This is a genomic window from Enterobacter adelaidei (assembly GCF_041937165.1).
GTDB lineage: Bacteria > Pseudomonadota > Gammaproteobacteria > Enterobacterales > Enterobacteriaceae > Enterobacter > Enterobacter adelaidei.
Genome location: NZ_CP154353.1, coordinates 2,403,402 through 2,634,087, shown reverse-complemented (window position 1 = coordinate 2,634,087; position 230,686 = coordinate 2,403,402). Strand labels below are relative to the sequence as shown.

The following is a 230,686-nucleotide window of genomic DNA, read 5'->3' as shown; positions in this document are numbered from 1 at the left end:
GCGGTCTATTTCCTTTTCAAAGGTAATTGGAACATGAAGGCGTGTCCCTGTCAGTTTTCCCGTGTTGGAACAGGTGGGGATCCAGACCGAGTGGTTAAACGATTTTAGTTCGGTAGAGCCCAATCTTGTAGGCATTAAACATTCACCAATAACGGGCGCGTTATTTTCATCAGTAAACCATATATGTGCTGGAGTAGGCATATTTCATTCCTTTCCCTGGTAAAAAAAGACAATTGAGTAAACGACGAGCACAATGACGCCAATGATTCCCATTGCAGTCAGGTCATCTTCGATGTAATTCACGACTAGCATGGCAAGAATAAGGATAAATAATACTATCCCATAACCTAAAATATCGTTGATGATATCTTTAATAAAGCTTATAAAAAATTGCTTGAAAAATTTGCTTATGGATTTCCACATTATTTCATCATCGCTTTCAAAGTATCAATGATTTCATGAGAGGATGCAGTATTTATATTAAGATAACCAGATTTCATTATTACAGGTTCTACCAGAAAGTACATCATTTCGAGATCTTCCATATATAGTGCATGGTAAAATTGTGGACAGAGATTTTTCAGGTTATTTGCGCTATCTGCGGCATGCTGAACTATTGCATAAGCATTTAACGCCGCCAGACCCCAGCCAGTTTTGTTCGCAATTTTTTTCATTAAAGCGTTTTGAACGGCTGTATTTACTTTGTTGCCATAACAAATATAGGATGCCAGGGCATAAACTAAACCATTTTTAGATATCACTCTAACTGAATAGTTGGATGTAAAAGGTGTGACTTTTTCGAGAGTATATCTTATTTCATTTTCACTCTTGTTTTTAAACAATGTCATTATGTATATTTTAATTATACGGAAAATGAGATCTCTTTTCTTGATTAACTGTATAATACCAAGCAAAAATCTTTGATCTTCTGAAGCCAAACGTTTACAGACATCCTGGTAATTGTCTGTAAAGCAAGATGTATAATAAAGCAAGCGCGTGGTAGCATCACCAAGATTGTTTAAATATTCTATAGCACCATCCTTTACTCCCGCGACGGCGCGATCGAGTCTTACTGCGAGGTCCTTATCGGATCCAATTATTTCTATAATTTCCTTGCTGTAATACATAATATGTTCCTGTTGTGTACAGGGTTTATCATGGTCTACGTTATCGTCTAAGGACAGTGATCGTACTCTCAATTTTAAAAGTAAAATAAAGAATAACTACTAACCTATTATCTAAGTTAATCGATGCTTATTTATAATTGATGCGATGAATTGGAACTTGTTGAATATTAATAAGATTATCTTGAATTATATATTCAGCGAGGAGAGGGTGATATTACAGAATGATGACATAATTTGCAGACCGGGTAAGCGTAAGCGCCACCCGGCATTAAGGTAAGATTTACAACCCTTTCTTATCCATCCACAAAGCCAGATCTACCAGGCGGTTTGAGAATCCCCACTCGTTGTCATACCACGCCAGGATCTTCACCATATTCCCGCCAATCACCAGCGTGGAAAGCCCGTCGATAATTGAGGAGCGTGGGTCGCCCTGGTAATCGCTGGAGACCAGCGGTTCATCGCTATATCCCAGAATACCTTTCAGTGGCCCGCTGGCGGCAGCGTGACGAAACGCGTCATTCACCTCTTCAACAGTCACGTTACGGCTTAGCGTTACCGTTAAATCCACAATCGATACCACCGGAACCGGCACGCGCAGGGAGTAGCCGGTCAGTTTACCGTCCAGGGAAGGGATGACTTTCCCCAGCGCTTTTGCCGCACCGCTGGAGTACGGAACGATTGACAGGGCTGCAGCACGTGCCCCGCGCAGATCTTTTTCAGGCTGATCGTGCAGCGCCTGACTGTTGGTATAAGCATGGGTCGTGTTCATCAGACCATGTTCAATCCCGAACTGTTGATGTAGCACTTGCGCAGCCGGAGCCAGGCCGTTAGTGGTACAACTCCCGTTACTTACGACAACATGCCGGGCAGGATCGTACTGCTCGTGATTGACCCCCATCACTATCGTCAGATCATCGTTTTTTCCGGGAGCGGAGATGATAACGCGCTTAGCGCCACCGTGGGTGATATGCACAGCCGCTTTTTCCCGTTCAGTAAAGAAGCCGGTGGCCTCAATTACCACGTCAACACCGGCATCACGCCACGGAATATTCGCCGGGTCGCGTTCGCTATATACGGTAATTCGCTGACCATCCACCTGCAACGCGCCGTCAACTGCTTCAACTGGAACCGGCAGGGTACCGAGAAGGGAATCGTGTTTGAGCAGATGGGCGAGGGTTTTGCTGTCCGTCAGATCGTTAATGGCCACAATCTGCAGATCCGCGTTGCCCAGCGCCGCGCGCAGGAAATTACGTCCAATACGGCCGAAACCGTTAATACCGACCTTAACCATGGTGCACTCCTTATCTGTGTTGTCTGGAGTCACTGTAGGCGTCAGGTCGAATGGCGTAAACGACAAAAAAGGATCAGATTACGCCATTTTCCGGCAATGAAAGCGCTGGCGGTACTCACCCGGTGTGAGGTGGAGCTGTTTCTCAAACACGCGTCGCAAATTAATACTGCTGCCAAACCCGGTTCGCTCAGCAATAAGCTCAAGGGGATCTCGGGTCTGCTCCAGCATCTGTCGGGCGGCAGCCAGACGCGCTTCAGTGACGTAGCGGGCCGGAGAAACCCCGGTCTCACGAGTAAACACACGGGTGAAATTGCGCGGGCTCATCGCCGCTTTCCCGGCCAGATTTTCCACGCACAGGTCTTCCGTGAGGTTTTGCAGGATCCAGGTTTGCAACGCACTGAGCGGCCCAGAATCGCCGGGTTGCTGAAGGCTATAACGGCTGAACTGCAGTTGCCCACCGGGGCGGCGCAGATACATCACCATATCCTGCGCCACGTCGCGGGCGAGGGTAAAGCCATAGTCATCTTCCACCAGCGCCAGAGTCAGATCGAACCCGGAACTTACGCCGCCAGAGGTCCAGACAGGACCATCCTGAACATACAGCGGACCACTTTCGACCCTGATAGCCGGATACTGGGCTTGCATTGTCTCCAGCAGCCGCCAGTGGGTGGTCGCGCGACGACCATCGAGCAATCCCGTCTGGGCCAGCAGCATCGCACCGCCACAAATTGACGCTATCCGCCGCGCATGCGGCGCAGCCAGGTGCAGCCAGTCCACCACAGCGGTGCTTTCCTGTTCATTCATACCGCGACCGGTGATGATAATCGTATCCAGCGGTTCACGCGGGTCCAGCTCCGGCAGACGGTAGTCTGCCAGCAGATTCAGGCCAGACTGACCGTGGATCACCTGATGGGGCTGAGTGGTGGCGATGATAATGCGATAGCGGGGACGCGAAATACCTTCCGGATGCAGTCGATTGGCCTGCATCAGAATGTCAGCGATACCGGCGGCTTCAAACAGCATGCCGCCGTCAGGAACGATAATCAGGATCTTTTTCATGTCCTGAAAAGTACCTTTATTGCAGAATAAGTCAAGCGGCGGAGCCTGCCCACGTTTCTGGCAAAGCAATGCGATTTAAGTTCTTTGTTATTTCAGACGTTATCCCCGATCGTCAGGGCACTGTCTCTGGCGAAACGGCGTCTGAAGGAATGGGTAAACGAAACTCCCTCTATTTACATCCGCAACAACGCGAACAAATCCGCCATCTCGCATCGGGTTTTATATGGCGAAGCGAGCTGCCCACGTGGCTATTGATCGTCACTATTTATGCAGGCTGGTTTGCTACGCTGACGTTCTGGCAAACGCTCGGTCTGCTGCCCGCCACGCTGCTGCTCATCGGGTTTACCGCCTGGTACATGTCCCTGCAGCATGAGCTGATCCACGGGCATCCCACGCGTTTTGCCTGGCTTAACCAGCTGTTTGGCACCCTCCCGCTGGCGGTCTGGTATCCGTACGGCCTGTACCGGGACTCCCATCTTGCCCATCATCGGCACCATAGCCTGACCCATCCGGTGGATGACCCGGAGTCGTACTATTTTACGCCGGAGAGCTGGACGCGCTTCACCCCCTGGCAGAAGCGCGTGATCCAGGCGCGGAATACCTTTACCGGGCGGATAGTGCTGGCGCCGCTGCTGGATATCGTTCAGACACTGGGCAGCGCCGTGGCGGCATTTCGTCATCTTCAACTGCGGGCAATATCAATGTGGCTGGTTCACGGTTTGCTGCTGGTGGCTCTCTTCGCCTGGATGACGCAGACCGGCTTTTCACCCGTCTGGTTTGTACTGGCGGTCAGTTATCCGGCGCTGGCGCTGACCAAGGTTCGATCGTTTTTCGAACATCGCGCGGCGGATGACCCGCTCGCACGTTCCGTCATTAACGAGGCCGGGCTGTTCTGGCGGGTACTGTTTTTGAATCTCAACTACCATTCAGTACATCATGATTTACCGGGCGTGCCCTGGTATGGACTGAAGACGATCTACCAGCAAAACCAGGATGCCTATCGGCTGCGAAATCGTGGTTTTCTCGTTATGGGCTATGGCGAATGGTTCCGCCAGTTCTGGAGCAGACCCGTTAACGTTACCGTTCATCCGGGGAGCCAACAAAGGACAAATGATGAGTAACCTGCTGGCATTTCCCATGTATGCCGTGGATCAAGCCAATACCCGCGCGCTTTGGCTAACGGTAAAGAGGTTGCTGGCCGCACGTGGTGTGTCCGTTGACCGTGTCCCCGGCTGGCCGGAATCCAATCTGCTGACCCACTGGCAACAGCCTGAGCTTATCCTCAGCCAGACCTGTGGTTATCCGTTGGTGACGCTGCTACCGGACGTGCAGGTGGTCGGCTGTTTTCACTACACCGCTCCGGGCTGTGAGGGGATCCAGTACCGCAGTTTTCTGGTAGTGCGTGCGGAGGATCGGCATCTCACGCTGGCTGATTTTCGCGGAGGTCGGGCGGTCTGTAATTCCGCGGACTCGCAGTCCGGCTACCGTGCGCTGCGAAAAAAAGTGGCTGACGACAATTTTTTCTCACAAACAACATTCAGCGGCAGCCATCGCCAGTCGCTGATTGATGTCAAACGCGGAGAAGGTGATATCGCGGCCATCGACTGTGTGACCTGGGCGCTGCTCCAGCGTCACGAGCCGGAACGGCTTGAGGGGCTCGCGGTCATTGACCGTACCTCTTTGACGCCGGGGCTGCCGCTGATCACCTCGCATAACACCTCGCCTGATACGCTTAACGCCATTCGCGATGCGCTCCGCGCGCTGGTGGAATCACCGGAAAATCGGGACGTTTGCAACGCGGTGTTGATCGGCGGTTTTAGCGCGGTGGCACGCCAGGCTTACGCTTCATTGTCTGCCTGAAAAATCTCCTGAGCGTCAGTAAAACAGCGCAGCGCCAGCGAGGAGACGGGCTTCTGTCTGCGCATAATCAGGCCGACGGGCGCCTCAATGTTTGCATCGGTGATAGGGACTATCCTGAAATTGCTGTTCAGGTCTTCCAGCCCGTTGTTCAGCGGCATCACGGCGCAGCACACGCCGCTCTGCACCGCCTGAATGATCTGGAACGTGGAGTCGCTTTCAAAAACAGATTTGGGTTCGATCCCTGCGGCGTTAAAGCTGGCCTCCATATGCGCCCGGTAGTGCATCCCTTTGGTCAGGAACCCCAGCGGAAAATCCATCAGGTCGCGCCAGGTCAGCGTGTCCTGATCCAACTGAAAATGACGCGTATCGTGCAGCAGACCCATCTTCGTTTTTGGCAGCTGGATAATGTCAAACAGGCTGGTGTCGATGCTGTTGAGGTAGCATATACCCAGCTCAAGCTGATTGCGGCTGACGCCATCGGCGATCTGTGCCGAGGACATGGAATAAAGGCTGTAAGTCAGCTCCGGGTATTTTTGCGTCAACAGGCGGATAAAGGTCATCGGGTCCACGCTCGCCAGCGGGACCATTCCCAGGCGTAACTCACCCACCACCTGGCCTTTGCACAGCGCGGCTTCGGCCTGTAACCCGTCGTGGGCAGCAAGCAAGGCACGCGCCCATGCCAGAATGCGTTCACCTTCCGGTGTAAAGCCTTCAAAGCGCTGCCCGCGCACAATCAGCACCAGCCCAAGCTCCTCTTCCAGGCTGCGGATTCGCATGGAGAGCGTCGGCTGGGTGATGTTGCACTGCGAGGCCGCCTTACCAAAGTGGCGGGTCTGATCGAGCGCGATCAAATATTTTAGCTGTTTTATATCCATCGTTTACTCGGCGCGAACAGCCTTACAGCATGCGGATCTCTTTCGAGCGCAGGGTGATGCGAACCGGAACCGATTTATAGGACGGCGTACCGCTGTCCTTATCCAGATAATCGAGTGGAACCAGCACGTTGGCTTCCGGGTAGTACGCCCCGACAGATCCCTGTGCGATGCTGTATGCCACAACGGTAATATCTTCCAGACGCTGAACACTGCCGGGGAGGGCGGTTTCGATATCCACGCGATCGCCGTGTTCCAGCCCGGCCTGTGCCATATCATCTTCATTCATAAACAGCACATCCCGGCGGCCAAAAACGCCACGGTAGCGATCGTCCAGGGCGTAAATGGTGGTGTTGTACTGATCGTGGCTGCGCAGCGTGATCAGACGCAGAACATGCTCTCCTTCACCACTGGCATTTTCATGCACGCCGTCGAATATTGAGAACATCGCTTTGCCCGTTGCGGTTGGCCAGATACGTTTCGTTGGCGGTAGCGGCATGCGGAAGCCGCCGGGAACGCGGATCCGCGCATTGTAATTCTCGAACCCAGGAATGGTTTGCTCAATGAGATCGCGGATGCGGTCGTAATCCTCAATCAACGTGATCCAGTCCACGCGGGTTGCCTGCAGAGTGGCTTTAGCCATGCCGGCGACAATGGCCGGTTCAGCCCGCAACAGTGGAGAAGCAGGCTTCAGCTTGCCTGAAGAGGCATGCACCATCGACATGGAATCTTCGACGGTAATGGACTGACGCCCGGTGGCCTGGACATCCAGTTCTGTACGACCAAGACACGGTAAAATAATCGTCTCTTTACCGACCAGCAGATGGGTACGGTTAAGCTTGGTCCCGACGTGCACACTCAGTTCAAGTGACCCCATCGCCGGAAAACCGCGCTCGTGATCGGGCATCGCGACGGCAAAATTACCGCCGAGGCAGATGAGCGCTTTCGCGCGGCCGTCAATCATGGCTTGCGTTGCCTGCACCGCATCATGGCCGTGGTGGGAAGGGGGCTCAAACCCAAAAACGTCTTTCAGACGCTGCAGAAATGCCGGTGTCGGCTTCTCGCTAATCCCGACGGTGCGGTTCCCCTGCACGTTTGAATGACCGCGCAGAGGGCAGATCCCCGCGCCGGGCTTGCCAATATTGCCGCGCATCAGCAGCAGGTCTGCAATCAGCCGGACGTTAGCCGTGCCTTTATTGTGCTGGGTAATCCCCATCCCGTAAGTAATGATAGTGGCACTGGATTTCGCATAGGCGTCGGCCACGCTTTTAAGGGCCGCCTTGCTTAGCCCTGACTCTCGCTCGATCTCGTCCCACTGCGTATGGGCAATATCGGCAGCAAAGTCCTCAAAGCCCTGGGTGTGCTCGGCAATAAACGCGTGGTCGAGCACGTTACCGCGTTCGGCCTCCATGTGCAGAAGGTGTTTAGCAATACCTTTTAACGCGGCGGCATCGCCTCCGGCCTTCACCTGGAAGTAAGTCGACGCGATATCTGTCGAGCTGTAGGTCGCCATTTCAATGACGCTTTGCGGGTCCGCAAAACGTTCCAGAGCGCGTTCGCGTAGCGGATTAAAGACGATAATCGGCACGTTGCGGCGCGCAAGCTCATGAAGGGTACCCATCATCCGTGGGTGGTTAGTCCCGGGGTTGTGACCGATGGAGATCACCAGCTCTGTTTTATCGAAATCATCCAGTGAAACGGTACCTTTCCCGATACCAATCGAGCGTGGCAATCCGACGCTGGTGGCTTCGTGACACATATTCGAACAGTCAGGGAAGTTATTGGTACCGTATTCACGTGCAAAGAGTTGGAACAGGTAGGCCGCTTCGTTGGAGGCGCGCCCGGAGGTATAGAACTCAACCTGATCCGGATCGAGCTCGCGCAGGACCTCACCGATGCGTTGAAACGCCTCGTCCCATTCGACAGGCCTGAAAGTATCGCTTGCCCGGTCATAGCGCAGGGGATGTGTCAGACGGCCGTATCCTTCCAGTTCAAAGTCTGACTTAGCCAGCAGTGAGGTAACTGTGTTTTCGGCCAGAAACGCCGGGGTGACGCGTTTGCTGGTCGCTTCCCAGGTCACCGCTTTCGCGCCGTTCTCACAAAACTGGAAGGTCGATTTGTGTTCTTTATCAGGCCATGCACAGCCTGGACAGTCAAAGCCGTCAGGCTGGTTGGTACGCAGCAGCGTCGCGGGGGCATCAAAGGTATCCATTTGGGTACGTACCGCGATGGCGGTGGCTTTTAACGCCCCCCAGCCTCCGGCAGGACCGTCATAGTGCCTGATTCCGGGAACTGAGCGTCTTTTCTTGTTCATACCAACTCCTGACTCGTTAACTCATACACCGTCGGACCAGTAAAACCACTGTGGGAGGCAATAAGCGCAAGCAATGATCAGCACGTGTATCAATGCACACGGTGTTGCAAAGCGCTTTATCTTAAATACCTCTTTATTACAGTGATTTATCAACGATGCAATCTAAATATTTAAAGAAATTATAACGAAATTTTATCATTTTGATAATAAATCTTATCTATCACACATTCGGTGGGATAGATGACGCAGGAAGAAAAAATGATGTAGTAGCGGTAAAACTTCATATGAAAGTCGGGAAGGGTGAGCTAGCGGTAAACCTCAGCATAAGTTGGTTTAGAGAAAAATCTGAACATTCTGGCAGCATAAAAGTTTACTCATGCTTAATTGTTAATTCATTCAATTGATGTCTGAATAGACAGTTATCACCATACAAAATACAAACTTATTTTGGGGTGTGAAATTAACCGCCTGCCAATGACCGAATTAATCTCATTTAAGGTGCCTTGCTGGAAAAAATAAACATACTCTATCGATGCAACAAATAATTCATAATGAATATATTCTGTGCAAACCGAAAATAAACGAAATTCTACTAATTATGGTAGTGGTGAAAATAGGTTTGTTGCGTTAATGCAACTCGTTCTCTTTTGGGTTTTAATGTTATTAAACAGGGTATTATGTTAGTGATTCGCCTAATAATAACCTCATTCAGAATGCGTCGACTCTGTTTGTCAGATTAATCCTATAATGCGCCAGGTGCTTCATTAACCATCACTTGCGGGGCGTTAAATATTGAATTGATGCGAAGCTCATGTAAACTTGCTTGCTGTTTGTCAAAATATGTCAGGAAGACACTGGGCCTTATTCTGAAGGGCTCGTGCGGTAGCTATGCCCTTAAAATAGTCACGCCCCGAAAATATCCTGCATGTTTTAACTTTTGTACTTAAAACAAACTTCATTCCCTCATCTTCATCATCGAAATATCGCTACGGAAAAGCATATGAAAATGCGCGTACTGTTTTCACTTCTGTTTGTAATGGCGGTGGCGGGCTGTAAAGCGCCGCAGAAACCTGTGATCAACGACGATACTATCGTGACCAGCCAGGTCAACGGCGTCACCTTAACCCACCGTCACGCCGTTACCCCCCCGGCAGAATTCACCCAACTCAATGAGCCGTATCGTGCCATGTATCCGGCATCCGTGATGAGCCGTCCTGACTTTGGCGGAAAAGTCATTCGCACGCTGGAAACCGGAAAAACCTACGTGGTGCTGGGGCAGGTTGAACACTACTGGATGGCGCTTGCCGATGAAGGACAAGACCAGCTGATTGGTTACGTGCCGATGCGCGCCGTTATCAAGGCCGATCAGTACGACGCGGCCGTGCGTAAACAAGCCATTCGTCCTAAGTCACGTAAAAAAGCAACCTGTGTCGATGTTGATGGCAACAGCAAAGCCTGCAAAGACAGCGCTAACGGTACCTGGATCCTGAACTAAACGGCTTTTATGAGCGTGTTTTTATGAATAATAAAAATTTTCATCGGCTGTGGTTGGTCTTTTACGCGGTGGTTTTCACCCTTGTCAGTGGTTGTACGTCGTCTTCACACAGCGACCCTTCCCGCTACAATCTGCAGTTTCAGGCTCATCCACAAATCAATGAATCTGCGCCGCTTAAAGTCCGGGTACTGTTGTTGAAATCCGATGCGGATTTCATGTCCAGCGACTTCTATTCCCTGCAGAACAACGCGTCAGCAACGCTTGGCGCGAATCTGCTGAACAGCGATGTGTTCTTCCTGATGCCAGGACAGCTGTCGAAAACCCTCAGCGGACAAAGCTCTCCGGAGGCCCGCTATATCGGTGTGATGGCGGAATATCAGATGCTGGATGGCAAAAAATGGCGCGTTTCAATCCCTCTGCCTGTGCCAGGCGAAAATCATCTCTATCAGTTCTGGAAATGGTCCGCGGATGAACTCCAGGCCAACGTTTTTCTCGACGTGAATGGCATTCGTGTCATCAGTCAGTAATGCGCGTTAAAACAGGAAACACATCATGACGAAAGCAGAAAAGCTCGTCTGGACCGAAGGCATGTTCCTGCGTCCACACCATTTTCAGCGGGCTGAAAGCTATCTGCTCAACCATGTTCGTGAATGGGGTGCGCTACAGCGGTCCTATCTTTGGGGCTTTCTGGACGTTGAACTCGATGAAGCCATGCTGCGTCAGGGATGCATTGCCCTGAGCTACTGCAGCGGGTTGCTGCCGGACGGCACCTTTTTCCAGGTGCGCAACGGGCGCAACGGGCCTGCACCGCTGAAAATCCCCGACAACCTCACCAATGAAAAGGTGGTGCTCGCACTGCCGGTTCGCCGTGGCGAGAGAGAAGAGGTGATTTTTAGCGAAGAGCAGGCCTCTCTGGCGCGCTTCATCGCTTTTGAGCAAGAGGTAGAAGACGATAACGCCATGTCGGTGGGGGATGCCACCGTCCAGTTTGGCCGTCTTCGTCTGACCCTGATGCTGGAAAAAGATCTGACAGCAGAATGGACCGCCATCGGCGTGGCGGCAGTGACCGAGAAACGTAACGATAACCTCGTGCGACTCGATAACAGCTACATTCCGCCAATGCTGAACGCCAATAACAGCCCGCAGATCTACAGCATGATCAACGATCTGCACGGCTTACTGGTGCAGCGCAGTCAGCAGATTGGTGGTCGTCTGCGTCAGCCTGGCCGCTTTAACACCTCTGAACTGATCGAATTTACGCTGTTGTCGCTGGTGAACCGCCATCTGGGCGAGGTTTCTCACTTAAAAACGCTGCCGCTGCTGCACCCGGAAACGCTCTGGCGCAGCTGGCTGCCGTTTGCCACCGAACTCGCCACCTGGACCTCGCAACGTCACCCCGAAAACGTACTACCGATTTACGATCATGACGATCTCGCGAACTGCTTCAGTAAGTTGATGCTGATGCTGCGTCAGGGGCTGTCGCTGGTGATGGAAGATCACGCGATTCAGCTGCCGCTTAACGAACGCTCTCACGGTCTGAATATCGCTACTGTGCCTGAAACCAGCATGGTGCGTGAGTTTGGTTTCGTACTGGCGGTAAAAGCCAGTGTGCCAGGCGAACACCTGCAAACCTATTTCCCTGCCCAGATGAAGATCGCGCCGGTATCGAAAATCCGCGATCTGGTCCAGTTGCAACTGCCTGGCATTATGCTGCGCGCCATGCCGGTTGCGCCACCGCAGATCCCATGGCATGCGGGCTACAGCTACTTTGAGCTGGAGAAAGGCAGTGAGCTGTGGCACGAGATGGATAAGTCCGGTGCATTTGCCCTGCATCTTGCAGGGGAATTCCCGGGGCTGGATATGGAGTTTTGGGCCATCCGTAGCCCGACAGAATAATATAGCGAGCGCTAAATATGCAGGAACGACAGGATACCGGCAGTGATGCCGCGATTACCGGAGCCAGTAGTAACAATCCGCTGGTGGCGGCCGCTAATCCGCTGCTCAATGCGATTCCGCAGATCCGTCATTCGGTGTCTCATGACGATCAGGTGGCATTACGCCAGCGTCTGATCGATGAAATTCGCCGTTTCGAAGTCCGCTGTCAGCAGGCTGGCCTCGCCTATGAGGTGATCGTCGGGGCACGTTACTGCCTGTGTACGGCCCTGGATGAAGCGGCTGCGCTGACCCCCTGGGGGAGCAGCGGCGTCTGGTCAAGCAACGGTCTGCTGGTGACGTTTCATAACGAAACCTGGGGCGGCGAGAAATTCTTCCAGCTGCTGGCGCGCCTGTCGCAGAACCCGCGTGAACATATTCTGCTGCTGGAGATGATCAATTACTGTCTGCTGCTTGGCTTCGAAGGGCGTTATCGGGTGCTGGATAATGGGCGCACCCAGCTCGAGACGATCAAGCAGCGACTCTGGCAGATGATCCGTGGCGTACGTGGCAGCTATCCACCACCGCTTTCTCCCCATCCGGAAGATCGCCCAGTGCTGCGCAAACTGTGGCGTCCGATGGTACCGCTCTGGGCTTGTGTCGCGCTGGCCGGGTTTATCGCCTGCCTGTTCTACATCGTCCTTAACTGGCGTCTTGGCGACAACACCAGCCCGGTGCTGGCGAAGATTTACCAGTCCCAACTGCCGGAAACCACCATCCAGCAGCCAGCTCGCCAACTACCTGCGGTGTTAAACCTGCGCGGCTTCCTGAAGCCTGAAATCGAGGCGGGTCTGGTCGCGGTGAAAGACGAAGCGGACCGCAGCGTTGTTATCCTGAAAGGTGATGGGCTGTTTGCCTCTGCTTCCACCGTTGTGCGTGACCGCTATGAACCGGTGATTAACCGTATTGCGCAGGCGATGAATAACGTCAGCGGCAAAATTCTGGTGGTGGGCTATAGCGACAACGTACCGATCCGCAGCGCGCGCTTTGCTTCTAACTATGAACTGTCTCTGGAACGTGCCCGCTCGGTACAGAAAATGCTGCAGGGAAGCCTATCCCGGCCCGATCGTGTGAAAGCGGAAGGGCGGGGCGAGATTAACCCGGTGGCGCCGAACACGACGCCTGAAAATCGCGCCCGTAACCGCCGTGTGGAAATTACTCTGCTGGTGTCGCCTGAAAATACACAGGCTGAGCTGAACGGATTGCCGCAAGGAAACTAAGGATGCTGACTACACTTCTTTCCATTTTGACCAACCGCATTCTGTGGAGCTTCCTCGGCGTAACGGCGCTTGCGGCGGTGATCTGGATGATCGGTCCCCTGTTGTCCATCGTGGACACCCGACCGCTTGAGTCTGAACAAAACCGCATTATCAGCATCGCTGTGGTCTATCTGCTCTGGGCGCAAGGCCATATCCTGCCGCGGTTGTATAATGCCTGGCTGAACCGCAAGCTGATGGACAAGCTCAATGAGAACACGAGCAAACCGGAAGCCGCGGATCCGCAGAAACGACTGAACAGCGAGGAGCAGATCCTCGCCAGCCGTTTTGATGAAGCCGCGCAGATGCTGAAAAAAGCGCACTTCAGCAAAGCGGGGCAGAGTGCCCAGTGGACGCAGCGCTTCAGCACGCAATATCTGTATCAACTGCCGTGGTACGTCATTATTGGTGCACCGGGCTCCGGTAAAACCACGGCGCTGGTCAATTCCGGGCTGCAGTTCCCACTGGCCGATCGTTTCGGTAAGACCGCATTGCGCGGTATTGGGGGGACACGTAACTGCGACTGGTGGTTCACTAACGAGGCGGTGCTGCTGGATACGGCGGGGCGCTATACCACTCAGGAGAGCGAGCAGGTACAGGATGCCGGAGAATGGCTGGAATTCATGGGGTTACTGCGTAAGTATCGCCGCCGCCAGCCGATCAACGGTGTCATCATCACTATCAGCATTTCTGACCTTCTCACCCAGTCTGCCGAGGCGTCCCGCCAGCAGGCGGTGAATCTGCGTCAGCGTCTGTCTGAGCTGCATGAACAACTGGGCATTCGCTTCCCGGTGTACGTGATGGTAACCAAGGCTGACCTGCTTAAAGGCTTCCGTGCATGGTTTGCCGACTACGACAAAGCCCAGCGCGATCAGATCTGGGGCTTTACGCTGCCGTGGGAGCAAACCAGACACGCCGATTACGACCTGATGGGCAACTTCCAGCAGGAGTTTTCTCTGCTGCAGCAGCGCCTGGACGCCGGGTTGCCGGAAACCATGCTGAAAGAGCATGACGCGAAAACACGCGCCGAAGCCTATCTCTTCCCGCAGGAGTTTGCCGCGCTGCGTCCGCTGCTGGCGGACTACCTGAGCACGGTCTTCGCCCGTTCGAATTTCGAAACCGAGTTTTCCCCGCGCGGGATCTACTTCGCCAGCGGGACCCAGGAGGGCATGCCGTTCGACCGCGTGATGGGCGAATTGAACCGCGCGCTCTCTTTACCTGAAGGTGCCGAGGGCGATAGCTGGGATGCAGTCAGCAAAGAGGCACCCATTCCTGGTGCGAAAGGCCAGAGCTTCTTCATCAAGAATCTGCTGCAAAACGTCATTTTCCAGGAGGCCGGTATTGCCGGAGAAAACCGCTGGTGGGAACTGCGCAACCGGGCGGTGATCTGGTCCGGCTATGCAGCACTGCTGTCTCTGCTGGTGATCCTCGGTGGACTGTGGCTGACCAGCTACGCCAAAAACAAGGCGTATCTGGAAGAGGTCGATGCGAAGGTGCCGCTGCTTGATCAGCAGAGTAAAGCGTTACAGAACCAGCCTCAGCGGGACCTGTTTGATCTGCTGCCGCTGCTCAATGGTCTGGTGGACCTGCCGAAGAGTGACGCGTTTGATGTAAACGATCCGCCAGTATCCCGCCGTATGGGTCTTTATCGTGGGGATGACGTCAGTGATGCATCGCAGTCTCTGTACCAGAAAGCGCTGGATCAGATGCTGCTGCCTGCCGTCGCCATGCACATCACCACCTGGCTTCGTAACGACAACGGCAGCGATGTGGAATACAGCTACGAAGCGCTAAAAGCCTATCAAATGCTGTATCAGCCAAAGCACTACGACGGCAAATTTCTGCATTCGTGGGTGATGCTCAATCTGCAGCGCAACCTGCCGCAGAACGTCACGAAGGCACAGCTGCAACAGCTTGAATGGCATCTTACGCAACTGCTGGAACCGAAAATTCAGGCCTCCCCGTATGCCCAGGACGAATCCCTGGTTACCCGCGAAAGAGCGCTGATCAACCAGCAGCCGCTCTCCACCCGCGTATATGGTCGTCTGAAGCGTCTGCTGGAACATGATGAAAATCTGAAGCCGGTTTCTCTTACCGACCTGGGAGGACCGCAGAGCGAACTGGTGTTTTCACGTAAAAGCGGCAAGCCGGTGAGTGAGGGTGTGCCGGGGCTTTATACCCCGGACGGCTACTGGAAAAGCTTTAACGGCCAGATTGACAGCGTCACCACCGCCCTGCATGAAGACGATGCCTGGGTGCTGGGAGCCGCCACGGCGCAGGAAGATAAAAAGCAGATCGATAACGCCGTGCGCCAGCTCTACATGCGAGACTTTATCGCAAACTGGGATCCCTGGCTCGCCGACATTCAGCTTAACAATAGTGCCGACCTTTCTCAGCGTATCAATACCGCACGGCTGCTTTCTGGCACAAACTCGCCGCTGCGCCGTCTGGTGCTGAGCCTGAGTCAGGTACTGACGCTGTCTCGTGATGAACCAGCAGCAGACAATGCCGGTAAAGCACAAGATCAAAGCAACCGCGCTACCCGCACGCTGGAAACGCTGTTCAGCAATAACAACTCTGCTCCGTCACAAGCTGCCGTTGTCGCTCAGTCACCGGAACAACTGGTGACCGACCACTACGCCCCGCTGATTGAGCTGGCGCAACCGCTGGAGAAGGGCGGTAAGACTATCGTCTTTGATGACTTTCTTAAGCAGGTGGACGAGCTTTATCGTTACCTGACCGCCGTCCAGGACGCCGCCAACAGCGGCATGCCGGCACCGGGCGGAGAGGCGATCAGCCGTCTGCAGGCCAGCGCCGGTCGTCTGCCGGGTGGGCTGCAAACCATGTTCAGCAACATGGCGGTGGGGGCCAGCAGTGATACCCAGCGCCGCGATCTGGACAATGTGCGTAAGCGGATCAATGTCGAAGTGGGTGGATTCTGTCGTCAGGCGATTGCCGGTCGCTACCCGCTGGTACGCAGCGCCAGCACCGAGGTCACTCCTGACGATCTCGCGCGTATGTTTGCGCCGGGAACCGGGCTGATGGACGCCTTCTTCCGCGACAATCTGACCAATAAAGTGGATACCACGCAGGCAAACTGGCGCTTTATGCCGGGCATTGACGGCAAAACGCTGCCGGGAAGCGAAGGGCTGCTGAGACCGTTCCAGCAGGCCCAGTCGATCCGTGATGCTTTCTTTGCTAATGGCGCCACGACCCCGTCTTTCAAAGTGACGGTCCGCACCGTGCGAATGGATAACACCATTCTGAACCTGACGCTGGACGTCGATGGCCAGCAACTGCGCTACAGCCATGGTCCTCAGGCGGTGCAGATCATGAACTGGCCAGGACCAGGTGGTACTAATCAGGTACGTATGCAGCTGGGGCTGGCGAATGGCAGCACGGCGACGCTGGTGACCAACGGTGCCTGGGCGCTAAACCGCTTTTTCGATAAAGCGAGCACCAGCCCGGGGGCAGGTAGCCTGAGCCGCCAGGCCACGTTCAACGTCGACGGACATCAGGTCACGCTGGAGTTTGCGCCAAACAGCATTCGCAACCCGTTCCAGCTTCCTCGTTTCTCATGCCCATAACCGCAAGGACAGCCGTATGACGAATACCCCTGCGATGAACCGCTACAGCTGGTATGGCAAGTTACCCAGCGCCGGAGATTTTTTGCAGCGTCGCTTTCCTGACACTTTACAGCGCCAGTGGTCACACTGGTTCCAGGTTGGTCTGCTGGCCTGGCAGCAGGAAGAGCAGCGCAGCGGCGAGCGCCAGTTTCACAAAGCGCCGGTCTGGAATTTTGTTGTCCCCCCGATGCTGGGTAGCCAGATGATCCAGATGGGCTGTCTGCTGCCCGGCCGCGACAGCGTTGGCCGCCAGTACCCGGTTTGCCTTCAGCTAAGCTTCGCCCCGACAGAGTGGTCGACCAGCCTGCTCAGCCAGGCTGAAAGCTGGTATCAGCAGATTGGGCGCCTGGGTTTGCACGCGGTGCGCAATAGTTTTTCCGCCTCACAGCTGGACGAGATGCTGATGACCATTCCGGCGCCGCAGCCTGTCGAGCCGCAAAAGCGTTCTGACATCCTTGATGTGATTGGTTATGACGAGGACGGTCAGAACACGCTGGGCTGGCCCCAGGCCGCGGAGTGCTTTGATCCGCTGCGCCAGACGAGCTACTGGTGGACTAACCGCTGCGATGGTTATCCGCTGTACACCCACGTGCACAGCGGTAACTTTACCGGGCAGCTTTTCACCCTGCTGTTCGACCCGGCAGGGGGCGCCCGCCCGGGCCGTCACGGTCTCTATCCGCCCATGTTTGAATAAGCAGGGATCTCATGAATATCGAAGAATTTCTCGCGCCAATAAGCCCCGACAAGCCCTGCGGCGAAAACCTGGAGTACGACGCCGACTTCCAGATTATGAATCAGGCAAGTCTTGGGAAAGCAGAACAGCAGTTTGGCGACACCATTATCCCCGCAGAGCCTGCTGACTGGAACACGGTCGAAAAGTTCGCCACCAGCCTGCTGACCCGCACCAAAGATCTTCGCGTACTGCTGGCACTCACGCATGCCTGGACCCGCCGTCGCGGGCTGGCAGGTTACGCAGACGGACTATTGCTGGTGCAGGAGGCCATCAGCCGTTACTGGGAGCCGCTTTATCCGCTGCTGGAAGAGTATGGCGAAACCGATCCGTTCTATCGCATTAACGCTCTGGCAGGGCTGAGCGATAAATCTGACCTCACCGTCGCCGTGCGTAATGCTTCCCTGCTGCGTTCAAACGGCGATGAAATTTCGCTCCGGGATGCCCAGGCGCTGCTGGATGGCAGCAAGACCGAATGTCCGGATTATCCGGGCGGTCGTCCACGGCTGATTGACGAACTGGCTCGCGGCGACCAGCCGGGTACCGCCGCGGTTATCGTCATTCACGAACGACTGCAGGCCATTCGCGATCTCCTCACCGGGTATCTCGGTGAAAGCGGCGTACCCGAAATGGAGCAGTTGCTGAAAACCGTGGGGCTGGTCGCCGGCGCTTGTCAGGTGACCGACATCAGCAAGCTGCTGCCAAACCGTGAAGCGCAGGTTGAACAACAAGCTGAGCAGCAACAGGTGACAGCACAGCCCGTTCAGCAGGTCACCGACTGGCGCAGTGTGCAGGTCACCAGCCGCGCCGACGCGCAGCTGATGCTGGAAAAAGCGAAGCAGTATTTTGCGCAGTACGAACCGAGCCACCCTGCGCCGCTGATGATTGAACGGGTACAGCGGCTGTCAGAACTCAACTTTATGGACATTATTCGCGACCTGGCGCCGGACGGCGTTAACCAACTGGAAAACATCTTTGGACGCCGCGAATAACGCGTCCAGGCATTATGACGACAGGCATGGAGCCTGCCGTTTCAACTTCACCGCGCATCTTTGATGGAGAACATCATGGCAATGAGTAACAGTGGGCAGAAATTCATCGCACGTAACCGTGCCCCCCGCGTGCAGATTGAGTACGACGTAGAGATCTACGGTGCAGAACGTAAAATTCAGCTGCCGTTTGTGATGGGCGTCATGGCCGATCTGGTCGGCAAACCGGTTGAAAACCTGCCGGCCGTCGACGAGCGTAAATTCCTCGAAATCGACATCGACAACTTTGATGAACGCATGAAGGCACTTAAGCCGCGTGTGGCGTTCCAGGTGGATAACACCCTGACCGGCGAAGGTAAGCTCAATGTCGATCTGACCTTCGACAGCATGGAAGACTTCCTGCCGGATGCGGTGGCCCGCAAGGTTGAACCGCTGAACAAGCTGCTGGAAGCCCGTACACAGCTCTCCAACCTGCTGACCTACATGGACGGCAAAAACGGTGCGGAAGAGCTGATCGCGAAAATTCTCCAGGATCCGACGCTGCTCAAATCCCTGAGCCAGTTGCCGAAAAATGACGAAAGTGCGAAAGGTAGCGAGGAATAATCGATGAGCAACCAGACTCAACAACATGAGCAGCAGGCGGGTCAGGCGTTCAGCCAGGATGAATTCAGCGCGCTGCTGAACAAAGAGTTCCGCCCGAAAACCGATCAGGCGCGTTCCGCTGTAGAAAGCGCGGTCAAAACTCTGGCGCAGCAGGCGCTGGAAAATACCGTCACTTTCTCCAACGACACCTACCGCACCATTCAAAACCTGATTGCCGGTATCGACGAACAGCTGTCGCAGCAGGTAAACCAGATCATTCACCACGACGAGTTTCAGAAGCTGGAAAGCGCCTGGCGCGGTCTGAGCTACCTGGTGAACAACACTGAAACCGACGAGATGCTGAAGATCCGCTTTATGAGCATCTCCAAGCAGGAGCTGGGCCGCACCCTGAAACGCTATAAAGGCGTGGGCTGGGACCAGAGCCCGATCTTCAAGAAAATCTACGAGCAGGAGTACGGCCAGTTTGGTGGTGAGCCGTTTGGCTGCATCGTGGGTGACTACTACTTCGACCACAGTCCGCAGGACGTTGAGCTGCTGGGTGAAATGGCGCGCATCGGCTCTGCGGCGCACTGTCCGTTTATCACCGGTACCGCACCGGGCGTGATGCAGATGGAATCCTGGCAGGAACTGGCTAACCCGCGCGACCTGACCAAGATCTTCCAGAACACCGAATACGCCGCCTGGCGTTCACTGCGTGAATCCGAAGATGCCCGCTATCTGGGTCTGGTGATGCCACGCTTCCTGTCACGTCTGCCGTACGGCATTCGTACTAATCCGGTCGACAGCTTTGACTTTGAAGAGCAGACCGACGGCGCGAACCACAACAGTTACTCCTGGGCGAACGCGGCGTATGCGATGGCTGCCAACATCAACCGTTCTTTCAAAGAGTACGGCTGGTGCACCTCGATTCGCGGCGTGGAGTCCGGCGGGGCGGTAGAAAACCTGCCATGCCACACTTTCCCGAGCGATGACGGCGGTGTGGACATGAAATGCCCGACCGAGATCGCTATCAGCGACCGTCGCGAAGCCGAGCTGGCGAAAAACGGCTTTATGCCGCTGGTTCACCGCAAAAACTCCGACTTTGCGGCATTCATCGGCGCGCAGTCGCTGCAAAAACCGGCGGAGTACCATGACCCGGATGCCACCGCCAACGCGCGTCTGGCATCACGCCTGCCGTACCTGTTCGCCTGCTGCCGCTTTGCGCACTACCTGAAGTGCATCGTGCGCGACAAAATCGGCTCCTTCCGCGAGCGCGAAGAGATGGAACGCTGGCTGAACGACTGGGTGATGAACTACGTAGACGGTGACCCGGCTAACTCCTCCCAGGAGACCAAATCCCGCAAACCGCTGGCGGCTGCCGAAGTGCAGGTGCAGGAGATTGAAGACAACCCGGGCTACTACGCCGCGAAGTTCTTCCTGCGTCCACACTACCAGCTGGAAGGCCTGACCGTTTCCCTGCGTCTGGTTTCTAAACTGCCGTCGCTGAAGACGAAAGACGCGTAATAATGAGTGCCGGCCCTGGAGGGTCGGCAAAGTAAACTACATTGGCATAATTCATATAGAAAACTATCGATATTTATTAACTTCAGGAGGAATCAACATTGGGAACGAGTTCACCAAAAGAAATTGCAGATGGCATGTTGAAGATTTTTGATACGCGTAAACAGAGTGGCCCAGAAATTTTCGCTCGCAGCGCGGTCGATGGTTTTATGTCAATCCCGGAAGACTTATGGATGTTAACCAAAGATTTTCTGGATACAGACCATCGGTGGCGAAATGAAACAGATAAAATTAGGTTGTTAACGTTAATCAAAAAAGGGCTTACATCAGAAGATGTGCGTCGGTTAATTAATACAGTGGTCAAACGTTATCTGTCTGGTTTATCTGAAGAGCAATCTAAGGAACTCCTCCTTAAAATAGGTGGGTCGCAAGTAGGTGGTATAGCCTTTAAAATGGTTTTCGTGAATGAATTAATTACGCTATTTGTTTCAAAGATTGTTCCGCGATTTCTTGTTTCTGCAGGACTTACTGGTGTATTGAGTGTGGGTGCTTCAATTTCTCGCTCAGTTTATACCTCATACGATCTTTTAAAATTAAACAAAAATGTTTACTATGAGCTGCGTGGTGCGGGTGATTTAGATTTATTATATTTTCTCGTTGAAGATAATGTTAAGCCATTTATTGAAGCTATAAATTTCCAACAGAGTCATGGTGCTATAGATAAAGAAATTTTCAGCCAATTTTTAGCAGGGGCTACTCGTGTTTGAAAGAGCATCAAAGTACATTATAGTCTATCTCATGCTTATTGTTTCATTTATGCTTTTTTTCTCAGTCCTTGGCTATTATATTTTTGTCTTTGATTGGTCGGTAACTACCTTAGAAATAACGATAAATGCAGTTCTATTAATCATTCTTTTAGTTGCATCTATCGCTATTTACTATTTTGCGGAAATATTAAAATCAAGGCTTTGATTTACGCAAAAACTTTAGCGAGAAGTAAAATGCCAAAAGGATGACCAGCAAGAAAACTAATTTCCCAAAAAGTAAGCCTGCAGAAGTTGTAGTGATTTTTTCTAATGAAAATACATACCAGACTGATTGGAAAAGATCTACAGTTGTGAAAATTGCAATAATCAAAAATACAATGGTAAGTATTAATAACAATGTTTTCTTCATGTTCTGTTACCCTAGATGAATGATAGACGATTGAAAATATTCTAGATGATACAGTGAATCATTGTCTAGCGCTTAGTTACCATGAAGTGTGACTAACAAAATTTAGGGTGGTTGCAATTGCAGGCACTCTGAAGAGTCTGTACGAAGTTCGAATTCGTCAGGCTAGAGGCAGAGGTAAAATATGGACGGTTTTATTCAGCCCCATGCTTTCCTGTTTGCCATATAAGTGCTTTTTCGAAAGCAATATTGTTCATCCACGAAGAGTAGATATTATGGCTATTGATATGTTTCTGAAGGTCGAGGGTGTTACGGGCGAATCTAAAGATTCTAACCACACCGGCTGGACTGATATTACCTCCTTCTCCTGGGGCGCTTCCCAGCCAGGTAATATGAGCGTCGGCGGTGGTGGTGGTGCCGGTAAAGTTAACTTTAACGATCTGCACGTTAACGCTCTGATTGACAAATCCACTACAGCAATCCTGAAACACTGCGCCAGCGGTAAACACCTGACCAAAGTTGAGCTGTCCGTCTGTAAAGCGGGCGGCCAGCAGGTGGAGTACACCCGCATCACGCTGGAAGACGTTCTGGTAACCTCTGTTCAGTACACCGGTGCTGACAACGGCGATACCGTTGGTGTGACTTATGCATTCCAGGCTGCGAAAGTGAAACAGCAGTACTGGGAGCAGACCACGTCTGGTGGTAAAGGTGCTGAAAGCAGCGCTGGCTGGAACATCAAAGAGAACAAAGAAGCGTAATTGCGAATGTGGCCGGGGAATTTTCCCCGGTCATTATCAACCGGGAAGGAAGATAGCATGGCAAGCTTGCAGGAAGGGGGCGCCCGTCCTCTCACTATTGGCGAAATAGCACTGGCGCGCTCGGTTTTTGGTGACGCAATAAAGTACTCAGAAGTTAAAGTCCATAATAAAAGCTATTTGCCGTTTAATATGCAGTCGACAGATGTCGCGATGACCCCCAATGGTGAGCTCTATTTTCGCGAGCCGCATTATCGGGATGACTTCTCTATAGAGGTTCCGCGATATAAGCACTGGTTCATTCACGAAATGGTGCATGTACTGCAGCATCAGGTTGGAATGAATGTTCGAACCCGAGGCGCGTTCAGTTGGGCAGCAAGTTATAATTATTCTCTGCCCCCCGATAAAAAACTATCGGACTTTGGTATGGAGCAGCAGGCTTCTATCATTTCAGATTTTTATTATCTGATAAATTACGGCCTGGGTGATTTCCGAAACATTGCAGGTTTCGAGGGAATTATCGGACCAGACCTGAAGGATAAATATCTGCAGGTATTATCGTTGTTTATTCAAAATCCTAAAGACCGGCGGGTATGGTTATGAAACAGTTACTCAGTGTTGTAGCAATCGCATTAACGGTGAGTGCCTGTGTCTCTCATCCTGCACAATATCAGTCGCTTACGGTTACGCTAAAGAACAACGAACCCTGCTTTGCTATTCCCGCTAACTCCGGGTTAGAAGCGCCTGTCACCAGCCATTCGCCCACCATAATGAAACGCGCGGGAAATGAATGGAAAGCGATATCGCCGCCGTCAACGTTTAGCCCTGAGGTGACGTTAACGACCCAACAGTGTCACCTGTGGAAGGGGATTGCGTGGCAAGCGGGAGAATATGATGTTGCTCTGAAAGTGTCAGGGAAAAACGATTCTATTCGTTATGCTGCCCGTTTCACCTTACAAGAAGGTCCTTCAGGCCAGTTTAAGCTTACGCAAACTGAATAGAATGTGTTAACCCCCAAACGCCGCCGTTCTCGCTCCGAGAGCGGCAGCGTTTGAGCGCTAATCATACCAGCAGGAATACGCCATGCGATTCACGATTATTTCTACAAAACCCGGTCATCAGCCGCCGCAGAGCAGCTGTGATTTTTATGCCCCGGGCGGCACCATTGGGCGCGGTACGGATAACAACCTGGTGTTGCCGGATAATGACCGCACTATCTCTCGTCTGCAGGCCATTGTTCACGTTGACGCCCAGGGTGAATGCCGCGTGACCAACCGTGGCAGCGTCACCCGCGTGGTATTAAATGACATTCCGCTGGAGCGGGGGCGTCAGGTTGAACTGCAGGATGGCGACATTCTTGGTATTGATGACTACCGCCTCGAAGTGACCGAGCTGATCCACGACACGCAGCCCGTGAGCCGTATGGCGGCGAGCATGCAGCAGCAGGCACGTCCGACTGTCGCACCCGCTCCGCAACCGAAGCCTGTGAGTGCAGCGCCACGAGCGAAAGCAGAGCCGACAGCCGTGCCAACGGAAATCTGGGATAACCTGATGCAGGAGTTCTCTATCTCCGACAGTATCTCCAGCAACCGCACAAAACCGCAGCCTGCATCTTCGCACGATCCCTTCTCCCAGCCTGCGGCCCCGGAGCGTAACGCTGAAGATCCGCTGGCGATGTTCAACGACAGCGATCCTAAGCTTGAGCGTAAGAATGTCGATCCGGACACGCTGTTCAGCGATGAAGCGTTGTTCAAAAAAGAGAGCATCTTCGATGACGTCACCCCGTCAACACTGGTGCCGCCTGTAGAGAGTAAACCCGCACCAGAAGAAGAGGCGACGGATGAGCTCGATCCGCTGGCCCTGTTTGGTGGCAAGGCCAGCGCGCCATCTGCACGTAATGATGACCCACTCGGGCTGATGGGCGGCACGCCGTTAACCCATCCGGATGAGATCATCGACAATAAGCCAGTGTCTGAACCTGAGCAGGAAGACAACGTACTGGCTGATTCTCCGCTGTTTGCCCCTGAGCCGCAGGAACCACCACGAGCAGAAGAAGCGCCCGCGCGACCAGATTATGCAGGCTTCACGATGCCTACGCCGCAGGCTGTGACGCGCAGTAGCGCTCAGGCCCCTAAGGGCCGTCTGCGTATCGATCCGGTCAATAACACAGCCTCCCCAACTGCCACGGTAAACAATGGCGAGAAGGGCGATGTGTTGCAGGGTGAACTGCTGGAGGCGCTACTGGAAGGCATGGGCCTGAGTGAAATGCAGCCGGTGCCGCAGTTTGACCGTGAAAATATGCGTCAGCTGGGGCAGATTCTGGGTATGTTCTCTCAGGGAACCGTGGCGCTGCTCTCCTCGCGCTCCATCCTCAAGCGCGGCGTGAAAGCCGATATGACCATGGTGCTGGACGATGCCAACAACCCGTTCAAGCTGTTGCCGACCGGCAAAACCGTGCTGATCCAGATGTTCGGCACCCCGATGCCGGGCTTTATGCCGCCAACAAAATCCGTGCGCGACGCGCTGATCGATCTGCAGGCGCATCAGCTGGGTATGATCTCCGGTATCCGCGCCATTATTGCCGCGATGCTGCAGTCCTTTAACCCGGAGCAGCTGGAAGAGCAGGCGAAGCAGAACGGCATGACCTCCCGTCTGGCGCTACCGGGCAGCCGCAAAGCCGCCCTGTGGGACTATTTTGTCCGCAGCTATGGTGAGACGGCCGGTGAGATTGAGGATGACTTCCATACCCTGTTCGGCGAAGCCTTCCTTCATGCGTATGACATGGAGGTGAATCAGTACAAAGACTCACAGAGCGGATCGGAAGACAAATGAATATCGCAACGGCTTCTCTCTCCCGCCAGGGGACGCGCGCCAGCAACCAGGATCAGACGGGAGAAACCATTGGGGAACGTTCAGCCTGCTTTGTCGTCTGTGACGGCATCGCGGGCCTGCCGGGTGGTGACGTCGCCGCTGAACTGGCCCGCAACAGCATTATCTCCCGCTTCGATGGCAACAAGCACCTCAACGCGCAGCATATACGTGACTATGTGAAAACGGCGAACCGCACCATTCTCAGTGAACAGCAGGCGGTACAGGACTATCGCCGGATGGGCACGACGCTGGTCAGCCTGTTTATTGACAGGGATTACGGTCTGGCGTACTGGGCGCACGCCGGAGACAGCCGTCTGTATCTGTTTCGCCGTGGATGGTTGTGGCATGTCACCACCGACCACAGCCTGGTGCAACAGATGAAAGACGCCGGACACCAGACCGACAACCTGAACAGCAACCTGCTGTATCTGGCGCTGGGGATTGAAAACGGTGGACCGGAAGCGAGCTATAGCGACGTGGTTCAGGTTGAAGACGGCGATGCCTTTTTACTCTGCACAGACGGTTTCTGGCATGGCGTCAGCGAAGAGCAGATGAAACAATCGCTACACATGGTCAACACGCCGCAAGAGTGGCTGACCTTAATGAACCAAATTATTCAAAAGAATGCCGAGCAGGAGGGGAATGCGCAGGATAACTATACCGCCCTGGCGGTATGGATGGGCAACCCTCAGGACACCACATTGCTGCACACACTCTCTGACGCAGCACAATTTCTTCCCTGCGGAACTGATTAGACACACAAGGAACGATATGAAACTTTGGCTATCGGGTTTGGCACTTCTGACGGTGGCTTCCACCGCTCAGGCTGAGAATTTCCGCATTGTGCAGTCACCTGCGCAGAAGCTGGATATCTGGATCGACAACATCAAAGACAACACGCCGCAGAGCTGGTGTAAGCCAGAGGTCGCCCTGCGTATTGTGGCTAATGGCAAGAAAGACGTTTCCGTTCTGGAGAACTTTGTGCCACGTCTTGGTTCTCTGCTGGAACACCAGTGCAGCAAAGTGAATAAGCTCAACTGGACGCTTAACGATCCGGCGGGCACGACGCTGGCACAGGGCACTGCAGGTAAAGCTCAGGATTGGGCGCTGGTGGTGAAGCAGGAGCAGACCGCCCCTGCAGCGACCGTAACCGCAACCCCTGCCAGCGGTGCGTTAGTGCCGCCGGACCAGAATGTCGCCGCCCAAACTGCTGCCGCCGACCGCACGCCGTGGCAGGAATTTACTCTTCAGGATGGTTGCCACCTGCGCACCTTCTGGGAAGGGGGCTCCTCAGCACCGGCGCTGTTTATTCCGGATACTGACACCACCCGTTGCGGTAACGGGAGCTGGCTGAGCGGACACGCCGTCATCTCGCAGTCCCGTAACGGCGGGCAGAAAGAGATGGCAGTGACGTACATTCATGGCTTCCCGGTAACGGGGCTGAATCAAAGCGCCAACCCTGAAAATGCGCTGATCACCTCCGTCAACAAAGAGCGCATGGTATTCAGCACCCCAAACAGCGACCAGAGCTGGATGATCCTGCCTTACGACGACACCCTCAATAGCTGGAAGAGTAACGGCACCGTAGCGGTGGAGATTTCCCGCGAAACCGCCAGCGACGATGCAAAACTGCAGGCGCGTATTGCGGCAGTGAAAAAAACCTGGAGCGCCTGGGTTGCACCCGGTACCCCGGTGAATATCGTTCTGATTGATACCCTGCGTCCTCAACTGCGCGACCCGGCAGTCGGTGCGTGGCGCGCGGCGAATTAAGGAATGGCTATGAATACGCTTTATCAACACCTGGCGGGTGAGTCGCTCAGCGACGCGCTGGCACGTCTTGAAGCCGAAATCAAAGCCCGTCCGGCAGATGCCGATCTCCGCGCCGCGTTCGTACAGTTTTTAACCCTCAGCGGCAACTGGACGCGTGCGCTGACTCAACTGAAAAGCTGGCTGGCTCTGAAGCCTCAGGCAAAGCCAACGGTTACGCTGCTGGAGCAGTCAATCCAGGGCGAGTTGCAACGTGCGCAGGTAATGGCGGGACAAGCGCGTCCGGCTATGCCTGAAACCCAGTGGCCGTGGCTGACCACGCTTGCTGCGGCGCTGAGCGAAGAAGGCGAACAAGCAGCGGTACTGCGTCTGGACGCCCTTGAACAGGCGCAGGCAAACCCGGGACACCTCACCCTCGAAAACGAGGAAACACAGACGTTTGACTGGCTGATGGATGGCGATGCCCGTCTCGGTCCGGTGTGTGAAACCATAGTGAACGGCCGCTATTTCTGGCTGCCGTTTAGCGCCATCGCGGAGATCCGCTTCCAGGCCCCGGCCAGCGTCACCGATCTCGTCTGGCGCCATGCGCTGGTACGTCTGACCGACGGTACGGAACAGGTGTGTCAGATCCCGGCGCGCTATCCTTTTGCGGCCGATGCCTCCGATGCGGTCAAGCTGGGACGCACCACCGAGTGGCGTCCGCTCGACGAGGACGCCACCCTTTACGAAGGGATGGGGCAGAAAGCCTGGCTGAGCGAACAAAGCGAAAGCCCGCTGCTGACGCTAAGCCTCGTGACGTTTGCGACGGATGGAGCCGATGAGTAATCCCGCTGGCGAAGGCGATCTGCTGCGCAGCGGCTGGCAAGCCCGCAGCAAGCAGGAGAAGGTGGGGGCGCGCGATAAAATGCAGCCCTCACTGCTGGATCGCCTCACCGATAACGACCCGGAAAAAAAACGCGAGTCGGCCAACAGCAATCTGATCACCCACGCTGCGCTGCGTCGCAATGTCCTGCGGGATCTGCAGTGGCTGTTTAACACCATTAACCATGATGCGTCCGGTGATTTGAGTGCGTTGCCACACGTCAACCGCTCGGTGATCAACTTTGGTGTTGCGCCGCTGGCCGGGAAGCGCATGTCGGATATCGAATGGCACGACATTCAGCGCAAGCTCACTGAGGCCATCATCAATTTTGAACCACGTATTTTGCCGCAAGGGCTGCAGGTTCGCTGCGTATCGGATACCTCATCGCTGGATCTGCACAACGTGCTGTCCATCGAAATCAAAGGGCGTTTGTGGTGTGTGCCATACCCGCTGGAGTTTCTGTTTCGCACTGATGTCGATCTGGAAAACGGCCATTTTGAACTGAAAGATGCGGGGTAATCATGGAAAGTAAACTGCTCGAATACTACAACCGTGAACTGGCCTACCTGCGCGAAATGGGGGCTGAATTTGCAGAACGCTACCCTAAAGTCGCCGGACGGCTGGGCATGCGTGGCATCGAGGTTGCGGATCCGTATACCGAACGTCTGATGGAGGGCTTTGCCTTCCTGACGTCCCGTGTGCAGATGAAAATGGATGCGGAGTTTCCGCGTTTCTCTCAGCGCCTGCTGGAGATGATTGCACCGAACTATCTCGCCCCGACCCCCTCAATGGCGATTGCTGAAATCCAGCCAGACAGTAGCCGGGGCGATCTGAGCAAAGGCTTTATCGTGCCGCGCGGCACTATGATGGACAGCCTGGCGCTGAAAAAAACCGGCGTGACCTGCAGCTATACCACTGCGCACGAGGTCAACCTGCTGCCGCTGAAAATCGAGAAAGTCGAACTGGGCGGGGTGCCTGCTGACCTGCCGCTGGCGCAGCTGGGCCTGAGCCAACGGGGGATCAACAGCGCGTTACGGATCCGCATTGCCTGCGACGGCCCGCAAAACCTCGGCCACCTGGATTTCGACCGTCTGGAATTTTTCCTCGGCGGTCCTGACATTGAAGCGTTGAAGCTGCTGGAGCTGGTGATGGAGCACCACGCCGGGATCGTCTGCCAGACGGTCAGCCCGCAACCGCAGCGACAACTGCTGGCGTCTGACGCTTTGCGTCAGGAGGGTTTTGGATCGGATCAGGCGCTGCTCCCGGACGATCTGCGTAACTTTGACGGTTATCGCCTGTTGCAGGAGTATTTTGCTTTTCCGGCACGTTTCCGCTTCATCAGCCTGAGCGGTCTGAGCAGGCTTATTGAGCGCTGCGAAGACGAAAAAGCCTTTGATATTTTCATCCTGCTGGATAAATCGGATGAACAGCTGGAGCGCGTGGTCGACGCCAGCCATCTGGCGCTGCACTGCACGCCGGTGATCAATCTGTTCCCGAAAGTGGCGGCGCGACAAAAGCTCAACGACGGTCAGCATGAATATCATCTGGTGGTGGATAACATTCGTCCGCTGGATTATGAAATTTACGCCGTGAATAAAATCTTCGGCAGCGCCGACGGCCAGCGTGACGACCAGACGTTTCGTCCTTTCTGGAGTACCTGGAGCGGCGATGCAGGCAATTACGGTGCCTATTTTTCTCAGCGCCGGGAACAGCGCGTGCTCTCAGAACATGCTCTGCGATACGGCACCCGTACCGGTTATATCGGTTCGGAGGTCTTTGTTTCGCTGGTGGATGAACAGCATGCACCCTGGCAGGAAAACCTGCGCTACATCTCTGCAGAGGTGTTGTGCACCAGCCGCGATCTGCCGCTGATGCTGCAGCAGGAGCTCGGGCAATTCATTATGGCTGACTCCATGCCGGTGAAATCCCTGACCTTGCGTAAAGGCCCAACGCCACCGCGTCCGGCGCTGGCCGAAGGGTTCAGTACCTGGCGGCTTATCAGTCAGTTGCAGATGAACTACCTCAGCCTGATGGACAGCGAAAATGAAGAGGGCGCGGCGGCGCTGCGTCAGCTGTTAGGGCTGTATGCTAACCTGGCAGAAACGCCCGTTGCGCGTCAGGTCGAAGGGGTTCGCCACTGCGTGCTGGAACCCGTTCACCGTCGTGTTCCTGAACCCGGTCCGGTCGTTTTCGCCCGTGGGATCGGTATTACCCTGACGGTGGATGAGCGGGCGTTTTCCGGTGCCAGCCCCTGGCTTTTTGGCAGCGTGCTGGAGCGCCTGTTTGCCCGGCTGGTGTCGATCAACAGCTTCACCGAGTTCACCCTGCAAAGTCAGCAGCGCGGCGAGATCGGCTACTGGGCTCCGCGGATGGGTAAAAGGGCGCTGCTATGAGTGACGTTGCTGTCGCACCGCTGCGCGTCCAGCGCCTGACGCCGCTGCCGGATACGTTCTGGCATGGCGTTCGCGAGACCCCGTGGCGCTACGATCTGTTCCAGCTGTTAAGGCGTATTGATGCTCAGGGCGGCGAGCGCTACCCGCTGGGACGCGCGCCACTGCCAAAGTTTGAGCCGTTACGCATCGGTCAGCAGCCGTCGATGAGTTTTGCGCCGTCGACGGTGGCACAGGTCGGCCTGCGGGAGGAAAGCGGGCTGCATGAGGTGTCTATCCTCAGCTTCGGCCTGTTTGGCCCTAACGGCCCGCTGCCGGTACACATGACCGAGTACGCCCGCGAGCGTATTCATCATCACCAGGACACCAGCCTGAGCGCGTTTGCCGATCTGTTCCATCATCGTCTGACGCTGCTGTTTTATCGCGCGTGGGCGGATGCGCAGCCTGCAGTCTCTCTGGACCGCGCCGACAACAGGCGCTTTGAGGGGTATCTGGCGTCGCTGATTGGCATGGGACAGCCGGGCCAGATGGACAAAGGCAGCCTGAGCTCGCATGCACGCTTTACCCACGCCGGGCACCTGACCCGTCACGGGCGCGATCCCGAGGGGCTGGAGAAGATCCTGCGCAACTATTTTAAAGCGCCGGTCAAACTGATAAGCAACGTGCCGCAGTGGATGCCGCTTTCACCGCGTGAGCAGGCGCAGTTGGGCGAAGGACGTCGTTTGCCTCGTCTGGGCGAATCTGCGTTTCTCGGCGTTGCCGTCCGCGACGTGCAGCACAAGTTTCGCATCGACATTGGCCCGCTGAGCGCGGAGGAGTACAACCGTTTTCTGCCGGGCGAAGCGTGGGTCACCGAGCTGCGCGACTGGGTGCGCCAGTATCTTGGGGTGGAGTTTGAATGGGAAACACGGGTGATCCTGCGTGAAGACGCGGTACAGGGCACCACGCTCGGCAGCGCCGGGCGATTAGGCTATAACACCTGGCTGGGACTCCAGCCGCAGCCTGTCCCGCGTGGCGACCTGGTGTATTGCGCAGAGCGATAATTTTTCTAACGCATTGTTATCAACGGAACCGAACATGTCAGAAATTAGCCGTGCCGTGCTTTTCGGCAAACTGGATACGCTGTTATTTACCTCTCTGGAAAGCGCCACTGCGTTCTGCAAGCTGCGCGGCAACCCCTATGTTGAGCTGGTGCACTGGCTGCATCAGCTGATGCAGCAGCAGGATGGCGATCTGCAGCAGGTCATCCGCCACTTTGGTCTCGACGAACAGCAACTGACGCGTGATATCGTGGCCGCGCTGGACGCACTCCCGCGCGGCGCGAGCTCCGTTTCCGATCTCTCCGAACATATCGACAGCGCTGTGGAGCGCGCCTGGGTGTTCGGCTCGCTGAAGTTTGGCGTCAGCCGTATTCGTGGCGGGCATTTGCTGATCGGCATACTGAAAACCTGGAATCTGGCTAACGTGCTGAAAAGCATCTCTGCGCAGTTTACTCGTCTGAATGTCGAGGTGTTGATTGAGCAGTTCGACGCTATTTGCGCCAACAGCAAAGAGACGCAGCAGGCTGCTGCCGCGGCGGATGTGCCAGCCGGTGCAGTACCGGCTGCACAGGGCACGCTGGCCCAGTATGGTCAGGACCTGACTGCGCGTGCCCGTGAAGGGAAAATTGATCCGGTGGTCGGGCGTGATGAAGAGATCCGCCAGATGGTCGACATTCTGATGCGCCGCCGTCAGAACAATCCGCTGCTGACCGGAGAAGCCGGGGTCGGGAAAACGGCCGTGGTGGAAGGACTGGCGTTGCGTATCGCCGACGGCGACGTGCCGGAACCGCTGCAAAATATTCAACTCTGGCTGCTGGATATCGGCATGCTACAGGCCGGTGCAGGCATGAAAGGTGAGTTCGAAGCACGTCTGCAGGCATTAATCAATGAAGTGCAGTCCAGCGCCACGCCGATCATTCTGTTCATTGATGAGATCCACACTCTGATTGGCGCAGGTGGCCAGCAGGGGACCGGTGATGCGGCAAACCTGCTGAAGCCTGCCCTGGCTCGCGGGCAACTGCGTACCATTGGGGCCACGACCTGGGCGGAGTACAAAAAATACATTGAGAAAGATCCGGCGCTGACCCGTCGTTTCCAGACGGTACAGGTTCACGAGCCGGATGAAGCCAAAGCCATTCTGATGCTGCGCAGCACCGTCTCGCCGCTGGAGACCCATCACCAGGTCCTGTTGCTGGACGAAGCGGTCAGCGCGGCGGTGAAGCTGTCGCATCGCTACATTCCGGCGCGTCAGCTACCGGACAAAGCTGTTGCATTGCTTGATACCGCCTGTGCCCGCGTCGCGGTCAGCCAGAGCGCGCCACCTGCGCAGTTGGAAGACTGCCTGCGCCACCTTGCCGCGCTGGACGTGGAAATTGAGATAGCGGAACGCGAAGCCCGCTTGGGGGCAGGTGACGTCGATCGCGTGACGGCATTACTTGCAGATCGCGACGCGTATGAAACAAAACGCGAAGCCCTGGCCCAGCGTTGGGAAGAGGAACGCAGCCTGGTGCAGGAGATTATCCGCCTGCGTGCCGCGCTGTTTGCAGCAGGCGACGACGATAACGCGGAGCTTCGCCGCCAACTGGCAGAACAGCAGCAGGCGCTGAATGCCTTGCAGGGTGATGAACCGCTGCTGTTCGCGGCGGTGGATGAAAACGTGGTCGCTGCAGTGGTCTCCGACTGGACCGGCATCCCGCTGGGCCGGATGGTGAAAAACGAGATCGACGCGGTGCTGAACCTCGCCGACACGCTCAACCAGCGCGTTATTGGCCAGCGTCACGGTCTGGAGCTTATTGCCCGTCGCGTCAAAACCTCACGGGCGAAACTCGACGACCCGAACAAACCGGTTGGTGTTTTTATGCTGTGTGGCCCGTCAGGCGTCGGTAAAACCGAAACCGCACTGGCGCTCGCCGAATCGCTGTACGGCGGTGAACAGAACGTTATCACCATCAACATGAGTGAATTCCAGGAAGCACACACCGTTTCCACCTTAAAAGGTGCGCCTCCGGGGTACGTAGGGTATGGTGAAGGCGGGGTGTTAACCGAGGCGGTCCGCCGTCGTCCGTACAGCGTGGTGCTGCTGGATGAAATTGAAAAAGCGCACCCGGACGTACACGAGATTTTCTTCCAGGTCTTCGACAAAGGCTGGATGGAAGACGGCGAGGGTCGCCACATTGATTTCCGTAACACCATAATTATTCTGACGTCTAACGTTGGCACCGATCTGATCAGCGCCATGTGTGCCGATCCGGATCTGATGCCGGAGCCAGACGCCCTGAGCGGCGCGCTTCGCCAGCCACTGCTGGAAGTATTCCCGCCAGCGCTGCTGGGCCGCCTGCTGGTGGTGCCGTACTACCCGCTCAGTGACGAGATGCTGGGGCTGATTGTTCGCCTGCAGCTCAAGCGCATTCAGCGTCGTCTGGAAGAGAATCACAGCATTATTTCTGAGTTTGACGACAGCGTGGTGGAACAAATTGTTCAGCGCTGTACCGAGGTGGAGTCTGGTGGTCGCATGGTGGACGCTATCCTGACCAATACCCTGCTGCCTCAGATGAGCCAGATCTTACTTACCGCCAGCCGCAGCGACGAGCAGTACCGACGTCTGCATGTCACCTGCGAGCAGGGCGAGTTTCACTGTCAGTTTGCCGCGTAATAATCATCAAGAGAACTGTAAAAGATGACGGATAATGATAACAATCGGACTGTTCCAAACGCGCTCCCGGTCGGGTATCGCTTCAACGAGTTTGAAATCAAAGAGGTGATCGGCGGCGGTGGATTCGGCATCGTCTATCGCGCGTGGGATCATCAGCTCGAACGCACTATCGCTATCAAAGAATTTATGCCTTCTTCGCTCGCCGTGCGTGGCGATGACATGACCCTCGTGCTGCGCAGTGAGCGCTTTGGCAAAGCCTTTTCCGCAGGCCTGAACAGCTTTATTCAGGAGGCCCGTCTGCTGGCGCGTTTTAACCACCCGAACCTGCTGCACGTCCTGCGTTTCTGGGTACAAAACGACACGGCCTATATGGGGACGCTGTTTTACAGCGGTACCACGCTTTCTCGCCTGCGTGAAGAAAAGCCGGAGCTGATTAACGAGGCCTGGATCCGTCGTACGCTGCCGATGCTGTTTGGCGCGATTAAGACCATCCATGACGAGGGTTATCTGCACCGCGACATCTCCCTGGATAACATTCAAATTCAGGAGAACGGTCTGCCGGTACTGCTCGATTTCGGCTCCGCACGTCGCACTATTGGTAACCTTTCTGACGAAACGGAAACCATGTTGCGCCCTGGCTTTGCGCCGATTGAGCAGTACACCGACGACAACGAAAGCGAGCAGGGCCCGTGGACAGATATTTACGCCCTCGGCGCGGTGTTGCGTACGCTAATCGTGGGATCGCCGCCGCCGGTCAGCGTGGTGCGTTCTATCCAGGACACCTGCAAACCGCTGGTAGAAATCATGCCGCAGGGCTATTCCATTCCGCTGCTGCAGGCCATTGACCGCGCGCTGGCGCTGCACATGGAAGACCGTCCGCAGTCAATCGACGAGTTTGCCGCGCTGATTGAGATGCCGGTCGCCGGTATCAACGACGTGCTGACGGCGAAAAAACCTGGCACGATGCTGGTTCCGGTGGAAGAGGAAAAACCGGCTTCTGTACTCGACTGGCGTCGCTACAAGATCCCTGGGATGGTTGCCGCAGGTGTGCTGGTAGGTGTTGTCGCCGGAGCGATGCTGTTTAGCGGCGGCCATGATGCGCCTGAGCAGGCTGCACAGGCACCGGCAGAAACACGTCCGACAGAAACCGCCGCGAACACGTCAGACGTGAAGCCAGAAACGGCGAAGGTTAATGAACAGGCGACTGCGCAGCAGACGCCACCACCTGTTGACGCCAGCCCGGTTGCCCTGGTCTATATCCGTATTCTCGACGGCGAAACGCTGAGAGTAAACGGCGAGACAAAAGCGCTGCGTCCGGCAACCAACGGCTATGCGTCGCTCAAGCTGCCCGCTGGTGAAGTGAAGATTGAATTGCAGGGCAACGGAAGAACGCGTAGCCAGACGCTGGATATTGCGAAGCCTGGCACCTGGCTGGTGAATCCATAAGTAAGGTAGACAGGGACAGGTAACAGGACGGAGCGAATGTATAACATTAAGTTTGTCTATCTTTTCAATGAGAATGTCTCGCCAGCGCTTTTTGCGAAAATTATCCGCCCGTCCGTTGCCGGGCAGTGGATTATGTCGGTTCCTGACAATTCGCTGCGCTCCTTGTTCACACGCTACGATTTGCTGCACGCCATCACTGGCGCGAATCCCTATCAGTCAGGGCGTGATACCCGTAAGCTGATTGTGCAGGATCTCGATATTGGCAGGGTCGTTGCTATCGACGAGAGCTATCGCAACTGGTCGTCAGTGACGGAGATGTTTTATATCAATGCTGATGGCCGTCTGCAGGCCGCCTCGTTGAACGGTCTGGGCTGGTACCCGGTAAGTACCATTGTCGATCGTTACGAAACGATGGTGCGAACCTATGGTTCTCGCCCTGCGCCAACAGTGCTGCCGAAGCAGGTTGTGAAATCCAAAACGGCACAGATGCCGGATAAGCCGACACCGGGCAAAGACGGTAAAACCTACGCGGCGCAACTGCAGGAGATGACCAAGGCAGAGCGCTGGCAGGCACGTAAGGATCTGATTGCGAAGGGAAGCAATAGCGTGTATCCCGATGCGCAGATTGCGGCTAAACGCCTGGCGGCGAATAATATCGCGGTAGAGAAAGCGAAACTGGCGGAGAATGTATATAAGACCGTGAACCCGCTGGAAACCACGCCTGGGGTGCCTGAGGGGTGGAAGGATATTAGTAATGATGCAAATGCGTTGAAGAAATATGGTCTGGAAAAGGAAGTTCTTTTTGATCATGCTGATACGCCTGATTTTCTTGCACGGATGTATGAACCTGATCCCGATGTGTTTGGCAACGACATGAATCCCACATTAGTGTTCAGAGGCTCACGAGAACCAGAAATACCTCCTTTAAATGATTATATCTCCGCATTAAAGAATAAAACGGATTTGCCTACTGTGAAAAACGGTGCTGACTGGATGAATAATTTTATGCAGGCCGTAGGAGGGGAAGCTCCTTATTATCGAAATGCGGTTGATTTAGGCCGTAAACTGGCCATGACAAAGCAGAAAATAGATATAGCAGGGCATTCACTTGGAGGTGGGCTTGCTTCTGCAACATCGATGGCTAGTGGTAAAGCAGGATGGACCTTCAATGCCGCTGGGTTAAATAGTAAGACCGTAACAAAATACGGTGGGAATATCGTAGGAAGCACAGATAACATCCAGGCATATCGGGTAGAAGGCGAACTACTAACCAAAGTACAGGAAATGAATCTTTGGGAAGACTTTAAGACGGTCAAGGGATATCCACCAGCGTTAGTTCTCAAGGAAGAGATTTCCGCACTAAGCCCAAACGCCGCAGGTATAGCACACGATCTTCCTGGCGGGACTGGAAACGAACTGGATCGGCATGGTATCAATCAGATTGTTGATTGTATTGAGAAACAAAAGGATGAGGATATTTCTATCATCGGGAGTCGCGTGTGAGAATGCTATTTGCAGTCATTGTAGCGCTATTTTTAACATTCATGGTTCAGGGGTGTAAGGAAGATATGGGTTTAAATCCGAATGACTATTTCACCGGGCAACAACTCTTACTGGCTGAATCAATCGAAAAAGGTGATGCCCAGAACGTGAAAAATCTCGCTGCACAAACGGATCTCAATAAGCCCGGCGAGCATGAAATGACATTGCTTTTTTGGGCATTAGGCAATGCAATGAATGAAAAGAAGACTGCTGATCAGCTAAATATTGTAACCCTTTTAGTCAAGGCGGGGGCGGATCCACTCCAGCCACGTTCTAAAGGTAAAAGTAGTCCTGCAGAGTTTGTCCTCATGGCCGATAGCGGTGTATGGATTAAAGCGCTGCTTGATGGTGGATTGTCGCCTAATGCAAAGGATAAAACATTTGATAAGCCAATTGTTTTCCAGTCAATAAAGGCTAAAAATACTGAAACGTTAAAAGTAATGTTGGATTATGGTGCAGATATAAACACAGTTAACTCGTTAGGCAGTACGCTGCTATTTGAAGCCTTGAATTATCATGCGTATGATCACGTTTTCCTTTTATTAGAGCGTGGCGCTGACCCTGAGATTAGGGCCGATAATGGATGGACGATGGTAAATCAATTGCAGAGACTGCTTAATGTGGAAGAAAAAGATAGTGATGAATATAAGATGTTAATAAAAATAAAAGATGCTGTCGTTGCGCATGGTGGGAAGTGGCCGCCTGCACCGGTTAAATAGGCAACATAAAGGACATGAATCTTACCACTCGTCTAATACTGATTTTCATTCTTCTGTTACAGGGATGTAGACAGAATACAGATCAAAACCCACAAGACTACTTCAGCGGCCAGCAACTGGTTCTGGCTCAGGCTATTGAAAGAGGCAAGATAGATGAAGTTAAAAAACGTCTAACGGGAACCGATCTCAACAAGCCTGGTCAGCAGGATATGACGCTGCTCTTTTGGGCGCTGATAAATACGCTCTATGATAAGAAAACGCAACCGCACCTACAGATTGTCACGGAGCTGATAAGGGCTGGAGCCGACCCGCTTCAACCAAGGCCTAATGGAAAAAGTAGCCCGGCAGAATTTGTTCTTATGGCGGACAGTGGTGACTGGATAAAGGCGATGTTGGATGGTGGGTTATCCCCGAATGCGAAAGATAAAGTATTCGATGAACCCATTATCTTCGAAACCATTAAAGCCAAAAATACCAGGACGTTGGAAGTGATGCTTGATAAAGGAAGCAATATTGATGTTGCTGATTCATTAGGTAAAACGTTGCTGATTGATGCCCTTGATTACGGAGCCTACGATCATGTACTTCTTTTGCTGCAGCGTGGAGCAAACCCTGAGATAAAAGCTGAAAGTGGCTGGTCGATGGGAAATCAATTGCAGCTCGAACTGGAGAGAGCGCAAGAGGGTAGCGAGTTATACAAGAAGCTTAACGAAATTAAAGAGGCGCTTATTCAATATGGCGGTAAATGGCCACCAGTCCCAGTAAAATAAGAGATAAGCAGGACATGACTGGAAAAGATAAGGTTTTCTTTTTCTGGGGTGGTATGGATATTCTTGCCATCATACTCTATTGTGTGAACTCAGTACGAATGGGAAGAATACCTGTCATTTCGGATACCCAATCATTTATTGATCTATGGCATGTACACAACGCTGTAGTGCCTGGTATATTCGTAATGATCCTTTTTATCCTGGATCTAGGACTTCTGCTTTCTTTTTTTGTCTCAGCAATTCTTTTCTTTAAACGGAAGCACTGGGCAGTTAAGTTTGCTCTGTTTCAAGAAGTTTTTCGATTGATATCATTCCGTTGTTCCGTTTCATTATTCCCGTTGCTGGTGGGCGTTACTGGTATCTCGAATGTTTGGGTTAATCTTATTTTATTCATAATCTCCGAAACGCTAAAATTGTACTCCCTAAAATATTATAAATATGTGCAGAAGGGAGTTTCTGCGTAAAATAGTGCTTTTATCAAGCACTGAGGGGCGAATGATTCTTCGAAATTTTTTCGTGTTAGTAATAGTAATCCTTTTGCCAGGTTGCAATTGGGATGTAGAGATGGGCCCCCGGGATTATTTCAGTGGTTCACAGCTTTTTCTGGCTGAGGCAATTGAGCGTGGCGATACGAGTCATGTAAAAAAACTTGTTGCAACAACTGAACTCAACAAACCTGGTAAAGAGGACATGACGCTGCTCTTTTGGGCGCTGATGAATACGCTCTATGATAAGAAAACGCAACCGCGCCTACAGATTGTCACGGAGCTGATAAGGGCTGGAGCCGACCCGCTTCAACCAAGGCCTGATGGAAAAAGTAGCCCGGCAGAATTTGTTCTTATGGCGGACAGTGGGGAGTGGATAAAGGCGATGCTGGATGGTGGATTATCCCCGAATGCAAAAGATTACGTTTTTGATAAACCCATTATTTTTCAATCAATTGAAGCAAAAACTACCGAGACACTGAAAGTGATGCTTGACCGGGGCGGTAATATCAACATTACGGATTCACTTGGTAATACGCTGCTCATTGATGCTTTCGATTTTCATTCCTACGATCATGTTTTCCTTTTACTGGAGCGTGGGGCTGATCCTGACATTCGTGCTGATAATGGTTGGACATTAGGAAATCAGTTGCAGCGTTTTCTGAGAAAAACAAAAAAAGACAGCGACGAGTATAAAGACCTTATTGCTATTAAAGAATCACTTATTCGACATGGTGGTAAGTGGCCACCAGAGCCGGTCAAAAGAGGGATTGAGTGAATATAACCGCGAAAAATAAAATATTCTATTTCTGGGGCATTATGGATGTCATTGGTATTGTGTTTTATTCAATTGGCCCATACCACTTGCTTCAGTCATGGTGGGATTCTACAGGCGGAAACTTTGGTGTTATTATCTTTATGCTGATAGCAGGAGGGGTAAACGGTTTATTGGCGGGGCTTTTTTATCTCGTTTACCTTCTGTGGCCGGTTTCATTATGCTTCTCTGCCTGGTTTTTTTTTCACAACGCACCGATATGCCGTCCGGTTTGCTCTGGCGCAGGAAGTACTGCGCCTGCTCACCATGAGTTGTTCGGTGACCTTGTTCCCGATGATTATAGTCGGTCTTGGAATGAGTGTTATCCCTCTCAATATCACGCTGTTTGTTTTTTCTGAAATAGTGAAAATTGGTTCGCTCATATTTGTAATGAAAAAATATTGTTCTGTGAATATCAAGTCTGATTCAGAATAGCCATTATCATCGTACGTTTATTGCCGTAATTATCTACATCGCATAAGCCATATGGATTAACGATTATGCTCAACCGAATTACCGTTCAGCTCCCGGTCGAGGGGCTTCTTTTCTGGAAACTTTCTGGCCGAGAGGCGATGTCCGAATCGTTCGCCCTGACGCTGACGCTGCTCGGCACGGATGCGCGCATTGACCGCAGTAAACTGCTGGGGCAGCCGGTCACGGTCACCATTCCGACGCAGAATCTGCTCACTTCCCGCTACATCAACGGCAAAGTCACACGGGTGGGGGTCAGCGCCGTGGAACTGACGGGCACCCGCTATGCGGTCTATCAGTTAACGGTAGAGCCAGATTTGTGGCCGATGAAACGTGACCGTAACCTGCGTATCTTCCAGGGCCAGACGGTGCCGCAGATTGTGAAAACCCTGCTGGGTGAGCATCAGGTCAACGTTGAGGATAAACTCACCGGCAGCTACCGGGTGTGGGATTACTGCGTGCAGTATCAGGAGTCCAGTCTGGACTTCATCAGCCGTCTGATGGAGCTGGAAGGGATTGCTTATCACTTTAATCACGAAGCGGACAAACATACGCTGGTGCTGACCGACGCCGCGACGCAGCATCAGCCGTTCAGTGGCTATGAGGTCATTCCTTACCACCAGACTCCGTCCGGCGGCAGTACGGACGAAGAGGGAATCAGCCAGTGGGCGCTGGAGGACAGCGTCACGCCGGGGATTTACAGCCTCGACGATTATGACTTCCGCAAGCCGAATGCGTGGTTGTTCCAGGCTCAGCAGAACCCGGCGTCACCGAAACCGGGCAGCATCGACGTCTACGACTGGCCGGGTCGCTTTGTGGAAACAGGGCATGCGGAGTTCTATGCCCGTATACGCCAGGAGCGCTGGCAGGTGGAGCATCAGCAGATTCAGGCCACCGCGACGGCGGCAGGAATTGCGCCAGGCCACACCTTCACGTTAACCAACGCGCCGTTCTTCAGCGATAACGGTGAGTATCTGGTGACGGCCGCCGGTTATCACCTCGAAGAGAACCGCTATGCCAGCGGCGAGGGGGAAACCATTCACCGTACCGATTTCACGGTCATCCCGTCGGCGGTGGTCTACCGTCCGGCGCAGTCCACGGCATGGCCACGCACCTACGGGCCGCAGACCGCGAAAGTGGTGGGACCGCAGGGGGAAAGTATCTGGACGGATAAATATGGCCGCGTGAAGGTGAAATTCCACTGGGACCGTCTGGCGAAGGGCGATGACACCAGCTCCTGCTGGGTACGCGTGTCGAGCGCGTGGGCGGGCCAGGGCTACGGCGGGGTACAAATCCCGCGCGTCGGCGATGAGGTGGTGGTGGACTTTATCAACGGCGACCCGGACCGTCCGATTATTACCGGCCGTGTGTATAACGACGCGAGCATGCCACCGTGGGCGCTGCCCGCGGCAGCGACGCAGATGGGCTTTATGAGCCGCACGAAAGACGGTTCCGTCGACAACGCAAACGCTCTGCGCTTTGAGGACAAAGCAGGTGCAGAGCAGGTGTGGATCCAGGCCGAGCGCAATATGGATACCAGCGTTAAAAACGATGAAACGCACAGCGTCGGCGGGGAGCGCAGCCATTATGTTAAGAAAAATGAATTGCATCGGGTGGAAGCAAACCAAATCCAGGCCGTAAAAGGCGGAACCGAAATCCTGACGGGTAAAGGCAAGCTGGATGCGGCGGTAGAGCAGTATGTCATTGCTTCCGGGACGAAGCTGCGGCTGGTCTCAGGTGAAAGCGCTATTGAGCTGAATGCTAACGGCAAGATTAACCTGATCGGCAAAGAGTTTAACTTCTTTGTTGAGGGCGATGGTTATATCACCACAGGCGGTAAGCTGCATCTGAATACCTCCGGTACAAATCCAGGTACCACGGCACCGGGAGCGGGACATAAAGGGGATATTGATGCGGCGGTGCAGGAGAAATTTACGACCAAAGGTGAGTAAGGCAGGAGCGGTGCTTGCCGCTCACTTAAAACGTTATCCGTTATGAATCTGAGTGCTGCACCGCTTCGGTTTCACCATGAAAAAACCTGACTCTCTTGCTTTAGTCTTCATTTTTCTCCAGTGGTTAGAAACGCAATACACATTCCTTAAATGACAAATAACGTGAAAAAGTGCATCCCGACATATCTCTGCTGTGCCCTGATGTTGACCTGTCTGAGCAGTTATGAAGTATTGGCTCAACAGGTTTTAGTAAAACAGGATTTTTCTGTGCAGGTAAAAGACCATACTGTCGCATTGGGCGACAGGTGGACTCATGACGTTGCGCGTAAAATCGAGGTGCCGGTTGAAGGGAATTTTGTTGGTGAGGTTCCTTTTGACGGAACCAATTATAAATTCTACCGGCATCAAAGGGCTGGGTTAGAAATATTCAGTTCCAATCTCTGGTGGGATAAAGCGGAAAGACGCGTTGATGATTATATCGTGTCGCAGATTACGCTGACGGTAGCGGATATCAAAACGCCGCGTGGTATCCATGTGGGTTCAACGACGACGGAACTGAATAAAGCATACGGTGACGGTCTGGTCGAAAATGATTCCGGGGAACGGTGGGTTTCCTATGAATTGGGTAAGAAATTGCTCTCTTTTGAGATTAAAGACAGCAGGATCGCAAAAATAACAATGAATTACGATAATGGTACTTCAGAGTGATTATGACCAGAAAATATTTGGCAGCTGCCTTGCTCGCAGCTTTATTGACTGGCACTGTTGAGCCGTCATTTGCGCTTGAATTATCGCAATACAATAACCTCGATACGGTAAGTCGCATCGTTGACGACAGTGCAGTGACAGACAATCTCAGGAAGGCGCTGGGTCGAGATTACGAGACGTTTATTGATAACTTTGATGTCTTTGGTGAACCGCATACCACCCCAGGTGGCGGATTGTTTGTTGAAGGCTGGCTAAAAGATCTTTATCAGGAGAACGCATCAGCTCTGGTCATCAATCCTGACGGCAAAATCTTTACGGCCTGGGTGGTTCCGGAGTCGGACGTTATACAATATCGGTCATCTGATAATAGTCCGGATATTCATGCCGATATTCGGCAATGGGCCGCCAGATTTAATACGATGCATTTCGCAACGATGAACTAATCAAGATTATGCACCGTAAAATTTATTGTCAGCAAAGGCAGCCATATTTTATTCGACAAGTCAGGTCATTGGCTTACAAAATAAAATAGCCAGCCAACAGGCCAGCGTGGATTGGCCATTCCTCTCTCAATAGTCATCATCCCGAGTTCACTTATGAAATACATCCTTCAGGAAGGCTCATTTTCCCTATTCCCTGCTGCCTGGCAGGATAACAGCATGAACATTATTCGTGATGACGAAAGTGGGTTGTCCGTGGTGGTCAGTCGCGGCGTTATCCCGGATGGCAGCAACTACGAACAAGAGTTCCACCGCCAGTGGGATGCTCTGCGTCCTCAGATGGGTGAGATTGCCCAGAGTGAATTCCGCAACGTAAAAGCCGGGCCTGACGGAAAAATTAATGGGCTGGAAGTTGAGACCACCTTTGACCGTAATGGCCAGCGCCTGTGGCAAAAACAGCTGGCCGTTCAGACACCGGGCAAACCGGTATTGATGATTTTTACCCTCTCGGCACTCAGAGCCTTCACCGAAGAGGACGAGGTGCGCTGGAGCGCGCTTAAGCAGAGTCTGACGCTAAACGACAACCGGAATGTGTAAGGCATGAGCGATAACAACGCGGCCCGTAAGGGCGATGAGATTATTCACTCCAGCATTTTTGCTGACATCACCAGCATTGTGGCGGAAGGTGCCGCCTATGCGGTGATCGGTGCGGCGGTGGGCGCGGCAGCCACCGTCGCTGCACCATTGCTGGGGGCGGGGGCTGCTGCCGCAGGCGTGGCGGCGATTGGTTCCAGCTGCTTGCTGAGCGGTATCATTGGCGGGGTGCTGGCAAACGTGGCGGGCATCACCGACGATATCAGCAACGCTGCGGAGGGATTGGGTAATGCACTTTTCCCGCCGTCGCCTGCGGGTAAAATCACCACCGGCTCGAATAATGTTCTGACGAATGCGATCCCTGCTGCACGCGCGGCGGGCACGCTGACGCCCGCGGATACCCCTTCACCCGAACCGCAGTCTCCGGGAAGCTTTGCCGATTACGCGGGTATGCTGCTTTCCGCCGCCGGACAGTTCGGCAGTGAAATGTGGCAGCCGAGTGTGGCATCTGCCGCTGCGGGGACTTCGCCGCTGGAAGAAGACAAGGTGGCGTGCGAAAAACACTCCGGGCCGCAGTATCTGGCAGAAGGCTCCAAAAGCGTCTTCATCAACGGACAACCCGCTGTGCGTGCGAAAGATCGCACCACCTGCGAAGGCACCGTTTCCGATGATGTCTCCCCGAACGTGATCATCGGCGGCGAAACGCTGACGGTCCGCGATATCAAAAGCGGCAAAACGCCTGGGCTGGCGCTGGGGATGATTGCGCTATCCTTGCTGCGCGGGCGTCCGGGCAAGATCCTGAAAAACATGCCCTGTGCGCTGGCGGCAGCCGGCGGCGGGATGCTGGCCGATATGGCCGTCAATGCCGTGTTTGGCTCCTCGCATCCGGTTCACGCCGCCACCGGCGTGAAGGTCTTGAATGACGACGACGAGCTCGACTTCTCGCTGCCGGGACGTTTCCCGCTTCGCTGGCAGCGCAGCTATAACAGCCTGACCACCCGCGAAGGGCTGTTTGGCCTGGGCTGGGCTACCACTTTTGACAGCTATCTGAAGCTGGAAGAGAACAACGCCACCTGGTTCGATGAAACCGGACGAGAGCTGACTTTTGAGCTGCCGCCGGTTGACCGCGCGTTCTACAGCATCAGCGAAGGCATCATTATCCGCCGTAATGAGAGCGGCGACGTGGCGATTGCCGACGATGACGGCGCTGTGTGGCGTCTGTATAAACCAACCCGGGCGGAGACATCTATCCTGCGTCTGGCCTCTCTCAGCGACGAATACGGCAACGCGCTGCTGACGGAGTGGGACGAGCACGGCAGGCTGGTCGGTCTGCACGATGAGTTGCGGGCGATAGACGTCACCCTGCGCTATGAAGATGAACGTTTCCCGCAGCGCGTTACCGCTGCCAGCCATTTTGACGGTAACCAGACATGGCCGCTGATGCAGTGGCGCTACGATGCGCGCGCACAGCTGGCGAGCGCGACGGATGCTTCCGGCGTGGTGACGCGTGAATACCGCTATAACGACCACGGCCTGATGGTCTGGCATCGCCTGCCGGGCGGTCTGGAAAGTGAATACCGCTGGAAAAAATTTGACCACTGGCGCGTAGTGGAAAACCGCACCAGCACCGGGGATGGCTGCCGCTTCACCTACGATCTGGACGCCGGGCTGACCACCGTTGAACACTACGATGGTCAGAAACGTCAGCACTACTGGAACGCGCAAAATCTGATAGTCCGCTACGTTGACGAGCGCGGCGAGAACTGGCGCTACGCGTGGGATGACAACGAGCTCCTCACGCAACGCATCGATCCGCTCGGGAACGTCGTCACCTTCGTCTACGACGACATGGGCAATCGGGTGCAGGAGATCGACGCCGACGGCAATGCCCGTACCACGACCTGGCTGGAGCACCGTGCGCTGCCGTCAGCCATCATTGAAGCCGACGGCAGTGCCACCCGGTTCTGGTACGACGAACATCACGGTCTGAAGCGCGTGGTGGACCCGATGGGGCAGACCACGCAGCTGCGACGGGATGAGTTCGGTCAGGTGGTTGAAGAGGTGGACGCCGCCGGGAACAGCCGCTACCAGGAGTACAACGATGCCGGACAAGTGGTGCGTGCGACGGACTGCTCTGGCCGCACGACCCGGTATCACTATCATCCGCTGGGCTGGCTGACGGCTGAGATAAGCGCTGACGGTGAAGAGACCCATTACCGCTACGACGCGGCAGGGCGTCCGGTGCAGCTTGATCGCCCTGAAGGCTGGACAGAGTCGCTCAAATGGAACGAACGTGGCCTGCCGATGAAGCATGCGGGCGCCGACGGTAAAGAGAGTGAGTTCAGATACGATGAGGCAGGGCGCTTAACTGCCACCCGCAATACCCGGGGCGAAGAGGTTCGCCGCCGCTGGGACAGCCGCGGGCGTCTGATTGCTCTGGAAAACGAAAACGGCGAAGCGTATCAGTTCCGCTGGGGCGCAGACTCGCTGCTGCTGGAAGAGGTGGGGCTCGATGGGGTGGCCTCGCAGTATCGCTACGACGCATGCGGGCGCACGATAGCGCGTACCTTTGCCGCCGGTCATCCCGAAGCCATTACTCACGCCTTTGCCTGGAGCGCGAGCGGCCAGTTGGTCGCCCGCACCACGCCGGAAGGACAGACCCGCTACCATTACACCCCATCCGGTCTGTTAAGCCGGATTGGGCTGCACCCTGCGCTTTCAGCGGACGCGTGGAGTACCGAGGCAGAGCAAGAACTCGCCTTTGAGTATGACGCGCTCGGTCGCGTGACGCGCGAGGCGGGCGAGCACGGCGAGCTGGCGTGGGAGTATGACGCGCTGGGCAACCGCACGTCCGTCACGCTGCCCGATGGCCGCGAGCTGAAGCAGTTCTACTACGGCAGCGGGCATCTGCTCAGCATTGCCCTCGATAAGCTGTCGGTCTCCGACTTTACCCGCGACGAACTTCACCGGGAGACCAGCCGCACCCAGGGGCTGCTGACCACCCGCAGCGAATACGATCGTCTTGGGCGACTGCATCGCCGGGACGTCTTTACCGGCAACGCTCAGCGCCCTTCGCCGCGTCGCTGGTCCCGCCGCTGGAATTATGACTACCGCAATAACCTGGTGCGCGAAGAGCGGGACGATAACCCGTTCAGCTGGTACCGCTGGCAGTACGACAGCGCCGGGCGTCTGCTCGTCCAGGACGGTACGCTGCCCGGCCAGGAGCAGTGGCGCTGGGATGCGGCCGGTAACCCGATCGAAGGATCTGCTGAGAAGGTCACGCACAACCGCCTGACGCAGCTGAACGGCATTCGCTGGCGGTATGACATCCACGGCCGCACCGTGGAGAAGGATAACGGCCAGACCCGCTGGCATTACCGCTACGACGGTGAACATCGCCTGACGGAGGTTATCAGCCAGCCGCGGGACCGCAATAAACCGCAGACGCAGGTGAGCTTCCGCTACGATCCGCTCGGACGCCGCATCAGCAAAACGCGCCGACAGATGCTGGGCGGTCAGCCAGCCGGCAAGCCGGTCACCACCCGGTTTGTCTGGGAAGGGTTCCGCCTGCTGCAGGAAGTGCACGGGGATGTGCCGCTGACCTACGTCTACAGCGACCAGGACAGCTACGACCCGCTGGCACGTATTGACGGCGTGGATGCGCCGGAGATTTTCTGGTTCCACTGCCAGCCCAACGGCACGCCGGAGCGGATGACCGATATCGAGGGGCAGGTACGATGGGAAGGGGTGAACAGCGCCTGGGGCAAGCTGCTGCGGGAAAGCGAGACGCAGCTATCAGGATATTCTCAGAACCTACGGATGCAGGGGCAATACCTGGACCGTGAGACAGGGCTGCACTACAATCTGTTCCGGTATTACGACCCGGACTGCGGAAGGTTTACGCAGCAGGACCCGATAGGGCTGGCGGGGGGGATAAACCTTTACCAGTATGCGCCGAATGCGCTGGGGTGGGTGGATCCTATAGGTTTAACCGCTTGCAAAAATGGGAGCCCTAAACGGTCAGTGAGAAACATGTCTTTTGCTGACTGGATTAAAAGAAAGGCAAAAGGTGGGAATAATACCCATGTGTATTTAGGATATAGAGATGGTAAACCTGTCTATGTAGGTATCAGTAAGGATGTAGATATTCGTGCTGTACAGCATGGTGAAAGATTCGACAAATTAGTTAGAATCACTGAAGAACCGTTAAATCGCGGTCATGCACGGAGCATAGAACAAGCAGTTATTCATAATAATCCCCATTTTGAGAATTCTATCAATAGCATAAGTCCGACAAGAAAGTTATACTCGGATGCTGTTTCGTGGGGTGAAAATTGGCTTAAAAAGAATGGGATTAATGTAAAATGGCCGACAAACTTACAGTAGTGTCAGGAAATGAAAAGCAAAAAAAGTGGCCTAAAGAAGGCGATGTTTTTTACTTTCAGTTAAATGATGGCCGATTAGGCTATGGTATGGTCTCCTTGGGTAAAATAGATGTCGGCCCATTCAAAAATGCTATAGTTATATATATATATAACTATTTTACATCTTCGCTTCAAGAAGATGCTGTATTGGCAAGAGATAATTTGCTATTGCCGCCAATTATTACTGATAATTCATGCTGGAAAAACGGTTGCTTCGTAACATTTAAAACTATCGAAACGAGCGAAGTGGATATCTTACCACAACATTATTTTAAAAATCCTGTCAGAAATAAAATATATGATCAGCATGGAGTGGCAATTGACTCACCGACTGAGAATATACCAATCGGTGAAGAGTCGATTCAATTCTATAAAAGCGTTATAAAATCTATAGAAAGCTTTATTAACTAATAGACTAGGCCGGGGAAATATTTCCGGTCTTTTGCTTACGCCATGAGAAAAATCATAAGCATACAAACAGATACTGCCACATTAGTTATTTATGATTTGATGTCATTAAAGCATAGAATTAATGATGATGCAGATTGGTGGAGTCTTCCAGAAGATGAAGTTGAAGAAATAAATAAAGGGAATGTATTATTTCTAAATCTTGGAGATGATGGTGTCTATAAAGTTCATATTAAAAATGATGTTGATGAATATACCGGGTCACTATTTTTAAACGTACCTTCTGGAAAGGTTTTCATTGGGGCGGGAGAAGATGTCACGGGCGGAGAACTTGAGCCTGATGACTCAGATGTTATATCAGGTGAGTTTATTACTTTAAAACCTGATAGTTACAATGTTAAATATAAAAAGCATGGTTCAGACGTTCTAATTTCCTTTGCAAAAGCAACGTGTACTGAAAACTCATTAGAAGAGGGAGTTTATCTCTGAATAAAAATCCACGCCCTGGCGTGGATTTTTTCATCCCAAAAAATGTTAAATAATTAGTTCACCACGTAGCCATTTTTAACATTATTCTTTTTTCCTTCTGCACGCATCTTGCTTGCTTTTTTCGCGCCTTGCCCTCGATAAACTGTCGGTCTCCGACTTTACCCGCGACGAACTTCACCGGGAGACCAGCCGCACACAGGGGCTGCTGACCACCCGCAGCGAATACGATCGTCTTGGCCGACTGCATCGTCGGGATGTCTTTACCGGCAACGCTCAGCGCCCGTCGCCGCGTCGCTGGTCCCGCCGCTGGGATTATGACTACCGCAATAACCTGGTGCGCGAAGAGCGGGACGATAACCCGTTCAGCTGGTACCGCTGGCAGTACGACAGCGCCGGACGGCTGCTCGTTCAGGACGTAACGCTGCCCGGCCAGGAGCAGTGGCGCTGGGATGCGGCCGGTAACCCGCTCGAAGGCGCTGCTGAGAAGGTCACGCACAACCGCCTGACGCAGCTGAACGGCATTCGCTGGCGGTATGACATCCACGGCCGCACCGTGGAGAAGGATAACGGCCAGACCCGCTGGCACTACCGCTACGACGGTGAACATCGCCTGACGGAGGTTATCAGCCAGCCGCGGGACCGCAATAAACCGCAGACGCAGGTGAGCTTCCGCTACGACCCGCTCGGACGCCGCATCAGCAAAACGCGACGCCAGATGCTGGGCGGTCAGCCAACCGGCAAGCCGGTCACCACCCGGTTTGTCTGGGAAGGGTTCCGCCTGCTGCAGGAAGTGCACGGGGATGTGCCGCTGACCTACGTCTACAGCGACCAGGACAGCTACGACCCGCTGGCACGTATTGACGGCGTGGATGCGCCGGAGATTTTCTGGTTCCACTGCCAGCCCAACGGTACGCCGGAGCGGATGACGGATATCGAGGGGCAGGTGCGCTACCGTGAGACAGGGCTGCACTACAATCTGTTCCGGTATTACGACCCGGACTGCGGAAGGTTTACGCAGCAGGACCCGATAGGGCTGGCGGGGGGGATTAATCTTTACCAGTATGCACCGAATGCGCTGGGGTGGGTGGATCCGTGGGGGTTGAGCCGTGAGTGTAGCGGTAAAACAAAACCTGATTTCTATGTTGGTCCAGCGGGACCAAGCGCTACAATGCCTTCAACTGCTTATCGTTATGTTCGATATTTGAATGACGATGGCAGTTTAGATAAATGGGTTCCTGGTCTTCTCGAAACAAAAAAAGCGCCCGTAACGTATTTTGGATTCGAAAAATTTGAAACGGGTAAAGCGGCTCGTGATGCGTTTCAGATAAAAGGTCCCGATAAAGTTGATCCGACGTTACCAGCGGATGTCTCTTGGAGTGATGCAAGGATTAGAGGAACGTTTGATACATTGCAACTTTATGAAAATGGTACTCCTCAAGTGAGGCATCCAAGAATGTTTGGAGATGAAATTGGTGCACCATTAGAACAATTTACGCATGCTTATCCGCAATACGGAAAGGGGGGCGTAGAACAAATGCATGCAGAAAAACGGACAATTATTTTCGATAATATTGATATTCTTCCGGAGGAATAATGAATTACGATTCATATAATGAAGTACTCTATTACCTCAAGGTCTTTTTCAACGAAAGAGTGGATTCATTAATTTATTTAGAAAAACTAATGACTCTGATTGAAGGTTCTCGCTCTGAAAAAACCGTGACTATAAGAGCTATTTATGAAACGTACATGCAGTATGTAAAAGAAAATAGGGATAACATTAAAGTTATCTCTGGAGAAAAAGAAATGTGGATTGATTTATTGCACCATTGGCAATAAGGATTTATTGTCATGTAGATTAGATTGAAATGGTTATAACGGTGTGGCGTAATGCAATAATTGATGCAGGTGCATTTTAGTTGCGTAGTGGAAAATGCAGTGTGAGCCTTGCATATAACACGTGTAATCTGTACGCGGAAATGCTTCTTTATATGGATGCCATCATGTTGTAGCTGATTTAGTTACAATCTCGTGTTAGGCATTCAAAAGTAGAACAGGGCAACATGATTGAATTAAAATTTAAACCGTTTACAGGTGAACTAAATCTTGATGGTCTGCCTTTGGAAATTGATACTAAAGAAGGCTTTTGTAAATGTGATTTATACTACGAATTAGTTAAGCACAAACTATAAAGAAAACCATGCCTAATCACTACCTTGTTGACTCAGTAGCGTTTTTCGACAAAGAATTTCAAGTTACTATACGCACAGTGTGCTATGGTTTTCCTTTTATGCTTCATCTTGTTGATAAAAACAGTCAATACTATAACGCATTAAATGATTGGAACGCTCGAACTAATATTCACATGCTAAATGAATCAGTGAAAAGCTTGTCTGATTGGCTGAAAGAATCACTAAACCTGGACACGTCTGATACCACGGAAACAGACATCATTAGATGGAACTTTGAGTGGGGGCGGGTTTCAGTCTCATATGAGACAAAGTCATTTAATCATGGGGTATATATAGTTTGGAATATAACGTAGTCACTTCCAAACAAGGTTGTTTAGATATTTTAGAAATGAAACTTGATGTTCATACTGGATTTGTAGCAACTAACAACTACCCAATCGAATTAAAAGATGTTGATACTTTTAAAAATTCCGCATTTTACAAGATCTTCTCGCCATTGACTAAAATAGGTTCTTTTTATTTCGCTATCGATAATGTTAAATGGAAAGATCAAATTTTCATTTTGGAACTAAGGCCTTCAGCATTTTCTTTTATCCCATCATTATTCCTTACTAGTAAGGATGGAAATTTTTATAAAACGCTAAATGATTGGGGTAAAAGGGCAAGACTGAGTAATTTATCGGATGAGCAGCAGCGTTTGACAGCATGGGTTGAGAGTGAAATAACCTCAAAGCCTAAGCTTAAAATTACCAATCCCCCATATGGATTTCAATGGGCGCATGAATGGGGAAGTATTGTTGTACAGTCTAATGAAAAAAGCTTCGATTGTGGTATTTATATCGAATGGAATGTTTGACATAAATAATGTTATTAATTAATAAAATCCCTCATTTTCTTCTCGCCTTACTTTTTCTATTAATAACTTAAAGGCTCAATAAAAATGAAATTAACTAATCGACTGAAGAAGAAGATATTAGTGCTGGATGGCATTGATAATGACTTTATAGATTATGGCGCAAAAATAGCATGCCCTGAATGCGAAGGCGTAATGGTCTACTCTATCGTAAACTCATATGAGTTTGACACGCTCACTGAAGAGGTAAAATGCTTTTTGGTTAAGAAAATGAGAGGTGTGAAGCTTGTTAGCGAACATAAAAAATATATCTACGACGATAGCCAATTAGATGTTTCGAAAAACACATGTTCTAAGTGTTTAAAAGAGTTTTCCACTGTATTAACGTATAAAGAAGTGCAGCCAGCCCGCTACCGGGTATATCTTGTGGGGCTTTTTCGAAGGTGATTTGAAACAGATCAAACTTTAAACGTTGAGGTTAACCTGTGATTGAAAATCTCAATTGCATCAAAGAAGATGACCTGCTTGAATGGACGGCTGGTGATAGTAAATTATGGTTCAGTATGTCATTTTTAGACTATGCAATGGTCGACTCGACACGCCAGTTAGTCTTTGTATTAAGCGAGCCAAAGCCATTACCAACCGTTTTGACCATCTTCAATGCTCAGGGAGAAAAGCTATTTTTGTCTGAACCTCCTGAAGGTGCTTTCTTCTATTACTTAACATTCAATCTGTCCAGGGAAGTGGTCGTTGTCTGTAGTTTTCCAGCAAAACAAAATGGCTGGCATGATTGGTTTTATTCCTGGGATATGAAACGTAACACGTTGTCACGATCTGGCCCTGCATATTAAGCTCAAATGCGCCCTAAAAATGATAATGATACCGGGTGGCAAAAGAGGGACTGCACAAGAGTTCGAACAAACGACGTAAAAACCAAACTAAGAGGCAAAGGATGAGTACGGTTTACATTGTCATACTGACCTATATCAAACCACTCGAAGAGATTGACGCAGCGATACCTGCTCATGTTGAGTGGCTTAAAAAGGGGTATGCAGAGGGGATTTTCCTGGCGTCCGGTAGACGGATCCCAAGAAACGGTGGGGTCATTCTCGCGAAATGTGAGAGCCTTGCCTCTCTTGAAGAGCGCTTACGCGATGATCCTTTTCAGAGGTTAAAGCTTGCGACTGTTGAGATCATTCCATTTGAACCCAGCATGAAAACAGAACTCCTGGAAAATGTGTTTTAACCCCGGAATAAAAAAATCCACGCCAGGGCGTGGATTTTTTTCATTCAAAGCAAATCAAACGTTAAACAGGAAGTTCATTACATCGCCATCTTTAACGATGTAATCTTTCCCTTCCGCACGCATCTTGCCTGCTTCTTTCGCGCCTTGCTCACCCTTGTAGGTGATGAAGTCTTCAAACGCGATTGTCTGCGCACGAATAAAGCCTTTCTCAAAGTCGGTGTGGATCTTACCGGCCGCCTGAGGTGCAGTCGCACCCACAGGGATCGTCCACGCTCGCACTTCTTTCACGCCAGCGGTGAAGTAGGTCTGCAGGTTCAGAAGCTCATAGCCTGCGCGGATCACGCGGTTCAGGCCCGGCTCTTCCAGACCCAGCTCGGCCATGAACTCTTCACGGTCAGCGTCGTCCAGCTCGGCGATGTCGGATTCAACGGCAGCGCACACCGCCACAACCACAGAACCTTCAGCCGCCGCGATTTCACGCACTTTGTCGAGGTACGGGTTATTCTCGAAACCGTCTTCGTTAACGTTGGCGATGTACATGGTTGGCTTCAGGGTCAGGAAGCTCAGGTATTTGATTGCCGCCTTGTCTTCTTCCGTCAGATTTTTCAGCGCGCGCAGCATGCCCGCGTTTTCCAGCTGTGGCAGACATTTTTCCAGCGCAGCCAGTTCCGCTTTCGCGTCCTTGTCGCCGCCTTTGGCTTTCTTCTGAACGCGGTGAATTGCGCGTTCGCAGGTGTCGAGATCAGAGAGCGCCAGCTCGGTGTTGATAACGTCGATGTCGTCAGCCGGATCCACTTTGTTGTTTACGTGGATAATGTTGTCGTTCTCGAAGCAGCGCACAACGTGACCGATCGCTTCTGTTTCACGAATATTGGTCAGGAACTGGTTACCCAGACCTTCACCTTTGGATGCGCCTTTTACCAGGCCCGCGATATCCACGAATTCCATGGTGGTTGGCAGAATGCGCTGCGGCTTCACGATTTCCGCGAGCTGGTCCAGACGCGGGTCCGGCATTGGTACAACACCGGTGTTAGGTTCGATGGTACAGAACGGGAAGTTCGCCGCTTCGATACCCGCTTTGGTAAGCGCGTTAAACAGGGTGGATTTGCCCACGTTTGGCAGACCGACGATACCGCATTTGAATCCCATTTCTAAATCACCTTAATATCTTGATAATCAATCCGTTAATGATAACCGATTGATGAAAAGTAAATAACTACGCCTATTATACACGTAACCCGCATGACGCGCGGTAAAAAAGCCGGATCGGGCAGATTATTGCGCTTTGAAAGCGTGTAAGCGGTTTGTCGCTTTGGTTAACCCATCTTTCAGCCAGATTTCAGTGCAGCGAGCCGCTTCGTCTACCGCCTCGTCAATCAGTTTCTGCTCAGAAACCGGGGGTTTACCGAGTACGAAACCAACAACTTTGTTTTTATCGCCCGGATGACCAATTCCCACGCGCAAACGGTGGAAATTCGGGTTATTGCCCAGCTTGCTGATAATATCTTTTAGACCGTTGTGGCCACCGTGCCCGCCGCCCAGTTTGAATTTTGCCACACCAGGCGGGAGATCCAGCTCATCGTGTGCCACCAGAATTTCATCCGGGTTGATACGATAAAACGTTGCCATCGCCGCCACGGCTTTACCGCTCAGGTTCATAAAGGTGGTTGGCACCAGCAGACGAACATCAGCGCCAGCAAGGTTGATACGTGAGGTATAACCAAAGAATTTAGGTTCTTCACGCAAAGGAGCACGTAACCGCTCGGCCAGGAGATCGACGTACCATGCCCCGGCATTATGGCGTGTTGCCGCATACTCTGCGCCTGGGTTGGCGAGGCCGACAATCAGTTTAATCGTCACGATTCAATTCCTAATGGGTTCCAGATCTGGCGCGTAGTTTACTGTCTGGCGAGCCGCTTGACAAAATTCTGCGATCTTCACAGAGGAATACGAATAATTTCTTATTTGAACAATTAGAATTTCAAGCTGTTCAAAGTCTTATTTGTAAACTTTTGTTTGGACGTTATCGGTAATTGTGATCATTCACGCAACTCATAAAAGTGGCGTTGTCTATACTTTACACACAAGGATTAGGGGCTTTTCCCCTGACAACCCAAAGTTCCGGAGGTGACACATGAAACGCAAAAACGCTTCGTTATTCGGTAACGTGCTGATGGGGTTGGGACTGTTCGTGATGGTAGCCGGCGTGGGTTATTCAATTTTAAACCAACTGCCGCAGCTTGATCTCCCGCAATACTTCGCGCATGGCGCTATATTGAGCATCTTCATTGGTGCGGTATTGTGGCTGGCAGGGGCTCGCATGAGCGGTCGTGAGGAAGTGTGTGACAAATACTGGTGGGTGCGCCACTACGACAAGCGCTGTCGTCGCGACCAGCACAAGCACAGTTAGTGCGACGATAAAGAACACCGAAACGGCTCCCGAGGGAGTCGTTTTTTTGCACGGACATGAAGCAGGAACCGCATATGATGAAGGGAATATGGATGGTGCCTGCCGTGCTTGCATCGCTCCAGCAGGCCACCCGGGTGATGATGCAGAGACGTTATTCTGCATCAGGCCACTCACAGATCCGCTAATGCGGCTTCACGGTTAGGGTAGAAGGAGAGTCGGCCAGGGATTGGCTGCACGCCCGCGCGCGCCATGGTGCGTAGAGGCTGGAATTCCAGGTTACTCACGCGCAGCTCACAGCCTTCCGGCAGACGTTTCACAAAGCGCTGGAAGGCATCCAGGCCACCGGCATCCAGCACCGGGACGGCATCCCATTTAAGCACCACAATCCGTTTCCCCGCGATGCGGGATTCGAGATCGCTGAACAGCCCCTCCGCGGCGGCAAAGAACAGCGGGCCAATCACGCGCAGAACCAGCACATCGTCAGGCACTTCGACGTTCACCGGGGAAAGACGCGTCATCTGCGCAATACGACGCATAAACAGCAGGGACGCCAGCACAATCCCGACGCTGATGGCAATGACCATATCAAACAGCACGGTCAGCGACATACAAAGCAGCATCACGATAATGTCGTCTTTCGGGGCACGACGGAGCAGGTTCACCACCTTATGCGCCTCACTCATGTTCCAGGCTACCATCAGCAGTAGAGCGGCCATGGCTGAAAGCGGTAGCCAGGAGAGCAGCGGAGCAAGGATAAGCAGGGCGAGGATCACCAGCACGGAGTGGATCACTGCCGAAATGGGGGATGTTGCCCCGGCACGCACGTTTGCCGCGGAGCGTGCGATGGCTGCCGTTGCAGTGATGCCGCCAAAGAACGGTGCGATAAGGTTACCCAGACCCTGACCAACGAGCTCGCTGTTAGCTTTATGCTTCGTTCCCGTCATGCCGTCCAGTACCACCGCGCAGAGCAGAGATTCAATGGCCCCCAGCATTGCCATTGAGAAGGCCGCGGGAAGGAGGGCGCGCAGGGAATCCCAGCTTAGCGTGAAGCTGGAACCGGGCATATCCCACGGCAACACCAGCTGCGGTAACAGCTGCGGAATACCGCTTCCCTGTGAACCGTCCGCCAGAACATAGTGGAACTGCGAGCCGATAGTAGCGACATGGCCACCGAACATATTGACGATAGCCATCACCGCGCAGCCCAGCAGCAGCGCGGGCAGATGGCCCGGGAGACGAATGCCTAGACGAGGCCAGATAATCAGCGTCCCCAGCGTCACAATCCCGATGGCGGCGTCGCCCAGGTTGGCGGTCGGCAGCGCCATAAATAGCGCACCGACTTTTTGCAGATAGTGTTCAGGTACGTGAGCCATCTGCAGGCCCAGGAAGTCCTTGATCTGCATGGTTCCGATGGTGATACCAATCCCGGAGGTGAACCCCAGCGTCACGGAAAGGGGAATGTATTCTATCAACCTGCCAAAACGGGCCAGACCAAACAAAATCAAAAAGACGCCGGACATCAGGGTGGCAACCAGCAGGCCTGCCAGGCCAAACTGCTGGGAAACCGGGTAGAGGATCACCACAAAGGCAGCGGTCGGGCCAGAGACGCTAAAGCGTGAACCACCGGTCAGGGCAATAACGATCCCGGCAACGGCCGAAGTATAAAGGCCATACTGTGGTGCAACGCCGCTGCCAATCGCCAGCGCCATTGCCAGCGGAATGGCGATAATGCCAACGGTGATCCCGGCTATCAGGTCACGTACAAAGCGTGACGAGGTGTATTTCTCTTTCCAGCAAGCGTCGATGAGGGCGCGAAAGGGCAGAACATGTGAGGAGGTTACGTTTTTCACAATTATCTATCTTCCAGATGCGCATCATCTGTCATGTGAATGGCAGGTGAAGGAGGCATTGATCATACAAATAAATATTAAAGACAAAAAAACCCGCCGCAGCGGGTTTTTTGGCCGTTCTCGATTAGTGTTCGAACATAGCTGAGATGGATTCTTCGTTGCTGATACGACGAATCGCTTCGGCCAGCATCCCGGACAGGGTCAAAGTACGCACGTTTGGCAGCGCTTTGATTTCGTCACTCAGTGGGATGGTATCGCACACCACAACTTCGTCAATGACGGAGTTACGGAGGTTGTTTACCGCGTTACCGGAGAAGATCGGGTGAGTTGCGTAAGCGAATACGCGCTTGGCACCACGTTCTTTCAGTGCTTCTGCAGCTTTACACAGCGTACCGCCGGTATCGATCATGTCGTCAACCAGCACGCAGTCACGGCCAGCTACGTCACCGATGATATGCATCACCTGAGAAACGTTAGCGCGCGGACGACGTTTGTCGATGATCGCCATATCGGTATCGTTCAACAGCTTCGCGATAGCACGAGCACGTACCACGCCACCGATGTCCGGAGAAACCACAATTGGGTTGTCCAGGTTCAGTTGCAGCATGTCTTCCAGCAGAATTGGGCTGCCGAATACGTTATCTACCGGGACGTCGAAGAAGCCCTGGATCTGCTCAGCGTGCAGGTCAACGGTCAGTACGCGGTCAACGCCGACGCTGGACAGGAAGTCAGCGACAACTTTGGCGGTGATAGGTACACGTGCAGAACGAACACGGCGGTCCTGACGGGCATAGCCGAAGTAAGGGATTACAGCAGTGATACGGCCTGCTGAAGCGCGACGCAGCGCGTCGACCATAACAACCAGTTCCATCAGGTTGTCATTTGTTGGAGCACAGGTGGACTGGATGATGAAAATATCACCACCGCGTACATTTTCGTTAATTTGTACGCTGACTTCGCCGTCGCTAAAGCGACCTACGGCGGCGTCGCCGAGGGAAGTGTACAGGCGGTTGGCAATACGTTGTGCTAGTTCCGGGGTGGCGTTACCAGCAAAAAGCTTCATATCAGGCACGAGAAGAACCTCAGGCATGCGTCCAGTGGTGGATAGCGTTCGCCGCAAACTGTGCGGGCCAGGCGAATACTACCCAGGCGGTGTATTAAAGAGCGCGATGCAACGTCTGGAACAGGGTGACGTTGTCACCGAAACTCAGTCTGCGCCAGAATGGCCTGCTGTAGGGGAGAGGTGTTCATCCCACGCGCTACAAAACCATGCAGCCAAACCGGCGCTTGCTCAAGCACCTGACGAGCGGCGGATTCGGTGTCAAATTCAGCAAAGACACAGGCCCCTGTACCAGTCAGGCGCGACGGCGCGTATTCTAACAGCCAGGAAAGCACCGCATCAACCTCGCGAAAACGTTTTCTTGCGATATCCTCGCAATCGTTGCTGAATTCACAATTTAATAACGTTTCTATTGACCGAACCGGAGTATCTCTTTTCAGGTCAGGATCTTTAAAGATGACCGGGGTCGGAATGCTCACGCCGGGATGGGCAACGAGATACCATTTTTCCGGCGGCTCGACCGGAGAGAGGATCTCACCTACACCTTCGGCAAATGCCGCATGACCACGAATAAACACCGGTACATCCGCGCCCAGCGTCAATCCTAAGGCTGCCAGTTCGTCCGTCGACAGCCCACAACCCCAGAGATGGTTCAGAGCAACCAGCACGGTTGCGGCATTGGATGAGCCCCCACCGAGACCGCCACCCATTGGCAGACGTTTCTCAATGCGGATATTTGCGCCGCTTGCTGTCGGTAGTCGTCCGGAGTCAGTTGCCGCTTTCATCAGCAGGCGCGCCGCGCGGACAATCAGGTTATCCTCATACGCAACACCTTCGACAGGCGTCAGCAGGCAAACCTGCCCGTCCTGACGCAGCTCAATCGAGATCGTGTCACCATAGTCAATAAACTGAAACAGCGTCTGCAGGGTGTGATAGCCATCAGCACGCTGGCCGGTGATGTATAAAAACAGGTTTAGTTTTGCCGGAGAGGGCCAGTGGGTCATCATTTAACGATCCAGTTGTCCATTTTCAGCTTGATACGCTGGCTGTCCTGGGTCAGTTCCATATTCGATGGCAGAGAAGGTTTACTGTTGCTGTCATAGGCGCTGTACACCACTTTCCAGGTTTTGCCATTCTGCGCGTAATTCACCTGGCTTAGACGGTACTGATCGTCAAGCTGGTAGTCGGTGGCATCCCCCGGCAGGCCAAGGATCCACTGGCGCAGGCTGTTGAGCGGAATAGGCATTCCCGTCAGCTTACCAATCATCTCTTCGGCATCTGTCGCGGTGTAATGCTGGCCTTTGTTATCGGTGATCTGCGCTTCGCCCGGTTTCGCGATAAGCTCCAGTTCGGTGCTGCCCAGCGGGTTCAGCAGCAGCAGACGGTAGTTGTCCTGGCCTGTTTGCTGCCAGAAGAAACGCGCATAAACCTTTTGTTCGTCAGAGAGATACGCGAAAGCGCCGCGAGTCTGATACTGGCTCAAATTACGGACGTCCTGCTGGTGTTGACGCCACTGCGGAGAATCAGGGCTTTTGCCTGGGCCTTTTGGTTGGGTGACAGTACAGGCGGTCAGAACCAGTGCGGCCAGCGGCAGCAGGCGAATCAGTCGGGTCATAATGAGGACAAATCCTTGAGATACGTTGCAGTTATAACTGTTAATGCTAGCGTTGAAGGGCCCCACCGTCTACGTTCAAATTATCTCAAAGCGCGATGTAACCTATTACTCCGAAAGGGTGCAGTCTCTTTTATTGATCTCGCGCATCCTGTATGATGCGTTCTGCTAACCTTATTAACGCTGGTACTACTCCCGCTCAACATGACCTTATTAGCACTCGGCATTAACCACAAAACAGCCCCGGTTTCGCTGCGAGAACGCGTAACGTTTTCGCCAGACACGCTTGACCTGGCGCTGGACAGCTTGCTTGCACAACCTATGGTGCAGGGTGGCGTGGTGCTCTCGACGTGCAACCGTACCGAGCTTTATTTGAGTGTGGAAGAGCAGGATAACCTGCACGAGGCGCTGATCCGCTGGCTATGCGACTACCACAATCTCAACGAAGACGAACTGCGCAATAGCCTGTACTGGCATCAGGACAATGATGCCGTCAGCCATCTGATGCGCGTGGCCAGCGGGCTGGATTCGCTGGTTCTCGGCGAACCGCAAATTCTGGGGCAGGTGAAAAAAGCGTTTGCGGATTCGCAAAAAGGGCATCTGAAGGCCAGTGAACTGGAGCGTATGTTCCAGAAGTCATTCTCCGTGGCTAAGCGTGTGCGAACCGAAACCGACATTGGTGCCAGTGCGGTTTCTGTTGCTTTCGCGGCCTGCACCCTTGCACGCCAAATCTTTGAATCCCTGTCGACCGTTACCGTGATGCTGGTGGGTGCGGGCGAAACCATCGAACTTGTCGCGCGCCATCTGCGCGAACATAAAGTGAAAAAGATGATTATCGCCAACCGTACCCGCGAACGTGCTCAGGTGCTGGCGGACGAAGTGGGCGCAGAGGTGGTGGCGTTAAGCGACATTGATGAACGCCTGAAAGAGGCGGACATTATTATCAGCTCTACCGCCAGCCCACTGCCGATCATCGGTAAAGGGATGGTGGAGCGTGCCCTGAAATCCCGTCGTAATCAGCCGATGCTGCTGGTGGATATCGCCGTCCCGCGCGATGTTGAGCCAGAAGTCGGTAAACTGGCTAACGCCTATCTTTACAGCGTGGATGACCTGCAAAGTATCATTTCGCACAACCTTGCCCAGCGTAAAGCGGCGGCAGTGCAGGCGGAAACCATTGTTGAGCAGGAAACCAGTGAGTTTATGGCCTGGCTGCGCGCTCAAAGCGTCAGCGAGACCATCCGCGAGTACCGCGGGCAGGCGGAGCAGGTGCGTGATGACCTGACAGCCAAAGCGTTAGCGGCCCTGGAACAGGGCGGCGACGCACACGCTATTATGCAGGATCTGGCATGGAAACTGACCAACCGCCTGATCCATGCCCCAACCAAATCTCTTCAGCAGGCTGCCCGTGACGGGGATGATGAACGCCTGACTATTCTGCGCAACAGCCTCGGGCTGGAATAGCGCCCTATACCCATTTTCTAAGACAAGGTGCACTTACGCCTATGAAGCCTTCTATCGTCGCTAAACTGGAAGCTCTGCACGAGCGCCATGAGGAAGTACAGGCGCTGCTCGGTGATGCCGGGACCATTGCGGACCAGGAACGTTTTCGCGCGCTCTCTCGCGAATACGCGCAGTTAAGTGATGTTTCTAAATGCTTTACTGACTGGCGACAGGTTCAGGAAGATATTGAAACTGCGCAGATGATGCTTGATGACCCTGAAATGCGCGAAATGGCGCAGGAAGAGTTGCAGGATGCGAAAGCGCGTTCGGAAGAGATGGAACAGCAGCTTCAGGTGCTGCTGCTGCCGAAAGATCCGGACGATGAACGTAATGCATTTGTGGAAGTCCGCGCCGGTACCGGCGGTGATGAAGCGGCCCTGTTTGCCGGGGATCTGTTCCGCATGTACAGCCGCTACGCTGAATCGCGCCGCTGGCGTGTGGAGATCATGAGCGCCAACGAAGGCGAGCATGGTGGTTTTAAAGAAGTGATCGCGAAGATCAGCGGCGACGGCGTATACGGTCGTCTCAAGTTTGAATCTGGCGGTCATCGTGTGCAGCGCGTACCTGCCACCGAATCGCAGGGGCGTATTCATACGTCAGCCTGTACCGTTGCGGTCATGCCGGAGCTGCCGGAAGCGGAACTGCCGGACATCAACCCGGCGGACCTGCGTATTGATACCTTCCGTTCCTCCGGAGCGGGTGGTCAGCACGTTAACACCACCGACTCCGCCATCCGTATTACCCACTTGCCGACCGGTATTGTCGTTGAATGTCAGGACGAACGTTCGCAGCATAAAAACAAAGCCAAAGCGCTTTCCGTGCTCGGTGCGCGTATCCACGCGGCAGAAATGGCAAAACGCCAGCAGGCAGAAGCGTCTACCCGCCGTAACCTGCTGGGCAGCGGCGACCGCAGCGACCGTAACCGTACCTACAACTTCCCGCAGGGGCGCGTGACCGACCACCGCATCAACCTGACGCTTTACCGTCTGGACGAAGTGATGGAAGGCAAGCTGGATATGCTGATTGAGCCTATTGTGCAGGAATACCAGGCCGATCAGCTGGCGGCGCTGTCCGAGCAGGAATAATGGATTTCCAGCGCTGGTTACGCCAGGCCGTCGGTGAGCTTTCAGAAAGTGAGAGTCCAAAACGCGACGCCGAAATCTTGCTTGAGCATGTGACGGGGAAGCCGCGCACATATCTGCTGGCTTTCGGGGAAACACTGCTGGCTTCTGAGCAGGAGACGCAACTCGCCATACTGCTTGCCCGTCGTAAGGCTGGTGAGCCGGTGGCGCATCTGGTTGGAGAGCGGGAATTCTGGTCGTTACCTTTGTACGTTTCGGCAGCGACCCTGATCCCACGTCCGGACACCGAGTGTCTGGTCGAGCAGGCGCTGGCGCGTTTACCGGCTAGCGCCAGTCGAATCCTCGATCTAGGCACTGGGACGGGCGCCATTGCGCTGGCGCTTGCCAGTGAACGCCCGGACTGTGATGTGACGGCAGTGGATGTGATGCCAGACGCGGTAGCGCTGGCAAAGCGTAACGTGGACAGGCTCGGCCTGACTAATGTCACCGTACTGCACAGCAGCTGGTTTAGCGCGCTGGAAAATCACACGTTTGGGATGATTGTCAGCAACCCTCCTTACATTGACGAACATGATCCGCATCTTGCGCAGGGAGATGTCCGTTTCGAACCGCTGACGGCCCTGGTCGCCGCTAACGAGGGATTGGCCGATCTTGATCACATAGTGACAACGTCACGGAAACATTTAGTTCGCGGCGGCTGGCTGCTGGTGGAGCACGGCTGGACGCAGGGAGAAGCCGTGCGGGCGCTGTTTACGCAAGCAGGCTATACCGCAGTGGAAACCTGCCGCGACTACGGCGGCAACGAACGTCTGACGCTGGGGCAGTGGTGATGAGCCTGTTTACTGTGCTTATTTCCGCTCACCTGATTTCCGTTGCGCTGACCATCGGTTTTTTCATCGTGCGCTACTGGTGGCGTTACAGCAACAATCCGCTGATGGATGCCCGCTGGGTGCGTGTCGCACCGCACTGTATCGATACGGTTCTGTTCCTGACTGGCGCCGGACTCATGTGGAAGACCGGCTATCTGCCATTTACTGATAAAGGCGCATGGCTGACTGAAAAGCTGTTTGGCGTTATCATCTATATCGTTTTGGGTTTTATCGCGCTTGGGCGTCGTCGTCCGCGCAGCCAGCAGGTGGGATTTATTGCCTTTCTGCTGGGTCTGGTGGTGCTGTACATCATCATTAAACTCGCCACCACAAGAATACCGTTACTGGGGTAAGTCATGAAGTCCTTAGCCGATTTCGAATTTAATAAAGTGCCGCTTTGCGATGGCATGATCCTGATTTCGGAGATGATCCGTGACGATTTTACGTCGCAGTATGTCTACGATGAGCTGGAAAATCTGGTCAGCCTGGCGCGTGAAGAGATCAATCAGGCGCGTCCGCAGGACTGGCAATTAGAGAAGCTTCTGGAACTTTTCTACGGCGAATGGGGTTTCTGCGACACGCGTGGCGTGTATCGCCTGTCTGACGCATTATGGCTGGATCAGGTCTTAAAAAATCGTCAGGGCAGCGCCGTTGCGCTGGGCTCTATTTTGCTGTGGGTCGCACACCGTCTGGATATTCCACTGGTGCCGGTCATCTTCCCGACGCAGATGATCCTGCGTGCCGAGTGGCTGGATGGTGAGATGTGGCTCATTAATCCGTTTAACGGCGATACGCTGGATGAGCATACGCTGGACGTCTGGCTGAAAGGCAATATCAGCCCGGTGGCCGAGCTTTTTAACGAAGATCTCGACGAGGCGGATAACTCAGAAGTGATCCGCAAGCTGCTGGATACGCTGAAATCAGCGCTGATGGAAGAGCGTCAGATGGAACTGGCTTTGCGTGCCAGTGAAGTGCTGCTGCAGTTTAATCCGGAAGATCCGTATGAAATTCGCGACCGTGGGCTTATTTATGCTCAGCTCGATTGTGAACACGTCGCGCTGAATGATTTGAGTTATTTCGTGGAACAATGTCCGGAAGATCCGATTAGCGAAATGATTCGCGCGCAGATCAACGCGATCTCGCACAAACAAATTACACTGCATTAATCTTAATTCCGATTCACACCTGAATAAGGCGATCCTATGAAACAAAAAGTGGTTAGCATTGGTGATATCAACGTGGCAAACGACCTGCCGTTCGTGCTGTTTGGCGGTATGAACGTGCTGGAATCCCGCGATCTCGCTATGCGTATCTGCGAACACTACGTGACTGTGACCCAGAAACTGGGTATCCCGTACGTGTTTAAAGCCTCTTTTGACAAAGCCAACCGCTCCTCCATCAACTCTTACCGTGGCCCGGGCCTGGAAGAGGGAATGAAAATTTTCCAGGAGCTGAAACAGACCTTTGGCGTGAAAGTGATCACCGACGTGCATGAAGCCGCTCAGGCGCAGCCTGTGGCCGATGTGGTAGATGTTATCCAACTGCCGGCGTTCCTGGCTCGCCAGACTGACCTGGTTGCCGCGATGGCGAAAACCGGTGCGGTGATCAACGTGAAGAAACCACAATTCGTGAGCCCGGGTCAGATGGGCAACATCGTCGATAAGTTTATCGAAGGTGGCAACGACAAAGTTATTCTGTGCGATCGTGGTTCAAACTTCGGTTACGACAACCTGGTTGTGGATATGCTGGGCTTCAGCGTGATGAAGAACGTCTCTAATCAGTCTCCGGTGATCTTCGACGTGACGCACGCACTGCAGTGCCGCGACCCGTTTGGTGCAGCGTCCGGCGGCCGCCGTGCCCAGGTTACCGAGCTGGCGCGCGCCGGTATGGCAACTGGCCTGGCGGGTCTGTTTATCGAAGCACACCCGGATCCGGCTAACGCGAAATGTGACGGTCCATCCGCGCTGCCGCTGGATAAGCTCGAGCCGTTCCTGAAACAGATCAAAGCGATTGACGATCTGGTGAAGAGCTTCGACGAGCTGGATACCAGCAACTAATAAAAAAACCCGCTTCGGCGGGTTTTTTTATGGGGCATATTGCCGGGTGGCGCTTCGCTTGCAGGGCAAAAAGACTACGCAAATATCGTCATCAGATACGCAATAAACAAGGCCATATGCGCCGCACCGTTCAGCACGTTGGTGCGTCCCGTCGAGAACGAAATCTGACACAACAACAGTGATGCCACCATCACGATCATCTCTGGCGCACCCAGCGCAAACTGCAGCTCATTACCGGTCATAAAGGCAATCAGCGTCACCACTGGTACGGTAAGCGAAATCGTCGCCAGCACGGAGCCGAAGAACAGGTTCATTGCGCGTTGCACCTGATTATTCAGTACCGCTTTCAGCGCGCCCAGTCCTTCAGGGGACAGAATCAACAGCGCTACCAGGAAGCCGGTAAAGGCCACCGGCGCGTTCAACTCGGTTAACAGCGTCTCCAGCGGATTGGCGTTCATCTTGGTGACCGCGATAACCGCAATCAGATGCACGATCAGCCAAACCGTGTGCCACGCGCTGCTGTGGGCCGACGGTTTACCGTGATGCGGGTCGTCATCGTCGCTGTCGTCTTCATGCTCATACACAAACAGACTCTGGTGCGTTTTGGTCTGAATCAGCAGGAATACGCCGTACATGGCCGCGGAAATCAGTGCAACGAGCAATGCCTGACCGGTGGAAAAGTTTGCACCCGGCAGCGCCATCGGGAACACCAGCACGATAATCGCCAGCGGGAAGAGGGCAATCAGATACTGTTTAATGCCGAACAGGTTCATATACTGGGTCGCGAATTTACGACCACCCAATAACAGCGAGAAGCCCACCAGACCGCCCGTCACAATCATAATGATTGAGTAGAGCGTATCGCGCATCAGCGTCGGTGCGGCATCACCGGTCGCCATCAGCGCAGAGATCAGGCTAACTTCGAGGATAACAACGGAAAGACTAAGAATTAACGAACCGTACGGCTCGCCCAGACGGTGGGCTAATACGTCGGCATGGCGAACGACGCTAAAGGCGCTGGTTAAAATACCAACCAGAGCAAGAATATTGATACCAACCACCACTGGCAGTGACTGACTGCTTCCCCAGAAGAGCAGCACAGCCAGTGCCAGAACCGGGAAAATGAGAGACGTCTCCTTGTGGCGGGTCTTTACCGCCTCGTGTGTTGCTGTCATGTGCTTCTCCATCAATGCAGGTGCTTGTAATTATAGATAGATTTTTGAGGTCATTAAACTAACAGATCTCTGTTAAATACCCTTTATTTTTTACTTAATTTTACCCTTTGTCATAATTTTGTTTCTTGATGGGTAAAATGCAGAGTCTTTGTTTATTAGTCATTAAATAACAATGTATTAAAAATATAATGGCCTCATAAATTATTGCCGGGTGGCACCATGACATATCGTCGTCCACACTTATCTCTTGAACCAAAAGAGAGGTTAGCGATGCCCTATAAAACGAAACGCGAATTACCTGATAACGTGCAAAACGTGCTGCCCGCGCATGCGCAGGATATCTACAAAGAAGCGTTTAATAGCGCCTGGGAACAATACAAAGATAAAGAAGATCGCCGGGATGATGCGAGCCGTGAAGAGACGGCGCACAAAGTCGCCTGGGCCGCAGTAAAACATGAATATGAGAAAGGAGACGACGATAAATGGCATAAAAAGAAATAGCCGTGAAATTATTCGCTGCCTTCATTTTGACTTTTCAGGCGGTTGAACTTCCGTTGTATTGCAACTGGTCCGCTAATTGCTTATCGTTATTTAACTGCTGGCAAAATGACCAGCACCTAAGGCCGGGAAGGCGAATTACAGATGTCGCAAGGAAGCATGCAGTGGCGGAGGTGTAAAGTGTTAACGCGTGATTTCTTAATGAAGGCAGATTGTAAGACGGCATTTGGTGCTATTGAGGAATCGCTTCTCTGGTCGGCTGAACAACGTGCGGCGTCACTCGCTGCCACGCTTGCCTGCCGCCCGGATGATGGCCCGGTATGGATTTTTGGCTACGGCTCTCTGATGTGGAACCCGGCTCTGGAATTTGTCGAATCGGCAACGGGAACGCTGCCGGGCTGGCACCGCGCATTTTGCCTGCGTCTGACGGCCGGGCGTGGCAGTGCGTGTCAACCTGGGCGCATGCTTGCACTGAAAGAGGGCGGACGCACCACGGGCGTGGCATATCGCCTCCCGGATGCCACGCTGGAAGAGGAGCTCACGCTGCTCTGGAAGCGCGAGATGATCACCGGCTGCTATATGCCTAGCTGGTGCAAGCTGGAACTGGACGACGGACGTACCGTTAATGCGCTGGTCTTTATTATGGACCCGCGCCACCCGCTGTATGAAGCGGATACCCGTACGCAGGTGATAGCCCCGCTGATTGCTGCCGCCAGTGGCCCGTTGGGTACTAATGCGCAATATCTCTTCTCTCTTGATGACGAGCTGACCCGCCTCGGTATGAAGGACGACTGTCTGAACGAACTGGTGGTGAAGGTGAAGGCACTTCTGGAAGGGAACCCGCTCAACAGCTCGCTGCGACCGGGTTTTGCCTGAGAATACGCCCGGCTCGCCGGGCGTTTAATGTTATGCTGCTACGTAGCTGACAGAATGCTCCAGTGACTGACTGTGGCTGTCAATCAGGACATCCCACGTGCCGGTATAGGGCACCGTAAGCCAGGCTTTATCATCCTGCACGGTCAGAATATCTGCCTGCGATTGTTTTTGTGCTTTTGAACTCATCAGATGAATACGGCAGCGCTCTGAACAACGAACCACTACCGTATCCCCGCCAAACAGTTTCAAACTTGTTTTTACCAGTGCCATTTTTTACCCCGTAGTCTTAAACAACGCTCTCCCTGCTGCCATATCCGAGCGTGATATTGTTCACAATTCACTCATTGCATAACACCAAAGGGGAGGGGCCGGGATGCTGATTTTGATCAAAAAATGGCATAACGATTAAACAAAAATGACAAAATTCCTAAAAATTTCAGCTGGCGCGCGTTTTACCCGCTAAACGCGCGCCGGGATAAAATTAAATGCGGAAATGTCCGGCGGTTTCAGCAAGGTCACCCGCCTGGCTCTGCAGGGCGCCCGCGGCGGCGGCGGATTGCACAACCAGCTCGGCGTTCTGCTGTACCATTCTGTCGAGATGGGTTACCGCATGGTTGATCTCATGGATACCTTTCATCTGCTCGCTGGTGGCGATGGAGATTTCACGCATGATGCCCGAGACGCTGCCGATGCTGGCGCGGATTTCATTCATGCTTTCCCCTGCCAGATGCACGTAACGGGAGCCCGTTGCCACGCTGTCAGTGGTGGAGTCGATGAGCGATTTGATCTCTTTCGCCGCCTGAGCGCTACGGCTTGCCAGATTACGCACCTCTCCTGCCACCACGGCAAACCCACGCCCTTGTTCCCCGGCTCGTGCTGCTTCCACCGAGGCGTTCAACGCCAGAATATTGGTCTGGAAGGCAATGCCGTCAATTACGCTGGTGATATCGCCAATTTTTGCGGATGCCACTTCGATGGACTGCATGGTGCTGATTGCCTGCGATACCACCTCTCCACCGCGCGCCGCGGCCGCTGAGGCTTTGCTCGCCTGGTCGTTGGCTTCTGCTGCAGACTCATTCGACTGCGTCACGGAGGCGGTGATCTGCTCCACGGCACTGGCGGTCTCGCGCAGGCTGGATGCCGCCTGCTCGGTGCGTCCGGAAAGATCCTGGTTACCAGCCGCAATTTCCTGCGCGGCATTTTTCACCGATGCGCTGGCATCACGGAGCTGTACCATGACGACGGAGAGCTTATCGCTGAAGGCGTTAAACGCCTGCGCAATCTGCGCGACTTCGTCTTCACCATCATCCGGCAGGCGCTGCGACAGGTCGTTAGTCCCGTTAGCAATGTTGTGCATCGCGTCGCGGATGTCAGACAGTCGCTTCAGCAGACGGGCAATCAGGAAGTGAACAATAGCGGCGCTCAGCAGAGCCAGGATCACCAGCGAGATAGCCGACGCTTTAAGCAGGGAACGCATGCCGGATGTCGCATCGCCATTGTCGAGGGCGACAACTAACATCCAGTTAGTGCCTGGCACGGCCGTCGCAACAAAGGTTTTTTCTTTGTCATCGAATGTGCCGTCAACCGGATTACCGCTTTTCAGCGCCGCAAAATCGATACCTTTGATCGTCTCGGCAAACGGTTTAAGCGTCAGCGCCGGATCATTGGCAGCAATCACGGTGCCATCGCTGGTCAGAAGTAATCCACTACTTGCCGGGGTCGGATGGATCCCGCGCACGTTAGCGACTACGCTATCCATGGCCACATCGCCTGCTACCACGGCTTTCAGGGTGCCATTTTCTTTCACCGGCACGGCGAACGTCACCACCAGCTTCCCGGTACCGGCATCTACGTAAGGTGCGGTGACGACCGGGGCGTCCTGGCTTACCACCTGCTGATACCAGGGGCGAATGGTCGGGTCATAATCCGCGGGGACGCCCGCTGGGTCAGAGAATTTGGCTGTCTTGCTGGCATAGCCAACATAGACGTTGGTGAATCCCCCCGCCTGCGCAAGCTGTTTGAATACCGGAACCGGATCGTCACTCAGCGCCACGGTCTGAGCGGAGGCGATCACCGTCATTTTGCTTTTTACCCAGTCGGCAATCGCCATGTTATGGCTGGCGCTGGTGCTGGTCAGGATATCGCGCTGTGACTGCTGGTTATCCTGACGCGTGACCTGGAAGTTGATAACGGTATTAAGGAGAAGGGCGACGACCAGACAGCCTGCCGTCGCGGCGATGATGCGTGCACGAATCGATCTGAACATAAGTGAAATACCTGCTGTGTTGTTTCCATGCCTATCGGCAACCTTGCAGGTAAACTTGATGCTGAAACCGCGTCCATAAGAAAATAATATTTTTACGGGTTTATTATTAAAAAGTTAATACTTTATCGGCGGACAGCGTCCACTCGGCCAGCTCAACCAGCGTACCAATCTCTACGCCATCAATCAGCGGTAGACCGGTAATGCCGCGGCCGTCGGTGCAGGTCTTGCACAGCTTCACCGGCACATTTTGCGCGGTGAGGATCTCCAGCATTTGCTGAATGTTGTAGCCTTCTGCAGGTTTCTGTCCCTTCAGCCCGGCAGTGACCGCGTCCGACATTAAAAAGAGCCGTAACTCCAGTTCGCTCTCTTTATCGCGGAGTGCGATAGCCAGACGCAGGCTGTTAAAAAGGGATTCGCTGCCGTAAGCCGCACCGTTGGCGATGATCACTATCTTCTGCATGTTGACTCCTGTTCTTAAAAAGGCACGAATAATATAGGGTTTACCAAGTTTACGCCGTCTACAGCCGACAATAAACTTCAGGATATTCCTGAAATTTCCCGTAAGGCTGCAATTCTTTCTTAATAGCGTTAAGGTAAGAGCGTCTTTAACAAAACCCAGGCGCTAAACCCGACGTTGATGGCTGTATCGTCCTGCATTCGCTTTCTGTTATTACTCCCCCTTCTTACGGCGGGAGTCGTTCACGGTGCCCCGAATTCCTTTATGCAACAGGCAGAAAATCCCTTTGATAACAACGGGGATAGTTTGCCCGATCTCGGTATGGCCCCCCCAACTGGCGAGGGAGAAAAACACCTGGCCGAAATGGCAAAAGCGTTTGGTGAAGCCAGTATGACCGATAACGGTCTGACCACGGGCGAGCAGGCGCGCCAGTTTGCGTTTGGTCAGGTACGTGATGCGGTGAGTGGGGAAGTGAACCAGCAGATTGAATCCTGGCTCTCCCCGTGGGGTAACGCCAGCGTAAACTTGCTGGTGAATGACGACGGTAAATTTAACGGCAGCAGCGGGAGCTGGTTTATCCCCTGGAATGATAACAACCGTTACCTGAGCTGGAGTCAGTTTGGCGTGACGCAGCAGACGGATGGCCTGGTCAGTAACGCCGGGGTAGGTCAGCGCTGGATCGCCGGCAAGTGGTTGCTGGGCTACAACACGTTTTACGATAACCTGCTGGATGAAAACCTGCAGCGTGCCGGGCTGGGCGCGGAAGCGTGGGGTGAAAATCTGCGTCTGTCTGCTAACTACTATCAGCCGTTTGCCAGCTGGCGTGACAGCTCGGACGTACAGGAGCAGCGCATGGCGCGTGGGTATGATGTCACCGCCAAAGCCTGGTTGCCGTGGTTCCATCATCTGAACACCAGCGTTAGCTTCGAGCAATACTTTGGCGATAACGTCGACCTGTTCAATACCGGAACCGGCTATCACAACCCTGTCGCGGTAAATCTGGGGCTCAACTATACCCCTGTTCCGCTGGTCACATTGACGGCCGCCCATAAGCAGGGAGAGAGTGGCGTCAGTCAAAATAATCTCGGACTGAAGCTTAACTATCGCTTCGGCGTACCGTTTATAAAGCAGATCTCTGCCGGAGAAGTCGCCGCCACGCGCTCCCTGCGCGGGAGCCGCTACGACTCGCCGGAGCGGGACAACCTGCCTGTTATGGAGTTCCGCCAGCGCAAAACGTTATCAGTGTATCTGGCGACGCCACCGTGGGATCTGAAAGGGGGCGAGACCGTGATGCTGAAGCTACAAATTCGCAGCGCGCATGGTATTCGTCAGATCCACTGGCAGGGTGATACCCAGGCATTGAGCCTGACATCACCGGCGAACAGCAACAGCGGCGATGGCTGGAGTGTGATTATGCCTGCCTGGGATAGCCGGGAAGGGGCAACTAACCGCTGGCACTTGTCGGCAGTGGTAGACGATGAGAAAGGCCAGCGCGTCTCTTCCAATGAGATCACGCTTATCGTAGTGCAACCGCTGGTCGCATTACCCAACGATGACCCGCGCTGGAGGCTGCTGCCGGATGAGTAATGCTTAAAAAATCCGTTCCTGATGTACCCACACAGCGGCTTCAACGCGGGATTTTAACTTCATTTTCTTCAGCATGTGCTTCACATGTACTTTGACCGTGCTTTCGGTGATATCCAGGCGGCGGGCAATCATCTTGTTTGGCAGACCCTGAGCAATCAGCTTGAGAATGTCGCGCTCGCGTGGCGTTAACTGACTGACGTCGCGATCGGAGGTGGCGCGGTTGGCGCGCAGGCTGGCGGCCAGTACCGGCGTTAATGCTTCGCTCAGCACCATCTCACCTGCGGCAGCCTGTTGCAGCGCTTTAAGCAGATCTTCCGGCTCCATATCTTTCAGCAGATAGCCGTCCGCGCCACGCTTTAGCGCTGTGACCACATCTTCTTCATGGTTCGACACGCTAAAGACCACCACGCGACCGGAAAGGGATTTTTCCCGCAGTTTGTCGAGGGTTTCCAGACCGTTCATGCCGGGCATATTGAGATCAAGCAGGATCAGATCGGGATCAAGCGCTTCGGCAAGCTCAATGCCTTGTTCACCGTTGCTGGCTTCGCCTACGACGGTGATATCGGGTGCCATGCTGACCAGCTGTTTCACGCCAGTACGCAGCATCGGATGGTCGTCGATCAACAGAATTGATGCCGGTTCCTGATTAGTCATGGGTTTCTCCTTGAGCAGTTGTGAGCGGTTTCTCGGGAATAAAGGTGACAACAACTTCCGTGCCACCTGTCTCTCTCCGGCGAACCTGGCAATCACCGCGCAGGCTTTGGGCGCGGTCTCGCATGATGATTAAACCATAGTGGTTAGTTCGTTCGGCATTTTCCGGCACGCCGCGGCCGTTGTCATGAACCGTGAGCCTGACCTGATTAGCGTGCTGGCTGACGGTGACGGTTACCGCCGTCGCGCCAGCATGTTTGAGCACGTTACTCAACGCTTCACGGGCGATCTGCAGTAAATGAATGGCCTGATGCGACGGAACAAACCGCGGCGGCAGTTGGTAATCCAGCTTCACCGGGAACCCCAGCCGGGCGCTAAATTCGTGACAGCTGGATTCCAGGGCGGGGCGCAGGCCAGGTTCAGTGAGCTGCAGACGGAAAGTGGTCAGCAGTTCACGAAGTTGCACCCAGGAGGTATTCAGTTCGTTGCGGATCTGGCTCAGCAGCTGTTTATTACTTTCCGGCATCTCCGTATCCTGCATTTGCAGGCAGCTCACCTGCATTTTCATACAGGAGAGCGACTGGGCGATGGAGTCGTGAAGCTCGCGGGCGATGGTTGCACGCTCTTCCATGACGATCAGCTGCTGCTGTTTTTCCTGATGACGGTCGAGTGCCAGCGTGGCCGTCAACTGTTCAACCAGCGTATCAACCAGCTGTTGCTGGTCGTGGCTGAGGTGACGACCGGCCGGCAGGGTTGCCAGCAGAATGCCGTACTGGGTGTGGTTGTCCGTCAACCGCCACTTCAGCGTGGTACCACTCGACGTCAACGGCGGCAAGCCGCGAGGACAAAGATGGCAACCTTTGTCATCACAGGACATATCGGACTGGCAGGTAAACTCCTGATGGTTTTCTTCGTCTTCCACATCGTAGACCCGCAGCTCCAGGTCGTGAAGCAGGGTCAGATTTTGCAGGCCATTCAGTACCGGCGAGAGACGCTCGCAGAGCGGTACCTGCATATGCAGACGACGGTTGGCTTGCCACAGGAAGGAGAGCATCTCGTTTTTCTGCTCCAGCCCGGCCGTTTTTTCCTGAACGCGCTGCTCCAGCACCGCGTAGCTTTCGGAGAGTTCTGCCGACATGGTATTCAGCGCCTGGCCGAGCATCGCCATCTCGTTGCGCCCGCTGATATGGGTGCGCTGCGTAAAATCCCGTGCGGTGACCGCGCGGGTCATCGCCAGCAGCTGTTTCCAGGGATTCAGCAGCCGTGCACGCAGCCAGACAATGGTGAAGATGAGTAACAGCCCCATACACAGCGCCATTGCACGGTGCATCATCACTACCCGGTCAATACGCAATTCGGTGGTTTGGTCAAAAGAGGAGACCAGGGCATCAATGCGTGATACGAAACCCGCAACGTCATGCGCAACCGCTTCTGGACTGCGCGCCTGTTTCAGCCCCGGCTGCAGTTGAGTGTGCCAGTAGCCCTGGAGTTCTTTAAGCTGAGATTGCTGACCGGCGCGAATGGCGGCGTTTTCCAGTTCCGGGCTGAACGCCGTGCGTTCCATTTCATCGAGCAGTGGCTGATCGACCTGCGTCAGGGGAACCGATGACAGAAGGCGGTAACTCTGCATGCGTAGCGAGCCCGCCTCATTGATGGCATGCGCGTTACCCTGTACACCCTGTACCAGCCAGCCGGAGATCGCCATGCCCGTCACACCGAGGGCGGTGGACAGCAAAACGATCAGCGCGACCTGATTCACGAGTGTCAGTGGAGATAAACATCTTTTTAACATAGAGTTGCCGTGCTCCTGACGTGGCCTGCTTGCAGGAATGGCGCTATTCTGGTGCATACCCTGGAGTATACCCATACCAATAAAGGATTACTCCCAAATTGCCAACGGAGTAACGGGAAGGGGGTGGGGGTAGCAAGGAAACGTCAGCACCGTGAAAAACCACATCTTTTTTACCGTCATAACCTACTCATTAAGGATGAGGGCTTTTTTTGCGCCGCAAATCCTCCCACTTTTCCTTTGATTTATATCAACTTACCGCCGCTCTAAAACCCTAATGTTTGCAGCATCATTCGAGAATCAGAGGTGTCTATGAGTCACTCATCCGCTCCCGAAAGGGAAAATGGTGCCGTTATTACAGACTGGCGTCCAGAGGATCCGGCGTTCTGGCAACAGCGCGGCCATCGTGTAGCAAGCCGGAATCTGTGGATTTCCGTTCCGTGTTTGTTGTTAGCGTTTTGCGTCTGGATGTTGTTTAGTGCGGTGGCGGTAAACCTGCCAAAAGTCGGTTTTACCTTTACAACCGATCAGCTATTTATGTTGACCGCGCTGCCGTCTTTATCCGGCGCATTGCTGCGAGTGCCTTACGCGTTTATGGTTCCGGTGTTTGGCGGCCGTCGCTGGACGGCATTCAGTACCGGTATCATGATCGTGCCATGTGTCTGGCTCGGTTTTGCGGTACAGGATACGTCTACCCCGTTTAGCGTGTTCGTGATTATCTCCCTGCTGTGTGGTTTTGCGGGTGCGAACTTCGCCTCCAGTATGGCAAACATCAGCTTCTTCTTCCCGAAAGCGAAACAGGGCGGCGCGCTGGGTATTAACGGCGGTCTCGGCAACATGGGCGTGAGCGTGATGCAGCTGATTGCACCGCTGGCGATCTCTGTCTCCATTTTCGCAGCGTTTGGCGGCGGTGGCGTTGAGCAAGCGGATGGATCTTCCCTGTATCTGCAAAACGCCTCCTGGATCTGGGTTCCGTTCCTGGTGATCTTCACTCTGGCAGCCTGGTTCTTTATGAACGATCTGTCAGCGTCAAAAGCGTCACTGAGCGAGCAGTTGCCGGTGCTGAAGCGCGGGCATCTGTGGGTAATGGCGCTGCTGTATCTGGCAACGTTCGGTTCGTTTATCGGATTCTCTGCGGGCTTCGCCATGCTGTCGAAAACGCAGTTCCCGGACATTCAGATCCTACAGTTTGCCTTCTTTGGGCCATTTATTGGTGCCCTGGCGCGTTCGCTGGGTGGCATGGTGTCTGACCGTCTGGGCGGGACGCGTGTGACGCTGGTGAACTTTGTGGTAATGGCTGTCTTCTGTGCGTTGCTGTTCCTGACGCTGCCAACTGACGGACAGGGGGGTAACTTCACCGCCTTCTTCGGTGTGTTTATGGTGCTGTTCCTGACTGCCGGGCTGGGCAGCGCTTCTACTTTCCAGATGATTTCCGTGATCTTCCGTAAACTGACCATGGATCGCGTAAAAGCGCAGGGTGGAACCGAAGAGCAGGCGATGCGTGAAGCGGCGACGGACACGGCGGCAGCGCTGGGCTTTATCTCTGCCATCGGCGCAATTGGCGGCTTCTTTATTCCGAAAGCGTTCGGTATCTCTCTTGACCTGACCGGTTCTCCGGCGGGGGCAATGAAAGTATTTCTCGTCTTCTATATCGCCTGCGTTGTGATCACGTGGCTGGTATATGGCCGTAATACTAAGAAAAATAAGTAAGTTTGATTATCCGTTTACGCGGCCTTCGGGCCGCGTTTTTTTGGCTCGTGAATAGTTACAACATACTGACGGGTTTGCAGAGGAAATCTGCGGGTAACACTGTGATCGCCATCGCTTTGCAGATGGTTCTACCCCTTAATACCTGGGATGTTAAATCGTCTCCGTCTTTTTGTATGGCGAAATAAAAATATTCATATAAATCATCATTATATGAAAAATATAAAGCTACCGCTTTGGTGGTATTCGCTTTAATGCCTCGCCTGAAAGTCCCTCGTCGTCTTGATCGTTATCAATTCTCCCCCTCTTTCAGGGCGTTACCTTCGCTGCAAATCAGCAATGTCGATTTAGAGAGCCACAGGCTCCACACAGGAGATACCCGATGAGCAAATTTTTGGACCGGTTTCGCTACTTCAAGCAGAAGGGCGAAACCTTTGCCGATGGGCACGGCCAGGTTCTGGAGACTAACCGGGACTGGGAAGACGGTTACCGCCAGCGCTGGCAGCATGACAAAGTCGTCCGTTCGACCCACGGCGTGAACTGCACTGGCTCATGTAGCTGGAAGATTTTCGTTAAGAATGGTCTGGTGACCTGGGAAATGCAGCAGACCGACTATCCGCGCACTCGTCCGGATATGCCAAACCATGAGCCGCGCGGCTGCCCGCGTGGGGCGAGCTACTCCTGGTATCTCTACAGTGCTAACCGGCTGAAATACCCGCTGATGCGCAAGCGCCTGATGAAAATGTGGCGTGAAGCGAAAGTTCAGCACAGCGATCCGGTGGATGCCTGGGCGTCGATTATCGAAGACGCTGACAAAGCGAAAAGTTTTAAGCAGGCTCGTGGCCGCGGTGGCTTTGTGCGTTCTTCCTGGAAAGAGGTGAACGAGCTGATTGCTGCCTCTAACGTCTACACCGTTAAGACCTACGGTCCTGATCGTGTAGCGGGCTTCTCACCCATCCCGGCGATGTCGATGGTCTCTTACGCCTCCGGGGCTCGCTATCTGTCACTTATCGGCGGTACCTGCCTGAGCTTCTACGACTGGTACTGCGACCTGCCGCCGGCGTCTCCGCAGACCTGGGGCGAGCAGACCGACGTGCCGGAATCTGCGGACTGGTATAACTCCAGCTATATCATCGCCTGGGGCTCTAACGTGCCTCAGACCCGTACGCCAGATGCGCACTTCTTTACCGAAGTGCGTTACAAAGGCACCAAAACCGTAGCTGTGACCCCTGACTATGCGGAAATCGCCAAGCTCTGCGATCTGTGGCTGGCACCGAAGCAGGGTACCGATGCCGCGATGGCGATGGCGATGGGCCACGTCATGCTGCGTGAATTCCACCTGGATAAGCCTAGCCAGTACTTCACCGACTACGTGCGTCGTTACACTGACATGCCAATGCTGGTCATGCTGGAAGAGCGTGATGGCTACTACGCTGCAGGCCGTACGCTGCGTGCTGCCGATCTGGTGGACGCGCTGGGCCAGGAAAATAACCCTGAGTGGAAAACCGTTGCGTACACCAGCAACGGCGAGCTGGTGGCGCCGAACGGTTCTATCGGCTTCCGCTGGGGCGAGAAGGGCAAGTGGAACCTGGAGCAGCGTAACGGCACGACCGGCGAAGAGACGGAACTGCGCCTCAGCATGCTGGGCAGTCAGGACGAGATCGCCGATGTGGGCTTCCCGTACTTCGGCGGTGAAGGTTCCGAGCACTTCAACAAGGTTGAACTGAACAACGTTCTGATGCATAAGCTGCCGGTAAAACGCCTGCAGCTGGCTGACGGCTCCACGGCGCTGGTCACCACCGTTTATGACCTGACCATGGCGAACTACGGCCTGGATCGCGGCCTGGGCGATGAGAACTGCGCCACCGGCTATGACGACGTGAAAGCCTACACCCCTGCGTGGGCGGAGCAGATCACTGGCGTTCCTCGGGCACAAATCACCCGTATCGCGCGTGAATTCGCAGAAAACGCCGACAAGACGCACGGCCGTTCGATGATCATCGTCGGTGCCGGTCTGAACCACTGGTATCACCTCGATATGAACTATCGTGGCCTGATCAATATGCTGATCTTCTGCGGCTGTGTCGGTCAGAGCGGCGGTGGCTGGGCGCACTACGTGGGCCAGGAAAAACTGCGTCCACAGACCGGCTGGCAGCCGCTGGCGTTTGCCCTCGACTGGCAGCGTCCGGCACGTCACATGAACAGCACATCCTACTTCTATAACCACTCCAGCCAGTGGCGTTACGAGACCGTAACCGCTCAAGAACTGCTCTCGCCAATGGCGGATAAATCCCGTTACAGCGGCCACCTGATCGATTTCAACGTGCGCGCAGAGCGCATGGGCTGGCTGCCATCGGCACCTCAACTGGGCACCAACCCACTGCGCATTGCAGAAGAGGCGAAGAAAGCGGGCATGTCGCCGGTGGATTACACCGTTAAGTCTCTCAAAGACGGTTCCATTCGTTTCGCGGCAGAACAGCCTGAGAACGGTAAAAACCATCCGCGTAACCTGTTCATCTGGCGCTCCAACCTGCTGGGCTCGTCCGGTAAAGGGCACGAGTACATGCTGAAATATCTGCTGGGCACCGAGAACGGTATTCAGGGGAAAGATCTGGGCAAGCAGGGCGGCGTGAAGCCAGAAGAAGTGGAATGGAAAGACAACGGCCTGGACGGCAAGCTGGATCTGGTGGTGACCCTGGACTTCCGTCTGTCCAGCACCTGCCTGTACTCCGACATTGTGCTGCCAACCGCGACCTGGTACGAAAAAGACGACATGAATACCTCGGATATGCATCCGTTTATTCATCCGCTGTCTGCGGCCGTTGACCCTGCGTGGGAATCGAAAAGCGACTGGGATATCTACAAAGACATCGCGAAGAAATTCTCCGAAGTCTGCGTAGGGCATCTGGGTAAAGAAACCGACGTGGTGACGCTGCCAATCCAGCACGACTCAGCCGCCGAACTGGCGCAACCGCTGGACGTGAAGGACTGGAAAAAAGGCGAATGTGACCTGATCCCGGGGGTGACCGCACCACACATTATTGCGGTTGAACGCGACTACCCGGCAACCTGGGAGCGCTTTACCTCTATCGGCCCGCTGATGGAGAAAATTGGTAACGGTGGGAAAGGGATCGCCTGGAATACCCAGAGCGAAATGGATCTGCTGCGCAAGCTCAATTACACCAAAGCGGACGGCCCGGCCAAAGGTCAGCCAATGCTGAATACAGCGATTGATGCAGCAGAGATGATCCTGACCCTGGCACCGGAAACCAACGGCCACGTCGCCGTGAAAGCGTGGGCGGCACTGAGCGAGTTCACCGGCCGCGACCATACGCACCTGGCGACGAATAAAGAGGAAGAGAAAATTCGCTTCCGCGATATTCAGGCGCAACCGCGCAAGATTATCTCCAGCCCGACCTGGTCTGGCCTGGAAGATGAGCATGTCTCCTACAATGCCGGTTATACCAACGTTCACGAGCTGATCCCATGGCGTACGCTCTCCGGGCGTCAGTCTCTGTATCAGGATCATCAGTGGATGCGTGATTTCGGTGAAAGTCTGCTGGTCTACCGTCCGCCAGTCGACACCCGTTCAGTGAAGGCAGTAATGGGGGCGAAATCTAACGGTAACCCTGAAAAGGCGCTGAACTTCCTCACGCCGCATCAGAAGTGGGGCATCCACTCTACCTATAGCGACAACCTGCTGATGCTGACGCTATCGCGCGGCGGCCCGATTGTCTGGATGAGTGAAACGGATGCCAAAGATCTGGGCATAGAAGATAACGACTGGATCGAAGTGTTCAACAGCAACGGTGCCCTGACGGCGCGTGCGGTAGTGAGCCAGCGCGTGCCTGCCGGGATGACCATGATGTACCACGCGCAGGAACGTATCGTTAACCTGCCGGGTTCTGAAATCACCGAGCAGCGCGGCGGCATTCATAACTCGGTCACCCGTATTACGCCAAAACCGACCCACATGATTGGTGGCTACGCGCAGCTGGCCTACGGCTTTAACTACTACGGTACCGTAGGGTCTAACCGCGATGAGTTCGTGGTGGTACGTAAGATGAAGAATATTAACTGGTTAGATGGCGAAGGTAATGACCAGGTACAGGAGAGCGTAAAATGAAAATTCGTTCACAAGTCGGCATGGTGCTGAATCTGGATAAATGCATCGGCTGTCATACCTGCTCAGTCACCTGTAAAAACGTCTGGACCAGTCGAGAAGGTATGGAATACGCGTGGTTCAACAACGTAGAAACCAAACCGGGCACTGGGTTCCCGACCAACTGGGAAGATCAGGAAAAATACAAGGGCGGCTGGATCCGCAAGATCAACGGTAAACTGCAGCCGCGCATGGGTAACCGTGCGATGCTGTTGGGTAAAATCTTCGCCAACCCGCATCTGCCGGGCCTTGACGATTACTACGAGCCGTTTGATTACGACTACCAGAACCTGCATAACGCGCCAGAAAGCAAACACCAGCCGATCGCCCGTCCACGCTCGCTGATCACCGGGAAGCGGTTAGACAAAATTACCAGTGGTCCCAACTGGGAAGACGACCTGGGCGGTGAGTTCGAGAAGCTGTCGAAGGACAAAAACTTCGAGAACATGCAGAAGGCGATGTACGGCCAGTTCGAAAACACCTTCATGATGTATCTGCCGCGCCTGTGCGAGCATTGCCTTAATCCGGCATGCGTGGCGACGTGCCCGAGCGGTGCTATCTACAAGCGTGAAGAAGACGGCATCGTGCTGATCGACCAGGACAAATGCCGTGGCTGGCGTATGTGCATCACCGGCTGCCCGTACAAAAAAATCTACTTCAACTGGAAGAGCGGGAAATCCGAGAAGTGCATCTTCTGTTATCCACGTATTGAAGCGGGGATGCCGACCGTCTGCTCTGAAAGCTGTGTAGGTCGTATTCGCTACCTCGGCGTGCTGCTATATGACGCGGACGCGATTGAAAACGCCGCCAGCACCGAGCACGAGAAAGATCTGTATCAGCGTCAGCTGGACGTGTTCCTCGATCCTAACGATCCAAAAGTGATTGAGCAGGCGCTGAAAGACGGCGTACCGCAGAGCGTGATCGACGCCGCACAGCAGTCTCCTGTGTACAAAATGGCAATGGACTGGAAGCTGGCGCTGCCGCTGCATCCGGAATACCGCACGCTGCCGATGGTCTGGTACGTGCCGCCTTTGTCGCCGATTCAGTCAGCTGCAGATGCGGGCGAGCTGGGCAGCAACGGCATTCTGCCGGACGTGGAAAGCCTGCGTATTCCGGTTCAGTACCTGGCGAACCTGCTGACTGCCGGTGATACGCAGCCAGTACTGCTGGCACTCAAGCGGATGCTGGCAATGCGCCACTTCAAACGTGCGGAAACGGTAGACGGTGTTATTGATACCCGTGCGCTGGAAGAGGTCGGTCTGAGTGAAGCGCAGGCGCAGGAGATGTACCGCTATCTGGCCATTGCCAACTACGAAGACCGTTTCGTAGTACCGAGCAGCCACCGTGAACTGGCTCGCGAAGCCTTCCCGGAGAAAAACGGCTGCGGCTTTACCTTTGGCGACGGTTGCCACGGGTCAGACAGCAAATTCAACCTGTTCAACAGCCGCCGCATCGACGCCATGGATGTGACCAGTAAAACGGAGCCGCACCCATGATTGAACTTGTTATCGTTTCTCGTTTGCTCGAGTACCCGGATGCTGCGCTTGTGCAGCATCAACAGGAACTTTTCGATGCACTCGCATCATCTGAAAACCTGGATAAAGAGGATGCCCAGACATTGGGCATTTTCTTCCGGGACCTGTTAACGCGTGATCTTCTGGATGCGCAGGCGGATTACAGCCAACTGTTTGACCGGGGTCGTGCAACCTCGTTACTGCTGTTTGAACATGTTCACGGTGAATCCCGTGACCGTGGTCAGGCGATGGTTGACCTGATGGCGCAGTATGAGCAGCACGGCCTGCAGCTCGGCAGCCGCGAGCTGCCTGACCATCTGCCGCTGTATCTGGAGTATCTGGCGCAGTTGCCGAAAGAAGAGGCCCTCGGTGGTCTCCAGGACATCGCTCCGATCCTGGCGTTGCTCAGCGCGCGTCTTCAGCAGCGCGAGAGCCGCTATGCGGTACTGTTCGATCTGCTGGTGAAACTGGCTAACGCATCTGTCGACAGTGAAAAAGTGGCGGAAAAAATCGCCGATGAAGCCCGCGATGATACACCGCAGGCGCTGGATGCCGTCTGGGAAGAAGAACAGGTGAAATTCTTTGCTGACCAGAGCTGCGGCGAGTCTGAAATCTCGGCTCACCAGCGCCGTTTTGCCGGCGCTGTGGCCCCGCAATATTTGAATATCTCTAACGGAGGACGGCAATAATGCACTTCCTGAATATGTTCTTCTTTGACATCTACCCGTATATCGCGGGCACCGTGTTCCTGGTGGGAAGCTGGCTGCGTTATGACTACGGTCAGTACACCTGGCGTGCTGCCTCCAGCCAGATGCTGGATCGGAAAGGGATGCATGTGGGTTCTAACCTGTTCCACATCGGTATTCTGGGGATTTTTGCCGGTCACTTCCTCGGGATGCTGACGCCGCACTGGATGTATGAAGCGTGGCTGCCCATTGAGGTGAAGCAGAAGATGGCGATGATCGCAGGGGGCGCTTGCGGCGTGATGACGCTGGTGGGTGGTTTACTGCTGCTCAAACGTCGTCTGTTCAGCCCGCGTGTGCGTGCAACGACCACCGGAGCTGACATCCTCATCCTTTCCCTGCTGATGGTGCAGTGTGCGCTGGGCCTGCTGACCATTCCGTTCTCTGCACAGCATATGGACGGCAGCGAAATGATGAAGCTGGTCGGCTGGGCACAATCTGTGGTGACTTTCCACGGTGGTGCGTCGTCGCATCTGGACGGTGTGGCGTTTATCTTCCGCCTGCACCTGGTGCTGGGGATGACGCTGTTTGTGCTGTTCCCGTTCTCCCGACTGGTACATATCTGGAGCGCGCCGGTAGAGTATCTGACGCGCAAATACCAGATTGTGCGCGCCCGTCGCTAATTTGCTGTTTTGATCCCAACCCCGCACTCGCGGGGTTTTTTTTCGCCCCAGCCCAGGTTATTGCCAGCCGCAGCAAACAATATCAGTGCGCCGCCCGCCAGCTGCGTCAGGTTCAGCGAGTGTCCGAATACCAGATTATCGACAATAATCGCTACCACCGGATAGATAAACGACAACGAGCCGGTAATGGGTGTAGGCAGCTTCTGGATCGCGCTATAGAGCAACTGATACATAATGCCGGTATGGACGATGCCCAGCGTCAACAAAATTGGCCACGGAAAATCCCCTGATAATGAGGGCATGTGGGCAAACGGCAGAAGCATTACCACGCCGGTCAGCACCTGAATAAAGGCAATATGCTGCGGCGCAATGGATCGCAGCTTACGAGCGATAATGGCGGTCACTGCGTAGAAGAAGGCTGCCGCCATTGCCAGACCGATACCCGTCAGCCAGTTGGCACTATGCGCTCCGGTCAGCTCACTGGAAAGCAATATCACCACACCGCCAAAGGCGAGGAATAGCCAACCCCATTTCACCAGGCTGACACGTTCACCTAAAAACATCCCCATCAAAACCAGCATAAACGGCTGGGTGTTATACACCACAGTAGAAAGACCAATAGAGATTCGTTCATAGGCAGCGAAGAGCAGGAGCCAGTTCACCACGAGTGCCACACCACCGAGAATGGCCAGTAACAGTGTTGTCCGGGTGAGGGGACTGAACGGCTTTTGACTCATCCGAATAAAAATAAACAGTGCGATGGCTCCGATAAGGCAGCGCCAGAACACAACTTCCGTTACTGGCAGACCGGAAAGTAAAACAAACGCGCCAATCGAGCCGGAAATTAACATCGCCAGGCTCATTTGCCAGACGCCTTTATGTAAATCACGCATCATCCACCTCCTGATTGTATGACGCTATTGTCGAGAATCGCTGTCGGGTTTTACAGGGATGAGATAAGGTGAAATGCAGTGATGGCTTTTTAAAATTAGGTGAAAATGATGGAATTCCTTCTCGATGATATCGACCGACAAATTTTGGCCTGTCTGGTCGAGGATGCGCGTATGTCTTTGAAGGTGCTCAGCGGACGCATCGGTCTGACCTCACCCAGTACGGCAGAGCGCCTGAAACGGCTGGAAGAGCGCGGCGTGATTCAGGGGTATGGCGCACGGGTGAATCTGGCGGCGCTAGGGTATACGCTGCAGGCGCTGGTGCGTGTGCGGCCTTTGCCGGGGTTATTGCATAAGGTGGATAAATACATTCAGGCGATGCCGGAGTGTATTGAGAGCGACAAAGTCACCGGGGAAGATTGCTTTGTGATTAGGCTGGTGGTGCGTTCAATTGAGCAGCTTGATGGGTTGCTGGACGGTCTGGCGGAGCATGCCCAGTGTAATACGTCGATCGTGAAGAGTTCGCCGGTGAAGAGACGCTTGCCGCCAATGTAGTCGTCTGTCGCTGGGTGGTCGATTCGGTTTTGTTATGATTTTTGAAAGTGATGGTGGTGGGGGAAGGATTACTCGGCGCGTTGCGCCTCGCCCTTCGGGTCGTTGCCTGCGGCAACGCTTTCTCGCTACGCTCGAATCGAACCTTCGTCGAAGCTTCTCATCCTTCCCCGTTGCGGAAATACATGATACAGGGTGCGAACAGAAGATTTGAAGTTATTTGAAAGTGATGGTGGTGGGGGAAGGATTACTCGGCGCGTTGCGCCTCGCCCTTCGGGTCGTTGCCTGCGGCAACGCTTTCTCGCTACGCTCGAATCGAACCTTCGTCGAAGCTTCTCATCCTTCCCCGTTGCGGAAATACATGATACAGGGTGTGAACAGAAGATTTGAAGTTATTTGAAAGTGATGGTGGTGGGGGAAGGATTACTCGGCGCGTTGCGCCTCGCCCTTCGGGTCGTTGCCTGCGGCAACGCTTTCTCGCTACGCTCGAATCGAACCTTCGTCGAAGCTTCTCATCCTTCCCCGTTGCGGAAATACATGATACAGGGTGCGAACAGAAGATTTGAAGTTATTTGAAAGTGATGGTGGTGGGGGAAGGATTACTCGGCGCGTTGCGCCTCGCCCTTCGGGTCGTTGCCTGCGGCAACGCTTTCTCGCTACGCTCGAATCGAACCTTCGTCGAAGCTTCTCATCCTTCCCCGTTGCGGAAATACATGATACAGGGTGTGAACAGAAGATTTGAAGTTATTTGAAAGTGATGGTGGTGGGGGAAGGATTCGAACCTTCGAAGTCGATGACGGCAGATTTACAGTCTGCTCCCTTTGGCCGCTCGGGAACCCCACCAGGGGTAATTCAAATTTTGAGGTACTGCTGAGAGATGGTGGTGGGGGAAGGATTCGAACCTTCGAAGTCGATGACGGCAGATTTACAGTCTGCTCCCTTTGGCCGCTCGGGAACCCCACCACGGGGCAATGCTTTTTACTGGCCTGCTTCCTGTCGGAAGCGGGGCGCATCATATCAAATGAGACGCCCCTGTAAAGCATTCCTTTAGGGAAATGAAGTTGTTTGGCTGCTTTTTATCCGTAAAGGTGCAAAGCTAATCAATTCATTTTCCAAAAGATTAAAGAATGATAGTTCTGTTACCGTAGACAAAGACGCGCTGCGCCAGCACCTGATACAGCGCACGGCTTAAGACGTTCTTCTCAACGTCACGCCCTGCACGCATCATGTCCTCAGCCGTGTAGGTGTGATCCACATGAATCACGTCCTGCATGATAATTGGACCTTCATCCAGATTGTCATTCACGTAGTGAGCGGTCGCACCGATGATTTTCACGCCACGCTCGTACGCCTGATGATAAGGACGTGCACCAATAAAGGCTGGCAGGAACGAGTGGTGAATGTTGATAATCTTGTTTGGGAAACGCGCCACGAAGGATGGCGTCAACACACGCATGTATTTCGCCAGCACGACGTAGTCGGGATTATGCGCTTCAATGGCCTGCGCCATCAGGTCGTCGTGCTCTTCACGCGTATGACCTTCGTGGCTCACCAGTTCGAACGGAATATCAAAACGCTCAACAAGCGTGCGCAGCGTCTCGTGGTTGCCGATCACGGCAGCAATTTCGACGTCCAGACCACCGTAGTTTGCTTTCATCAACAGATCGCCAAGACAGTGTGCTTCTTTGGTCACCAGAATCACGACGCGGCGGCGGCCTGCGGGAGTCAGTTCACGTACGGAGCCTTCCGGCAACGCGCTGTCCAGATCGGCAAGCAGGGTTGTGTCGTTGAAAATACCTTCCAGTTCGGTACGCATGAAGAAACGACCGGTACGGTGGTCAACGAACTCGTTGTTCTGCACGATATTCAGTTCATGTTTGTAACAAATGTTGGTAATTCGTGCGATCAGTCCTTTTTGATCGGGACAGATGGTGCGCAGAACTTTACGTTGTAGTGATTGCATCGCCGGGAAATCCTGTTTGTGTATTTGCGAAGTCTGGGTTGTCAGGCATTACTGCCCGCAACACTTTTTAAATTTTTTACCTGAACCGCATGGGCAGGGATCGTTACGACCAAACTGTGGGCGCGTTCCGTCAATATAATACCATTGCCCGCTTTCCTTTAAGAACCGGGAACGCTCGATAATGGCCGCCGTTTTATCACGCTCGATAAAGCGGGCAACAAAGCTGACGTAGCCTTCGTTGTCGTCGTTTCCGGCCGATGCTTCAAAAACGGTCAGTCCAAGCCACTGCGTGTTGGCGAAGCCAGCTTCAATGTCCTGGCGAAAATCGGCGGCATGGCAAGACGGGTGCCAGGTTTTGATCAGATAGTCTGCGTCTTTGATCACAAAAGCAGTGTACCGTGAACGCATGAGGTGTGACGGGTCTGGTGCAACCTGATCGCCAGAAAGATATCGCTGGCAACATAGGCTATACTCCAGAGCGCTACCACAAGGGCAGAGTTGAGACACGATTCTCTTCCTGGAACAAAAAATAAGGGCGTAAAACGCTTCGGGTAGCACTATGTTAACTGAGCAGTTGCGTTGATGTCATGTCAGGAATCCAGGGGACGTAAAACAGGGCTAATGAGAAAGGTTAAAATTGGACTGGCGCTGGGCTCAGGTGCAGCCCGGGGATGGTCACACATCGGCGTGATTAATGCCTTAAACCAGATGGGTGTTGAGGTTGATATTGTTGCAGGGTGTTCAATAGGATCGCTTGTCGGCTCCGCTTACGCGTGCGGAAAGCTTCCGGAACTTGAAACCTGGGTACGTTCCTTCAGCTACTGGGACGTGCTGCGCCTGATGGACCTCTCATGGCAGCGTGGTGGGCTGTTGCGCGGTGAACGCGTTTTTAACCAGTTCCGCCAGGTTATGCCTCTTGAAGACTTCACTGACTGTCAGATGCCTTTCGGCGCTGTTGCGACGAACCTCAGCACGGGACGCGAGCTTTGGCTTACTGAAGGTGATATTCATCTTGCCGTTCGTGCCTCCTGCAGTATGCCGGGACTAATGGCTCCTGTTCCGCATAACGGTTACTGGCTTGTCGATGGTGGCGTTGTTAACCCGGTCCCTATCTCCCTGACGCGTGCGATGGGTGCCGACATCGTCATTGCCGTGGATTTACAGCATGACGCCCACCTGATGCAACAAGATCTCATGCCGGTGAATCTCCAGAGCGAAGATGCCGAAGGCGAGAAACTGGCCTGGCATGAACGTTTGCGTGGACGAATCGGGCGTATGGCCGCACGACGCTCTGTGACTGCGCCGACGGCCATTGAAATTATGACTACCTCTATCCAGGTTCTTGAGAATCGCCTTAAACGAAACCGCATGGCTGGCGACCCTCCAGATATTCTGATTCAACCGTACTGTCCGCAAATATCTACCCTTGATTTCCATCGAGCTGAGGCCGCCATCGCAGCGGGCTCGATAGCCGTCGAAAAGAAAATGGATGAGCTGTTGCCTTTTGTGCGAACAGCACGTTAAGCACCTTTTTTTGATTACTTCAGCAAAATCTGACAGGCGGTAGTGCTGATAGCATGCCACTATTTAATTACTGTCAGCCAGGGGAGGAACCATGACGCAGCCATTGGCCGGAAAACACATTTTGATTGTTGAAGACGAGGCCGTTTTCCGATCGCTACTGGATTCGTGGTTATCCTCAATGGGAGCAATCACTTCGCTGGCTGAAGATGGCATAGACGCACTGGAAAAAATGGTCAGCATCACCCCGGACCTGATGATTTGTGACATTGCGATGCCGCGTATGAACGGACTGAAGCTGGTTGAACATCTCCGTAACGAAGGCAATCAGACACCGATTCTGGTGATATCTGCCACAGAGAATATGGCAGATATTGCCAAAGCGCTGCGAATTGGGGTTCAGGATATCCTGCTTAAACCGGTCAAGGACCTGAACCGGTTACGAGAGACGGTGTTAGCTTGTCTTTATCCGAACATGTTTAATTCCCGGGTAGAGGAAGAGGAACGTCTGTTTCAGGACTGGGATGCCCTGGTAAGTAATCCACCTGCCGCGGCTAAACTGTTACAGGAACTCCAGCCGCCCGTACAGCAAACTATTTCACATTGTCGGATAAACTATCGCCAGCTGGTTGCTGCGGACCAACCTGGGCTGGTGTTGGATATTGCACCGCTGTCTGATTCAGACCTGGCGTTTTATTCCCTGGATGTTACCCGGGCAGGGGATAATGGTGTATTAGCGGCGTTATTACTTCGTGCGCTATTTAATGGTCTCTTGCAAGAGCAGCTATCGCATCAGGGGCAACGGCTTCCGGAACTGGGCAGTTTACTAAAACAAGTGAACCAACTTTTTCGTCAGGCCAATTTGCCTGGACAGTTTCCGCTATTGGTCGGTTATTACCATAGTGGTTTAAAGAATCTGATCCTCGTTTCAGCGGGCCTCAACGCCTCACTGAATACGGGTGAACATCATATTCAGGTAAGCAACGGTGTGCCGCTTGGGACACTGGGAACAGCGTATCTTAATCAAATTAGCCATCGTTGCTCCTCCTGGCAGTGCCAAATTTGGGGTGCCGGGGGACGGTTACGATTAATGTTGTCCACGGAATAAGCAATTGGATCGTAATTTTAAGATTGCTTTACCTGTGTTTTGTGGGGAGTGCTACTATCCCTGCCCAGATTCATGCGTATTTATCCTAATTGATCGGCAACGCGTTCTTTTCAGACCCGAACTGTGGGGCGAGGCTGATATACTCAACGCGTTATTTATTGCATAAAAGTTCAAAACTTGAACAGCTCAGGAGAATTTGAATGGCTGCCCTAAATTCGAAAGTCAGAAAGGCCGTTATCCCGGTAGCGGGATTGGGGACCAGGATGTTACCAGCAACTAAGGCGATTCCTAAAGAGATGCTGCCTCTGGTTGATAAGCCATTAATCCAGTACGTCGTTAATGAGTGTATCGCAGCCGGCATCACTGAAATTGTGCTGGTTACGCATTCATCAAAAAACTCTATCGAAAACCATTTTGATACAAGTTTTGAACTTGAAGCCATGCTGGAAAAGCGTGTTAAGCGTCAGTTGTTACAGGAAGTGCAGTCTATTTGCCCTCCGCACGTGACTATTATGCAGGTTCGTCAGGGGCTGGCTAAAGGCCTGGGTCATGCGGTTATGTGTGCCCACCCTGTTGTCGGTGATGAGCCAGTGGCGGTAATACTGCCTGACGTTATTCTGGATGAATACGAATCAGATCTTTCTCAGGATAATTTGGCTGAGATGATCAAGCGTTTTGATGAAACAGGTAGCAGCCAGATTATGGTTGAGCCAGTTGAAGACGTAACCGCTTACGGTGTGGTTGACTGCAAAGGCGTTAACCTTGAGCCTGGCGAAAGCGTGCCAATGGTTGGCGTTGTAGAGAAGCCAAAAGCCGACGTGGCGCCTTCTAACCTGGCAGTGGTGGGTCGCTATGTCCTGAGTGCGGAAATCTGGCCTCTGCTTGCTAAAACGCCTCCAGGAGCGGGTGATGAGATCCAACTGACCGATGCTATTGATATGCTGATCGAGAAAGAGACCGTTGAGGCTTACCATATGAAAGGTAAGAGCCATGACTGCGGTAATAAGCTCGGTTATATGCAGGCATTTGTTGAATATGGCATTCGCCACAATACCCTGGGTGAAGAATTTAAAACCTGGCTCAAAGAGAGCGTGGGTATTAAGAAATAACCAGGGCAGCAAATGTTTGAGACCGGTGAGGCGTTGCCCACCGGTTTTTTTATGCCCATAACACTCGTTATCCCGCTTGAATGTAAGAGATGGCAATAGCCGAATAAGATTCTATGACAGAGTGTAAGGGGATGTTGGTGATAAAATTGTGGTTAAAAAAAATCCCGCATTACGCGGGATTTTATGGAATGTGGCTTGATTAATCCTTGATCAGGAAGTCATCCAGCTGTTTACCTTGCTCATCCATGGCTTTCTTGATAACAGCAGGAGTACGACCCTGGCCAGTCCAGGTTTTAGTTTCGCCATTCTCATCAACGTAGCTATATTTAGCAGGACGGGCAGCGCGTTTTGCTTTGGTGCCGGTTTTAGCTGCAGCCATGCTGTTCAGCAATTCGTTTGGATCGATACCATCAGCAATCAGCATTTCACGATATTGTTGCAGTTTACGAGTGCGCTCTTCGATTTCAGCTGCTGCAGCGCTTTCTTCTTCGCGACGTTCATTAACTACAACTTCTAATTTTTCCAGCATTTCTTCAAGCGTTTCGAGGGTGCATTCTCTAGCCTGCGCACGAAGAGTACGGATGTTGTTCAGAATTTTAAGTGCTTCGCTCATTGTAGTAATCTCAAACTTATAATGGGGGGGTGGTTTGTTGACCTAATAATAGAGCCATAAATTCAGTTGTGCAATAGCCAGGAATGTAAGGAATTCAAAAAATACTAAATAAAGCCACTATTATTAATTACGCTAACTTAAATTTCATCTCCCAGGAATCTCGCTTGTTATCAGCGTAAGCCTGCGCAACCTGCTCGATTGCATCTTTTTTTGTGACATTTACCGCAGGAATTATAGTTGCTGCGGATAAATATCAGCCTTTTGTATTAGTTCCATTGAGCGATGTTAAGACAGTAATAGTTAATAAATAGTGAATTTTAATGAACATTGATTCCACTATAAAATGAAGTGTTATGTTTGACTGACCTTATAACATATAGACCTGATTGATTACGTTTACTCTCTGTTTTAACGGATTATTTTCGTAATCTGAGGGTGCTTAACTCCGCTCTGAACCGCATCGTCTGTGCGCTGAGTCGCTGTTGACCAGACAAAATATGGTACAATCAATCATCGGGAATATTACACATTGATTAGGGTTTTACGGCCAATGGCACAACTTTATTTCTACTATTCGGCAATGAATGCCGGAAAATCCACAGCACTGCTTCAATCCTCGTACAATTACCAGGAACGAGGAATGCGTACTGTTGTTTATACGGCTGAAATTGACGATCGCTTTGGTGCAGGGAAGGTGAGTTCCAGAATAGGCCTTTCGTCTCCGGCCAGGCTGTTTAACCCGCAAACTGACCTGCTGGAGGACATTCGCGCAGCGCATGCCGCGCAGCCTATTCATTGTGTTCTGGTTGATGAGAGCCAGTTTCTGACGCGTGAGCAGGTTCATGCGCTTTCAGAGGTGGTAGATGAGCTCGATATCCCTGTTCTTTGCTATGGGCTGCGTACAGACTTCCGTGGCGAGCTATTCGCAGGGAGCCAGTATTTGCTTGCCTGGTCAGATAAACTCGTCGAACTCAAAACTATCTGCTTTTGCGGCAGGAAAGCCAGTATGGTGCTTCGTCTCGACCAGGCCGGAAAGCCTTATGCAGATGGTGAGCAGGTGGTGATAGGCGGAAATGAACGCTATGTTTCGGTCTGCCGTAAGCATTATAAAGAAGCGCTGTCTGTAGGCTCGCTGACGGCGATTCAGCACGACAACAGAAAATAATTTTCACCATGTTCTTCAGACATAAAAAAACCCGCCATTGGCGGGTTTTTTATCAGACTGTCAGTTAAGCGCTTTTCTTCGCTTTTTTGTCAGCTTTTACCGCAGGAGCTTCAACTTTAGCCACTGCTACATCACCTTCTTTGAACTCACGACCGTAGTAGGTATCCAGCAGAATCTGTTTCAGCTCGGAGATCAGTGGGTAGCGCGGGTTAGCACCAGTACACTGGTCATCGAAGGCATCTTCAGACAGTTTATCTACGTGGGCGAGAAAGTCAGCTTCCTGAACGCCAGCTTCACGGATAGATTTAGGAATACCCAGTTCAGCTTTGAGGCTTTCCAGCCATGCCAGCAGTTTCTCAATCTTCGCAGCAGTACGGTCACCCGCAGCGCTCAGACCCAGATGGTCAGCAATTTCAGCGTAACGGCGACGCGCTTGCGGACGGTCGTACTGGCTGAATGCAGTCTGCTTAGTTGGGTTATCATTCGCGTTATAACGGATAACGTTGCTGATCAGCAGGGCGTTCGCCAGACCGTGAGGAATGTGGAACTGAGAACCCAGTTTGTGCGCCATTGAGTGGCAAACACCCAGGAAGGCGTTAGCAAACGCGATACCGGCGATGGTTGCTGCACTGTGTACACGCTCACGTGCTACAGGGTTTTTCGACCCTTCATTGTAGGATGCTGGCAGGTTTTCTTTCAGCAGTTTCAGAGCCTGCAGAGCCTGACCATCAGAGAACTCAGACGCCAGTACGGAAACGTAAGCTTCCAGAGCGTGAGTTACCGCATCCAGACCACCGAAGGCACACAGTGATTTCGGCATTTCCATGACCAGGTTGGCGTCAACAATCGCCATGTCTGGGGTCAGTGCGTAGTCAGCCAGTGGGTATTTCTGACCTGTTGCATCGTCAGTAACAACCGCAAACGGAGTCACTTCTGAACCGGTACCGGAAGTGGTAGTAACGGCGATCATTTTCGCTTTTACGCCCATTTTCGGGAACTTGTAGATACGTTTACGGATATCCATAAAGCGCAGCGCCAGTTCTTCAAAGTGAGTTTCCGGATGTTCGTACATTACCCACATGATTTTCGCGGCGTCCATTGGGGAACCACCACCCAGTGCGATAATCACATCTGGTTTGAAGGAGTTCGCCAGTTCAGCACCTTTGCGAACAACGCTCAGGGTTGGGTCAGCTTCAACTTCAAAGAAGACTTCAGTTTCGACGCCAGCCGCTTTCAGAACAGAGGTGATCTGGTCAGCGTAGCCGTTGTTGAACAGGAAACGGTCAGTCACGATGAGCGCACGTTTGTGGCCATCAGTAATCACTTCATCCAGCGCAATTGGCAGAGAGCCACGGCGGAAGTAGATAGATTTCGGAAGTTTGTGCCACAACATGTTTTCAGCTCGCTTAGCAACGGTTTTCTTGTTGATCAGATGTTTTGGACCAACGTTTTCAGAGATGGAGTTACCACCCCAGGAACCACAACCCAGAGTCAGGGAAGGTGCGAGTTTGAAGTTGTACAGGTCACCGATACCACCCTGAGAAGCAGGGGTGTTAATCAGGATACGTGCAGTTTTCATCTTCTGACCGAAGTGAGCAACACGTTCTGGCTGATTATCCTGGTCGGTGTACAGGCAAGAGGTGTGACCGATACCGCCCATGGCAACCAGTTTCTCTGCTTTCTCTACTGCATCGTCGAAATCTTTCGCGCGGTACATTGCCAGAGTCGGAGACAGTTTTTCGTGTGCAAATGGCTCGCTCTCATCAACAACTTTCACTTCACCGATCAGGATCTTAGAGGTTGCCGGAACGGTGAAACCTGCGAGTTCAGCAATTTTATACGCTGGCTGCCCAACGATAGCGGCGTTCAGTGCGCCATTTTTCAGGATGATGTCCTGAACGGCTTTCAGCTCTTTGCCCTGCAGCATGTAGCCGCCGTGGCTGGCGAAGCGTTCGCGAACCGCTTCATATACGGAATCTACAACAACAACGGACTGTTCAGATGCACAGATAACACCGTTATCGAAGGTTTTGGACATCAGTACAGAAGCAACAGCACGTTTGATATCAGCCGTTTCGTCGATAACAACAGGAGTGTTACCTGCGCCTACGCCGATTGCTGGTTTACCGGAGCTGTACGCTGCTTTAACCATACCAGGACCACCGGTCGCCAGGATCAGGTTAATGTCTGGGTGGTGCATCAGTGCGTTGGACAGTTCAACAGAAGGTTGGTCAATCCAGCCGATCAGGTCTTTTGGTGCGCCTGCTGCGATAGCCGCCTGCAATACGATATCAGCAGCTTTGTTCGTTGCATCTTTAGCACGTGGGTGCGGAGAGAAGATAATTGCGTTACGGGTCTTCAGGCTAATCAGTGATTTGAAGATAGCAGTAGACGTTGGGTTGGTGGTTGGAACGATACCGCAAATGATGCCGATAGGTTCTGCAATCGTGATAGTACCGAAGGTGTCGTCTTCAGACAGCACGCCACAGGTTTTCTCATCTTTATAGGCGTTGTAGATATACTCAGAAGCAAAGTGGTTTTTGATCACTTTATCTTCAACGATACCCATACCGGATTCGGCAACGGCCATTTTAGCGAGAGGGATTCGAGCATCTGCAGCAGCCAGAGCGGCCGCGCGGAAGATTTTATCAACCTGTTCTTGGGTGAAATTGGCATATTCACGCTGGGCTTTTTTAACGCGCTCGACGAGGGCGTTCAGTTCAGCGATATTAGTAACAGCCATAATGCTCTCCTGATAATGTTTAAACTCTTTTAGTAAACCAGCGCTCGATACGTCAGACAGTATAGACAGAGCTGATATGACTTGCGTAACACAAAATAAAACAAAGAGTTACTTTCTACACCAGCACACTAATTTACTAAAAGAGCCTTACCTTAGCATCATCCCTTTTTGTCAGGTGACCTCCCTGGGGTGTAACCAAGATTACTCACTTCTGAGTACGGAAATCATGATCTGCGTCAATTTTCCCCCAAGCTGATACCTTTCAGCAGGGTTATTTCTTTGAGATTTTTCCAGTGTTAAATAATTACGTAAGTATTGGAAGTGGCGCTATCATTGATTCTACATATGTTTAACATCCTGAAATGATAACGTTTTGGCACAGATTTCGAGTGAAGTATGCTAATAAAAAGGGTATCTTCAGCGCGATTTCACATGACAAATTGTCAGTCCCGGGCATGCGCATAAGCGGAGCAAAACGTGATCCAAACGCTCTTTGATTTTCCAACGTATTTTAAATTTTTTATTGGTTTGTTTGCCCTGGTCAACCCGGTGGGGATCATTCCTGTCTTCATTAGTATGACCAGTTACCAGACGGCGGCGGCCAGGAACAAGACCAACCTCACCGCCAACCTGTCAGTGGCTATCATATTGCTCACCTCCCTTTTTCTGGGGGACGCCATTCTTCAGCTCTTCGGGATTTCGATCGACTCTTTCCGCATTGCGGGTGGGATCCTGGTTGTGACCATCGCCATGTCTATGATCAGCGGTAAGCTGGGTGAGGATAAACAGAACAAACAGGAGAAGTCAGAAACTGCCATCCGTGAAAGCATTGGCGTGGTACCGCTGGCGTTACCGCTTATGGCTGGCCCCGGCGCCATCAGTTCAACGATTGTCTGGGGTACGCGTTACCATAGCCTGATGCATTTGATTGGCTTTTCCGTGGCCATTGCCATTTTCGCGCTCTGCTGCTGGGGAGTATTCCGTATGGCGCCCTGGCTGGTGCGCTTATTGGGGCAGACGGGCATCAACGTTATAACGCGTATCATGGGCCTGCTGTTGATGGCGTTAGGGATCGAATTTATTGTCACCGGTATTAAAAGCATTTTCCCCGGCTTGTTACACTAATATTTCATATGAAAGAACGGAGCTACAGCTCCGTTTTTTTACGTGATTATCAGCAAATCATATAACTAAAGTTGAAATGCTCACATATCATAATAAATTCTACTAATAATGTTCATCTCTTGTATTTCAATAAGTTATTAATTTCCTTCCAACCCGCCTGCGCAGAAAACCTTCGATCGCTCTGTTATTTTACTCACACGATACTCTGGGGCTTGCTGAGAGATAACCGAAATGATATTAGTAATTTCAACATTCCCCTAGATGAATGTGCTAAATAATAACCAGTTGTTAAATTTTTGTACAAAAACACTCGATGATAGCGCAGCGACGCGCTTGTAGAGGAGGTTTCCTCTATCTTATTGAATGTCATGTTTTTTAGTGGCGTTTGATGTCTGGCAGGGCTGCCCTCAACGATACGGCTCTCACCGTAAAAGAGAATTGCTTAACAAATTTGCAAAATGTATTGGCGTGCGTTTACGCCATTTGATACTTTCCGGCCTACTATTTTGCAGCATAAAACAAGTAGATGAGAATTATTTTCATATGCTTCTCTTCTCAGATATCCAGCGCAGGTCACAAACAGGGGAGGCCTGCAAAGAATCGACGCAAGACGGCCATACGAGCGGTCAGTAATAAAAAAGTCGGTGATAGCAAGAAGTAAAAAAGAAGAACCTGGCAGCAGCAAAAAAAACTCCTGCGCTGTACAGGCCCCAACAGGGGATTACACAGCTGGCGAAGGCCAGTCATTATAATGAGTGGAGTACCAACACAATGTCCATCATCACAAAAAAAAATCTGGTAGCGGCGGGGATTTTAACTGCGCTAATCGCGGGCAACGCTGCAATGGCTGCGGACGTACCTGCAGGTGTTCAACTGGCTGAAAAACAGACGTTGGTTCGTAACAACGGTGCGGAAGTTCAGTCTCTTGACCCGCATAAAATTGAAGGTGTTCCCGAGTCAAACGTTAACCGCGACCTGTTCGAAGGTCTGCTGGTGACTGACGTAGACGGCCACCCGGCACCTGGTGTGGCAGAAAAATGGGAAAATAAAGATTTCAAAGTCTGGACTTTCCATCTGCGTAAAGATGCGAAATGGTCAGACGGCACGCCGGTTACCGCCGAAGATTTCGTTTATAGCTGGCAGCGTCTGGCGAATCCAAATACTGCCTCTCCGTATGCGAGCTACCTGCAATATGGCCACATTGCCAATATTGATGACATCATCGCAGGCAAAAAACCGGTCACCGACCTGGGCGTGAAAGCGATCGATGCGAATACCTTTGAAGTCACGTTGAGCGAACCTGTTCCGTACTTCTATAAGCTGCTGGTTCACCCGTCTGTTTCTCCAGTTCCAAAATCCGCAGTGGAAAAATTTGGTGAAAAATGGACTCAGCCTGCCAATATCGTGACCAACGGTGCCTACAAACTGAAAGACTGGGTAGTCAACGAACGTATGGTTCTGGAGCGTAACCCGCAATATTGGGACAACGCGAAAACCGTGATTAATCAGGTGACGTACCTGCCAATTTCTTCCGAAGTGACTGACGTTAACCGCTACCGTAGCGGTGAAATCGACATGACCTATAACAACATGCCGATTGAACTGTTCCAGAAGCTGAAAAAAGAAATTCCTAAAGAAGTGCATGTTGATCCGTATCTGTGCACCTATTACTACGAAATCAACAACCAGAAAGCACCATTCACCGATGTTCGTGTCCGTACGGCACTGAAACTGGCACTGGATCGCGATATCATCGTGAACAAAGTGAAAAACCAGGGCGATCTGCCAGCATACAGCTATACCCCTCCATACACTGATGGCGCAAAACTGACTGAACCAGATTGGTTCAAACAGACGCAAGAGCAGCGTAACGCAGAAGCGAAGAAACTGCTCGCCGAAGCTGGCTATACTGCTGATAAGCCGCTGACCTTCAGCCTGCTGTATAACACCTCCGATCTGCACAAAAAACTGGCTATCGCCGTCGCCTCGATCTGGAAAAAGAACCTGGGCGCAAACGTGAAGCTGGAGAACCAGGAGTGGAAGACCTTCCTGGATAGCCGTCATCAGGGCACCTTCGATGTGGCGCGTGCTGGCTGGTGTGCGGACTATAACGAACCAACCTCCTTCCTGAACACCATGCTGAGCGACAGCTCGAACAACACCGCGCACTATAAGAGCCCGGCATTCGACAAGCTGATTGGCGACACGCTGAAAACAACTGACGAAGCACAGCGTACTGAACTGTACTCTAAAGCTGAGCAGCAGTTGGATAAAGATTCCGCGATCGTTCCGGTTTACTACTACGTCAACGCCCGTCTGGTGAAACCGTGGGTAGGTGGCTATACCGGTAAAGACCCGATGGATAATATTTACGTTAAAAACTTGTATATTATCAAGCATTAATGGCAATGAGTGGGGCGAGTTCGCTCGCCCCACGGTGTCTAACCGACGTCACAATATATAGGCACACGCCAGAAGGTACGGGCAATGTTTAAATTTATCCTACGTCGCTGTCTTGAAGCGATTCCAACGCTGTTTATTCTGATTACAATTTCCTTCTTCATGATGCGTCTTGCTCCGGGAAGTCCATTTACCGGTGAACGTACGTTGCCGCCAGAAGTCATGGCGAATATTGAAGCGAAATATCACCTGAACGATCCTATCTCCACCCAGTACTTCAATTATCTGAAGCAGCTGGCTCACGGTGATTTTGGACCGTCATTCAAATATAAAGACTATTCCGTTAACGACCTGGTGGCTTCCAGCTTCCCGGTATCGGCAAAGCTGGGTGCTGCGGCATTTTTGCTGGCCGTTGTTCTCGGGGTGACTGCAGGCGTTATCGCCGCGCTTAAACAAAATACCAAATGGGATTATACCGTAATGGGGGTGGCGATGACCGGGGTAGTCATACCCAGCTTCGTTGTCGCGCCGTTACTGGTGATGATATTTGCCATCACGCTGAAATGGCTACCTGGCGGTGGCTGGAACGGCGGGGCGTTAAAGTTCATGATTTTGCCGATGGTGGCATTATCTCTGGCGTACATCGCCAGCATTGCGCGTATCACCCGTGGTTCAATGATCGAAGTGTTGCATTCGAACTTCATTCGAACCGCGCGCGCTAAAGGGCTGCCGATGCGTCGGATTATCTTCCGCCACGCGCTCAAACCGGCGCTGTTGCCTGTGCTCTCCTACATGGGGCCGGCATTCGTCGGTATCATCACTGGCTCAATGGTTATCGAAACGATCTACGGTCTGCCGGGTATTGGTCAACTGTTTGTAAATGGCGCGCTCAACCGCGACTATTCGCTGGTACTGAGCCTGACCATTCTCGTTGGTGCGCTGACCATTCTCTTTAACGCAATTGTCGATGTGCTGTATGCCGTCATCGACCCGAAAATCCGTTACTAACTGGAGCACGCCATGATGTTGAGTAAGAAAAACAGCGAGGCGCTGGAAAACTTCAGTGAAAAACTGGAAGTAGAAGGTCGTAGCCTCTGGCAGGACGCGCGTCGCCGCTTTATGCACAACCGTGCCGCGGTAGCCAGTCTGGCCGTACTGGTGATCATCGCGCTGTTTGTGACCCTGGCGCCGATGCTGTCGCAATTTACCTATTTCGACACCGACTGGGGCATGATGTCCAGCGCACCTGATATGGAGTCCGGACACTATTTTGGTACGGATTCCTCCGGACGCGATCTGCTGGTACGAGTCGCTATCGGAGGCCGTATTTCGCTGATGGTCGGTATCGCTGCTGCACTGGTGGCGGTGATTGTGGGCACGCTCTATGGCTCACTCTCAGGCTACCTTGGCGGTAAAGTGGACTCCGTGATGATGCGTCTGCTGGAAATCCTGAACTCCTTCCCGTTCATGTTCTTCGTTATCCTGTTGGTGACCTTCTTTGGCCAGAACATCCTGTTGATTTTCGTGGCTATCGGGATGGTTTCCTGGCTGGATATGGCGCGTATTGTCCGCGGACAGACACTGAGCCTCAAACGCAAAGAGTTTATCGAAGCCGCGCAGGTGGGTGGCGTATCAATCGGTAATATTGTTGTTCGCCATATCGTTCCTAACGTGCTGGGGGTGGTGGTGGTTTATGCTTCACTGCTGGTACCAAGCATGATTCTGTTTGAATCCTTCCTGAGCTTCCTGGGGCTGGGTACGCAAGAGCCTCTGAGCAGCTGGGGTGCACTCCTGAGTGATGGTGCAAACTCCATGGAAGTCTCTCCGTGGTTACTGCTTTATCCGGCGGGTTTCCTGGTCGTTACCCTGTTTTGTTTCAACTTTATCGGCGATGGCCTGCGTGATGCCCTCGACCCGAAAGACCGTTAAGGAGCGCCGTCATGACAATTATTGAAACGGCCACTGCGCCGCAGGCGCAACAGCAGAGCAAACTTCTGCTGGATGTGAAAGATCTCCGTGTAACCTTTAAAACCCCGGACGGAGACGTAACCGCCGTTAACGATCTCAACTTCGACCTGCGTGCAGGTGAAACGCTGGGGATTGTTGGTGAATCTGGTTCCGGAAAATCCCAGACTGCATTTGCGTTGATGGGACTGCTGGCTGCAAACGGTGTTATCGGAGGTTCCGCGAAATTCAACGGACGTGAAATCCTCAACCTGCCGGAACATGAGCTGAACAAGCTGCGTGCCGAACAGATCTCGATGATTTTCCAGGATCCGATGACTTCGCTGAACCCGTACATGCGTGTTGGCGAGCAGCTGATGGAAGTCCTGATGCTGCACAAAGGTCTGGGCAAAGCGGAAGCGTTTGAAGAGTCAGTCAAAATGCTGGATGCGGTGAAAATGCCGGAAGCCCGTAAGCGCATGCGTATGTTCCCGCACGAATTTTCTGGTGGCATGCGTCAGCGTGTGATGATTGCGATGGCGTTGCTGTGCCGGCCAAAACTGCTGATTGCTGATGAACCCACCACCGCGCTGGACGTCACCGTTCAGGCACAAATCATGACCCTGTTAAACGAGCTTAAGCGCGAGTTCAACACAGCGATCATCATGATCACCCACGACCTTGGCGTTGTGGCGGGCATCTGTGACAAAGTGCTGGTGATGTATGCCGGCCGTACCATGGAATATGGCAACGCGCGTGATGTGTTCTATCACCCAGCCCACCCGTACTCAATTGGTCTGTTGAATGCGGTACCGCGTCTCGATGCGGAAGGGGAATCTCTGCTCACCATTCCGGGTAACCCGCCAAACCTGCTGCGTCTGCCGAAAGGTTGTCCGTTCCAGCCGCGTTGCCCGCATGCGATGGAAATCTGCAACAGCGCTCCGCCGCTGGAAGCGTTTGCACCAGGCCGCCTGCGCGCCTGCTTTAAGCCGCAGGAGGAGTTGGTATGAACGCATTAGATGAAAAACGCAATGTGCTGCTCGAAATCGCTGACCTTAAAGTGCATTTTGACATCAAAGACGGTAAACAGTGGTTCTGGCAACCATCTAAGACCCTGAAAGCGGTCGATGGTGTCACGCTGCGTTTGTACGAAGGCGAAACCCTGGGCGTGGTAGGGGAGTCTGGCTGCGGTAAATCCACCTTCGCGCGCGCCATTATTGGTCTGGTAAAAGCCACCGGTGGCAAAGTGGCCTGGCTGGGTAAAGACTTGTTGGGGATGAAGCCTGACGAGTGGCGTGACGTGCGTAGTGATATCCAGATGATTTTCCAGGATCCACTGGCATCATTGAACCCGCGTATGACCATTGGTGAGATTATTGCCGAGCCGCTGCGTACTTATCATCCGAAGATGGCTCGTCAGGAAGTGCGCGATCGCGTGAAGGCGATGATGATGAAAGTTGGCCTGTTGCCTAACCTTATCAACCGCTACCCGCACGAATTCTCAGGCGGCCAGTGTCAGCGTATTGGTATTGCACGTGCGTTGATCCTCGAACCGAAGCTGATCATCTGTGATGAGCCCGTCTCCGCGCTGGACGTGTCCATTCAGGCACAGGTGGTCAACCTGCTGCAGAAACTGCAGCGTGAAATGGGGCTGTCACTTATTTTTATCGCGCACGATCTGGCCGTGGTGAAACACATCTCGGACCGCGTACTGGTGATGTACTTAGGCCATGCAGTGGAGCTGGGCACCTATGATGAGGTGTACCACAACCCGTTGCACCCTTATACCAAAGCGCTGATGTCTGCGGTGCCGATCCCCGATCCCGATCTGGAAAAGAATAAAACGATTCAGCTTCTGGAAGGGGAATTACCCTCACCGATTAACCCGCCGTCGGGCTGCGTCTTCCGTACGAGATGCCCAATGGCCGGGCCGGAATGTGCGAAAACGCGACCGGTTCTGGAAGGCAGTTTCCGACATGCGGTTTCCTGCCTGAAAGTAGACCCGTTATAATCGCAAGGGCTGACATGATGTCAGCCCTTATTTTTTGCGAGGTTACTGTGTCGCTTTTAATCACGCCCGCCCGTCGGCGGCTTTACCATTTTTTATTCGATCCTGAAACCGTATCCGGGAGACGCTTCGAAGGCCTCTGTGGTTTATTTGCGCTGCTAAGCGTATTTGTGATCTTTATTGAGTCTGGTGTTGGGACGCAATACCACCTGACGTTTGACGAGTGGCATATTTTTGTCTGGCTTGAGTTGGCGATTACCCTGGTCTTTACCGCGGAATATTGCCTGAGAGTCATTTGCTGGCCCAACCCGGCCAGATATGTTTTCAGCTTTTGGGGATTTATTGATTTAGCGACCATCCTGCCGCTCTATGTGATGTGGCTGTGGCCGGAAATTAGCCTGAGTTACGTCTTTGCCTGGCGAGCGATGCGCGTCATTCGGGTATTACGTATCCTTAAATTACTGCGTTTTATGCCGTCATTGCACGTGTTCTGGAGCGCGATTGTCAGCGCACGGCACCAGCTTATTCTGTTCTATTCATTTATTGCCATCGTCATGATTGTTTTCGGCGCGCTGATGTATCTGATAGAAGGGCCAAAATATGGCTTCACGACGCTTAATGCCTCGGTCTATTGGGCCATCGTGACCGTGACGACAGTGGGTTATGGTGATATCACACCGCATACCCCATTGGGACGTATTGTGGCATCAGTGCTGATCCTGATTGGCTATTCGGTGATTGCAATCCCGACAGGGCTCATTACCACGCATATGAGCAGTGCCTTTCAGAGTCGCAAACAGCAGCGCAAATGCCCGAATTGTCATCAGGGTGAGCATGAACACAGCGCACGGTTTTGTAACCGCTGCGGAAGCGAATTACCGGATTAAATAAAAAAGGCTGCAATCGCAGCCTTTTTTACTATTCGCGCCAGAGGATATGGCACAGTTTGTGGTCTTTCTCGCGGCACAGCAGGACGCGGGCGAAGATGTCATTTATTTCGCCGCCATCTTCATCGGCCAGCCCAATCACTACTTCGGCAAAGAAGTCAGGATTAAGGTCGAAATCCACATGTTCAGCCCAGTCTTCTGAAGGGTCGAACAATTCGGCACCGCCGCGCTCTTCGAACTGCAGATTAAAGAGGATCACGTCTGCGGGATCGAGGTTATCAACCGCCAGTTCGAGAAAAATGTCATAGGCCTGTTCGAGCGTTTCGTCTTCGGTCAGGCGATTGTTCAGATCCATTTCCATGATGACTACCTGTTTAACATCGTTGGGCACGTTTTACAGCAACGGACTAAAGAAGTAAAACAGTCGTTCGGCAATTCTCTGCCACATTGGACGTTTTACCCACAGTCTGGCATCCAGCAGTCGCGAGCGGGAGATATAATCATCCTGCACCGCCGCCAGGTCACCGCCAAAACCGGCGTCATCAATCACCAGTGTGATTTCAAAATTGAGCCACAGACTCCGCATATCCAGGTTGACTGTGCCTACCAGGCTTAATTCACCGTCGACGAGAACGCTCTTGGTATGAAGTAATCCGCCTTCAAACTGATAAATTTTCACCCCTGCGGCCAACAGTTCGCTAAAGAATGCCCGGCTGGCCCAGCCTACCAGTAGGGAGTCATTTTTGCGTGGCAAAATGATACTCACGTCGACACCACGTTGCGCCGCCGTACAGATTGCGTGCAGCAGGTCATCGCTGGGGACAAAGTATGGCGTGGTCATGATCAGGTATTCACGGGCTGAGTAGGTTGCCGTCAGCAGCGCCTGATGAATCAAATCTTCAGGGAAGCCTGGCCCGGATGCAATCGTATGAATGGTGTGCCCGCTGGCCTCTTCAAACGGCATAATATTGCCGTCCGGTGGTGGTGGCAGAATACGTTTACCGGTCTCAATCTCCCAGTCGCATGAGTAAACGATACCCATAGAGGTGGCAATCGGCCCCTCCATTCTTGCCATCAAATCAACCCATTGCCCAACTCCCGAATCCTGTTTAAAGAAGCGTGGGTCGACCATGTTCATACTGCCGGTGTAGGCGATATAGTTATCGATCATGATCATCTTACGGTGCTGGCGGAGATCCATCCGGCGCAAAAAGACACGCAGGAGGTTAACCTTCAGCGCCTCAACCACTTCGATACCGGCATTACGCATCATTCCCGCCCACGGGCTGCGGAAAAATGCCACGCTGCCTGCAGAGTCCAGCATCAGTCGGCAGTGAATGCCCCGACGTGCTGCGGCCATCAGGGATTCAGCAACCTGATCGGCCATACCACCGGGCTGCCAGATGTAAAACACCATCTCAATGTTATGGCGGGCCAATTGAATATCGCGGATCAACGCCTGCATAACATCGTCAGAAGTGGTCAGCAACTGGAGCTGATTGCCTTTGACACCGCCAATCCCCTGACGGCGCTCGCACAGCTTAAACAGCGAAGTGGCAACACTGCTGTTCTCTTCGGCAAAAATATGTTTGCAGGCTTTAAGGTCGTTAAGCCACTTCGCGGTCGAGGGCCACATGGCGCGGGCACGCTCGGCGCGGCGCTTGCCCAGATGAAGCTCACCGAAAGAGAGATAGGCAATGATCCCTACCAGCGGGAGGATGTAGATTATCAGAAGCCAGGCCATGGCAGAGGGTACGGCTCTGCGCTTCATCAGGATGCGTAATGTCACACCCGCGATTAACAGCCAGTATCCCAGAATGACCAGCCAACTCACCACGGTGTAGAAGGTTGTCATAGGTTAAAAAATCCTTTTGAAAGCGTATTGTTATGAGTGTACGCATCAGGATTCATCTGGCAAATAAAAACGCCAGGTAAAAGCGCTGGTTTGCTGTAGTGTTGGGTTTATAATGGCATCTCTGTTAGAGAAAGAGTTGTTGACATGAAGCGCAGTAGAACTGAAGTAGGGCGCTGGCGCATGTTGCGACAGGTGAGTCGTCGCAAGGCACGTTGGCTGGAAGCACAATCCCGCCGCAATATGCGTATTCACGCCATCAGAAAATGTGGAATGACCCGGCACCGCAACGCGTTGCTGTTCGCAGTCCAGGATATCTGAGAACCATGAGGGCACCGCAAGGTGCCCACTGATTTTATAGCGTCTGATTTTTAGGAATAGCGTTTTTGCAGCGATATTCCCGTTGTTTTTAGCAAAAGGAGGGAGAAGTGTTTGCGGAGTTTGGTGTACTGAATTTCTGGACGTACGTTGTAGGCGCATTTTTTATCGTGCTGGTACCTGGGCCGAATACCCTGTTTGTGCTCAAAACCGGGATTGGTCACGGCGTTAAAAAAGGTTATCTCGCCGCGACAGGTGTATTTATCGGCGATGCGGTACTGATGTTTCTGGCCTGGGCGGGTGTTGCGGCATTAATCCAGACCACGCCGGTACTGTTTAACATCGTGCGCTATCTCGGGGCTTTTTATCTGCTCTGGCTGGGGGGCAAAATGCTCTGGTCGGTGGTGAACCGTCAAAAAAACGCTCATGAGAGCGGGCCCGAACCTGCCAGTACGATCATGAAACGCTCGTTGGTGTTAAGCCTGACCAATCCCAAAGCGATTTTGTTCTACGTATCGTTCTTCGTTCAGTTTATTGATGTGAATGCCCAGAGCACCGGCACTTCTTTCCTGATCCTCGCGACAACGCTGGAGCTAATAAGCTTTGTGTATATGAGCTTCCTGATCTTCTCTGGCGCGTTTGTGACGCGTTATCTGAAAACCAAAAAGAAACTGGCAAAGCTGGGGAACGGTCTGATAGGGCTGCTGTTTGTTGGGTTTGCGGCAAGGTTGGCGTCGCTGCATTAATGTGAAGAAACAAAAAGGCTCCTGAGGGAGCCTTTTTAATGTTTGACAACTTCCCGCCATTTAGTTGTATAGTACAACTAAATGGCGGAGACAATAACATGCACATCGAAACCCCTCTTGTCAGCGATATCCGTAGCGCCTCACGTTTGATGGTGCGCGAATTGGGTTTTATGGCCTCGACGCTGGCCTCAACGAATTATTCCCCCTCGGCGGTTCATACACTTGTCGAAATTGATTTGCGGAAAGAAATGACCGCTGGTCAACTGGTGCAACTGTTAGGCCTGGAAAAGTCCAGCGTCAGCCGGATGTTGGCACGCCTTATTGCAGCAGGCGAACTTGAAGAAGTCGTTTCCAGTGAAGACGCCAGAACAAAGTATCTACGACTGACGGCAAAAGGGCAGGAAACCGTCAGACAAATTAATACCTACAGTAGCGCTCGGGTGCTCACTGCAATAAAACCACTGGATCCGTTGCAACAGAAAACAATATCTCAGGGCCTTTCACTTTATGCCAGGGCGCTGCTGGCTGGCCGTGAAACGCCGGTTGAGATTCAATCTGACGCGCTGAAAATTGTGCCGGGCTATCTGCCTGGCATGATTGGCCGTATCGCGGAGATGCATGCCAGTTATTATTCCCGGGAACATAATTTTGGCCGTTTCTTCGAGGCCAAAGTGGCTTCTGGATTGGCCGAGTTTAGTGGGCGACTGGAGAAGCCGTGTAATCAGGTCTGGCTGGCAATATTGAACGATAAAATCGTCGGCTCGGTGGCTATTGATGGTGAAGATTTAGAACCGGGGGAAGCTCACCTTCGCTGGTTTATTCTTGATGATGGCTGTCGCGGATTTGGCGTGGGGAAAAAACTTCTGACCGAAGCTATAGGTTTTTGCGATAACGTGGGCTTTTCTGCTGTGCATTTGTGGACATTCAATAAACTATCCGCCGCACGACGTCTGTATGAATTATTTGGTTTCAGATTAGCCAAAGAGTGGGAGGGGGACCAGTGGGGAAGTCTGATGACAGAGCAGCAATTTACCCGGTGTAAAGACGTCTAACGTAAAAAAGGCCCCTGCTGGAGCCTTTTAACATCAGAACACTTTTTTATAAGGGCGAACGGTCACCTTCGCATACACACCGGCCGCAACGTATGGGTCCGCATCAGCCCAGGCCTGAGCAGCTTCCAGAGATTCAAACTCAGCAATCACTGTGGAACCGGCAAAACCGGCGGCACCCGGGTCATTGCTGTCTACTGCAGGCATAGGGCCGGCGGTCAGTAAACGGCCTTCATCCTGGAGCAGCTGCAAACGTGCCAGATGCGCAGGGCGCACAGCCTGGCGTTTTTCGAGCGAATCAGCAACATCTTCAGAGTAAATCACGTAAAACACGGCGAAGCTCCTTAACCGGTAAAAGTGTCAGTTACGTTATGTGAAAGGGCAAACGACTGCAATGTAAAATAAAAACAATGTTAAAACCCTGATCTGAATGCGCCTTTTTTGGCCTCTCATGCGCTAAAGTTGCGCCATAACAAAGTGTCTTATTGAATATGATTGCTATTTGCATTTAAAATCAGGGTTCGGTTTTTTAACGTTGATGAATATGACTTCGATGACCCTTGATTTACCTCGCCGCTTTCCCTGGCCGACGCTGCTTTCTGTCGTGATTCACGGTGCTGTTGTGGCGGGTTTGCTGTATACCTCGGTTCATCAGGTTATTGAAATGCCCGCGCCCGCGCAGCCGATTTCGGTGACGATGGTATCGCCAGCGGATCTCGAACCGCCGCAGGTTGCCCCTCCGCCGCCACAGCCAGTGGCTGAACCGGAGCCGGAGCCAGAGCCCGAGCCTGTTCCGGTGCCACCGAAGGAAGCGCCGGTGGTGATCCACAAGCCTGAACCGAAGCCAAAACCTAAGCCGAAGCCAAAACCGGTGAAGAAGGTCGAGGAGCGTCCAAAACGCGATGAACGTCCGGTTGAACCGCGCGCAACACAGACGGTCGAGAATGCGGCGCCTTCGCGTCCGGTGATGAACAATACGGCAACGACCTCAAAGCCAACGGTTACCGCGCCAGTGGGCCCGCGTGCCGTAAGCCGCAACCAGCCCCAGTACCCGGCGCGAGCTCAGGCCTTACGTATTGAAGGCCGCGTACGGGTAAAATTTGACGTCACTGCGGATGGGCGCGTAGATAACGTGGAAATCTTATCTGCTCAACCTTCTAATATGTTTGAGCGCGAAGTGAAATCGGCGATGCGCAGATGGCGCTATGAAGCCGGAAAACCGGGCAGCGGACTTATTGTGAATATCGTTTTCCGCCTGAACGGCGGGGCGCAGATGGAATAAAAAAAGCCTCCGAAAGGAGGCTTTTTTTTGCCTGTCGATCAGGCTTGTGGAAGCTGACGAGGTTTACCCTCGCTGTCCACGGCGACATAAATAAACAGTGCTTCGGTGGCCTTATAACGCTGCCCAATCGGCTCAGAAGAGACTTTCTTCACCCAGACCTCGATGTTGATGGAAATGGAGGTATTGCCGCGTTTGACACAGCGCGCGTAGCAGCAGACCACATCCCCTACCGCAACCGGGCGCAGGAAGGTCATGCCGTCCACCCGCACCGTCACCACGCGCCCGTGGGCGATCTCTTTTGCCAGAATTGCGCCGCCCATATCCATCTGCGACATCAGCCAGCCGCCAAAAATATCGCCATTGGCATTGGTGTCAGCGGGCATTGCCAGTGTGCGTAAAACCAGTTCGCCCTGAGGGGCGTTAGTTGTTGTCATTGTTTTAACTCGTAACGGAAGACTTCAGGCGGGATGCTACTATGATTCGCGTGCGGAGAGAATAGACCAGAACGCCTGTCGTTGACGTTCTGGTCAGTCATTAATCAGTGGTTGTCGTCCTGCGGCATATGACGATAGATGTATACACCGCTTAACAGCGTGAAGATAAGCGTCAGCGCGGTCAGGCCAAAGACCTTAAAGTTGACCCAGATATCCTGCGGCAGCCAGAAGGCGATATAGATATTGGCGAGGCCGCAGAGAATAAAGAAGACCGCCCAGGCAATATTCAGGCGAGACCATACTTCCTGCGGTAGTGTCAGCTCTTTGCCCAGCATGCGCTGGATCAGTGGTTTTTTCATTACCCATTGGCTGATCAGTAATGCACCTGCAAACAGCGCGTAAATCACAGTGACTTTCCACTTGATAAATTCATCGTTGTGGAAGAAGAGGGTTAGTCCACCAAATACGGCCACCAGGACAAACGTCACCAGTGCCATCTTTTCCACTTTGCGATAGCGAACCCAGCAGTAGATCAGCACAACAGCGGTTGCAATGATCAACGCTGTGGTGGCGGCATAGATGTCGTACAGCTTATAAAAAGCGAAAAAGACGACGAGCGGTAAAAAATCAAGAAACTGCTTCATTCTGTGATTCCATCTTCTGAGCGGGGCGGGAGACAGCGATGTCCCCCCGCCTCGGGATTACTGACGAATTAACATATACAGGCGGAACAGATAGACGAGCAGTACCGCTGAAATGAGATTGCTCAGCGTATTCGCCACCACGGCGCCAACATTAGGCGTTAATACCGCAAAATTCGGCGCAAACAATAACAAGAGCGTTTTAGCAAGCAGCCAGCCGATCACGGCGGGGGCCACCAGACGCATATTAGCCCATGCCAGTCTGATGCTGCTGCGCATTGCGGTAAAAATCCCCATTTTATCCTGCACAACCATCACAGGGGCAAAAGAGAGCACGATAGCCAGCAACACACCTGGTACCACGACCAGCATAATCCCCATCTGCACCAGCATGGTGGTTAAGAAGATTAGGATAAACAGCTTAGGTAAGACCGGTGCGCTGGCTCCAATCGCCCGTAAAGCGCTGACCCGATGTCCCGCCGACACCAGCTGAATCATTAGCAGAACGCCACCGGCCAGCACCGCATTACCAATAAGACCTGAGAAAGTGGATGCAGCGGAAGCCCGCAGCAGAATTTGTTGTTGCTCAGGCGTCATGTTTTGTACCAGTTCAAACAACCCTACGCTTCCTGCAAGGTGGTCGCCCTGGCTCAGGCTGGCAATTTGTTCTTCACTCGGTGAGAACGCATGGCCAAGCACCACCGTGATAAAGGCGCAAAGCAACGCGATCAGTAAAAAGGTAATGAACTGATTGCGGAAAAAGTTTCCCGTGTCACGGTAGACAGACTTCGCCGTGATAGACATGCACTCTCCTTGAGTATTGCAGGTGTTAATTAGCCGGCAATTGTACACCGGATGCACCTGCTGTGGCAGCATCAAGGCTTGTATGGAAAAGCATATCTTTGTAAAGCGGCGGTAATCCAACGCGCGTGCGTGCGCGGTTACAGGCTTCGTTGACCTGCCCATCTTCCCCTGACATGGCAAATTCCCGGCACGGGCTGGGGCGATCCTCATAGATGGAACATCGGGTCGAGACCCCGGGCTCACCCTGTAGCGCTGCACAGCGGACCTGTTTTTGGTTGGTGCCACTCATGCAGCGCAGAAAAGGCGTTAGCGGCTCTGTGAGATGAACCGGAACGGTACCGCCACCATCGCTGGCTTCGGCCCAGTAGAAAGAGACTCGAAAATACGCACAACAGGCTCCGCACGTCATGCACGGGTTCGTATCACTCATGGCACACCTGCAAAAGAAGAACGCATCAAATCAACTTGTGAGAGCGATAAATTATCCAGCCACCAGAGGAAGAGCAAGAGGGGGAAAAGGGAAAATTTTGTAACTGTGAAATGCCAAAAATTGACATGGGAACAACTTATTGCTTTTCAATGCGCCACAAAAAATTAACCCAGATCAATGAATGTTAAGTTACTGGTTTTAATGTGATCTGTGGCAGATCACTTATTACTCATTTGTGAGTATATTCTCACCCGCGATTAAAACCACAACGATGGAGCGGATATGAAAAAATTAGCGGTGGCAGCCCTTGTATTAAGCAGTCTCTCTGGCGGCGCATATGCGCATGAAGCAGGCGAATTCTTTATTCGTGCCGGTTCGGCTACGGTTCGCCCAACTGAAGGATCGGATAACGTGCTGGGTATGGGCGGTTTTAACGTCAGTAATAACACCCAGTTAGGTTTAACGTTCACCTATATGGCGACGGATAACGTTGGTGTTGAGCTTCTGGCTGCAACGCCATTCCGCCATCGCGTAGGCCTTGGGCCGACAGGCGATATCGCCACAGTTCACCATTTACCACCAACGTTGATGGCGCAGTGGTACTTTGGCGATGCCAGCAGCAAAGTGCGTCCGTATATTGGCGCCGGTGTGAACTACACGACCTTCTTTGATGAGAAATTTAACGATACCGGTAAAGAGGCTGGTTTGTCAGACCTCAGTCTAAAAGATTCCTGGGGCATGGCCGGGCAGGTAGGTCTTGATTATCTGATTAACCGTGACTGGTTAATTAACGCCTCTGTCTGGTACATGGATATTGATACTGACGTACGCTTCAAAGCAGGCGGTCAGCAGCAAAGTATCAGTACTCGCCTGGATCCGTGGGTATTTATGTTCTCCGCGGGTTATCGTTTCTGATTTCATCTCCTGAGACTGGCCAAAAAACGGCCAGTCTTTCTGCAGGATTTCCCCTAGCGCACAACCAGCACCGGACATTTTGCGTGGCGGACAACGACTGCCGCGTTTGAGCCTAACAGATAGGTCGTAATATCAGGCCGATGAGAGGCAATAATGATCAGGTCCGCGTTGATACTGTCTGCCAGTTTCAGGATCTGGTCTTTAGGCGCGCCAGAAATGGCATGTGTCTGAACGCGTTCTGCGGGCAAATTGAACTGTTTTACCATCTCATTGAGTTTCTCCAGCGCCTCCTGCTGTATTTCCGCCAGTTTTGGCATCTCAACAGAATAGGCCAGCCCAAGAGAGGAGTAGTAGGGGAAAGAGGGAACGACCGTCAGAAAATGAACTTTACCGTTACTGATTGCTGCGTTTGCCTGTACATAAGGGATCACCTGTTCGGTCAGGCGACTCTCAGAGATATCGACAGGAACAAGAATCGAATTAAACATGCCACACCTCCTGTTTGTTTTTTATCCACTTAAAGTGTAGTGCTGTTGTAATGACATTCACTGTATTCGCGGTCAAAGTGGGATATAAGGCAGGTTTTGAGGCGGGAGATACACCCCAGATAGGGGCGTCCGTGACAGCATTATTTCTGAATTAAATAGCGGATGGTCGGTCCGTCCTGCTGGATATCTAACACCGTGTAACCGTGGTTTTTGGCATCCAGCGGAATATTGTTGATGGACTGCGGACAGTCACTCACCACTTCCAGAATTTCACCTTTTTTGAGCTGCGGAAGCGCTTCAAGTGTGGCAACTGCCGGATAGGGGCAGGGTTCGCCGACCATATCCAGGCGATAATCAGGCACGATCTCTTTCATGCGGCATTCTCCTGCGTTTGGGTTTTAACAGTGGCTCTGCGGAAGAAACGTTTTTCCTGTGCGACAACCAGTAAAAAGGCTACCAGCAGCAGACCATAAGTGACCAGCAGACCGCCGAGGGGGCCGAAGGTGCTCAGCAGGTTCACCTTGTCCCAGTTGGTGGCAAGCACAGGGGAGAGGTCGTCCCAGAAGTAAGCCAGTATCGTCGAGCCGATAACATTTCCCAGACCCACCCACCAGTAATGCACCTGACCCTCAACGGCGCGGTACATCCAGCCGGTTTCACACCCGCCAGCCAGCACGATCCCGAAGCCAAACAGCAGGCCGCCAATCACCGCGTTAGGACCCGCCCACATGATTTTCGGTTCGACACCTAACTGGACATAGCTGAAGATACCGATGGCACTGACCGCCATCCCGGCGATAATCGCTTTCGCCATCATCGTGCGGCCGGTGATCCACATATCGCGAAACGCCGAAGTAAAGCAGATCTGTGCGCGTTCAATGAGAAGGCCAAAACCCACGCCAAACAGCATCGCCAGACCGAGTTTCGGCTGGTTCAGAGCTGTACACAGCCCCCACGCCAGCATGGCGAAAAAGACCAACATACCCAGGCGGAAGCGGCGACGGGCCTGAGAGGGCTTTTGCGTCAGTGGAGAAGCCGCACTCACCTTGACCATTTTGACCGGAATACGGAACAGCGGGAGAAGGGTAAATTTTGCGCCAAAGTAAGAGCCGATGGCCGTGGCGACAGCAAAAAACCAGGCATGCAGTGAAAACTGAGGAATACCAGTGAAGAAGGCGGCAAGGTTGCACCCCATCGCCAGACGCGCGCCGAAGCCGGCAATCATGCCGCCGACAATCGCCTGCAGAATACGGATTCGGCTTTTAGGCAGCCTCAGCTTGACGTTATTTGCCCATAGCGCCGCAGCTAAACATCCGCCGAACATACCCATGATCATCATCCCATCAATGCGGGTGAGCGGTGTGCCGTCCAGATGAATGAGTTTAAAGTAACCCCACTCTTCGGTATGTACCCCAGCCAGTTGTAGCAGTTGCCCACCCCAGCGCGTGAACTCGCCGGTGACGGCCCAGAAGGTGCCGGTAATGCCGAAATAGTAGGTAGAAAGGATCCCCGCCGCGATAACGGCCGGTACAGGTGACCAGAACTTAACCAGGTAAGTCTGTTTAAAGTATTGCCATGACATGAGTAAGCCTCTGAACTCAGAAGGAGTATGTTGATTTAACGGACTGGAATATATAACGTTTTTTGTTTCTCCAAAACTGCTCTCCAAAATACTGCCTGTTTTTATGACCTCAATCATTAAACCGTGCTGCTCATCCAACGGCAGCACGACTTCGGAACAGAGATAGCACTGAACACCGGTAATACTGAGTTGTTTCTTCGATGCGGAAATTCAGATGGGTTTAGCTCAGTAGCCCGGCTCCAACGTTTACTGACAGACCCAGAATCGCCAGATTGAAAACAAAAGAAATCACCGACTGGAGCAACGTAATTTGCCGCATGTCGGTGGTACCGGTCGCCACATCGGCAGTTTGTGACGCTACCGCGATGGTGAAAGAAAAATAAAGAAAATCCCAGTAACCGGGTTCCTCCGGTTTTTCTGGAAAAATCATGGGTATGACGTCTTTAGTTCGGTGCAGGTAATGGTGATGAGCGTAATGCATCGCAAATGAGGTGGGCAGTAAGGCCCAGGAAACGGCCAGCGTGGTACCCGTCAACAGCAGATGCAGCACGCGCGGCGATCCGGTCAGGTGCTTGAGTGAGGTTAGCTCAATCAGGATCGCCAGAATGCTGGCCAGGCAGCCGATAATCACCATGCCCAGCACCAGCCCCGCGCTCTCATCCTGCATTTTGGCAATATGCGGAATATCCCGCACATCAGTACGTAACATACGAAACCACATAAAGCACAGATATAGCCACGCCAGCACATTCCAGCCTATCAGCAGCCGTTGCAGATATCCCAGATCAGGGGGAAGGGCTACAAAGCAGGTTACTCCGGCCAAAATGGCGAGCATTAACCGCATGCGCCCGTGAAAATAAGATCTGACAGAAAAGAGCATAATGTGAGTGTGTTTGTGAAGGGACAATAGATTAACTATAGTAGGTGAGCGTGAGGTTTTTCATCAAAACGTAATTAAAATACACACCTCAGTGGACTAATGTTGCACCACTGTTTTTTATACTCCATTCCGCTGAAGTATTTCCCAAGAGAGAAGATGATTTTTTTCTCATTCTGCTCACACAGTTCTCTGGCTCGATTATAATTTTCCCAAAGCAAGATGCTTCCCGCACCAATATTATTGTATTGAGGGTCGTATCCTCCATTGATGTCGTCGAAGTAAATCCACCCGGGGCATTCGGTTTTAAATATTAAATCAATGGCTATGATTTTCTTATTGATTGCGAGTGCGGATCCAAAAATCATATGTCTCAAGCTATTAATGGCATCCAGTAGATTTTCTCTTGGGTAGGGCGATACTTTGCCCCGCCAGCGAGCATTAAACAAGTCTATATAACTGTCGCAAATCTCGTCAGTGGAAAGATCGTTCACATCCAGTATTTCACCTCCAAGCTTGAGAAAACGACTTCTTTCTCCATTTCTTTTTCTAACCGTTTTTGTAGAAAATAGCGGTTTCATGTGACATATCTCATCATTCAGCATTTTACTGCTGAAGGAGTTGATGAATGAACTTTTCTGTAGTGGTGAAAGCTTTTTCGTCCTGACGGGAAGAAAGGATTTTGAATGGGTGGCGCTGGGTAAAATTATATCCTCAAAAACAAAAGGATGTGATTTTGAGTAGAGATTCAGTGACCCATTAATAGAATAAGTTGATGAAACGACAATGCCATCTTTTTTTCTGCAAAAGAACTGAATTTCTTTTTTTCGTTTGTTCGAAAGGTAAGTTAACACATCCGGATGTGTGCATACGCTACCGCCATAAGTAGCATATGCCTGACGGTAAATACTCAGGTCACACTCTTCCCAGCCAAAAATGAAATTTCTCAACATGTTATCCAAATATTATTACAATAGCAAACATGCGCATACATTATACTTTCCTTATAATAAGTAAATCGACAAAACGATATTGTTGACTGCCTGTTTAGTGAAGGGGGTAGTTAAGTATTAGTTTGCTATTTATTGCAATTGATATTAATGCTGTAAAGTGATGAGGGAGTATAAAAAGAAGATGGGAACCGTCTGGCGGAGTTGCCAGACGGCGAAGGGATTATGCTCTTCGGGTTGCGGCTTTCATTGCGCTTACGAATGTTTTCAGTTCGGCCAGCATCTGCTCGGGCTTATCAACGTTCTTCTCGATGATTTTGACAATAGCCGAGCCGGAAATCGCCCCTGCTGCTTTTGCTTCAATCGCTGCCGAGACCTGTTCAGGAGAGGAAATCCCGAATCCCTGCAGCGGCGGTGCGGCATGGTATTCAGCCAGCTTTTCTACCAGATGATGCAGCGGCAGTGCGGCTTTATTCTCGGCACCGGTCACGCCCGCACGGGAGAGCAGGTAGGTATACCCGCGACCGTAAGAGGCAATCTGGCGCAGCAGCTCGTCATCAGCATTCGGTGGGCAGATGAAAATCGGGGCAACGTTGTGGCGCATTGCTGCCTGGCGGAACGGTGCAGATTCCTCAACCGGCACATCCGCCACCAGTACAGAATCAACGCCTACGCGTGCGCACTCGGCATAGAACTCATCGATCCCGCGGTTAAACACCAGGTTGGCGTACATTAGCAGGCCGATTGGGATTGTCGGGTGTTTCTGTCGAATGGCGGCCAGCATCTCAAAGCACTGGGTTGGCGTGACGCCCGCCGCAAAGGCGCGCAGCGTCGCATTCTGAATCGTTGGGCCATCCGCCAGCGGGTCAGAGAAGGGGATACCCAGCTCCAGCGCATCGGCACCGGCTTCAATCAGGGCGTCAATAATCTTCAGCGACTGTTCCGGGCCCGGGTCGCCCAGGGTAACGAAGGGAACGAACGCGCCTTCCCGGCGGGATTTCAGTTCTGCAAATGCGTTATCGTAGCGTTCCATCAGAGTTCCCCTCGTGCTTTCAGAATATCGTGAACGGTGAAGATATCTTTGTCACCGCGACCGGAAAGGTTAACCACCAGCAGCTGCTCTTTCTCCGGGTTTTCTTTCATCATTTTCAGCGCGTGTGCCAGTGCGTGAGAAGACTCCAGCGCCGGGATAATCCCTTCGCTACGACACAATGTTTTAAAGGCTTCCAGCGCTTCATCATCGGTAATGGAAACATAATCCGCACGACCGATGCTGTTCAGGTACGCGTGCTGTGGTCCAACGGACGGGAAATCGAGGCCCGCTGAGATGGAATATGACTCTTCAATCTGGCCTTCGTCAGTCTGCATCATCGGGGACTTCATACCGAAGTAGATCCCTACGCGTCCATGCTTCAGTGGCGCACCGTGTTCACCGGTTTCGATCCCATGACCGGCAGGCTCAACGCCAATCAGGCCAACGCGGGTGTCGTCGATGAAATCGGCAAACATGCCGATAGCGTTAGATCCACCGCCGACGCAGGCGATCACCGCATCCGGCAGACGCCCCTCTTTTTCAAGGATCTGCGCTTTGGTTTCTTCACCAATCATGCGCTGGAATTCACGTACGATAGTCGGGAACGGGTGCGGGCCCGCAGCGGTACCGAGCATATAGTGCGCGGTTTCATAGCTGCCAGACCAGTCGCGCAGCGCTTCGTTACAGGCATCTTTCAGCGTGGCTGAACCACTGTGAACCGGGATCACTTCTGCACCCATCAGACGCATACGGAAGACGTTCGGCGACTGACGCTCAACGTCTTTTGCGCCCATATAAATGCGACATTTCAGGCCGAGCAGGGCACTGGCCAGTGCCGATGCCACACCGTGTTGACCCGCGCCGGTCTCGGCGATGATTTCGGTTTTACCCATACGTTTGGCGAGCAGCGCCTGACCCAACACCTGGTTAGTTTTGTGTGCGCCGCCGTGCAGCAAATCTTCGCGCTTAAGGTACAGCGTGGTTTTGGTGCCTTCGGTCAGGTTGCGACACTTGGTCAGTGCCGTTGGACGACCAGCGTAGTTTTTCAGCAGGTCGGTAAATTCAGCCTGAAATGCCGGATCCTTCTGCGCGCTGACAAACGCCTCTTCCAGCTGGCGCAGAGCGGGCATCAGGATTTGCGGGACGTACATCCCACCGAACTCACCAAAATAAGGGTTTAGTAATGTCGTCATCTTCTCTTCCTTAATATGCACGCAGAGTTTTAAATACCGAGGCCAGCTTGCTGGCATCTTTGATACCCGGTTGCGACTCTACGCCTGAATTGAAATCGAGGCCTGCGCAGCCCGTTTTCGCGGCTTCCACGCAGTTATCCGGGCTTAATCCGCCCGCCAGCAGGACGTTATCCAGCTTTTCACCATTCAGCAGCGACCAGTCAAAACGCTGACCGGTGCCGCCCTGGCCGTTATCCAGCACGTATTTATCAACATGATTAAGATTACGCGCTGGCAGGGTGTCGCCTACGGTCTGTGCTTTCCAGATCTGCACCTGCGGTGCCAGCGCGGTACGCAGAGCGTCTATATACGCCTGATCTTCATCACCGTGGAGCTGGACCGCGCTCAGGGATAAAGCGTCGGCTTTTGCCGCCACGTCCGTGATATCCGCATTGCGGAAAACGCCGACATAGCTGAGCGGCGCTGCCGCTATCACCTCGCGTGCCTGTTCTACGCTGACAACTCGTGGAGATGAATCGACAAAAATCAGCCCGCCGTAGATCGCCCCCGCGTCATACGCAGCCCGGGCATCCTGTTCGCGGGTCAAACCGCACACTTTGTTTTCACCCAGCAACACCCGGCGCACCGCAGCGTTGAGGTCGTCATGTTCCATCATGGCGGAGCCAATCAGGAAACCGTTGGCGAAGTGGCTCAACTCACGTACCTGCGCGTAGCTGTTAATACCGGACTCGCTGATCACCGTCACACCGGAGCCCAGACGCGGCGCGAGCTGGCGGGTGCGGTTGAGGTCGATCGACAGGTCGCGAAGATCGCGGTTGTTAATGCCGACCACTCTGGCTTCCAGCGCAATCGCGCGTTCCAGTTCTTCTTCATTACTGACTTCTGTCAGCACGCCCATGTTCAGACTGTGTGCCACGGCAGAAAGCTGGCGATACTGTTCGTCGTCTAGCACCGAGAGCATCAGCAGGCAGGCGTCAGCCTGGTAAAAGCGCGCCAGCCAGATTTGATACGGGTCGATAATAAAGTCTTTGCACAGAATCGGCTGTGGTGCGATGCCGCTGACGATGGGCAGAAAATCAAAGCTGCCCTGGAAATATTTCTCATCCGTCAGCACAGAAATGGCGGACGCATGATGCTTATAAATACCAGCGATACGCGCTGGGTCGAAATCGTCACGGATAACACCTTTAGACGGGGACGCTTTTTTGCACTCAAGGATAAACGCAGTGCGTGCACCCTGCAGGGCATCATAGAAACGACGGCTACTTGGAACGACGTCATTCTGGAAACTGGCAAGCGGCTGTTGTTGCTTGCGTGCTTCCACCCAGATGGCCTTATCGGCAACGATTTTCGCTAAAACGGTCTGCATTCTTTACCCTCTTGCCGCAAGTGCGGTAACGCGATCGTAAGCTGCACCAGAGCGCAGTACATCCAGAACTTTTTGAACGTTGGCCTTCAGGTCTTCCTCACCGTGCAAACGCATCAGCATGGCGACGTTGGCAGCAACGGCGGCCTCATGAGCGACCTCTCCTTTACCTTGTAATAAGCGCGTCAGAATGTCACGGTTTTCTTCCGGCGTACCGCCTGCCAGCGCTTCCTGGTGATACGGTGCTAAACCGAAGTCGGCTGCTTCCAGCTGATAGCTCAGGATCTCGCCGTCGCGCAGTTCGGCTACCAGCGTTGGCGCATGCAGCGACACCTCATCCATTCCTCCACTGTGGACCACGGCGGCACGTTGATATCCCAGAACACGCAGTGTCTCAGCAATCGGCAGCACCAGTTCAGGGCTATAGACGCCAATCAGCGCCAGCGGCGGATGAGCCGGGTTGATAAGTGGCCCCAGTACGTTAAACAGCGTACGGGTTTTGAGCTGCTGACGAACTGGCATCGCGTGGCGGAAACCGGTGTGGTACTTCGGCGCAAACAGGAAACAGACACCCAGGTCATCCAGCGCTTCACGGGAACGCTCGGCGTTCATATCGAGATTAATACCGAATGCGGCGAGCAAATCGGAAGAGCCTGACCGGCTGGAAACGCTGCGGTTACCGTGTTTCGCGACTTTCAAACCACACGCCGCCGCCACGAAGGCGCTTGCGGTGGAAATGTTGATGCTGTTGCTGCCGTCACCGCCGGTGCCAACAATATCGGCAAACGGATAGTCCGGGCGCGGGAACGGAGCGGCATTTTCCAGCAGGGCCGTAGCGGCACCGGCGATCTCCTGCGGGCTTTCACCGCGCACTTTCATGCTCACCAGTGCAGCAGCAAGCTGTTCAGGTTTCAGCTCGCCGCGAACCACGGCTGAGAAGAGCTGGTGGCTTTCCTGCTGGCTCAGGGTCTGCGCCTGGTACAGTTTTTCCAGAATCGGCTGCAGGGTATTAGTCTGTTCCAGCTTCTGTAATGCCCAGTCGAGAGTTTGTTCCAGCAGACGAGCACCGTTAGAGGTCAGAATCGATTCCGGGTGGAACTGCATACCGCAGACGCGATCCGCATCATGACGCACCGCCATCACCATCCCTTCAAACGAGGCGTTAATGGTCAGCCCGGCTGGAATGTTGCTTCCCACCAGCGAGTGGTAGCGTGCCACCGGGAGTGGGTTAGGCAAGCCGGCAAACATCGCCTGACCGTCATGTTCGATGCTGGACGCTTTGCCGTGCAGAATTTCGCCCGCCTGGCCAACGTAGCCGCCATAGGCTTCAACGATGGCCTGGTGGCCGAGACAGATACCGATAATCGGCAGCTTTCCGCGCATACGCGTCAACAGTTCTGGCATACAGCCAGCTTCACTCGGTGCACCGGGCCCTGGAGAGAGCATCAACACCGGGTTTTGCATGGTGGCCAGTCGGTCAATTAGCGTCTGTGCCGGCACGTGGTTGCGGTAGATAACGACGTTATGACCATTCGCACGCAGCTGATCTGCAAGGTTATAAGTAAAGGAGTCGATATTATCGAGCAGCAGAATGTCAGCCATCAGAAAATCTCCTGTGCATGGTGTGCGGTAGCAATGGCGCGAAGTACCGCACGCGCTTTACTGCGTGTTTCGTCAGCTTCAGACTGCGGAACAGAATCAAGAACAATGCCTGCGCCCGCCTGGACGGTGGCAATACCGTCTTCGACATAGGCAGAACGGATTACGATACAGGTATCAAGATCGCCGTGGGCGGTGAAGTAACCCACCGCACCGCCGTAACTACCGCGACGACGGCCTTCGGCACCGGCAATCAACTGCATGGCGCGGACTTTTGGCGCACCGCTCAGGGTTCCCATGTTCATGCAGGCGCGATAGGCGTGCAGCACGTCGAGGTCGCTGCGCAGTTCACCGACCACTCGGGAAACCAGGTGCATCACAAATGAATAACGGTCGACTTTGGTGAGGTCAGCGACGTAACGGCTACCCGGAGTACAAATGCGTGCCAGGTCGTTACGCGCCAGATCGACCAGCATCAGGTGCTCGGAAAGCTCCTTGTGGTCGGTACGCATTTCGAGTTCGATGCGGCTGTCGAGATCGCGATCCAGTGAACCATCAGCACGACGACCGCGCGGACGCGTCCCGGCAATAGGGTAGATCTCAATCTGGCGGCTGGTGGCATCGTATTTCAGTGAGCTTTCTGGTGACGCGCCAAACAGGGTGAAATCGTTGTCCTGCATAAAGAACATGTACGGACTCGGGTTGCTTTTCTTCAGCACGTCGTAGGCCGCCAGCGGATACGGGCAGGGCAAAGAGAAGCGACGGGAAGGGACAACCTGGAAAATTTCACCGGCACGAATCGCTTTTTGCATCTGGCGAACAACGGCGCCGTACTGATCGTCAGTCTGGTTGACGTCACATGTCATCTTCTCCACGCGCTGCACCGGAAGCGCAGGCGGTGCTTCGGTCATTTGCTGCTGTAGCTGCGAGATGCGGTGTTCAAGGCGGTTTTTCTCTGCTGCAGACGGTGTGAACAGGCTCGCCTGAATGCGGGTATATTTTTTTTGATGGTCGATCACCAGCAAGGTTTCCGCCAGGTAGAAGCAGTAGTCAGGGCAGCGGTTGCCTTGTTCTGTTTCCGGCAAATCTTCAAAACCCGCGACCAGGTCATACGCAAACAGCCCACCGAAGAACATTGCCTCACGCTCATCTTCCGGTACGGACACCAGGTTTTGCAGCAGGCGGAAAGCATCGAAAACGGACAGAGAACAGAGACGTGCGTCTTCATCCAGCAACTGGCTGACCGGCGGGAAATGCAGAACCCGCATTTCCGGATGACGTTCATTTTCAATTCCGGCAGGCAGGGCGGCATCCAACAGCGGCAGCAGCGACGCGCCATTTTCTGACAGTGCCTTAATGGTGACAGTGTCACCTAAAGCGGTAATGCGCAACGCGCTGTCAACCAGCAGCAGGCTCTTGAGATCGTCTTTGCTGTCGATATCCGCAGATTCCAGCAGCAACGTTGCCGGGCGAGCACCGCACACCTGATGAAACAGCGCGGTGGGGTTGTGGCGATAGGCCGCCTCGCAGGTTAGCAGTTCGAGGTGTGGTTTGGCTGTTTGCATGATGTTGTTCTCATTTATTCTGTTCAAAAAAAAGCCCGCTTAGTAGCGGGCTGGGTATCTGTTTGCATTTCGCAGACGCGTGACACTGCCCGATGATCAGGAAGTGCGCCACCAACCGTGCAGAGTGAAATGTGCTGTCATTTTCAGATACCTTTCTCGTGTGAACTTGCGTACTAGTTAACTAGTCCGATGGCAAGTTGTCAACCCTTGATTTCAGAATTTCACGTTAAGTCGGTATCATGGCGGTTTCGGATGTCTCCAACCTGCTATGGGAAGTGCTTTGAGCGATACCACCTACGCGATTATTTATGATTTACACAGCCATACACAGGCCTCTGATGGCCTGCTGACACCCGAGGACCTGGTTCATCGTGCCGTTGAAATGCGCGTCGGTACGCTGGCGATAACCGATCACGATACGACAGATGCCATTCCGGCGGCGCGCGCCGAAATCGCCCGCAGCGGGCTGGCGCTTAATCTGGTGTCCGGTGTCGAAATCTCCACCGTCTGGGAAAACCATGAAATTCATATTGTTGGCCTGAATATCGATATAGACCATCCGGCACTTCGGGCCTTTTTGCAAGAACAAAAAACGCGCCGCAACCAGCGCGCAGAGATGATTGGTGAACGTCTGGAAAAGGCGCATATTCCGGGCGCGCTGGAAGGTGCTCAAAAGCTGGCGAACGGCGGGGCGGTAACGCGCGGTCATTTCGCCCGTTTTTTGGTAGAGGCGGGTAAAGCCACGACAATGGCGGATGTTTTTAAAAAATATCTTGCTCGCGGGAAAACCGGATACGTTCCGCCACAGTGGTGTACAATAAAACAAGCTATTGATGTGATTCATCATTCTGGTGGCAAGGCCGTGCTGGCCCATCCGGGGCGATATAATCTTTCTGCTAAATGGCTGAAAAGACTGCTGGCACACTTTGCCGAATGCGGTGGTGAGGCGATGGAAGTCGCCCAGTGTCAGCAGGCGCCCAATGAGCGCGCGCAGCTCGCAACTTATGCCCGTCAGTTCGGCCTGCTTGGGTCACAAGGGTCTGATTTCCATCAGCCTTGCGCCTGGATCGAACTGGGGCGCAAGCTCTGGCTGCCCGCTGGCGTTGAGCCTGTCTGGACGCTCTGGGAACAGCCACAGCAAATTGAAGAGAGGGAAGTATGAGTCAATTTTTCTATATCCATCCGGATAACCCGCAGCCACGCCTGATTAACCAGGCCGTAGAGATCGTTCGCAAAGGCGGTGTCATTGTCTATCCGACCGATTCTGGCTATGCGCTGGGCTGCAAAATTGAAGACAAAGGGGCGATGGAACGCATTTGCCGTATTCGCCAGCTGCCGGACGGCCATAACTTTACCCTGATGTGTCGCGATCTCTCTGAGTTGTCGACCTATGCTTATGTGGATAACGTGGCGTTTCGCCTGATCAAGAACAACACGCCGGGTAATTACACGTTCATCCTGAAAGGGACGAAAGAGGTTCCGCGCCGTCTTCTGCAGGAAAAACGTAAAACCATCGGGATGCGCGTACCGTCGAACCCGATTGCGCAGGCGCTGCTGGAAACGCTCGGCGAACCGATGCTCTCGACCTCGCTGATGCTGCCGGGGAGCGAGTTTACCGAGTCCGATCCGGAAGAGATCAAAGATCGTCTGGAGAAGGTCGTTGAGTTGATTATTCACGGTGGCTATCTCGGACAGCAGCCGACCACCGTGGTCGACTTGACCGAAGATGCACCAGAAGTGATTCGTGAAGGCGTGGGTGATGTTAAGCCTTTCTTGTAATGGTGTAAGCAGATATACTACGCGGCCATCAAAGCAGGGGTAAGCCCTCTTTTGACCTGATTCGACGCCTGTGAAGGCGACACCTGAGGAAGCTCAATGAGCGAGAAGTTACAGAAAGTGCTGGCGCGCGCCGGCCACGGCTCACGCCGTGAAATCGAAGCCATTATTGAAGCGGGCCGCGTGAGTGTGGACGGTAAAATCGCCACGCTGGGCGACCGCGTAGAAATTGTACCGGGGCTGAAGATCCGTATTGACGGTCATCTTATCTCCGTAAAAGAGTCCGCTGAACAGATTTGCCGCGTGCTGGCTTACTACAAGCCGGAAGGCGAACTGTGTACCCGCAACGACCCGGAAGGTCGCCCGACGGTGTTTGACCGTCTGCCTAAACTGCGTGGCGCTCGCTGGATTGCAGTAGGTCGTCTGGACGTGAATACCTGCGGTCTGCTGCTGTTTACCACCGATGGTGAACTGGCAAACCGTCTGATGCACCCAAGCCGTGAAGTGGAACGTGAATACGCCGTGCGCGTCTTTGGTCAGGTTGATGAGAATAAACTGCGCGATCTGTCGCGCGGCGTTCAGTTGGAAGACGGTCCTGCAGCGTTCAAAACCATCAAATTTACCGGTGGTGAAGGTATTAACCAGTGGTACAACGTAACGCTGACCGAGGGCCGTAACCGCGAAGTACGTCGTCTGTGGGAAGCCGTTGGCGTTCAGGTGAGCCGCTTGATCCGCGTCCGTTACGGCGACATTCTGCTGCCAAAAGGTCTGCCGCGTGGCGGTTATACCGAACTGGATCTGACGCAAACTAACTATCTGCGCGAGCTGGTTGGTCTGACGCCAGAAACCACCTCTAAAGTGGCAGTAGAGAAAGATCGTCGTCGCATGAAGGCGAATCAGATCCGTCGTGCGGTGAAACGCCACAGCCTGGTGAGCAGCAACCGCCGTTCCGGCAGCCGTAACAACAACGGTTAAAACAGAAGCCCGGTCAGCGTGACCGGGCTTTTTTTAGTAATCAATCCCGATTTGCGCTTTGATACCCGCATCAAACGCATGTTTCACCGGACGCAGCTCGCTGACGGTATCTGCCAGCTCCAGAATATCCCGATGACACCCACGCCCCGTGACGATCACCGTCTGATGTGCAGGTCGGTTCTTCAGCGCACCCAGCACTGCTTCCAGAGGCAGGTAGTCGTAGGCGACCATATAGGTGATCTCATCCAGTAGCACCATGTTTAGCGAAGGATCGGCCAGCATTCTTTTGGCATGTTCCCAGACGGCGAGACAGGCGGCGGTGTCCGTTTCCCGGTTCTGGGTATTCCACGTAAACCCGGTCGCCATTACCTGAAACTCGACGCCATGAGGCTCAAGCAAATTCCTCTCGCCGTTGGGCCATATGCCTTTGATAAACTGGATGACACCGACTTTCTGCCCGTGCCCGACGGCACGCGTAGCGGTACCAAATGCGGCAGTGGTTTTACCTTTACCGTTGCCGGTGAACACGATGATGATCCCGCGTTCGTCCTGGGCTGCCGCGACGCGAGCATCGACCTGTTCTTTCAGACGCTGCTGGCGCTGCTGATGGCGTTCTTCACTCATTGGGAAATTCCTGGTTTACGGCCTGGCTGGGCGTCAAAGGTCATCCCTGTCTTGCGGCGACTGTCATCGCCCATTAGCCAGAGATAGAGCGGCATTATATCAGCCGGAGTTTTCAGCTTCTGTGGATCTTCGGTCGGGAACGCGCTGGCACGCATTTTGGTGCGCGTTCCACCGGGGTTAATGCAATTTACGCGCAGATGGCGGCTCTGATATTCCTCCGCCAGCACCTGCATCATGCCTTCGGTGGCGAATTTTGATACGGCATAAGCTCCCCAGTTCGCCCGGCCTTCGCGACCCACGCTGGAAGAGGTGAAGACCAGCGAGCCTGACTCGGATTTGAGTAATAAAGGAAGCAATGCCTGGGTAAGGAAAAACGTCCCGTTGACGTTGACCTGCATCACCTGCTGCCAGGTATCAGGATCTTGTTCATCCATTGGGCAAACATCCCCAAGCAAACCGGCGTTGTGTAGCACACCGTTCAGTACTGGATAGCGGGTACTTATGCGTTGGGCGAGTTCCTGGCACACTTCGGGAGTGCAGGTGAGTAAATCGAGCGTGTACCACGCCGCCAGTGTTCCACCAGCAGCTTCAATTTCCTGCGCGACACCTTTCAATTTCTCTTCGTTGCGGCCAATCAGAATAACGCTTGCGCCATATTCAGCGTACGTCAGAGCCGCCTCGCGGCCAATTCCGTCGCTGGCACCGGTAACGAGAATGATCCGGTTCTGTAGCAGGTTTTTTTGTGGTTGATAATGCACGGTGACTCCTCAGGCGTACAGTGACGCGATGACGCCTTCATAATGACTTTTCGGCTTTATGCCCGAATTAGCCTAATAATTCAATCAGTCTACAGGACGCATTACTGTGAAATTAACAATTTGCAAATATTTAAACGCCTGACCGGGGATTCCTGAAGGCGGCTCGCAGAGGTAATGTCACGAGCGAGACGCATGGGCAGGGCTGTTGTACACTGCCGTGAAAGATTCGTGGTTAAATCAAGGTGGAACGCGTGGAATTACTTTCTCAATATGGGTTGTTTTTGGCCAAAATCGCGACGGTTGTCATTGCCATCGCAGTGGTTGCCGTTCTGATTGTCAACCTGACGCAGCGCAAGCGTCAGCGTGGGGAGTTACACATCACCCGTCTGAGCGAGCAGTATAAAGAGATGCAGGAAGATATGTCTCTGGCGCTGCTTGATACTCACCAACAAAAACTGTGGCAGAAAGCGCAGAAGAAAAAGCACAAACAGGAAGCCAAAGCGGCAAAGGCAAAAGCGAAGCTCAATGCGCCGCAGGATAAGGTCACCCCACGCGTCTATGTACTCGATTTTAAGGGGAGTATGGATGCGCATGAAGTTTCCTCATTGCGGGAGGAAGTGACTGCCGTTCTGGCCGTGGCGACCCCGCAGGATCAGGTTGTCGTGCGTCTTGAAAGCCCCGGCGGTGTCGTTCACGGTTACGGATTGGCAGCCTCACAGCTGCAGCGTCTGCGTGAAAAACAGATCCCATTGACCGTTGCGGTGGACAAAGTGGCGGCGAGCGGAGGTTATATGATGGCCTGCGTTGCGGATAAAATCGTAGCGGCTCCGTTCTCCATTATTGGTTCAATCGGTGTGGTCGCGCAGATCCCTAACTTTAACCGTTTCCTGAAGAATAAAGAGATTGATATCGAACTTCACACGGCAGGTCAGTACAAACGCACGCTCACCCTGCTCGGTGAAAACACGGAAGAAGGGAGACAGAAATTCCGTGAAGATCTGAATGAAACGCATCACCTCTTTAAAGACTTCGTGCACCGTATGCGTCCCGCGCTCGATATTGAACAGGTCGCGACGGGCGAGCACTGGTACGGTATCCAGGCGCAGGAGAAAGGGCTGGTGGATGAAGTCGGGACCAGTGACGACCTGCTGCTCAATCTGATGGAGGGCAGGGAGTTGGTTGGCGTGCGCTATACCCAGCGTAAGCGCCTGCTTGACCGCTTCACCAACAGTGCGGCAGAGAGTGCGGACCGCCTGCTGCTCCGCTGGCTACAGCGCGGACAAAAACCGCTGCTGTAAACAAAAACGCGAGGCATATGCCTCGCGTTTTGCATTAATCGACCAGGTGATATTTCTCAGAAAGCGTATGCGCCAGGTATTTAAACATGTTAAACACGGCAGTGCTTTTTGGGGTCGGTAACCCCTGTTCGTCAAGGAAGTATTCGCCGCTGAAAATCAGCACGCCATTGCGCTGATCTACGCCAGTGGCTTCAATGCCCGCCAGCGTATCTTCATGGTCACGGATAAGCTTGTTTGCTTCGATAAGCAGAGAGGCTCGGTCAATAGGTTGGGTCGTATTCTGCATAATCCACTCCTTAAACAGTGACAATAGTCTACGCCGGGGGCGCTTCGGGGGCAAATTTTCCCTGTAATGTGAGGGGATAAGGTGCGTGGGCCTGGCTGGCGGGATTTGCTTTTGCATGCTAATAAAGTTGCGTAACGAATTTTATCAGGTAGAGTGTGCGCTTTCGTCATTCTGGCAACAGAATTGCTTGACATTCAACCGGGAATTCGTCACGAATTATACGAGATGTGAGAAAAATACCCGATAACTCAATCACCTGGGCGGTTTTTCTTTACCGCCCGGTAAGACAAAGGGGTTGATATCTCCTGACGCAGCCGCAATATCAATGGCTCGCCGTCAGCGGAAGGGAAATCAACGTGCGGCGTATTCCTGGAAGAATTAAATTAGGTAAAGGTGAATATGGGTAAAGCTCTCGTCATCGTTGAGTCCCCGGCAAAAGCCAAAACGATCAATAAGTATCTGGGTAATGACTACGTGGTTAAGTCCAGCGTGGGTCATATCCGCGATTTGCCGACCAGTGGCTCAGCCAGCAAAAAGAGCGCAGACTCTACCTCCACCAAAGGGGCCAAAAAGCCTAAAAAGGATGAACGTAGCGCGCTTGTCAATCGCATGGGGGTTAACCCATGGCATAACTGGGATGCACAATATGAAGTATTGCCCGGGAAAGAAAAAGTCGTTAACGAGCTGAAGCAGCTTGCTGAAAAAGCAGACCACATCTATCTCGCAACCGACCTTGACCGCGAAGGGGAAGCCATTGCGTGGCACCTGCGGGAAGTGATCGGTGGTGATGACAAACGCTACAGCCGTGTAGTGTTTAACGAAATTACGAAGAATGCGATTCGCCAGGCGTTTGAGAAGCCGGGTGAGCTGAATATCGACCGTGTAAACGCCCAGCAGGCGCGTCGCTTTATGGACCGCGTTGTGGGTTACATGGTTTCTCCACTGCTGTGGAAGAAGATTGCCCGTGGCCTGTCTGCAGGTCGTGTGCAGTCTGTCGCTGTGCGTCTTGTCGTCGAGCGTGAGCGTGAAATTAAAGCCTTCGTGCCGGAAGAGTTCTGGGAAGTCGACGCCAATGTGACCACGCCGGGCGGTGATGCTCTGCCGCTGCAGGTGAGCCATCAGAACGACAAACCGTTCCGTCCGGAAAACCGCGACCAGACCATGGCCGCCGTGGCGCTGCTGGAAAAAGCACGCTATCAGGTGCTGGAGCGTGAAGACAAACCGACCAGCAGCAAGCCAGGGGCGCCGTTTATTACCTCTACGCTGCAACAGGCTGCAAGCACGCGTCTGGGGTATGGCGTAAAGAAAACCATGATGATGGCCCAGCGTTTGTATGAAGCGGGTTACATCACTTATATGCGTACCGACTCAACCAACCTGAGCCAGGACGCGGTTAACATGGTGCGCGGCTACATCAGTGACAATTTCGGTAAGAAATACCTGCCGGAAAGTGCCAATCAGTTCGCCAGCAAAGAGAACTCTCAGGAAGCGCACGAAGCGATCCGTCCTTCTGACGTCTCTGTGTTAGCCGAGTCGCTGAAAGACATGGAAGCCGACGCGCAGAAGCTTTATCAGCTGATCTGGCGCCAGTTCGTAGCATGTCAGATGACGCCAGCGCAGTACGACTCCACCACGCTGACTGTCGGCGCAGGTGATTTCCGACTGAAGGCGCGTGGCCGCATCCTGCGCTTCGATGGCTGGACAAAAGTCATGCCAGCGTTGCGTAAAGGTGATGAAGACCGCACGTTGCCGGCGGTTAACAAAGGTGACGAGCTGTCTCTGGTCGAATTGATCCCGGCTCAGCACTTTACCAAGCCGCCTGCGCGCTTCAGTGAAGCCTCCCTGGTGAAAGAGCTGGAAAAACGCGGTATTGGTCGTCCGTCGACCTACGCGTCAATCATCTCGACCATTCAGGACCGTGGCTACGTACGCGTTGAAAACCGTCGTTTCTATGCGGAGAAAATGGGTGAAATCGTGACTGACCGTCTGGAAGCCAACTTCCGCGAGTTGATGAATTACGATTTCACCGCGCAGATGGAAGACAGCCTCGACCAGGTTGCCAGCCATCAGGCGGAATGGAAAAAGGTACTCGACAGCTTCTTCAGCGACTTTACCGGTCAGCTTGAAAAAGCGGAGAAAGATCCTGAAGAAGGCGGGATGCTGCCTAACCAGATGGTACTGACCAGTATCGACTGCCCAACCTGTGGCCGTAAGATGGGGATCCGTACTGCAACAACAGGCGTGTTCCTGGGATGCTCCGGTTATGCGCTGTCGCCAAAAGAGCGCTGTAAAACCACCATTAACCTGGTTCCTGAGAACGAAGTTCTTAACGTGCTGGAAGGTGATGATGCAGAAACCAACGCCCTGCGCGCCAAACGCCGTTGTAAAAAATGCGGCACGGCAATGGACAGCTACCTGATCGATCCAAAACGTAAACTGCACGTGTGCGGTAATAACCCAACGTGTGACGGGTACGAGATCGAAGAGGGTGAATTCCGCATCAAAGGCTATGACGGTCCAATTGTGGAGTGCGAGAAGTGTGGTTCTGAAATGCACCTGAAAATGGGGCGTTTCGGTAAGTACATGGCGTGTACTAACGACGAGTGTAAAAACACGCGCAAAATTCTGCGTAACGGTGAGGTGGCGCCGCCGAAGGAAGATCCAGTTCCGCTGCCTGAGTTGCCGTGTGAGAAATCAGACGCGTACTTCGTGTTGCGTGACGGCGCCGCAGGTGTCTTCCTTGCCGCCAACACCTTCCCGAAATCGCGTGAAACGCGCGCACCGTTGGTGGAAGAGCTGCATCGCTTCCGCGATCGTCTACCTGAGAAACTGCGGTATCTGGCCGATGCGCCACAGCAGGATCCGGAAGGCAACAAAACCGTGGTGCGTTTTAGCCGTAAAACTAAGCAGCAGTACGTTGCGGCAGAGAAAGAGGGTAAAGCGACCGGATGGTCAGCCTTCTTTGTCGATGGCAAATGGGTTGAAGGCAAGAAATAATCTTCCCTAACCGTAACTTACCTGTAAAAGGGCCGGATTTCCGGCCCTTTTTTATTACCTTGTTATTATTTTTTGTTCCGTACTATACAGTCAGGCTATAAATGATATAGTGGTTATAGTTAATCTGTTTTTTATTATTAAATCGTCTTAAGCGATTGACCGCATGCGCTAAATCGGATGGTCTGGCATGAAATTACAGCAGCTTCGTTATATCGTTGAGGTGGTGAATCACAACCTTAACGTCTCGTCTACCGCTGAGGGGCTTTATACCTCGCAACCTGGCATCAGCAAACAAGTGCGTATGCTGGAGGACGAATTAGGTATCCAGATTTTCGCCCGCAGCGGCAAACATCTCACGCAGGTAACGCCAGCAGGACAGGAAATCATCCGCATTGCGCGGGAAGTCCTCTCTAAAGTCGACGCGATTAAGTCTGTGGCGGGGGAGCATACCTGGCCGGATAAAGGCTCACTGTATATTGCCACGACGCATACCCAGGCGCGTTATGCCTTGCCAGGTGTTATTAAGGGCTTTATTGAGCGTTATCCACGCGTCTCTTTGCATATGCATCAGGGGTCACCGACGCAAATTGCTGAAGCGGTGTCGAAGGGAAACGCGGATTTTGCCATCGCGACGGAAGCACTTCACCTGTATGACGATCTGGTTATGCTCCCGTGCTACCACTGGAACCGTTCGATTGTGGTGACTCCCGATCACCCGTTGGCGGGTAAAGGGTCGGTGACTATTGAAGAGCTGGCGCAATATCCTTTAGTGACCTATACATTCGGCTTCACCGGACGGTCAGAACTTGATACCGCCTTTAACCGCGCAGGGTTAACGCCGCGTATTGTCTTTACCGCCACCGATGCTGACGTTATTAAGACCTATGTACGGCTTGGCCTTGGGGTGGGTGTTATTGCCAGCATGGCGGTTGATCCGGTTTCAGACCCCGATCTGGTGCGTCTTGATGCGCACGATATTTTCAGCCACAGCACAACGAAAATTGGATTCCGTCGCAGTACCTTCCTGCGTAGCTATATGTATGATTTTATTCAGCGCTTTGCCCCGCATTTAACACGTGACGTGGTTGATACTGCCGTCGCATTACGCTCGAATGAAGATATTGAAGAGATGTTTAAAGACATCAAACTCCCGGCAAAATAATCACTCCCGGTATCTTTCCATCAGGGAAAGATACCGAAATAACGTCTCAAAGCTAAATTAGAATTATCATCATCTACGCTTCCCCTGCCATATAATGTCATTACCCATTTTATCTGCAGGGTTATAATGTCGTGAATTGGCGACAAAAGTAGAAACTAATTTGACGCTTCGCAAATATTTCTTTTCAGTTATTTATTTCTGGTCAAAAGATTGGATATTTCATACCTCCCAATGCATAAATTCACTGGCTTTTCGGCTAAAGTTTCTTTAGGATTTATCTCAACAGATGATTAATTGTACCAATTGTTTGGTCCTAAATGATAAGCGATGTCGATTGTATGAGGTTAGCAATGCCTTCTGGAAGTGAAGAACCGCAAAGGGATCCTGCGCTTAAGCGTAAAGCCTGGCTGGCGGTCTTTCTCGTCTCCGCCTCCTTTTGGGCGGTGGTTGCTCTCCTGGCCTGGAAATATTGGGGTTAACTATGGCACTGACGGTACGAACAGAGACGGTAAAACAGATGCGTCAGCATCGTGACAATGGTCACAAGGTGCGGAAAGCACCTGCGAATACTGTGCCTGCATCCTGGAAACTGACGCCGCAGCAGCAAGCCTTTATTGATGTGTTCGCGGAAGACGAACCCAAAAAACAATAATTTAGTTGATTGCGTAATGATGCAAATAGTCTGAATAGTGACTCCGCATTTTTGTACTCTTTAATAAATACACATCAGCAATATAGAACCGAGGGCGACCTCGGAAACGTTTATAAATAATGCCTGGTGTCCCTATGATGAATAACATGACGTCTCATAAATACTGGTCATGGATCGGCGTTTTTACCGTGTCGATTCTGTTCTGGAGCCAGCTCATATGGCTGGCCTTCCGTTAAATTGTAAAACCTCGCTGCGGCGGGGTTTTTTGTTTTCACCTTCTGAACACATCTGAATTTATCAATTTGGGTTGTTATCAAAACGTTACAGCGTCTTTGTGTTATCTTTAATTACGGCCCTGATGATTGTCAGGACATCTCTGTAATTAAGGAGGAGCTTATGTCGTTAACCCTACGCGAAGCCAGTAAGGACACATTACAGGCAGAAAATAAAACCTGGCATTACTACAGCCTGCCGCTGGCTGCCAGGACGCTTGGGGACATTTCGCGTTTACCCAAGTCCTTGAAAGTTTTACTGGAAAATCTCTTACGCTGGCAGGATGGTGATTCTGTCACCCTCGAAGATATCCAGGCGCTGGCAGGGTGGTTGAAGCATGCCCACGCCGACAGAGAAATCGCTTATCGCCCGGCCCGGGTCCTGATGCAGGACTTCACCGGTGTTCCCGCAGTGGTTGATTTAGCCGCTATGCGCGAGGCCGTTAAACGCCTCGGCGGGGATACCGCAAAAGTGAATCCGCTTTCGCCTGTGGATCTCGTCATTGACCACTCCGTAACCGTCGACCGCTTTGGTGATGACGACGCCTTTGGTGAAAACGTACGTCTGGAGATGGAGCGCAACCACGAGCGCTATGTCTTCCTGAAGTGGGGACAACAGGCATTCAGCCGGTTTAGCGTCGTGCCACCAGGCACCGGAATTTGCCATCAGGTTAACCTTGAGTACCTGGGTAAAGCCGTCTGGAGTGAACTGCAGGATAAAGAGTGGGTGGCTTATCCGGACACGCTGGTGGGAACGGATTCACATACCACCATGATCAACGGTCTTGGCGTACTGGGTTGGGGGGTTGGTGGTATCGAAGCCGAAGCCGCGATGCTCGGCCAACCGGTATCCATGCTCATCCCGGATGTGGTGGGCTTCAAGCTCACCGGCAAACTGTCAGAGGGCATAACAGCTACCGATCTGGTACTCACCGTCACTCAGATGCTGCGTAAGCATGGTGTGGTAGGTAAATTTGTTGAATTCTATGGTGATGGGCTGGATTCGCTGCCGCTGGCCGACCGCGCCACCATTGCCAATATGTCTCCGGAATATGGTGCAACCTGCGGCTTTTTCCCCATCGATGATGTGACGCTGGAATACATGCGGCTTAGCGGTCGCAGCGAAGAGCAGGTCGCGCTGGTGGAAGCCTATACCAAAGCGCAGGGCATGTGGCGCAACCCGGGCGATGAACCGGTCTTCACCAGCACGCTTGAGCTCGATATGGGCAGCGTTGAGGCGAGCCTTGCCGGGCCGAAACGCCCTCAGGATCGGGTCGCGTTGAATGACGTGCCCAAAGCGTTTGCCGCCTGCAATGCGCTGGAAGTGAACGTGGCGCAAAAAGATCATCGCCCGATCGACTATGTCCTGAACGGGCATCAGTATCAGCTCCCGGATGGCGCGGTAGTTATTGCAGCCATTACCTCCTGTACCAATACCTCCAACCCCAGCGTATTGATGGCGGCAGGTTTGCTGGCCAAAAAAGCGGTTGAGCTTGGGCTAAAACCTCAGCCGTGGGTCAAGGCTTCGCTGGCACCAGGATCCAAAGTCGTATCGGATTACCTGGCTCAGGCCAAACTGACACCGTATCTCGATGAACTGGGCTTCAACCTGGTGGGTTATGGTTGTACTACCTGTATCGGTAACTCGGGCCCACTCCCGGAACCGATTGAAACGGCGATCAAACAGGGTGATCTGACGGTAGGTGCGGTCCTTTCCGGCAACCGAAATTTTGAAGGGCGCATACATCCGCTGGTGAAAACCAACTGGCTCGCCTCGCCTCCGCTGGTGGTGGCATATGCCCTGGCCGGAAACATGAATATCAACCTGGTGACCGACCCTATTGGTCACGATCGTAAGAATGACCCGGTCTACCTGAAGGATATCTGGCCGTCTTCGCGTGAGATCGCGCTGGCCGTTGAAAAAGTGTCAACCGAGATGTTCCGCAAAGAGTATGCGGAAGTCTTTGAAGGTACGCCGGAATGGAAAGCCATCAACGTCGCAGGGTCGGATACCTATGACTGGCAGGATGATTCGACCTATATTCGCCTGTCGCCGTTCTTCGATGAAATGCAGGCTGAACCTGCGCCGCTTAAAGATATCCACGGTGCGCGCATTCTGGCGATGCTGGGAGATTCTGTCACTACGGACCATATCTCTCCGGCAGGGAGCATCAAAGCCGACAGCCCGGCAGGCCGTTATTTGCAAAGCCGGGGTGTCGAACGCCGTGATTTTAACTCCTACGGGTCGCGTCGCGGTAACCATGAAGTCATGATGCGCGGCACGTTTGCCAATATTCGCATTCGTAACGAGATGGTTCCGGGCGTGGAAGGGGGCATGACGCGCCATCTGCCAGGTACGGAAGTCGTTTCGATTTATGATGCGGCTGTCAAATATCAACAGGAAGGTACGCCGCTGGCGGTGATCGCCGGGAAAGAGTACGGTTCTGGCTCAAGCCGTGACTGGGCAGCGAAAGGTCCGCGCCTGCTTGGTGTTCGTGTGGTCATTGCCGAATCGTTCGAACGAATTCACCGCTCGAATCTTATTGGGATGGGGATCCTACCGCTTGAGTTTCCGCAGGGCGTCACGCGTAAAACGCTGGGCCTGAGCGGAGAGGAGCAGATTGACATTAGTGGTCTGCAAAATTTACAGCCTGGTAAAACGGTGCCAGTGAAATTAACGCGGGCAGACGGAAAAACCGAGGTACTGGAGTGCCGGTGTCGTATTGATACGGCAACAGAGCTGACCTATTACCAGAACGACGGTATTTTACATTACGTGATTCGTAAGATGCTGGATTGACGAAACCAGCCCGGCACGTGCGCCGGGCTTTTTGCTCTTACTCTTTCAGCAGGTGGCCCATTTTTGCGGCTTTGGTATCAAGATAGTGGGCATTTTTAGGATTGCGGCCCACAATCAGCGGTACACGCTCAACAATATTGATCCCCGCCTCGGTCAGGATTTCCACTTTTTTCGGGTTATTGGTCAACAGACGAACTTCATCTACACCCAAAAGCTTGAACATATCGGCGCACAGGGTGAAGTCACGTTCATCGGCGGCAAAGCCGAGCTGATGGTTCGCTTCCACCGTATCGTAGCCCTGGTCCTGCAGCGCGTAGGCGCGGATTTTATTCAGCAGACCAATGTTACGGCCTTCCTGACGGTGATAGAGCAGAACCCCACGGCCTTCCTCTGCGATGTGAGTCAGCGCTGCTTCCAGTTGGAAACCGCAATCACAGCGCAGGCTGAACAACGCATCACCCGTCAGACACTCCGAATGTACGCGGGACAGAACCGGTGTCTGCCCTGAAATGTCGCCGTACACCAGCGCGACATGATCCTGTCCGGTTGCCAGTTCTTCAAATCCCACCATCAGGAAATCGCCCCATGGGGTTGGCAGTTTGGCTTCTGCCACACGTTTAAGCTGCATGTGATTCTCCAGAGTAGGCTGACACGTGCCGTGCCTTTCGCCTGTTTTGCTTTCTGTATCAGTTCATTTTGCCACAAGCTCAGCATGTTCACCTAATGGGCACCATGCTATATGAACGTTAAACGCACGATCCGACATATCCACGTATCGAATAAATTTCAGTTATGATTGTGACGCTTAGCAAAAAAGGAGAAGACATGCTTTCAATCGCCAGACGTACGGCAGCAGGTGCGGCCATTTTACTGATTATGCCTCTGGCCGTATGGGTTTCGGGCTGGATGTGGCAGCCCGGGCAGAATGCGGCATGGCTGAAAACGTTATATTGGATAACGGAAACCGTCACCCAGCCGTGGGGAATTATTACTCACGTCCTTCTCTGCGCGTGGTTTCTGTGGTGTCTGCGTTTTCGACTGCGGGCGGCGCTAATGCTTTTTGCGATCCTCGGTGCTGCCATTTTGATTGGTCAGGGCGTGAAATCCTGGGTTAAAGATCGCGTTCAGGAGCCACGGCCTTTTGTCGTCTGGCTGGAAAAAACTCACCATATTCCTGTGGATGAATTCTACAATTTAAAACGTAAAGATCGTGGCGCACTGGTGAAAGAACAGCTTGCTGAACAGCAGGATATTCCGAAGTTTTTGCGTAAACACTGGCAAAAAGAGACGGGGTTCGCGTTTCCTTCTGGCCACACTATGTTTGCGGCCAGTTGGGCGTTACTGGGCGTTGGATTACTCTGGCCGAGACGTCGAACCGTGACTATCGTGATTTTACTGGCCTGGGCGACAGGAGTGATGGGCAGCCGCCTATTGCTGGGGATGCATTGGCCGCAGGACCTGGCGGTCGCTACGCTGATCTCATGGCTGCTGGTCACGCTGGCGACCTGGCTTGCCGAACGACTCTGCGGTCCGTTAACGCCACCGCTCGAAGAGAAAGAAGAAATTGCCGAAAGGGAGCAAAGTGACGGTTGACGGTTGACGGTTGATAATCCGTCTTTCGCCCATAAATCCATAGCTGGCACGTTACTTTTTCCGTTTCGCGCCCGTCACTAAAATGGTAGTTTATAAGACTGATTGCGGTGAATTGAACACACTTTATTCGCTTGAACCACATAACGGGAAGTAATGTGAAATATTTACTCATTTTCTTACTGGTATTGGCGATTTTTGTCATTTCAGTCACATTGGGTGCACAAAACGACCAACAGGTGACGTTTAACTATCTGCTGGCGCAGGGCGAGTACCGGGTATCGAGCCTGCTGGCGGTCTTATTTGCTGCGGGCTTTGCCATTGGCTGGCTGGTTTGTGGTCTTTTCTGGTTGAAAGTCCGTGTTTCTCTTGCGCGCGCTGAACGTAAAATTAAACGCCTCGAAAATAACATTGCGCCTGCGTCCGACATTCCGGAAAGCTCTGGTGTGCCGGTCGTGAAGGAATAATCGACTATGCTGGAGTTGTTATTTCTGCTTTTGCCTGTAGCCGCAGCCTATGGCTGGTATATGGGCCGCAGAAGTGCGCAACAAACAAAGCAGGATGAGGCCAACCGACTCTCCCGTGACTACGTTGCGGGGGTTAACTTCCTGCTGAGTAATCAGCAGGACAAAGCGGTAGACCTGTTCCTCGATATGCTGAAAGAGGATACGGGAACCGTTGAAGCGCATCTCACCCTGGGGAACCTGTTCCGCTCACGCGGCGAGGTTGACCGCGCAATTCGTATCCACCAGACCCTGATGGAAAGCGCCTCCCTGACCTACGACCAGCGACTCCTTGCGGTACAACAGCTGGGGCGGGATTATATGGCCGCAGGGCTGTACGATCGTGCTGAAGATATGTTCTCGCAGCTGGTGGATGAAACTGATTTCCGTATCGGTGCACTACAGCAGCTGCTGCAGATTTATCAGGCCACCAGCGACTGGCAAAAAGCTATCGATACAGCGGAACGTCTGGTTAAGCTGGGTAAAGATAAACAGCGCGTAGAGATAGCGCATTTCTACTGCGAATTAGCCCTTCAGCAGATGGGCAGCGACGACATGGACAAAGCCATGGCGTTGTTGAAGAAAGGCGCCGCCGCCGATCGTAATAGCGCGCGTATTTCGATCATGATGGGGCGCGTCTTTATGGCGAATGGCGATTACGCCAAAGCCGTTGAAAGCTTGCTGCGTGTTATCGACCAGGACAAAGAGCTGGTCAGTGAAACGCTGGAGATGCTGCAAACCTGCTATCAACAGTTGGATAAGCAGGAAGAGTGGGTGGCGTTCCTGCGTCGTTGTGTGGAAGAGAATACCGGTGCGACCGCAGAGCTGATGCTTTCAGACGTGGTTGAGAAGTATGAGGGGAGCGACACCGCGCAGGTTTATATTACGCGTCAGCTGCAGCGTCATCCAACCATGCGGGTATTCCATAAGCTGATGGATTACCACCTGAATGATGCTGAAGAGGGGCGTGCTAAAGAGAGCCTGATGGTGCTGCGCGACATGGTAGGCGAGCAGGTGCGCAGCAAGCCGCGCTATCGTTGCCAGAAGTGCGGGTTTACGGCGTATACGCTCTACTGGCACTGTCCTTCATGCCGTGCATGGTCCACCATCAAGCCAATTCGTGGCCTCGACGGGCAGTAATTTTTTAAAACACTGCATTTTAGTTACAACATACTGATGATGCTTACCGCTTCCTGAACTCCGTGCGGTTTGCCAGTCTGGCAGGAAAACAAATGGATTCTGTCAATTTGCAGCGGTGGCAGGTAGAATGCTCGCCGTTTATCTGTTCCGCGCCGCTGCGCGCCCATAGACGAAAAGGGCTGGTCATGACGTCTGTTACTTCCTCCACTTCCCGCGTAATTACGGATTCTCCTGTTGTTGTTGCGCTTGATTACAATAAGCGCGACGCAGCTCTGGCCTTTGTCGACGGTATCGATCCTCGCGACTGCCGTCTTAAAGTTGGCAAAGAGATGTTCACGCTGTTTGGGCCGCAAATCGTACGCGATCTGCAACAGCGCGGCTTTGACGTTTTCCTCGACCTTAAATTCCATGATATTCCAAATACCACGGCGCACGCTGTTGCAGCCGCCGCGGAGCTGGGGGTATGGATGGTTAACGTTCATGCGTCGGGTGGAGCAAGAATGATGACGGCCGCCCGCGAAGCGCTTCTGCCGTTCGGTAAAGATGCACCGCTGCTGATTGCGGTCACCGTGCTGACCAGTATGGACGAAAGTGATTTACGCGACCTGGGTGTGACGTTGTCACCTGCGGAACATGCTGAGCGCCTCGCACGTCTGACACAAAATTGCGGTCTTGATGGTGTTGTCTGTTCGGCTCAGGAAGCGGTGCGTTTCAAATCAGTCCTGGGGCAGGATTTTAAACTTGTTACCCCGGGGATCCGCCCTGCAGGCAGTGAAGTGGGCGATCAGCGCCGTATTATGACGCCTGAACAGGCACTGGCTGCAGGTGTTGATTACATGGTCATCGGACGTCCGGTGACGCAGTCTGCGAACCCGGCAGAGACCCTTAAGGCTATCAACGCGTCGCTGAAAAAGGGGGCGTAATGACAGATTCCAACAGCCGTCTTGTTTACTCTACCGAAAGCGGACGGATAGACGAACCGAAAACGAAAGCGGAACGTCCGAAGGGGGACGGTATTGTTCGGATCCAGCGTCAGACCAGTGGGCGAAAAGGAAAGGGGGTATGCCTTATCTCCGGAATCGATCTGGATGATGCGGAACTGGCAAAGCTGGCGGCTGAACTGAAAAAGAAATGTGGCTGCGGTGGTGCCGTGAAAGACGGCATAATCGAAATTCAGGGTGATAAACGCGATTTAATTAAATCGCTGCTCGAAGCCAAAGGCATGAAAGTTAAGCTGGCAGGCGGCTAACAGAAATAAGCCACGACAAATGCCGTGGCTTGTTTTATATACGTGCGTAAGTCAGACCTGAAATGCGTTCTAAATAGCGTAATATCGGGGATGGCTTATCGAATTATTATTTGCCAACCTGGTGACCGATAATACCACCGACAGCCGCCCCACCTAATGTCCCCAGCGTACTACCATCTGTTAATACTGCACCACCGAGAGCACCGGCACCGGCACCAATAGCGGTGTTGCGGTCACGTTTAGACCAGTTAGAGCAAGCGCTCAGGGACATTGCTACAGTGATTGCCAGAACAGCGGCGGCTACTTTTTTGCTGGTTAAGGTCATAATACTTTCTCCTGAATTATCGATTCACGGAAAGATGTACACATTAAGTATAGACGAATCGAATACTTAATTCTGTTCTCCGCGAAAGCTGGTCGCGCAGGCGTTACGTAATCACGCAGGTGATAGTCACTTCCTGTTATATCGCTAACATTAATTTTACGACTTTAGGCCAGCTTAAACAGGTAAAAACTCTTAAAGGGAGGTTAGGAATCATCTCAGAGAATGGGCTGCGTATGCGCCCGAAAGTCGGGCGCATAATGTGCTCAGGCGGGGGTTTTAATAATATTGACGATGAGTCCGTCATCTTCCAGTTTATTACGGTGGACGTCGCTCAAACGTTCATCGGTAATGACGCGACTAAAGCGAGAAATTGGCCCCATTGTATAAGGGTGAACAGCGCCAAATTTAGAGCTATCCGTAAGCACAATGGCTTCACATTCTTTTTCGAGTACAGCATTTACTACGTCAGAACGCATCATATCCCGGCCGGTGAAACCTGTCTCCGGTTGCCAGCCGTCGATCCCGATAAACGCCTTGCTGAAATGAACCTGCTGGACATACTGGCGTGTCAGAGGACCTACCATACTTTCACTTTTTTTCTGGTAAATTCCCCCTAGCAAAATCACTTCACAGCGTGTTTCTTTGAGTAAATGCGCGATATAGCTGCTGACCGTGATGATGGTAACGTCTTTTTGATCGGCAAGCGTACGCGCCAGAAGGGCATTGCTGCTGCCGTTTTCAATAAAAACGGTCTCACCATTGTTCACTAAAGACGCGGCAAATTCTGCCAGTTCACGTTTAAGCGCGTAGTTATTCATCATTCGCGTTTCAACGTCTTCGCTGTCGAGTGGGACAGCATATCCATGCGCACGACGGAGGTAGCTCTGTTTTTCCAGCAGATTAAGATCCTGACGGATGGTGACTTCAGAAACACCCGTGGTTTTAGCAAGATCGACCACGCTTACGCGCCCCTGATCGATGACCATCTGCAAAATGATTTGTTGTCGGGAATTCATAGCATCCATTTAATAAAGCGAAACGAGGTCGGGAACGCTGGGGTTAAACTTCCCACGGCGCCTTTGGCTGACGGTTTTCTGGCGCATTGTCGGCACCATTCTGAGCAAGAAGTTCAGACTTCAGGATCTCAAGATTACGGATCGCAGAGTGATAATCGCCCGCCACCAGGATATCCAGCACGGTATCAATACGTTGTGCTACAGCTTGTGCATCAATAGTAGACATAATCTCACCCCAGGAGCGAAAAGTTAATATTTTCAATGATGCAGAAAATAGGATCAAAAGAGAAGGGAAAAAATGCAATAACTAAATTACATAAACAACAGTGATAAATTTATTCCCTCTCATGCAGTGGGCTTAATGAGTGGATTAGTCTAAAACTGCGCGCAAGGCGCTTTTTTATAAGAGGAATTAGACTATGACAGTTATCAATCAGCCTACATGCACACTGTTTACCGATTCTAAACGTTTCACGCAGTTATCAGGGTATTACGAGGCGGAGCGCCGTACAGTCTGGATGATGCTGCAGGCCCAGCCGCGTCCTTGCTTCAATCATGCGCTAATTGAGGAGATCATGAACCTCTCATGGTTGGTGCGTCAGTCTGGTTTTGAGGTCGATTTTTGGGTAACCGGATCGCTGGTTCCTGAAATGTACAATACAGGAGGTGATTTACAGTTCTTCGTCGAGTGCATTCAGAACGGACGTCGAGAAGCGTTACGGGCATATGCACGTGCATGCGTTGATTGCGTTCATGCGGCATCACGCGGGTTTGATACGGGGGCTATCACGCTGGCAATGGTAGAAGGCAGTGCGTTAGGTGGCGGGTTTGAGGCCGCTCTGGCGCACCATTTCGTAATGGCTCAGCGCGATGCCCGTTTAGGTTTCCCCGAGATTGCCTTCAACCTGTTCCCGGGCATGGGGGGATATTCACTTGTTGCACGTCGCTCCGGTATGAAACTGGCAGAGGAACTCATCTATAAAGGGGAATCGCATACGGCAGAATGGTACGAACAGCACGGGCTGGTGGATGTGCTGTTTGAACCTGGACAAAGCTACGTCTCTGTCAGGACATTTATCGACACGCTGCGGCCAAAATTGAACGGTATAAGATCAATGTTACGTGCCCGTACACGCGTTCTGCAATTGCCCCGCAGCGAGCTGATGGACATTACAGAAGACTGGGTTGATGCCGCATTCTGCCTCGAGCCAAAAGATATCGCCTATATGGAGCGTCTGGTTATGCTGCAAAACCGCCATCATGCGGCGGGTTTACGCAAAGCCAGTTAACGCTGATTTCGCGATTGATATCGTTTTAGCCATCGCTCGAATACGGCAGCGGGCATCGGCTTAGCAAAAAGAAAACCCTGCCGTTCGTTGACGCCATTCTTAGTCAGAAAGGCGTCTTCTTTTGCACTTTCCACGCCTTCCGCAATCACCTGCAGATTTAACGCCTGCGCCACCGCAACAATGGCGCGAACCAGGGACTGGGAGATGGATTGCTTATGAATATCCCTGACAAAAGATTGATCGAGTTTAATGGCATCGATCGGGAACCGGGCCAGTTGCGAGAGCGAAGAGTAGCCCGTGCCAAAATCATCCAGATGAATTTGCGCCCCTAACTTGCTGAACTGCTGGATTACTGAAAGCGCCAGCTCTTCGTTCTCGATAAGACAGCTTTCGGTTAACTCAACGTCCACAGGACAGTATTCAAAGTTCAGATCTTTGAGCGCCTGTTTTAAATCACTGAAAATAGTCTGATCGGCCAGCTGGCGCGCAGAGACGTTCACGGCCACGCGCAGATTAATCCCCTTGTCGCGCCATTTAGCGATCTGGCGAACCACGTCCAGCATCACCCAGCGACCTAAGGGCACAATCAAACCCGACTCTTCGGCATAAGAGATAAATTCCAGCGGAGGGATCAAACCGCGTTCTGGTGACTGCCAGCGGACCAGCGCTTCAAGGCTACGGACTTCCCCACGCCAGGTTATTTTGGGCTGGTAGTGGATCAGCAACTGATCGTTATCAAGCGCTTTACGCAGGTTGGTGTCTAGCCAGAGATATTCAAACACGCGCTGGTTCATCTCAGGTGAGAAGACACAAAACTTACCCCGTCCGTTCTCTTTGGCGGTGTACATCGCAGTATCGGCATTGCGAATGACGCTTTCCCGGTCAATGCCATGCTGTGGTGCGAGCGCGATACCCAGAGAACAACCGGTGTAAATTTCAATCAGACCAATTCTGAACGGCTGGCGCAGACGGGTTAAAATGCGCGACGCCATTGCTTCCAGAGAACCCTGCGAGGTATTTGTGGCCATGACAATAAACTCATCACCGCCGAGTCGAGCCAGTATCTGGCCTTCATCAAGACAACTCAAAATAGCGAGGGCGACAGCCTGAAGCAGCTGATCGCCAAACATATGCCCGTAGGCATCGTTGACCTTTTTGAAGTTATCGAGATCGAGATAGACCACACCAACCTGCGTTTCACCACGGCTGTCGATGGCATCTGAAATCAGTTCGTGGATCGCATTGCGGTTTGGCAACCCGGTGATGGTGTCGGTATTGGCCAGCACGCGCAGCCGCTCCTGAGCACGGCGTTCCTCTGTAATATCGGTACCGGAACAGATAAGAAAAATTTCATTTTTACCGCTGCCGCTGTGAACGAATTTGTTTCTGAACAGAAACAATCTTTGTCCTTTTCGCGTTTTGATCCAGCGTTCGACTTCATACGAACTGCCATTACGAAAGAAACCGGTAATATTGCGCTTTGAAGCTGCTGCTTCGCTGCGGCTCATAAAGAGCTTAAACACGTTCTGGCCAATGACTTCCTGTTCTTTCAGGCCGGTGTACTCTTCACTTAGTCGGTTAAAACGCTGGATATTACCGTTATGATCGAGAATAACAATGACGGAGTTGGCCTCTGAGACTACCTGTTCCGCAAATGAGAGACCCTGTGCCAGATCGCGGGCCACGGAGGGGGTATCATTCCAGGAGGAAGCGGTGCCAGCCCACTCATTGCGGGTTATTTTGCGTCCGACAAGATGGACAGGGACATTTTCCCCGTACAAAGAGAGCGTCATTGAAATGCTGGAGGTAATAACAGTTAACTGACGGATGAGGCCAGCCTGTTCGTCGTCCAGCGACACCACCTGAGTCACGTCGGCATTTTCACTTGCGGCAAGATGCAGAGCGTTGCTGTCAGCTGATAATCGCCACCATGGGCTGTGAGTGCCCATGTAACGAAACAGCAAATTCTGCTCCAGATCGTCCATCATGTATTCTCCCGCAGCTGCTCATTAGCGCACAAATTATTCATTTGCTGTCGACTTTTCCGTTGTGAAACAGCGGCAAAACCGAAGTGAACTTATTGTTTTTTCCCTGAATTCTTATAATAAAACGAGTCACGCTAAAAAGGATACGTAGCGTATAAAAATTCACGTAACCGAATATAACAACACTCTTTTACTGTAGATAATTATGGTGAGTTTGGGCGGAGGGAGATTGAAAATAGTAAGAAAAAGTGATGATTTTGTGGTGAAAGATAAAAGTAAAATGTCGGCCTCTCCTGCAAAGAAAGGACCGACATTTTAACAGTCTATCAGGCGACAGGGCGCGCGATAATGCTGCGGGTTTCCATGCGAACTTCAGCGATGTTTACGTCAATCACATCTGTGACTTTGTAAACCGTTTCACCTTTAATTTGCACAGTCCCATTTTCCTGGCTACAGACCATTTCGTCACGGACAGCGTGCAGGAACGGAGCAGGGATAAAGGCGACAGCACCGTTATCCACCAGACGGACGCGCATACCGCCACGGCTGATATCAATGATCTCCGCAGCAAAGCGGGTATCTGTACCGGTTTTGTCCTTCAGGAAACGCGCGTACAGCCAGTCCCCAACGTCACGTTCTGCCATCCGGTTCAGACGACGACGATCGGCCATCTGCAGGGTGGCATCGTCCTGAGGACGTGCAATCGTTTCGCCTTTGATAATCGCTTTCAGCAGGCGGTGGTTAACCATATCGCCATACTTACGGATCGGGGATGTCCAGGTCGCGTAGGCTTCCAGGCCAAGACCAAAGTGCGGGCCTGGCTCTGTGCTGATTTCCGCGAAGGACTGGAAGCGACGAATGCGGCTATCCAGGAAACCAGAAGGCTGTGCGTCAAGCTCGCGACGAAGCTTGCAAAAGCCCGGCAGCGTCAGTACTTCTTCTGGATCAACGTGCACATCGTGATTTTTCAGCAAGGCTGCCAGCGCTTCGGTATTGGCCGGATCAAATCCAGTGTGGACGTTGTAAATGCCAAAGCCCAGTTTGTCACGCAGCACGCGAGCGGCGCAAATGTTGGCAGAAATCATCGCTTCTTCAACAATGCGGTTGGCAATGCGTCGTGGCTCGGCCACGATATCCAGCACTTCGCCTTTTTCACCCAGAACAAAGCGGTAATCCGGACGGTCTTTGAACACCAGCGCATGGGTTTTACGCCACTCGCCGCGGTTCAGACAGATACGGTGCAGCAGACGAATCTGAGCGGCAATGGCGTCTGATTCCGGTTTCCAGCTGCCGGCGTTCTCCAGCCAGTCGGAAACGTTGTCATAAGCCAGCTTGGCTTTTGATTCAATGGTCGCGGCGAAGAACTCAATATCATCTTCAATCGTGCCATCTGCAGCGATGGTCATGCGGCAGGCAAGTACCGGACGCACTTCATGTGGACGCAGTGAACAGAGGTCGTCAGACAGCTCGCGCGGCAGCATCGGAATGTTAAAGCCCGGCAGATAGTTTGTGAACGCGCGGGTTTTCGCCATATCGTCCAGCTTGCTGCCTTCTGCAATCCACGCGGTTGGGTCCGCAATGGCAACGGTCAAATGCAGTTTGCCATCGGCACTCTCTTCAGCGTAGAGGGCATCATCCATATCTTCTGTACTGGCGCTGTCAATGGTGACAAATTCCAGGGCAGTGAGATCGCGACGAACCAGGCCTTCATCCTGCATCTCAGTTGCAACGCCATTCGGCGCCTCTTTTTCAAGATTATGGCGTGCAAGCGTCACCCACCACGGCACGAAATGGTCGTCCCCAAAGGTGATGAACTGGGTCAATTCAGCATAAAAACCGCGATCGCCTTTCAGAGGATGACGGCGCATTTCTGCTACGGCCCAGTCACCTTCTTTAAAATCATGCTCAACGCCACGGGCGGCGCGGCAGGGAATAGCATCTTTCAGCAGGGGGTGATCCGGCACGATAGAAAGACGATCGTCTTTTCTCTGCACCTTGCCCACAAAACGGGTCAGGAACGGTTCGATCAGTTCTTCCGGCTCGGCGGACTCACGATCCTTCTCGGTATGAATGACGGCCATGACGCGATCGCCATGCATCACTTTTTTCATCTGCGGTGGCGGAATGAAATAGCTTTTCTGCGCGTCAACTTCAAGGAAGCCAAAACCCTTTTCTGTGGCTTTTACGACCCCTTCTGCACGCGGCGTCTGGGAATGCAGTTGCTGTTTAAGCTGCGCTAGCAGCGGGTTGTCCTGAAACATAATGTTCTATTTTCGTAGCCATTGAGCGGCTGACAGTTTTACGCGATTCTCACTGTATCAGCAAGCGCTCTTTGGGTAATTAGTATGGTTATTCCTCTTTACCAAACGCGACGTTCAGGCGATTGAGCCAGCCATCAAATGCGCTTTGGCTTAGCAGTTCGATCGCGTGTACGGCAGGGAGTCCTGCATCCATGAGCGGGGTAAACTGTGCGGCGCTGAAGCGGTCAGGAGAGCGTGTCAGCAGTTCTGTTGCTGCCGAAAGTGCGGGAGAGGTAAGAGAAATCTCTTCGCGAATATTGATCAGGATTTCTCCCGTCAGGTCGAGTAGCGTCGGTTCATGGCAAAGAACCGGCGTCAGCGCTTCAAGCGCGGGTTCCGACTGCCAGCGGGAGAGAGATTCAAGCTGATGTGCACTTGCATAGCGCAGTTCGACGACGGGTAAAAGCGGTACCCACGCGTCATGGGGCGTGGGCAGGGTGTGCGGCTGAATATGATGGCCCGGCAACCAGCGAACAGGATGTCCCAGCAGAGCCTGAAACACCGCGACTACGCGAGCCTGAAAACCAATAAAGCCGATAATCTGGTTAATCACCACAATGTCGTAGGTTGACAGGCCCACCTCATCAAGCTGGTTCCGGGCTTTATCATCAATGACATCAGGAGAGCTGGCGAGCTGGCGGGCATGCTGGGTGATTTGCGCCAGACGTCGGTTGCTTTCACGCGAGGAGTCCGGGCCGGGAAGCGGGGCGAGGAGGGCGGCGTAGTGGTTACACAGCCGCTGAACGCCGCAGGCCTGCGCAACGGTTAACGCGGTACTGAGCCGATCGTAAGCGCTGAGCGTTTGCAGGCGATTCACGGGAACTGAGAGCGGAAACAGCAGTTGGCATAAGGCTCTGGCAGGAGTAAGCCAGCCTGTACAGGCGGCGACAATCTCATCAGGCAGGGCTAAATCGAGCAAAAAACGATCGTCGACGTTAGCGGCTTCGGGCACCAGGGGCAGAACATCCGTTTGCGCGTGGTTGGACTGGGTTTCGTGGTACCAGTGGCCTTTGCCGGAAAAACGGCGTTGTTCCATGTGCGTTCCTTGATCTCAAAATGGCGATCAATATCCTGGCGTAAGGCTGATAAAGGGAAAAATATTGTTAGGTGATAACAAATAGCAGAACGGAATAACGAAGGGGTGGTGCGGAGGGAAAAACTCTCTTCCCGTGCGGGAAGAGAGTCACAGCTTATTTAATTTCCAGCTCGTTCATTGCAGCGATGTTGAAGCCACCGTCAACGTGAACCACTTCGCCGGAGATACCAGCGGAAAGGTCAGAGCACAGGAATGCTGCAGAGTTACCCACATCTTCAATGGTAACGGTACGACGAATCGGGGTAACCGCTTCGCAGTGTGCCAGCATTTTACGGAAATCTTTAATACCGGAAGCTGCCAGGGTGCGGATAGGACCTGCAGAGATGGCGTTAACGCGCACGCCTTCAGGACCCATTGCGTTCGCCATATAGCGTACGTTGGCTTCCAGAGAGGCTTTCGCCAGACCCATGACGTTGTAGTTAGGGATAGCACGTTCAGCGCCCAGGTAGGACAGGGTCAGCAGAGCTGCGCCTGGGTTCAGCATCGCGCGGCAAGATTTAGCCATCGCCACGAAGCTGTAAGAGCTGATGTCGTGAGCGATTTTGAAGCCATCACGGGTAACCGCGTTCACGTAGTCGCCGTCCAGTTGGTCGCCAGGAGCGAAGCCGATGGAGTGAACGAAACCATCGAATTTCGGCCATGCTTTTGCCAGTTCAGCAAACATGCCATCGATGCTTTCGTCTTGTGCAACGTCACATTCCAGAACAATGCTGGAACCCAGCTGCGCGGCAAACTCTTCAACACGGCCTTTCAGCTTGTCGTTCTGGTAGGTGAACGCCAGCTCAGCGCCTTCGCGATGCATTGCCTGAGCGATGCCGTATGCGATGGACAGTTTGCTGGCAACGCCAGTCACCAGAATGCGCTTACCGGAAAGAAAACCCATAGCTTTAATCCTTATATTCATTGCTTATTTTGCCTTGTAATTCATAGTGTTACAGGCAGTATTTCAAAATCATTCGAAATTAGCTCGAAATTATAGCCCACTCACAGCCCCTTGTGTCACGATATTTCTCGCACTTCTCCGAAGACGCATGCCCCGAAGAATGCGTCGCGGACTCGCGGGGACTCAAAATTTCAGCATTAGTCCAGTATATCACCCGGCAACACGTTCACCTCATCCAACCAGCGAGAAAGCGCGATCCCGCAAGGGTATTCACGCTTTGCTGAGGTTATCGATGAAGCGCGCGATGACGATAAAGAAAACCGGTACGAAGAAGATCGCGAGAAGCGTACCGCTAATCATTCCGCCAAATACGCCGGTACCGATGGCATGCTGCGTACTCTCGCTCGCACCATTGGCCAGCATCAACGGAACAACCCCTAAGGTGAAGGCTAACGACGTCATCAGAATGGGGCGCAGACGCTGGCTGGCAGCATGAATGGTTGCAGCCAGCAGGGGCTGCCCCTGTCGATGGAGCTGCCTGGCAAATTCAACAATCAGAATGGCGTTCTTGGCCGACAGGCCGATAAGCGTAATCAGGCCGACCTTGAAGAAAACGTCATTCGTCATGCCGGTAACGGACACCGCTATCACCGCGCCGATAAGACCCAGCGGAACAACCGGCATGACCGCAAAAGGAATAGACCAGCTCTCATACAGGGCGGCCAGCACCATAAACACGACCAGTATCGACAGGACGATAAGGCCCGGAAGCTGAGATTCCGATTTTCTCTCCTGCAATGAACTCCCGGCCCACTCGCCAGCCATGCCCTGAGGCAGACTCCTGGACACGTTCTCCATAACCTTCATTGCGGTGCCGCTGGACTCTCCCGGCGCCGCATTTCCGGTAATGCGAATAGCCGAATATCCCTGATAACGCGTCAACTGCTGCGGCGCAACGTTCCAGGAAAGCGTGGCAAACGTCGATACCGGCACCATCTGTCCCATCCGGTTTTTCACTGATAATGTCAGTATCTGCTCTGGCTGCATTCGGTGGGGCGCATCGGCCTGAATAATCACCTGCTGAACGCGGCCGTTATTCGTATAGTCATTGACGTAATTTGAGCCCAGGGTGACGGAGAGCGTCTGGTTGATTTCATCGAATGAGACGCCCATCGCTTCCGCCTTTTCTCTATCAACCTGGAGCGCAAGGCTTGTTCCTTCCGGAAGTCCGTCTATATAGACGTCACTGAGTTCAGGGCGTTGGTTGGCTTGCAGGACCAGTGCGTCGGCAGCGCGCTTTAACGCCTCGTAGCCTAGTCCCGCTCTGTCCTGCACGTACCAGGTGAAGCCCGAGGAGGTGCCCATATCCGAAATGGCCGGCGGGAGCAGGCTCATCGTGACGGCATCAGGGACGTTTGCCATACTGGCCTGTATCCGGTCGGCTTCCCCCTGGGCCGTCGAGCCCTGCCGATCTTTCCAGTCCTTCAGCGTGGTGAAGGCCATAGCCGAATTTGGTCCTGAACCTGAAAATCCAAACCCCAGGATCATAATGTTGCTTTCAATATCCGGTCGGGCCGCAATTTCCTCTTCAAATTTTTTAACCACGTCGAGGGTACGCTGCATTGTGGCATCAGAAGGCAGTTGGATTGAGGACATAAAGTAGCCCTGATCTTCATCCGGCAGAAAGGACGACGGTAACGAAGACAATCCCAAAAACAGCGCAGCACAAAGCGCAGCGTACAGGAGCAGCATACGCCCGGTTCGCTTCAGAACGGCACCCAGCCCGGCTTCGTAACAGGCGGTGAGCGAACGAAAGCGCGCGTTAAACCCGACTGCGAACCTTCCACCTCCGCTCTTTTCTGCCTTATGCGGCTTGAGTAACGTTGCGCACAGGGCAGGCGTCAGCGTCAGGGCAAGAAACGCGGACAGCAATATGGAGACTGCCATGGAAATACAAAATTGTCGGTAGATAATCCCGACGGATCCTTCGGCAAACCCCATGGGGATAAAGACGGCGGTTAGTACCAGCGTGATGCCTATAATCGCCGGGGTGATTTCCTGCATGGCTTGCCGCGTGGCGTCACGCGGGGACAGGCTTTTTTCCTCCATCAGTCGTTCAACGTTCTCCACAACCACGATGGCATCATCAACGATAATCCCTATCGCCAGGACCATGCCGAACATCGTCAGAATATTGATGGAGTAGCCGCTCAATAGCATCACCGTGAAGGTGCCAAAAAGTGCGACGGGCGCAACAATCGCCGGGATAAGCGTACAGCGTATCTTGTGCAGAAACAGCAGCATAACCAGGAAGACCAGGACCATCGCCTCTACAAATGTCTGAACAACCTTCATGATAGAAAGTTTCACAAACGGCGCGGTATCGAAGGGAACCGTAAACACCATTCCTTCGGGTAACACCCGGGAAAGCTCGTCGATGCGCGCCCGTACGCCGGAAGCTGTACTCATTGCATTCGCGCCAGGCGAGAGCTGGATTGCCGCCGCCGTTGCGGGCACGCCATTTTCACGGATACCAAAGGCGTAGCTTTGCAGGCCAGATTCAATCCGCGCAATGTCGGACAATTTCAGGCGGGCGCCGGATGCGTCAGATTTCAGGGTGATATTTCTGAACGCCTCTACCGAGGAGAGTTGTCCCTTCACGGTGATGGGATACGTCACCCCTTGTCCTGCAGATGCGGGCTCATCTCCCGTTTTACCAGGCGAAACAAGGGCATTTTGCTGGCCAACAGCGGTAAGAACATCACTCACCGAAAGCCCGTAGCTGTGGAGCTTCATGGGATCCAACCAGATGCGCAGCGCTTTTTCGCCGCCAAACAGCTGAACTTTCCCTACGCCGGGCACGCGACGAAGCTCGTCACTGACATTTCTGGCAAAGTAGTCGCTTAAATCGGCTTCCTCAAATTGACCCGTCGCGGACTTCAGCCCCACCATCATTAAAAACCCAGAGTTAACGGCCTCAACGTTAATGCCGTTTTGCCTTACCGCCTGAGGTAGACGAGGCTCGACGATCTTAATCTGATTCTGCAGATCCATCTGCGCCAGCTTGATGTCCGTGCCCGGTTTAAACGTAACGGTAATCGATGCTGAACCGGTTGTGTCACTGGATGATTCAAAGTAGAGCAAATTATCTACGCCAGAGATTTCGCGCTCGATTAACGATATCACCGACGTGTTCATGACATCGGGGCTGGCCCCCGGGTAACTGACGGAAATAATGATTCCAGGGGGCGCCACCGCCGGATACTGCGCAACCGGCAAACGGGGAATAGACAGGAGTCCTGCCAGAACGATAAAAAGCGCCACTACCCAGGCGAAAACGGGGCGTTCAATAAAAAAATGCGGCATTAAATTAACGTCCCGTTACGTGAATTTCATCATCAGTGGATACGCGCTTACCGATATCCCTGAGCTGCGAAAATTTCTCAAGAAGCTGCGGTGCATCATCGAGGCTCGTCGCGAACATCCACATGTAGGTCATCACCGAATAAATATGTCCGGCGGTGATGCCGGTTGAGCGCGTCATCCAGACGATGGTCAGCGTAAAAAGCGCGGCAACAAGCACGCCAACCCACAAATAACCCCACGCCTCGCGGTCAGATAATGCGATACGTAAACGCGCCAGCGTGGAGTAATGTCGGTGAAGCGTGGCCGTGCCCGCCTTATGAACATAATCCACTTCTTTTTCCAGCCGATTATTCAGGCGCATGAACAGCCATTCATTTTTACGGGCGTATCCTGAAACAAATCCGAGCAGGATAAATACAATCGCAAAGCACATGACGCCGGCCCAAAATTCAATAAACATCAACATGATTGCGGCACCAAAAAGTGAGCTCAGCGAAGTAATAAGCAGGGGAAGGTGCATTTCAAAGAAATCTACATATTCGCGCGAGAGCGTTACCCTGGCGGCGATCGCCGAATGGTTAAGCTGATATTTGCGCTGTGCCAGGACGACGGAAACCGCGAGTCCGGCATAAATGCGTGCAAACGTGCGCGTGTCTACGCTCCGTCTGGCTGCACCGATGAACCACATGCAAAGTACCATCAGGCCATACAGCGCGGCGTTAAGCGTTTCACCGGCGAGGATGGCATTTATCGCGATGCCAGCCAGAACGGGATAAAGTAAAAACGTCACGTTTTCGGCCACCACCAGGAAAAAAGTGACAACCAGTTTTTTCCGGTGCCGTATTGCGAGTTTTTTTAGCGAGTGCATTACTCCGGCTGGTTCAGAAGAACGAAGATTATTACGGTTCATCATTATGGGTAATTTTTATCAGGTTTTTTCAGTGAGTTATTTTTGTGCAAAATAGCGTGAGGGAGAGTCTACCGCGCACCTGTTTAGCGGAAATGGGCGGTTTGTGGAGGTTGTGTGGAGCAACGGCTCAAATCATTCTTATAATAAGGTACAGCGGGGCTCCACCAAAAAAAATGATCAAATAACACTCGTAGTAAAAGATCAGATCCTCGATATCAGGTATCACGTTTAACAGCACGGTGAACGTAATAATGAGATAAACAAAAATCACCATCAACCAGAAGGCGACGACGAGTAGCTCAGTCAACGCGCCAGCTTTATTCTGGATTATCAGAGAGACAACCGACAATGCGATGCAGCCATAGATGATGGGTGAAGAGAGTAGCGTTGAGGCGACTTTTTCATCCATTTTGTGTACCAGCACCAGCCAGGTATAAAGTAATCCCCAGGACAGCAGCAGGAACAGGGAATATATGCCCAGCTTTTTGGGAGAGAAATATTTAGAAAGTTCCATGTTCATTATTTGAGTCAACTTCATAAAGTCATTAAGTAACAGGATTAATTTGCAACGCCCAATGTAAAAAGAGTTTTGTCTCAATAACGATTGTGTACGGGCATTGTCGAGTCTTTATTGACGAAATGTGTAGGCTGTATGGAGAATTAACCGGGCAGGTAAATCAGCCGGGAATTTTTCGTGACTACGGCACTTTCTCCCGGCGGCTGTGTCTTATTGTGCTAAAGAGATCTGATAGCGAGCTCAAAGGGTTTTCACCCACGGAGATAAAATGTACAAAAATACGCTGATCCTAGTTGTTGAAGATGAAGACGAAATCGCCGATATACTGATGAGCTACTTAGAGCGTTCGGGAATGAAAACGCTCCGAGCCCGGCAGGGCGAGCAGGCCATAGCGCTCAATCGCCTCCATAAACCTGATCTCATATTGCTGGACATTCACCTGCCCGTATGTGACGGCTGGAGTGTACTCACCACGATTCGTCAGGAAAGTGTTGTCCCCGTCATTATGGTTTCCGCTCTCGATCAGGATGTCGATAAGCTCATGGGGCTGAGGCTGGGCGCGGATGATTACGTGATCAAACCCTTCAACCCTTCTGAAGTTGTCGCACGGGTTGAGGCGGTGCTGCGCAGGACAAAACCCGCGCTTCAGCAGACGGGTTCCCAGCCGCTCAGAACGCCATTTATTACGGTCTATCCGGATGACTTCTACGTGGAAGTCACCGTGGAGGCAGAGGTTGTCTCCCCGGTATTAACGACGACCGAATTTAAATTGCTCACATACCTGGTGAGATACCCGCGAAAGGTCTGCTCCCGCGAAGAGCTACTCAACACATGTCTGCCGGAAGGGGATACGCTCGACAGAACGGTCGACAGCCATATGAGCAAGTTGCGTAAAAAACTGGAGCTTGCTGGCCTTTACGGTGTTCCAGAGAGCATCAGAGGCATGGGTTACCGGCTTGGGGAAAAGAAATGAACAAAGAGTCTGTTCTGAGTCGTCAGATCTTAACGTATATGCTGTTGTTGACGTTTACGATCATTGCCATCGCCGTACTCGGCTCCTGGTTTTTTTACTCCTTTATTCTGGAACACCTCCCGGGCGGCGCTGCTGCGGGCGATGACGAGCAGATGACGATGTGGGACTGGGTATGGATTGGGACCGCGACAACGATCAGTCTGATTATTGCACTCTTTTTCACGATCAAACTTTCATCGCGGATCCTCACCCCGCTAAACGCGGTAGCGTCCAGCCTGAAAAAGATTTCTCAGGGCGATCTGGACGCCAGGGCATTCTGCGCCAGTTCCCGGCTGGGTGAGATCAATCACCTGGTGACGGATTTCAATGAAATGGCGGAAAAATTACAGACGCTGGATATTCAGAGGAAATCCTGGAATGCCGCTATTGCGCATGAGCTGAGAACCCCAGTCACGATCTTACGCGGACGGCTTCAGGGGTTGGTTGACGGCGTTTTTACCCCGGACCCGGTGCTGTTTAATAATCTTCTCAAACAGACGGAAGGGTTAACCCGCCTGATTGAAGATCTCCGGGTTATCAGTTCGGATGGCGGGGCGGGTTACACGTTATGCCAGTCCAGAACGGATCTCAAAGGGACAATACAGAATGCACTCGATACGTTCATGCCCGAGTTCAGCCGTAAGGCGTTTACCGTCAATACAGACCTGAGGGATCAGCAATGCGTATTCGATCCATTACGCATCAATCAGTGTCTGACCGTTTTATTTGATAATGCCTTACACTATTCAACCTCGCGCACGCTCATCGTGAAAAATGGCGTTTCTGATAAAGGCAATTATATCCTTATTCAGGACGGGGGACCGGGCATCCCCGGAGAGTTTCATGATTTCCTGTTTCAGCCCTTTCAGCGCGATAATGGCGCCAGACATGTGAACCCGGAAGGCTGTGGTTTGGGCTTGTCGGTGGTAAAAGCCATCATGCTGGCTCATGGTGGCGATGTTACCTATACCTTATCGACGCAAAACCACTCGATATTTAAACTCACCTGGCCCGACTCGTGAGCTTCAGCGGCAGGTCAAATGTGCCTGCCGGCGATAAATGCCATATTTTTCCTAACTTAGCATCCCATTCCTGCGGGGTAATCGTCAGTTTACCGCGTCTCGGGCTTAAGGTTATCTCGCTGAAATAGATTTCGTCTCTTTTTAACATAAGGTCCACACGGCAGTAGTCAATGCCATGCGCCAGCTCCTGGGAGGCCAACAAAGCCTGTCGGAACAAGAGCGGTTCGCCTGGCTCTACTGAAGTATTCGGATATTCCATCCGGAAGGGTTGTAAGTTCCAGTGCCTGTCATAAACGTTGATAAACCCTTTGCCGTTATCATCCGTAAAATCCGCTTCTACATAGTGAGCAACACCATGAAAGCAATGGATCCTCAGCATTTCGGGCGTTGTGTTCCTGTCAGCATCGTCGAAGAGATCGACAAACGGCTCGCAAAGTATACTCGGCGTAATGTTTTTGTACTGCCATTCGCGCGTGGTGTAGTAAAGATTTTTCTTTAACGCGAGGCTCAGCTTTTTACACGCTTCTCTTTCATTAAATTGCGATTTGTTTGTACATATTATTGTGCTGCCGCTGTCATGGTTGCACTTAAGGACGAATTTGTCAGGAAGAACTGAAAAATCAATCTGCGACGGCCTCGTATAAACGCCGATTAATGGCACTGTTTTCACGCGCGTTGTTCTGGAGGAAACGTACGCCCGAACGGCGAGTTTATCGGCAAGCATCGTGTAGAAGTTATTATGGTCATAGACCAGACGATGGCATATTTTTTCACTCAACGTTGTGGGTGAGTTAATGTCAGGGTTTTTCCCGGATACTCTTTTAAGCCTCATGGTATGAAAGTGCAGGTCCGTCATTAAAAATGAACGGCATTTTCTGATGAGATACTCTGTGTATTTTAGAACGTAAGTGACAGTGTTCATTTCTTCTCCTCCGTATTGTCCGGATATTCTGGAGAAGAACTGTTGATTGATATTGCTTAAAATATGGAGCAGGGGTGGAGACGAAAAATTAAAGGATTAAATAGCGTACGCAGGCTATTTAATCCTTAATTTAGGGGGGATTTGTGTTTACCGTCGCGCTTAGCGGTCCTTTCTCCACGCATCAGCCGTCAACGCTTCACCGAAATGACCGGCAATCAGCCGTTTTGTCAGCTCATGAAGCGGAGAGGCCATCACATCCGCCGTGCTGCCGCGCTCGACAACTTCGCCCTGGTGCATGACCATCACCTGGTCGCTGATGTGTTTCATCATCCCCAGATGTTGGGTGACGTAGATATAAGAGATACCCTGTTTTTCCTGCAATTCCAGCATCAGGTTAATTAACTGCGAACGCATCGACATATCCAGCGAGGCAAGCGCTTCGTCGGCGATGATCACTTTCGGGCGCAAAATCAACGCGCGCGCCAGGCCCAGACGCTGTTTCTGACCCGGGGCTAACATATGCGGGTAATAGCTTTCGTGATCGGGCAACAACCCAACCATACGCAGGGTTTCAAAGATACGCTTACGGCGCGCCTCTGGCTCCAGGTCGGTGTTCAGACGCAGCGGAAAATCCAGAATTTGCGAAATGCGCTGACGTGGATTGAGCGAGGTTGACGGATCCTGGAAAATCATACGGATGCGCTGGCTACGGAAAGAGTAATCACCGAATTCCAGGGGATGATCGTCAATCAACACTTCGCCTGCCGTCGGTTCAACCATGCCGGCGAGCATTTTCGCCAGGGTGGATTTCCCGGAACCGTTCTCGCCGATGATCGCCAGGGTCTGTTTTTCACGCAGCGTAAAGCTCAGCGGTTTCACCGCGTCTACGGTTTGACGATGAAACAGCCCCGTACGGTAGCGAAAGGTCTTACTCAGGTTGCGAACTTCCAGCAAAGTTTCGACCATTTCACTCTCTCTCCATGTTCAGTGGGAAATGACAGGCGTAAAGATGATTTTTGGCCCCGGTCAGGCGTGGTGTCTCGATACATTTACGCTGAGCATACGGGCAGCGCGGGCCGAGACGACAGCCTATCGGCAAGGACTCCAGCAGTGGAATGGCTCCTGGCAACGTATTCAGGCGACTCTTATGCGGCATGGCGCTGCCAAAATCCGGAATGGCACGGATCAGCGCCTGCGTGTATGGATGATGCGGCGCGTTGATTAAATCTTCACTGGGCGCTGTTTCGACCGTTTGCCCGCAGTACATGACATCAATTTTGTCGGCCCATTTGCTAAGCATCTGCAGGTCATGGCTGATCAGCAAAATGGTGGTGTTGTTATTCTGGTTGAGACGCGACAGCAGGCGGAAAATTTGCGCCTGCGTGGTCGGTTCCATCGCGTTTGTCGGTTCGTCGGCAATCAGCAAACGCGGCTGATTAGCCAGCGCGATGGCAATCATCACTTTCTGACACTCGCCGTCGGTCAGCTCATACGGGAAGCTGCGCATGGCATCTTTATGATCTTTGATCCCGACGCGGTGCAGCAGCTCAATGGCGCGACGCTTGCGCCAGCCAATGCGCTGCCACCAGCGGCCTTTATAGGTCCAGCCTGGTATGTTCTGCATCAGCTGTTTGCCCACGCGCTCGGACGGGTCGAGACAGGATTGTGGCTCCTGGAAAATCATTGAGACGTTATGGCCCACCAGTTTACGACGCTCGCGGTGGGAGAGGCGCAGCAGGTCAATATCATCGAACCGCATACGGTCAGCGGTCACGCGCCAGTTATCTTTTGCCACACCGCAGATGGCTTTAGCGATCAGGCTCTTGCCCGAACCGGATTCTCCCACCAGCCCGCGAATTTCACCCTCAGCGAGCGTGATACTGATGCGATCGACGGCTTTAACCCAGCCTTCACCGGTTTTGAACTCGATAGTGAGGTTGCGAATATCAAGAAGCGGCATTATTGCACCCCCGCGTTAATTGCACGGCGAATACCGTCGCCCAGCAGGTTGATAAGCAGCACGCTCACCATGATGGCCGCACCTGGCAACATAACCACCCACGGCGCCACGTAGATGAGCTCCAGGGCATCGCCGAGCATCGCACCCCATTCAGGCGAAGGCAGCTGTGCGCCGAGGTCGAGGAAACCGAGCGCCGCGATGTCCAGAATCGCCATCGACAGGGCGCGGGTGATCTCGGTGACCAGCCCGGAAGCGATGTTCGGCAGAACGGCGAACCACAGAATATTGAACGTTGTTGCCCCGTCCAGACGGGCAGCGACGACATACTCTTTTTCCAGCTCATCATGCACCATGCTGTAAACCGAACGAACGATGCGGGGTAAAATTGCCAGCCAGACGGCGAACATGGCATGCGACAGATGCGGACCCGCAAACGCGACGACAATGATTGCCAGCAGCAGAGACGGGATCGAGAGCAGGGTGTCCAGAATGTGGTTCAACACCGCCGAACGCAGGCCATGGGTGGAACCTGCAAAAATGCCGAGCGCCAGACCACAGATCGTTGCCGCAAAGGTCACCACAAATGCGCCACCCACCGTTGGCGCTGCACCGCTCAACAGGCGGCTTAACACATCGCGCCCAAGGTCGTCAGTGCCCAGGAAGAAAGAGACCTCGCCGTAGCGTGACCAGGAAGGCGGCAGCAGTTGATAGCCAAGGAACTGTTGGTCAATGCCATACGGCGCAAACCACGAGCCAAAGACGCAAAGCAAGACCAGACCGGCACAGCCATACAGGCCGATCATTGCCGTGGTGTCACCATAGAATTTACGCCACACGGTACGCAGCACACCGGGCGTGCGCTTTTCACTGTATACGTTATCGTAAGGCATACCATTCCTTATGCTTCAATGGGTTAGCCATCGCACCCAAAATATCGGAGATCACGTTAACAATAATCACCAGCGAGCCAATCACCATGACACCTGCGGAAATAGCCGCATAGTCCTGCTGGCGGATGGCGTTTATCAGCCAGCGTCCGAGCCCCGGCCAGCTAAAGACCATCTCGGTGATCATTGCCAGCGTTAACATGGTCGAGAACTGTAGCCCCAGACGTGGGATCACCGGCGGCAGCGCATTGTGTAGCACATGACGGCGCAAAATGGTCAGACGTGATAATCCACGCGTGGCGGCGGCTTTGACATAGTTTTGATCAAACACCTCGATGGTGCTCAGACGCATCAGACGGATCACTTCGGTCGTTGGGGCAACCGCCAGCGTTAGCACCGGCAATACCATATGGCGCAGCGCGCTGACGATCATCTCATGACGCCACACCGAATCAGAGAGCCATGCGTCTATGATTGCAAAACCGGTCACCGATTTAACGGTATAGAGCAGGTCAAAACGACCGGAGACCGGGAGCCAGCCCATGGTCAGTGAGAAGAAAAGCGTCAGCAGCAGCGCCAGCCAGAAGACAGGGATCGAGAAGCCGAGCAGGGCGAGAGCGCTGATAAACTTATCCTGCCATTTGTTGCGATAAATTCCGGCCAGCATGCCCACGGGAATGCCGACCATCAAAGCAAAGCCGAAGGCCAGAATGCACAACTCCATCGTGGCCGGAAAAACCTCTTTTAGCTGATCGGAGATCAACTGCCCGTTAATGCTGGAGACGCCAAAATCCCAGTGCAGTAGACCGTTAAACCAGAAGATCCAGGCATCCCACAGCGATGACCCCTGAAGTGGGGCATGCGGCGTGAAATAGCTCAGGCTGAAGCCGACGAAATTCAGGAAAAAGAGCGTCACCAGCAACAGAAGAAGCCGACGTAAGGTAAAAATAATCATGGTTTTTTCACCTCTTGTTCTTTTTCGCGCGACACTCCGGCGAACGAGGCGTTGCCAAACGGGCTCAACACCAGACCTTTAATATCATAACGATAGGCCTGAAGGCGCAGGGAAGAGGCCAGCGGCAGTACGGGCAACTCCTGGGCAAGGATCTTCTGTGCTTCATCATAGGCGTCGATACGTGAGGCCAGCTGCTGGGAAGCCAGTGCTTTTTGCAGCACAGCGTCAAACTCCCGGTTACACCAGTGGGCATAGTTGGTCTGCGAGTTGATCGCCGCACAGCTCAGAAGCGGCCGGAAGAAGCTGTCCGGATCGTTACTGTCGGTCGCCCAGCCGGTCAGGGTTAAATCATGGTTCATGTCCATCAGGCGTGCCTCCTGGAAACGACCCTCAACCGGTACGATGATCACTTTCACGCCCACCTGCGCCATATCCGCCTGTAGCAGTTCGGCGGTTTTCAGTGGGCTTGGGTTCCATGCCTGGGAGCTGGTGGGCACCCAAAGTTGCAGGGTCAGGTTTTCCGCGCCCAGCGCTTTCAGTTGTTCACGCGCTTTTGCCGGATTGTACTCCGTAATTTTAGCTTCACCGTCATAGGCCCATGAGGCGCGCGGTAAAATTGAGGCGGCGGTTTCCGCCGTGCCGTAGTAGATCGACTGCATCAGGCGCTGATTGTTGATCGCCAGCGCAAGGGCATGGCGGACGGCAGGATTATTTAACGGCGGTTTGTCGGTATTAAACGCCAGATAGGCAATATTCATACCCGGGCGCAACGTCAGGCGCAGGCGCGGATCGTCGCGCAAAATGGTGAGCTGGCTGGCAGCAGGCCAGGCGAGCACGTCGCACTCCCCGGTCAGCAGTTTTGACAGTCTTCCCGTCCCGCCAGAACCGAGATCGACCACGACCTGCGGCATCAGCGGTGTACCGCGCCAGAAATGCTCGTGACGTTGCAGGCGAATATATTGACCCGCGCGGTATTCGGCGAGCTGGAACGGACCGGTGCCGACAGGTTGACGATCGAGCTGCTCCTGATGGTCCGATTTAGTCAGATTCGCCGCATATTCAGCAGACATGACTGACGCATAATGGGTTGCCAGGTGCCAGAGGAAAGAGGCATCCGGGCGCGTCAGTGTAAATTCAACGGTCCGGTTATCCAGCTTGCGCACGCTTTTAACCGTGTCGGCAAACTGCAGGCTGTCGAAATAGGGGAAGTTGCTGCCGTTAACATTATGCCACGGGTGGTTGCGGTTAAAGATTCGCTGGAAGGTAAAGACCACATCATCCGCATTCAGCTTGCGCGTTGGGGTAAACCACGGCGTTTTTTGAAACGCGACATCATCACGCAGATGAAAACGGTAGGTGGCGCCGTTATCAAGCACTTCCCAGCTTTCCGCAAGCTCAGGCACCAGACGATAAGTGTAAGGATCGACATCCAGCAGACGATCGTAAAGTTGTGCGGCAAGCGTATCGACAATCAGGCCGCTGCCCGCCTTTTGCGGGTTGAAAGTATCCACCTGACCGCTTACGCAATAGACGAAGCCGCTGTCACGAATATCAGGCTGCGCAACGTGCTCGGGCGCAGCAAAGGCCAGGCTGCTGAAGAGACCGAGTGCAAAAAAGGACGATAAAACCAGACGCATAATTTTTAAGGTTTTTAGGTTCGATCTGCAAAGTGTATCGCACTTACGCCTGCTTCGTAAAAATGTCTGCGGGTAAGTGCTGATATTGTCAGCGCATTTGATGCTTTTTGAGCAATGCCCTTAATTGATGGTAGGTCAGACCCAGGAGTTCAGCCGCGCGTTTCTGGTTATATTTCGCCGTCTTCAGACTTTGCTCAAGCAATTGCTGCTCCTGATGATGCTGAAACTGACGCAAATCAAGAGGAAGAGTGGGTGACTCGCTCGCTAACGACGGTGCGGAAGCCGGCTGCATGGTGCGCTGGAAAGGATCGATAATGATGTTATCCAGCTCCGTCTCACTGCTGCCGTGGCGATAAACCGAGCGCTCAACGACGTTTTTCAGTTCACGGATATTGCCCGGCCAGCGGTAAGCAAGGAGTGTTTCCTGAGCAGATTCGCTGAAACCTGGAAACAGCGGCAGGCCGAGCTCCCGGCACATCTGAATAGCAAACTGCTCTGCCAGCAGCATGATGTCGCTTTTGCGCTCGCGCAGCGGTGGAAGCTGAACGACGTCAAAAGCCAGGCGATCAAGCAGATCGGCACGGAATTTTTCCTCCGCCACCATTTCCGACAGGTTGGCGTTAGTGGCGCACACCAGGCGTACATTGACCTGCAGCGGCTGGCTGCCGCCGACGCGTTCCAGCTCGCCGTACTCAATCACGCGCAGCAGTTTTTCCTGCACCAGCATGGGGGCGGTGGCCAGTTCATCAAGAAAGAGTGTGCCGCCATCGGCGCGTTCAAAACGCCCCGGATGGCGTTTTTGAGCGCCGGTAAACGCGCCCGCTTCATGGCCGAAAAGCTCGGTGTCGAGCAGATTTTCATTCAGCGCCGCACAGTTGAGGGAAATGAAGGGGCCATCCCAGCGCCCGGATAGATAATGCAGGCGGTTGGCGATCAGTTCCTTACCCGTACCGCGCTCACCAATGATGAGCACCGGTTTATTCAGCGGCGCGAGGCGAGAGACCTGTTCCAGCACTTCCAGAAAACTGTTTGCTTCACCGAGTAGATTGTCTTTGTATCCAGGCATGATGAAATTAACCACTCCTTAGCGATATTCACCAGGTAAGCATAGTTATCCGTTGCGTTAAAATCAATCAGTTCGATTAAAATCAATAAGATAAAAAACTGGCATGGTATTTGTATTATCTGTACAGCAGGGCATTGCCCGATAACAGAACTATGAGGACTAGATTATGGGTATTTTTTCTCGTTTTGCCGACATCGTGAACGCCAACATCAACTCACTGCTTGAGAAAGCGGAAGATCCGCAGAAGCTGGTACGTCTGATGATTCAGGAGATGGAAGACACGCTGGTTGAAGTGCGTTCTACCTCCGCCCGTGCGCTGGCTGAGAAGAAACAGTTAACGCGTCGTATTGAACAGGCTACCGCTCAGCTGAACGAATGGCAGGAAAAAGCCGAGCTCGCGCTGCGTAAAGATAAAGAAGATCTGGCCCGTGCAGCGTTGATTGAAAAACAGAAGCTGGCGGACATGATTGCAGCGCTTGAGCATGAAGTGACGCTGGTGGATGACACTCTCAACCGCATGAAGAAAGAGATTGGTGAGCTTGAAAACAAACTGAGCGAAACCCGTGCGCGTCAACAGGCATTGGCTCTGCGCCACCAGGCGGCAAGCTCTTCACGAGACGTTCGCCGTCAGCTGGACAGCGGTAAACTGGATGAAGCGATGGCGCGTTTTGAATCGTTTGAACGTCGTATCGATCAAATGGAAGCGGAAGCCGAAAGCCATAGCATCGGTAAGCAGAAGTCGTTGGATCAACAGTTCGCTGACCTGAAAGCCGACGATGAAATCAGCGAGCAGCTGGCGGCACTGAAAGCCAAAATGAAGCAAGATAACCAATAATAATTTATGCGGCACCTGAGCGTGCCGCCATGCATCGTAAGACAAGGAGTACACATGAGCGCGCTTTTTCTGGCCATACCTCTGACTATTTTCGTGCTGTTCGTTTTGCCGATTTGGTTATGGCTGCACTACAGCAACCGTTCTTCACGGGGCGAGCTTTCCCAGAATGAACAACAGCGTCTGGTACAGCTATCCGAACAGGCGAATAAAATGCGCGAACGCATTCAGGCACTGGAAGATATCCTGGATGCCGAGCATCCAAACTGGAGGGATCGTTAATGTCTGGACTGAATCTGAACAAAAAACTGTGGCGAATTCCGCAGCAGGGTATGGTGCGCGGCGTCTGCGCCGGGCTGGCCCATTATCTTGATGTTCCAGTGAAGCTGGTCCGTGTCGTCACGGTATTGTCTATTTTCTTCGGCCTGGCGTTTATCACCCTGGTGGCGTACATCATTCTGTCATTTGTGCTCGACCCGATGCCGGAAGGTGAACTGGCTGCGGAAGGTGCGCCAACCAGCAGCGATCTCCTGAATGCAGTGGACGATCAACTGGCCGCAGGTGAAAAGCGGTTGCGGGAAATGGAGCGCTATGTCACCTCGGATACCTTTACGCTGCGCAGTCGTTTTCGTCAGCTTTAAGAGAGAGCCTACATGAAGCAAAACTGGCAACAGGCCGGTCAGAAGGTCAAACCCGGCCTGAAAATCGCAAGTAAACTGGTCCTGCTGACGGCGTTACGTTACGGCCCGGCGGGTGTGGCGGGGTGGGCAATCAAATCTGTTGCCCGTAAGCCCGTCAGATTGTTGCTGGCCGTGGCGCTGGAGCCACTGCTGCAGAAACTGGCCGGACGTCTCGCAGGAAAATTTAAATAATAGTGGTATGGCATGCGCATCAGCGTGCCGTTTCACTGTACGGTTTTATTCCTTTCATGTAGCCCCCATGTCATATTTTTAAAAAGAGATAATCCTTCAGGCAAAAAGGACGGCGATGAAGCGACTTAAGAACGAATTCAATTCACTGGTGAACCGCGGTGTTGACCGTCATTTGCGTCTGGCGGTGACAGGTTTGAGCCGCAGTGGTAAGACGGCATTTATCACCGCGATGGTGAATCAGCTTCTTAACCTGCACGCCGGGGCACGCTTGCCTTTGCTTAGCGCCGTGCGGGAAGAGCGTCTGCTGGGGGTTAAGCGCGTACCTCAGCGCGATTTTGGCATTCCACGATTTACGTATGATGAAGGGCTGGCACAGCTTTATGGCGACCCACCAACGTGGCCGACGCCAACCCGAGGGGTAAGTGAAATTCGTCTTGCGTTACGCTTTCGTTCCAATGAATCCCTGATGCGCCACTTCAAAGATACCTCAACACTGTATCTTGAAATCGTCGATTATCCTGGCGAATGGCTGCTCGATTTACCCATGCTGGCGCAGGATTATCTTAGCTGGTCCCGTCAGATGACGAGTTTGTTACAGGGTCACCGCGCGGAGTGGTCAGCAAAATGGCGGCAATTGTGCGAAGGCTTAGATCCGCTCGCGCCTGCTGATGAAAACCGTCTGGCGGCTATCGCGGAAGCCTGGACGGCGTATCTGCATCAGTGCAAACAGGAAGGGCTGCATTTTATCCAGCCGGGGCGTTTTGTCCTGCCGGGGGATTTAGCCGGAGCGCCCGCGCTGCAGTTCTTCCCGTGGCCGGACGTGGATGGCACCGGAGAGTCAAAACTGGCTCAGGCCGACAAGCACACGAATGCCGGGATGCTGCGCGAGCGTTACAATTACTACTGTGAAAAGGTGGTCAAAGGTTTCTACAAAAACCACTTTTTACGTTTTGATCGTCAGATAGTGCTGGTGGATTGTCTTCAGCCGCTTAACAGCGGGCCACAGGCTTTCAACGATATGCGCCTCGCGCTGACACAGCTGATGCAGAGTTTTCACTATGGTCAGCGGACGTTATTTCGCCGGCTGTTCTCGCCGGTGATCGACAAGCTGCTGTTTGCGGCCACCAAAGCCGATCATGTTACGGTCGATCAACACGCCAATATGGTGTCGCTGCTGCAACAACTGGTTCAGGATGCCTGGCAAAATGCCGCTTTCGAAGGGATCAGCATGGATTGCCTCGGGCTGGCGTCCGTGCAGGCGACGCAAAGTGGGCTGATAGACCTTAACGGCGAAAAAATACCGGCATTGCGCGGGAACCGTCTCAGCGACGGCGAGCCACTTACCGTGTATCCGGGCGAAGTTCCTGCACGGCTTCCAGGCCAGGCGTTCTGGCAGAGCCAGGGCTTCCAGTTTGAAGCCTTCCGACCCCAGGCCATGAGCGTCGATCAACCGTTACCGCACATTCGTCTGGATGCGGCACTGGAGTTTTTGATTGGAGATAAATTGCGATGACGGAACCGTTAAAACCACGCATAGACTTTACCGGAACGCTTGAGCAAAAGAATCAGGAAGCGTTTAAAACGGCACAAACGTTCAGTGGTGCGCAGGCTGAAAACTTTGCCCCGGCGCTGACGGAGGAGCCTGATGTAGAGGAAGGCCAGGCGGAAGCTGTCGTTGAGGCTGCTTTACGCCCGAAACGCAGCCTGTGGCGCAAGATGGTCACCGCCGGTCTGGCGCTGTTTGGCGTAAGTGTGGTTGGGCAGGGCGTACAATGGACGATGAATGCCTGGCAAACCCAGGACTGGGTTGCGCTCGGCGGGTGTGCTGCGGGTGCTCTGATTGTGGGGGCGGGTATTGGCTCGGTTGTAACGGAGTGGCGTCGCCTCTGGCGTCTGCGGCAGCGCGCGCATGAGCGCGATGAAGCGCGGGATCTGCTCCACAGTCACGCTACCGGAAAAGGTCGCGCATTTTGTGAAAAGCTCGCCAGTCAGGCAGGAATTGATCAATCGCATCCGGCACTTCAGCGCTGGTATGCCGCCATCCATGAAACCCAGAATGACCGCGAAGTGGTAACGCTCTATTCTCATATGGTCCAGCCGGTGCTGGATGCCCAGGCGCGGCGCGAGATTAGCCGCTCTGCGGCGGAATCCACGTTGATGATTGCCGTTAGCCCGCTGGCGCTGGTCGATATGGCATTTATCGCCTGGCGTAACTTGCGCCTGATTAACCGTATCGCGAATCTTTACGGCATCGAGTTGGGTTATTACAGCCGGCTCAGACTGTTTAAACTGGTTTTGCTCAATATCGCCTTTGCCGGTGCGAGTGAGCTGGTGCGCGAAGTGGGAATGGACTGGATGTCGCAGGATCTGGCGGCACGGCTCTCAGCCCGTGCTGCTCAGGGTATTGGGGCGGGTTTATTGACGGCGCGTTTAGGCATTAAAGCGATGGAAGTCTGTCGTCCGCTTCCCTGGATTGATGACGACAAGCCGCGGCTGGGGGATTTCAGGCGCGAGTTGATCGGTCAGCTCAAAGAAACGCTCAATAAAAAACCTGCCCCGTGAGGTTTTGTTCACTAATCGTGCTGGCTGTCAATATTTGTTGACAGCCATCTTCCGGATCACCGTGTTCTGACATATCATTTTACTGTTATTGGCTTAAAACGGTGAATTTCCCATGCGTCTTGAAGTCTTCTGTGAAGACCGTCTCGGTCTGACCCGCGAATTACTCGATCTTCTTGTTTTACGTAGCATTGATTTACGTGGCATTGAGATCGACCCTGTCGGGAAGATTTACCTCAATTTTTCCGAAATTGAATTTAATACCTTCAGTAGCCTGATGGCCGAAATCCGCCGTATCGCTGGCGTTACGGATGTACGGACTATCCCGTGGATGCCCTCTGAGCGTGAGCATCTGGCGCTGAGCGCGCTGCTGGAAGCGATGCCAGAGCCTTTCCTCTCTCTGGATTTGAAAAGCAAAGTAGAACGCGTTAACCACGCCAGCTGCCAGCTTTTTGCGCAGAGCCAGGACAAGCTCAGCAACCACAACGCCGCGCAGTTGATTCCCGGTTTTAACTTCCAGCGCTGGCTGGACAGCAACCCCCAGAACACACATAGTGAGCACGTTGTTATCAACGGACAGAATTTCCTGATGGAGATCACGCCGGTCTATCTGAAAGGGGAAAGCAATACCCGCGTGTTAACTGGTGCGGTGATCATGCTGCGATCAACGTTACGTATGGGACGTCAGTTGCAAAACCTCTCCAGTCAGGATGTAGGGGCATTCAGCCAGATTATTGCCGTCAGCCCGAAAATGCGTCATGTGATTGACCAGGCCCGTAAGCTCGCGAGTTTGACTGCGCCGCTGCTGATTACCGGCGATACCGGCACCGGGAAAGACCTGCTCGCTCACGCCGTACACCTGGCGAGCCCGCGCGCTGCAAAACCGTATCTGGCGCTTAACTGCGCCTCCATCCCTGAAGATGCCGTCGAAAGCGAGTTATTCGGTCACGCCCCGGAAGGCAAAAAAGGGTTCTTCGAACAGGCTAATGGCGGTTCCGTGCTGCTGGACGAGATCGGCGAAATGTCGCCACGTATGCAGGCTAAGCTGCTGCGTTTCCTGAACGATGGTACGTTCCGCCGCGTGGGTGAGGATCATGAAGTGCATGTGGACGTGCGCGTCATTTGCGCCACCCAGAAAAACCTGGTGGAACTGGTGCAAAAGGGGATCTTCCGCGAGGATCTCTATTATCGCCTCAACGTCCTGACACTCAACATTCCACCGCTGCGCGATTGTCCGCAGGATATCATGCCGTTAACCGAACTGTTTGTGGCTCGCTTTGCCGACGAGCAGGGGGTTCCACGTCCTAAGCTGTCTGCCGATCTCGGCACGGTATTAATGCGCTATGGCTGGCCGGGCAATATTCGTCAGCTCAAAAATGCCGTTTATCGGGCTCTGACGCAGCTGGAAGGATATGAATTACGTCCGCAGGATATCTTGTTGCCAGATTACGACGCCGGGTCAGTATCCGTCGGTGAAGAGGCGATGGAAGGTTCACTGGATGAGATCACCAGCCGTTTCGAGCGTTCAGTGCTGACACAGCTTTATCGCAGCTATCCAAGCACCCGCAAGCTGGCAAAGCGTCTTGGTGTCTCGCATACCGCGATAGCGAATAAGCTGCGTGAGTATGGTTTAAATCATAAGAAGGGCGACGAATAACAAAAAGCCTCTGTAAAGAGGCTTTTTTCTTTTTGCTTATTCCTTCGCAAGAGGCGTGGTTACGATTTCTGTTTTGGTGTCTCCCTGAATCGACGCAATTCTGTTTTCCACATCTTTCACCTGTTGCGGGTTGTGAAGCAGGGTATAGGTCAAATCAAACTGCGTGCTGGCTCCTGGCTGCAGCTGCTTAACGCGTTTCTGCTCGCGTTCGATGGTGACGGGGTACGCGTAGCTGGTGCCTGGCTCAATACCTGTGACATAACCCTGTTTCAGCGTGTCGGTGTTTTTCCAGAGAGTCAGCACGGGCAACTGGCGAGTATCAAACTGAATTGACGCACCTTTATCACCGGCTTTATTGATCACTGCTGCAAGCGTTTCGTGGTTATTATCCGCGAGCGGTTTGATATTAAAGACCATCTCATCAAAGCCTTTTGTTGGCCCTGCATAAGTCTGCCAGTCGTTAACACCGGCTTTGGCGTAATCATTGAATGGGCTCACGCTTACCGCCGGGGCAAGGAATCGAGCGCCTTCTTCGAGGATCGGTGTTCCAAAGTTACTGTGATAGATGATTTGATAATCATGAGGGTAATCAGCATGGTTAGTCAGAACATCATGCAGGCTGAACTGGTTGCTTCCAGGAACGTAACGCAGTTCGGTCATGGTCTGCAGATCGGCTTTCTTGAACGTACTCTCTTTGATTAAACCGCGAATGCGAATCTCATGTGGGGCAGCATCAGCAACTTCCACTTCCACCTGCGAGGCAGGCGTATTACCCGCCTTACCGTGAAGGGTATAGATTTGTCCATCAGCGGTGACCGGATGGCCTGTCCACTCATAGCCACATCGCACCATCATCTCATTGAAACCTTCCAGCCAGCCGAGCCCGTTTCGACTTTCCAGATTAATATAGGCCGGGTTCACGACCTCTTTAACTGGGGAATTCCACCCGAGTTTGGTACCAAACCCTTCGACATGCAGGAGATCCATGCCACGAGTCGGGCTTAACGCAATTGTCAGTCCATTTTTACTGCTGATGATGATGACTTTACTGCCTTCCTGTTTACCCCCGTGTAAGACTTTTTGCTCAATGCTGAACGTTTGATCTTTAACGTTCAGCTCACCGCTGGAAATCTTCCAGTTCCCTTTCTCCACGCTGCTTTCAGCACTTGTCAGCACCCAGGTTTTAGCCGCAACTTGGCCAGAGATCAGTACTGCGAGTATCGTAAACGCCAGTTTGATTTTCATTTTCATTCCTTTTTGCTGAAACGATTATTTGATTTCGTAAGAAAATCTAAAGGTTTAACAAAAATGGAAATGTGATGTGCTTCACCAGGCATGAAAATATGAATTTTTGGGAATGGTTATGGGATATAGATCGCTATATTGTTAAATATTGCGAATGGTTTTGCACAATTAATGTGAATTATGGCAATAATAGCTTGAACGATTCAGCTTTGAGGAAATAAAAAACCCCGCCATCGCGAGGTTTAGAAAGTACTGTATAGATTGCTAAGCAATTATTATGCTTTCAGCACGTCCAGCGCAGCAGTGTAATCTGGTTCGGTGGTGATTTCGTTAACCAGTTCGCTAAATACGACATTGTCATTTTCATCAATAACCAGTACAGCGCGTGCTGCCAGGCCTTTCAGCGGGCCTTCCGCGATGCTGACGCCGTATTTTTCCAGGAAATCCTGGCTGCGCAGAGTGGAGAGGGTGATAACGTTGCTCAGGCCTTCGGCACCGCAGAAACGAGACTGGGCAAACGGCAGGTCAGCGGAAATGCACAGCACAACCGTGTTGTCCATTTCAGTCGCCAGCTGGTTGAACTTGCGTACGGATGCAGCACAAACACCGGTATCAATGCTTGGGAAAATGTTTAGCACTTTGCGTTTACCCGCAAACTGAGCCAGTGTGACGTCAGACAGATCTTTAGCCACCAGAGTAAAAGCCTGGGCTTTGCTGCCAGCCTGCGGAATGGAACCTGCAACAGCAACCGGGTTGCCCTGGAAATGAACGAGTTGTGACATAGATATCTTCCTGTTTACATATAGTTAACGTCGGGGCTAGTGTATGCCATCAGCGGATAACACGGCAAACCAAATTTTTCGCCTTTCCGGGCCGCAAGGAGTCAGTGATGAGAAGCGTTAAAGTCTATGAAGAAGCCTGGCCATTGCATAGCCCATTTGTCATCTCCCGCGGCAGCCGAAGTGAGGCCGGTGTGGTGGTAGTTGAAATTGAAGAAGAGGGGTTTAAAGGTACGGGAGAATGCACGCCATACCCACGCTATGGAGAAAGTGCTGCGTCAGTGATGGCGGCTATCATGACTCTGGTACCCGATCTGCAAAAAGGGCTCTCGCGCGAAGCATTACAGCAGCGTTTACCTGCAGGAGCGGCACGTAACGCTATTGATTGCGCGCTCTGGAATCTTGAAGCTGCTAAAGAGCAAAAATCCCTGACATCGTTGCTGGGGGTGACCTTGCCGCAATCGGTCGTTACGGCGCAAACCGTTGTTATTGGTGAGCCGGAGCAGATGGCTGCCAGCGCAAAAGCGCTTTTTGATGCAGGGGCCACCCTGTTAAAGGTGAAGCTCGACGATCGTCTGATTAGCGAAAGAATGGTTGCCATTCGCGCGGCAGTGCCGTCGGCCACACTGATTGTTGACGCCAACGAATCATGGCATCCCGAAGGGCTTGCCGCGCGATGTCAGCTGCTGGCTGACCTGGGCGTGGCGATGCTGGAACAACCTCTACCCGCAAAGGATGATGCGGCGCTGAAGAATTTTATCCATCCGTTGCCTGTGTGCGCGGATGAAAGCTGTCATACCCGCGAGAGTCTGAGCGGGCTACAGGGCAGCTATGAGATGATCAACATTAAGCTCGACAAAACCGGTGGGCTAACGGAAGCGCTGGCCCTGGCGGCTCAGGCCCGGTCGGAGGGTTTTTCCGTGATGCTGGGATGCATGCTTTGTACATCCCGGGCGATCAATGCGGCACTCCCGCTGGTCAATCAGGCCAGTTTTGCTGACCTGGATGGCCCGACATGGCTGGCGGTTGACGTTTCACCGGCGCTTAATTTTACCAGCGGCGTGCTTCATCTTTGAGGCTGCCAGCGCAGAAGTTCCACCATCGCTTTTAAGTATTTTTCGCTGGCTTCATCGGATGAGATTGCCGGGAATTCAGCGGTGATACACGGTAAGCTCAAATCGGCGCACCAGCTTCCGAATGAGCCGGGCGTTTCATAGCCAACGCTGGTAACCAGCGGCAGGGCGAAAGCCTCTGCCAGCCATGCGCCCAGTTCGGTGTGCCGTGGATCTTCAATGCAGGCCAGCGGATCGTGGAAGGAGACAATCCAGGCGGGGTGGATCTTATGGATAAGCTGGCACAACGCTTGCGTTTCCGGCTCCGAACCCGGGGTGTCTCCCGTCAGCAGGACCACATCCCGCTCTTCGGCGGCGCTGTTCCAGCGATAAACCGTTTCCCCGGCATGCCAGTTTGCTGCCGGGAAATTACGGTTTAAGTCGACTCCTCTCGCATTCGCGCGTAATCCAAGCTGACATCCATCCGGATTCACCGCCAGAATGACGTGATGACGCCGTAGTTTGGGCGTCAGTGTTCTCAGTGCACATGAGAGCGTGACGATAGAGGAATTTTCATCGCCATGCGTGCCGGCAATGACCAGACCGCTATTGCGATCGGCATCGGGGGCAGGGAACCAGATCAGCGATGCGCCTAAAAATGAGCGGCCATATTGCTCAGCGCCCGGCGGAAAGGCGCCTCGTTCCGCTCTTGGTCGGGTGATTGCCATACGAAATCCTGATAAAGAAGTCTCTACAGGCAGTGTTGTGCAAAATTCGCTGTTAATCAAATAGTTTCCTTATCGGTTGAGAATTGTCGCAAATCACTTTTCCGGGCGAAGGTATTTGCATTTCTCTTTTTCGAAACAAATAATTACGCATCTGCTTGTTATCTGAATTCATTAAAGGGGATCGTATGAAGCATCCTGTCTCGCGTCTTTGTGCTGCACTATGTCTGTGCGGACTCTCAACACTCTCGTACGCTGCTGATGTGCCACAGGGCACGGTACTGGCGCAACAACAGGAGCTGGTCAGACATATTAAAGATGAGCCTGCCTCGCTCGATCCGGCAAAAGCGGTGGGGTTGCCAGAGATTCAGGTGATTCGCGATCTCTTCGAAGGGCTGGTGAATCAGAACGAGAAGGGGGAACTGACCCCGGGCGTGGCGACGCGCTGGCAGAGCAACGATAACCGTATCTGGACGTTCACCCTGCGTGATAACGCCAGATGGTCTGACGGTTCCCCGGTCACCGCGAAGGATTTTGTCTACAGCTGGCAGCGTCTGGTCGACCCGAAAACCACCTCTCCGTTTGCCTGGTTTGCCGCACTGGCAGGTATCAACAACGCGCAGGCGATTATTGATGGTAAAGCAGCACCTGATACGCTGGGCGTGACGGCGGTCGATGACAGAACATTACGCGTTCAGCTGGACAAACCGCTGCCGTGGTTTAGCAACCTGACAGCAAGCTTTGCGTTCTATCCGGTGCAAAAAGCCAACGTTGAAAGTGGTAAGGAATGGACGCGTCCAGGAGCTCTGGTTGGAAATGGCGCATACGTTCTTAACGACCGCGTGGTGAATGAAAAACTGGTTGTCGTTCCAAATACGCATTACTGGGACAATGCAAAAACTGTCCTGCAAAAAGTGACGTTCATTCCAATCAATCAGGAGTCGTCTGCCACCAAACGCTATCTGGCGGGAGATATTGATATTACCGAATCGTTCCCGAAAAACATGTATCAGAAACTCCTGAAGGATATACCGGGGCAAGTTTATACTCCGCCTCAACTGGGTACCTATTATTACGCGTTTAACACGCAAAAGGGACCGACGGCGGATGCCCGCGTTCGTCTGGCGCTGAGTATGACCATCGATCGCCGCATTATGGCGGAAAAGGTATTAGGGACCGGTGAGAAGCCAGCCTGGCATTTTACCCCAGACGTGACGGCGGGCTTTACCCCAGAGTCTTCACCGTTTGAGCAGATGTCACAGCAGGAGCTGAATGCTCAGGCAAAAACCTTGCTGCAGGCTGCGGGTTACGGTCCTCAGCGCCCGCTGAAATTGAACCTGCTGTATAACACATCCGAAAACCACCAGAAAATCGCCATTGCGGTGGCGTCCATGTGGAAGAAAAATCTTGGTGTGGATGTCAAACTGCAAAACCAGGAGTGGAAAACCTACATTGATAGCCGCAACACCGGCAATTTTGACGTAATCCGCGCCTCATGGGTCGGTGATTACAACGAACCCTCGACGTTCCTGTCGCTGCTGACGTCAACTCATACCGGTAATATTTCGCGTTTTAACGATCCGGCTTACGATAAAATTGTTCACCAGGCGACGCTGGAAACGACGGCGAAAGCGCGTAACGCGGACTACAACATGGCGGAGAAAATCCTCATGGAGAAAGCCCCCATCGCGCCAATTTACCAGTACACCAATGGTCGACTGATTAAGCCCTGGGTGAAAGGATATCCCATCAATAACCCGGAAGACGTGGCATATAGCCGTACGATGTATATCGAGAAGCACTGACGTATAGCCATCACCTAAGCGAAACTGGCGCTAAGCTGCGCCAGTTTTTACTTACCGCACTATTCTAGCAATGCATTAAATTTCGCCAGCCACTGAGGATGTGCAGGCCAGGCGGGAGCAGTAACCAGATTGCCGTCCACATGTGCCTGATCGATGCCAATATTCGCGTAGTGTCCGCCGCTGAGACGGACTTCAGGGGCACAGGCCGGGTAGGCGCTACAGGTACGTCCTTTCAGAATGCCTGCGGCAGCAAGCAATTGCGGGCCGTGACACACGGCGGCAATCGGTTTACGCGCGGCGTCGAATGCCTGTACCAGCTTCAGCACGTCATCATTTAACCGCAGATATTCGGGGGCTCTCCCGCCGGGGATAAGCAGTGCGTCGTAGTCCTGCTCTTTTACTGCGGAAAAGTCGGCATTGAGCGTAAAACGGTGACCGGGTTTCTCGCTATAGGTCTGGGCACCGTCAAAATCATGGATCGCCGTCATGACATAATCGCCCTTTGATTTATCGGGGCAGACAGCATCAACCTGGTGACCAATCATCTGTAAAGCCTGAAAGGGCACCATCGTTTCGTAATCTTCGGCGTAATCGCCAACCAGCATCAGGATCTTCTTGCTCATCATTCCTCACCTCTGTGAATAAAGATGATTAAGATATAGCCTGGTATGGCTGAAATGCCGGAAATAAAAAAAGCCCGTCAGAGAACGGGCAACATAAGCAAATGATTTAGTGATTTGTTATCAACGTTATTGGATGATAACGCCGCGCATTTTACGTGGCGTTAAGGGATTCGGATAGCTGACAAATTCGGTAGGTGAAACAATAAATTAAACGTGTTTTATAACGCATCGAAGGTAGGGTAGAGGCTGTTTTCCAGAATTTCTACGAGATACCAGATTTCACCACTAAAAATAAACCAAAAACCAAATATAATAAGGCTCAAAATAATTAAGATGAGTATTATTTCTGTTTTACTCATTGAAGATGTTACCCACCTCTATTCGGTTTATTCGAGGCGGGCATTGTAACGGGGCTTTCCTGGATACTCCAGTTTCATGCTGCAAGGACCTTGTTGCGCCCATCATTTTTCGCGCGATACAGCGCATCATCCACTCGCTTAAACAGGTCATCAATACTCTCGCCCGGGCTATGTCGCGCCACGCCAATGCTGACGGTAAACCGAGGTAAACCCGGGATAGTGATGCGGGCAACGGCAGAGCGGATTGATTCGGCAATCTGCAAAGCAGTTTCGAGGGCGGTGCGCGGCAGCAGGATGACGAACTCTTCACCACCCCAGCGGAACACCAGATCATCTTTCCGGCCACAGGCTTCCAGCGTTCGGGAGAGCGCGATAAGTACTTCATCACCTTTCAGATGACCAAAGAGATCGTTAATGTTTTTAAAATGATCGGTATCCACTAGCAGCAGGCTAAATTGCTGTTGCGCGGGAAGTTGATTCTGGCTGGTTTGATCGATAAGGGTGTAAAACTGCCGACGATTGAGCAGACCCGTCATGGCGTCACGCGAGGCAGCGTGTTCCAGCTCTTGCTCCAGCCTTTTTTGCTCGGTGATATCGTGGATGATGCAAAGCATGAGCTTGTCACCGTAAATCTCAAGAGGCCCGGCATACGTCTGCACATGACGGGTGGAGCCATCGGCAAGACGGTGAACAAAGTTGAGAGGTTTATGACCACCGGGCAGTGCGGCGATTTCGGTCATAATGGGTATAACATCTCTTCCAAGAGTATTTATTTCCCAGGTATGTTTACTGCACATTTCATCATGCGAATAACCATAAAAATTGAGTGAAGCCAGGTTTGCATCGACGATTTGACCATCGCGGGCAGGATCGATTAACAGCATCGGTGCGCTGTTGGTCAGGAAAAAGCGCGCGTAAAACCCCTGTTTTTTGCGCCGGTAGGTTGCAGAACGGCTGGCTTTGAGTCCGGAGACTATTTGCGAAGAGATCCCTTCGAAAACAATCACATCACCATAGGGTGTGTAGTGGGCCAGCGAGAGTCGACAGCTCAGTGGGGCATCTTGTCCATCCCGGTTAATGGTCCAGATTTCGACGATCTCCTGCTCCGTTTTGAGTTCAGAAACGTACATCGACAGCACAGTTTGCGCACTCGCGGAATAAATTCCTTTGCGTAAATCATTCAGTGTTTTGTCACCCATTACCTGAGCTGCGGCCACATTTGCAAAAATGATCTGTTCCGAAACAGCTGAAATAAGCCACACGGGTGTTTTAATTACATTCAGCGCATCAAAACCATTTTGCGACATAGGCATTTCCTGTTCATCGGCACATTGTGCCTGACAATCATGATCGGATTGACTCGTGCGTACTCTTTTGAAACATACTCTACTTAAACTCGTCAGGCATGATTTTTTTGTGAAATAAATACGTGTTCTGAATGAATTTTACCAATTGGTATAATTTGTTTGTCTGAGTTCTTCTGCAACAGCAGCCACGGCACCTGTTCGGCAGGTAAAGGACGGGAAAAAAGGAACCCCTGCAGATAATCGCAGCCGAGGCTGGTCAGTACCGCTTGCTGCTCTTCTGTTTCGATCCCTTCTGCAACCACATTCATCTCCATGGTCCGCGCAATGTTGATAATGGTTTCCACCAGCTTGCGGCTTTTTTCATTTTCCAGCATCGACATCACAAAACTTTTATCAATTTTGAGCTCTTTTGCCGGAAGAACGCTCAACATCAGCAGGTTTGAATAGCCAGTCCCGAAATCATCAATCGAGACGGTGATCCCCGCTTGAGTAAACGCATTGAGTAACTCGATACTGCGGTCGAGATTTTTAAGCGCGGTACTCTCAGTCACCTCGAGGATCAGCCGGGAAGGAGACAGGTTATATTTTTCCAGCATCGACGATACGATATAGAAGATGTCTGGCTGTTCGAACTGAACAGGGGATAAGTTGAATGACAACGTCCACTGGCTAAAACCTTGTTCAGTCCAGAAATGAAGCTGTCGGCATGCTGCTTCAATTGCCCAGTTGCCAACCGGAATAATTAAACCTGTTTGTTCCAGCGAGGGTAAGAACAGATTAGGCAGCAACACCCCTTGCTCAGGATGGCGCCAGCGGAGAAGCGCTTCAAAACCGTGAATCGTTTTCTCTTCGGCATGCCAGGTTGGTTGGTACCAAAGTTCAAACTGATCGCGTTCAAGTGCCTGGGTGAGTTCCTGCAAAAAGCCAGGTTTAGCCGGAACCGCCGTCGACATTTCAGTCCGGTAAATAGCCCAGCCATTACGGCCATCCTCTTTAACGTGATGTAAAGCCGCATCCGCCTTCAGTTTAAGTTCATGCAACGTTTCTCCATCCTGTGGGTAGAGGCTAACCCCCGCGCTGACGGTTGTACTTAACGTGTGTCCACAGATTGAAAGAGGACGACGCATATCCCCGAGTAACGTAGCGAGCAGCGCATTGAGTTTGTCGTCGTCGCATTCTGGAACCAGTAAGATAAAGGCATCCCCTCCCAGTCTGGCCAGGGTCATCTCACGCGTGAGTCGGGCCGTGATGCGTTGTGCAAGCGTGATTAACAACTCATCACCGACATTGTGACCCCAGGTATCGTTGACGCGTTTGAAGTGATCGACATTCAGGAAAATCACGGCAAATTGCTTGTTGCTGAGCAACGCGCTGCGCAGACAGTCCTGCATGCGAATATCCATCTGGTGGCGGTTGGCGAGCCCAGTGTGTGCATCAAAGCGAGCCTGTAGCTCTAACTGGCGGTTGAGTTGTCGAAGATTTTCAGTCAGGCGATTGGTGCGCCAGTGAGAATCTACAAGCGAGATAATAAGCATTACGCCGAGCAGGGTGAGCGTAGTGACCGAAACCCAGATAGACAATCCCAGCTCGCTGATCCCACCGGGGAGGGTATGTGACATTTCATGAAAATGCGCGGCACTCATACCGGTATAGTGCATCGCACAGATGGCGGCGCCCATAATAAAGGCTGCAAGAATGCGACTGACAAAAACCCCTTTGTGAATATCGCGCAGCCGGAAAGCCAGCCACAGGGCAACGCCGGAAGCAACAACGGCAATCAGCACAGATAAACCCACAATACGCCGATCCCAGACGATGCTGCCGTCCAGCATCAATGCGGCCATACCGATGTAGTGCATAGACACCACGCCCGCACTCAGGATCACCGTGGCGAAGAACAGTCGAAAGGGGGAAAGTTTTTTGCCGGTGACGGCAATATTAATGGCCACGGACGACGCAACAACTGCCGCACCCAGAGACGCAAGTGTTAACCAAAGGTCGTAGCTCATCATCATTGGCATTTGCATCGACAGCATGCCGATGAAATGCATTGACCAAATCCCGATGCCCAGCGTGACGCCTCCGGCAATGCGCCAGAACATTGCCGCCTTGCGGCTGGAAAGGGGGATTTTCCCGGCGCTGTCCAGAGCGACAAAGGAGGCGATAAAAGCCACCAGATAAGAGATGGCGATGAGTACAGGGTCCCACGATATATTGAGCATTATGCAATCCCACTCCTGAGAGGGTTACCGATTTCGCCTGCCGGGCACATCTCTATCTGGCAACGAACATGCGCATTAAACAATATTAGTTATTTATCGTGAAAAATGGCCAGTCATATTAAAACTCTAAAAATAGTAAGGAATATAAAATATATTCCATTTATTAATCTATGTAGCATTGCTAAACAAACAGGAATAACTATAGCAAAGCTCCTTAAATATGAGGCTAAAAACAACCTCTCACCGCAGGGGATGGTATCGCTTAACGTGGCAGGAGACCAGTATCGCAGCATGCCACGCATAACATTTTTACTAATACACTCTTTTTATCTGACTTAAGCTAAATCTCAGGCAGCTAACGGTAAAACAAAAAACCGACGGTGTTTGTGAGGACAAAGTTCAGAGCCGATGCTATAAGTCTAAATGCCGACCAAAATATAAAACGTGGGTATAATCATGCTAAGAAATATTAGTGTCAGAACCTTCATTGTCTGGTTTCTTTTTTGTCTTTTTTTGGTTAATGCAGGTGTCGTTGTTCTATTTTCCAGCAATGTCTCACTTTTCGTTTCACTTAATTTATTAAATTTCGTTGCGCTATTTTTACTTTGGGGCTACATGACAAAGTATCTTGTGACACCGATCAATACTGTGAAAAAAAGTATTGAAGAAGTGACCGCAGGCAATCTTGGCGTATCTATTCCTGAGTTTGGTAATAACTGTGCAGGCAGATTAATCCCGGGGATTAATAGCCTTTCCAGCAACATTGCCACGCTTGTCCGGGAGATCAGGGCATCGTCGCAAACCGCCATGACGTTATCGGATCAACTCTCTTCCCGAAGTGCGCAGCTCTCGGTGAAAACGGAGCAACAGTCTGCATCTCTGGTGCAAACTGCGGCCAGCATGGAACAGATGGCCGCGAGCACTAAAAACAATGCCGATAACACCCGGCTGGCGAGCGAACAGGCGAATGTGGCGACGTTACAGGCTCGCAAGGGAGGAGAGCTGATGGGGCAGGTCGCGACTAATATGCAATCCATTACCGAATGCGCACAGCAGATGACAGAAATCATATCGCTCATCGATGGTATTGCGTTCCAGACGAATATTCTGGCGCTTAATGCGGCCGTCGAGGCGGCGAGGGCGGGAGATCATGGAAAAGGCTTCTCGGTGGTTGCGGAAGAGGTAAGAAACCTCGCACACCGCAGCGCGGAGGCCGCGAAAAATATCAAAGCGCTGATTGAAGTCACCAGCACTAACGTCACTCAGGGTGTCACTGTTGTGTCTCAGGCAGAAAAGAATATGCATGAGATCGTGGCGGGGTCGGGAAAAGTGAGCCGGTTGATGGACGAGATTTCCACGTCCACATCAGAGCAGGAGAAAGGCATTTCTCAGATCACTCTGGCGTTGTCCGAGCTTGAACGGGTCACGCAAAGCAATGTGGCGATGGCTGAGGAACTCAATGGTTCATCTGATGTGTTGCGTAATCAGGTGATTGAACTGCAGACGCGCACACGTAACTTCCGGCTTAATAATAGCGATGAGGCAGACATCACGTTCTCATCACATGCGGGCAATTTGTTGTTCCACCCGCGACCCGGTCACTCCCTGTGACGGAACAAAAAAGCCTGGTACGCCGGGCTTTTTTTATGCTTCTACCCAGCGATTACGTCCCTGCAGCTTCGCCATATACAGGGCTTTATCCGCACAGCCAATGACCGATTGGGGCGATTGCCCCTGTGTCCAGAGCGTCAGCCCCTGGCTCACCGTTACGTGAGGATTGACTGGGGAGAGGGCGTGAGCGAATGCCTGGCTTTCCAGCATGCGGGAAATGCGTTCCGCAGTTGATCGCACCGTGCTGACATCGGCCTCGGGGAGTAAGACCATAAACTCCTCGCCACCCACCCGGCCTACAATGCCTTCGTTTTCACGGCTCGCAGATTCAAGTACACCCGCAATCATGATCAGACAGCGATCCCCCTGTTGATGCCCGTAATGGTCGTTGTAGAGTTTAAAATGATCGACATCCAGCATAATCAATCCAAATCCTTTCCCATCCTTCTGATGGCTGGCGATTTCCTGATCCATACGCGCTTCAAAACTTCGACGGTTGGCTAACCCGGTCAACGGATCTTTGCTGGCGAGCAGACCTAGCTGATGAATAAGATCGGCGTTTTCTTGTTCACGTTGCAGCGCAAGAATAAACCAGCGGTTAAGGATCCGTCTCCCGGATTCAATTAAGCCTGCCAGTAAGACCCATTGCAGCGCGCTCAGGACGGTGAGCTGAGTGGGGTGAAACAAGGTGGTAACCAGAATGGTCACCCACACAGGGATGATAAAACTTAATAGCACTCTGGGGTCGAAATAGAGGGAAATGAGCGACGCAAACAGTAGGAGTGCAGCGAACGGGAAGATGATCCGAATATCTTCACTGGTGATTAATACGTAAAAGCACGTCGCCCAGCAGAGGCTTAATCCGACAACAACGCCTCTGGCCAGGCTTCTGAGCCAGGGGGCGTTTTGCAGCGGTGCCATTCGCAGTATAAAGAGTACGCCTGCCGAGAGGGTAAGAATGATAACCATCATGCCTTCCATCAATCCTGCTGGATGAAGGGAAGGTGTTAACACCCCAATTGGAGCAAAATAACGTCTCCCCAGGATGAACAGCGAAAACAATATGTTCACCCACAGGAACCAGGTCATGCTGGTTTTTATCGCGATTGCGCGCATTTCTGCCAGGCGCAAATCGAATGCGACGCAGTTCTTTTTTATGGTCACGCACTTACCCCAGCATATTTTTAGAACAATCTAGCAGCATTTCTTTAACTCTAATGATTTGCCTGCGACTGTCTACAGGAACCTGTTGCAATACGCTCAATTCCTGAGCGATTTCAGCGCGATGCCGCATATAGTTGTTGCTTAACCCCTGATGAAAGCTAGACTGACATCGAAAGAGCTTAAAAGGCGGAGGCGCAGTGGAGAGCATTAAAGGATCTGAACTTAACGTTCCTGACGCAGTTTTTGCGTGGGTGCTGGATGGGCGCGGCGGTGCCCGACCGCTGGAGGATAGCGATGTCATTGATAACGAGCATCCTTGCTGGCTACACCTGAACTACACCCACCCGGACAGCGCTGACTGGCTGGCTTCGACGCCGCTCCTGCCTAACAATGTGCGCGATGCGCTGGCGGGAGAAAGTCTGCGACCTCGCGTGAGCAGAATGGGAGACGGAACGTTGATTACCCTGCGCTGCATTAATGGCAGCACGGATGAACGTCCCGATCAGCTGGTTGCGATGCGCGTCTATATGGATGATGGTCTGATTGTTTCCACCCGGCAGCGTAAAGTCCTGGCGCTGGATGACATTGTTAACGATCTGAAAGAAGGTACCGGGCCGATCGACTGTGGCAGTTGGCTGGTGGACGTCTGCGACGCCCTTACCGATCATGCGAGCGAGTTTATCGAAGAACTGCACGATAAAATCATCGACCTGGAAGATAACTTGCTCGATCAGCAGATCCCACCGCGTGGATTTCTGGCGTTATTGCGTAAGCAGTTGATCGTTATGCGTCGTTATATGACGCCCCAGCGTGACGTATATGCCCGTCTGGCAAGCGAAAGACTGACCTGGATGAATGACGATCAGCGACGCAGAATGCAGGATATCGCCGACCGGCTGGGCCGCGGGCTGGACGAAATTGATTCCTGTATCGCCAGAACGGCAGTGATGGCAGACGAAATCGTCCAGGTGATGCAGGAATCCCTGGCGAGAAGAACCTATACAATGTCCCTGATGGCGATGGTATTTTTGCCCAGCACGTTCCTGACCGGCTTGTTTGGTGTGAACCTGGGGGGAATTCCGGGGAATGCCTATTGCTACGGCTTTACCGCTTTTTGCGTCATGTTAGTTGTTGTGATTGGTGGTGTTGCATGGTGGTTACATCGCAGTAAATGGCTGTAAATTTACGTTTTTTTCACGTTTTACGCGGTTCAAAACGCTCTTTTAATTGAGCGAAGTCAATAAACATCTACCCCGTAAGGTGCAATATTACTCCCGCAGGTGAATGCAACGTCAAGCGATGGGCGTTGCGCTCCATATTGTCTTACTTCCTTTTTTGAATTACTGCATAGCACAATTGATTCGTACGACGCCGACTTCATAGTCGGCTTTTTTTTGCCTCCTGTTTCCCAGCGTCTACCCTAAGAAGAGTACGCCTAAACCTGGAGGGAAATATGAGCATGCCATTGTTACAGTCCATTCCGACCGGCCCAACCCCCAACGATCCCTTACCGATGCCCGATCCCATCCCGCGTCCTCAGCCGATGCCCGACCCGCCGCCAGATGAAGAACCGATTAAAATGTCGCATCAAACCGCGAGATCTGCGAGGATACGCGCCATCTGACTGCGAAGATGACCACGAGAGATTATTGTGACTGCTTTTTCTACCCTGAATGTTCTGCCCGCCGCCCAACTCGACAACCTCAACGAGTTGGGTTACCTCACGATGACGCCGGTTCAGGCGGCGGCACTGCCCGCTATTCTTGAGGGCAGTGATGTACGCGTACAGGCGAAAACGGGCAGTGGGAAAACGGCGGCATTCGGTCTTGGCCTGTTGCAACATATTGATGCCGCGATGTTTCAGACCCAGTCTCTGGTGTTATGTCCCACCCGTGAACTGGCAGACCAGGTCGCGGGTGAACTGCGTCGCCTTGCGCGTTTCCTGCCAAATACCAAAATTTTAACCCTCTGCGGCGGACAGCCTTTCGGTGCACAGCGTGATTCGCTCCAGCATGCGCCGCACATTATTGTCGCGACGCCAGGTCGCCTGCTGGACCACCTGCAAAAAGGCACCGTTTCGCTGGATGCGTTACAAACGCTGGTGATGGATGAGGCAGACAGGATGCTGGATATGGGCTTCAGCGATGCGATTGACGAGGTGATCCGTTTTGCACCATCCGATCGCCAGACGCTGTTGTTCTCTGCCACATGGCCGGAAGCCATCGCCGCCATCAGCGGCCGCGTGCAGAAAAATCCGCTTACCATTGAAATCGACAGTGTTGACGCCCTGCCAGCCATTGAACAGCAGTTCTTTGAAACTTCGCAGCAGGGAAAAATCCCTCTCCTGCAGAAATTGCTGAGCCAGCATCAGCCTGCATCCTGCGTGGTGTTCTGTAATACCAAAAAAGACTGCCAGTCAGTCTGCGATGCGCTGAATGCGGCGGGGCAGAGTGCATTGTCGCTGCATGGCGATCTGGAGCAGCGCGATCGCGATCAGACGCTGGTCCGTTTTGCCAACGGCAGCGCCCGTGTACTGGTCGCGACCGACGTGGCGGCGCGTGGTCTGGATATCAAATCGCTTGAGCTGGTGGTGAACTATGAGCTGGCGTGGGATCCTGAAGTCCACGTCCATCGTATCGGCCGTACGGCGCGAGCAGGAAACAGCGGCCTTGCGATCAGCTTCTGTGCGCCGGAAGAGGCGCAACGCGCCAATATTCTCTCAGAAATGCTGCAGATTAAGCTGAACTGGATGACCCCACCAGCCGGTGTCAGCCTCGTGCCGCTGGAGGCTGAAATGGTGACGCTGTGCATTGATGGTGGTAAAAAAGCCAAAATGCGTCCAGGCGATGTATTAGGTGCGCTGACCGGAGATGTGGGGCTGGATGGGGCGGATATCGGTAAGATTGCGGTGCATCCGTCACATGTTTATGTGGCGGTTCGCCAGGCGGTTGCGCATAAGGCCTGGAAGCAGCTGCAAAACGGCAAAATTAAAGGGAAAACCTGCCGCGTTCGTCTACTGAAGTAAAGGATATAGCGTCTCAGAATCTCTTTCTGAGACGCTATCATTTTATTTCACTTCGAGTACGTTCAGACGCAGTTCTTCGAACTGATTGTCATCTTCTTCTGGCTGCCAGCCAGCAGGCTGCATAGGGATCTCTTCCCGATCAAACGCCAGATCGCCGCCATTCACTACGTCTGATTCGTGGTTGATACCTTTGAAGTCGAACAGCTCAACATCCGCGAGGTGGGACGGCACAACGTTCTGCATCGCGCTGAACATGGTTTCGATGCGACCCGGATAACGTTTGTCCCAGTCACGCAGCATGTCGCCAATCACCTGGCGCTGCAGGTTAGGCTGAGAGCCACAGAGGTTACATGGAATAATCGGGAATTCTTTGGCCTGAGAGAAACGCTCAATATCCTTCTCGCGGCAGTAGGCAAGAGGGCGGATGACAATGTGCTTGCCGTCATCGCTCATCAGTTTTGGTGGCATGCCTTTCATCTTGCCGCCGTAGAACATGTTCAGGAACAGTGTCTGCAGGATATCGTCGCGGTGATGGCCCAGCGCAATTTTGGTTGCGCCCAGTTCCGTTGCGGTGCGATACAGAATGCCGCGGCGCAGACGGGAGCAGAGAGAGCAGGTGGTTTTCCCTTCCGGGATCTTCTCTTTCACAATACCGTAGGTGTTTTCTTCAACGATTTTGTACTCAACGCCCAGCTTCTCCAGATATTCCGGCAGAATGTGCTCCGGGAAGCCCGGCTGTTTCTGGTCAAGGTTGACCGCCACCAGGGAAAACTTCACCGGCGCGCTTTGCTGAAGATTACGCAGGATCTCCAGCATCGTGTAGCTGTCTTTACCCCCTGACAGGCAAACCATAATACGGTCACCGTCTTCAATCATGTTGAAGTCTGCAATGGCCTCGCCCACGTTACGGCGCAGTCGCTTTTGCAGTTTGTTCAGGTTGTATTGCTCTTTCTTTGTATTTGCTTGATTTTCTTGCATGTATTACTACCTTCGGAGCCAATAGGGGCAAAAATTTTTCAGCGTGCGAGCTTATCGTTAAGCATCAGCACCTGTTCGCCATTCATTTCTTCAATCCACGCACCGTAGACTTCATAAACCATTTGCGCGTTTTCATGCCCCATCTGGCTGGCTATGAAAGACGGTTAGCGCTGACAGATAAAAGCCAGCAGGCAAAAGTATGCCGCGTATGGTACGGATTCCGGCGGCGAATGCCAGCACGTTTTACAGCAGCGTTAAATCTGGCGCCGATACTTGATAAAGAGTAGTAGGCTTTCTGTTCTCCCTTGCGCATCCGGGGTATGAAAACGAATCACAGGCTCTAGCAGATCGCTTCGCCAGTGGCGAGACTTTTAGTATCCATGGAAGAAGTAGCGAATCTTCAAGCCGATAAACTTCAACACTGGCCAGACATAATGCTGGATGAAATATAGAGCAGGTGGAACAACCAATGCCGCACCAGTTGCGCAGATTGCGTATACTGCCGAGTCCTTTGCAATTAATGAATAATTTAGGTTAAGTGTTTCAAGGTTAATTGCATTGGTTGTACTGGAACCTACAAATCCAGAGCCAAAAACAACCAGGAACACATAAAGTGATACTGTTATGAGCTTTAAAATTAGCCGAATGTATTTCACGATGAACACCTGCTGAATGAATCCCCCTTTTTACACATAAGCAACGTGTTTAGCTAGCTCATGGTTTACGTTGCTCTAAATGGTATTCTGAACTTTACACCCGAACCCACAAAGGCTGGCTGTGTTGACCTGTTCTCGCGCAAAGTTATTGGCTGGTCAATGCAACTCCGAATGACAAAAGATAAATAGCTTGAGCCTGATACATGCGTGATATCGCGTATAATGCTTCTTCAAAATCGCTTAACATCCACTGGCTTGTACTATGACTCTCAATCGTTTTTGTTATTTACTCCTGATCCTCGCTGCGGTCGGCAGCATTCTTACCTCGTATCCAGTGGTGATGTGGTTGCTGCTGATCAATGTGCTGACGATGGTCATGTATGGCGCAGATAAAATGGCGGCGCGTAAAGGTATGCGCAGGGTTCCGGAAGCGACGTTGCTGGTATTTGGTGTGACAGGGGGCTGGCCTGGGGCCATTTTGGGGCAACAACTCTTTCGCCATAAAACCCAAAAGCAGCCATTCAAAACGTATTTTTTTATCAGCGTTATCGTCAGCATCGCCGTGATGGCGGTGGCTTACCATTTCTCTCCTTTTACCTCTTCATGAGCGTCGGCAGGGGCTGGCGAAATGCCTGTTGACATCAAGTTAACTTGAGCTTTTAAGATGCCTGCCACAGGTTGATAAAGGAGTAACATCTTAAAATGAAAGATATTGATGTCGGTTTTACACATGTCGCGTTCATGGTCAGGGATCTTGAGAAGAGCATTGCTTTCTATCGTCGTTACGCGGGTATGGAGATTATTCACTCCCGTGAACCCGATATTCCTGATGCCCGTAAAGTGGCGTGGCTAAGCGACCATACCCGTCCTTTCGCCCTGGTGCTGGTACAGGCGGATAACGTAACCGATACACCGCTGGGTAACTTTGGTCATCTGGGCATTGCCTGCGCCACCCGTGAAGAACTCGACAGGAAAACGGAGATGGCAAGCGCTGAAGGTGTGTTAAGAAAAGCGCCGGAAGAGCTGGGGGATCCCGTCGGTTACTATGTATTTTTTGCCGACCCTGACGGTAACACGTTAGAACTGTCTTTCGGTCAGCGCGTTGGGCTTGAAGCAATCCGAACGGCTCATCCAGAAAGTAAAGATAACGGGATATAAGAGAGAAATAATGGAATACAGATTGCCATTACAAACCTCGCGTTTGTTACTGCGTCCACTGGCATCCGCCGATTTGCCGGAAATTTCGTGCTACCGCAACCAGCCTGAGGTGGCCCGTTTTCAGAGCTGGGATCGTTTTACGATGCAGGATGCGGAGAAATTATATGCTCAGCAGAACACCCTTGCGTTTAACTGCGATGACACGTGGTACCAGATTATCGTTGAACGGCAAATGGACGGGGCTGTGATTGGGGATATTGGTGTTCATTTTTTTGACGAGGGCAGGCAGGCTGAACTGGGTATGACCTTTGATGTGAAATATCAGAATCAGGGTTATGCCCGGGAAGCTATCAATGCCATAATCACGCTGCTATTTACGCACTATAACAAGCACCGGCTTATCGCCGTTGTGGATACACGCAATATTCGCGCTGCAAACCTTTTGCAAAAACTCCATTTTCGACGGGAAGCCCATTATCGGCAGAACATCTTTTTTAAGGGAGAATGGGGTGATGAATATTGTTATGCCTTGCTGAAAGAGGAACACCTCCGGCATTAACAGAGCGTCAAAAGTTTCTCAATACCGACACCGGCACCGCTAATAGTAGTAGGTTTATTCTCTATGGCTTGCTGTTTTTTGCACAATCTGAATAATAAGTGCAACAACACATAAGACAACATCCCATGAAAATTCAATCTATTACACTGGCGATGCTGGCATTCATTGCTGCACCTGCCTGGTCCGCGTTTCAGGAGCGGGAATATAATACATGGTATATAAAAAATGCCGTTCTTTATGACATGACACAAACTTCAGAGGGTTTTCCTGTCATGGTGAGTATATCCCAACCGGAGCGGCGGTCTGCCAATCTGCTGGTGTCCTATATTTCTGAAGGACAATGTGGTGGGGACAGGAAAGAGCTTAACGTCAATGGAAAAGCACTGCCTGCACAATATCACTGTGTTCAGGTGGGCCTGAGCAAAATTGAACATTTTTCTGTGATTGATGCTGATAGTGTTAATGGCATGGTGACGCATCTTAAGTCTGATTTCACCATACTGCTTCAAAACGACATAAAGGTATGGGCGGCAAATATTAAAACACCAAAATACGGACTGACACCCAGATTCTAAATACTGAAATCCCGTCTTTTTACGGGGTTTTAGCATGCGCCAACAATTATTTCCTCTATAATAATTTAATTGTTTTATTATTCCAAAAAATGATAAGTGGACTTGTTTTTTTACGTATTGAAAATTCTGTACTTAAAGCGATACGAAATTGTATGAGTTAACTTTGCTAAATATTCTTTTCATAATGGATAAAGCTCACTTTCAGTCTTACGCTTGCTAACAGCTTTTTAGTTATTCAACACGTCTGTACTGGGTAAGGAGCAGAAAATGACACAGCTTAATAGTCTGGATTCACTCAGCCGTAAAGAAGGGATGTGTTTATTAGAGCAAAGTATGGGTTTTGTCTGGCAGACAGCACTTAGGGCAGTTGCGGTGTTAGGCGTCGCGGACCATCTGATCGAAGGAAAAAAATCAATTAAGCAACTGGCCCTGGAGCTTAATGTCGATCGCGACTATCTGCATAGAATCATGCGATTATTATCCTCCCGTGGGGTGTTCAACGAATTAACTGAAGACGAATACAGTCTTAGCCATTCAGCAAAATTCCTTTGTTCTGAGTATGAATTTTCATTGCGTTCAGCGGTACTTATGCTGACCGATCCCACTTTCTGGCAGCCAGCGTCCAGAATGGATGAAATATTACAAGGTAAACCTGTTTTCAATGAATTGTTTGGCAAGCCTTTTTACGAATACTGGCAGCATGATGACACGGTTACGGGCAGCAATATTTTTCATGCCGGTATGGCATCTATGTCATCCGTGGAAAATGAAGTCATTGTGGATTGCTATGCGTTCCCTCATCATGCCGTCGTTGCAGATATCGCCGGGGGACTGGGGAATCTATTACTGGCTGTTTTACGTCGAAATCCAGGCCTAACCGGGATCCTTTTTGACCAAAAGGATGTGCTTGCGCGGAACCGACTGCATTTGCTGAATGACGATCGCCGGTGGAGGACGGTAGAGGGTAGCTTTTTTGAGACCTGTCCTGATGCGGATATTTATCTCCTTAAATACATCTTGATGGATTGGCCAGACGCGAAAGCCGTTCAGATACTGCAGTGCTGCAGAAAGGCAATGAAAGAACGTTCACGATTATTGGTTTTTGAACCCCTTATCAAAGACGAAAATAATGAGCAGGGACGGTATGAGATTGACCTGCTTCTTTTAACAAGCTTTGACGGAGGGCGGGCAAGGACAAAATCTGAATATCAAAACTTGTTTGAACAGGCGAATCTTAAGTTAAATACAATAATAAACACCCGCTCGTACATGTCGATACTGGAAGTCATACCTGTTTGAACCGCTTTCATGGTATTAACAGAGCAGTTGAACACCATTCCGTTTTAACATATTCCTGCTACGCTTTTCTGTTGTAAAAGGGAGCGCGAATATGCAAAACAAAGATGAACAAACAGGTTTAGTGGGGCTGGCGATCGGTGCCGCCGTCATTGGGCTGGTTTCAGCGCAGAAACCGATTGATCGCGATAGCATCGTCAATGAACTGGTCAGGCTGGGCAGGCAGAAAGGTGATGGTGTTGAGGATGAAGTTTTCGTCAAAGCTGCCGCACTTGTGAGGAAAGGGGTGTAACCGATGGGTGAAATTCGTCATGCGCAGTGCCATTGTGGCGCGGTGGTATTCACCGTCGAGCTTTCTGATGGCTTTAATACTGCGCGGCGCTGCAGCTGTTCTTTCTGCCGAATGCGGGGGGCTGTGGCGGTATCCGCGCCGTTATCGGGGATTACCGTAACCAAAGGTGAGGATAAGCTCACAGAGTACCGATTTAACACGGGTACGGCCCGGCATTTCTTCTGCTCAATATGCGGGATTTATACGTTCCATCAACGGCGTTCCAACCCGAACGAGTACGGTGTGAATGTTGCCTGTTTTGAAAACGTATCGCCGTTCGACTTCCCGGAGGTTACGGTGATGGACGGAGTTAACCATCCTATGGACGGGGGGAGCGGAGTTTTTGGCTATCTCTCTTTTCGCAAAAAATGAATGTTTCCAGGATCAAGGCTAACCAGCATCCAGGTGGTTCAGAAGAGCGCTGAGGTGACCAACAATATCACCAAAATCAAAAATTAGCGCCATCCACAGAAGCGCTAAGAGAGTAAGTACGGCAACGGATACACGACCAAACAACGTTGTTGTCCTTAATGAGGGAAGGGCTATAACCGCAGTTTAACCAGCTTTCTTTCAACTTACCCTCAACCAGATCGTCAGAAATATTCCTTTTTGTGACGAAGTTCAAAAAAATTGGGCCCGCATAATTATGCGGGCCCGGACAATCAGAACTGGTATACCAGGCCTAACGCAACAACATCATCGGTACCGATGCCGTTGTTCTTGTAGAAACTTTCATCTTCGTCCAGCAGGTTGATTTTATAATCAACATAGGTGGACATGTTTTTGTTGAAATAATAGGTCGCACCTACTTCAGCATATTTAACCAGATCCTGATCGCCCTGACCGTTGCCCAGGTCTTTACCTTTAGACTGCAGGTAGGACAGGGTTGGACGCAGACCGAAGTCGAACTGGTATTGCGCGGTGATTTCGAAGTTCTGAGTTTTGTTCGCCACGGCGTCGGTATTATCACCATAAGGCGTCATGTTACGGGTTTCAGAATACATTGCCGCCACGTAGATATTATTGGCGTCATATTTCAGACCCGCAGTCCAGGCATCCGCTTTGTCACCGCCGGCCGTGGTATTCATAACCTGCTCGTTGGTACGGTCAGAAGAGGTATAGGCCGCACCTGCGCTGATCCCCATCCCAAAGTCATAGGTGGTAGAAATACCGAAGCCGTCACCGTTTTCATGGCGGGTGTCACGGCCGTTGTTGGTACCTTCCTGGTTGTTGCTGGCGTCTTCATTCTTACCCTGATACTGCAGAGCAAAGTTCAGACCCGGTACCAGACCATAGAAGTCGGTGTTACGGTAGGTTGCCACACCGTTCGCACGACCGGTCATAAAGTTATCGGCTTTGGTGTAGGAGTCGCCACCGAATTCTGGCAGCATATCTGTCCAGCCTTCAATGTCGTACAGAACGCCATAATTACGGCCGTAATCGAAGGAACCGTAGTCACCCACTTTTACGCCCGCGAAGGCCAGACGTGTCCAGGACTGGTTATCTGAACCTTCAGTATTGTTCGCCTGAATGTTGTATTCCCACTGCGCGTAACCGGTCATCATGTTGTTGATTTGGGTTTCACCTTTGAAACCCAAACGCATGTAGGTCTGATCGCCATCAGCGCCTTTATCGTCGGAGAAATAGTGCAGACCATCTACTTTTCCGTACAGATCTAATTTGTTGCCGTCTTTATTATAAATCTCTGCTGCATGCGCAGCACCAGCCATTAACAGAGCCGGAATCATCAGAGCCAGTACTTTTCTTTGCATTGTGATATTCCTTTGCAGTTGTTTTTATTTAATTACCTGTTGAACTTTCCGAATGAGAAAGTTGTCCCATGCTAAATCACTCCAGTGTAAGAGTAATAAAGTATAATTGTTACGAACTAAGTAAAATCTAAACTGAATAAAACGACGGAAATGATCATTGGTCTCATGAATGATTCGCGGTGAATTATATAAAATAAAAATTATTAATAAGGGATTAAGTAAGCTAGTCTCTGTGCTGTTATATGCCTTTAAGATTATTTATCCATAATTTACATGAATGCTATTTAGTTTTCTAAATAGATATTTATTAATTAACTGGATTGGCCCGATGTGATTACATCGGGCTTTTTTTATGGCAAAAAAATGCCCGGACTAGCCGGGCGGGGGGATTAATCGCTGGTTGATTTTTCGGCTTTACCGGCCATATGCGCCAGGAAATCATACCGTTTTTGCAGGTCAGCGGCGGCATCTTTCCATAACTGCTCAGCGACCTCAGGCTGTTGCGCATTGAGGCGGCGGAAGCGTTGCTCCTGCATTAACGTTTCGGCCAGAGCATCTGAAGGTGGACGCGAATCCAGCGCCAGCGGTAACTTGCCCTCGTCCGCACGGCGCGGATCGAACCGGTATAGTGGCCAGAATCCGGTAGCTGTCAGCTGACGCATCTGATCGTGGCTGAGTGCCAGGTCGTAGCCATGCTCTTCGCATGGGCTGTAAGCAATAATCAACGACGGGCCTGGATACGCTTCCGCCTCCTGAATAGCTTTCACCGTCTGGTTAAGTTGCGCACCCAGCGAGATTTGCGCGACGTAAACGTGACCGTACATCATCATGCTCACACCGAGATCTTTGCGCGCCTTACGTTTTCCGTGTTCACCAAATTTTGTAACGGCGCCCAACGGCGTAGCCTTTGATGCCTGACCGCCGGTATTGGAATAACACTGCGTATCCAGGACCAGAATATTGACGTTTTCGGTCAGGCTCAACACGTGATCCAGCCCGCCAAAACCAATATCGTAAGCCCAGCCGTCACCACCAATCAGCCAGATCGATTTTTCAACCAGGGCGTCAGCGTCAGTCAGAAGTTGTTCTGCACCCGCCACCCCCTGAAGGGCATGCCGCAGCTCAGCAACTTGCTCGCGACGAACTTCTGGTGTGGCTTCTGCGCGTAGTGCCTCATTGAGCTCAGCAGGGATCTGCCCGGCAAACTGTTCCAGCAAACGCATCACTCGAGCGCGATGCTGGTCGACGGTCAGACGGAAGCCGAGACCAAATTCGGCATTATCTTCGAACAATGAGTTTGCCCATGCCGGGCCTCGACCATTCGCGTCGGTGGTGTACGGCGTGGAGGGCAGGTTACCGCCGTAGATAGATGAACAGCCGGTGGCATTGGCAATCAACATCCGGTCGCCGTAGAGCTGAGTCAGCAGCTTAATATAAGGCGTTTCACCGCAGCCAGAGCAGGCACCAGAGTACTCGAATAACGGCGTGATGAGCTGCGACGTTCGAATATCAATACGTTCCAGCTTGCTGCGATCGATTTCCGGTAAGTTCAGGAAGAAGTCATAGTTTACTTTTTCTTCTTCAACGTGCTCCAGACGCGACATCATATTGATGGCTTTGATATTCGGGTCCTGTCTGTCTTTCGCCGGGCACACCTCAACACACAGATTACAACCAGTACAATCTTCCGGTGCGACCTGCAGAACGTATTTCTGTCCGCGCATATCACGCGATTTCACATCCAGAGAATGCAGACTGGCCGGGGCATCCGCCATTGCTTCCGGGGAAACCACTTTGGCGCGAATGGCCGAATGTGGGCATGCCGCTACACAGTGATTGCACTGGGTACACAGACCTTCTTTCCAGATGGGTATCTCTTCGGCGATGTTGCGTTTTTCCCACCGCGTGGTCCCCATTGGCCAGGTCCCATCTGGCGGCAGGGCAGAGACGGGAAGGGCATCGCCCAACCCGGCCAGCATTGCCGCCGTCACGGTCTTAACGAAATCAGGCGCCGCATCAGATACCACCGGAGGACGATTTGGACTTGCAGCATTCACAGGTTGCAGCGCTACTTCAAACAGAGATTCGCGAGCGAGTGCCAGCGCCTGCCAGTTGCGTTCGACCAGTTCCTGCCCCTTGCTGCTGTAGCTTTTGGCAATTGCGCCCTGCAGTTCCATGAGTGCACTGTCGCCAGGCAGGATGTTGGTCAGATGGAAAAAGGCCATTTGCATAACGGTATTAATACGCGCGGCCAGACCACATTCGCGGGCAATTTTCGCAGCGTTAACCACATAAAAACGGGCTTTCTTCTGGTTGAGGACCGCCTGTACCTCCTGCGGCAGACGCGCCCAAACTTCGTCTGCACTGTATGGCGTATTCAGCAGGAAAATACCGCCGGGTTTCAGGCGCTCGGCCATCTGGTATTTATCAATAAACTGCAGCTGGTGGCAGCCAACAAAATCAGCCTGCGAAATAAGATAAGCCGAGCGGATGGGGTGTTCACTCACGCGCAGGTGGGAAACGGTCAGACCACCAGCTTTTTTGGAGTCATAGACGAAGTATCCCTGGGCATACCACGGGGTAGAATTACCGATGATTTTGATGTTGTTTTTGGTCGCCGAGACGCTGCCGTCGCTGCCCAGACCATAGAACAGCGCCTCAAGTTTGGCATTCGATGGTAACGTGTTTTCTGGCAAAGCCAGGGAAAGGTTAGTCACATCATCATAAATACCCACCGTAAAGCGAGGCTTCGGTTTCGCTTCATTTAACTCGTTAAATACCGCCAGCACGCAGTCCGGTCCAAACTCTTTGGAGGACAAACCATAGCGGCCGCCGATCACGCGCGGTAGCGTTTCACGTTCGCCGTTATTAAATGCTTCAGCCAGCGCGGTCATGACATCCAGATATAGGGGTTCCGCGTGTGCGCCGGGCTCTTTGGTACGGTCAAGTACCGCCACAGCACGTGCGCTTTCAGGTAGGGCCGAAAGCAGATGTTTAGCTGAGAACGGACGATAGAGACGCACCTTAAGCACGCCAACTTTTTCGCCGCGCGTAAGTAGCTCGTCAACCACCTCTTCACAGGTTCCAATGGCGGATCCCATCAGCACAATCACCCGTTCTGCCTGCGGGTGGCCGTAGTACTCGAACGGTTTGTATTCTCGTCCGGTTGCGGCAGCAAAGTCAGCCATCGCCTGATCAACATGGTCGTAAACCGCGTTGTACCATGGGTTCGTGGCTTCACGGGACTGGAAATAGGTATCTGGATTCGCTGAAGTCCCACGGATCACCGGATGCTCCGGGTTAAGGGCGCGGGCGCGGTGCGCGTCGATTTCCGCCTGCGGCAGAAGATTCAGAATAGTGTCGTCAGCCAGAGGGACAATTTTGTTGATTTCGTGAGACGTGCGGAAACCATCAAAGAAGTGAATAAATGGAACGCGGCTTTTCAGCGTGGCGATATGCGAAATCAAGGCGAAGTCTTGTGCTTCCTGCACGCTGCTGGCACAGAGCATCGCGCAACCGGTCTGACGCACGGCCATTACGTCGGAGTGGTCACCGAAGATGGAAAGGGCGTGGGTGGCAATGGTTCGTGCCGCAACATGCAGAACGAAGGGGGTGAGTTGACCGGCGAGTTTGTACAGTGTCGGGATCATTAACAACAATCCCTGAGAAGAGGTAAACGACGTGGAGAGCGCACCTGTCTGAAGCGCACCATGTACCGTGGCAATCGCACCGGCTTCAGACTGCATTTCTACCACTCTCGGGACATCGCCCCAGACGTTTTTTAACCCGTTACCCGCCCAGGCGTCTGCCTGCTCAGCCATGGTAGAACTTGGCGTGATTGGATAGATGGCGATAACTTCGCTGGTGCGAAACGCGACTGAGGCAACTGCACCATTACCGTCAATAGTTTGCATAGGACGACACCCTTACATTGCGCAAAAATAGAGGGGCTGTCATCAGACGACGAGCCCTGAATATTATCTCTTTAGTCTAGCAAACAGGGGATTCGACGATTTTCGCTTTTGTGTCCTCGGTATTACTGGTATCAATGAGTAGATCAAACTTTTGCCAAAAAAATTGCGAGAAAGTGTTTCCGGGGCGCATAAATACGCACTTCCGCTCTCGACGACACGGGATGTGATGCCTATTATGCATAGGTTTCGCATTATTCATGGGGGAGAGAGCATGCGCTCAGCATTTTTGGTAGGGTGTGCCGCGTTATTATTGTCGGCATGTAGCAGTGAACCAGTCCAGCAAGCAACAGCGGCACACGTGGCGCCCGGAATGAAAGCGGCGATGTCCAGCTCCGGTCAGGCCAACTGCGCGATGATTGGTGGTTCGTTGTCTGTTGCCCGCCAGCTTGACGGTTCTGCTATCGGGATGTGCGCCTTGCCAAACGGCAAACGCTGCAGCGAACAGTCGCTTGCCGTTGGAACTTGCGGTAACTACTGATTATTCTGCACGCTTAAACAACAGCGTTTTATCGGCTGTCGCCAGCGTTAACTGGTCTTCTGTCAGGTCGACCTGCGCCCCTTTGCGCAGCATGTCGCCGATGGCGTGATCCAGTTCGTTAAGCTGCGGTTCAGTACAAAGTTTACGTGTCATGGCCAGACCGCTGACTTTAAGCTCGCCTTCGGACAATTTCCCTTGCCCGTTGAAGCGATTACACATCTGGCCTGAAACGCGAATGTTATTAACCAGGCTAATATCTGGCAGGGCGCTAAAGCTGATCTCAGGTTGCGTTGTTGTGGCCTTCACGGCTTTGCCGTCCACATTTTCCAGAACAAAACGATGGTTCTTCAGTTGCTCCGGCTGAACGGAAGCTTTCCCCGGATTAACACAACCGGTCAGGACAAGGCTAATAACACTTAACGCAATGAGCTTTTTCATTTTTCTTCTCAAACTATAAATATCGTGAATCTTTGTACAGTGTAACGATACGCTGTCGTGCGTTAATGGGGTTTATCTGAAAGTGCGGGGCGGGTGTCGGGCAACGCAGCGGTTGCCCGACATGAAGATTAGTGAGACTTAAACCCTGCGGCTGTCATCAACATACGAAACAGCATACTGACCGCAGCCAGCGCCAGCACGCTTCCGCCCCAGATAATGGCCAGCCACATCAATCGTTTCCAGACAGGTTGTTGCATCAGTGATAACCCTCCCCATGCTGAACTTTTCCGCGAAACACGTAGTAACTCCAGAAGGTGTAGACCAGAATAATGGGAATGATCAATAACGCGCCCACCAGCATAAAGCCCTGGCTTTGCGTCGGCGCGGCGGCCTGCCACAGGGTGATTGACGGTGGAATGATATGCGGCCAGATGCTGATCCCAAGACCGCTAAAGCCGAGGAATATCAATCCTAACGTCAGGATGAATGGGCGATTATGGCTTGCAGGATTATTGAGGCAACGCCACTGATACAGACTCAGAAGCACCACCAGCACCGGAACAGGCAACAGGTAAAACAGATTCGGCAGCGTGAACCAGCGCGCGGCGATGGCTGGCTGCGCCAGCGGTGTCCAGATACTGATTGCGGCAATGAAGGCCAGAAGAATGATTAACAGCGTTCTGGATACCCCACGCATCCGCTGCTGAAGGGCATTTTCGCTTTTCATCACCAGCCATGTAGAGCCTAACAGTGCATAGGCCACCACCAGACCGGCACCGCAGAACAGGTTAAACGCGGTGAACCAGTCAAAGAGCCCGCCAGTATAGGCCCGGCCAGTCACGGTAAAGCCGTTGATCACTGCGCCCACCGTTACACCCTGGGTAAACGTAGCCAGAATTGAACCACCAATAAACGCTTTATCCCAGAAGGGACGGTGCGCCGGCGTTGCTTTAAAGCGAAACTCGAATGCTACGCCACGGAAAATAAGTCCGATCAGCATTAATGTCAGCGGGATGGTGAGGGCATCAACGATCACCGCATAGGCCAGTGGAAATGCACCGAACAGGGCCGCACCGCCGAGCACCAGCCAGGTTTCATTTCCGTCCCAGACCGGGGCGACGCTGTTGACCATCACATCGCGATCGTCGGCATTTTGTGTCGCCGGAAACAGAATACCCATCCCGAGATCAAAACCGTCCATCACGATATACATCAGTGTGGCGAAGACGATGATGACAAACCAGATAATGGAAAGATCGATACCCATTATGGCTGCTCCTTATGTTCAGTTGTGACGGCAGAGAGTGGGCGTGCCGGACGTCCGTCTGATTCGGTGGCATAAGATTCATGAGGCTGCGGACCTTTCCTGATAAGGCGCACCATACAGCTGTAACCCACGCCAAACACCGAGGTGTAAACGACGAAAAAGGCCAGCAAACTCACGCTCATATGCAGGTCACCATGCGCTGAAACCGCATCTTTCGTTCGTTGCAGACCATAAACAACCCACGGCTGGCGACCCACTTCGGTGGTGATCCATCCGGCCAGAATCGCAATCAGCCCGGATGGCCCCATCAACAGGGCAAACCACAGGAAAGGGCGAGAAGCGTAAACACGCTTTTTATAGCGTAACCACAGCGCCACAACGCCGAGCAGCAACATCAGCATGCCTAAGCCGGCCATAATGCGGAATGACCAGAAGACGATGGTCGAGTTCGGGCGGTCTTCCTTCGGGAACTCCTTGAGAGCCGGAACCTGTTTATCCAGGCTGTGCGTCAGGATAAGACTCCCCAGCGCAGGGATCTCCAGACCAAAGCGGGTGCGCTCCTGTTCCATATCCGGCCAGCCAAACAGCAGCAGCGGGGTGGGTTCTCCTGGCGGGTTTTCCCAATGACCTTCAATGGCGGCGATTTTAGCGGGCTGGTGCTTTAGCGTGTTCAACCCGTGCATATCACCGACCATGGCCTGGATGGGGGCGACAATTAGCGTCATCCACAACGCCATAGAAAACATCGCGCGGATGGCAGGAGTATTATTCCCGCGCAGCAGATGCCATGCCGCGGAAGCGCCGACAAATAACGCGCTGCTGAGGAACGCGGCTATCGACATATGCAGCAGTCGGTAAGGGAAGGAGGGGTTAAATACCACGGCGAACCAATCCACCGGCACGACCTGACCGTTGACGATCTCATAGCCTTGCGGGGTCTGCATCCAGCTGTTTGATGAGAGGATCCAGAAGGTGGAGATAATGGTCCCCAGTGCCACCATGCAGGTGGCGAAGAAATGCAAACCAGGCCCTACTTTGTTCCAGCCGAAAAGCATCACACCAAGGAAACCAGCTTCCAGGAAGAAGGCGGTCAGCACTTCATAGGTCAGCAGCGGGCCGGTAATGCTGCCCGCAAACTGCGAAAATCCACTCCAGTTGGTACCAAACTGGTAGGCCATCACCAGCCCGGAGACAACGCCCATACCAAAGTTAACGGCAAAAATCTTCGACCAGAAATGATACAGCGAGCGCCAGACCGGATTTTTGGTTTTAAGCCACAGGCCTTCGAGCACGGCAAGATAGCTTGCCAGGCCGATGGTGATGGCCGGGAAAATGATGTGAAAGGATACGGTAAAAGCAAATTGTATCCGTGCAAGATGAAAAGCATCTAAACCAAACATGCACAACCTCAATGTCAAACGGTGTGCTGTTATGCTATAGGGGCAGAAATCAAACTATCAGAGGCAGAAAAGTAAAATTTATATATAACAGTTGGAGGAATAATCAGGAATTGAACATCTGATATACATCGTGTTTGTGAATAAAAAATTTATTTTTATGAATTTTACGCATGAAACTGCTTGCTTTGTCTTCAACACCATGCGTTAATGACCTTCTGGTTTTGAGTCCAAAAAAATATCTGACGTAGTTTTATAAAGTAGTCCTCATCACGTTGTGCCTCTCCGCAGCCGCTCCTGGTTCTCTTTCTACACTCCGATTAGTTTTTGTTTCAAACCACTATCGCCTGAAAGGCCCATTAGCAATTTACGTTTTAACGTTCACAGGAGAATCCTATGACTTCTTACATTCATTTCCGCTGCCCATGCTGTCATGGTTCGCAGTACCGTACCTCAGTCTTTGATGTGTCTGAGAAAAACCCGTTTGGCGCGAAATGCATTTTTTGCAAATCGTCGATGATTACGCTCGATCACCTGACCGTTGCACATTCAGCCCAGAGCCACGTTATCGAGTACCTCAAGTAATCAACACCGCTTTTCATAACAGTTAGCAAAAACTTCTCTTTTTCTCCTGCTGATATACACTGTCGGCATTAAGGGGAATCTGATGAAAAAATACCAGCGTCTGGCGCAACAAATTATCTCGCAGATTGAGCTTGGCGTATGGTTGCCGGGCGATAAGTTGCCTTCTCTGCGCGAGCAGGTGGTGAGCAGCGGCATGAGTTTTATGACCGTTGGCCACGCGTACCAGATGCTGGAAAGCCAGGGGCGCATCGTCGCCAGACCGCAGTCGGGCTATTACGTTGCCTCGCGCCCGACGACACAACAGCCTGCTCCGCCTGCCCAGGTGATGCGTGACGAAGCGGTCGATATCAACACCTATATCTTCGACGTATTGCAGGCCAGCCGCGATCCATCGGTTGTTCCTTTTGCTTCTGCGTTTCCCGATCCCCGACTTTTCCCGCTTCAGCAGCTCAACCGTTCGCTGGCGAATGTCAGTAAAACGGCGACCGCAATGAGCGTCATTGAAAATTTACCTCCGGGTAATGTTGATCTCCGCCACGCCATTGCTCGTCGCTATGCCCAGCAGGGGATGAACATCTCCCCGGAAGAGATCGTCATTACCGCTGGTGCGCTTGAAGCGCTGAATCTCAGTTTGCAGGCAGTGACTGAACCTGGGGATTGGGTGATTGTCGAGAATCCCTGTTTCTACGGCGCATTGCAGGCGCTGGAACGCCTGAAACTCAAGGCGCTGTCTGTTGCGACGGATGTCCGCGAGGGGATCGACCTGAATGCGCTTGAGCAGGCGCTGAATGAATACCCGGTAAAAGCCTGCTGGCTCATGACCAATGGGCAAAACCCGCTTGGCTTTACGCTGAGTGCCGAGAAAAAAGCGCATCTGGTGGCGCTGTTAACGAAACATAACGTCACCCTGATTGAGGATGATGTCTATAGCGAGCTTTACTTCGGCCGGGAAAAACCGCTTCCGGCGAAGGCCTGGGACCGGGAGGAGATGACGCTTCACTGCTCATCGTTTTCGAAATGTCTGGTGGCGGGGTTTCGTATCGGCTGGGTGGCGGCGGGAAAACACGCACGCCGTATTCAGCAGCTTCAACTGATGAGCACGTTATCGACCAGTTCTCCGATGCAACTGGCGCTGGTGGACTATCTGGCGACTAAACGTTACGACGCGCATCTGCGCCGCCTGCGACGCACGCTGGCCGAGCGAAAGCAGCAGGCCTGGCAGTCCCTTTTGCGGCATATGCCTGCCGGGGTCAAAATTCACCATAATGATAGCGGCTACTTTTTATGGCTGGAGCTTCCGGCGCAGCTGGATGCAGGGCTGCTTAGCGAAAAGGCCTTAATTCACCACATTAGCATTGCCCCCGGAAAGATGTTTTCCACCTCTGACGCCTGGACGCCATTCTTTCGTTTTAATACCTCCTGGGCATGGGGGGAGCGTGAAGAACAGGCGGTTATTCAGTTGGGGAAATTAATTAGCAGTATGCTGAAATAAACTTTTCTTACCTTCATTTAAATAATCATTCCTTATTCGTATGGCGGCACGGCGAATATTTCGTGGCGCCATATCCCAGAAAATCTGCATACCGTCTCCCATCGCTAACTCCTTGTCTATAATCCAGTTAACGGGGAATGCGCCCTCGGTCACACCTTGATGAAATTTCCTTAAGCCGCACGGTGCGGCGCATTTACGCGGTCTACGTTTAATAAGGGAGATATTTTTACGGCACGGCTGCCGCTAAATTCCATTGCGACAGGAGTAACCCTTATGAGCAAAAAATTTGCCCGCAGCAGCCTGTGTGCGCTCGGCATGACTATCATGACAGCGCAAGCCGCAGAATCACCAAAGGCTATCGGTGACGGGGAAGGACGACTGGATATTATTGCCTGGCCGGGATACATCGAACGAGGACAGACGGATAAAAATTATGACTGGGTCACCCAGTTTGAAAAAGAGACCGGATGCGCGGTCAACGTCAAAACGGCGGCCACGTCGGATGAGATGGTGAGCCTGATGGCGAAAGGGGGATACGACCTGGTCACCGCGTCGGGTGATGCTTCCCTGCGCCTGATCATGGGCAAACGCGTGCAGCCCATTAATCCCGACCTCATTCCCAACTGGAAAACCCTCGATTCACGGATTGTGAAAGGAGAATGGTTTAACGTAGGTGGCAAAGTCTACGGCACTCCCTATCAGTGGGGGCCAAACCTGCTGATGTACAACACCAAAACCTTCCCGACACCGCCGGATAGCTGGGGCGTGGTCTTTAACAAACAGGATCTCCCGGACGGTAAAACCAATCAGGGGCGTGTGCAGGCGTATGACGGCCCGATTTACATCGCCGATGCCGCGCTGTTTGTCAAAGCTACTCAACCGCAACTGGGTATTACCGACCCGTACCAGCTCACGGAGAAACAGTATGCCGCCGTACTCAAGGTGCTTCGCGATCAGCACGCCTTGATCCACCGTTACTGGCATGACACGACCGTACAAATGAGTGACTTCAAAAATGAAGGCGTCGTCGCCTCCAGCGCCTGGCCTTATCAGGCGAATGCCCTGAAAGCCGAGAACCAGCCGATTGCCACCGTCTTCCCGAAGGAAGGGGTTACTGGCTGGGCGGATACCACCATGCTTCACGCGCAGGCAAAACATCCGATGTGCGCCTACAAATGGATGAACTGGTCGCTGACACCGAAGGTGCAGGGCGATCTGGCGGCATGGTTTGGCTCACTGCCTGTGGTTCCTGAAGGGTGTAAAGCCAGTACGTTGCTGGGTGATAAAGGTTGCGAAACAAACGGATATAACGAGTTCGACAAAATCATGTTCTGGAAAACCCCTATCGCTGAAGGCGGCAAATACGTGCCATATAGTCGCTGGACGCAGGATTACATCGCCATCATGGGCGGCCGTTAATCGCCCGGGAGCAGAACATGACGTATGCCGTAGAGTTTAATAACGTTTCTCGTCTGTACGGCGAGGTACGGGCGGTGGATGGGGTCACCATTGCGATTCGTGACGGAGAGTTTTTCTCCATGCTGGGGCCTTCGGGCTCCGGCAAAACCACCTGCCTGCGTCTGATTGCCGGTTTTGAACAGCTCTCAGGCGGCACGATCGCTATCTTTGGCAAAGAGGCGAGCGAACTTCCTCCGTGGGAACGGGATGTGAACACCGTATTCCAGGACTATGCGTTGTTCCCGCATATGTCGATCCTCGATAATGTCGCCTACGGGTTGATGGTCAAAGGTGTCGACAAGAAAAAACGCCATGCACAGGCCCGGGATGCCCTGGAAAAAGTGGGCTTAAGCTTTGCCGTAGCCCGTAAGCCCTCACAACTTTCTGGCGGTCAGCGCCAGCGCGTTGCTATTGCACGTGCGCTGGTCAATGAACCACGCGTCTTGCTGCTGGACGAACCTTTAGGCGCACTTGACCTCAAATTGCGCGAGCAGATGCAGTTCGAGCTGAAGAAGCTTCAGCAGGAACTGGGTATCACCTTTATTTTTGTCACCCACGATCAGGGCGAAGCCCTTTCCATGTCAGACCGGGTGGCGGTGTTCAATAACGGACGTATTGAGCAGGTCGATACACCCCGCGATCTCTACATGCGCCCGCGCACCCCGTTTGCGGCCGGTTTCGTCGGCACCTCCAACGTCTTTGATGCTGGCCTTGCGCAGAAAGTCTGTGGTCTGGAAGGCACTTACTCGCTACGTCCTGAGCATATTCGCCTCAATGAGAGCGGTGAAGTTCAGGTTCAGGGCGTCGTGCAGGCGGTACAGTATCAGGGGGCGGCAACACGTCTGGAGCTCAAACTCGCTGATGGGGCAAAACTGCTGGTGAGCCAGGCCAATCTTAGTGATATCACGATGCTGAGTGGCGTTGAGCCGGGGCAGGCAGTGATGGCGTCGTGGTCACGGGATGCCATGATCCGTCTGTCTGAGGAGAGGTGAAATGGATATGAGTGTCGCTCATCCTCCCGCACCACGCAGCCGCTTAAGCCGCATAACGGCTCTGTTCTGGCGAAAGCCATCGCTCGGCTTGTTCCTACTCCTGCTTGCTCCGCTGATGTGGTTTGGCATCGTCTACTTAGGTTCGCTCCTTACCCTGCTGTGGCAGGGATTTTACACCTTTGACGACTTCACCATGGCGGTGACGCCAGATCTGACGCTGGCTAACATCCAGGCGCTCTTCAACCCGGCAAACTACGATATCATCCTGCGTACGCTGATGATGGCAATCGCGGTCACCATTGCCAGCGCAATCCTGGCATTCCCGATGGCCTGGTATATGGCGCGTTATACCAGCGGTAAGTGGAAAGCATTCTTCTATATCGCGGTGATGCTGCCGATGTGGGCGAGCTATATTGTTAAGGCGTACGCCTGGACTTTACTGCTGGCGAAGGATGGCGTGGCGCAATGGTTTCTCAGCCATATGGGGCTGGAGCCGATCCTGACCTCAATGCTGACGCTACCGGCGATTGGCGGAAACACGTTGTCCACCTCAGGGCTGGGGCGGTTTCTGGTCTTCGTCTACATCTGGTTGCCGTTTATGATCCTGCCCGTACAGGCGGCGCTGGAACGGTTGCCCGCTTCTTTACTGCAGGCCTCGGCCGATCTGGGTGCGCGTCCCCGTCAGACCTTTCGTTATGTCGTTTTACCGCTGGCGATCCCGGGTATTGCCGCAGGGTCAATATTCACCTTTTCCCTGACGCTGGGGGATTTCATTGTTCCGCAACTGGTGGGGCCGCCGGGCTATTTCATCGGGAACATGGTCTATTCTCAGCAGGGGGCGATCGGCAATATGCCCATGGCCGCGGCGTTTACTCTGGTTCCCATCGTGCTTATTTCTCTCTATCTGGCGTTCGTGAAACGTCTGGGAGCATTCGATGCACTCTGAACGCGCACCGTTGTTCCTGAAAGTGGCAGCGTGGGGAGGGGTAATCTTCCTGCACTTCCCGCTGCTGATTATTGCGACCTATGCCTTTAACACCGAAGACGCTGCGTTCAGTTTCCCGCCACAAGGGTTGACGCTGAAGTGGTTTAGCGTGGCGGCAGGGCGCAGCGATATTATTGAATCCGTGACGTTGTCACTTCAAATTGCCGCCTTATCAACCGCAATCGCCCTCGTGCTTGGCACGCTTGCTGCAGCGGCACTGTGGCGCAGTGAGTTTTTCGGCAAAAACGCGATCTCATTGTTGTTGCTGTTGCCGATTGCGCTACCGGGGATCATCACCGGTCTGGCGCTACTGACAGCATTTAAGGCTATCAACCTCGAACCGGGATTTTTCACCATCGTGGTCGGACACGCCACCTTCTGTGTGGTGGTGGTATTTAACAACGTGATTGCCCGGTTCAGACGTACCTCCTGGAGTCTGGTTGAGGCGTCGATGGATCTGGGGGCTGACGGCTGGCAGACCTTCCGGTATGTCGTGCTGCCCAATCTGGGCTCAGCGCTATTGGCCGGGGGCATGCTGGCGTTTGCGCTGTCGTTCGACGAGATTATCGTCACAACATTTACCGCGGGACACGAGCGTACGTTACCGCTGTGGTTACTCAATCAGCTCGGGCGTCCACGCGACGTGCCGGTCACCAACGTCGTTGCACTGTTGGTGATGCTGGTGACGACCATCCCCATTCTGGGAGCCTGGTGGCTAACCCGCGACGGCGAGAACATTGCCGGTAGCGGGAAATAACTTTAATTTCAACAGGATAATGCTATGCAAAAACATCTGCTGATAAAGGGTGAACTGGTTGCCGGAGAAGGAGAAAAACAGCCGGTTTATAACCCTGCCACCGGAGAGGTACTGCTGGAGATTGCTGAAGCCTCGCCTGCTCAGGTTGATGCGGCCGTTCAGGCTGCGGATCGTGCTTTCAGCGACTGGGGGCAAACCACGCCTAAAGCGCGTGCTGAGTGCCTGCTGAAACTGGCTGATGTCATTGAGGCGCATGGTGAAGAGTTTGCCCGGCTTGAGTCTCTTAACTGTGGTAAGCCGCTGCACTGTGTTCTGGGTGATGAAATTCCGGCCGTCGTCGACGTTTTTCGTTTCTTTGCCGGGGCTGCGCGTTGCCTGAACGGGCTGGCCGCCGGAGAATATCTTGGTGGCCACACCTCGATGATCCGTCGCGACCCGATTGGTGTTGTCGCCTCTATCGCACCGTGGAACTACCCGCTGATGATGGCTGCATGGAAGCTGGCACCTGCGCTGGCGGCCGGTAACTGTGTGGTGATCAAACCCTCTGAAATTACGCCGCTGACAGCCTTAAAACTGGCAGAACTGGCGAAGGATATCTTCCCGGCAGGCGTTCTGAACGTGCTGTTTGGTCGAGGTAAAACGGTAGGTGATCCGCTGACCGGACATGAAAAAGTGCGTATGGTCTCACTGACCGGTTCGATTGCCACCGGGGAACATATCATCGGGCATACCGCGTCTTCGATTAAGCGCACCCACATGGAGTTGGGGGGCAAAGCGCCGGTTATCGTCTTTGATGATGCCGATCTCGATGCCGTTGTCGAAGGTGTTCGTACTTTCGGTTTCTACAATGCCGGACAAGACTGTACGGCAGCCTGCCGTATTTATGCCCAGAAGGGGATTTATGCCCGGCTTGTTGAAAAACTGGGGGCAGCAGTAGCCAGCCTCAAAATGGGTGCCCCGGAGGATGCCTCTACCGAGCTTGGGCCGCTCAGTTCGTCCGCCCATCTTTCACGGGTCTGTAAAGCTGTTGATGAGGCGAAAGCGCTCGGCCATATCCGCGTTGTCACGGGAGGCAGTAAAAAAGAGGGGACGGGCTACTACTTCCAGCCAACCCTGCTGGCGGGTGCAAAACAGGAAGATGCCATTGTTCAGCGAGAAGTGTTTGGTCCGGTGGTGAGCGTGACCGAGTTTGACGATGAAGCGCAGGTGCTGGCATGGGCTAACGACTCGCAATATGGCCTGGCATCATCGGTCTGGACCAAAGATGTGGGGCGGGCCCATCGCCTGAGTGCGCGCCTGCAGTACGGATGTACCTGGGTTAACACCCACTTTATGCTGGTGAGCGAAATGCCACATGGCGGCATGAAATTGTCCGGATACGGAAAAGATATGTCGGTTTACGGGCTTGAGGATTATACGGTTGTCCGGCACGTTATGATTAAACACTGACCATCATGCCCGGTCGCTTGCGCGGCCGGGTGTACTCTCATTTCGCCACGAATGTTGCGTAAAATACCCAATTGTTATTAGCCATAATTTTTAAGTGGTTATTCTGTAACGAAAAAACTTGATCTGTATCAACATATGACGCATATTGCGTGCGGTTATTTTTTCGGCTCTGGTATACAGAATGACGTTGTATCAAAAGATGTTGGTTTTTTATGCAATCATGGCTTCCATCTGCGCATTAATTACCTGGTTCCTCTCTAAAGACCGTAAACGTATACGCCTGCTGAGTGCTTTTCTGGTGGGATCTACTTGGCCAATGAGCTTTCCCGTTGCGCTGCTGGTCTCGCTTTTCTGAAGCTCGCTTCCAGTTTTAAAAGATGAACATAGCATTCCAGATGTGATGACTGTATAAATACACAGTGCATCATAAAAGGAGTGCTTATGAACAGTTTTTACTCGCAACAGGCTGGTTGCACTGTGCGCTGGCATGATTTGCCCGGTGCTGACGATCCCGTCGTCTTCATTCACGGGTTGGGTTGCGCCTCTTCCTATGAATATCCCCGAGTCGTTCGTGATCCATCATTTGGCGCGCGCAGAGCCATTCTTATTGATTTGCCAGGCAGCGGTTATAGCAATAAGCCTGAGCACTACAGCTACAAAACCACTGACCAGGCGCACGTTGTGGCGGAACTGATTGACCATCTTAAACTGAATGCCTTCTGGCTCTATGGTCACAGCATGGGTGGCAGCATTGCTATCGAAGCAGCGGGGCTGCTGGCACCGCGCGTCAGAGGATTGATGGTGTCAGAACCCAATTTTCACGCAGGTGGCGGAATGTTCAGCCGGTCTATTGCAGCGCAAACCGAGCAACAGTTTCTGGAACAGGGTTATGGTGCCATGCTCAGCACAGAAACGACGGCGTGGGCGGGGTGCCTGCAGAGTAATGCCCCTTATGCCGTGTGGCGGGGCGCATCAAGCCTGGTGGAAGGTATGGAACCCGAATGGGAAGCACAATTCCTGTCTCTGACCTGCCCGGTGACGTTGATTTTCGGCGAGCTGTCGCTGCCGGATAACGATGTGGATAATCTGAAGCAGAAGGGCGTTGAAGTGAAAATCATCCCAGCAGCCGGGCATTCAATGTCCTGGGAAAACCCGTCCGCGCTGGCACAGGCATTAGCAGAATGCGTGGCAGCGTGATAATAGCCCGCATTGCTGCGGGCTAAAAAGATCAGCGCAATAATGCCTGCAGCGCCTGACGAGAGGCGGGCTGAACATCATGCGGATGCTGGTAATCAATGTTCTCTATCGCCCGGCTATAGAGCGCAACCAGCCAGTCGTAAACATACGCGGTAGCCGCATGTACGGGCTGTTCCCCCAGTCGGGTCAGACGAGGCTCCGCGCTACTCACCACCGGCGTGACAAAGATGGCCTGCCCCTTACGGATGCGGCTTGCCGGACGTGCTGTAACAGGTGTCTGGTCGTAACCCAACCAGCCAACAAAGTTACCCATCACAGCATGGAGTTGTGCGGCGCTACTTTTATCCGTTTCAACAATGCGCTGAAGTTGCTGAGGCAGGTTAAGCCGGTAGCTGGTTACCACCAGAACATCTGCGATTTGCTGCAACACTCCGGGCTCCAGTCCAAGACGGGCTGCCGTGGCCTCATTGCGGCTCCATTGACGCAGATGATTTATCCACACTCGGTGTGCCAGACGCGCTTTGTCTTTGGTCTGGAACATGCCGGTACTTTCCTGTGCGTTATCGGCAAACAGGTCAATGGAATCCGTAAACAACCCGTTAACCTGCTCCTCACGGGGTTGCTGAACGGCCAGCAGGGTTTCAAAGGCTTTAAGCGGCGGCAGAAGACCCTCCAGCAGTTCACCGTGGCGGGCGGCGCAGCCCTGAAGGGTTCGCACCATACTTTCTGCACGGGTTCGTCTGGCACCGGGGGCCTCAACCAGCGGTGCCAGATAGCTTTGCATCAGAGACGAAAGCTCCTGCCGCAGCAAGTTTTTCAGCGTACTAAGACGCTTCTGCCGCTGGGCAGGTAATGTAGCCTGAGACAACCACTCGATCACGCGCTGCATGCTGTGGCTGTCAAGTGCCTGGAGGGTGCCCCAGCGCAAACCCGGTTTACCGAGCAGATGCTGCACGGCTTCATCGAGATTCTGCCGGGTGGTAAAACGAGCGTCATGAGGGGTGATTGCCCACACCAGACCCGGCAGGGCAGATTCTTCAGCAGGCTGTGTCTCTTTAACCCAGTTCATTAACACTTTTGCTTTTTTGGCCGTCTGCTCGTGCTGTGCGGTCGCATTGCAAATAACCAGAACATCTGGCTGTAGCTGTTGACGGTAGTGCTCAAGCAGCCACTGTGATTTAGCCTGGTGTAACGGATCGGCATTATTTTCTTCAAATACAGGAATATCAATAATATCGACATTATCCAGGGCACTGTTCTCAACCGGTAACACCAGCTCGCGGGTCAGGAAGGCAAGCACATCGACGGGGATGCTGATGGCATTGAGCATCTCACCGTTATTCAGTGGATGAAGCAGCGTCTCCTGCGCTTCCTGAAGGGTTAACGTGCCGTCGTGCGTCAGGAACCCTTCACCGGGCAGGCCAAAGCTATCCACCAGTAGGCTAAGCGGCGCGGCAAGTTCGCTGGCATGGCTGGTCTGATGCAGCACATGGGCGAGTTTTAACCACTGCTGGGTCAACTCCTGTTGCTCACCCCACAACAGTGACCAGACGCTGGCTCTCGTGCTGAGATCAAGGGAGGGGACCAGTTGGGCAAACTGGTGCCACAGGGCATCATCAATTTGCTGTTTTGCGGCGGGTACCGTGTTCTGCCAGAAGCGGGCAATTGCCCCGACTTCCTGAGACGTGATGCCAGGCACGCCCTGCGGCTGACGCAGACCGCGCCATTTTTCCAGGCGCGTCTCAATGACGGCTTTATCCACGGCGCGCATCTGCGGGTGCTGCGTCGTGCGGGCAATAAACAGCTGTACCAGTTCGGCCTCGGTGATCAGACTCAGACGCAGAGGAAACGCCTCATCAACGACATTTGCATGTTCCCGGGTGAAGCGGACGGCCATGTTTGTCAGGGCATGTCCCGGATTGATATGGGAAAAATAGTCAAAGGTGCGCTGGCCCGGTGTCACGTTCAGGCGTCCGTTGCCGCTACCGCACAGAGACAAAAGCAGGTGCGCTTTTGCACTCTGAGAATGACCGTAAAGCCCAATGCTGCTCTGGCGAGTCAGGGCATGTTCAATGGCTTGTTCCCGCGCCTGCACCGCGTTGATGCGAGCAAGCAGGGCGTCGGCATCGTTATCCAGCACCGGGGCGTTCAGGCGCGTCTCATTAATCCACCCGATTAAGGCCTGAGTGGTGGTCGTCGTCACTGTCATTTCAGGTATACGCTCCCGCTGTCGATCCAGTAGTGGCTACCGCTATGACGGCGATCGGCCAGAGTATTCAGTTTGAAGGTTAACGCGTCAGGGGCGACCGGGGTGCCGTCCTGGAGCCAGGCATCGCTCAGTTCGAAGGACTCCGGGCCTTCCTGCTTGCTGCCACCGCAGAGTTTAAGCCGCACGTTCAGCACGCCATCACCCGCAATCGCTTTGGCCAGTTCAGCCGAGTTGATGCTAAGTGTATAGAGCGGAGTGGCCGGCCAGCGTGCGTTTGCCAGCTGGCGGAAGCCGAGGGTGACGTTACCGCGCAGCGGGAAGTGCAGACGCGCATCGAGTTTCGCACCGGGTTTATCGAGATCGATATCCTGATACCAGACGTTCTCTTCGCGCAGGGTGTTGACCGTATTATCCAGCACACCCAGATACCGCACGGTTGAATACGCACCAATATCTGCTGCCTTAAAGTTAAAGCGCGGCAGACGCAGATCAAGCGCCAGGCTGCAAAGCATCGCACCCACGGCGGCTGTTGATTTGGGGTTGCCAATGCGGCCCTGCTGGCTGAACGGATACCACTCATGAACCTGATACTTATCCAGCCAGACGATGCGATTGACCGGAACCGGCTGCAGGTGACGAATCAGTGCCTGAACGCCAGGCAGGCAGCCAGGACGCCCGGTGATCAGCAAAATATCGCAGCTGTAATGGGAAATCGCCTCACATACTGCATGGAGCGGCGAAGCCAGCGTAAACTGACCAGCCAGCATTGCATCCTGCATCTCACGGAAATTCACGTGCAGCGGAACGGTGAACAGATCGAACGTTTCAGAACCCGCAGGCAGGGCATGATCGATCGCCTGTTGCAGATAATTCATCACATTGCGGGTCGGTTTCTGCGGCAGGAGATCGCCAAAGGTGGCATGCAGGCCAGCCAGCGGATCGTCAATATCGCTCGATTCCCACGCGGCAAGAATGGCATGACCAATCGGCATAAAGAGCTGAAGCGCCGTTTGCTGGCGCAATACTGCCTGGGTGTCAATTCGGCCGGAGTCACCGAAGAGTGAAGCCATCAGCAGCGAGGCATCCGCAATCCCCGATTTCTGCAGTTGCGTTTGCAGGGCGGGTAGTACATAGCGCTGAATCACATCAAGCAGGGTATCGTCACCCGCGACTTTAAACCCTTCACGGAACAGCAGCTGCGGCGTGATTTTAACGTTGTTACCCGAGCCATCATCAAGCTGATAATGGGTGATCGCCATATCTGTTGTGCCGCCACCAATGTCGATGGACGCGACGCGCAGTGAACGCCCCGGCTGAGCGCCAGGCTCAGGTTCACGATCCGGGCGGGCGAGGGAGGCAAAGAACGCCTCAGTCTGGCCGCCAAAACGAGAAATGGCTTCGTTATACAACCAGACCAGTTGACCGCAGCTGGCTTCATCCCACTCCATCTGGATTTCAGGAACCGGCACCACACTTTTTTCCTGCTGTTTACGGGTCGCAAAATCTTCATCCTGCGGGTGCCATCCCATTGCTTTCCAGACAATGGCGATCGCTTCGAACATGCGACGACGGAAAATCTCCCGCTCCTGCTTTGGCATGGCCGACGGCAGGGTAAGGATCAGGGTACGTAACTGGCGCGGAGATGCCGGGAAGCCCAGACGCAAGCGCGTGGCGACGCTATTGATCTGCCCCAGAGCCTGTGCCAGCAGCTCGCACAACATGTGTGTCATCAGCGTGCTACGGCTGTACTGCGGTGAGAAGACTGGCAGTCGCTCGTCCTGCGGCAGCGTAAAGAGCGGCTCACCGTCATCGTTCATCAGGTTCATCAGCGGAAACGCGGTAGCCAGAGGTTCACGCTGGGTTTTGCTGTTCATCTGGCTAAAGCGCCAGTCCTGTACCACCGGTGTTTCATCCCAGAGGTAGCGACGCGGGCTGGAGATGCCGCTGTTACCTTCGGTTCCCAGGCGCTGGGTAGCCAGTTTCCGTGCTTCATCGCCGACGCGGACAATCGACGGCCAGACAAAGGCATCTTCGCGACCGCTTTCAACCGAGAAGTGCTGCTTGCCAAAACGCGCTTCTGAGAACTCCAGGCGGCTGGTGAACAAGGGTTCATTGAGGAATTGTGGCTCGCTCAACGAACGTACCTGCAGCTCGGCAGTCTGGCGCAGACCATCGTTCGCATCCCCGTGGTCTTCAATAATCACGCCGCAGGTATGGGTATTGCCCACATCGAGGATCAGGTCGACCGGAATGGCAGGGGTACTGAGCGTATGAGTGACAAATTTCACTTCCGGCACGGTAAGCTGCTCACCGAGCATGGTCAGCAGGTTGAGCCAGTGTGCCTGATATTCAAAACTACGCATCGCCTGTTGCAGGTCACGTTCAGAGCGGTTTTCAACACCGTCGGCATACTGGGTAAATGCCTCACGCAGCCAGCCGTCAATCCAGGTCTGGTCGAGGAAACTTTCCACTTCGTTATCCCGCCAGGCCAGAGCGAAGCGGGTTCCGTTCAGAATGTCGTTTTCGACCGGGGACAGCGCGGACGTGGCATGTTCGGCAATCTGGCTGTCAAGCGCGAGGGTCACGCGGTGCGTATTGCCTGCCGTGTCGGGTTTATCAAGCTTGCGAACCTGAACGCGAGCCCAGTTATCCGGGCCGTCAACAAAGGTCCGTGGCGGGTTAAAGCGCAGGAACGGAACAGGAAGCCAGACACCATCAAGGACCGCCAGCGACTGATGCAGCGCAATGGTGGTTTCCGGTTTCACCACTTCAGGCTGCCCGCCGTTCAACCCGGGCAGAGTATAACGCCCGTTCACCAGGTCGAAATCGAGACGCAGAAGCGGGCCGTTCGCGGTTTTACGTACGAAGCGCCCGTTGCTGGCGGTGTCCTGCGGCGTCAGGCCGAAATCAAGGAACTGCACGCCGCTGTTAGCGATAAGCGTGACGCTTTGTTTATAGTCGCAAAGATTTACCAGCATAGGATCAGGCACCTGCTTTCTTGAACGTCAGTGGGACGACGGTGTTTGCATCATAGTGAGCACGACATTCTGCGATATCGCTGGTGCCTGCTTTACAGGAAACCTCCGGCATCGGGTAGCGTGAACCGTCGGTGCAGCGGGCGTTACCGCGACTCTTAATCATCAGTTCACCATTGCTGTGAAGCCCGGAGAAGATCTCTGCGCGGCAGACAATGTTGTCACCATGTACTACACGGGCGAAACCTTTATTGTTCTGGATCTGGTAGCGCAGTGACGGTGGCTTACCGGTCACCGGATCTTTCACATCGAGGATGGCGCGCCAGGTCCCGTTGAGGAAGCGGGTCGATCCCGCTTTCACTTGCTGACCTTCCATGACCATCGCATCTTTCGGGATCGCGACGATAACGACCGGGGCGGGCGCTGGTGCAGGAGCAGGTTCTTTTTCTTTGCTTGCCACTACCTCAGCCTGATGCAACGGTAGTTTCATCGCCAGTGGTTCCACTGCTTTGATCGGTTTCGGTGCAATTTCTACAGGTGCTGGCATAGGTGCAGGTGCTGGCTGCGCGGAAGGGGCCTGTTTTGGCCACAGCAGCGGTGCGGCAATGGCGGCAACGATCACGGCGGCAACGGGCAGCGTCCACAGCGGGATACGACGCTTTTTCACAACGGTTGTCGGGGTGGGTTCCTGAGCAGGTTGTGGTTGTGTCGCGACTGGAGCAGGTTCTGGTTCATACAGATCCTCCGGCGTAATGCGCACCACCGTTGACGGTGCAATCAGTGGCTCGTCTGCTTGTTCGAAGGTGATGATCGGTTCCGGCTCAGGTTCCGGTTCCGGATCTTCAATCACAACGGGGGCGGGCTCAGGGATCAGTGATTCACGCAGGCAGTCGAGGACATCGTCGCGTGCATTTTCGTTCAGGTTTACAAAGCCCCAGAAGCTAATGACCGGTTTTCCTTCGACCAGAAAGAGAAAGTTTTCGCCCGGAAACTGGAACGCTTTTGACAGCAGTGAACCAAAAAGCTGTTGTGCTGTTTTAGGTGACTGGAGGCACTTCTTACTCAACGACTCGACGCTGGCAAGCGTATTTTCCAGATAGCGCAGGGCGCGAAAACGGTCGTCTTCATCGGCCGCTTTCCAGCTGGTAACACTCCCCTCTATCGGGGAATACCAGTCTACACGGTCACCGCTATCGTTGACCTGTGGAATGGCCAGACAGTCGACAATGGCCTGTTGTTTGCGCAACCGGAGCGCTTCCCGGATTTGTAACGCTGATTCAAAAACGGCTTGTCCGCCGCCGCCAACGGCCTGAAAATCATCCAGATTACCGCTGCGTAAAAGAGTTTTTGCCACGATTTGATCCCATATACTTCTTCACACCGTTACTTTAACGAAATGAGGAAGCAAACAAACGGAGGAAGAGACGCTAAAAGCGCCGATTTCTTGCGGCATAGAAAGTGACGGTTGTGCTTGACGGATAATGGCACTTAAGGCAAATCATCTTTTTCCGCATTGACTGCAAAACCAGCGAAAAACGTGACTTTAGAATAACCTGATAGTGTTTCGTTATTTGCCAGGTCATTAAGCCTGTGCTGTTATTACTGTCCTATATAATAAAACATCCAGGGTTATAACCATGTCTACAGGGAAAACACTGCTCGCCCTTGCGCTGAGCACGCTTTTACCAGCCGGTGCCGCATTGGCGGCAAATAATGACACCATTATTTACTGCTCTGAAGCCTCACCCGAGTCTTTCAACCCGCAAATCGCCAGCTCCGGCCCGTCTTTCGTGGCCAGCTCTCAGGTGTTGTATAACCGTCTGATCAATTTCGATCCGGTGAAAAATACGCCGGTTCCGTCGCTGGCGGAGTCCTGGACAATCTCACCAGACGGTAAGACCTATACGTTTACCCTGCGTAAAGGGGTGAAGTTCAACAGCAATAAATACTTCAAACCGACCCGTGACTTTAACGCCGACGACGTCATTTTCTCCGTCATGCGTCAGAAAGACCCTAAGCATCCATATCACAACGTCTCGCAGGGCAACTACGAATACTTTAATGACGTCGGCCTCGATAAACTGATTCAGGACGTTAAAAAGGTCGATGATTACCATGTTCAGTTCACCCTCAGTGAACCCAACGCTGCATTCCTTGCCGACTGGGGAATGGATTTTGCCTCGATTCTCTCCGCTGAATACGCTGACGTGATGCTGAAAAAAGGTACGCCAGAGAACGTGGATACCTGGCCGATCGGTACAGGGCCTTATGTGCTGCAGCAGTACAAAGTGGATTCACTGATCCGCTATGTCGCTAACCCGAACTACTGGGAGGGCGAGGTACCGACAAAACACCTGATCTTCTCCATCACGCCAAATGTGGAAACGCGTCTGGCGAAATTGCAGACCAACGAATGCCAGATCATTCCTGCTCCATCCCCGGTGCAGTTTGATGTGATTAAAAATAACAAAGACCTGACGCTGCACTCTGTCGATGCGTTGAACGTCGGCTATCTGGCGTTTAACACCGAGAAAAAACCGTTTGATAATGTTCTGGTACGTCAGGCACTAAACTACGCAACCGACAAGAAAGCCATCGTCAATGCGGTCTTTATGGGCTCGGGTACGGTGGCAAAATCACCAATTCCGCCAAACATGATGGGCTTTAATAAAGACCTGAAGGACTACAGCTACGACCCCGAAAAAGCGAAAGCCCTGCTGAAGCAGGCCGGGCTGGAGAAGGGCGCGGAAGTGACGCTGTGGTCAATGCCGGTGCAGCGTCCGTACAACCCTAATTCGCGCCGTATTGCGGAGATGATCCAGAGCGACTGGGCGAAAGTCGGTGTGAAGGCCAAAATTGTCTCTTACGAGTGGGGCGAATACCTCTCCGGCATGCGTAAAGGTGAGCATGACTCTGCGCTGTTCGGCTGGATGTCCGATAACGGTGACCCGGACAACTTTGCCGACGTACTGCTGGGGTGCAACAGCATTAAAACGGGTTCAAACGCAGCACGCTGGTGCGATAAGGGGTATGATTCCCTGGTGCAAAAAGCGAAGCTGACCAGCAACCCGGCTGAGCGCGCTAAACTCTACGGTCAGGCGCAGGAGATTTTCTACCAGCAGGCGCCGTGGATCGCACTGGCGAACGGGAAAACGTTCTACGCTACCCGCAGCAACGTCACGGGTTACAGCGTGAGCCTGATGGGCAGCGATTTCTCAAAAGCGAAGCTGAACTAAGCGTATTACTGCCGGGTAAGGCGTAGCCGCCACCCGGCAATTCACAAGGAGTGACAATGTCACATTTAAACGATGTTATCGCCCGCGTCGATGCCGCCATCGAAGAGAGCGTAATTACCCACATGAATGAACTGCTGATTGAATTAAGCGATGATGCAGAGCTCAGCCGTGAAGATCGCTACACCCAGCAGCAACGTCTGCGCACCGTGATTTCACACCACGGTAAGCAGCATAAAGAGGAGCTGGAAGCGCGACAGGAACAGCTAACGAAAGGCGGCACCATTCTGTAGCGATCAAAACTGGCGTCGCGCGACCAGCCAGGCCCCCACGACCAACATCACCGCGCCGCACACCGGGCCGATCAGGGCGCGCAGCGGTATGCCGTTGCTTCTCAGCACGTCCATCACCAGCCCGCCGATCAACTGGCTTGCCACCAGCACAGCGATGGTCGTCGCCGCGCCTACGTTCTGGTATCCGCTGATACTGGCAAACACGAAAAACGAACCCAGCAGCCCCGGGATCAGCGTCCACCAGCGCACCGTTGCGGCCAGCTCGCAAAATCCGGCAAAGCCCTGTTTCAGCAGCAGAATGCTGACAAACAGCACAATGCCGACCAGTGAATTCAGCAGCATCGCGATAAGAATAGTGGAGGAGGTCTGGGTGATGCGCACCATTAAGGTATTTTGCACCACCAGACCGATTCCCGCCGCCACCAAAAAAGCCAGCGTCATTGACTGATTCATGGGATGGCGTCCGGGTCGCTGCGCTCATCCAGCTGCAGCTGCATAAAGGTTAAGTCCAGCCAGCGGCCAAACTTGGTACCCACCTGCGGCATTTGACCCGTCGTCACAAAACCGAGCGTTTCATGGAGATGAATCGAGGCATGATTCTGCGCTTCGATGCCTGCGACCATCACGTGTTTGCCGATGGCACGGGCTTCGTTAATCAGCGCTTTCATCAATGTGCGACCAATCCCTTTGCCCTGATGATCCGGATGAACATAGACCGAATGCTCTACCGTATGACGAAAACCGTCGAAGGCACGCCAGTCGCCAAAAGAGGCATAGCCTGTGATAACACCGTCTTCTTCACTGACCAGTACCGGGTAACCTGCGAGGGTGCGTGCCTCAAACCAGGCGATACGATTATCGGTGTCGACGGTCTTATCGTTCCAGATTGCGGCAGTGTGCAACACCGCGTGGTTGTAAATTTCTCCTATCGCGGCGCAGTCTTCTTTGCAGGCATGACGAACGATCATGATGAAACCTCTGTGTGTTGTTCACTATAGTATTACGATTTAACTACGATATTACACAACTGTATCGCCAGATAGCTATGACATAAGCCATATTTTTTTGTTATCAAAAGCCCATTGAAATGCCGTTCATACACTATAGTATGACGTCATGAACACCATAACAGACACCATGAATCAACGGATTAGCGCAAGAATTCGCCTTGAACGCGAGTCTCGCGGATGGTCTTTGAGCGAGCTTGCTGACCGGGCAGGCGTTTCGCGTGCGATGATCCACAAGATAGAACGTGGGGACAGTAGCCCTACGGCAACGTTGCTTGCCCGCTTGTCGGGGGCTTTTGGCATCAGCATGTCGACGCTGATTGCCAGAGCCGAGATGCAAGAGGGAAAACTACTGCGCCTCGCCAACCAGCCCGTCTGGCGCGATCCACAAACGCATTACCTTCGCCGCCACGTTTCTCCCCGCACAGATCTTCCCATTGACCTTGTTCAGGTTGAACTCCCGGCGGGGAGCGATGTGCCTATGCCTGCCTCTTCTTATGCGCTGGCACGTCAGCTTATCTGGCTACAAATGGGTGAGCTGGTGTTCCAGGAGGGCGATACGCGCCACGAGATGCGGGCCGGGGACTGCCTGGAGCTGGGGCCGCCTAATGACTGTCGGTTCATCAACGAGACGAATGAAACCTGCATCTATCTGGTCGTACGGCTTAACCAATCTGGCTCGTAATGTTAAAGCGATTACGCCGATCGTGAGCCAGGCTGTAATGACATTTGAACCAGAAGGAGTTCCTGATGAATCAATCTGTTTCCCTTAATCGCCGCTGGGTACTGGCCTCCCGCCCACAGGGCGCGCCTGTCGCGGAGAATTTTCGTCTGGAGGAGCAACCTGTTCCAGCGCCAGTTGAGGGGCAGCTTTTGCTCCGTACGGTCTGGCTGTCGCTGGACCCTTACATGCGTGGCCGCATGAGCGATGCGCCATCCTATTCACCGCCGGTTGAGATCGGTGCGGTGATGGTGGGAGGGACGGTCAGTCGCGTTGAGCGGTCAAACCATCCCGACTTCAAAGCTGGTGAATGGGTGCTGGGCTACAGCGGCTGGCAGGAGTATGAACTCTCGGACGGCAGCGGCCTGGTCAAGCTGGGTGAAAATCCGTCTCATCCTTCCTGGGCGCTGGGTATTCTGGGTATGCCGGGCTTTACCGCCTATATGGGGTTGCTGGATATCGGGCAACCTAAAGCGGGGGAAACGCTGGTGGTTGCTGCCGCAACAGGCCCGGTTGGCGCGACCGTTGGGCAGATTGGCAAAATCAAAGGTTGCCGGGTGGTCGGCGTGGCCGGTGGCGCAGAAAAATGCCGCCATGCGGTTGAGGTCCTCGGGTTTGACCTCTGTCTGGATCACCACGCTGCGGATTTTGCCGACCAGTTGAAACACGCCTGTCCGAAAGGAATTGATGTCTATTATGAAAACGTCGGCGGGAAAGTCTTTGACGCCGTTCTGCCGCTGCTGAATACCTCCGCGCGCGTCCCGGTGTGTGGTCTGGTCAGTGGCTATAATGCGACGGGTCTGCCTGACGGCCCGGACCGTTTGCCGCTCCTGATGGCGACCATTCTGAAGAAACGCATTCGTATGCAGGGCTTTATCATCGGCCAGGACTATGGGCATCGCATTAAAGAGTTCCAGCAAGAGATGGGGCGCTGGGTGCAGGAGGGCAAAATTCACTATCGTGAACAGGTGACTGACGGCCTGGAGAACGCGCCTGAGGCGCTGATTGGCCTTCTGGAAGGGCGAAACTTCGGCAAAGTCGTGATTCGCGTCGTGGGCGACAATAAATAAACCACAATATGGCGGGGTTTCCCGCCATATTTATTTGTGAAGATACGATATATTGTCTTTAATTAACTGACATGGCTTTTCGCGCCATCATCCCGGATGAGCCCGAAAACGAAAAATACAAATTTTGCACGTTTTGATGTTTTTACGTACTTCCCACCACCAGGCATGACGATACAGGATATATCGGACCGGCGTCGTTTTATTAAACTGACGTTTAAAAATAGCATTGAGCTTTAGCTACAGGAATTGAACATGCTTGATTTGGATCATTTAGAAAAAGCGCAAAGGATCAGTCTTACCATGCAAGTTGAACTCAGTTTGAAAGGAGCGTTAATTACAGGCTCACTCAAACCTGGAGCACGACTGATTACGAAAGAGATCGCCGATAAATTAGGCACCAGTATTACCCCGGTTCGTGAGGCGCTTTTGCGTCTGGTGTCATCAGGGGCGTTACATGCCACGCCAGCACAGGCATTTCTGGTGCCTGAGGTGACGCTGGAGCGTTATAACGAGATTAATGCCATCCGAAAACAACTTGAGCCGATGGCGGTTGCCGCAGCATGTCAGAATATGTCTGACGGCAAGCTGGAGGTGCTGCACAAATTGTCGGATGCCTTTCATGACGCCATGCGTAATGGGAACGTTCAGCAGGCCTTGCATGCGAATCGTGTCTTCCGGTTTACGCTTTATCAGTATGCGGAAATGCCTACGCTCAATGCCTTAATTGAACAGTTGTGGGTCCGCATTGGGCCGTGCATTAACTATCTGCACCAGGAACTCAACGACATCACGATGTCGACGTATCACTATGATGAGCTACTTGCGGCCCTTGAGCGACGGGATGTGGGCGACTGCCAGAAGGCGATTGATAAGTTGATTGATGAAGCAAATTCTCTTTTACAGCGACAATATTTTAACTAAGAGATTATTTAACACAGCGACTATATACCGTAGCTAATTATTTATTCGGTGAATAACTCCTGATGGCTTATTGCCATCAGGAGGGTTATTTCATTAATAAAATAAACTTTTCTTTTTGCTTACTCGAAGCGATAAGAGATCGACATACCTACGCCATAGTTACGCCCGGGTGCAGGCTCGTAATAACGACCATTGGATTCGTTGACAATAACCGAGCCGACGTACTCTTTGTCGAACAGGTTATCTACGCGGCCAAAGACGTCCATTCCCCAGTTACCATAGTTGAGCTTATACCCGGTATTCAGCCCAACCACGGTGTACGACGGGGCTTTCGCCGTGTTTTCGTCGTCGGCCATGATATCGCTCATGTAGCGGACATCTGAACCCGCGTACCAGCCTTCCTCCGGCTGCCAGCCAAACGAGGCATAACCCATGTTACGGGCGATACCTGGCATGCGGTTTCCATTACAGTCTGCGTCGCTGCATACGTTAGTACGGTAGGTGGCGTCCAGATAGGTCCACGCCATTTTCAGCTTCCAGTTTTCAGCAAACTGCTGGTCCAGGGAAACCTCCACCCCCTGACGACGGGTTTTACCGGCATTTTTAAACGTATCGCGTCTTCCCGTCGATGTATCGACCACAATTTCATTATCGGTATCGGTGCGGAAAAGCGTAGCAGTCAGTAAACCATTGCCGATGCGGGTTTTACTGCCTATTTCATAGGTATTATTTGTAGAAGGTTTAAGGTCATAATTTAATCCCCCGTTACCTCCTGCAGTGTATGCGCGTTCATTGATAGTTGGTGTTTCAAAACCGCGGCCTGCAGCCGCATAAATGTTCCAGGCATTGGTGATCGCATACTTCACTGAACCCGCAGGAAGCCACTTGTGATAGCTGGTGTCGCCGCTATCATCGCCATTCTTCAGATAGTGATCATTTGAATCAAACCAGACAGAACTATAACGAACTCCTGTATCGAGTGATAACTTATCTGTGAGTTGCCAATTGCTCTGGAAGTAAGGATCCAAATTCCACATCAGATTACGCTCATCACGACGTTTTGTTCCTTTTACACCGTAATCTGGTTTGCTATTGACCATTACATAGTTTTCATAACCCAGACGATCTTCGTTGAGATTTTCGTAGTTCAACCCTGTAGTGAATGTGACTGGAACAAGCAATTCACCACGATGGGTCCATCGAGTATCTATCCCTTGATAGTGACGTGTCATATCAATGACACCTCCAGAGTGGTTCGGGTTATTTCGCTGCGCAGTGTACGGAATCGACTGGTACTGCGTCATTTCACGCTCACCGGCATACATCATCACGCTAAGGTCGTCCTGGGCGCTGAGCTGGCGGTCATAGCGCAGACCGGCCTGGGTCTGTTTGATGGTCTTACGGGTGTTGTACTGATCGCCGCGCGGAGACTGGCGCGGGTCATTCCGCCACTCCTGGTAATCGAGTCCACCCGGATCGTTAGCCTTCATGTCCACGCTATTAACGATCAGCGTGAGTTTACTGACATCATCTATACGCACACCCAGTTTGGCATTGGCGAGATTCTTCCGCGCACCGCTGTGGTCACGATAGCCTTTAGTGGTGAAGCGGGTGGTGGAAACGGTGTAATCCACATCGCCTGCGTGTGTCCCGTCACCCATTGCCCCCGTGGCTTTCATGCCATAGCGCCAGGTACCGTAACTGCCGTAATAGCTGCTGGCCTCAATGGTCGGCGGCTGCTGCCCGGTCTGGGTGTTGATGTTAATCACGCCACCCGAGGCGTTGCCGTACAGGGCAGAGAAGGGGCCGCGCAGCACTTCCACAGTGTCCACACTGGAAAGATCGATGTTGGAGGTTTGCCCTTGTCCGTCAGGCATGGTGGCTGGAATACCGTCGACATACATGCGGATACCGCGTACGCCAAAGGTTGAACGGGCACCAAATCCACGCATTGACAGCTGGAGATCCTGCGCATAGTTCTGGCGGTTTTGAATTTGCAGGCCTGGAACGCTACCCAGTGATTCAGACAGGTTGATGCGTGGCGTGGCCTGACGCATATCATCGCCATTCACGACGCTCACCGCGGCTGGAGTATCGAGTTCCGATACAGTTTGCGGTGTAGCGCTGACGATCATGGTCTGTTCATCCGCACTCATCGCAGTGAGAGGCGCAACAATAACAGGAACCAGCATCAGAGATGCCTTACGGGCGGAAATGATTTTCATGAGTAAAACCGGTTGTGGTATCTAAACGAACCAAATGGAACATGTGCCTATATGTTAAAGGTTTTGTAAATGTTTTGAAAACTTTAACCGCACGTTGCGTTAATGAATGTGGGCGAGGGAAAGAAAAACTCCACATTTTGTTGATTAATGATTACTATTCTCATTATCAAAAGGCAATGCCAGGACGTTGCCTGCCGGAAGTGATGTCAGCAGAAACCCTCTTTTCAGAAAAGGAATTGTTATGTCTTTACGTCATCTGTGCTCGCCGCGACTGAGCCTTTCTCTGCTGTCTGCTACGTTACTGTTTGCCAGCACCTTCCAGGTGCACGCCGCCGAAGAGATCCTGCGTAAAGCGGTGGGGAAAGGGGCGTATGAAATGGCGGTAAGCCAGCAGGAGAATGCGCTGTGGGTTGCGACGTCGCAAAGCCGTAAAACCGATAAGGGCGGGGTTATCTATCGCCTTGACCCGGTCACGCTGGACGTGACGCAGGCGATTCATAGCGATCTCAAACCTTTCGGTACCACCTTTGACAAGGCGAGCCAAACGCTGTGGTTCGGTAACACCATCAACGGCGCGGTGACGGCCATTGATGCCAAAACGGGCGACGTGAAAGGGCGTCTTGTGCTCGATAATCGCCAGCGCAGTGAAACCGTCAAACCGCTGCAGCCGCGCCAGCTGGTGGCTGATGACAGCACTAACACCGTCTATATCACTGGTGTGGGTAAAGAGAGCGTGATTTGGGTGGTGGATGGCGCAACGCTGAAGCTGAAAGAGACTATTGCTAATACCGGCACCTATAGCACCGGCCTGGCGCTGGATGCGCAGGCGAAACGCCTCTATACCACCAATGCCGACGGTGAGCTGGTGACGATTGATACGGCCACCAACAAAATCCTGAGTCGTAAAAAAGTGCAGGACGACGGGAAAGAGCACTTCTACCTGAATCTGAGCCTCGATACTGCCGGCCAGCGCGCGTTCCTGACTGATTCAAAACAGCCGGAAGTGCTGGTGGTTAGCCTGAAAGACGGCAGCGTGATCGAGAAAATCTCAGTACCAGAATCACTGGCCGTGCTGTTTAACCCGGCACGCAATGAAGCGTATGTGACGCACCGTGAAGCCGGTAAGGTGAGCGTGATTGACGCGAAATCTTACAAAGTGACGAAAACCTTCGACACGCCGGTCTACCCGAACAGCCTGGCGCTCTCTGCGGATGGCAAAACGCTGTATGTGACGGTAAAACAGAAATCTACCCGTCAGCAGGAAGCAACCCAACCTGACGACGTAATTCGTATCACGCTGTGATGTAAAAAAAGGGAAGGCATCTGCCTTCCCTTTTTAATGATTAACGCGACGTTTCTTCAACCAGCGGCGCGTCGTGTTTTTCATCATCAGGATGAACCGGCGCGGTGCTGTGAATTTCGTGAACGCGTTTACGTACGCCAAACCAGCCAGCAATCAGCAGTACAGCCAGCAGCGGTATAGTGGCGATGGTGTAGGTGCCGTTCGGGTAATCGAACGCCATCAGTACCAGCACGCTGAACAGGAAGAGCAGGGTGAGCCAGGAGGTCACCGGCGCGCCAGGCAGCTTAAAGCTCACGTCAGCGGCTTTACCTTCTTTAATGGCTTTACGCAGACGCATCTGGCAGACCACGATAAAGGCCCAGGATGCGATAATACCAAGCGCAGCAACGTTCAGAACGATTTCGAAGACCCGGGACGGGACCAGATAGTTCAGGAATACGCCGAATACATACACTACCAGCGTCGCCAGAATACCGGCATACGGCACGTGCTGCTTGCTCATTTTCGACATGAACTTCGGCGCAGAACCACCCATGGACATGGAGCGCAGGATACGACCGGTAGAATAAAGCCCGGAGTTCAGGCTGGAGAGCGCTGCGGTCAGTACCACGATGTTCATGATGCTGCCAACATAAGGCACGCCCAGCTTAGAGAAGAAGGTCACAAACGGGCTCTGACCCGCCTGATAGGCGTTCCACGGCAGTAACAGAACCAGCAGTACCACGGAACCAACGTAGAACAGACCGATACGCCAGATCACGCTGTTAATGGCTTTTGGCACCATCGTCTGCGGATCTTTACATTCACCCGCAGCAGTACCCACCAGTTCGATAGAGGCAAAAGCAAACACCACACCCTGAACCAGTACCAGCGCTGGCATCAGACCGTGCGGGAAGAATCCGCCGTTATCGGTTATCAGATGGAAGCCAGTGGCATTACCATCCAGTGGTTTACCGCTGCCGAGGAAGACAGTACCCACGATCAGGAACACGACGATGGCCAGCACTTTGACCAGTGCAAACCAGAATTCCATCTCCGCAAACCACTTCACGCCGATCATGTTCATGGTACCGACAATGGCCAACGCGCCAAGCGCAAAGACCCACTGCGGCACATCACCAAACGCGCCCCAGTAGTGCATATACAGCGCCACGGCGGTGATATCGACAATACCGGTCATCGCCCAGTTGACGAAGTACATCCAGCCTGCAACATAGGCCGCTTTTTCACCGAGGAATTCACGGGCGTAAGAGACAAAACTGCCGCTTGAAGGGCGATGCAATACCAGTTCGCCCAGTGCACGAAGAATAAAGAAAGAGAAGATCCCGCACACCAGATAGACCAGGGCGAGAGCCGGGCCCGCCATCTGCAAGCGAGCGCCTGCACCTAAAAACAGACCCGTTCCGATAGCGCCGCCGATGGCGATCATTTGAACCTGACGGTTGCCCATCGCTTTGTGGTAGCCCTCTTCGTGGGAATTCAACCAGCGACGTTTAGCAGCATGATGATCGGCTGCGCTTTTATTGCTTGTTTTCATTGAGTTACCTGTTTGCCTGTCTGAACCATTATCGTGATAGTCCTGCCTGGCAGAGTGCAATACAAACGATTGCTTCTGCGCAAACACATGTCGCCTTCCCAGTGATTCTACGTATGGATAAGGCGAAACATGGCGAGGCATCCTACCTGCAATTCATAAGCGACGCAAAATATAACCGTGCCGAAAGTGATGCAGGTCGAAGGAAATCGTGTGGTCAGAGCAGACGTGGATCACAAGATGCTGAATCGTGGTGATTTTTTAGACGAACCCATTAGTGACTTGATGATTTATTCATCAATATTGCTTAATGGTTGCGCAGTGAAATGAACTCATTGCAAACGCAACGCTTCAATCAGCAACGAAAAGGCGAGGGTATGCTGGCGACGGCTTGGGTAATAAAGATGATCGTGACGCAGGGTCGTGGCTGGTTACAGGAGTGGGGCAAAGAGGCTGAGCCGCTTAACCAGGGCGATGACGCACATTGCCATCGCCGAATCCGTAAACGGTAGCCCGGTAGAGTGACTGGAAAAAGTTACTGACGAGCAGTACCTGAACGACTAACCGCCAAAAACGGAAATTGCCTGCTGCAGGCGCGTTGTGCGCTGCGTCAGGTGATTAGCGGCCTGAGTGACATTATCCACCATCCCCGTATTGTTATGCGTCATTGCACCAATACGGGAGATGGACGCGTTGATAAGCGTCAGCGCCTGAGTCTGTTCCTGCGTGGCATGACCGATCTCCTTAATCAGGGAGGACATCTGCAGAACATTGTCGATCATGACCGTCAGCTGCGTTTCGGTTTGTTCCACCTTTTCCACACCCGCGTTCACACTGGAGACGTTTTTCTCAATAAGCGTTTTGATCTCTTTAGCCGCCGTCGCGGAGTGCTGCGCAAGGTTTCGCACTTCAGCCGCCACCACCGCAAAACCGCGCCCGGCTTCACCTGCGCGTGCCGCTTCAACGGCAGCATTTAGCGCCAGTATATTGGTCTGAAAGGCGATGCGATCGATAACGCTGATGATATCGACGATCTGACTGTTATCCTGCGAAACGGATTGCATCATGCCGATAGTCTCTTTCATCATCGCTTCACCGCAGTGGGCGCTGGCACTGGTGCGATCCGCCATCAGGATCGCTTCTTTTGCGGTTTCCGCCGTCTGCTTAACCGCACTGGCAATTTCTTCCACTGCGGCTGCGGTTTGCTGCAGAAAGTCTGCGGTCTCTTCAGAACGTGCCTGCAGATCCGCGCCCTCTTTGGCGACCTGCTGGCTGATAGTGCCAATCCCGTTAATCTGCGCCCCGACATCGTCAACCAGAGAATTCAGGTTTAAACCGGATTGGTTGACCAGACGCATCATCAGACCGATTTCATCGATCCTGTCAAAGTGGTAATACTCGGTTTTACGCCCTGAAACCACGCACTGCATCTGTTGAACAATGGATTTTACCGGCCGGGCAATTTGTGCATGAAGATAATATGCCAGGGTTATAAATAGCAGAACCAGACCGCCGAACTGTGTAAGCGTATTCGGGAATAATAAAATCAGCAAACAGGAAAGCAGGGCCGTCACTGTAATACCGAGATAGATTCTTTTGCTGGTACTGAGTCGTTTAAAAAGAGACATGAAAGAAAATAAACCGCGACGAACCAATAATCCCTTGTAAAAACGATGATGCGTTAATTCGTTATTGCGTACTTTCTCATAGAGTTTTTCACTGGCAGCGATCTCTTCGCGTGCTGGAATATTCCGCACGGAGATATAGCCTGTTAAGTTTCCATCCTGCCAGACTGGCGTCACATTAGCGCGTACCCAATAGTGATCGCCGTTCTGACGACGGTTCTTGACTAGCCCTGTCCAGGTTTCCCCCTGTTGTAGGGTAAACCACATGTCACCAAACGCCTCGGCAGGCATGTCGGGGTGGCGAATAATATTATGTGGTTCGCCCATAAGGTGTTCTTCTTTATATCCGCTAGCTTCAATAAAAGCGGAATTGGCATAGGTAATATGACTTTGCGTATTGGTGGTCGACATTAACGTCGAGCCTTCGTTAAGAAAATACTCGTTTTGTGTAACGGAACTGTTACGCCTCATGAGTAACTCCATGATGATGTGAAAGAATAAAAACCGCCCGGTAAACACTCAGGCAAGATTGATGTGATTATTTTTATAGCTGTCTGCTGTGTATTCTCTATTAAATTCTGCTTGTCCGAAATACCTGGTGCTAATTATTTTTTATCTATTAAACTGAGTCAATGTAATAAAAATGAAAATAATTTCGAGCGCAGTTTCGTCATCCCCTGCAAATAAATGACATAAGCCAAATTAAAAGCGGGAGATCACCTCCGCGAGGTAAATTAAGATGTCGAAATAGCGTTTCTTTAACAGAATGAAAACGTGATGATTTGCGCGACCCTGTTGGCTCGGATGCGGGCAGAAAAGTGGTTGCACCTCAAAAGTCTTAGTCTTTGCATGGTTTTGGATATCTGATTTCCGGCAAACTAAATGTAAATTAATTGTTTCTCAGTAGTGAAAGACGCCTTTAATAATGTCGCCATGTTAAGTCAAACGAGAACGCAACATGTCATGTCGAATCAGCATTCTGGATAAAAGCCCCATCGCTGAAAACGAAACCGCTGCCGATGCACTGGCGCGTACTTTGACGCTGGCGCAACAGGCAGAGAACCTGGGTTATCACCGCTTCTGGATTGCCGAACATCACAACACACCGCAGCTGGCCAGTCCCTCACCGGAGCTGCTGATTGCCTGGATCCTGGGACAAACAACGCGCATTCGAGTGGGGTCGGGCGGCGTCATGCTCCAGCACTATAGCCCGTATAAAGTTGCCGAGAATTTTAACGTTCTGGCCGCCCTGGCGCCGGGTCGCGTTGATCTCGGCGTCGGAAAAGCCCCGGGCGGGCTGCCACTCTCGACCCGCGCGCTGCAGCAGGGTCTGAATCAACAGGAAAAGGGC

The 230,686-nt window shown here is 52.7% G+C and carries 216 protein-coding genes, 2 tRNA genes, 4 other RNA genes, 4 pseudogenes and 1 other annotated feature (2 of these 227 only partly in view); of the genes and pseudogenes, 132 read left to right on the top strand and 94 right to left on the bottom strand.

The genetic code is table 11. The features are described from left to right. The 4 genes from AAHF05_RS12820 to AAHF05_RS12805 form a co-directional block, all read right to left on the bottom strand. Positions 1-201, bottom strand: the start of a protein-coding gene (locus AAHF05_RS12820; RefSeq protein WP_129323400.1) for a type VI secretion system tube protein TssD. The gene continues 279 nt to the left of window position 1, outside the view; only the first 201 of its 480 coding nucleotides appear in the window; its start codon is at positions 199-201; its stop codon lies beyond the left edge, outside the window. A 221-nt stretch (positions 202-422) separates the two neighbouring features. Next, positions 423-1,127 carry a hypothetical protein gene (locus tag AAHF05_RS12815; RefSeq protein WP_129323401.1) on the bottom strand — a complete coding sequence of 235 codons (705 nt, stop codon included), beginning with the start codon at positions 1,125-1,127 and terminating at the stop codon, positions 423-425. 280 nt (positions 1,128-1,407) lie between these two features. After that, complete coding sequence (gene gap, locus AAHF05_RS12810; RefSeq protein WP_129323402.1) at positions 1,408-2,418, bottom strand: type I glyceraldehyde-3-phosphate dehydrogenase; 1,011 nt, start codon at positions 2,416-2,418, stop codon at positions 1,408-1,410. 78 nt (positions 2,419-2,496) lie between these two features. Continuing rightward, complete coding sequence (locus tag AAHF05_RS12805) at positions 2,497-3,477, bottom strand: GlxA family transcriptional regulator (protein WP_129323403.1); 981 nt, start codon at positions 3,475-3,477, stop codon at positions 2,497-2,499. 149 nt (positions 3,478-3,626) lie between these two features. Between AAHF05_RS12805 and AAHF05_RS12800 the strand changes: the two genes are divergently transcribed. Together AAHF05_RS12800 and AAHF05_RS12795 are read left to right on the top strand one after the other, a co-directional pair. Beyond that, positions 3,627-4,598, top strand: coding sequence for a fatty acid desaturase (locus AAHF05_RS12800; protein WP_129323473.1), 972 nt, complete (start codon positions 3,627-3,629; stop codon positions 4,596-4,598). Next, positions 4,591-5,337: a phosphate/phosphite/phosphonate ABC transporter substrate-binding protein gene (locus AAHF05_RS12795; protein WP_129323474.1), complete on the top strand. Its 747-nt coding sequence runs from the start codon at positions 4,591-4,593 to the stop codon at positions 5,335-5,337. Before AAHF05_RS12800 ends, AAHF05_RS12795 begins: the two co-directional genes overlap by 8 nt. Here AAHF05_RS12795 and AAHF05_RS12790 read toward each other — a convergent pair. Continuing rightward, positions 5,316-6,212, bottom strand: coding sequence for a LysR family transcriptional regulator (locus AAHF05_RS12790; protein ID WP_129323404.1), 897 nt, complete (start codon positions 6,210-6,212; stop codon positions 5,316-5,318). The two genes, AAHF05_RS12795 and AAHF05_RS12790, sit on opposite strands and share 22 nt — an antisense overlap. Before the next feature lie 22 nt (positions 6,213-6,234). Beyond that, a complete protein-coding gene (locus AAHF05_RS12785) occupies positions 6,235-8,523 on the bottom strand; it encodes an FdhF/YdeP family oxidoreductase (RefSeq protein WP_129323405.1) in 2,289 nt (762 codons plus the stop codon). A 1,000-nt stretch (positions 8,524-9,523) separates the two neighbouring features. On the opposite strand from AAHF05_RS12785, the gene AAHF05_RS12780 reads away from it, so the two are divergent. The 10 genes from AAHF05_RS12780 (at position 9,524) to AAHF05_RS12735 (ending at position 21,421) form a co-directional block, all read left to right on the top strand. Next, complete coding sequence (locus AAHF05_RS12780; RefSeq protein WP_028018705.1) at positions 9,524-10,018, top strand: hypothetical protein; 495 nt, start codon at positions 9,524-9,526, stop codon at positions 10,016-10,018. Positions 10,019-10,041: 23 nt separating this feature from the next. Next, positions 10,042-10,545 (top strand): type VI secretion system lipoprotein TssJ, encoded by a 504-nt coding sequence (gene tssJ, locus AAHF05_RS12775; protein WP_049008586.1) that lies wholly within the window; start codon positions 10,042-10,044, stop codon positions 10,543-10,545. A gap of 25 nt (positions 10,546-10,570) precedes the next feature. Next, entirely contained in the window at positions 10,571-11,914 is a 1,344-nt protein-coding gene (tssK, locus tag AAHF05_RS12770; protein WP_374936337.1) for a type VI secretion system baseplate subunit TssK, read from the top strand. Between the two features lie 17 nt (positions 11,915-11,931). Next, the gene (locus tag AAHF05_RS12765; RefSeq protein WP_108089711.1) at positions 11,932-13,170 is read left to right on the top strand and encodes a DotU family type VI secretion system protein; all 1,239 of its coding nucleotides are present in this window, start codon (positions 11,932-11,934) and stop codon (positions 13,168-13,170) included. A 2-nt stretch (positions 13,171-13,172) separates the two neighbouring features. Continuing rightward, entirely contained in the window at positions 13,173-16,793 is a 3,621-nt protein-coding gene (tssM, locus tag AAHF05_RS12760; protein ID WP_028018709.1) for a type VI secretion system membrane subunit TssM, read from the top strand. A gap of 16 nt (positions 16,794-16,809) precedes the next feature. Further along, a complete protein-coding gene (gene tagF / locus AAHF05_RS12755) occupies positions 16,810-17,526 on the top strand; it encodes a type VI secretion system-associated protein TagF (protein ID WP_028018710.1) in 717 nt (238 codons plus the stop codon). An 11-nt stretch (positions 17,527-17,537) separates the two neighbouring features. Next, on the top strand, positions 17,538-18,554 hold the full coding sequence (gene tssA / locus AAHF05_RS12750; protein WP_129323407.1) for a type VI secretion system protein TssA: 1,017 nt from the start codon (positions 17,538-17,540) through the stop codon (positions 18,552-18,554). A 75-nt stretch (positions 18,555-18,629) separates the two neighbouring features. Continuing rightward, the gene (tssB, locus tag AAHF05_RS12745; protein WP_129323408.1) at positions 18,630-19,154 is read left to right on the top strand and encodes a type VI secretion system contractile sheath small subunit; all 525 of its coding nucleotides are present in this window, start codon (positions 18,630-18,632) and stop codon (positions 19,152-19,154) included. A 3-nt stretch (positions 19,155-19,157) separates the two neighbouring features. Next, the gene (gene tssC / locus AAHF05_RS12740) at positions 19,158-20,657 is read left to right on the top strand and encodes a type VI secretion system contractile sheath large subunit (protein WP_028018712.1); all 1,500 of its coding nucleotides are present in this window, start codon (positions 19,158-19,160) and stop codon (positions 20,655-20,657) included. Between the two features lie 98 nt (positions 20,658-20,755). After that, the gene (locus AAHF05_RS12735; RefSeq protein ID WP_239664043.1) at positions 20,756-21,421 is read left to right on the top strand and encodes a hypothetical protein; all 666 of its coding nucleotides are present in this window, start codon (positions 20,756-20,758) and stop codon (positions 21,419-21,421) included. 193 nt (positions 21,422-21,614) lie between these two features. Here AAHF05_RS12735 and AAHF05_RS12730 read toward each other — a convergent pair whose 3' ends face one another. Beyond that, positions 21,615-21,830, bottom strand: a complete 216-nt coding sequence (locus AAHF05_RS12730; protein WP_129323409.1) for a hypothetical protein — start codon at positions 21,828-21,830, stop codon at positions 21,615-21,617. A gap of 272 nt (positions 21,831-22,102) precedes the next feature. Here AAHF05_RS12730 and AAHF05_RS12725 point away from each other — a divergent pair, with 272 nt between their 5' ends. From AAHF05_RS12725 to AAHF05_RS12575, 31 genes and pseudogenes are all read left to right on the top strand, one after another. Further along, entirely contained in the window at positions 22,103-22,585 is a 483-nt protein-coding gene (locus AAHF05_RS12725) for a type VI secretion system tube protein Hcp (protein ID WP_075606776.1), read from the top strand. Between the two features lie 57 nt (positions 22,586-22,642). After that, entirely contained in the window at positions 22,643-23,185 is a 543-nt protein-coding gene (locus AAHF05_RS12720) for a hypothetical protein (protein ID WP_049008606.1), read from the top strand. Continuing rightward, positions 23,176-23,583, top strand: a complete 408-nt coding sequence (locus AAHF05_RS12715; RefSeq protein WP_108089715.1) for a putative T6SS immunity periplasmic lipoprotein — start codon at positions 23,176-23,178, stop codon at positions 23,581-23,583. The genes AAHF05_RS12720 and AAHF05_RS12715 overlap by 10 nt, the downstream gene beginning before the upstream one ends. A gap of 82 nt (positions 23,584-23,665) precedes the next feature. Next, entirely contained in the window at positions 23,666-25,414 is a 1,749-nt protein-coding gene (gene tagH, locus AAHF05_RS12710) for a type VI secretion system-associated FHA domain protein TagH (protein ID WP_129323410.1), read from the top strand. After that, positions 25,411-26,208 (top strand): PP2C family serine/threonine-protein phosphatase, encoded by a 798-nt coding sequence (locus AAHF05_RS12705; RefSeq protein ID WP_129323411.1) that lies wholly within the window; start codon positions 25,411-25,413, stop codon positions 26,206-26,208. Before tagH ends, AAHF05_RS12705 begins: the two co-directional genes overlap by 4 nt. Before the next feature lie 16 nt (positions 26,209-26,224). Continuing rightward, positions 26,225-27,223, top strand: coding sequence for a hypothetical protein (locus AAHF05_RS12700; protein WP_129323412.1), 999 nt, complete (start codon positions 26,225-26,227; stop codon positions 27,221-27,223). A 9-nt stretch (positions 27,224-27,232) separates the two neighbouring features. Next, positions 27,233-28,045 (top strand): type VI secretion system accessory protein TagJ, encoded by an 813-nt coding sequence (locus AAHF05_RS12695; protein WP_108089719.1) that lies wholly within the window; start codon positions 27,233-27,235, stop codon positions 28,043-28,045. After that, entirely contained in the window at positions 28,038-28,601 is a 564-nt protein-coding gene (gene tssE / locus AAHF05_RS12690) for a type VI secretion system baseplate subunit TssE (RefSeq protein WP_028018721.1), read from the top strand. The genes AAHF05_RS12695 and tssE overlap by 8 nt, the downstream gene beginning before the upstream one ends. Before the next feature lie 2 nt (positions 28,602-28,603). Continuing rightward, positions 28,604-30,475, top strand: a complete 1,872-nt coding sequence (tssF, locus tag AAHF05_RS12685; RefSeq protein ID WP_129323413.1) for a type VI secretion system baseplate subunit TssF — start codon at positions 28,604-28,606, stop codon at positions 30,473-30,475. Beyond that, positions 30,472-31,515 carry a type VI secretion system baseplate subunit TssG gene (gene tssG, locus AAHF05_RS12680; protein WP_129323414.1) on the top strand — a complete coding sequence of 348 codons (1,044 nt, stop codon included), beginning with the start codon at positions 30,472-30,474 and terminating at the stop codon, positions 31,513-31,515. The genes tssF and tssG overlap by 4 nt, the downstream gene beginning before the upstream one ends. Before the next feature lie 34 nt (positions 31,516-31,549). Then, positions 31,550-34,165, top strand: a complete 2,616-nt coding sequence (gene tssH / locus AAHF05_RS12675) for a type VI secretion system ATPase TssH (protein WP_129323415.1) — start codon at positions 31,550-31,552, stop codon at positions 34,163-34,165. Positions 34,166-34,189: 24 nt separating this feature from the next. Continuing rightward, positions 34,190-35,611 carry a serine/threonine-protein kinase gene (locus AAHF05_RS12670; RefSeq protein WP_128347561.1) on the top strand — a complete coding sequence of 474 codons (1,422 nt, stop codon included), beginning with the start codon at positions 34,190-34,192 and terminating at the stop codon, positions 35,609-35,611. Between the two features lie 36 nt (positions 35,612-35,647). Further along, positions 35,648-37,114 carry a phospholipase gene (locus tag AAHF05_RS12665; protein ID WP_129323416.1) on the top strand — a complete coding sequence of 489 codons (1,467 nt, stop codon included), beginning with the start codon at positions 35,648-35,650 and terminating at the stop codon, positions 37,112-37,114. Then, positions 37,111-37,872 (top strand): ankyrin repeat domain-containing protein, encoded by a 762-nt coding sequence (locus AAHF05_RS12660; protein ID WP_075204612.1) that lies wholly within the window; start codon positions 37,111-37,113, stop codon positions 37,870-37,872. The genes AAHF05_RS12665 and AAHF05_RS12660 overlap by 4 nt, the downstream gene beginning before the upstream one ends. 14 nt (positions 37,873-37,886) lie before the next feature. After that, positions 37,887-38,642 carry an ankyrin repeat domain-containing protein gene (locus AAHF05_RS12655; RefSeq protein ID WP_129323417.1) on the top strand — a complete coding sequence of 252 codons (756 nt, stop codon included), beginning with the start codon at positions 37,887-37,889 and terminating at the stop codon, positions 38,640-38,642. Then, positions 38,618-39,106, top strand: a complete 489-nt coding sequence (locus AAHF05_RS12650) for a hypothetical protein (protein WP_241697857.1) — start codon at positions 38,618-38,620, stop codon at positions 39,104-39,106. Before AAHF05_RS12655 ends, AAHF05_RS12650 begins: the two co-directional genes overlap by 25 nt. Positions 39,107-39,137: 31 nt before the next feature. Then, on the top strand, positions 39,138-39,905 hold the full coding sequence (locus tag AAHF05_RS12645; RefSeq protein WP_129323418.1) for an ankyrin repeat domain-containing protein: 768 nt from the start codon (positions 39,138-39,140) through the stop codon (positions 39,903-39,905). Further along, positions 39,902-40,300: a hypothetical protein gene (locus AAHF05_RS12640; protein WP_241697858.1), complete on the top strand. Its 399-nt coding sequence runs from the start codon at positions 39,902-39,904 to the stop codon at positions 40,298-40,300. The genes AAHF05_RS12645 and AAHF05_RS12640 overlap by 4 nt, the downstream gene beginning before the upstream one ends. Positions 40,301-40,441: 141 nt before the next feature. After that, the gene (locus AAHF05_RS12635; RefSeq protein ID WP_028018731.1) at positions 40,442-42,364 is read left to right on the top strand and encodes a type VI secretion system Vgr family protein; all 1,923 of its coding nucleotides are present in this window, start codon (positions 40,442-40,444) and stop codon (positions 42,362-42,364) included. 201 nt (positions 42,365-42,565) lie between these two features. Then, positions 42,566-43,072, top strand: a complete 507-nt coding sequence (locus AAHF05_RS12630; protein WP_241697859.1) for a hypothetical protein — start codon at positions 42,566-42,568, stop codon at positions 43,070-43,072. A gap of 2 nt (positions 43,073-43,074) precedes the next feature. After that, the gene (locus AAHF05_RS12625; RefSeq protein WP_241697860.1) at positions 43,075-43,515 is read left to right on the top strand and encodes a hypothetical protein; all 441 of its coding nucleotides are present in this window, start codon (positions 43,075-43,077) and stop codon (positions 43,513-43,515) included. Positions 43,516-43,668: 153 nt separating this feature from the next. After that, positions 43,669-44,109 (top strand): DcrB-related protein, encoded by a 441-nt coding sequence (locus tag AAHF05_RS12620; RefSeq protein ID WP_129323420.1) that lies wholly within the window; start codon positions 43,669-43,671, stop codon positions 44,107-44,109. Between the two features lie 3 nt (positions 44,110-44,112). Then, positions 44,113-48,492 carry an RHS repeat-associated core domain-containing protein gene (locus tag AAHF05_RS12615; RefSeq protein WP_241697861.1) on the top strand — a complete coding sequence of 1,460 codons (4,380 nt, stop codon included), beginning with the start codon at positions 44,113-44,115 and terminating at the stop codon, positions 48,490-48,492. After that, on the top strand, positions 48,471-48,941 hold the full coding sequence (locus AAHF05_RS12610; protein WP_028018735.1) for an Imm26 family immunity protein: 471 nt from the start codon (positions 48,471-48,473) through the stop codon (positions 48,939-48,941). The genes AAHF05_RS12615 and AAHF05_RS12610 overlap by 22 nt, the downstream gene beginning before the upstream one ends. A 42-nt stretch (positions 48,942-48,983) precedes the next feature. Next, positions 48,984-49,427, top strand: a complete 444-nt coding sequence (locus AAHF05_RS12605) for a DUF6386 family protein (protein WP_129323421.1) — start codon at positions 48,984-48,986, stop codon at positions 49,425-49,427. A 127-nt stretch (positions 49,428-49,554) separates the two neighbouring features. Then, positions 49,555-51,021: pseudogene (locus tag AAHF05_RS12600) on the top strand (RHS repeat domain-containing protein); the annotation flags it as partial. Continuing rightward, complete coding sequence (locus AAHF05_RS12595) at positions 51,021-51,266, top strand: hypothetical protein (protein WP_129323422.1); 246 nt, start codon at positions 51,021-51,023, stop codon at positions 51,264-51,266. The pseudogene AAHF05_RS12600 and the gene AAHF05_RS12595, both read left to right, overlap by 1 nt. 690 nt (positions 51,267-51,956) lie before the next feature. Continuing rightward, a complete protein-coding gene (locus tag AAHF05_RS12590) occupies positions 51,957-52,475 on the top strand; it encodes a hypothetical protein (protein WP_241697862.1) in 519 nt (172 codons plus the stop codon). Positions 52,476-52,559: 84 nt separating this feature from the next. Next, a complete protein-coding gene (locus tag AAHF05_RS12585; protein WP_241697863.1) occupies positions 52,560-52,919 on the top strand; it encodes a hypothetical protein in 360 nt (119 codons plus the stop codon). 38 nt (positions 52,920-52,957) lie between these two features. Beyond that, positions 52,958-53,323 carry a hypothetical protein gene (locus AAHF05_RS12580; RefSeq protein WP_129323423.1) on the top strand — a complete coding sequence of 122 codons (366 nt, stop codon included), beginning with the start codon at positions 52,958-52,960 and terminating at the stop codon, positions 53,321-53,323. A gap of 101 nt (positions 53,324-53,424) precedes the next feature. Next, on the top strand, positions 53,425-53,718 hold the full coding sequence (locus AAHF05_RS12575; protein WP_129323424.1) for a YciI family protein: 294 nt from the start codon (positions 53,425-53,427) through the stop codon (positions 53,716-53,718). Positions 53,719-53,772: 54 nt separating this feature from the next. Here AAHF05_RS12575 and ychF read toward each other — a convergent pair whose 3' ends face one another. Then, entirely contained in the window at positions 53,773-54,867 is a 1,095-nt protein-coding gene (ychF, locus tag AAHF05_RS12570) for a redox-regulated ATPase YchF (RefSeq protein WP_010432886.1), read from the bottom strand. Positions 54,868-54,993: 126 nt separating this feature from the next. Then, positions 54,994-55,578: an aminoacyl-tRNA hydrolase gene (gene pth / locus AAHF05_RS12565; protein WP_023336005.1), complete on the bottom strand. Its 585-nt coding sequence runs from the start codon at positions 55,576-55,578 to the stop codon at positions 54,994-54,996. A gap of 274 nt (positions 55,579-55,852) precedes the next feature. On the opposite strand from pth, the gene ychH reads away from it, so the two are divergent. Beyond that, the gene (ychH, locus tag AAHF05_RS12560; protein ID WP_028018741.1) at positions 55,853-56,128 is read left to right on the top strand and encodes a stress-induced protein YchH; all 276 of its coding nucleotides are present in this window, start codon (positions 55,853-55,855) and stop codon (positions 56,126-56,128) included. 56 nt (positions 56,129-56,184) lie between these two features. Further along, positions 56,185-56,313, top strand: a pseudogene (locus tag AAHF05_RS12555) (MerR family transcriptional regulator); the annotation flags it as partial. On the opposite strand, the gene dauA reads toward AAHF05_RS12555, so the two are convergent. From dauA to lolB, 4 genes are all read right to left on the bottom strand, one after another. Continuing rightward, positions 56,299-57,978, bottom strand: a complete 1,680-nt coding sequence (gene dauA, locus AAHF05_RS12550) for a C4-dicarboxylic acid transporter DauA (RefSeq protein ID WP_129323425.1) — start codon at positions 57,976-57,978, stop codon at positions 56,299-56,301. The pseudogene AAHF05_RS12555 and the gene dauA overlap by 15 nt on opposite strands. 124 nt (positions 57,979-58,102) lie before the next feature. Continuing rightward, positions 58,103-59,050, bottom strand: coding sequence for a ribose-phosphate diphosphokinase (prs, locus tag AAHF05_RS12545; protein ID WP_003856663.1), 948 nt, complete (start codon positions 59,048-59,050; stop codon positions 58,103-58,105). Between the two features lie 125 nt (positions 59,051-59,175). Continuing rightward, entirely contained in the window at positions 59,176-60,045 is an 870-nt protein-coding gene (ispE, locus tag AAHF05_RS12540; RefSeq protein ID WP_129323426.1) for a 4-(cytidine 5'-diphospho)-2-C-methyl-D-erythritol kinase, read from the bottom strand. Then, positions 60,042-60,653, bottom strand: coding sequence for a lipoprotein insertase outer membrane protein LolB (gene lolB, locus AAHF05_RS12535; protein WP_129323427.1), 612 nt, complete (start codon positions 60,651-60,653; stop codon positions 60,042-60,044). Before lolB ends, ispE begins: the two co-directional genes overlap by 4 nt. Before the next feature lie 201 nt (positions 60,654-60,854). Between lolB and hemA the strand changes: the two genes are divergently transcribed. The 6 genes from hemA to kdsA are packed head-to-tail and all read left to right on the top strand — an operon-like array spanning position 60,855 to position 66,158. Further along, positions 60,855-62,111 (top strand): glutamyl-tRNA reductase, encoded by a 1,257-nt coding sequence (gene hemA / locus AAHF05_RS12530; protein ID WP_028018745.1) that lies wholly within the window; start codon positions 60,855-60,857, stop codon positions 62,109-62,111. Between the two features lie 41 nt (positions 62,112-62,152). After that, on the top strand, positions 62,153-63,235 hold the full coding sequence (gene prfA / locus AAHF05_RS12525; RefSeq protein ID WP_049005087.1) for a peptide chain release factor 1: 1,083 nt from the start codon (positions 62,153-62,155) through the stop codon (positions 63,233-63,235). Continuing rightward, positions 63,235-64,062: a peptide chain release factor N(5)-glutamine methyltransferase gene (gene prmC, locus AAHF05_RS12520; protein ID WP_128347572.1), complete on the top strand. Its 828-nt coding sequence runs from the start codon at positions 63,235-63,237 to the stop codon at positions 64,060-64,062. Before prfA ends, prmC begins: the two co-directional genes overlap by 1 nt. Further along, a complete protein-coding gene (sirB2, locus tag AAHF05_RS12515) occupies positions 64,062-64,454 on the top strand; it encodes an invasion regulator SirB2 (RefSeq protein WP_028018748.1) in 393 nt (130 codons plus the stop codon). Before prmC ends, sirB2 begins: the two co-directional genes overlap by 1 nt. A 3-nt stretch (positions 64,455-64,457) precedes the next feature. Continuing rightward, positions 64,458-65,267, top strand: coding sequence for an invasion regulator SirB1 (sirB1, locus tag AAHF05_RS12510; protein ID WP_028018749.1), 810 nt, complete (start codon positions 64,458-64,460; stop codon positions 65,265-65,267). Positions 65,268-65,303: 36 nt separating this feature from the next. Further along, positions 65,304-66,158: a 3-deoxy-8-phosphooctulonate synthase gene (gene kdsA / locus AAHF05_RS12505; RefSeq protein WP_028018750.1), complete on the top strand. Its 855-nt coding sequence runs from the start codon at positions 65,304-65,306 to the stop codon at positions 66,156-66,158. A gap of 74 nt (positions 66,159-66,232) precedes the next feature. Here kdsA and chaA read toward each other — a convergent pair whose 3' ends face one another. After that, positions 66,233-67,333: a sodium-potassium/proton antiporter ChaA gene (gene chaA, locus AAHF05_RS12500; protein ID WP_024907071.1), complete on the bottom strand. Its 1,101-nt coding sequence runs from the start codon at positions 67,331-67,333 to the stop codon at positions 66,233-66,235. Positions 67,334-67,603: 270 nt separating this feature from the next. On the opposite strand from chaA, the gene chaB reads away from it, so the two are divergent. Both chaB and AAHF05_RS12490 read left to right on the top strand, forming a co-directional pair. Beyond that, a complete protein-coding gene (gene chaB, locus AAHF05_RS12495; protein WP_114976998.1) occupies positions 67,604-67,834 on the top strand; it encodes a putative cation transport regulator ChaB in 231 nt (76 codons plus the stop codon). A gap of 177 nt (positions 67,835-68,011) precedes the next feature. Next, positions 68,012-68,707, top strand: coding sequence for a gamma-glutamylcyclotransferase (locus tag AAHF05_RS12490; RefSeq protein ID WP_028018752.1), 696 nt, complete (start codon positions 68,012-68,014; stop codon positions 68,705-68,707). Between the two features lie 30 nt (positions 68,708-68,737). On the opposite strand, the gene AAHF05_RS12485 is transcribed toward AAHF05_RS12490, so the two are convergent. The 3 genes from AAHF05_RS12485 to AAHF05_RS12475 form a co-directional block, all read right to left on the bottom strand. Next, entirely contained in the window at positions 68,738-68,977 is a 240-nt protein-coding gene (locus tag AAHF05_RS12485; RefSeq protein WP_010432930.1) for a DUF1883 domain-containing protein, read from the bottom strand. A 211-nt stretch (positions 68,978-69,188) separates the two neighbouring features. Continuing rightward, positions 69,189-70,973 (bottom strand): methyl-accepting chemotaxis protein, encoded by a 1,785-nt coding sequence (locus AAHF05_RS12480; protein ID WP_028018753.1) that lies wholly within the window; start codon positions 70,971-70,973, stop codon positions 69,189-69,191. 106 nt (positions 70,974-71,079) lie between these two features. After that, a complete protein-coding gene (locus AAHF05_RS12475; RefSeq protein WP_049005091.1) occupies positions 71,080-71,433 on the bottom strand; it encodes a DsrE/DsrF/TusD sulfur relay family protein in 354 nt (117 codons plus the stop codon). 177 nt (positions 71,434-71,610) lie between these two features. Here AAHF05_RS12475 and AAHF05_RS12470 point away from each other — a divergent pair, with 177 nt between their 5' ends. Beyond that, complete coding sequence (locus AAHF05_RS12470) at positions 71,611-73,017, top strand: YchO/YchP family invasin (RefSeq protein ID WP_129323428.1); 1,407 nt, start codon at positions 71,611-71,613, stop codon at positions 73,015-73,017. Between the two features lie 3 nt (positions 73,018-73,020). Here AAHF05_RS12470 and narL read toward each other — a convergent pair whose 3' ends face one another. Continuing rightward, positions 73,021-73,671 carry a two-component system response regulator NarL gene (narL, locus tag AAHF05_RS12465; RefSeq protein WP_028018756.1) on the bottom strand — a complete coding sequence of 217 codons (651 nt, stop codon included), beginning with the start codon at positions 73,669-73,671 and terminating at the stop codon, positions 73,021-73,023. Continuing rightward, on the bottom strand, positions 73,664-75,460 hold the full coding sequence (gene narX / locus AAHF05_RS12460; protein ID WP_374936336.1) for a nitrate/nitrite two-component system sensor histidine kinase NarX: 1,797 nt from the start codon (positions 75,458-75,460) through the stop codon (positions 73,664-73,666). Before narX ends, narL begins: the two co-directional genes overlap by 8 nt. Positions 75,461-75,769: 309 nt before the next feature. Here narX and AAHF05_RS12455 point away from each other — a divergent pair, with 309 nt between their 5' ends. The 5 genes from AAHF05_RS12455 (at position 75,770) to narI (ending at position 84,206) form a co-directional block, all read left to right on the top strand. Further along, positions 75,770-77,167: a NarK family nitrate/nitrite MFS transporter gene (locus AAHF05_RS12455; RefSeq protein WP_049005094.1), complete on the top strand. Its 1,398-nt coding sequence runs from the start codon at positions 75,770-75,772 to the stop codon at positions 77,165-77,167. A gap of 379 nt (positions 77,168-77,546) precedes the next feature. Then, positions 77,547-81,290, top strand: a complete 3,744-nt coding sequence (locus tag AAHF05_RS12450; RefSeq protein WP_129323430.1) for a nitrate reductase subunit alpha — start codon at positions 77,547-77,549, stop codon at positions 81,288-81,290. After that, entirely contained in the window at positions 81,287-82,822 is a 1,536-nt protein-coding gene (gene narH, locus AAHF05_RS12445) for a nitrate reductase subunit beta (RefSeq protein ID WP_129323431.1), read from the top strand. The genes AAHF05_RS12450 and narH overlap by 4 nt, the downstream gene beginning before the upstream one ends. Continuing rightward, a complete protein-coding gene (narJ, locus tag AAHF05_RS12440; protein ID WP_129323432.1) occupies positions 82,819-83,529 on the top strand; it encodes a nitrate reductase molybdenum cofactor assembly chaperone in 711 nt (236 codons plus the stop codon). Before narH ends, narJ begins: the two co-directional genes overlap by 4 nt. Further along, complete coding sequence (narI, locus tag AAHF05_RS12435) at positions 83,529-84,206, top strand: respiratory nitrate reductase subunit gamma (protein WP_129323433.1); 678 nt, start codon at positions 83,529-83,531, stop codon at positions 84,204-84,206. Before narJ ends, narI begins: the two co-directional genes overlap by 1 nt. On the opposite strand, the gene AAHF05_RS12430 is transcribed toward narI, so the two are convergent. Next, entirely contained in the window at positions 84,203-85,099 is an 897-nt protein-coding gene (locus tag AAHF05_RS12430; RefSeq protein WP_129323434.1) for a DMT family transporter, read from the bottom strand. The two genes, narI and AAHF05_RS12430, sit on opposite strands and share 4 nt — an antisense overlap. 108 nt (positions 85,100-85,207) lie before the next feature. Between AAHF05_RS12430 and AAHF05_RS12425 the strand changes: the two genes are divergently transcribed. Then, positions 85,208-85,651, top strand: coding sequence for an Lrp/AsnC family transcriptional regulator (locus AAHF05_RS12425; protein WP_028018764.1), 444 nt, complete (start codon positions 85,208-85,210; stop codon positions 85,649-85,651). A gap of 51 nt (positions 85,652-85,702) precedes the next feature. Here AAHF05_RS12425 and AAHF05_RS12420 read toward each other — a convergent pair. From AAHF05_RS12420 to AAHF05_RS12385, 8 genes are all read right to left on the bottom strand, one after another. After that, positions 85,703-85,833: non-coding RNA, RtT sRNA (locus AAHF05_RS12420), on the bottom strand. Between the two features lie 45 nt (positions 85,834-85,878). Then, positions 85,879-86,009, bottom strand: a non-coding RNA gene (locus tag AAHF05_RS12415) — RtT sRNA. Positions 86,010-86,054: 45 nt separating this feature from the next. After that, positions 86,055-86,185: non-coding RNA, RtT sRNA (locus AAHF05_RS12410), on the bottom strand. A 45-nt stretch (positions 86,186-86,230) separates the two neighbouring features. Then, positions 86,231-86,361, bottom strand: a non-coding RNA gene (locus AAHF05_RS12405) — RtT sRNA. Between the two features lie 45 nt (positions 86,362-86,406). Beyond that, positions 86,407-86,491 (bottom strand) — tRNA-Tyr (locus AAHF05_RS12400). Positions 86,492-86,526: 35 nt separating this feature from the next. Further along, positions 86,527-86,611, bottom strand: a tRNA-Tyr gene (locus AAHF05_RS12395). 157 nt (positions 86,612-86,768) lie between these two features. Next, complete coding sequence (gene purU / locus AAHF05_RS12390) at positions 86,769-87,611, bottom strand: formyltetrahydrofolate deformylase (protein WP_023335983.1); 843 nt, start codon at positions 87,609-87,611, stop codon at positions 86,769-86,771. Between the two features lie 48 nt (positions 87,612-87,659). Next, a complete protein-coding gene (locus tag AAHF05_RS12385) occupies positions 87,660-88,118 on the bottom strand; it encodes a YchJ family protein (protein WP_032666959.1) in 459 nt (152 codons plus the stop codon). A gap of 114 nt (positions 88,119-88,232) precedes the next feature. Here AAHF05_RS12385 and rssA point away from each other — a divergent pair, with 114 nt between their 5' ends. From rssA to galU, 3 genes are all read left to right on the top strand, one after another. Further along, positions 88,233-89,135 carry a patatin-like phospholipase RssA gene (rssA, locus tag AAHF05_RS12380; protein ID WP_108089736.1) on the top strand — a complete coding sequence of 301 codons (903 nt, stop codon included), beginning with the start codon at positions 88,233-88,235 and terminating at the stop codon, positions 89,133-89,135. Between the two features lie 91 nt (positions 89,136-89,226). Further along, positions 89,227-90,240 (top strand): two-component system response regulator RssB, encoded by a 1,014-nt coding sequence (gene rssB / locus AAHF05_RS12375; protein WP_028018768.1) that lies wholly within the window; start codon positions 89,227-89,229, stop codon positions 90,238-90,240. Between the two features lie 200 nt (positions 90,241-90,440). After that, on the top strand, positions 90,441-91,349 hold the full coding sequence (gene galU / locus AAHF05_RS12370) for a UTP--glucose-1-phosphate uridylyltransferase GalU (RefSeq protein ID WP_028018769.1): 909 nt from the start codon (positions 90,441-90,443) through the stop codon (positions 91,347-91,349). Positions 91,350-91,548: 199 nt separating this feature from the next. Here the strand turns inward: galU and hns are convergent, their stop codons facing one another. Continuing rightward, a complete protein-coding gene (gene hns, locus AAHF05_RS12365; protein ID WP_008502781.1) occupies positions 91,549-91,962 on the bottom strand; it encodes a histone-like nucleoid-structuring protein H-NS in 414 nt (137 codons plus the stop codon). A 550-nt stretch (positions 91,963-92,512) separates the two neighbouring features. Here hns and tdk point away from each other — a divergent pair. Then, complete coding sequence (tdk, locus tag AAHF05_RS12360; RefSeq protein ID WP_237993142.1) at positions 92,513-93,127, top strand: thymidine kinase; 615 nt, start codon at positions 92,513-92,515, stop codon at positions 93,125-93,127. A 64-nt stretch (positions 93,128-93,191) separates the two neighbouring features. Here tdk and adhE read toward each other — a convergent pair whose 3' ends face one another. Beyond that, complete coding sequence (gene adhE, locus AAHF05_RS12355) at positions 93,192-95,870, bottom strand: bifunctional acetaldehyde-CoA/alcohol dehydrogenase (protein ID WP_374936335.1); 2,679 nt, start codon at positions 95,868-95,870, stop codon at positions 93,192-93,194. 477 nt (positions 95,871-96,347) lie between these two features. On the opposite strand from adhE, the gene AAHF05_RS12350 reads away from it, so the two are divergent. The 7 genes from AAHF05_RS12350 (at position 96,348) to AAHF05_RS12320 (ending at position 104,234) form a co-directional block, all read left to right on the top strand. Next, positions 96,348-96,995 carry a YchE family NAAT transporter gene (locus AAHF05_RS12350; protein ID WP_021240330.1) on the top strand — a complete coding sequence of 216 codons (648 nt, stop codon included), beginning with the start codon at positions 96,348-96,350 and terminating at the stop codon, positions 96,993-96,995. A 771-nt stretch (positions 96,996-97,766) separates the two neighbouring features. After that, entirely contained in the window at positions 97,767-99,398 is a 1,632-nt protein-coding gene (gene oppA, locus AAHF05_RS12345) for an oligopeptide ABC transporter substrate-binding protein OppA (RefSeq protein ID WP_108089738.1), read from the top strand. 84 nt (positions 99,399-99,482) lie between these two features. Then, positions 99,483-100,403 carry an oligopeptide ABC transporter permease OppB gene (gene oppB, locus AAHF05_RS12340; RefSeq protein ID WP_028018773.1) on the top strand — a complete coding sequence of 307 codons (921 nt, stop codon included), beginning with the start codon at positions 99,483-99,485 and terminating at the stop codon, positions 100,401-100,403. Between the two features lie 12 nt (positions 100,404-100,415). Further along, positions 100,416-101,324 (top strand): oligopeptide ABC transporter permease OppC, encoded by a 909-nt coding sequence (gene oppC / locus AAHF05_RS12335; protein WP_049006867.1) that lies wholly within the window; start codon positions 100,416-100,418, stop codon positions 101,322-101,324. A gap of 11 nt (positions 101,325-101,335) precedes the next feature. Further along, positions 101,336-102,349, top strand: coding sequence for an ABC transporter ATP-binding protein (locus tag AAHF05_RS12330; protein WP_028018775.1), 1,014 nt, complete (start codon positions 101,336-101,338; stop codon positions 102,347-102,349). Continuing rightward, positions 102,346-103,350 (top strand): murein tripeptide/oligopeptide ABC transporter ATP-binding protein OppF, encoded by a 1,005-nt coding sequence (oppF, locus tag AAHF05_RS12325; RefSeq protein ID WP_028018776.1) that lies wholly within the window; start codon positions 102,346-102,348, stop codon positions 103,348-103,350. The genes AAHF05_RS12330 and oppF overlap by 4 nt, the downstream gene beginning before the upstream one ends. 14 nt (positions 103,351-103,364) lie before the next feature. Beyond that, positions 103,365-104,234, top strand: a complete 870-nt coding sequence (locus AAHF05_RS12320; protein WP_206737097.1) for an ion transporter — start codon at positions 103,365-103,367, stop codon at positions 104,232-104,234. A 31-nt stretch (positions 104,235-104,265) separates the two neighbouring features. Here AAHF05_RS12320 and AAHF05_RS12315 read toward each other — a convergent pair whose 3' ends face one another. Both AAHF05_RS12315 and cls read right to left on the bottom strand, forming a co-directional pair. After that, on the bottom strand, positions 104,266-104,595 hold the full coding sequence (locus AAHF05_RS12315; protein ID WP_006810881.1) for an HI1450 family dsDNA-mimic protein: 330 nt from the start codon (positions 104,593-104,595) through the stop codon (positions 104,266-104,268). A gap of 33 nt (positions 104,596-104,628) precedes the next feature. Then, a complete protein-coding gene (gene cls, locus AAHF05_RS12310) occupies positions 104,629-106,089 on the bottom strand; it encodes a cardiolipin synthase (protein WP_129323437.1) in 1,461 nt (486 codons plus the stop codon). 144 nt (positions 106,090-106,233) lie between these two features. On the opposite strand from cls, the gene AAHF05_RS12305 reads away from it, so the two are divergent. The 3 genes from AAHF05_RS12305 (at position 106,234) to AAHF05_RS12295 (ending at position 108,202) form a co-directional block, all read left to right on the top strand. Further along, complete coding sequence (locus tag AAHF05_RS12305) at positions 106,234-106,407, top strand: YciY family protein (RefSeq protein ID WP_021240326.1); 174 nt, start codon at positions 106,234-106,236, stop codon at positions 106,405-106,407. A 107-nt stretch (positions 106,408-106,514) separates the two neighbouring features. Continuing rightward, positions 106,515-107,150, top strand: coding sequence for a leucine efflux protein LeuE (gene leuE, locus AAHF05_RS12300; RefSeq protein WP_028018779.1), 636 nt, complete (start codon positions 106,515-106,517; stop codon positions 107,148-107,150). A gap of 98 nt (positions 107,151-107,248) precedes the next feature. Then, positions 107,249-108,202 (top strand): helix-turn-helix domain-containing GNAT family N-acetyltransferase, encoded by a 954-nt coding sequence (locus tag AAHF05_RS12295; RefSeq protein ID WP_028018780.1) that lies wholly within the window; start codon positions 107,249-107,251, stop codon positions 108,200-108,202. 33 nt (positions 108,203-108,235) lie between these two features. Here AAHF05_RS12295 and AAHF05_RS12290 read toward each other — a convergent pair whose 3' ends face one another. Beyond that, positions 108,236-108,532, bottom strand: coding sequence for a YciI family protein (locus AAHF05_RS12290; RefSeq protein WP_028018781.1), 297 nt, complete (start codon positions 108,530-108,532; stop codon positions 108,236-108,238). A 220-nt stretch (positions 108,533-108,752) separates the two neighbouring features. Here AAHF05_RS12290 and tonB point away from each other — a divergent pair, with 220 nt between their 5' ends. Next, positions 108,753-109,481 carry a TonB system transport protein TonB gene (gene tonB / locus AAHF05_RS12285; RefSeq protein ID WP_129323477.1) on the top strand — a complete coding sequence of 243 codons (729 nt, stop codon included), beginning with the start codon at positions 108,753-108,755 and terminating at the stop codon, positions 109,479-109,481. Positions 109,482-109,519: 38 nt separating this feature from the next. Here the strand turns inward: tonB and yciA are convergent, their stop codons facing one another. The 4 genes from yciA to AAHF05_RS12265 form a co-directional block, all read right to left on the bottom strand. Beyond that, entirely contained in the window at positions 109,520-109,915 is a 396-nt protein-coding gene (gene yciA, locus AAHF05_RS12280; RefSeq protein WP_008502796.1) for an acyl-CoA thioester hydrolase YciA, read from the bottom strand. A 104-nt stretch (positions 109,916-110,019) separates the two neighbouring features. Continuing rightward, complete coding sequence (locus AAHF05_RS12275; RefSeq protein WP_129323438.1) at positions 110,020-110,559, bottom strand: septation protein A; 540 nt, start codon at positions 110,557-110,559, stop codon at positions 110,020-110,022. Positions 110,560-110,616: 57 nt separating this feature from the next. Next, on the bottom strand, positions 110,617-111,360 hold the full coding sequence (locus tag AAHF05_RS12270) for a YciC family protein (RefSeq protein ID WP_032656704.1): 744 nt from the start codon (positions 111,358-111,360) through the stop codon (positions 110,617-110,619). A 25-nt stretch (positions 111,361-111,385) separates the two neighbouring features. Continuing rightward, positions 111,386-111,790 carry a YkgJ family cysteine cluster protein gene (locus AAHF05_RS12265; RefSeq protein WP_129323439.1) on the bottom strand — a complete coding sequence of 135 codons (405 nt, stop codon included), beginning with the start codon at positions 111,788-111,790 and terminating at the stop codon, positions 111,386-111,388. Between the two features lie 282 nt (positions 111,791-112,072). Between AAHF05_RS12265 and ompW the strand changes: the two genes are divergently transcribed. Beyond that, positions 112,073-112,705 (top strand): outer membrane protein OmpW, encoded by a 633-nt coding sequence (gene ompW, locus AAHF05_RS12260; RefSeq protein WP_028018786.1) that lies wholly within the window; start codon positions 112,073-112,075, stop codon positions 112,703-112,705. A gap of 53 nt (positions 112,706-112,758) precedes the next feature. Here ompW and uspF read toward each other — a convergent pair whose 3' ends face one another. From uspF to trpL, 11 genes are all read right to left on the bottom strand, one after another. Then, positions 112,759-113,193 (bottom strand): universal stress protein UspF, encoded by a 435-nt coding sequence (gene uspF / locus AAHF05_RS12255; protein ID WP_028018787.1) that lies wholly within the window; start codon positions 113,191-113,193, stop codon positions 112,759-112,761. A 140-nt stretch (positions 113,194-113,333) separates the two neighbouring features. Beyond that, positions 113,334-113,567, bottom strand: a complete 234-nt coding sequence (yedF, locus tag AAHF05_RS12250; protein ID WP_003856774.1) for a sulfurtransferase-like selenium metabolism protein YedF — start codon at positions 113,565-113,567, stop codon at positions 113,334-113,336. After that, positions 113,564-114,775: a selenium metabolism membrane protein YedE/FdhT gene (gene yedE, locus AAHF05_RS12245; protein ID WP_129323440.1), complete on the bottom strand. Its 1,212-nt coding sequence runs from the start codon at positions 114,773-114,775 to the stop codon at positions 113,564-113,566. The genes yedF and yedE overlap by 4 nt, the downstream gene beginning before the upstream one ends. A gap of 220 nt (positions 114,776-114,995) precedes the next feature. Beyond that, a complete protein-coding gene (locus AAHF05_RS12240) occupies positions 114,996-115,655 on the bottom strand; it encodes a DUF1345 domain-containing protein (RefSeq protein WP_028018789.1) in 660 nt (219 codons plus the stop codon). Between the two features lie 74 nt (positions 115,656-115,729). Beyond that, complete coding sequence (locus AAHF05_RS12235; RefSeq protein ID WP_129323441.1) at positions 115,730-116,605, bottom strand: GNAT family N-acetyltransferase; 876 nt, start codon at positions 116,603-116,605, stop codon at positions 115,730-115,732. Between the two features lie 220 nt (positions 116,606-116,825). Next, positions 116,826-117,635, bottom strand: a complete 810-nt coding sequence (trpA, locus tag AAHF05_RS12230) for a tryptophan synthase subunit alpha (protein ID WP_129323442.1) — start codon at positions 117,633-117,635, stop codon at positions 116,826-116,828. Further along, complete coding sequence (gene trpB / locus AAHF05_RS12225; protein ID WP_129323443.1) at positions 117,635-118,828, bottom strand: tryptophan synthase subunit beta; 1,194 nt, start codon at positions 118,826-118,828, stop codon at positions 117,635-117,637. Before trpB ends, trpA begins: the two co-directional genes overlap by 1 nt. A gap of 10 nt (positions 118,829-118,838) precedes the next feature. Next, positions 118,839-120,197, bottom strand: coding sequence for a bifunctional indole-3-glycerol-phosphate synthase TrpC/phosphoribosylanthranilate isomerase TrpF (trpCF, locus tag AAHF05_RS12220; RefSeq protein ID WP_129323444.1), 1,359 nt, complete (start codon positions 120,195-120,197; stop codon positions 118,839-118,841). A 3-nt stretch (positions 120,198-120,200) separates the two neighbouring features. After that, positions 120,201-121,796 (bottom strand): bifunctional anthranilate synthase glutamate amidotransferase component TrpG/anthranilate phosphoribosyltransferase TrpD, encoded by a 1,596-nt coding sequence (gene trpD / locus AAHF05_RS12215; protein ID WP_028018794.1) that lies wholly within the window; start codon positions 121,794-121,796, stop codon positions 120,201-120,203. Further along, entirely contained in the window at positions 121,796-123,358 is a 1,563-nt protein-coding gene (locus AAHF05_RS12210) for an anthranilate synthase component 1 (protein WP_129323445.1), read from the bottom strand. Before AAHF05_RS12210 ends, trpD begins: the two co-directional genes overlap by 1 nt. Positions 123,359-123,383: 25 nt before the next feature. Beyond that, positions 123,384-123,478 (bottom strand) — a sequence feature (Trp leader region). Next, positions 123,455-123,499, bottom strand: coding sequence for a trp operon leader peptide (gene trpL / locus AAHF05_RS12205; protein ID WP_106993556.1), 45 nt, complete (start codon positions 123,497-123,499; stop codon positions 123,455-123,457). It overlaps the preceding feature by 24 nt. A gap of 127 nt (positions 123,500-123,626) precedes the next feature. On the opposite strand from trpL, the gene rnm reads away from it, so the two are divergent. The 3 genes from rnm to rluB all read left to right on the top strand — a co-directional run bounded on the left by rnm (position 123,627) and on the right by rluB (position 126,109). Beyond that, complete coding sequence (gene rnm, locus AAHF05_RS12200; RefSeq protein ID WP_206737098.1) at positions 123,627-124,520, top strand: RNase AM; 894 nt, start codon at positions 123,627-123,629, stop codon at positions 124,518-124,520. Next, the gene (locus AAHF05_RS12195) at positions 124,517-125,137 is read left to right on the top strand and encodes an L-threonylcarbamoyladenylate synthase (protein WP_003856793.1); all 621 of its coding nucleotides are present in this window, start codon (positions 124,517-124,519) and stop codon (positions 125,135-125,137) included. Before rnm ends, AAHF05_RS12195 begins: the two co-directional genes overlap by 4 nt. Positions 125,138-125,233: 96 nt before the next feature. Continuing rightward, positions 125,234-126,109: a 23S rRNA pseudouridine(2605) synthase RluB gene (gene rluB, locus AAHF05_RS12190; protein ID WP_129323447.1), complete on the top strand. Its 876-nt coding sequence runs from the start codon at positions 125,234-125,236 to the stop codon at positions 126,107-126,109. Between the two features lie 33 nt (positions 126,110-126,142). On the opposite strand, the gene cobO is transcribed toward rluB, so the two are convergent. Further along, on the bottom strand, positions 126,143-126,733 hold the full coding sequence (gene cobO / locus AAHF05_RS12185; RefSeq protein WP_028018797.1) for a cob(I)yrinic acid a,c-diamide adenosyltransferase: 591 nt from the start codon (positions 126,731-126,733) through the stop codon (positions 126,143-126,145). Continuing rightward, on the bottom strand, positions 126,730-127,491 hold the full coding sequence (locus AAHF05_RS12180) for a YciK family oxidoreductase (RefSeq protein ID WP_129323448.1): 762 nt from the start codon (positions 127,489-127,491) through the stop codon (positions 126,730-126,732). Before AAHF05_RS12180 ends, cobO begins: the two co-directional genes overlap by 4 nt. Before the next feature lie 251 nt (positions 127,492-127,742). Between AAHF05_RS12180 and sohB the strand changes: the two genes are divergently transcribed. After that, positions 127,743-128,789, top strand: coding sequence for a protease SohB (gene sohB / locus AAHF05_RS12175; protein ID WP_129323449.1), 1,047 nt, complete (start codon positions 127,743-127,745; stop codon positions 128,787-128,789). A 34-nt stretch (positions 128,790-128,823) separates the two neighbouring features. Here sohB and AAHF05_RS12170 read toward each other — a convergent pair whose 3' ends face one another. Further along, positions 128,824-129,075: a YciN family protein gene (locus tag AAHF05_RS12170; RefSeq protein ID WP_129323450.1), complete on the bottom strand. Its 252-nt coding sequence runs from the start codon at positions 129,073-129,075 to the stop codon at positions 128,824-128,826. Between the two features lie 399 nt (positions 129,076-129,474). Here AAHF05_RS12170 and topA point away from each other — a divergent pair, with 399 nt between their 5' ends. The 6 genes from topA (at position 129,475) to acnA (ending at position 136,958) form a co-directional block, all read left to right on the top strand. Next, positions 129,475-132,072 (top strand): type I DNA topoisomerase, encoded by a 2,598-nt coding sequence (gene topA / locus AAHF05_RS12165; RefSeq protein WP_114977042.1) that lies wholly within the window; start codon positions 129,475-129,477, stop codon positions 132,070-132,072. A gap of 187 nt (positions 132,073-132,259) precedes the next feature. Further along, positions 132,260-133,234: an HTH-type transcriptional regulator CysB gene (cysB, locus tag AAHF05_RS12160; protein ID WP_006175683.1), complete on the top strand. Its 975-nt coding sequence runs from the start codon at positions 132,260-132,262 to the stop codon at positions 133,232-133,234. Positions 133,235-133,572: 338 nt separating this feature from the next. Continuing rightward, on the top strand, positions 133,573-133,713 hold the full coding sequence (locus tag AAHF05_RS12155; protein WP_218064857.1) for a YmiA family putative membrane protein: 141 nt from the start codon (positions 133,573-133,575) through the stop codon (positions 133,711-133,713). A 2-nt stretch (positions 133,714-133,715) separates the two neighbouring features. After that, positions 133,716-133,886 (top strand): hypothetical protein, encoded by a 171-nt coding sequence (locus tag AAHF05_RS12150; RefSeq protein WP_032666965.1) that lies wholly within the window; start codon positions 133,716-133,718, stop codon positions 133,884-133,886. A gap of 137 nt (positions 133,887-134,023) precedes the next feature. Further along, a complete protein-coding gene (gene ymiC / locus AAHF05_RS12145; protein WP_032666976.1) occupies positions 134,024-134,122 on the top strand; it encodes a small membrane protein YmiC in 99 nt (32 codons plus the stop codon). Between the two features lie 160 nt (positions 134,123-134,282). Beyond that, positions 134,283-136,958 (top strand): aconitate hydratase AcnA, encoded by a 2,676-nt coding sequence (gene acnA / locus AAHF05_RS12140; RefSeq protein WP_129323451.1) that lies wholly within the window; start codon positions 134,283-134,285, stop codon positions 136,956-136,958. A gap of 37 nt (positions 136,959-136,995) precedes the next feature. On the opposite strand, the gene ribA is transcribed toward acnA, so the two are convergent. Further along, on the bottom strand, positions 136,996-137,586 hold the full coding sequence (gene ribA / locus AAHF05_RS12135) for a GTP cyclohydrolase II (protein ID WP_028013401.1): 591 nt from the start codon (positions 137,584-137,586) through the stop codon (positions 136,996-136,998). Between the two features lie 197 nt (positions 137,587-137,783). Between ribA and pgpB the strand changes: the two genes are divergently transcribed. The 5 genes from pgpB (at position 137,784) to yciH (ending at position 141,440) form a co-directional block, all read left to right on the top strand. Continuing rightward, positions 137,784-138,551 carry a phosphatidylglycerophosphatase B gene (pgpB, locus tag AAHF05_RS12130; RefSeq protein WP_028018802.1) on the top strand — a complete coding sequence of 256 codons (768 nt, stop codon included), beginning with the start codon at positions 137,784-137,786 and terminating at the stop codon, positions 138,549-138,551. A 155-nt stretch (positions 138,552-138,706) separates the two neighbouring features. Beyond that, a complete protein-coding gene (locus AAHF05_RS12125; protein ID WP_023312067.1) occupies positions 138,707-139,015 on the top strand; it encodes a LapA family protein in 309 nt (102 codons plus the stop codon). Positions 139,016-139,021: 6 nt separating this feature from the next. Beyond that, positions 139,022-140,191 (top strand): lipopolysaccharide assembly protein LapB, encoded by a 1,170-nt coding sequence (gene lapB / locus AAHF05_RS12120; protein ID WP_129323452.1) that lies wholly within the window; start codon positions 139,022-139,024, stop codon positions 140,189-140,191. Positions 140,192-140,376: 185 nt separating this feature from the next. Then, positions 140,377-141,114, top strand: coding sequence for an orotidine-5'-phosphate decarboxylase (pyrF, locus tag AAHF05_RS12115; RefSeq protein WP_129323478.1), 738 nt, complete (start codon positions 140,377-140,379; stop codon positions 141,112-141,114). After that, positions 141,114-141,440, top strand: a complete 327-nt coding sequence (yciH, locus tag AAHF05_RS12110) for a stress response translation initiation inhibitor YciH (RefSeq protein WP_028018805.1) — start codon at positions 141,114-141,116, stop codon at positions 141,438-141,440. The genes pyrF and yciH overlap by 1 nt, the downstream gene beginning before the upstream one ends. 106 nt (positions 141,441-141,546) lie before the next feature. On the opposite strand, the gene osmB is transcribed toward yciH, so the two are convergent. The 3 genes from osmB to AAHF05_RS12095 form a co-directional block, all read right to left on the bottom strand. Further along, positions 141,547-141,765: an osmotically-inducible lipoprotein OsmB gene (osmB, locus tag AAHF05_RS12105; protein WP_028018806.1), complete on the bottom strand. Its 219-nt coding sequence runs from the start codon at positions 141,763-141,765 to the stop codon at positions 141,547-141,549. A 263-nt stretch (positions 141,766-142,028) separates the two neighbouring features. Further along, positions 142,029-142,781: a DNA-binding transcriptional regulator YciT gene (locus tag AAHF05_RS12100; RefSeq protein WP_028018807.1), complete on the bottom strand. Its 753-nt coding sequence runs from the start codon at positions 142,779-142,781 to the stop codon at positions 142,029-142,031. 43 nt (positions 142,782-142,824) lie between these two features. Beyond that, positions 142,825-143,007, bottom strand: a complete 183-nt coding sequence (locus AAHF05_RS12095) for a hypothetical protein (RefSeq protein WP_024907126.1) — start codon at positions 143,005-143,007, stop codon at positions 142,825-142,827. A 193-nt stretch (positions 143,008-143,200) separates the two neighbouring features. Here AAHF05_RS12095 and AAHF05_RS12090 point away from each other — a divergent pair, with 193 nt between their 5' ends. Next, the gene (locus AAHF05_RS12090) at positions 143,201-144,070 is read left to right on the top strand and encodes a crotonase/enoyl-CoA hydratase family protein (RefSeq protein WP_129323453.1); all 870 of its coding nucleotides are present in this window, start codon (positions 143,201-143,203) and stop codon (positions 144,068-144,070) included. Here the strand turns inward: AAHF05_RS12090 and pdeR are convergent. From pdeR to AAHF05_RS12055, 7 genes are all read right to left on the bottom strand, one after another. Continuing rightward, positions 144,067-146,058, bottom strand: coding sequence for a cyclic di-GMP phosphodiesterase (gene pdeR / locus AAHF05_RS12085; RefSeq protein ID WP_129323454.1), 1,992 nt, complete (start codon positions 146,056-146,058; stop codon positions 144,067-144,069). The genes AAHF05_RS12090 and pdeR overlap by 4 nt on opposite strands. Positions 146,059-146,381: 323 nt before the next feature. Next, positions 146,382-148,316, bottom strand: a complete 1,935-nt coding sequence (locus AAHF05_RS12080) for an exoribonuclease II (protein ID WP_332616675.1) — start codon at positions 148,314-148,316, stop codon at positions 146,382-146,384. Positions 148,317-148,404: 88 nt separating this feature from the next. Next, positions 148,405-149,391 (bottom strand): CMD domain-containing protein, encoded by a 987-nt coding sequence (locus AAHF05_RS12075; protein ID WP_374936334.1) that lies wholly within the window; start codon positions 149,389-149,391, stop codon positions 148,405-148,407. A 154-nt stretch (positions 149,392-149,545) separates the two neighbouring features. After that, positions 149,546-150,334: an enoyl-ACP reductase FabI gene (fabI, locus tag AAHF05_RS12070; RefSeq protein WP_003856831.1), complete on the bottom strand. Its 789-nt coding sequence runs from the start codon at positions 150,332-150,334 to the stop codon at positions 149,546-149,548. Between the two features lie 270 nt (positions 150,335-150,604). Continuing rightward, positions 150,605-153,700, bottom strand: a complete 3,096-nt coding sequence (locus tag AAHF05_RS12065; RefSeq protein WP_129323456.1) for a multidrug efflux RND transporter permease subunit — start codon at positions 153,698-153,700, stop codon at positions 150,605-150,607. A 4-nt stretch (positions 153,701-153,704) separates the two neighbouring features. Next, positions 153,705-154,568, bottom strand: a complete 864-nt coding sequence (locus AAHF05_RS12060; RefSeq protein ID WP_028018813.1) for an ABC transporter six-transmembrane domain-containing protein — start codon at positions 154,566-154,568, stop codon at positions 153,705-153,707. 169 nt (positions 154,569-154,737) lie between these two features. Beyond that, positions 154,738-155,130 (bottom strand): transporter, encoded by a 393-nt coding sequence (locus AAHF05_RS12055; protein ID WP_374936333.1) that lies wholly within the window; start codon positions 155,128-155,130, stop codon positions 154,738-154,740. Between the two features lie 265 nt (positions 155,131-155,395). Here AAHF05_RS12055 and AAHF05_RS12050 point away from each other — a divergent pair, with 265 nt between their 5' ends. Together AAHF05_RS12050 and AAHF05_RS12045 are read left to right on the top strand one after the other, a co-directional pair. Further along, entirely contained in the window at positions 155,396-156,100 is a 705-nt protein-coding gene (locus tag AAHF05_RS12050) for a response regulator (protein ID WP_028018815.1), read from the top strand. Further along, entirely contained in the window at positions 156,097-157,161 is a 1,065-nt protein-coding gene (locus tag AAHF05_RS12045) for an ATP-binding protein (protein ID WP_028018816.1), read from the top strand. Before AAHF05_RS12050 ends, AAHF05_RS12045 begins: the two co-directional genes overlap by 4 nt. Here the strand turns inward: AAHF05_RS12045 and AAHF05_RS12040 are convergent. From AAHF05_RS12040 to pspF, 7 genes are all read right to left on the bottom strand, one after another. After that, positions 157,142-158,083: an ATP-grasp fold amidoligase family protein gene (locus AAHF05_RS12040; RefSeq protein WP_049006916.1), complete on the bottom strand. Its 942-nt coding sequence runs from the start codon at positions 158,081-158,083 to the stop codon at positions 157,142-157,144. The genes AAHF05_RS12045 and AAHF05_RS12040 overlap by 20 nt on opposite strands. Before the next feature lie 159 nt (positions 158,084-158,242). Beyond that, entirely contained in the window at positions 158,243-159,049 is an 807-nt protein-coding gene (gene sapF / locus AAHF05_RS12035; protein WP_028018817.1) for a putrescine export ABC transporter ATP-binding protein SapF, read from the bottom strand. A 1-nt stretch (position 159,050) separates the two neighbouring features. Beyond that, positions 159,051-160,043: a putrescine export ABC transporter ATP-binding protein SapD gene (sapD, locus tag AAHF05_RS12030; RefSeq protein WP_028018818.1), complete on the bottom strand. Its 993-nt coding sequence runs from the start codon at positions 160,041-160,043 to the stop codon at positions 159,051-159,053. Beyond that, positions 160,043-160,933, bottom strand: a complete 891-nt coding sequence (gene sapC, locus AAHF05_RS12025; RefSeq protein ID WP_028018819.1) for a putrescine export ABC transporter permease SapC — start codon at positions 160,931-160,933, stop codon at positions 160,043-160,045. The genes sapD and sapC overlap by 1 nt, the downstream gene beginning before the upstream one ends. After that, complete coding sequence (gene sapB, locus AAHF05_RS12020) at positions 160,920-161,885, bottom strand: putrescine export ABC transporter permease SapB (RefSeq protein ID WP_028018820.1); 966 nt, start codon at positions 161,883-161,885, stop codon at positions 160,920-160,922. Before sapB ends, sapC begins: the two co-directional genes overlap by 14 nt. Beyond that, positions 161,882-163,522 (bottom strand): ABC transporter substrate-binding protein SapA, encoded by a 1,641-nt coding sequence (sapA, locus tag AAHF05_RS12015; protein WP_129323457.1) that lies wholly within the window; start codon positions 163,520-163,522, stop codon positions 161,882-161,884. The genes sapB and sapA overlap by 4 nt, the downstream gene beginning before the upstream one ends. A gap of 88 nt (positions 163,523-163,610) precedes the next feature. Beyond that, a complete protein-coding gene (gene pspF / locus AAHF05_RS12010; protein ID WP_129323458.1) occupies positions 163,611-164,588 on the bottom strand; it encodes a phage shock protein operon transcriptional activator in 978 nt (325 codons plus the stop codon). A gap of 166 nt (positions 164,589-164,754) precedes the next feature. Between pspF and pspA the strand changes: the two genes are divergently transcribed. The 7 genes from pspA to tyrR all read left to right on the top strand — a co-directional run bounded on the left by pspA (position 164,755) and on the right by tyrR (position 170,508). Further along, positions 164,755-165,423 (top strand): phage shock protein PspA, encoded by a 669-nt coding sequence (gene pspA, locus AAHF05_RS12005; protein WP_028018823.1) that lies wholly within the window; start codon positions 164,755-164,757, stop codon positions 165,421-165,423. Positions 165,424-165,477: 54 nt separating this feature from the next. Further along, positions 165,478-165,702, top strand: coding sequence for an envelope stress response membrane protein PspB (pspB, locus tag AAHF05_RS12000; RefSeq protein WP_028018824.1), 225 nt, complete (start codon positions 165,478-165,480; stop codon positions 165,700-165,702). Beyond that, on the top strand, positions 165,702-166,061 hold the full coding sequence (pspC, locus tag AAHF05_RS11995; RefSeq protein WP_028018825.1) for an envelope stress response membrane protein PspC: 360 nt from the start codon (positions 165,702-165,704) through the stop codon (positions 166,059-166,061). The genes pspB and pspC overlap by 1 nt, the downstream gene beginning before the upstream one ends. Before the next feature lie 12 nt (positions 166,062-166,073). After that, positions 166,074-166,292, top strand: a complete 219-nt coding sequence (gene pspD / locus AAHF05_RS11990; protein ID WP_049006925.1) for a phage shock protein PspD — start codon at positions 166,074-166,076, stop codon at positions 166,290-166,292. A gap of 115 nt (positions 166,293-166,407) precedes the next feature. After that, entirely contained in the window at positions 166,408-167,805 is a 1,398-nt protein-coding gene (locus AAHF05_RS11985; protein WP_028018827.1) for a YcjX family protein, read from the top strand. Then, positions 167,802-168,854, top strand: a complete 1,053-nt coding sequence (locus tag AAHF05_RS11980; protein ID WP_028018828.1) for a YcjF family protein — start codon at positions 167,802-167,804, stop codon at positions 168,852-168,854. Before AAHF05_RS11985 ends, AAHF05_RS11980 begins: the two co-directional genes overlap by 4 nt. A 112-nt stretch (positions 168,855-168,966) precedes the next feature. Next, a complete protein-coding gene (tyrR, locus tag AAHF05_RS11975) occupies positions 168,967-170,508 on the top strand; it encodes a transcriptional regulator TyrR (RefSeq protein ID WP_374936332.1) in 1,542 nt (513 codons plus the stop codon). A gap of 36 nt (positions 170,509-170,544) precedes the next feature. On the opposite strand, the gene AAHF05_RS11970 is transcribed toward tyrR, so the two are convergent. Further along, complete coding sequence (locus AAHF05_RS11970; protein WP_108089776.1) at positions 170,545-171,753, bottom strand: aldose 1-epimerase family protein; 1,209 nt, start codon at positions 171,751-171,753, stop codon at positions 170,545-170,547. Between the two features lie 275 nt (positions 171,754-172,028). Then, positions 172,029-172,535: a thiol peroxidase gene (gene tpx, locus AAHF05_RS11965; RefSeq protein ID WP_049006931.1), complete on the bottom strand. Its 507-nt coding sequence runs from the start codon at positions 172,533-172,535 to the stop codon at positions 172,029-172,031. A gap of 107 nt (positions 172,536-172,642) precedes the next feature. Between tpx and ycjG the strand changes: the two genes are divergently transcribed. Beyond that, a complete protein-coding gene (ycjG, locus tag AAHF05_RS11960; RefSeq protein WP_028018832.1) occupies positions 172,643-173,608 on the top strand; it encodes an L-Ala-D/L-Glu epimerase in 966 nt (321 codons plus the stop codon). Here the strand turns inward: ycjG and mpaA are convergent. Then, positions 173,599-174,312, bottom strand: a complete 714-nt coding sequence (gene mpaA, locus AAHF05_RS11955) for a murein tripeptide amidase MpaA (RefSeq protein WP_028018833.1) — start codon at positions 174,310-174,312, stop codon at positions 173,599-173,601. The genes ycjG and mpaA overlap by 10 nt on opposite strands. Positions 174,313-174,497: 185 nt before the next feature. Between mpaA and AAHF05_RS11950 the strand changes: the two genes are divergently transcribed. Then, positions 174,498-176,114 (top strand): ABC transporter substrate-binding protein, encoded by a 1,617-nt coding sequence (locus AAHF05_RS11950; RefSeq protein WP_129323459.1) that lies wholly within the window; start codon positions 174,498-174,500, stop codon positions 176,112-176,114. A gap of 59 nt (positions 176,115-176,173) precedes the next feature. Here the strand turns inward: AAHF05_RS11950 and AAHF05_RS11945 are convergent, their stop codons facing one another. The 4 genes from AAHF05_RS11945 to AAHF05_RS11930 all read right to left on the bottom strand — a co-directional run bounded on the left by AAHF05_RS11945 (position 176,174) and on the right by AAHF05_RS11930 (position 180,625). After that, a complete protein-coding gene (locus AAHF05_RS11945) occupies positions 176,174-176,737 on the bottom strand; it encodes a DJ-1/PfpI family protein (protein ID WP_028018835.1) in 564 nt (187 codons plus the stop codon). A gap of 218 nt (positions 176,738-176,955) precedes the next feature. Continuing rightward, the gene (locus AAHF05_RS11940; protein WP_147279777.1) at positions 176,956-177,096 is read right to left on the bottom strand and encodes an Ecr family regulatory small membrane protein; all 141 of its coding nucleotides are present in this window, start codon (positions 177,094-177,096) and stop codon (positions 176,956-176,958) included. 74 nt (positions 177,097-177,170) lie between these two features. Then, positions 177,171-178,403, bottom strand: coding sequence for a sensor domain-containing diguanylate cyclase (locus tag AAHF05_RS11935; RefSeq protein WP_129323460.1), 1,233 nt, complete (start codon positions 178,401-178,403; stop codon positions 177,171-177,173). 92 nt (positions 178,404-178,495) lie between these two features. Next, positions 178,496-180,625 carry a putative bifunctional diguanylate cyclase/phosphodiesterase gene (locus AAHF05_RS11930; protein WP_374936331.1) on the bottom strand — a complete coding sequence of 710 codons (2,130 nt, stop codon included), beginning with the start codon at positions 180,623-180,625 and terminating at the stop codon, positions 178,496-178,498. A 456-nt stretch (positions 180,626-181,081) separates the two neighbouring features. Between AAHF05_RS11930 and AAHF05_RS11925 the strand changes: the two genes are divergently transcribed. After that, on the top strand, positions 181,082-182,236 hold the full coding sequence (locus AAHF05_RS11925; protein WP_129323461.1) for a methyl-accepting chemotaxis protein: 1,155 nt from the start codon (positions 181,082-181,084) through the stop codon (positions 182,234-182,236). A 33-nt stretch (positions 182,237-182,269) separates the two neighbouring features. Here AAHF05_RS11925 and AAHF05_RS11920 read toward each other — a convergent pair whose 3' ends face one another. Further along, complete coding sequence (locus tag AAHF05_RS11920; protein WP_129323462.1) at positions 182,270-183,400, bottom strand: GGDEF domain-containing protein; 1,131 nt, start codon at positions 183,398-183,400, stop codon at positions 182,270-182,272. Positions 183,401-183,597: 197 nt separating this feature from the next. Here AAHF05_RS11920 and zntB point away from each other — a divergent pair, with 197 nt between their 5' ends. From zntB to dbpA, 3 genes are all read left to right on the top strand, one after another. Further along, positions 183,598-184,581 carry a zinc transporter ZntB gene (gene zntB, locus AAHF05_RS11915; protein WP_374936330.1) on the top strand — a complete coding sequence of 328 codons (984 nt, stop codon included), beginning with the start codon at positions 183,598-183,600 and terminating at the stop codon, positions 184,579-184,581. 272 nt (positions 184,582-184,853) lie between these two features. Further along, positions 184,854-185,024, top strand: coding sequence for a hypothetical protein (locus AAHF05_RS11910; protein WP_277814907.1), 171 nt, complete (start codon positions 184,854-184,856; stop codon positions 185,022-185,024). A 27-nt stretch (positions 185,025-185,051) separates the two neighbouring features. Then, positions 185,052-186,425 carry an ATP-dependent RNA helicase DbpA gene (gene dbpA, locus AAHF05_RS11905; RefSeq protein WP_129323464.1) on the top strand — a complete coding sequence of 458 codons (1,374 nt, stop codon included), beginning with the start codon at positions 185,052-185,054 and terminating at the stop codon, positions 186,423-186,425. Positions 186,426-186,467: 42 nt separating this feature from the next. On the opposite strand, the gene ttcA is transcribed toward dbpA, so the two are convergent. From ttcA to AAHF05_RS11890, 3 genes and pseudogenes are all read right to left on the bottom strand, one after another. Further along, positions 186,468-187,403 carry a tRNA 2-thiocytidine(32) synthetase TtcA gene (gene ttcA, locus AAHF05_RS11900; protein ID WP_028018842.1) on the bottom strand — a complete coding sequence of 312 codons (936 nt, stop codon included), beginning with the start codon at positions 187,401-187,403 and terminating at the stop codon, positions 186,468-186,470. Positions 187,404-187,441: 38 nt separating this feature from the next. After that, positions 187,442-187,734 (bottom strand): annotated as a pseudogene (locus AAHF05_RS11895) (tyrosine-type recombinase/integrase); the annotation flags it as partial. 40 nt (positions 187,735-187,774) lie between these two features. After that, complete coding sequence (locus AAHF05_RS11890; RefSeq protein WP_129323465.1) at positions 187,775-188,059, bottom strand: hypothetical protein; 285 nt, start codon at positions 188,057-188,059, stop codon at positions 187,775-187,777. Between the two features lie 262 nt (positions 188,060-188,321). Here AAHF05_RS11890 and AAHF05_RS11885 point away from each other — a divergent pair, with 262 nt between their 5' ends. The 7 genes from AAHF05_RS11885 (at position 188,322) to AAHF05_RS11855 (ending at position 192,350) form a co-directional block, all read left to right on the top strand. Beyond that, complete coding sequence (locus AAHF05_RS11885; protein WP_129323466.1) at positions 188,322-188,666, top strand: DUF1294 domain-containing protein; 345 nt, start codon at positions 188,322-188,324, stop codon at positions 188,664-188,666. A 95-nt stretch (positions 188,667-188,761) separates the two neighbouring features. Next, a complete protein-coding gene (locus AAHF05_RS11880; protein WP_028018845.1) occupies positions 188,762-189,217 on the top strand; it encodes a VOC family protein in 456 nt (151 codons plus the stop codon). A 10-nt stretch (positions 189,218-189,227) separates the two neighbouring features. Next, positions 189,228-189,776: a GNAT family N-acetyltransferase gene (locus AAHF05_RS11875; protein ID WP_028018846.1), complete on the top strand. Its 549-nt coding sequence runs from the start codon at positions 189,228-189,230 to the stop codon at positions 189,774-189,776. A 125-nt stretch (positions 189,777-189,901) separates the two neighbouring features. Next, positions 189,902-190,351: a hypothetical protein gene (locus AAHF05_RS11870; RefSeq protein WP_129323467.1), complete on the top strand. Its 450-nt coding sequence runs from the start codon at positions 189,902-189,904 to the stop codon at positions 190,349-190,351. A 267-nt stretch (positions 190,352-190,618) separates the two neighbouring features. Beyond that, positions 190,619-191,650, top strand: coding sequence for a methyltransferase (locus AAHF05_RS11865; protein ID WP_129323468.1), 1,032 nt, complete (start codon positions 190,619-190,621; stop codon positions 191,648-191,650). Between the two features lie 91 nt (positions 191,651-191,741). Beyond that, complete coding sequence (locus AAHF05_RS11860; protein WP_028018848.1) at positions 191,742-191,939, top strand: hypothetical protein; 198 nt, start codon at positions 191,742-191,744, stop codon at positions 191,937-191,939. A 3-nt stretch (positions 191,940-191,942) separates the two neighbouring features. Then, on the top strand, positions 191,943-192,350 hold the full coding sequence (locus AAHF05_RS11855; RefSeq protein ID WP_129323469.1) for a GFA family protein: 408 nt from the start codon (positions 191,943-191,945) through the stop codon (positions 192,348-192,350). A 290-nt stretch (positions 192,351-192,640) separates the two neighbouring features. On the opposite strand, the gene ompC is transcribed toward AAHF05_RS11855, so the two are convergent. Together ompC and nifJ are read right to left on the bottom strand one after the other, a co-directional pair. Then, positions 192,641-193,750 (bottom strand): porin OmpC, encoded by a 1,110-nt coding sequence (gene ompC / locus AAHF05_RS11850; protein WP_129323470.1) that lies wholly within the window; start codon positions 193,748-193,750, stop codon positions 192,641-192,643. Between the two features lie 389 nt (positions 193,751-194,139). Next, on the bottom strand, positions 194,140-197,664 hold the full coding sequence (gene nifJ, locus AAHF05_RS11845; RefSeq protein ID WP_129325169.1) for a pyruvate:ferredoxin (flavodoxin) oxidoreductase: 3,525 nt from the start codon (positions 197,662-197,664) through the stop codon (positions 194,140-194,142). Between the two features lie 271 nt (positions 197,665-197,935). Here nifJ and AAHF05_RS11840 point away from each other — a divergent pair, with 271 nt between their 5' ends. Further along, positions 197,936-198,202 carry a DUF333 domain-containing protein gene (locus tag AAHF05_RS11840; RefSeq protein ID WP_025759109.1) on the top strand — a complete coding sequence of 89 codons (267 nt, stop codon included), beginning with the start codon at positions 197,936-197,938 and terminating at the stop codon, positions 198,200-198,202. Here the strand turns inward: AAHF05_RS11840 and hslJ are convergent, their stop codons facing one another. From hslJ to AAHF05_RS11820, 4 genes are all read right to left on the bottom strand, one after another. Next, positions 198,203-198,640, bottom strand: coding sequence for a heat shock protein HslJ (gene hslJ / locus AAHF05_RS11835; protein WP_114977098.1), 438 nt, complete (start codon positions 198,638-198,640; stop codon positions 198,203-198,205). 128 nt (positions 198,641-198,768) lie between these two features. Further along, positions 198,769-198,897: a DUF2474 domain-containing protein gene (locus tag AAHF05_RS11830; RefSeq protein ID WP_114977099.1), complete on the bottom strand. Its 129-nt coding sequence runs from the start codon at positions 198,895-198,897 to the stop codon at positions 198,769-198,771. Then, a complete protein-coding gene (cydB, locus tag AAHF05_RS11825) occupies positions 198,897-199,907 on the bottom strand; it encodes a cytochrome d ubiquinol oxidase subunit II (RefSeq protein ID WP_374936329.1) in 1,011 nt (336 codons plus the stop codon). Before cydB ends, AAHF05_RS11830 begins: the two co-directional genes overlap by 1 nt. Beyond that, complete coding sequence (locus tag AAHF05_RS11820; RefSeq protein ID WP_129325167.1) at positions 199,907-201,307, bottom strand: cytochrome ubiquinol oxidase subunit I; 1,401 nt, start codon at positions 201,305-201,307, stop codon at positions 199,907-199,909. Before AAHF05_RS11820 ends, cydB begins: the two co-directional genes overlap by 1 nt. A 393-nt stretch (positions 201,308-201,700) precedes the next feature. Here AAHF05_RS11820 and AAHF05_RS11815 point away from each other — a divergent pair, with 393 nt between their 5' ends. The 9 genes from AAHF05_RS11815 to AAHF05_RS11775 all read left to right on the top strand — a co-directional run bounded on the left by AAHF05_RS11815 (position 201,701) and on the right by AAHF05_RS11775 (position 210,219). Further along, positions 201,701-201,889, top strand: a complete 189-nt coding sequence (locus tag AAHF05_RS11815) for a cold-shock protein (protein WP_129325166.1) — start codon at positions 201,701-201,703, stop codon at positions 201,887-201,889. A gap of 82 nt (positions 201,890-201,971) precedes the next feature. Further along, on the top strand, positions 201,972-203,381 hold the full coding sequence (locus AAHF05_RS11810; RefSeq protein WP_129325165.1) for a PLP-dependent aminotransferase family protein: 1,410 nt from the start codon (positions 201,972-201,974) through the stop codon (positions 203,379-203,381). 273 nt (positions 203,382-203,654) lie between these two features. Then, complete coding sequence (gene ydcS, locus AAHF05_RS11805; protein ID WP_129325164.1) at positions 203,655-204,800, top strand: putative ABC transporter substrate-binding protein YdcS; 1,146 nt, start codon at positions 203,655-203,657, stop codon at positions 204,798-204,800. 17 nt (positions 204,801-204,817) lie between these two features. Next, the gene (locus AAHF05_RS11800) at positions 204,818-205,831 is read left to right on the top strand and encodes an ABC transporter ATP-binding protein (protein WP_374936328.1); all 1,014 of its coding nucleotides are present in this window, start codon (positions 204,818-204,820) and stop codon (positions 205,829-205,831) included. A 1-nt stretch (position 205,832) separates the two neighbouring features. Further along, entirely contained in the window at positions 205,833-206,777 is a 945-nt protein-coding gene (locus tag AAHF05_RS11795; protein ID WP_332616630.1) for an ABC transporter permease, read from the top strand. Continuing rightward, a complete protein-coding gene (locus AAHF05_RS11790; RefSeq protein ID WP_129325162.1) occupies positions 206,767-207,573 on the top strand; it encodes an ABC transporter permease in 807 nt (268 codons plus the stop codon). Before AAHF05_RS11795 ends, AAHF05_RS11790 begins: the two co-directional genes overlap by 11 nt. Before the next feature lie 24 nt (positions 207,574-207,597). Further along, positions 207,598-209,022: an aminobutyraldehyde dehydrogenase gene (gene patD / locus AAHF05_RS11785; RefSeq protein WP_129325161.1), complete on the top strand. Its 1,425-nt coding sequence runs from the start codon at positions 207,598-207,600 to the stop codon at positions 209,020-209,022. Between the two features lie 181 nt (positions 209,023-209,203). Beyond that, the gene (locus AAHF05_RS11780) at positions 209,204-209,377 is read left to right on the top strand and encodes a GhoT/OrtT family toxin (RefSeq protein WP_013096478.1); all 174 of its coding nucleotides are present in this window, start codon (positions 209,204-209,206) and stop codon (positions 209,375-209,377) included. 86 nt (positions 209,378-209,463) lie between these two features. Further along, the gene (locus AAHF05_RS11775) at positions 209,464-210,219 is read left to right on the top strand and encodes an alpha/beta fold hydrolase (RefSeq protein ID WP_129325160.1); all 756 of its coding nucleotides are present in this window, start codon (positions 209,464-209,466) and stop codon (positions 210,217-210,219) included. A gap of 31 nt (positions 210,220-210,250) precedes the next feature. Here AAHF05_RS11775 and AAHF05_RS11770 read toward each other — a convergent pair whose 3' ends face one another. From AAHF05_RS11770 to AAHF05_RS11760, 3 genes are read right to left on the bottom strand one after another with little or no spacing between them, the layout of a single operon-like run. Further along, the gene (locus tag AAHF05_RS11770; RefSeq protein WP_129325159.1) at positions 210,251-212,428 is read right to left on the bottom strand and encodes a virulence factor SrfC family protein; all 2,178 of its coding nucleotides are present in this window, start codon (positions 212,426-212,428) and stop codon (positions 210,251-210,253) included. Next, on the bottom strand, positions 212,425-215,406 hold the full coding sequence (locus AAHF05_RS11765; protein ID WP_129325158.1) for a virulence factor SrfB: 2,982 nt from the start codon (positions 215,404-215,406) through the stop codon (positions 212,425-212,427). The genes AAHF05_RS11770 and AAHF05_RS11765 overlap by 4 nt, the downstream gene beginning before the upstream one ends. 4 nt (positions 215,407-215,410) lie before the next feature. Continuing rightward, complete coding sequence (locus AAHF05_RS11760) at positions 215,411-216,757, bottom strand: SrfA family protein (RefSeq protein ID WP_129325157.1); 1,347 nt, start codon at positions 216,755-216,757, stop codon at positions 215,411-215,413. A gap of 283 nt (positions 216,758-217,040) precedes the next feature. Here AAHF05_RS11760 and AAHF05_RS11755 point away from each other — a divergent pair, with 283 nt between their 5' ends. Further along, positions 217,041-218,639: an ABC transporter substrate-binding protein gene (locus AAHF05_RS11755; RefSeq protein WP_049007332.1), complete on the top strand. Its 1,599-nt coding sequence runs from the start codon at positions 217,041-217,043 to the stop codon at positions 218,637-218,639. 56 nt (positions 218,640-218,695) lie between these two features. Beyond that, the gene (locus AAHF05_RS11750) at positions 218,696-218,929 is read left to right on the top strand and encodes a YdcY family protein (RefSeq protein ID WP_129325156.1); all 234 of its coding nucleotides are present in this window, start codon (positions 218,696-218,698) and stop codon (positions 218,927-218,929) included. A 3-nt stretch (positions 218,930-218,932) separates the two neighbouring features. On the opposite strand, the gene AAHF05_RS11745 is transcribed toward AAHF05_RS11750, so the two are convergent. Together AAHF05_RS11745 and AAHF05_RS11740 are read right to left on the bottom strand one after the other, a co-directional pair. After that, positions 218,933-219,382 (bottom strand): DMT family transporter, encoded by a 450-nt coding sequence (locus tag AAHF05_RS11745; RefSeq protein ID WP_128347624.1) that lies wholly within the window; start codon positions 219,380-219,382, stop codon positions 218,933-218,935. After that, the gene (locus tag AAHF05_RS11740; protein ID WP_028018868.1) at positions 219,379-219,897 is read right to left on the bottom strand and encodes a GNAT family N-acetyltransferase; all 519 of its coding nucleotides are present in this window, start codon (positions 219,895-219,897) and stop codon (positions 219,379-219,381) included. The genes AAHF05_RS11745 and AAHF05_RS11740 overlap by 4 nt, the downstream gene beginning before the upstream one ends. A gap of 148 nt (positions 219,898-220,045) precedes the next feature. Here AAHF05_RS11740 and AAHF05_RS11735 point away from each other — a divergent pair, with 148 nt between their 5' ends. From AAHF05_RS11735 to AAHF05_RS11725, 3 genes are all read left to right on the top strand, one after another. Next, positions 220,046-220,621: a helix-turn-helix domain-containing protein gene (locus AAHF05_RS11735; RefSeq protein WP_028018869.1), complete on the top strand. Its 576-nt coding sequence runs from the start codon at positions 220,046-220,048 to the stop codon at positions 220,619-220,621. A 65-nt stretch (positions 220,622-220,686) separates the two neighbouring features. After that, positions 220,687-221,727: an NADP-dependent oxidoreductase gene (locus tag AAHF05_RS11730; protein ID WP_129325155.1), complete on the top strand. Its 1,041-nt coding sequence runs from the start codon at positions 220,687-220,689 to the stop codon at positions 221,725-221,727. Between the two features lie 252 nt (positions 221,728-221,979). Further along, positions 221,980-222,648: a GntR family transcriptional regulator gene (locus AAHF05_RS11725; protein ID WP_028018871.1), complete on the top strand. Its 669-nt coding sequence runs from the start codon at positions 221,980-221,982 to the stop codon at positions 222,646-222,648. A gap of 119 nt (positions 222,649-222,767) precedes the next feature. On the opposite strand, the gene pqqU is transcribed toward AAHF05_RS11725, so the two are convergent. Then, entirely contained in the window at positions 222,768-224,873 is a 2,106-nt protein-coding gene (gene pqqU / locus AAHF05_RS11720) for a TonB-dependent receptor PqqU (RefSeq protein ID WP_129325154.1), read from the bottom strand. A gap of 241 nt (positions 224,874-225,114) precedes the next feature. Between pqqU and AAHF05_RS11715 the strand changes: the two genes are divergently transcribed. Further along, positions 225,115-226,176, top strand: a complete 1,062-nt coding sequence (locus AAHF05_RS11715; protein WP_129325153.1) for a YncE family protein — start codon at positions 225,115-225,117, stop codon at positions 226,174-226,176. A gap of 40 nt (positions 226,177-226,216) precedes the next feature. Here the strand turns inward: AAHF05_RS11715 and ansP are convergent, their stop codons facing one another. Then, positions 226,217-227,713: an L-asparagine permease gene (gene ansP / locus AAHF05_RS11710; RefSeq protein WP_028018874.1), complete on the bottom strand. Its 1,497-nt coding sequence runs from the start codon at positions 227,711-227,713 to the stop codon at positions 226,217-226,219. Between the two features lie 401 nt (positions 227,714-228,114). Between ansP and AAHF05_RS11705 the strand changes: the two are divergent. Beyond that, a pseudogene (locus AAHF05_RS11705) lies at positions 228,115-228,235 on the top strand (cupin domain-containing protein); the annotation flags it as partial. Positions 228,236-228,270: 35 nt separating this feature from the next. On the opposite strand, the gene AAHF05_RS11700 reads toward AAHF05_RS11705, so the two are convergent. Beyond that, positions 228,271-229,806: a PAS domain-containing methyl-accepting chemotaxis protein gene (locus tag AAHF05_RS11700; protein ID WP_129325152.1), complete on the bottom strand. Its 1,536-nt coding sequence runs from the start codon at positions 229,804-229,806 to the stop codon at positions 228,271-228,273. 487 nt (positions 229,807-230,293) lie between these two features. Between AAHF05_RS11700 and AAHF05_RS11695 the strand changes: the two genes are divergently transcribed. Continuing rightward, positions 230,294-230,686: the beginning of an LLM class flavin-dependent oxidoreductase gene (locus AAHF05_RS11695; RefSeq protein ID WP_129325151.1), read on the top strand. The gene runs 609 nt beyond the window's last position; 393 of the gene's 1,002 nt are visible here — the first part of the coding sequence; it begins with the start codon at positions 230,294-230,296; its stop codon lies off the right edge, out of view.

Bases quoted from the DNA above. Each gene is read 5' to 3' on its own strand.
- uspF (WP_028018787.1), bottom strand. From the start codon at position 113,193: ATGTTTAATTCGATTCTTGTTCCTGTCGATATCTCTGAGAGTCGCCTG.
- tagH (WP_129323410.1), top strand. From the start codon at position 23,666: ATGCGATTCACGATTATTTCTACAAAACCCGGTCATCAGCCGCCGCAG.
- AAHF05_RS12655 (WP_129323417.1), top strand. From the start codon at position 37,887: ATGAATCTTACCACTCGTCTAATACTGATTTTCATTCTTCTGTTACAG.
- prmC (WP_128347572.1), top strand. From the start codon at position 63,235: ATGGATTTCCAGCGCTGGTTACGCCAGGCCGTCGGTGAGCTTTCAGAA.
- tssG (WP_129323414.1), top strand. From the start codon at position 30,472: ATGAGTGACGTTGCTGTCGCACCGCTGCGCGTCCAGCGCCTGACGCCG.
- AAHF05_RS11910 (WP_277814907.1), top strand. From the start codon at position 184,854: ATGAGCATGCCATTGTTACAGTCCATTCCGACCGGCCCAACCCCCAAC.
- AAHF05_RS11950 (WP_129323459.1), top strand. From the start codon at position 174,498: ATGAAGCATCCTGTCTCGCGTCTTTGTGCTGCACTATGTCTGTGCGGA.
- acnA (WP_129323451.1), top strand. From the start codon at position 134,283: ATGTCGTTAACCCTACGCGAAGCCAGTAAGGACACATTACAGGCAGAA.
- yciA (WP_008502796.1), bottom strand. From the start codon at position 109,915: ATGACAACAACTAACGCCCCTCAGGGCGAACTGGTTTTACGCACACTG.
- AAHF05_RS12620 (WP_129323420.1), top strand. From the start codon at position 43,669: ATGAAATACATCCTTCAGGAAGGCTCATTTTCCCTATTCCCTGCTGCC.
- AAHF05_RS11870 (WP_129323467.1), top strand. From the start codon at position 189,902: ATGAAAATTCAATCTATTACACTGGCGATGCTGGCATTCATTGCTGCA.
- AAHF05_RS12785 (WP_129323405.1), bottom strand. From the start codon at position 8,523: ATGAACAAGAAAAGACGCTCAGTTCCCGGAATCAGGCACTATGACGGT.
- AAHF05_RS11880 (WP_028018845.1), top strand. From the start codon at position 188,762: ATGAAAGATATTGATGTCGGTTTTACACATGTCGCGTTCATGGTCAGG.
- tpx (WP_049006931.1), bottom strand. From the start codon at position 172,535: ATGTCACAACTCGTTCATTTCCAGGGCAACCCGGTTGCTGTTGCAGGT.
- AAHF05_RS12265 (WP_129323439.1), bottom strand. From the start codon at position 111,790: ATGAGTGATACGAACCCGTGCATGACGTGCGGAGCCTGTTGTGCGTAT.
- pspF (WP_129323458.1), bottom strand. From the start codon at position 164,588: ATGCCTGGATACAAAGACAATCTACTCGGTGAAGCAAACAGTTTTCTG.
- AAHF05_RS11745 (WP_128347624.1), bottom strand. From the start codon at position 219,382: ATGAATCAGTCAATGACGCTGGCTTTTTTGGTGGCGGCGGGAATCGGT.
- sapD (WP_028018818.1), bottom strand. From the start codon at position 160,043: ATGCCGCTTCTTGATATTCGCAACCTCACTATCGAGTTCAAAACCGGT.
- tssK (WP_374936337.1), top strand. From the start codon at position 10,571: ATGACGAAAGCAGAAAAGCTCGTCTGGACCGAAGGCATGTTCCTGCGT.
- AAHF05_RS12815 (WP_129323401.1), bottom strand. From the start codon at position 1,127: ATGTATTACAGCAAGGAAATTATAGAAATAATTGGATCCGATAAGGAC.
- osmB (WP_028018806.1), bottom strand. From the start codon at position 141,765: ATGACCTTAACCAGCAAAAAAGTAGCCGCCGCTGTTCTGGCAATCACT.
- trpA (WP_129323442.1), bottom strand. From the start codon at position 117,635: ATGGAACGCTACGATAACGCATTTGCAGAACTGAAATCCCGCCGGGAA.
- trpD (WP_028018794.1), bottom strand. From the start codon at position 121,796: ATGGCTGACATTCTGCTGCTCGATAATATCGACTCCTTTACTTATAAC.
- AAHF05_RS12055 (WP_374936333.1), bottom strand. From the start codon at position 155,130: ATGAACATGGAACTTTCTAAATATTTCTCTCCCAAAAAGCTGGGCATA.
- patD (WP_129325161.1), top strand. From the start codon at position 207,598: ATGCAAAAACATCTGCTGATAAAGGGTGAACTGGTTGCCGGAGAAGGA.
- AAHF05_RS12195 (WP_003856793.1), top strand. From the start codon at position 124,517: ATGAGTCAATTTTTCTATATCCATCCGGATAACCCGCAGCCACGCCTG.
- AAHF05_RS11800 (WP_374936328.1), top strand. From the start codon at position 204,818: ATGACGTATGCCGTAGAGTTTAATAACGTTTCTCGTCTGTACGGCGAG.
- AAHF05_RS12170 (WP_129323450.1), bottom strand. From the start codon at position 129,075: ATGCAGAATACGACCCAACCTATTGACCGAGCCTCTCTGCTTATCGAA.
- AAHF05_RS12595 (WP_129323422.1), top strand. From the start codon at position 51,021: ATGAATTACGATTCATATAATGAAGTACTCTATTACCTCAAGGTCTTT.
- trpB (WP_129323443.1), bottom strand. From the start codon at position 118,828: ATGACGACATTACTAAACCCTTATTTTGGTGAGTTCGGTGGGATGTAC.
- hemA (WP_028018745.1), top strand. From the start codon at position 60,855: ATGACCTTATTAGCACTCGGCATTAACCACAAAACAGCCCCGGTTTCG.
- ribA (WP_028013401.1), bottom strand. From the start codon at position 137,586: ATGCAGCTTAAACGTGTGGCAGAAGCCAAACTGCCAACCCCATGGGGC.
- AAHF05_RS11865 (WP_129323468.1), top strand. From the start codon at position 190,619: ATGACACAGCTTAATAGTCTGGATTCACTCAGCCGTAAAGAAGGGATG.
- narJ (WP_129323432.1), top strand. From the start codon at position 82,819: ATGATTGAACTTGTTATCGTTTCTCGTTTGCTCGAGTACCCGGATGCT.
- nifJ (WP_129325169.1), bottom strand. From the start codon at position 197,664: ATGCAAACTATTGACGGTAATGGTGCAGTTGCCTCAGTCGCGTTTCGC.
- AAHF05_RS12295 (WP_028018780.1), top strand. From the start codon at position 107,249: ATGCACATCGAAACCCCTCTTGTCAGCGATATCCGTAGCGCCTCACGT.
- AAHF05_RS12090 (WP_129323453.1), top strand. From the start codon at position 143,201: ATGACAGTTATCAATCAGCCTACATGCACACTGTTTACCGATTCTAAA.
- AAHF05_RS11925 (WP_129323461.1), top strand. From the start codon at position 181,082: ATGCTAAGAAATATTAGTGTCAGAACCTTCATTGTCTGGTTTCTTTTT.
- sapF (WP_028018817.1), bottom strand. From the start codon at position 159,049: ATGGTCGAAACTTTGCTGGAAGTTCGCAACCTGAGTAAGACCTTTCGC.
- AAHF05_RS11750 (WP_129325156.1), top strand. From the start codon at position 218,696: ATGTCACATTTAAACGATGTTATCGCCCGCGTCGATGCCGCCATCGAA.
- narL (WP_028018756.1), bottom strand. From the start codon at position 73,671: ATGACTAATCAGGAACCGGCATCAATTCTGTTGATCGACGACCATCCG.
- AAHF05_RS11730 (WP_129325155.1), top strand. From the start codon at position 220,687: ATGAATCAATCTGTTTCCCTTAATCGCCGCTGGGTACTGGCCTCCCGC.
- AAHF05_RS12095 (WP_024907126.1), bottom strand. From the start codon at position 143,007: ATGTCTACTATTGATGCACAAGCTGTAGCACAACGTATTGATACCGTG.
- AAHF05_RS12240 (WP_028018789.1), bottom strand. From the start codon at position 115,655: ATGCTCTTTTCTGTCAGATCTTATTTTCACGGGCGCATGCGGTTAATG.
- AAHF05_RS12700 (WP_129323412.1), top strand. From the start codon at position 26,225: ATGAAACTTTGGCTATCGGGTTTGGCACTTCTGACGGTGGCTTCCACC.
- AAHF05_RS11775 (WP_129325160.1), top strand. From the start codon at position 209,464: ATGAACAGTTTTTACTCGCAACAGGCTGGTTGCACTGTGCGCTGGCAT.
- AAHF05_RS12575 (WP_129323424.1), top strand. From the start codon at position 53,425: ATGAGTACGGTTTACATTGTCATACTGACCTATATCAAACCACTCGAA.
- AAHF05_RS12725 (WP_075606776.1), top strand. From the start codon at position 22,103: ATGGCTATTGATATGTTTCTGAAGGTCGAGGGTGTTACGGGCGAATCT.
- AAHF05_RS12450 (WP_129323430.1), top strand. From the start codon at position 77,547: ATGAGCAAATTTTTGGACCGGTTTCGCTACTTCAAGCAGAAGGGCGAA.
- AAHF05_RS12050 (WP_028018815.1), top strand. From the start codon at position 155,396: ATGTACAAAAATACGCTGATCCTAGTTGTTGAAGATGAAGACGAAATC.
- tagF (WP_028018710.1), top strand. From the start codon at position 16,810: ATGACGAATACCCCTGCGATGAACCGCTACAGCTGGTATGGCAAGTTA.
- fabI (WP_003856831.1), bottom strand. From the start codon at position 150,334: ATGGGTTTTCTTTCCGGTAAGCGCATTCTGGTGACTGGCGTTGCCAGC.
- pdeR (WP_129323454.1), bottom strand. From the start codon at position 146,058: ATGATGGACGATCTGGAGCAGAATTTGCTGTTTCGTTACATGGGCACT.
- AAHF05_RS12080 (WP_332616675.1), bottom strand. From the start codon at position 148,316: ATGTTTCAGGACAACCCGCTGCTAGCGCAGCTTAAACAGCAACTGCAT.
- sirB2 (WP_028018748.1), top strand. From the start codon at position 64,062: ATGAGCCTGTTTACTGTGCTTATTTCCGCTCACCTGATTTCCGTTGCG.
- ttcA (WP_028018842.1), bottom strand. From the start codon at position 187,403: ATGCAAGAAAATCAAGCAAATACAAAGAAAGAGCAATACAACCTGAAC.
- AAHF05_RS12100 (WP_028018807.1), bottom strand. From the start codon at position 142,781: ATGAATTCCCGACAACAAATCATTTTGCAGATGGTCATCGATCAGGGG.
- tssE (WP_028018721.1), top strand. From the start codon at position 28,038: ATGAGTAATCCCGCTGGCGAAGGCGATCTGCTGCGCAGCGGCTGGCAA.
- ycjG (WP_028018832.1), top strand. From the start codon at position 172,643: ATGAGAAGCGTTAAAGTCTATGAAGAAGCCTGGCCATTGCATAGCCCA.
- ompC (WP_129323470.1), bottom strand. From the start codon at position 193,750: ATGCAAAGAAAAGTACTGGCTCTGATGATTCCGGCTCTGTTAATGGCT.
- AAHF05_RS11765 (WP_129325158.1), bottom strand. From the start codon at position 215,406: ATGCTGGTAAATCTTTGCGACTATAAACAAAGCGTCACGCTTATCGCT.
- tssJ (WP_049008586.1), top strand. From the start codon at position 10,042: ATGAATAATAAAAATTTTCATCGGCTGTGGTTGGTCTTTTACGCGGTG.
- AAHF05_RS12425 (WP_028018764.1), top strand. From the start codon at position 85,208: ATGGAATTCCTTCTCGATGATATCGACCGACAAATTTTGGCCTGTCTG.
- sapC (WP_028018819.1), bottom strand. From the start codon at position 160,933: ATGCCTTACGATAACGTATACAGTGAAAAGCGCACGCCCGGTGTGCTG.
- trpCF (WP_129323444.1), bottom strand. From the start codon at position 120,197: ATGCAGACCGTTTTAGCGAAAATCGTTGCCGATAAGGCCATCTGGGTG.
- AAHF05_RS12150 (WP_032666965.1), top strand. From the start codon at position 133,716: ATGGCACTGACGGTACGAACAGAGACGGTAAAACAGATGCGTCAGCAT.
- chaA (WP_024907071.1), bottom strand. From the start codon at position 67,333: ATGACAGCAACACACGAGGCGGTAAAGACCCGCCACAAGGAGACGTCT.
- hslJ (WP_114977098.1), bottom strand. From the start codon at position 198,640: ATGAAAAAGCTCATTGCGTTAAGTGTTATTAGCCTTGTCCTGACCGGT.
- AAHF05_RS11945 (WP_028018835.1), bottom strand. From the start codon at position 176,737: ATGAGCAAGAAGATCCTGATGCTGGTTGGCGATTACGCCGAAGATTAC.
- rluB (WP_129323447.1), top strand. From the start codon at position 125,234: ATGAGCGAGAAGTTACAGAAAGTGCTGGCGCGCGCCGGCCACGGCTCA.
- AAHF05_RS12645 (WP_129323418.1), top strand. From the start codon at position 39,138: ATGATTCTTCGAAATTTTTTCGTGTTAGTAATAGTAATCCTTTTGCCA.
- AAHF05_RS12210 (WP_129323445.1), bottom strand. From the start codon at position 123,358: ATGCAAACAGCCAAACCACACCTCGAACTGCTAACCTGCGAGGCGGCC.
- tssM (WP_028018709.1), top strand. From the start codon at position 13,173: ATGCTGACTACACTTCTTTCCATTTTGACCAACCGCATTCTGTGGAGC.
- tdk (WP_237993142.1), top strand. From the start codon at position 92,513: ATGGCACAACTTTATTTCTACTATTCGGCAATGAATGCCGGAAAATCC.
- adhE (WP_374936335.1), bottom strand. From the start codon at position 95,870: ATGGCTGTTACTAATATCGCTGAACTGAACGCCCTCGTCGAGCGCGTT.
- AAHF05_RS12705 (WP_129323411.1), top strand. From the start codon at position 25,411: ATGAATATCGCAACGGCTTCTCTCTCCCGCCAGGGGACGCGCGCCAGC.
- pspC (WP_028018825.1), top strand. From the start codon at position 165,702: ATGTCTGGACTGAATCTGAACAAAAAACTGTGGCGAATTCCGCAGCAG.
- AAHF05_RS12650 (WP_241697857.1), top strand. From the start codon at position 38,618: ATGGCCACCAGTCCCAGTAAAATAAGAGATAAGCAGGACATGACTGGA.
- lapB (WP_129323452.1), top strand. From the start codon at position 139,022: ATGCTGGAGTTGTTATTTCTGCTTTTGCCTGTAGCCGCAGCCTATGGC.
- AAHF05_RS11840 (WP_025759109.1), top strand. From the start codon at position 197,936: ATGCGCTCAGCATTTTTGGTAGGGTGTGCCGCGTTATTATTGTCGGCA.
- ymiC (WP_032666976.1), top strand. From the start codon at position 134,024: ATGAATAACATGACGTCTCATAAATACTGGTCATGGATCGGCGTTTTT.
- AAHF05_RS12060 (WP_028018813.1), bottom strand. From the start codon at position 154,568: ATGCACTCGCTAAAAAAACTCGCAATACGGCACCGGAAAAAACTGGTT.
- AAHF05_RS11970 (WP_108089776.1), bottom strand. From the start codon at position 171,753: ATGAAAATCAAACTGGCGTTTACGATACTCGCAGTACTGATCTCTGGC.
- AAHF05_RS11830 (WP_114977099.1), bottom strand. From the start codon at position 198,897: ATGCAACAACCTGTCTGGAAACGATTGATGTGGCTGGCCATTATCTGG.
- tssC (WP_028018712.1), top strand. From the start codon at position 19,158: ATGAGCAACCAGACTCAACAACATGAGCAGCAGGCGGGTCAGGCGTTC.
- AAHF05_RS12075 (WP_374936334.1), bottom strand. From the start codon at position 149,391: ATGGAACAACGCCGTTTTTCCGGCAAAGGCCACTGGTACCACGAAACC.
- oppA (WP_108089738.1), top strand. From the start codon at position 97,767: ATGTCCATCATCACAAAAAAAAATCTGGTAGCGGCGGGGATTTTAACT.
- AAHF05_RS11820 (WP_129325167.1), bottom strand. From the start codon at position 201,307: ATGTTTGGTTTAGATGCTTTTCATCTTGCACGGATACAATTTGCTTTT.
- AAHF05_RS12320 (WP_206737097.1), top strand. From the start codon at position 103,365: ATGATGTCAGCCCTTATTTTTTGCGAGGTTACTGTGTCGCTTTTAATC.
- ompW (WP_028018786.1), top strand. From the start codon at position 112,073: ATGAAAAAATTAGCGGTGGCAGCCCTTGTATTAAGCAGTCTCTCTGGC.
- cls (WP_129323437.1), bottom strand. From the start codon at position 106,089: ATGACAACCTTCTACACCGTGGTGAGTTGGCTGGTCATTCTGGGATAC.
- ychF (WP_010432886.1), bottom strand. From the start codon at position 54,867: ATGGGATTCAAATGCGGTATCGTCGGTCTGCCAAACGTGGGCAAATCC.
- AAHF05_RS12585 (WP_241697863.1), top strand. From the start codon at position 52,560: ATGAAATTAACTAATCGACTGAAGAAGAAGATATTAGTGCTGGATGGC.
- AAHF05_RS12805 (WP_129323403.1), bottom strand. From the start codon at position 3,477: ATGAAAAAGATCCTGATTATCGTTCCTGACGGCGGCATGCTGTTTGAA.
- oppF (WP_028018776.1), top strand. From the start codon at position 102,346: ATGAACGCATTAGATGAAAAACGCAATGTGCTGCTCGAAATCGCTGAC.
- AAHF05_RS11715 (WP_129325153.1), top strand. From the start codon at position 225,115: ATGTCTTTACGTCATCTGTGCTCGCCGCGACTGAGCCTTTCTCTGCTG.
- topA (WP_114977042.1), top strand. From the start codon at position 129,475: ATGGGTAAAGCTCTCGTCATCGTTGAGTCCCCGGCAAAAGCCAAAACG.
- ydcS (WP_129325164.1), top strand. From the start codon at position 203,655: ATGAGCAAAAAATTTGCCCGCAGCAGCCTGTGTGCGCTCGGCATGACT.
- AAHF05_RS11930 (WP_374936331.1), bottom strand. From the start codon at position 180,625: ATGCTCAATATATCGTGGGACCCTGTACTCATCGCCATCTCTTATCTG.
- AAHF05_RS12635 (WP_028018731.1), top strand. From the start codon at position 40,442: ATGCTCAACCGAATTACCGTTCAGCTCCCGGTCGAGGGGCTTCTTTTC.
- AAHF05_RS12605 (WP_129323421.1), top strand. From the start codon at position 48,984: ATGAGAAAAATCATAAGCATACAAACAGATACTGCCACATTAGTTATT.
- pspD (WP_049006925.1), top strand. From the start codon at position 166,074: ATGAAGCAAAACTGGCAACAGGCCGGTCAGAAGGTCAAACCCGGCCTG.
- AAHF05_RS11810 (WP_129325165.1), top strand. From the start codon at position 201,972: ATGAAAAAATACCAGCGTCTGGCGCAACAAATTATCTCGCAGATTGAG.
- AAHF05_RS12470 (WP_129323428.1), top strand. From the start codon at position 71,611: ATGGCTGTATCGTCCTGCATTCGCTTTCTGTTATTACTCCCCCTTCTT.
- yedF (WP_003856774.1), bottom strand. From the start codon at position 113,567: ATGAAAGAGATCGTGCCTGATTATCGCCTGGATATGGTCGGCGAACCC.
- rnm (WP_206737098.1), top strand. From the start codon at position 123,627: ATGGGAAGTGCTTTGAGCGATACCACCTACGCGATTATTTATGATTTA.
- chaB (WP_114976998.1), top strand. From the start codon at position 67,604: ATGCCCTATAAAACGAAACGCGAATTACCTGATAACGTGCAAAACGTG.
- ansP (WP_028018874.1), bottom strand. From the start codon at position 227,713: ATGAAAACAAGCAATAAAAGCGCAGCCGATCATCATGCTGCTAAACGT.
- AAHF05_RS12480 (WP_028018753.1), bottom strand. From the start codon at position 70,973: ATGTTCAGATCGATTCGTGCACGCATCATCGCCGCGACGGCAGGCTGT.
- kdsA (WP_028018750.1), top strand. From the start codon at position 65,304: ATGAAACAAAAAGTGGTTAGCATTGGTGATATCAACGTGGCAAACGAC.
- AAHF05_RS11725 (WP_028018871.1), top strand. From the start codon at position 221,980: ATGCTTGATTTGGATCATTTAGAAAAAGCGCAAAGGATCAGTCTTACC.
- tssH (WP_129323415.1), top strand. From the start codon at position 31,550: ATGTCAGAAATTAGCCGTGCCGTGCTTTTCGGCAAACTGGATACGCTG.
- AAHF05_RS12455 (WP_049005094.1), top strand. From the start codon at position 75,770: ATGAGTCACTCATCCGCTCCCGAAAGGGAAAATGGTGCCGTTATTACA.
- tyrR (WP_374936332.1), top strand. From the start codon at position 168,967: ATGCGTCTTGAAGTCTTCTGTGAAGACCGTCTCGGTCTGACCCGCGAA.
- AAHF05_RS11985 (WP_028018827.1), top strand. From the start codon at position 166,408: ATGAAGCGACTTAAGAACGAATTCAATTCACTGGTGAACCGCGGTGTT.
- AAHF05_RS11790 (WP_129325162.1), top strand. From the start codon at position 206,767: ATGCACTCTGAACGCGCACCGTTGTTCCTGAAAGTGGCAGCGTGGGGA.
- sirB1 (WP_028018749.1), top strand. From the start codon at position 64,458: ATGAAGTCCTTAGCCGATTTCGAATTTAATAAAGTGCCGCTTTGCGAT.
- AAHF05_RS12780 (WP_028018705.1), top strand. From the start codon at position 9,524: ATGAAAATGCGCGTACTGTTTTCACTTCTGTTTGTAATGGCGGTGGCG.
- ychH (WP_028018741.1), top strand. From the start codon at position 55,853: ATGAAACGCAAAAACGCTTCGTTATTCGGTAACGTGCTGATGGGGTTG.
- pspB (WP_028018824.1), top strand. From the start codon at position 165,478: ATGAGCGCGCTTTTTCTGGCCATACCTCTGACTATTTTCGTGCTGTTC.
- AAHF05_RS12670 (WP_128347561.1), top strand. From the start codon at position 34,190: ATGACGGATAATGATAACAATCGGACTGTTCCAAACGCGCTCCCGGTC.
- rssB (WP_028018768.1), top strand. From the start codon at position 89,227: ATGACGCAGCCATTGGCCGGAAAACACATTTTGATTGTTGAAGACGAG.
- pqqU (WP_129325154.1), bottom strand. From the start codon at position 224,873: ATGAAAATCATTTCCGCCCGTAAGGCATCTCTGATGCTGGTTCCTGTT.
- cobO (WP_028018797.1), bottom strand. From the start codon at position 126,733: ATGAGTGAAGAACGCCATCAGCAGCGCCAGCAGCGTCTGAAAGAACAG.
- AAHF05_RS12155 (WP_218064857.1), top strand. From the start codon at position 133,573: ATGAGGTTAGCAATGCCTTCTGGAAGTGAAGAACCGCAAAGGGATCCT.
- rssA (WP_108089736.1), top strand. From the start codon at position 88,233: ATGAGAAAGGTTAAAATTGGACTGGCGCTGGGCTCAGGTGCAGCCCGG.
- sapA (WP_129323457.1), bottom strand. From the start codon at position 163,522: ATGCGTCTGGTTTTATCGTCCTTTTTTGCACTCGGTCTCTTCAGCAGC.
- AAHF05_RS11935 (WP_129323460.1), bottom strand. From the start codon at position 178,403: ATGTCGCAAAATGGTTTTGATGCGCTGAATGTAATTAAAACACCCGTG.
- AAHF05_RS11770 (WP_129325159.1), bottom strand. From the start codon at position 212,428: ATGACAGTGACGACGACCACCACTCAGGCCTTAATCGGGTGGATTAAT.
- galU (WP_028018769.1), top strand. From the start codon at position 90,441: ATGGCTGCCCTAAATTCGAAAGTCAGAAAGGCCGTTATCCCGGTAGCG.
- cysB (WP_006175683.1), top strand. From the start codon at position 132,260: ATGAAATTACAGCAGCTTCGTTATATCGTTGAGGTGGTGAATCACAAC.
- AAHF05_RS12330 (WP_028018775.1), top strand. From the start codon at position 101,336: ATGACAATTATTGAAACGGCCACTGCGCCGCAGGCGCAACAGCAGAGC.
- AAHF05_RS11860 (WP_028018848.1), top strand. From the start codon at position 191,742: ATGCAAAACAAAGATGAACAAACAGGTTTAGTGGGGCTGGCGATCGGT.
- purU (WP_023335983.1), bottom strand. From the start codon at position 87,611: ATGCAATCACTACAACGTAAAGTTCTGCGCACCATCTGTCCCGATCAA.
- narI (WP_129323433.1), top strand. From the start codon at position 83,529: ATGCACTTCCTGAATATGTTCTTCTTTGACATCTACCCGTATATCGCG.
- AAHF05_RS12665 (WP_129323416.1), top strand. From the start codon at position 35,648: ATGTATAACATTAAGTTTGTCTATCTTTTCAATGAGAATGTCTCGCCA.
- AAHF05_RS12065 (WP_129323456.1), bottom strand. From the start codon at position 153,700: ATGCCGCATTTTTTTATTGAACGCCCCGTTTTCGCCTGGGTAGTGGCG.
- AAHF05_RS11795 (WP_332616630.1), top strand. From the start codon at position 205,833: ATGGATATGAGTGTCGCTCATCCTCCCGCACCACGCAGCCGCTTAAGC.
- AAHF05_RS12235 (WP_129323441.1), bottom strand. From the start codon at position 116,605: ATGTTGAGAAATTTCATTTTTGGCTGGGAAGAGTGTGACCTGAGTATT.
- AAHF05_RS12765 (WP_108089711.1), top strand. From the start codon at position 11,932: ATGCAGGAACGACAGGATACCGGCAGTGATGCCGCGATTACCGGAGCC.
- AAHF05_RS12270 (WP_032656704.1), bottom strand. From the start codon at position 111,360: ATGTCTATCACGGCGAAGTCTGTCTACCGTGACACGGGAAACTTTTTC.
- AAHF05_RS12485 (WP_010432930.1), bottom strand. From the start codon at position 68,977: ATGGCACTGGTAAAAACAAGTTTGAAACTGTTTGGCGGGGATACGGTA.
- AAHF05_RS11875 (WP_028018846.1), top strand. From the start codon at position 189,228: ATGGAATACAGATTGCCATTACAAACCTCGCGTTTGTTACTGCGTCCA.
- AAHF05_RS12430 (WP_129323434.1), bottom strand. From the start codon at position 85,099: ATGCGTGATTTACATAAAGGCGTCTGGCAAATGAGCCTGGCGATGTTA.
- mpaA (WP_028018833.1), bottom strand. From the start codon at position 174,312: ATGGCAATCACCCGACCAAGAGCGGAACGAGGCGCCTTTCCGCCGGGC.
- sapB (WP_028018820.1), bottom strand. From the start codon at position 161,885: ATGATTATTTTTACCTTACGTCGGCTTCTTCTGTTGCTGGTGACGCTC.
- yciH (WP_028018805.1), top strand. From the start codon at position 141,114: ATGACAGATTCCAACAGCCGTCTTGTTTACTCTACCGAAAGCGGACGG.
- narX (WP_374936336.1), bottom strand. From the start codon at position 75,460: ATGTTAAAAAGATGTTTATCTCCACTGACACTCGTGAATCAGGTCGCG.
- AAHF05_RS12315 (WP_006810881.1), bottom strand. From the start codon at position 104,595: ATGGAAATGGATCTGAACAATCGCCTGACCGAAGACGAAACGCTCGAA.
- AAHF05_RS11780 (WP_013096478.1), top strand. From the start codon at position 209,204: ATGACGTTGTATCAAAAGATGTTGGTTTTTTATGCAATCATGGCTTCC.
- AAHF05_RS12730 (WP_129323409.1), bottom strand. From the start codon at position 21,830: ATGAAGAAAACATTGTTATTAATACTTACCATTGTATTTTTGATTATT.
- AAHF05_RS12790 (WP_129323404.1), bottom strand. From the start codon at position 6,212: ATGGATATAAAACAGCTAAAATATTTGATCGCGCTCGATCAGACCCGC.
- pgpB (WP_028018802.1), top strand. From the start codon at position 137,784: ATGCTTTCAATCGCCAGACGTACGGCAGCAGGTGCGGCCATTTTACTG.
- tssF (WP_129323413.1), top strand. From the start codon at position 28,604: ATGGAAAGTAAACTGCTCGAATACTACAACCGTGAACTGGCCTACCTG.
- AAHF05_RS12715 (WP_108089715.1), top strand. From the start codon at position 23,176: ATGGTTATGAAACAGTTACTCAGTGTTGTAGCAATCGCATTAACGGTG.
- AAHF05_RS11700 (WP_129325152.1), bottom strand. From the start codon at position 229,806: ATGAGGCGTAACAGTTCCGTTACACAAAACGAGTATTTTCTTAACGAA.
- AAHF05_RS12795 (WP_129323474.1), top strand. From the start codon at position 4,591: ATGAGTAACCTGCTGGCATTTCCCATGTATGCCGTGGATCAAGCCAAT.
- AAHF05_RS12040 (WP_049006916.1), bottom strand. From the start codon at position 158,083: ATGAACACTGTCACTTACGTTCTAAAATACACAGAGTATCTCATCAGA.
- hns (WP_008502781.1), bottom strand. From the start codon at position 91,962: ATGAGCGAAGCACTTAAAATTCTGAACAACATCCGTACTCTTCGTGCG.
- AAHF05_RS12720 (WP_049008606.1), top strand. From the start codon at position 22,643: ATGGCAAGCTTGCAGGAAGGGGGCGCCCGTCCTCTCACTATTGGCGAA.
- lolB (WP_129323427.1), bottom strand. From the start codon at position 60,653: ATGACCCGACTGATTCGCCTGCTGCCGCTGGCCGCACTGGTTCTGACC.
- yedE (WP_129323440.1), bottom strand. From the start codon at position 114,775: ATGTCATGGCAATACTTTAAACAGACTTACCTGGTTAAGTTCTGGTCA.
- ispE (WP_129323426.1), bottom strand. From the start codon at position 60,045: ATGATGACCCACTGGCCCTCTCCGGCAAAACTAAACCTGTTTTTATAC.
- cydB (WP_374936329.1), bottom strand. From the start codon at position 199,907: ATGGGTATCGATCTTTCCATTATCTGGTTTGTCATCATCGTCTTCGCC.
- AAHF05_RS12800 (WP_129323473.1), top strand. From the start codon at position 3,627: ATGGGTAAACGAAACTCCCTCTATTTACATCCGCAACAACGCGAACAA.
- AAHF05_RS11940 (WP_147279777.1), bottom strand. From the start codon at position 177,096: ATGAGTAAAACAGAAATAATACTCATCTTAATTATTTTGAGCCTTATT.
- AAHF05_RS11885 (WP_129323466.1), top strand. From the start codon at position 188,322: ATGACTCTCAATCGTTTTTGTTATTTACTCCTGATCCTCGCTGCGGTC.
- AAHF05_RS12615 (WP_241697861.1), top strand. From the start codon at position 44,113: ATGAGCGATAACAACGCGGCCCGTAAGGGCGATGAGATTATTCACTCC.
- AAHF05_RS11855 (WP_129323469.1), top strand. From the start codon at position 191,943: ATGGGTGAAATTCGTCATGCGCAGTGCCATTGTGGCGCGGTGGTATTC.
- AAHF05_RS11755 (WP_049007332.1), top strand. From the start codon at position 217,041: ATGTCTACAGGGAAAACACTGCTCGCCCTTGCGCTGAGCACGCTTTTA.
- AAHF05_RS12475 (WP_049005091.1), bottom strand. From the start codon at position 71,433: ATGCAGAAGATAGTGATCATCGCCAACGGTGCGGCTTACGGCAGCGAA.
- AAHF05_RS11815 (WP_129325166.1), top strand. From the start codon at position 201,701: ATGACTTCTTACATTCATTTCCGCTGCCCATGCTGTCATGGTTCGCAG.
- gap (WP_129323402.1), bottom strand. From the start codon at position 2,418: ATGGTTAAGGTCGGTATTAACGGTTTCGGCCGTATTGGACGTAATTTC.
- AAHF05_RS12305 (WP_021240326.1), top strand. From the start codon at position 106,234: ATGAAGCGCAGTAGAACTGAAGTAGGGCGCTGGCGCATGTTGCGACAG.
- pspA (WP_028018823.1), top strand. From the start codon at position 164,755: ATGGGTATTTTTTCTCGTTTTGCCGACATCGTGAACGCCAACATCAAC.
- pyrF (WP_129323478.1), top strand. From the start codon at position 140,377: ATGACGTCTGTTACTTCCTCCACTTCCCGCGTAATTACGGATTCTCCT.
- AAHF05_RS12610 (WP_028018735.1), top strand. From the start codon at position 48,471: ATGGCCGACAAACTTACAGTAGTGTCAGGAAATGAAAAGCAAAAAAAG.
- tssB (WP_129323408.1), top strand. From the start codon at position 18,630: ATGGCAATGAGTAACAGTGGGCAGAAATTCATCGCACGTAACCGTGCC.
- AAHF05_RS11980 (WP_028018828.1), top strand. From the start codon at position 167,802: ATGACGGAACCGTTAAAACCACGCATAGACTTTACCGGAACGCTTGAG.
- AAHF05_RS12630 (WP_241697859.1), top strand. From the start codon at position 42,566: ATGTTGACCTGTCTGAGCAGTTATGAAGTATTGGCTCAACAGGTTTTA.
- AAHF05_RS12045 (WP_028018816.1), top strand. From the start codon at position 156,097: ATGAACAAAGAGTCTGTTCTGAGTCGTCAGATCTTAACGTATATGCTG.
- AAHF05_RS11735 (WP_028018869.1), top strand. From the start codon at position 220,046: ATGAACACCATAACAGACACCATGAATCAACGGATTAGCGCAAGAATT.
- AAHF05_RS12275 (WP_129323438.1), bottom strand. From the start codon at position 110,559: ATGAAGCAGTTTCTTGATTTTTTACCGCTCGTCGTCTTTTTCGCTTTT.
- prfA (WP_049005087.1), top strand. From the start codon at position 62,153: ATGAAGCCTTCTATCGTCGCTAAACTGGAAGCTCTGCACGAGCGCCAT.
- AAHF05_RS11740 (WP_028018868.1), bottom strand. From the start codon at position 219,897: ATGATCGTTCGTCATGCCTGCAAAGAAGACTGCGCCGCGATAGGAGAA.
- AAHF05_RS12695 (WP_108089719.1), top strand. From the start codon at position 27,233: ATGAATACGCTTTATCAACACCTGGCGGGTGAGTCGCTCAGCGACGCG.
- tssA (WP_129323407.1), top strand. From the start codon at position 17,538: ATGAATATCGAAGAATTTCTCGCGCCAATAAGCCCCGACAAGCCCTGC.
- AAHF05_RS12625 (WP_241697860.1), top strand. From the start codon at position 43,075: ATGACCAGAAAATATTTGGCAGCTGCCTTGCTCGCAGCTTTATTGACT.
- oppB (WP_028018773.1), top strand. From the start codon at position 99,483: ATGTTTAAATTTATCCTACGTCGCTGTCTTGAAGCGATTCCAACGCTG.
- narH (WP_129323431.1), top strand. From the start codon at position 81,287: ATGAAAATTCGTTCACAAGTCGGCATGGTGCTGAATCTGGATAAATGC.
- tonB (WP_129323477.1), top strand. From the start codon at position 108,753: ATGACCCTTGATTTACCTCGCCGCTTTCCCTGGCCGACGCTGCTTTCT.
- oppC (WP_049006867.1), top strand. From the start codon at position 100,416: ATGATGTTGAGTAAGAAAAACAGCGAGGCGCTGGAAAACTTCAGTGAA.